This window comes from Flavobacterium glycines (genome assembly GCF_900100165.1).
Classification (GTDB): domain Bacteria; phylum Bacteroidota; class Bacteroidia; order Flavobacteriales; family Flavobacteriaceae; genus Flavobacterium; species Flavobacterium glycines.
On the sequence record NZ_FNEO01000001.1, the window covers coordinates 1,038,088 to 1,268,773 of the forward strand.

The window sequence follows — 230,686 nt, forward strand, 5'->3', positions numbered from 1 at the left end:
TGGCTTCTGCTATGGGAACATTAGGGATGTATAAGGAGGCAACGGATATTTTGAATAAAATTTATATAAAATCTACACCTGATATTAAGGGTACTTATTTTGGTGTTTGTAGTTCACTTTATCTTTCAATGTCTGATTATGCTGCCACCATACAAGAAAAAAGTGATTATCTCAAATTGACAAAAAAATATAGAGATTCCAGTTATAATTTTTATCCAACAAATTCGGAATCCTTTATTATTCATAGGGCAAATAAACTTTTTGAAGAAAAGAGGTATGACGAAACCTTACCTCTGTTAGAGAATTATTTCCCAAAAATAAAAAGTAGTAATCCGGACAAAGCGGTAGTGGCTTATTTAATTTCATTGGCTTATCAGTTTAAAAAAGAATATGAACAAGAAAAAAAATGGCTAATTATTTCTGCTATTTCCGATTTGCAATTAGAGAAGAAAGAATATATTTCACTTCGATCTTTAGCTTTTGTTCTTTATGAAGAAGGCGATATTGCTCGTGCATATAAATATACTAAACGAACTCTTGAAGATGCTCTTTTTTGTAATGCCCGATTAAGAACATTTGAGATTTCAAAGATGATGCCTATCATTAATGAAGCTTATCAAAAGCAAAATGATACTAACAGAAGGCAATTGATTGTTTTTTTGATTAGCGCCAGTATTTTGTCATTATTTTTAATGGTTGTTTTGTTTTTATTATTTAAACAAATGAAAACATTATCAAGAGCAAAACAGGAAATTAGTTCGGCAAATGGACAATTGATGACATTGAATAACGAATTGCATCTTTTTAATGAAAAACTGAATGAAACTAATAATACGCTCAAAGAAGCTAATTTGGTAAAAGAAATATATATTGGCAGATATATGGATCAGTGTTCGGTCTATATCAGTAAATTAGACGAATACCGACGAAAACTGAATGTAATTGTTTCGAGCGGAAAAACCGCTGAACTTGTAAAAGTGATAAAATCAAAAGAATTTATTGAAGAAGAACTAAAGGATTTCTATCATAATTTTGATAAAACGTTCTTGTTGCTTTTTCCTGATTTTATTGAAGAATTTAATAGTTTATTGACCGATAATGAAGATATTAAATTAAAGCCGGGAGAATTAATGAATACCGAATTAAGAATTTTTGCTTTGATTCGTTTAGGAATATCCGATAGCGTTAAAATAGCTGAATTTTTGCGTTACTCTTTGTCTACTATCTACAATTACAGGACTAAATTAAGAAACAAAGCTTTGGGACCTCGTGATGAGTTTGAAGCCAATGTGATGCGAATAGGGACAAATAAATAATAAATTGTTTTTTTTATTGCAGCCTCAATGCCTTTTTAGGGTATTGAGGCTGTTTTTTTATACTACAGAAGTACTACTTTTTTTTTGTAAATTAAAATCATAAGTAATTGATATTTAAACATTTATATTTTAATTTTAATGGTTTTTAACTACCAAATTTAGTTAATGAAAATATGCAGGATAAAATCAATATAAATTTGGTTTACTAAGGTGTTTAAAGCAAATTATTAACTTATTAACTCAACCAAATGAAGAATTTATTTTTATTAACCCTGTTTTGTGTTGCATTCAATAGTATTGTAGCACAGCAGCTCAAATCGCCCAATCAAAAATTGCAAATGGAGTTTTCCTTGCAAAGTGATGGTACACCAAGTTACAGTTTGAATTATAAAAACAAGGTGGTTATAAAACCAAGTAAATTAGGATTGGAATTAAAAAACGATTCCAAATCACTATTAAATAATTTTACAATTGTTGATTCAAAGACTACTACTTTTGATGAAAGCTGGAAACCGGTTTGGGGTGAAGTGGCTAGTATTCGTAATCACTATAACGAATTGGCAGTGACCTTAAATCAAAAAGAGACTAACAGACAAATAATTATTCGTTTTCGTCTGTTTGATGAAGGCTTAGGATTTCGTTATGAATTCCCTTTACAAAAGAATCTGACTTATTTTGTTATTAAAGAAGAACGTAGTCAGTTTGCCATGAATGGCAATCATACGGCTTTTTGGATTCCCGGAGATTATGATACGCAAGAGTATGATTATACTACTTCAAAATTATCTGAAATTAGAGGTTTGACTCAAAAAGCAATGACTGAAAATGTGTCTCAACAATCCTTTTCGCCTACCGGAGTGCAAACCGCTTTGATGATGAAAACTGCTGATGGGTTATATATCAACTTACATGAAGCAGCATTAATCAACTATTCTTGTATGCATTTGAATTTGGATGACAAAAATATGGTTTTTGAATCCTGGTTAACTCCGGACGCTAAAGGTGATAAAGGCTATATGCAGGCGCCTTGTAAAACTCCTTGGAGAACCATAATGGTTAGTGATGATGCCAGAGAAATTTTGGCTTCAAAAATGACTTTAAATCTAAACGATCCTTGTAAAATTGAAGATACTTCCTGGATTAAACCGGTAAAATATGTTGGCGTTTGGTGGGAAATGATTACAGGGAAAAGTTCCTGGGCTTATACAGATGAATACCCAACTGTTGAGTTAGGAGTAACTGATTTTTCTAAGGCAAAACCAAATGGGAAACACGGAGCCAATACTGCTAATGTGAAGAAATACATTGATTTTGCCGCCGCTAATGGATTTGATGCTGTATTAGTAGAAGGATGGAATGAAGGCTGGGAAGATTGGTTTGGTCATTCTAAAGATTACGTTTTTGATTTTGTGACTCCTTATCCGGATTTTGATGTAAAAGGAATTCACGAATATGCCAAATCAAAAGGAATTAAAATGATTATGCATCATGAAACTTCAGGTTCTACGCGTAATTACGAACGCCATATGGATAAAGCGTATCAGTTTATGAAAGACAATGGTTATGATGCAGTAAAAAGTGGTTATGTAGGTCCAATTCTTCCACGTGGTGAAAATCATTATAACCAATGGATTGTAAATCATTATCAATATGCTGTAGAAAAAGCAGCCGATTATAAAATAATGCTGAATGCACACGAAGCAATTCGTCCAACAGGAATTTGCAGAACCTATCCGAATTTAATTGGAAATGAATCTGCCAGAGGAACGGAATACCAGGCTTTTGGAGGTTCAAAACCAAATCACGTTACCATTTTGCCATTTACCCGTTTGATTGGAGGGCCGATGGATTATACTCCGGGTATTTTTGAAATGAATATCAGTAAAATCAATCCGGAAAATACTTCGCATTTAAACAGTACATTGGCTAACCAATTGGCCTTGTATTTAACGATGTATAGTCCGTTGCAAATGGCAGCCGATTTGCCTGAGAATTACAATCGTTTTGCTGATGCCTTTCAATTTATTAAAGATGTGGCTGTGGATTGGAGTGATAGTAAATATCTGGAAGCCGAACCGGGACAATACATTACAGTAGCCAGAAAAGCTAAAGGAACTAATAATTGGTTTGTTGGAAATGTTAATGGAGAAACGGTTCGTACATCAACTATTCAGTTTGATTTTTTAGAAAAAGGCAAAAAATATGAAGCAACTATTTATGCTGATGCAAAAGATGCACATTATAAAACGAATCCTCAGGCTTATACTATTCGTAAAATGAAAGTAACCAGCAAAACGGCATTGTCACAGTTTACAGCTTCCGGTGGTGGTTATGCAATCAGTATAATTGAAATTAAATAGATTTATATAAATTATTAAGCCATACTATTAATTGATTTAAAATAAAATTTGGTTGGTTAATAATGTGTGTCACTACATTAATTGTGGTGAAACGAAACCTCTTAAAGAAATTTAAGGGGTTTTTTTATTGTTTGTTTTAATGTGGTAATACTCTCTTGTTGTTTTTGAGATTTAATTATTTGAATAATATGATTATGCTTCAAATGTAAATCAAGGCTTTTTTATATTTTTTTGAAAGATATATGAAAGGCTAAAGAAATTTGTTGGTAATCTTTAATTAGGGTGTTACCCGTTGGTTCTGCGTTTATATTCAGTTACAAATTATGGTTAATTGGCTTTTATATAGAGGGTTGTGAAAAGTACTTTAGGTTATGATTTATAGTGTGTTAATGTAGAAATCTCTGGAATGATTTTCTGTAGAATAACTTTATTGATAATTTATTTTTTTGTAATTTAATTTGTGTTTTGTTTAAATAAAATGATTTATAATTGTTAATAGTACAATTATAGGCTTATTGAACTGGGTATTTACTAATAGGTGAAAAAAACAACTAAAATTCCGTTTTTTTACTACATATCCACTACTTTTTTTAAAAGTTAAAAACATGTAACTAATTGATTTTCAATTGTTTTGTTATTTAAAATATACTCGTTTAACTACATTTTTATTGTTGTTAAAATTGAGGGTGTTAAATCCATATAATTTTACATTATCGAAATCGAAATACTGTCATTTAACGATGACTTTAAAGAACATTCCGATTTTGTAAAACCAAAATTATTAACAACCAAAAACAAACAAAATTATGGTACAAATGAAAAAAAGTATGTTTTACATTTTGCTTTTATGTAACATACTATTTATTATGCCAAATGTAGTTGCACAAACTACAGTAAAGAAGATTAGCGGTCTTGTCGTGGATCAAAAAGGACTACCCTTAATTGGAGCAAGCGTTCTAATTAAAGGTACAAATATTGGGACTATAACCGATATTGACGGTGCATTTGCTTTACCGGCATCCGATAAGTCAACAGTATTAGTTGTTTCATTTATCGGATATAGTGCTAAAGAAGTAGTTGCGAATGATCAAAAACTTCGCATCGTACTTACAGAAGATTCTAATGAGTTGAAAGAGGTAGTGGTACAAGTAGGTTATGGTACTGTAAAGAAAAAAGATGCAACAGGATCTGTTTCTCAAATTTCGGCTAAGGAATTTAACAAAGGTCAGAACGTAACTCCGGAGAGTTTGATTAGTGGACGTATTTCAGGGGTTAATGTAACAGGAGGGGGAGCTCCGGGAGCAAAAGCGGATATCCGTATTCGTGGAGGTTCTTCATTAAATGCTTCTAATGATCCGTTGATTATTTTAGATGGATTACCATTAAGTAATGCTGTTCCATCCGGTTCTACCAGTATTTTATCTACTATTGACCCTAATGACATTGAGTCTTTTACTGTACTTAAAGATGCTTCTGCAGCTGCTATTTACGGTTCAAGAGCGGCTAACGGGGTAATTGTAATTACAACTAAAAAAGGAACTAAAGGAGGAGTAAAAGTGAATTTCAGTTCACAAGTGGGAGTCAATACGGTTGCCAACACGGTGGATGTTTTAAGCGCCAATCAATATCGTGCCTTAGTTAACGAAAAAGGTTCTAATGCTCAAAAAGCCTTATTAGGAACGGCTAATACCAATTGGCAAGATGAAATTTTTCATACCGCTTTAACAACGAATAATAATATTTCAGTTAGCGGAGCCTTGTTTAATAAATTACCTATTCGCTTATCAGTAGGTAATGTAAATAATCCCGGGATTCTTAAAAATACAAGTTTTGAAAGAACGACTACTTCATTGTCTTTAAATCCGGTTTTGTTTGACAATCATTTAAGAATTGATATTAGTGGGAATTTATCTTTTGCTAAAAACAGATTTCAGGATGAAGATGCTGTAATCGGTAGCGCCATTGGTTTTGATCCAACTCAGTCTGTTTATGCTGCCGGTTCACGTTATGGTGGTTATTTTGAATGGTTAGAGCCAAATGGCAACTTACCATTATTACCGGCCAGAAACCCTGTAGCCCGATTAAATCAGGATGACAGAAGAGCTACTTCTACCAGAAAATGGGGGAACATTAAATTAGATTATAAATTCCATTTCTTTGAAGATTTACGTTTTATTACTGAGGCGGGAATTGATCGTTTTGACAGTAGTGGGTTTACAAGAGTGAGCACAGCAAGTGCATTAGGATACCAGCCTAATTCTTATACTTCCGGAAATTGGGTTAATCTGGGGAATTATTCTACTTATACAGATGCACTTCAAAATAAAAACTTAAACAGTTATTTTAATTATACTAAAGATTTTGGGAAAATTAAAGTAGATGCTACAGCAGGTTATAACTATCAGTTGTTTCAAAAAGAAAAATACGAATCAGGAGAGACTACTCAGCCTAATCCAAATGAGGATGTTATAACAGATCCGGATATCAATTTACAGTCTTATTTTGGACGTTTGAATTTAGGTTATGACAGCCGTTACCTGTTGACTTTAAATTACAGAAGAGACGGAACTTCCCGTTTTTCTAAAGCAAACAGATGGGGTAATTTTGCCGGAGCTGCTTTTGCCTGGAATCTTAACGAAGAATCTTTCTTAAAAGACAATAAAACTATTTCTACTTTAAAATTACGTTTAGGATACGGAACAACAGGACAACAGGATATTTCAGCCTCTTATGATTATTTGACCAGAGTAACATTAGGTTCTATTAACACACAGTATGTTTTTGGAGGAGTGGTTTATTCTACTGCCAGACCTGAAGGATACAATCAAAATATCAAGTGGGAAGAGTTATCAGAAGCGAATTTAGGTTTAGATTATGGTTTCTTCAATAACAGAATCTCTGGATCGATTAACTATTTCGAAAAAAAATCAAGTGATTTATTAGCTGATGTATTGGTTCCGGATGGTGCTAATTTAAGAAACCAGGGATTTAACAATATTGGTAACTTAAGAACTAAAGGTGTGGAATTTAGTATTCAGTCGGATATTGTTAAAAATGATAATTTGACTTGGAACTTGGCTTTTAATACCACTTATATAGATCAAAAAATTACCAATTTAGGTCAAACAGTTGAAGGCTTTACAGGTTATGCAGTAGGTGATATCAAAGGAGGAAGTGGTAATAAAATTCAAATCAACTCTGTGGGATATGCACCAAATTCATTCTTTGTTTACGAACAATTATATGATGCAAATAAAAAACCTATTCCGGGAGCTTATGTAGATAGAAATAATGATGGAAATTTAGATGATAGCGATAAATATAGATTCCATAAGGCAGCTCCTGACTATACTTTTGGATTATTTTCAAGTTTGAATTACAAGAAATTTGATTTTGTAATGAACTGGAGAGCGAGTTTAGGGAATTATATTTTTGATAACGTGAGCTCTGATAAAGGATACTTAATGGCCGGATTAAGAAGAGACAGTGATTTAGCTAATGTGAGTTCGGATTATTTAAATACAGGGTTTGTTTATGAAGATAACGGAACACAACGTTATTTGTCTAATTACTTCGTAAAAGATGCTTCTTTTATCAAATTAGATAACGTAACTCTGGGTTATACTTTAGAAAAAGCTTTGTTGAAAACAGTTAATATAAGATTTTCGGCAGGTGTTCAAAACGTATTAACGCTTACCAAGTACAATGGTTTAGATCCTGAAAAATTCAATGGAATTGATGGAAATATTTATCCGCGTGCAAGAACTTTCCTGCTTGGAGTAAATGCAAATTTCTAATAGCTAATTAAAAATCAAAAAATTAAACAAAATGAAAATATCATTTAAATATATATCCATTTTCTTCCTATTTATTTTAGGAATGAATATGACACTGGTATCGTGTACAAGCGATTTAGATGTGACCCCGAAAGATGATGATGAGTTTCTTTCTGAAAGTTTTTTCCAAGATCAGGATTCTTATAAACAAGTTTTAGCAAAATTATATGCCGGTTTGTATGTAGGAGGAAATGATGGTGATGGTAAAGCTGATATTGCCGGAATTGGAGGAGATTTTAGTAGTTATTTGCGTTTGCTTTTTGTGAATCAGGAATTTACAACAGATGAGGCTGTTATTGCCTGGGCAGATGGAACTTTACCAACATTAAATACCCAAACCTGGTCTCCGAATAACGAATTTTTATACGGAACCTATTCCAGAGCATTTTATGAAATTAGTTTGGCTAACGAATTTTTGAGACAAACTACCGAAGAAAAATTAAACGCTCGTGGAGTTGATGCCACTACAAAAACGGATGTAGCTAATTTTAGAGCCGAAGCCCGTTTTTTAAGAGCTTTTTCGTATGCTAATTTGATGGATATTTTTGGTAATGTGCCAATTACAACCGAAGCTGACCCAGTAGGATTCTTTTATCCGGAACAAAAAACAAGAGCAGAAGTATTTGCTTATGTAGAAAGTGAATTGAAAGATTTAGATGCTAGTTTAGTAGCTTCAAGAGCCAATGAATATGGTAGAATTGATAAAACTGCGGCTAAATTTTTATTGGCACAAATTTATTTGAATGCCAAAGTATATACCGGAACAGAAAGATATGCCGAAGCAGCAGCTTTATGTACTGATATTATCAATAATTCAGGTTATACGTTTGCTAACGTGCCTTACCGTTATTTATTCTCTGCAGATAATGACAGAAATGGTGCACAATCTGAATTTATTTTCCCAATTGTGAGTGATGGAAATGCTATTAGAGCTACCGGTGGAGGAATGAGTTTTATACTTCATGCTTCTATTGGAGGAAGTATGGATGCTGCCCAATATGGTATGAATGGTGGATGGTACGGTATTAGAGCCAGAAGAGAATTTGTAGCACTTTTTCCTGATGCAACAGCTACAGCTGACAAAAGAGGAACTTTTTATACAAATGGTCAAACTTTAGATATTGCTAATATAGGAACATTTACAAATGGATATGCTGTAACTAAATTTAGAAACGTAAATTCAGATGGTTCAGCTGCTCAACGTAATGATATCCCTGATACTGATTTTCCAATGTTCCGTTTATCAGATGTGTATTTAATGTATGCTGAATGTGCTGTTAGAGGTGCTGCAGGAGCTGATATGACTACAGCTGTTGGATATATTAATAAATTAAGAAACAGAGCGCAGGCAGCTACGATTTCAGCTTCTAATATGACTCTTAATTTTATTCTGGATGAAAGAGCTCGTGAGTTATTCTGGGAATGCCACAGAAGAACTGATTTAATACGTTTTGGGAAATTTACCGGAGCGGATAAAATCTGGCAATGGAAAGGTGGAACTGAGAACGGAACAGCCACAGCTTCATTTAGAGATTTGATGCCAATTCCTGCCAAAACAATTCAGGCAAATCCAACTTTGAAACAAAACCCAGGATATTCAAACTAATCACTACAATAAAAGATGAAAAATATATATAAAATAGTAATCGCATTTGTAAGCGTTTTGTTTTTATCATGTAACGCTGATGCGGTAGATAACAGACCGGTTCTTGAAAAAATTTCTGGTTCAGAAATGACCCTTCCTGCAACAGGTAAAGCATTTGTACTTACTGAAGCAAATGCAGCAAATGCAGCAGATAAATTTGTTTGGACTCCAGCCGAATATTCATATGATGTAGTGGTAAATTACACTTTGATGATGGATAAAAAAGGAGGGGACTTCTCAAATCCACAAGTTTTAGCTACTACTACAGATGTAACTGAAGCATCAGTATTAGTTAAAAATCTGAATCAGGCAGCAATAGCTTTAGGTGCTGTGCCAGGTACGGCTTCGCAATATGATATAAAAGTTAAATGGAGTGTTGCCGGAACAGAAAGCATAGTTGCCCAAAATACATTAACTATTAGTGTTACTGCTTATACAGGTTTGGTTCCTTATCCATATACGGATTGGTATTTAGTAGGTGATGCAACCGTTGCGGGCTGGAATAATAATAATGGTAATCAACCGCTCTTTAGAAGTGGCACTAATTCAAACTTGTACAAGTTTACAGGTTATTTTAAAGCAGGTTACTTTAAAGTTATTTCAAAATTAGGAAATTGGGCGCCTATGTATGGTGGTTCTGGCGGAAGTTTAGTTTATAGAGCAACAGAGGCTGACAGCGATCCTGCAAGTATAAACATTGCTACAGCAGGTTATTATACCTTTTCTATTAATGTGCAAAATTTAACTTATACTTTAGTTCCTTACGATGCTTCTTCAGCTACAGTTCATTCAACAATAGGTTTAATCGGTTCTTCAAGAACGGGAACTGATGCAGGATGGGGAGAAGATACTGATATGACAAAATCAACATTTGATGCACATAAATGGACACTTACGCTAAGTCTTTTTGATGGTGAAGCGAAGTTTAGAGCCAATAACACCTGGGATGTAAACTGGGGTGGTGATAAAGCATTTTCAGGATACCCTGCAAATGGAACCGGTAGTGGAAATATCCCAGTGGTGAGATCAAAATATAAGGTATATTTTAATGATTTAGACGGAAGCTATTTGATGATTCCAAATCAGCAATAATAAATTGAAACAATGAAAAAAGGCTATCGAGAGATAGCCTTTTTTTCCTAAACGAATTATCATGAAACAAAAACTATTACTACTTTTTGTTTTTTTTTCAATTATAGCTTTTGGGCAACAACAAACTGTTACCTATTCCGTAAGTCCCGCTATTTTTGAAGAAACGGCAGCAATTACTATCACCATAAATGGAAATAGTATCAATGAATCGACTTGGGGTATTACCGGAAACGCATTATATATGTGGGCGTGGGCATTTGCTACTGATGATACTACCGCCAAAGGAACTCCGGATAACGGAACGTGGGAAGCATCTTCCGAGGCAAGTAAATTTACCTATAATTCAGCCACCGATACTTATACTAAAACTATAATACCATCTTCCTATTATAATGCAACAGCATTGGGAAAAATGGGCTTTTTGATTAAAGCCAAAAATGGAACCGGCGATAAAAAATCACAGGATATTTTAATTGAAGTGGGAGGTTTTCAACTTACATTAACATCTCCGGCAATTAATAGTACTACAATTTTAAATTCAGGTTCCAATTTTACGATTTCTGCAACTAATACAGGAGGAAATGCGGCTTATGTCTTAAAATCAAATGGGCTAACTATTGATTCTAATACGAGTACAGCTTCCTATTCGTACACCCATTCAGCAATTACCACGAATCAGAATTATGAATTGCAGGTAACTCAGGGAACTACGGTTGTTACCAGGAAGTTTATGCTTATTATTAATCCCAATACTATTTCGCAGGCAATGACTCCCGGTCTGGAAGATGGTATCAATTACAATCCGGCAGACATGACTAAGGCTACGTTGGTTTTAGATGCTCCCGCTAAAGATTTTGTATATGTGGCAGGTAGTTTTAATAATTGGCAACCTACAACTGCCTATGCAATGAAAAAAGATCCTACAACAGGGAAATTCTGGTTAGAATTATCAGGTTTGGTTGCGGGAACTAATTATAGTTATCAATATTGGGTAGCAGATCAAACACCATTGGCTAATTCGCCAACAATGGTAAAAACCGCCGATCCCTATTCTACTTTAGTACTTTCACCTTATGATGATTCCGGTATTCCGGCTACTTCTTATTCTAATATGCCAGTGTATCCGGCGGGACAAAATTTTGAAGTAACAGTTCTTAAAACCGGACAAACGGCATACAATTGGCAAGTGACCAATTTTACAAAGCCGGATAAAGAAAAGTTAGTCGTTTATGAGGTTTTAGTGCGTGATTTTGATGCGCATCGCAATTTTCAGGATTTGATTAATCGAATGGATTATTTCAAAAAATTAAAAATTAATGCTATTGAGTTGATGCCGGTGATGGAATTTGAAGGCAATGAAAGTTGGGGGTATAATACCGCATTCCATATGGCTTTGGATAAATTTTATGGAACCTCAGAGAAATTAAAAGAATTTATCGATAAATGCCATCAAAATGGGATTGCCGTAATTCTTGATGTGGCTCTCAATCATGCTTTTGGCAGAAATCCAATGGTGCGTATGTGGATGAACGACCCGGATGGCGATGGATTTGGTTCGCCAACTGCCGAAAATCCTTATTTTAATACCGTAGCCAAACATACTTACAATGTTGGTGAAGATTTCAATCATCAGCAGGCGAGAACCCAATATTATGTAAAAAGAGTCATCAAACAATGGATTCAGGAGTATCATATTGATGGTTTTCGATGGGATTTGACCAAAGGATTTACACAAAATTGTACCGCATCTGATGAAAGTTGCACCAATGCTTACCAACAGGATCGGGTGGATGTTTTAAAATCCTATGCCGATTATTCCTGGAGTTTAGACCCAACGCATTATACCATTTTTGAACATCTGGGAACCGATGCCGAAGAACAACAGTGGGCTAATTACCGAATTAATGAAACTCCAAGCAAAGGCATTATGTTGTGGGGGAAAATGACCAATGAATACAACGAACTTTCAATGGGTTATACTTCTAATATTGCCAGAATGAACAGTAGCAGCAGAGGTTTTACTAAAAACCGATTGATGGGATTTGCCGAAAGTCATGACGAAGAACGGTTGATGTATAAAAACCTGCAATACGGAAATTCAGCTAATGCGGCTCATAATGTGAAAAATTTAAACACGGCTTTATCAAGAATGTCGGCAATTGGAGCAGTTTCCTTATTAGTGCCGGGGCCTAAGATGATTTGGCATTTTGGAGAATTAGGTTTCGAGAATTCCATTTTTACCTGTGATAACGGGACTGTAAATACGGATTCCGATACTACTTCCGGTGATTGTAAACTGGCCACAAAACCACAACCGCAATGGGCTAATAATTGGTTAACCAATGATAATCGTTATAAAATTTATTCGGATTGGGCCAGAATGATGAAGTTAAAAACCGAAGAGGCTGTTTTTTCAGGAACGGTTACTATGAGTAATTCCAGTTCTTTGACAAAAAATATTAAAATTTCGGATGCTGCTTTGCCTGCTAACAGTCTGAGAGATGTAGTGATTCTGGCTAATTTTGATGTGACTTCTCAAAATGTAGCAACAGGATTTCCTTACACTGGCGAATGGTACAATCTGATGGATAATTCGGTGTGGAATGTGCCTAATGTAAACGATCCGATTGCAATTCCTGCCGGACAATTTAGAATTTACGGAAATAAGCCTGCCTTTGCAACCGATGTTCCATTTACATTGCCTTCAGATAATTTTACTGTTGAGTCCAAATCTGAAAGCTGTGCCAACAAAAAGAATGGGCAAATTAGTATTACTGCACTTCAATCCTATAATTATGTAGCCAGCATAAATGGAACCAATTACAATTTTGTGAATAATAGTCTGACTGTATCTAATTTGGCTCCCGGAACTTATCCGGTTTGCATTGGCATCACAGGAAAAACATTCGAACAATGTTTCACAATAACCATTAATGCCGGTGGGACATTGGTTGGGAAATCAACCGTTTCTCCTAATAAAATAGCAATTGAAATTACTCAGGGAACAGCACCTTATCAGGTTTTGCTGAATGGAGTTACTCAATTTGAAACTGATGCAAGCTCTTTTTCTGTTGCCGTACAAAAAGGCGATGTTTTGGAAGTAAAAACAGCAGTGCCTTGCGAAGGAGTGTTTACTCAAAATAGTAGTGGCGATTTAACAACTGTTGTTGCTTATCCCAATCCGGTTCAGGATATCATGACAATTTTAGTTCCCACTACTAAAAAAGAAGTCAACGTTGCTTTGTATGCTATGAATGGTCAATTAATTTCAAATGAAAATTATACAGTTGACAATCAAAAAGTAGTTCTTCATTTAGCCAAATTGGCTTCGGCAGTTTATATCGCCAAAGTGAATTTAGAAAATCCTGTAAGTATAACTATTATAAAAGAATAAACATGAGAAAGAATATCTATTTTATTGTAATAGCTTGCTCGTTATTTTCATGTGGCGGCGGCGATTCCTCATCTGCAGAAGAAAATTCAAATACAGCTCCAACTGTGCCAACATTGGTTGCGCCAACAAATAATAAACTTTGTATTGATAATGCAGTTAGTTTTGAATGGAATGCTTCAACTGATGCCGAGAAAAATCCAATTACGTACCAAATTCAAATCGCTACCGATAATCAGTTCACCCAAATTGTGAAAACTGCCGAAGGAACTTCAAATTATCAAAGTTTGACTTTGAATAAAGGAACGGCTTATTATTGGAGAGTAAAAGCAACCGATAGTAAGAATGCCTCCGGCAATTATTCCGGGACATATAGTTTTTATACCGAGGCTGAAGTCGTAGCCAATCATTTGCCATTTTTACCGCAGTTAGTTCAGCCGGAATTTAATTCGTTTATCAATTCGACAACCGCAATTTTAAAATGGACAGCTGCCGATGTGGATACTAATGATGCACTGGTTTATGATGTTTATTTAGGAACGACAAATCCTCCTACGGCAAAAGTGGGAACCAATCTAACAACTGCTTCCTGGACGACAACTACTTTGCAGGCAACTACAAACTATTACTGGAAAGTGATTGTAAAGGATAATAAAGGAGGCGAAACAATAGGGCAGGTTTGGAATTTTAAGACCAATTAACTCATTTAAATATGAATCAATTAAAAAAAATAGAAAAATTATTAAAGTGGAGCATCTTATTTAGTTGTTTCATTTCATTGAAAATTTTTGGGCAAATACAAAGAGTGGAACCCGCATTTTGGTATGCCGGTATGCACAATCCGGAACTTCAAATATTATTTTATGGCGAAAATATTGCCGAAAATGAAGTGGTTGTTTCCAATGGAATTGCAATCAAAGCCATTCAAAAAACAGAAAACCCAAATTACCTGTTTGTAACTATCGATACCAAAGATGTTCCGGCACAAGAGCTGCTATTTTCATTTTCGAAAAATAAAAAAGTAGTTTTTACAAAAAAATATGCTTTAAAACAGCGAAGAGAAAATTCCGCTTTACGCAAAAGTTACGATGCTTCGGATATGATTTATTTGCTAATGCCCGATCGTTTTGCTAATGGAAATTCTAAAAACGACAGTCAAAAAACACTGGCTGAAAAAGCGGACAGAAACAATCCGTCCGGAAGACACGGCGGCGATATCGCAGGAATTATTCAAAATTTGGATTACATACAGGAATTAGGCGCTACAGCACTTTGGTCAACGCCTCTTTGCGAAGACAACGACGCTCAGGGTTCTTATCATGGATACGGACAATCGGATGTGTATAAAATTGATCCCCGTTACGGAACGAATGAAGATTATCTGAAATTATCCTCCGAACTGCACAAAAGAAACATGAAACTTATTATGGATTATGTGACAAATCATTGGGGAGCGGCACACTGGATGATGAAGGATTTACCAACCTACGATTGGATTCATCAATTCCCGGGATATGCGCAAACGAATTACCGAATGACCACTCAATTTGATACTAATACCTCTAAAATTGATGCAAAAATGTGTGTGGACGGCTGGTTTGTACAATCCATGCCTGACCTTAATCAATCTAATCCATTGGTGTTGAATTATTTGATTCAAAATGCTATTTGGTGGATTGAGTATGCTGATTTAGATGGATTTCGTGTTGATACCTATTCCTATAATGACAAAGAAGGAATTGCCAAATGGACCAAAGCCATCACCGATGAATACCCTAATTTTAATATTGTAGGAGAGGTATGGATGCAGGATCAGGCACAAATGGCTTATTGGCAAAAAGACAGTAAAATCGGAGCTATTCAGAATTATAATTCTTACTTGCCTAGTGTGATGGATTTTACGTTGATGGATGCTTTGGCAGCGGTATTTAATGAAAACCAATCGACATGGGATAAAGGATTGATGAAGATTTATAATAATTTCACCAATGATTTTTTATATCCCAATACTAATAATATCATGACTTTTGCGGAAAATCACGATACGCAACGTTTCAATGAAATTTACAAAAAAGACTTTAAAAAATACCAAATGGCAATGACGCTTCTTGCTACGTTACGTGGAATACCACAGTTGTATTATGGTTCTGAAATTGGTATGGCAGGTAATAAAAATGAAGGCGATGGAGCTATTCGCTTGGATTTTCCCGGAGGTTGGCAAGGCGACAGCAATAATGTTTTTACAAAAAACGGACGAACTGCTCAGCAACAACAGTTTTTTGATTTTACATCCGAATTGTTTCAATGGAGAAAAACCAATGAAGCCGTACATTTTGGAAAAATGACACATTACATTCCGGAAAACAATGTCTATGTTTATTTTAGATATACTGATAAGAACGCCGTTATGGTAATTGTAAATAATGGATTGAATGCAACGGTTGTAGAACCCAAACGTTTCAAAGAAAACACAAAGGATTTCAAATCAGGAAAAGATGTTTTCTCCGGAAAACGAATTGATTTGCAGCATGAATTTTCTATAGATGCTCAGTCGGCTTTTATTTTAGAACTGAATTAAAAAATAATTTAAGGTTTTTATAAGATTGTTTATCCGTTGGGGAAATTATTTTGATAAATTTTCCCAACGGATTTTTTGGCATATGGTTTTGAATTTAATTTGTGTGATACATTTTTTGTAGATTCGTTGTAAGTTACATTGAAAAAGAATGTAGCAACAAAATGATGATAAACTATTTTTGCCGTTTTTTATTACTTGGGTTATTGTGTTTTTGCTTGCAGATAAACGCACAACAATCTTTTGTATTTTCTTCTATCGATTCTAAAAATGGACTTTCAGAAAATAGGGTACGTACTATTTTACAACTTCAGGATGGACGAATGCTTATCACTACCGAGGGCGTAACGAATATTTATGACGGAACTTCTTTTAAATATTTGCATCTCAAGGCTAATACTATTTCCCAATTAAGCAGTTATTCCGGTTTTCATCACGGTTATGTTGACAAAGATTATGTCTGGATAAAAGACAAAGGAAAGCTGATGGGGATTGACATTAAGCAGGAACGTTTTGTGGCGAAACCAGATAGTGTTTTAGCTGATATGGAAATTCATGAACCTATTGCCGATTTTTTTGCTGATGCTTATCACAATTATTGGGTACTTACTTCTTCCGATAAACTATTATTTAAGGATGCCAAGAAAAGAACGACTGCTGTTTTTATTACGAATGTTTTAACTCCTAACGGAAAAAAAGACGAACTTTATGATGTAGCTGTTATCCGGCAACAGCTTTTTTTGTTCTATAAAAAAGGATTGATAGTTTGTTATGATTTGAAAACAGCGAAAGAATTGTATCAAACCAATTCTTTGTCGTATCAGGACCAACAAAGATATAATCGCACCTTAATGGTTGCTCAATCGAATAATTCTTTGTTTCAAATACGCAATGGCGCTTCCGGAATCATGTTGGCTTATGATATTAAAAAGCGGATTCATACCAAAATCCTTGAAACCGATTATTGGCTGAATACCATTTCTGTGGATAGCAAAGGTAATTTGTGGGTGAGTTGCGCCATTGGATTATGGTTTATTGACAAAAATCTGAAAGAAAAGCATTTTATTCCGTCATTCAAGTTGGTTGATGGAACTGAAGTCAATACCGAAGCCAGTACGCTGTACAACGATTCACAGGGCGGACTCTGGATTGGCACATTCAATCATGGATTGTTGTATTACCATCCCGACCGATTCAAATTTAAGAATGTTGGGAAAACTTTTTTTGGAACACAACCAAAAGATATTGATGTGACTTGTTTTCAGGAAACAACGCAAAACACAATTCTGGTAGGAACTAAAAATGGACTTTACATTTATTCTCCTGAAACATCGAAACTTGCTGTTTTTTCAAGATTTCTAGCCGATGCTGATTGTGTTTCGATGACCAAAGATGCTCAAAATCGAATTTGGGTATGTACTAAAAATAAAGGAGTGTATTGTTTACAAAACAATCAGGTTACACTTATTGGTCAACTCGTTGGAAATTGCAATTACATTGTAGAAAAGCCGGATGGACAATTTTTAGTAGCAACATCCGAAGGTTTGGCTGTTTTTAATCCTGTGAACGGTATTTTTCAGTCGTTGCAATTGACATTAAATGGCGAGCGATTAGCTTCAGTTTCTCAGTTAATTACGTTTGACAAGAACTCTTTTCTAGGAAGAAGCAATGCTGGATTGTTTGTTTATAATTATAAAAAGAATAGGATTAGTCAGCCTTTAAAAGAACTTTTGAAGGATAAAAACCAACAATACAGCTGTATTTTTAAAGACAGTCGCGGAATTGTGTGGATTGGTACTCAGGATGGATTACATGTTTGGAAATCCTCAACGAAGGAACAGCATACGCTTTTTACAGATGATGGTTTGGTAAACAACAGTATCAAAGGAATTATCGAAGATAAACAAGGTAGAATTTGGGTTACAACTGCGGGAGGTGTTTCTCGTATTGTAGTGAATGCTAACGAAAAACAGCTTCGTTTTTCAATGGCTAATTTCAATCATTTTGATGGTGTACTAGAAAATGAATTTACAGCGTCGGCTGTTTTTGCTTCTGATAAAGGGCAATTGTATTTGGGCGGTGTAAATGGTTTCAATAGTATTGATTTACAAAAACCATGGTCATTCAAACAAGTACAAAAACCATTGTTTACCGGTTTAAATCTTTTTGGAACTCCAGTAAAACCGGGTGAATCTTACGATGGCAATACGATATTAAAAAATGCAATTGCTGCGACTAATAGTTTAGAATTCAATTACAATCAGAACTTTATAAGTATTGATTTTTCGGCATTGAATTATGTTAATCCCACGCAGACTTATTATCGTTATCGTTTGGAAGGAGTTGATGAAAATTGGCGCGAAATAGTAGCTCAAAACGGTACCGGAACCGCTGTTTACACTAATTTGGCTCCCGGAAATTATGTGCTGAAAGTCAATGCTGCCAATAATAGTAAGGAATGGTCGAATGAATATGCTCAAATCACTATTGTAGTCCATTCGCCTTTTTGGAAAACTCCTGTAGCTTATGCGTTGTATTTGCTAGTTGTTGTGTTATTATTTTATTTATCGCTCACTTATTATAAACGATGGACCAATCAAAAATTAATTAGGGAAAATGAAGAAAAATTAAATGAATTAAAGTTTAATTTCTTTACCAACGTCAGCCATGAATTCCGAACACCACTTACGTTGATTATTACGCCGTTGGAATCTATTTTGAAAGAAATAAAGGATTCCAGAATTAGTTTAGTGTATTGTCACGCATTGAATTTACAGCATTTGGTGAATCAATTATTGGATTTTCGACGATTAGAAATTTCAGGTGAGAAACTGAATCTGACTTTTGGTGATTTAGTAGATTTTGTAATGCAGTTCGAAGATTTATTTGGCAAATTAGCCGAAGAAAAACAAATCGATTTTTCAATACAATCCGAAAAACCAGAGCTGTTTCTGTATTTTGATAAGGATAAATTACACAAAGTAATCAATAATTTACTGTCCAATTCTTTCAAATTTACTCCTGTCGGAGGAACTGTTAGAATACGATTGTCATTGCCAAAAACTACTCTGAAATCGGATGTTTTTCAGTTAGAAGTTATTGATTCAGGTTCAGGGATTGCTGAAAAAGATTTGTCTAATGTCTTTAATCGTTTTTATCAGGCTTCAACAACTCAGGGAGGAAGCGGCATCGGTTTGCATTTGGTAAAAGAGTATGTGGAATTGCATTTGGGAGCAATCACCGTTGAAAGTGAACCCAATGTAAAAACAGTATTTGCTTTTACAATCCCCTTAGATCTTGCTCCGGAAAAAGCGTATTCTGAAACTCTTGTTGTTCCAGAAGATACAATCGATAATCAGTTAATTCCAACAGCGTTTAAAAAAGAGAAAATTTTGGTAGTGGAAGATAATGAGGATTTAAGGTCTTTTATCGTAAATGAGTTATCCCATAAATACGAAGTTTTTGAAGCTGCTGATGGTGAAGAAGGAGAAAAATTAGCGTTATCCCAATCTCCTGATTTGATTATAAGCGATGTGATGATGCCTAAAGTTGATGGATTCGAATTGTGTAAACGCATCAAATTGAATGTACAAACTTCGCATATTCCAGTGATATTATTGACGGCACGAACTTCTGAAGAGCTTAAAATGACTGGTTATCAATCGGGAGCCGATGAATATTTGGCTAAACCCTTTAATTTGGAAATATTGTTGCTTCGAATTGAGAAATTGATTCTACAGAAAAATCAAAGGCAGTCAGCCTTTTCGAAAAAATTAGAAGTGAATCCCAAAGAGATTACGATTACTTCCATTGACGAACAGTTAATAGAAAGAGCGCTGGATTGCATGGAAAAAAACATGGATAATCCCGATTATTCCGTTCAGCAGTTTAGTCAGGATTTAGGGATGGATCGCACGGTATTGTATAAAAAAATGCAATCCATAACCGGGCTTGCTCCTTCGGAATTTATTCGTTCTATCCGATTAAAACGGGCTGCCCAACTTTTAACTCAGGGAAATTATCCTGTAGCTGAGGTAGCGGAAAAAGTGGGTTTTAATACGCAGAAATATTTCAGTAAATATTTCAAAGAAGCTTTTGGAGTCTCTCCGTCAAAGTATGCTCAAAATGATAATAATGCTGATAATGAGTTGTTATAAACGAATAAACAACGAGATGTACCAATGAAAACAACATATCGTACCTATTCGTTTATGTGAATATAAATAGTTTTGGTTGGTATTGATTAACTAAAAATAAACCAAATGAAAAATGCATTTCTGAATAGAAACTGCCAGTACTTGCTGTTGCTTGTGGCGTTTTCTTTTTCCTCATTGACGGCTCAAAATTATCAAAAAACGGCTTTAGGTGTAAAAACCAAATTGCAGTCTATGGATGTTGAGGTACAGTTTTACAACCCAACTATTGTTCGTGTTTTGAAATCACCCGAAGGAGTCGCTTTCAAAAAAGAGAGTCTTTCGGTTATCAAAAAACCACAGCAAACCAAATTCACCATCCAGCAGCAGGGAGATGTAATTTTGTTAAAAAGCGAAAAACTAAAAGTAGCTATTGATGTCAAATCGGGTAAAGTATCTTTCAATACCCTTTCCGGAGCATCTCTTTTAAGTGAGGCAGCATCTGGTGCAACTTTTACTGATTTCAATGATGCAGGTTCTAAAACCTATAGCATCAATCAATTATTTGCGTTAGATAAAAACGAGTCTATTTATGGATTAGGTCAGCAACAACGAGGTAAATTATCGTTGCGTAATGCAAAAATCAACATGGTACAAGGTAATGTAGATGATTATGTTCCTTTCCTTGTTTCTACAAAAGGTTACGGATTGTTTTGGGATAACTATTCACCAACAGTTTTTGAAGACAAGCCGGAAAGTACATCATTCAAATCTGAAGTTGGTGATTGTATTGATTATTATTTTGTGCTTGGCGGAAATATTGAAGGATCTATTGCGGGTATGCGTGAACTTAGTGGACAAGCTCCAATGTTTCCACTATGGGCTTTTGGTTATTGGCAAAGTAAAGAACGTTACAAAAGCCAAAATGAATTGGTAGGTGTAGTGACTAAATACCGTGAATTGGGTGTTCCATTGGATGGAATCATTCAGGATTGGCAATACTGGGGCAATAATTATTTATGGAATGCGATGGAATTTCTTAATACTGAATTCCCTCAACCAAAGAAAATGGTGGATGATATTCACAACATGAATGCACACGTCATTATTTCTATCTGGAATTCTTTTGGACCACAGACCAAGCAATTTAAAGAAATGCAACCAAAAGGAATGTTGTTGAATTTTGGCACCTGGCCACAATCCGGAGTAGAATCATGGCCGCCTAACCGTGATTATCCATCGGGTGTTCAGCCTTATGATCCCTACAACCCGGAAGCTCGTGATATTTATTGGAAATATTTGAATAAAGGTCTTTTTTCTGTAGGAATTGACGGTTGGTGGATGGATTCATCAGAACCGGATCACATGGATTTTAAAGCTTCTGATTTTGATATTAAAACTTATTTGGGTTCATTTCGAAAAGTGCGTAATGCTTTTCCATTGATGACCGTAGGTGGCGTTTCAGAACATCAGCGTGCAGCAAGTGCTGACAAACGAATCTTTATTCTTACGCGTTCTGCCTTTGCCGGACAACAACGTTATGGAGCCAATACCTGGTCGGGTGATGTCAATTCGTCCTGGCAATCGTTGCGCAATCAAATTCCGGCTGGTTTAAACTTTTCTATGAGTGCCATTCCGTATTGGAATACGGATATTGGAGGTTTTTTTGCCGGTGCTTATAAAAAAGGATGGGGTGACGGAACTCAAAATCCATCATTTCAGGAATTGTATGTTCGCTGGTTGCAGTTTGGCGCATTTACTCCTATGATGCGTTCGCACGGAACCGATATCCCTCGTGAAATATATAATTTTGGTAAAAAAGGCGAAATAATCTACGATGCGATAGCCAAAACAATTGATTTGCGTTATTCGCTGTTGCCCTATATTTATTCTGCTGCCTGGGATATTACCAATAGTCAATCGACTATGATGCGTGCTTTGGTAATGGATTTTAACGACAAAAAAGTGGTTGACATGAACAATGAATATTTGTTTGGCAAATCAATATTGGTTGCTCCTGTTGTGAATGCTCAATATACTCCTGAAACTATTGTAAAATCAAACGAAGAAACCGGTTGGAATAAAAATAATGATGCTAATGGTACTAAATCCCAAGCTGTAACTTTTACCCAGGCTAAATCGACCAAAGTGTATTTACCGGAGGGAACTGCCTGGTATGATTTCTGGACCAACGAAAAAATGAATGGTGGTCAGGAAATAGAAAAAGCAACAACTATCGATGAAATTCCTTTGTATATTAAAGCAGGAAGTATAATTCCATTTGGACCAAAAGTGCAGTTTGCTACTGAGAAAAAATGGGATGCGCTTGAAATTCGTGTGTATCCTGGCGCTAATGGTGAGTTTACTTTATACGAAGATGAGAATGACAATTACAATTATGAAAAAGGTGCCTATTCTACTATAAAATTCAAATGGAATGAAAAATTCCGAACTCTAACCATTGGAAAAAGAAATGGAAGTTTTAAAGGGATGTTAGCTTCTAGAACTTTCAACATAGTCTTTGTGGATGCTAATAAAAAAGCTGGAATTGGGGGTTCAAGCACTTTTGATAAAAAAATAATCTATAACGGAAAAGCCACTACAGTTAAGGAATAGTTTTTATATAAGCTAAAACGAATAATTAATCTCTAATTAGACAAATTAAGTTGAATTTATGTTTAAATTAGCTACTCTAAATTATTAATCTAAACTATTGTAATATGAAAATTTCAGCGTTATTTTATGTATTGTTTGCAGCTACCATTTTTGTGAGTTGTAAAAATAGCGAAGAGAAAAAAGAGGCAAAGGAAGCTAAAGAAAAAGTAGAAGAAATTGTAAGTGCTACTTGCTACAAGGCTGTATATGAAAATGACACTATCGATTTAAAAGTCAATACTTTAAAAAGCGGAAAAGTATCCGGTGATTTAGTAATGAAAATTTATGCAATGCCTAAAAAAATTGGTGAAATTTATGGTGATTACCATGGGGATACTTTATTGGTAAGCTATACTTTTATCGATGAAGGAAATGAAAAAGTGACTTATAAAAATCCAATGGCATTTTTGAAAAAAGATAGTTTGTTGATTTTAGGTAATGGTAAAATGGAAACTTCGATGGGAGCTACTTATTTTGTTAAAGGAGAACCAATAGATTTTGAAAACGTAAAGTATAAATTTTCAACTGTTGATTGTGTTGGAAAATAATACTACGAATGCATAAAAAACAAAAGCCTGTAAAATTTATTTACAGGCTTTTTTTGTGGAGAATACCTTGCAAACTGCAAACTAGCTGGACAATTTAATTTTTATTTTCAGTTAAATATTCAATATACTTTCTGCTTTTCTTTTTTTTGATTTCGAGCTCTCTTTGATAAGCCTCACTTCTTGATTCAAAACTTTCGAAATATTTTAATTCCCAGTCTTTTGCTTTTTTTGTAAAAGGACTTCGACTATTCAAATGATCTGTCAATCGTTCCTGAATATTTTGGCAAGAGCCTATGTAGTATTTGTTTAAAGTTTTAGAGAAGATAATGTAGGTGTAAAACATAGCTCTAAAAATTAAAAAAACTCAAGTCAATTGACTTGAGTTTTTGTTGGTGGAGAATACCGGATTCGAACCGGTCGCCTCTACGCTGCCAGCGTAGCGCTCTAGCCAAATGAGCTAATCCCCCATTGCAGGGGCAAATATAGTATTTTATGGTATTCAAAAAACATTTTTTTTAAAAACTATACTTTCAGTTGAATATTTTTAACTTTACCTAAAACTATTCCGGATTTATATGCAAGATACTAAGGGTTCATTACTGACAATTATAGAAAATAATATTGCTACGGTCGAATTTGGACATCCGGCAAGTAATTCTTTTCCTCGTTTTTTGTTGGATGCATTGACTAATGAAATACATCAATTAAGTGCTGATGATGCCGTTAATGTAATCGTTTTAAAGAGCAAAGGAACAGCCGCTTTTTGTGCAGGAGCTTCGTTTGATGAGCTTTTGGCTGTTTCAAATCAGGAAGAAGGATTGGCTTTCTTTTCCGGTTTTGCTCATTTAATTAATGCCATGCGTTCTTGTTCTAAGTTGATTATAGGACGAATTCATGGAAAAGCTGTAGGAGGTGGAGTGGGTATTGCTGCTGCCTGTGATTATGTTTTTGCGACAGAAAATGCCGCCATTAAATTATCAGAATTAGCTATTGGAATTGGACCATTTGTGATTGAACCTGCCGTAAGCAGAAAGATTGGGAAAACGGCTATGACCGAAATGACTTTAGCAGCTCACGAATGGAAATCGGCTTTATGGGCACAACAAAAAGGATTGTATGCAGCCGTTTTTGAAACTCCCGAATTGTTAGATTCGGCTATTGCTGCGTTTGCGTCTAAATTAGCTTCTTATAACCCTGATGCTTTGTTGGAAATGAAGAAAGTTATTTGGGAAGGAACGCAACATTGGGAATCACTTTTATTAGAAAGAGCTGCAATTACAGGAAAGCTGGTGTTATCTGATTTTACTAAAAATGCATTGGAACAGTTTAAGAAATAAAAAAAGGGAATTCCAATATTTTTAAATTCCAAATAAAGAAAAATTCCAATAGTTTTGAATTTTTCTTTATTTGGAATTTATTATTTAAACAGTTATTAATTCGTAAATTTGCAACCTAAAATTCAAATCGATGAGTAAAATCAGAATTACAAAACAATTTAGTTTCGAAACCGGTCATGCACTTTACGGCTATGATGGAAAATGTAAAAATGTGCATGGTCATAGTTATAAATTGTCTGTAACGGTTATTGGTTCACCAATTACGAATCGTAATGATGTTAAATTTGGGATGGTAATTGATTTTTCGGATTTGAAAAAAATTGTCAAAGAAGAAATTGTAGACCAGTTTGATCATGCCACAGTATTTAACGAAACTACACCTCATGTGGAATTGGCCGAAGAATTAAAAAATCGTGGGCATCATGTTATTTTAGTGGATTATCAGCCTACTTCTGAGAATATGGTCGTTGATTTTGCCCAAAGAATTGTTCGCAGACTGCCTAATGGTATTGAACTTTTTTCTTTAAAATTGCAAGAAACAGAATCTTCTTTTGCCGAATGGTTTGCCAGCGATAATTTCTAAAAGTTATACGTTAAGAGTTATACGTTGAATAGCATTGCTAACGTTTAAACTCATAACCCATAATCCATAACTCATAACTTCTCTATGAAAAAAGTCTATTTTGCTTCCGATCAACATTTTGGAGCACCTACAGCTGAATTGAGTTTCCCTCGTGAACAAAAATTCGTTGCCTGGCTTGACGAAGTGAAAAAAGATGCCGAAGCTATTTTTCTTTTAGGTGATTTATTTGATTTTTGGTTTGAATATAAAACTGTTGTTCCTAAAGGTTTTGTTCGAATTTTAGGGAAGTTAGCTGAAATTCGTGACAGCGGAATCCCAATTTATTTCTTTGTTGGAAATCACGATTTGTGGATGGAGGATTATTTTGAGCAAGAATTAAATATTCCCGTTTATCACGATAACCAAGAGTTTAGCTTTAACGGAAAAACTTTTTTAATTGGTCATGGCGATGGTAAAGGTCCCGGTGATTTGGGTTATAAACGCATGAAGAAAGTGTTTACCAATCCTTTTTCAAAATGGCTTTTCAGATGGCTACATCCTGATTTGGGAGTGCGTTTGGCACAATACCTTTCGGTAAAAAACAAACTGATTTCGGGAGAATCGGATGTGAAATTTTTAGGTGAGGACAACGAATGGCTGATTTTGTATGCCAAACGAAAATTAGAAACCAAACATTATAATTATTTGGTTTTTGGTCACCGCCATTTACCGATGATTCATCCTGTGGGCAAAAACGCTGAATATGTTAATCTGGGAGATTGGATCTCGTATTTTACCTATGGTGTTTTCGACGGAGAAAATTTCGAAATTAAGAAATTTGAAAACTAATTTTTTCCTTCGCCGTTTAAATAACTTTCCATATTTATTCTGAACAAAGTTCCGTTTACTAAATCTTTTATCTTGTTCAATTCGTCCATAGAAACGGATAAATCAATTTGATACATAGGGGTTTTAAGTAAAAATTTGCAATTGCTGTTTTTTAAGCTGCAAGTTTCGCAACAGCTGTTTTTGGCAATACTTTCATTTATTAAATAATTAAAATCGTTTAATTCGCTAAGGCTAAAAAACAAGCCTATTTCCTTAATGATAAGTTGAACCCTATTAGGAATAATTCCTTCTTCTTTTTCCCAATAAAAAGCAATTCCTATACTGTTGAGATAGATTTGATGTATCTGTTCCATGGTTATTCAATGTATGAAACAAATATAATTATTATTTATATTTATTCTAAATAAAAATAATAAAAAATTAAGCTAAAACAAATCTATTGTTTTAGCTGTTTTTTGACAATTGCTATCATCGAATCCAGATCTGTTTTATTGGTATCTATAGCGATACTATTGTTGCCGTAAGGTTCGTATTTTTCAGGCACAGTTACCGAAAACAATCCTAAAACCGGAGTTTGAGAAGCACAGGCCAGGTGCATAATTCCGCTGTCGGCACCAATGAAAACTTCGGTATTAGCTATAAATGCAGCTATTTCACGAACGTCTTTACTGTAAAAGGAAGGTGCTTTAAAACCTATTTGAGAAACATTTTCAACAGGCAATACTTCAACAATATTATAGTCAGGGAAAGTAGCAACCAATTTTTCATAAACCGGATTCCACCATTCTGGGCTGTAACATTTTGCGCCGGTAGCAAAAGTAAAAATGGCAATGGTTTTTTTGTCATTTGGAACAATTTGGTCTAATATTTCTTTAGCATCCAGTAGTTCCTTATCACTAAGTTTTATGTTAATTGTTGGAATTTCTTGTTGCAGATTTTGAAAACCAAGCTGATTCAAATAATGGCGTAATTCGTAGATAGGATATTTTGCCATATGTTTGTAATCGGGATGATTTTTAACAATTTCTTCGTTTAATTCTCCAAAGAATTTAAAATCAGCATTGGCAAATTGAGTAGACAAACGCCCTGATGATGAGCCCTTGTCGATATTAATTACTAAGTCGTATTTCTTTTGTTTTATTTTAAACCAAACTTTAACATAATTGATGAAATCTTTAAATGGTTTTCTGGGTAAAACAATGAAATTTTCTACCGAAGGGTAGTTTTTAAATACAATAGGTCCTAAACCTCCTTTTATAAAAATATCAATTTTGCAATCCGGAAAAGTATTGTTGATTTCCTGAACCAATGGAGTGATAAGAAGTAAATTTCCAAGTCGGTGATTGGGACGACAGATTAACACATTTTTAAAATCTGTTTTGGAATTACTATTGGTGTTTTGATTGAATTTAGTAGTTCCAATATTCTTAGTTAAACTGCGCGTAATTTTTCTTCTTACCGCATTAATCGATGTTTTAAAGCTCATATATTTTTTATAAAAGGGTTGAAAGTACTATAAAACCAAATCAGTTAGATTAATAAATGGTTAAGAATTATTTTTTTTAACAAATCGGCCTATTTTTTAAATGGAATAAGAGAGGTGATTTTTAATTGTTTTCTTCTTTTTCGTGTTCCTCAATGTCTTTAGTAAGGTCTAATTTTCTAAAAGAAGGGGAGATAATCCCGGTTGTTAAAACTACTAACAGGGTCATGCTTCCGCCAAAAACCACTGCGGTGACAGTTCCCATCAATCGGGCGGTTAATCCGCTTTCAAAAGCACCTAATTCGTTCGAAGAACCAACAAACATAGAGTTTACAGCCGAAACCCTTCCACGCATGTTATCGGGAGTTTTGATTTGTAAAATAGTCTGGCGAATCACCACCGAAATACCATCGAAAACACCACTGAAAAACAGCGCTAAAAGTGAAACCCAAAAAAACGTAGAGAGACCGAAAATGATGATACAAACTCCAAATCCAAAAATAGCTCCTAATAATTTCATTCCTGCATTTTTACTCAAAGGAACATAAGCGGTAATTAACATAGTCAGGAAAGCGCCCACAGCAGGTGCAGCTCTTAGAAAACCAAAACCTTCTGGCCCCACTTTTAATATATCCTGAGCAAAAACCGGTAATAAGGCAACTGCACCACCAAAAAGCACAGCAACCATGTCCAGTGTTATTGCTCCTAAAACGGTTTTGTTATTAAATACAAATTTGATTCCTTCTCCTAAACTTTGCATTACAGGTTCTCCAATTTTAGGATTTAGAATTGGTTTTTTACTGATTTGTGATAAAGCCAATAAAGCCATTACAGAGCAGGCAAAAACCAGACATAATGACCAGTGAACTCCCATAAGTGTGATTGAAAATCCTGCAACAGCCGGACCTACAACCGAACCTATTTGCCATACCGTACTACTCCAGGTGGCGGCATTAGGATAAACTTTTTTTGGAACTATTAATGATAACAGTGAAAAAATAGTTGGTCCAAGAAAGGCTCTTACCAATCCTCCCAGAAAAACCAGAAAATAAATGCAGTATAAAATAATTTGTTTCGAAAATCCTTCAACGACAACAGGCCAGGTTAAAAGAAATAATCCAAAACTAATCACTGAGAAACCGAAAATACATTTCATCAGCAATCCTTTTTTCTCTTTTTGGTCTACTATATGTCCTGCAAATAAGGCTAGTGAAACGGCTGGAATTACTTCCATTAAACCAATAATTCCTAATGACAGCGCATCTTTAGTGATGCTGTAAACCTCCCATTCGATAACAATAAATTGCATAGACCAGGCAAAAACCATGGCAAAGCGAAGAAATAAAAAGGTGTTGAATTCTTTGTAACGCAAGGCTGCGTAGGGATCTTTTTTATCTAATTTTTTTGAAGTCATTATTGAATACTTTTTAGTCGTAATTGTGTTGAAACGGTACCATTCCATTCGTTTTCATCAATGCAATAAGCAATTTGAAATGGTTTTTGATTCGTTGTTAATTCTATTTTATTGCCTAATCCAAAACCTATTGCAGGAATACCTCCTGTTTCCGGACTTTGGGGCTGTTTTACAAATAGTTTCAAATGTTCTTCCTCCTGACCTAATTTTTTAGCATAGCCTGTATCAATAACATTTTTGGTTAAAAAAACAGGGGTCATATTCATTGGGCCAAAAGGTTCGAATTGTTTTAAGATTCTGCAAAGTTTAGGTGTGATATCCGAAAAATTAATTTCGGCATCAATCTCAACTTCAGGGACAAGTTGTTCGGGGTGGATGGTTTTTTGAACCTGTGCCTCGAAAGCTTCTTTAAAAGCAGCGTAATTTTCAGCTTTTAAAGTCATTCCTGCAGCATACATGTGTCCGCCAAATTGCTCTAAATGTTCTGAGCAGGCTTCCAATGCATTATAAACATCAAATCCTTTTACTGAACGGGCCGAAGCGGCGTATTTATCTCCGCTTTTGGTGAAAACCAAAGTAGGACGATAGTAGGTTTCGATTAATCGGGAAGCCACAATTCCGATAACGCCTTTGTGCCAGTCTTCCTGAAAAACTACGGTTGTAAAACGCTCTTGCTCCCGATTTTTTTCGATTTGTTCAAATGCCTCTTTGGTAATTTGTTTGTCTAAATCTTTTCGGTCGGCATTGTATTGCTCGATTTCCGAAGCAAATTGTTGTGCCTGTTCAAAATCAAATTCGCTGAGTAATTTTACGGCATGATTCCCGTGTTTAATGCGTCCCGCCGCATTGATTCTGGGAGCAATGATAAAAACAACATCAGTAATATCTAAGGTTTGTTTTTTGATTTGGTGAACTAAAGCTTTAATTCCCGGTCTTGGGTTGTTGTTGATGACTTGTAAACCGAAAAAAGCCAGTACCCTGTTTTCGCCGGTTATTGGAACAATATCGGCAGCAATGGCAGTAGCTACTAAATCGAGATAAGGAACTAAATCTTCAATGGTTTCTCCTCGTTTATGTCCTAAAGCCTGAATGAGTTTGAATCCAATTCCGCAACCACACAATTCATCATAAGGATAAGTGCAATCGGTTCTTTTGGGATCGAGAACCGCAACGGCTTCGGGTAAAGTATCTCCCGGACGGTGGTGGTCGCAGATGATGAAATCGATATTTCGTTCTTTGGCGTAGGCCACATGATCAATCGATTTGATACCACAATCCAGCGCTATGATTAGTGTAAATTCGTTATCGTCGGCAAAGTCAATTCCTTTGAATGAAACGCCATAACCTTCGTCATAACGATCGGGAATATAGGTGGCTACATAGGGATAAAAACTTTTAAGATAAGAGGAAACTAATGAAACGGCTGTGGTGCCATCCACGTCATAATCCCCAAAAACAAGGATGCGTTCCTGATTTTCGATAGCGTTTTCAATTCGTTCAATCGCTTTATCCATATCTTTCATCAGATAAGGATCATGCAAATGGTCTAGCGAAGGACGAAAAAAATGTTTGGCTTCCTCAAAAGTTTCAATACCGCGTTGTACTAATAATTGAGCAACAAAATCTTCAACGTTTAAGGCTTGCGCCAAATGTTTGATTTTGTCTTTCGACGGTTTGTGTTTAAGAGTCCAACGCATTTGATTTTAGATTTTAGTTCCGATAGCTATCGGGATAGATTTCAGAATGTAGCAATCTAAAATCTACATTCTGAAATCTAAAATATTTTTATTTTAATTCTAAAGCTGTCCCTTCAAACTGAATTCCATTCCAACCATGAGTGATGAAATTTCTAATGTTTTGGTGATTGGTTCCTTCCGGATCTCCTAAAACTTCGTCACGGTAAAAAGCACCAAAACAAGCTAAGGTTTCAGCTTGAGATAAGTTTTGTAATTGGGCAAAAGCAAATAATTTACAAGAACCTGAATTAGTTCCTGCTGCGTTATGTGTATTCCCGTTTTGAAAAGCTGTTGGCGTAAAATTGTAGTTGGCCTCGATTACTTCAATAGTTTCAGGGAAAGTAACAGATTCAGGTGTTTGTTTTAATTTTTCTAAGAAAGTTTGGATATTCATTTTATGTATTTATTATTCTTCGTCTTTTTGGAATTTATTTTTCTTGGCTTCTTTTACAATAGGTTTTCCGGCAACTACCACAACGATTTCACCACGCGGAGCTGTTTTTTCAAAATGTGCCAAAACTTCTTTCACGGTTCCTCTTCGGTTTTCTTCGTGCATTTTTGAAAGTTCTCTGGAAACACATATCTGGCGGTCTTCGCCAAAATAAGTTACAAACTCTGCTAAAGTTTTCACTAATTTATGAGGAGAAACATAGAGAATCATGGTTCGGGTTTCTTCTGCCAGTTCTAAATAACGGGTTTGACGCCCTTTTTTTTCCGGTAAAAAACCTTCGAAAACAAATTTATCGTTAGGCAAACCGCTGTTGACCAATGCAGGAACGAAAGCCGTTGCGCCCGGAAGACATTCTACGGCAATTCCGTTTTCAACACAGGCACGAGTCAATAAAAAACCCGGGTCGGAAATAGCAGGAGTTCCGGCATCTGAAATCAATGCAATGTTTTCACCCGCTTTTAGCCTCGCAATTAGATTTTCGATAGTCTTGTGTTCGTTATGCATATGATGACTGTGCATATGCGTGCTAATCTCAAAATGTTTCAGGAGTTTTCCGCTGGTACGTGTATCTTCGGCAAGAATCAAATCTACTTCTTTCAGAATCCTAATGGCTCTGAAAGTCATGTCTTCGAGATTACCTATGGGCGTTGGAACGATATATAATTTTGGCATAAATTAGTTACTCTTCGGGGATTTTAAAGGAATTTTTTTTCAATTATTTCCATAAAACGATCTTCATATTCTTCTTTTCCTTCCCAGTTATTGTAATCCGGTTTTACCATATCGTCAATAAAACTTTTGGTTTCGTAAAAATTATCAAATGTGATTAACTGACTCATCACACGATTGTAATCTTCGTTGCTGTTACCAAAAAGATGTTTTACAAATGCAATACGATCGTTCAAATCGATTTCGATTCCTTTTGATAATTTATCGTTTAAAGTAGTTGCTTTTGGAGCAGTTTTTTCGGTCGTTTCAACTGCTTTTTCAACCGGAGTTTCTTCAATCGGTTCTTCCGTTGTTTTCGGAGCTTCAAAAACAATATCCTTAGTTGAAGAAGCCGGGATTTCATCCACTTTAACAAAATCAGGTTCGCTATAATCCAAACCTAACAACTCTTCGAATGAGATTTGTAAAGGTTCCTGTTTTTTAGTTTCTTCTTCCGGTTCCTGAGTCAGTTCAAAAGCGGCTTTGAAAGCAGGAACTTCCACAACTTCATTTTCTTCTTCGATTTCTTCTTCGGCTTCTATTTCAGGTTCTTGTTCCTCAAATTCGATGTCATTATTTTCTAATTCAGCTTCTTCAAGAGTAATTACTTCTTCAGAAGGAATTTCATCGTCAGGATTTTCTATTTCGATTGGAGCTTCAGTAGTTGTAGCTACAATTGTTTCTTGAATTTTTTCCGGAGTTTCTTCAATTGTAGTTGAATCTTTGCTTGTTTGTGTTTCAATTGGCAAAGAGGCTTCTTCTTTATTGTAGATGTTTTCTATCTCTTTTTCAATCTCACTATAACTACCTATGGTAGGTTTAGTGTCGCCGTAATTTTCCTCAATAAATTTTAAAACAGACAGCTTTTCGTATAGTTTTTGGGTTTCCAAATACAATTGATTAACATCAGATTTATCTTTTAGTTGTAAAATTCTGTGGGCGATACTAATTAAATCGGCTTCTAATCTTTTTTTCATAATGGTTAAATTATAGTATGTATTTTGGCGAATGTCTTTTTGTTTATTTGACTCAGAAGGAATTTGACTGCGTTTTTAAATAAGTGCTCATAAACCTTCGAATTGCTAAAAATTTTCTACTTTTGAGAAAGTGTAAAAGTATAAAATCTTAAGCCGATTTTGAGTTTACAAAGTAATAAAAACTATTCATTTTTTAAGTTAGAAAAAATATAAAATGTTTCTCGAAAATACAGTAAATCATAAAGAGCAATTTGGTTGGATTGAAGTAATAAGTGGTTCGATGTTTTCGGGTAAAACGGAAGAATTGATCCGCCGATTGAAAAGAGCCCAATTTGCCAGACAAAAAATAGAAATTTTTAAACCTGAAGTGGATACCCGTTACCATCAGGATATGGTGGTTTCTCATGATGCCAATGAAATTCGTTCCACACCTGTTCCTGCTGCGGCTAATATTGCTATTCTGGCTCAGGGTTGTGATGTGGTTGGGATTGATGAAGCGCAATTTTTTGATGATGAAATTGTGAGAGTTTGTAATGATTTGGCTAATCAGGGGATAAGAGTTATTGTTGCCGGACTGGATATGGATTTTAAAGGAAATCCTTTTGGTCCTATGCCGGCTTTGATGGCCACAGCTGAATATGTAACTAAAGTGCATGCAGTATGTACCCGAACCGGGAATTTAGCGCATTATAGTTTTAGAAAAACAGCTAATGATAAATTAGTCTTATTAGGTGAAACGGAAGAATACGAGCCTTTAAGCCGAGCGGCTTATTTTGAAGCCATGCAGAAAAGTCAGGAGGAATAAGTTTTTTGCAAAAATTAAAATTCGAATTCTATAAGAAATAAAGAAAAGCTTATAATAATTAGTAGTAAATCTTGTTATTATATTTGTATAATAGTAACTTTTTAAAATTGTAAGTCATGAAATATATCTATGTATTAGTAGCTTTTTTAATGATTGTTTCTTGTAAAAAAGCAGATAAAGAAGGCGTGATGAACGATAATCAGACAACTGTGGATTCTATCAAGCAAGCAAGTATCGATTCTATGAAAATGGAAATGGTGAAACAAAAAGCCATTGATTCTATGAAAATAGAAATGGAAAAACAACAAGCAGCTAAAGAGAAAGAGGTAGTTGTTGTTAATCAGACTACTCAGGCGGCTCCGGCTCCAGAGAAGAAAAAATGGAGTAATACTGCTAAAGGTGCCGTTATTGGTGCCGGAGTAGGTGCGGCAACAGGAGCCATAATCAGTAAGAAAAAAGGCGAAGGTGCTATTATTGGTGGTTTAGCCGGTGCAGGTGTTGGTGCAGGTACGGGTGCTATTATCGATAGTAAGAAAAAAGAATAGCGATGTTATTTGATAAAAAGAGAAAGGCTGTTTCATGAATTTGAAACAGCCTTTTTGTTTTTGAAAAACAGGATATTATATCTTTTTTCTCATTCTTGCAACAGGAATATCGAGTTGTTCTCTATATTTAGCAACGGTTCTTCGGGCAATTGGGTAACCTTTTTCTTTTAATAATTCGGCTAGTTGATCATCGGGAAGTGGTTTTTTCTTGTCTTCTTCTTCAATGATGGTTTGAAGGATTTTTTTAATTTCTAAGGTAGAAACATCTTCTCCCTGATCGTTTTTCATCGCTTCCGAGAAAAATTCCTTAATCAGTTTGGTGCCATAAGGTGTTTCTACATATTTGCTGTTGGCCACACGTGAAACCGTCGAAATATCAAGACCTACAATATCGGCAATGTCTTTTAGGATCATCGGTTTCAATTTAGTCTCGTCGCCATCAAGGAAATATTCTTCCTGATAATGCATAATGGCATTCATGGTTACGAAAAGGGTTTCTTGTCGTTGTTTGATAGCATCAATGAACCATTTAGCCGAATCTAATTTTTGTTTGATGAACTGAACCGCTTCTTTTTGAGCCCCCGATTTATCACGGGAATCTTTATAGGTTTGCAGCATTTCCTGATAATCTTTAGAAACATGTAACGAAGGTGCATTTCTTCCGTTTAAGGTCAATTCCAGTTCATTATCAATAATTCTGATGGCAAAATCAGGAACTACATTTTCGGTTATTTTTTGATTTCCGGTAAAACCTCCTCCCGGTTTAGGATTCAATTTTTCAATTTCGTAAATGGCTTTTTTAAGCTGTTCATTCGAAATGCTGTATTTCTGAATCAGTTTGTCATAATGTTTTTTTGTAAAGGCATCAAACTGATTTTCGATAATATCTGCGGCTAATTCAACCGAGTCCGTAGGCGTTTTGTGTTTTAATTGTAATAGCAAACATTCCTGTAAGTCGCGGGCTCCCACACCGGAAGGTTCTAGTTGATGAATGACCTGTAGCATGCGTTCTACCATGTATTCATCAGTGTAAATCCCTTGGGTAAAAGCCATGTCGTCTACCATGTCAGGAATACTACGACGAATGTAGCCCATGTCATCAATACTACCCACTAGGAATTCAGCAATTTCTCTTTCATGATCGTCTAAGATAAAAGTATTCAACTGATTGATTAAATCCTGGTGAAAACTGATTGGTGCAGCCAGTGGCGATTCGCGGGTTTCGTCATCGTCGCTGTAATTGTTTGCCTGTGTTTTGTAATCCGGAGTGTCGTCGTCGCTTAGATATTCGTCGATATTGATATCGTCGGCATCAATACTTTCGGAGTCATTGTAATCATCATAATCATCGTTTTCAAACTCGTCTTTTTCGTATTCCTCTTCTTCTTTTCCGGATTCCAGCGCCGGATTTTCATTCATTTCTTCTAAAAGACGTTGTTCAAAAGCCTGCGTAGGCAATTGAATTAACTTCATCAGCTGAATTTGCTGAGGAGATAATTTTTGGGATAATTTTAAATTTAAAAATTGCTTAAGCATTTGGGTTTAATCGTTTATTTATTTAATCGTTTATTCGTGATAATCGTTTAAATAAATAAACGATTAGCCGATTAAACAATTCTAAAATTCAGCATTCATTGGTGTTCTTGGGAACGGAATTACATCACGAATGTTAGTCATTCCCGTTACAAATAATACCAGTCTTTCAAATCCGAGTCCGAAACCGGAGTGAACCGCACTACCGAATCTGCGGGTATCGAGGTACCACCATAATTCTTCTTCATTAATTCCTAAGGCTTTCATTTTTTCGACCAAAACATCAAAACGTTCCTCTCTTTGTGAACCGCCAACGATTTCTCCAATTCCTGGGAAAAGAATGTCCATAGCGCGAACGGTTTTTCCGTCTTCGTTTAAACGCATGTAAAAGGCTTTTATTTTAGCCGGATAATCAAACAGGATTACAGGGCATTTAAAGTGTTTCTCTACCAGATAACGCTCGTGTTCCGATTGTAAGTCGGCGCCCCATTCGTCAATGCTATATTGGAATTTTTTCTTTTTGTTTGTAGTCGAATCTCGCAAAATGTCAATTGCTTCGGTATAAGAAACCCGTTTGAAATTGTTTTCTAAAACAAAATTCAATTTCTCAAGCAAAGTCATTTCGCTTCTTTCCGTCTGAGGTTTTGATTTTTCTTCTTCTAAAAGTCTTCCTTCCAGAAATTTCAAGTCATCACCGCAATGATCTAAAGCATATTTGATTACATAGCGAATAAAATCTTCGGCCAAATCCATATTGGCATTCAAATCATTGAAAGCCACTTCGGGCTCAATCATCCAAAATTCAGCCAAATGGCGGGAAGTATTCGAATTTTCGGCTCTAAATGTTGGTCCAAAAGTATAAATCTGACCCAAAGCCATCGCGAAAGTTTCACCTTCCAATTGTCCTGAAACCGTTAAATTAGTATGTTTTCCAAAGAAATCTTTCTTGTAATCAATATTTTCTTCTTCATTTTTTGGCAAATTGTCCAATGGTAACGAAGTCACCTGGAACATTTCACCGGCACCTTCGGCATCGGCACCTGTTATAATTGGGGTGTTGACATACACAAATCCTTTTTGTTGGAAATAACTGTGAACCGCAAACGATAACACCGAACGCACTCTCATAATCGCTCCAAAAGCATTGGTTCGTACGCGTAAATGCGCATTTTCACGCAGGAATTCCAGTGAGTGTTTTTTAGGCTGCATCGGGAATTTTTCGGCATCAGAATCGCCAAGGATTTCTAATTCCGAAACCTTGATTTCATATTTCTGACCCGCTCCTTTGCTTTCTACCAAACTTCCGGTTACCGAAATTGCCGCTCCGGTAGTAATCCTTTTTAGCGTTTCATCTGCAGTGTTTTCAAAATCAACTACGCATTGTATGTTGTTGATGGTCGAACCATCATTCAAAGCAATAAACTGATTGTTTCTAAAAGTTCTCACCCATCCTTTAGCATTTACTTCCTCGAGCGTCGTGGTGCTGTTTAGTAAGTCTTTAACTTTTGTGTGTCTCATTTGGGGTAGCGTTGATTTAAAATAGTCTCACGTTCTACATGCAAATATAAAGGATTTGTTTGGAAAAGCCATTGTGGGAAAGGGTGTATTCGGGAGCTGTTTCCCGCTTCCCGATAGCTATCGAGACATTCTATCTTTAACTTTTTAAAGAAAAAAAGAAAAGGATTTCTCCCGAGATTTCGGGACTATCGGGGCTAGGGAATAGTGGAATTAGGTTTTCACAAAGCTGTTTTGTTTCACTAAGATTTAAAATGCCGATTTATATGTCGTCCCTACGGGACTTCGGTTTTACGTTAATTGATTTCCCCGAAATAAATTTCGGGGCTACAATATGGTTCGTTCCTACGGAACTTTTCTGTGTAAATATTGTATAGAAAATCAATTTGTTTTTTGATAAGGTGTCAAAGAGCCGTAGGCTCGGTATATTTTGTAGGGATGGATTTTAATCCATCCACAATTGATGTTAATTTGATGGAGTGCCGTAGGTACGGAATATAATATTTAAAGTTAATTAGGTTTGAAAATCCGGTTGTAAACGCTACGGTTTTTTCTTTTAATTTAAGTAGGTACTCGATCCAATCGAGCAGCAGTTGGGTAGTTTGTCTTCTGTCAAAAAGGTTGTCCTACATTTTTCTTAAATATTAGACAGAATGCTTCGTCAGCTTTTCCATATAGTTTTTCATACCCATCCAAGTTATTAATATACTCATTTAGTTCTTTATTTTTCAAAGTTGTTGTCGACTGCAAGTCTAAAATCTTAAACGGAAATTGGGTGTTGTTTGGATTTGGGGTATGTAAAAATAACGCATCACTATAACTGTCAAAGTCGAGTATAATTGAATAAAGTTGAAACTCAGTTTTCAATCGTTTTGTCTTGTCTACAAGCAAGTCAAAATGTCTAAACAACTTGTCTAGGTGAGGTTTTCGTCTTTTAAAACTGTCGTTACCGTAGCCCTTGTTGTCAAAGTGTAAATGCCAATTGTCAAACCAATTTTCGGGATTATCAAAGTCTAGCCACGTTGCTTTGTTAAGATCATTTTCTGTCGCCAGTTTTTTATAATATCGTTTAAGTCCTCTATGTTTTTTTATTCCTTTCATGTGATTGTTCTGTCGTTCTAAATTGGTTAAAACTCATTTATAAACGAAATAAATCTTTTGCTATCCGTTTTTATTTAGATTTATATGCGAAGTTTTGTTTTTTATTAATCCTGTATCACTTTTTCAGGACTAGACATGTTTTAAAGTTTTAACTATTCTTCTCTAACTCCAAAATCAAATTAGCAATCAAGGCAGTCCATCCGGTTTGGTGGGAAGCGCCGAGACCTTTACCATTGTCGCCATCAAAAAATTCATAGAATAGGTGTTCGTTTTTGAAATGTTCATTTTTGGCAAAATGCATATCGTGATCGTCTGAATGGTATTGGAATTTACCTTCGTTATTTCTTTCAAAAAGTTTAATTAAACGTTTCGTCAGTTCGTTGGCAATTTCATTCAGGTTCAATTTGTTTCCGGAACCTGTTGGAAATTCATAGATGTATGTTGGCCCATAAAAAGTATAATATTTTCGCAATGATTGAATAATCATATAATTCAATGGCATCCAGATTGGCCCGCGCCAGTTAGAATTTCCGCCAAACATAGCCGAACGGCTTTCGCCGGGTTCATACTGAATTTGGTGATGACCCTGGTGTTTAAAAATAAACGGATGGTCTTTGTGGAATTTAGAAAGCGAACGAATTCCGAATTCGGATAAAAACTCATTTTCATCCAGTAAACGAATTAAAAGATGCTCTAATCTAAAACCACGCATGATAGAAAACAGAAAGTTACCGTCTGGGTTGGCTTTTTCTAAATTAGAAATTAAGGAAGCAAGATCCGGTCTGGTTCTGATGATTTCGTTGGCTCTTCTTCTAAAATCCTGTAATTGATCGAATAAATCTTTATGCATGATTTCGACTGCAAATAATGGAATAACACCCACTAAAGAACGAACCCTCAAACGCTCGGTTTTGCCATTTGACATTTCAACTACATCATAATAGAAGTTGTCTTCGTCGTCCCAAAGTGAAATGTCTTTTTTACCTATATGGTGCATGGCCCAGGCAATATTTAAAAAGTGTCGGAAAAACTTAGCCGAAACTTCTTCGTAGATTTTGTTGGTTTTTGCCAGTTCGAGCGACATGCGCAACATATTCAATGAAAACATTGCCATCCAGCTCGTAGCATCGGCCTGTTGCATTTTTTTAATCCCTTCGGGCATGTGATTGCGGTCGAAAACTCCGATGTTATCCAGTCCTAAAAATCCACCCTCAAACATATCTGTACCGCTGGTGTCTTTTTGATTTACCCACCAGGTAAAATTGATTGTGAGTTTTAAGAATGCTTTTTCCAGAAATGAGGTGTCGGCTTTGCCGGTACGCAGTTTGTCTTTTTCGTAAACCGTCCACACTGCCCAGGAATGTACCGGAGGATTCACATCGCTAAAATTCCATTCGTAAGCCGGAATTTGCCCGTTAGGATGCATATAACTTTCCTGTAATACTAAAAGCAGCTGTTGTTTAGCAAAACAAGGGTCGATTTCAACAAAAGAAGCCATGTGGAATGCCAAATCCCAGGCGGCATACCATGGATATTCCCATTTGTCGGGCATCGAAATAACGTGTCGGTTGTTGAGGTGTTGCCAACTGAAATTGCGCAGATTAGTTCGGTGCGCCGGAGATTCTTCGTTGCCACCAAAGAGCCATTTGTGGATGTTGAAATAATAGAATTGTTTGGTCCACAACAAGCCCGAAAAAGCACTTTTTGCAATAGCACGGTGAGCTTCGGGTATTTTTTCGTTTATGGTTTCGTTATAAAAGGCTTCACATTCTGTTTTCCGTTGGTCAAAAATAAAATCGAAATCATGCCAGGGGTTTTCGAGTTCAGTATTGCTCAAACGAACTCTGATGCTTTTTTCTTCACCCGGATTTAAATCTAATAGGTACCAAATAGCTGCTTTCGTACCCTTTTTTTCCGGGTTTACGGTAGGCTGTCCGTTGATAATATGATTATTGATGCCGTCTTTAACGTACTGATATTCGTTAGCGAATCCATAGATACGTTCGTTATTGGTTTCGTTTTCACAAAATAACTGCTCGCCATGTTCATGGTAAAAATAAAAGTCACCAATTCGGCTACTTTTGGAAAGGATTGCATTATTGGAAACCGATTCCATATTCGGTCGCGGATGTCGGTTGTTGTGTTTCCAGAAATTACGAAACCAAAAATGAGGCAATACATGAATTTTGGCTGTTTCGTTTCCTCTGTTTACTACAGTCACTTTCATCAAAATATCCTCAATACCGGCTTTGGCATATTCGATAAAACAATCAAAATAGGCATTGTCTTTAAAAGCGTTGCTGTCCAGGATTTCAAATTCGTTTTCCTCCCGGCTGCGTCTGTTGTTGTTGACTAAATCGCTATACGGAAATTCGTTTTGCGGATATTTATACAGGTATTTATTGTAAGTGTGAGTAGGAGTCGATACCTGATGGAAATACAATTCTTTGACATCTTCACCGTGATTTCCCTGATTATTGGTTAAACCAAATAAGCGTTCTTTTAAAATAGGATCTTTGCCGTTCCAAAAAGCGGGAGCCAAACATAAAATCTCGCGGGAATCGCAAAAACCTCCTATGCCTTCTTCTCCCCATCGATAGGCATTGCTGCGCGCTTTGTCATGATCTATAAATTCCCAAGCTTCTCCATGTTCGCTGTAATCTTCACGAACGGTTCCCCATTGCCTTTCGGCTAAATAGGGTCCCCATTTTTTCCAATTTTTATAGTTGTTAGCAACAGCTAGTCTTTCTGTTTCTGAAGTAGTATGTGCCATATAATCTTTGTCTAGTGTGGTATTAAAAAGCTAAAAACCGATTCCTCAAAAGAACATTTTTCAATGTAATTTTTAGTCGGTTATTAGTAAAAATAAGATTTTTTTCCACAATAGCCCATTCAACGAAACACTATTGTCTAATTGTTGGTATTGTTAAGAAACTTTTTGTTTTTCTAAAAAAAAGAAGTGTTTTTTTTAATGAAGTGGTAGTGGTTTTATTCTATTAAAATACCATCACGATAACTGGATTTTTGTGTTCCGTCTTTTTTATAAAGGATTCCGTTATATTCTTTACTGTCTTTCCATTCACCTGTAAATTTTTCTCCATTGGCATAAAACATCGTTCCCTGACCATTTTGCCTGTTTCTCATAAAGTTTCCTACGAATTTATCTCCGTTAGGCCAGTTATAAGTTCCTTGTCCGGTTCTACTTCCATCTTTCCATTCTCCGGAATATTTTTCACCATTGGTGTAGTTAATTGTACCCAGACCGTCCTTATTACCATTCTTAAAATTTCCAATATAGGTTTCATTTATGGAAACATCTGTGAGTGTACCTTTGCCCTCAAATTGGTTGTCTTTCCATTGCCCACTATATTTGGAGCCATTTATATAGTGAACTGTTCCTTGTCCATTTTGTTTCCCTAATTTAAATTCTCCGATATAAATTCTGATATTTTGGTATATTCTAATTCCTTTACCAGTAAAATTTTCACTTGCTAATTTAAATTTTGAAGGTTTTTTTGGATTTTTTGCAAATGTCCTATATTGTGATTTATTGCTGTTTTCATTATTCCATTGGATTGTAAATTTATCTCCATTTGAGGTAATAAAAGTGCCGATGCTGTCTAATTTAAAATTTTTCCAATTACCAATATATTTGATGCCATTTACAAAAGTTATCGTCCCCTGACCATAAAATTTGTCATTTGCAAATTGTCCAAAATAAATATTGCCATTTTCAAAAGTTAATGAACCTAATCCATGTCTTTTGTTTTCTTTCCATGCTCCTGCATATTTTTCACCACTAAATGAAATGGAAGTTCCTTGTCCATCATATTTGTTGTTTTTCCATTCTCCACTATACATCGATCCGTCTTTGTAGGTCGTTGTACCTTTGCCATGTGATAAACCATCTTTCCATTCTCCAACATATTTGGCTTTGTTTTTTACATCATAAGATCCGTATCCATCCAGTCGATTGTTTTTCCAATTACCTTCGGCAATATTGCCTTTAAAATTGGCTTTGCCTTTCCCATTTGCTATTTTGGTCACTCCATCGTATATAAATTCGCCTTTGTAGTAGCCACAGTTGTTGGGAAAAGGACAAATGTTAATTGAATCATTTTCGGTTGTCTTATATGTTTTTTCTTGACTAGTTGTGTTTTGCGCATTACAAATAAAACTAACTAATAAACAAAGGAATAATAAATGGTTACTCATTTGGAATGGATTATTGTTGTTAAAACTGTTTCCAAATGTATTCATTTTTTAAAATAACTTGTAAGAAAAAGCTTTTTTTAAAACAAAAAACTTCCCACTTTTTAAAGGCAGGAAGTTGTATATCGATAAGGAAATAGTTTTCTATTTCTTTGGAATAGTTGGATTATCTGTTGTTGGGACAGGGATGTTGAGGTTGTAATCAGCGAATCTTGTATATACTTTTTCATTCATGTCAAAGAATACACCCCAGTAATCGGATCCGTTAACCCATACTCTTACGGTAAAATTAACCGAAGTACCAAGGGCTGCCAATCCTATAAAAGGAGCTGGCTCTTTTAAAATACGGCTATCTTCGGCTATAAAATCATTGATGGCTTTTTTGAAATTTTCTACATCATCACCGTGGGAGATGCCAAAAGTCCAATCGATTCTTCGGGTAGCTTCGGCTGAAAAATTGGTCAAAGCACCGGTTGAAAGCGGTCCGTTAGGAATAATTACTAATTTTTTATCGGCTGTGTTAAGCAGTGTTGAAAATATAGTAATTTCTTTTACGGTTCCTGAAAATCCCTGAGCTTCGATAGTATCGCCAATTTTAAAAGGTTTCAGAATCAAAATAATAACACCTCCGGCAAAATTTTGCAAGGTTCCAGATAAGGCCATACCTACTGCCAAACCAGCAGCTCCCAGAATAGCCACAAAAGAAGTCATTTGGATACCAATCATGCCCATTACGGTGATGGCAACTAAAATTTTCAAAGTGATGTTAGTCAAACTTCTTAAAAACGGAATCAGTGAAGGATCAATTTTTGATCTTACCAATGATTTTCCAACTCCTTTGGTAACTAATTTAGTAAACCATAAACCAATTACTAAAACGATGATGCCACCGACTAATTTTGGCGCGTACTCAAAACCAAAATCGATTGATTTATCTATGTATTTGTTAACTAGTGTAACTTGTTGATCTATTAGCATTTTAATATTGTTTTATTTTTAGAAACGTTTAAAAAATCTTTTCTTTTTTCAAAGCATCGATTTCTTCATCACTGTGCTCGATGATGTCAATTTTTGGTTCGATGAATTCCTGTTCGTTTGCCAATGTTTTGTTCAGGGTCAGTACCAAAGCAGGTAATAACATCAGGTTAGATAACATTCCAAATAAAAGTGTTAGCGAAATTAATCCTCCCAATGCGATGGTTCCTCCAAAACTGGAAAGCATAAATACAGAAAATCCAAAGAACAATACGATAGAAGTATAAAACATACTCAATCCGGCATCGTTAAATGTGGCGTAAACCGATTTGCGGATTTTCCAGTTATTCTTCTTTAATTCTTCGCGGTATTGCGCCAGGAATCGAACGGTGTCATCTACCGAAAGTCCAAATGCAATTCCGAAAACCAATATCGTTGACGGTTTTAACGGAATGTCTAAAAAGCCCATCAATCCTGCGGTTAACAATAATGGCAGTAAATTTGGAATAATAGAAACCAAAATCATTTTGAACGAACGGAACATGAATCCGATTAAAAGCGCCGTTAAGAAAAAGGCAAAAACCAGTGATGACAGTAGGTTGTCTAGTAAGTAACCTGTTCCTTTTTGGAAAACCAGTGCTTTTCCGGTAATGGTTACATTATAGCGGTCCGGAGGGAAAATTTTATCGGCTTCTTTGCGAATTTCAGCTTCAATTTTAGGAATCGCTCCTCCGTTATCATCACGCATAAAAGTGGTAATTCGGGCATATTGGCCTGTCGAATCTACATAGCTTTTCATCAGATTTTCTTTGGAATTCTTCGTCGCATTTTTTGCGTAAGACAAAATGAATCCCTGTTCCTGCGAAGTAGGTAGATCGTAATATTCCGGATTTCCGTTATAATAAGCCTGTTTCGAATATTTGACTAAATTGACAATAGAGATTGGTTTTGATAATTCCGGAATTTCATCAATAGCCTTTTCTAATTCGTCCATTCGTCTTAGCGTAGAGAGTTTCATTACCCCTTTTTTGCGTTTGGTGTCAATCATGATTTCCAAAGGCATGACACCGTCAAATTCATTTTCGAAGAAAATAATATCCTTAAAAAATGCTTCTTTTTTAGGCATATCTTCAATCAAACTGCCTGAAATACGCATTTCGTAAATTCCGATAATACTGATAACCAATAATGAAATAGCAACCACATAAATCGAAAAACGGTTGTGTTTTACATTATGCAGAATCCAATCCATGAAATTTTTTACCGAGCCGCGATCTAAATGTTCAATATGACGGTCTTTTGGTGCAGGAATATAACTGTGGAAAATTGGAATTACAATAATGCACAACAGGAATAATAACAAAATGTTGATGGAAGTTACATTTCCAAATTCTATAAGTAGTGAATTATTCGAGGTAATAAAGGTAAAGAAACCAATAGCTGTGGTAACATTAGTCATCAGGGTAGCCATACCAATTTTGGTAGTTACCCTTTGCAGTGCTTTGACTTTATTACGGTGAACCTTATATTCCTGATGGTATTTATTGGTCAGGAAAATACAGTTTGGAATTCCAATAACAATAATCAGTGAAGGCACTAAGGCAGTTAAAACGGTGATTTCGTAATTTAATAATCCCAGAACTCCAAACGACCACATTACTCCAATAATCACAATGATAATCGAAATTAAAGTCGCTCTGAAACTTCTGAAGAAGAAGAAAAACAATAATGAAGTGACTAATAATGAAGCGCCAATGAAAAGACTGATTTCGTCAGTAATCGTTTTTGCATTTAAAGTTCGGATGTAAGGCATGCCCGAAACACGCAAATCGATGTTGGTTTCTTTTTCGAATTTTTCAATTGCCGGAACTAATTTTTCAAGGATGTAGTCTTTACGGGCTTTGGTATTTACAATCTTTTTGTCCATGTAAATAGCCGAACGAATACTTCCTGATTTTTTGTTAAATAACAAACCTTCGTAAAAAGGCATGTCATTGAAAAGTTCTTTCCTGATTTTTTCAAGATAAGCTTTATCAGCTGTTTTGTTTTGATCAACAAAAGGGATTAATTCAAACTTTTGAAGGGAATCGTTTTTTTGAAGTTTTTTTAAGTCATTAATGGAAACGACCAAATCGATAGCTTTGTCTTTTTTGATGCTGTTCATCAAGGTATTCCAGGCTTTGAAAGCCTTTGGAGTGAAGAAAGTCTTGTCTTTTACCCCAATGATAATCAGGTTTCCTTCTTCACCAAATTTATTTAAGAACGCATTGTATTCTACATTGGCAATGTTGTCCTCTGGTAACATATTGGCTTCTGTGAATGTAAAATGGATGTTTTTCCATTGCATACTCAGAAAGACAGTTATCGCCACAATTATCGATAACATTAAAATTTTATTTCGAAGAACAATGCGAGCAATTAACTCCCAAAATCCCAAACTAAACCACTTAATCATAATTGATGTTTAAAGGCTGCAAATGTATTAAAAACCACAGTAAAGGAGGGGTTTATTTGTAAATTTTAAATTAATTTTAGGCTTTTTTAGGTTTTGTTTTTTTAGTCTGAAAGTTAATTTTAGCGATGTTGATACTATGAAAGAATTTAGCATCTTTGTGTAAAATTTAAATCAATTGATTTTGAGCTATGGTTTTGAAAAAATATAAGAATACTTTGTTTTATTTAGGGGTAACAGGCGTTTTTTCAGTATTAATTTATTGGATTATTGGACAAGGAAAGTTACTGGAATTAAAAAAAGCCAACCTTGTTGCTCATCCAGCCAATAATTCGCTTACTGATTTTGTAAATTCGATGTTACATAATCTTCAGGATCCTTTGGCTATTCTTCTGGCACAGATAGTTATGATTATTTTAGTGGCCCGTATTTTTGGCTGGTTTTTTAAAAAAATTGGTCAGCCTACAGTAATTGGAGAAATTATAGCCGGAATTGTTTTGGGACCTTCTTTGGTAGGGATGTATTTTCCTGATTTTTCAGCAGCCTTATTTCCTGCCGCATCTTTAGGAAATTTAAAATTTTTGAGCCAGATAGGGTTGATTCTTTTCATGTTTGTCATTGGTATGGAACTGGATGTGAAAGTTTTGAAAAATAAAGCCAGTGAAGCTATAGTTATTAGTCATGCCAGTATTATTATCCCTTTTGCCATGGGAATTGGCCTGTCTTATCTTGTGTACAATCAGTTTGCTCCTCAAGGTGTCGAATTTCTTTCTTTCAGTTTGTTTATGGGGATTGCTATGAGTATAACGGCTTTTCCTGTTTTAGCACGAATAGTTCAGGAAAGAGGAATTCACAAAACCCGACTGGGAGCCATCGTTATTACCTGCGCCGCCGCCGATGATATTACCGCCTGGTGTTTGCTGGCTGTGGTAATTGCCATAGTAAAAGCCGGTGATTTTGTAGGCTCGCTTTATGTTATTTCCTTGGCTTTTTTGTATGTTTTGGCCATGCTTTTTATTGTAAAACCTTTTTTGAAACGCATTGGAGATTTGTATGCTGAGAAGGAAAACATTGGAAAACCCGTAATGGCTATCTTCTTTTTATTGCTTATTATTTCTTCTTATGCCACTGAGGTTATTGGTATTCATGCGCTTTTTGGCGGATTTATGATGGGCGCTATTATGCCGGATATCGCTAAATTCAGAATGATTTTTATCGAAAAAGTAGAAGACGTTTCGGTGATATTATTACTGCCGTTGTTTTTTGTTTTCACCGGTTTGAATACACAGGTAGGTTTGATAAATGATGCCTATTTATGGAAAGTAACTGCCGGAATAATAGCAGTAGCAGTGGTAGGTAAATTTTTAGGAAGTGCTTTGGCAGCGCGATTTGTGGGTCAAAACTGGCATGATAGTTTAACCATTGGTGCTTTGATGAATACCCGTGGTTTGATGGAATTGATTGTGCTGAACATTGGTTTAGAACTTAAAGTATTAACCCCTGAAGTTTTTACGATGATGGTAATCATGGCATTGGTTACTACCTTTATGACAGGACCTGCTTTGGATTTACTGGATCTTATTTTTAAAGGTAAAAGAGAAAGCGAACATGTTGAAATTTTGGATGAAAGTAAATATCGTATTTTGATTTCTTTTGGAAATAATGAAAAAGGAAAAGCTTTACTGCGTTTGGCTAATGGTTTAACCAAAAAACAAAAAAAGACTTCGGTAATTACCGCGATGCATTTGTCTCAAAGTGACGAACTGCATTCGTTCAATATGGAAGAAATAGAAAGAGAAACATTCGAACCTATTTTTGATGAATCGGATCATCTGGGAGTGAAGTTACTTTCGGTTTTTAAGGTTACCAATGATATCGAAACTGAAATTGCCGAAGTGGCTAATAATGGCGATTACGATTTGCTTTTGGTAGGAGTAGGGAAGTCTATTTTTGAAGGCAGTTTGTTAGGTAAAGTAATCGGTTTTACCACCCGAATTATTAATCCGGATCGATTAATTGATAAGTTCAAAGGAAAAGAAGGTTTGTTTGAGAATTCGCCTTTTGATGAGCGCACAAGACAAATTGTTGCTAAAACTAAAACGCCTCTGGGGATTTTAATAGACAATGATTTTGAAACCTTAAATCATGTTTTTGTGCCTATTCTAAAATCGGATGATGCTGTTTTGATTGATTATGTCCAAAAAATGATTTTTAATAACAATTCAAAGATCAATATTTTAGATATGAATGGCATTTTGAAAAATAATTTTGTGATGCAAAGTGCCGTTTCAGTTTTGTTGCAAAAATTTCCTAATAACATCAATATCATTTCAGATAAAGAATTGAATGCTGCTTTTTTCAAGCAACAAGATTTAATATTGATTAGTTTAGAAAGTTGGAAATCCATTGCCGATGCTAATGTGAATTGGCCTTTAGGGAATTCCTCAGTATTAATTATTAGAGAATAAAATGAGTTGGATTTTTTTGATAATTGGTGGTTTGTTTGAAGTTGCTTTTGCTTCTTGTTTAGGTAAAGCCAAAGAGACAGCCGGAATGGAATCAGCCTATTGGATGATTGGTTTTTTAGTGAGTTTAACAGCAAGTATGTTTTTATTGTACAAAGCGACTCAGGAATTGCCTATCGGGACCGCTTATGCTGTTTGGACCGGAATAGGAGCCGTAGGAACTGTTTTAGTTGGGATTTTTGTATTTAAAGAACCTGCCGGTTTTTGGCGATTGTTTTTTATTGTGACACTGATTGCTTCAATCATAGGATTGAAGTTTGTGTCGAGTCATTAGAATCCTAAATTCAAAACATAGCTCAGCTTAATGGCGATGTTGTCTTCAAATTTAGGTAATTGATTTGGTCCGTAACGGTAAAACGCAGTTAATCCCAAACCGTTAAAAATTTGATTTAACTCAATCCCAGATTCAAAAAAACCGCGGTCTAATGTTTTAAAATTGAGCCCTAAGTGTTGTTCCGGATGATTCAGATTTCCCCAGGCCATTCTGGAAACTAAAACCAGCGAAGGTTTTACTTTTTTGAATAAAGTAACGCGGTTAAAAGCATGTTTGAATTGAAAAAGAGCATATTTGTTAGAGAAAAATTCATTGAAAAACATGGTTTCAAAACTGTTTTTGCCACCAAAAGTAATTCGCTGAATTATGGTTTCTTTCGTAATATTGTTTGGCGAAGTATTGTATAAATGAGTCAATGGAATATCGCCCAATGCATAACCCGCCTGAAAAAGTAAGGATGTTTTTTGACCGTTGAGGTATTTTTTTTCATACTCGGTTTTGAAGTCAAATTTGCTGAAATCAAAATCGTTATTCCATAGTCTTCCTAAGGATTGCGTGTATTGAAAAGTGAATTTAGGGAAACGTTTTTCTATCTCAATTTGTCCTGTAGGCGTTTGCATAAAATCACTAAACGGACTCCATTGCAAGGAAACCATGGCGGTAGTCATGGTATAGTTTGTATATAATTTATTGTTGTTGCTGAATGTGTAATCAAACTTGGGTTGGATTTCACTGTGGTTCAGTTCCCAAATACTTTCAGTTTTTGGAATTTTTTTGGTTTCAAAATAGGATTTCCAGCTTACATAATTGTAAAAAGTACTGATGTTAATGGGTCTTGGGTCGTATATTTTAAACGGTTTTTTCTCAATTGTAAAAGAAGTGCTGGCTATTTCCCGTACATCATCGGTGTATGAAATTCCAAGCCATGAATTGGCCTCGCTGTCTATTTTTGCGGCAGCGCCAATACTGCCTTTAAAGATACCGTCTTTGGTACCGTAAGCATAGTAGCCTTCCATTCTGAAATATTTAGAAAGGCGTTCATTAGTTATACCGCCTAATCCTAAACGGAAACCTTCGTAATTATTGTAGCTAAATAACTTTCGCAAATCCATGTCGAAAAAACCTATGGGCAAATAGCCGTTAATGACTTTTTTTCCCAGTTGAACCCGATGGGCAATTTTTTTTCTGACAGCGATACTGTCAAGTGCGCTATAGGTTTTTTGATTGCGAATATCAAAGTTGTCTTTTCGATAAGTATCCCAAAAAGATTCTTCTTTATTAAAGGCGTTTTTTTCTATTGCTACGGCAAATGAAGGATTTTTTAAAGTATTGTTTGTGTTTTTTTCAAAGTCAAAAATGTGACTTTCTGAGCGTAAAAAAATATAATCCGAAGGCTGCTTTTTTCGGCTGCTGAAATCATTTTCCATATCGCCGTCAAACTGAATGGTTCCTCCTAAAAAATTAATGTCGTCATCATTTTGACCTTTTATAATTCGGAAATTTTTGTGCGTAGGAAACCAAAGGTTTTCATTGGCCAGGTATTCAAATTCATGAGTTCCGCTAATATCGAGTAACCCCCGGATGCGCATAATGGCTTTGGCAACAGCAAAATTATTTTGGTCAATGTATAGAATTCCTTCGAGTCCTTTGGCTTTACTTTTCTTTTTGTTTTTAAAGTAAATCATATAAGCATTTCTGCCGTTGACAGCCACGGTATCCAGTAATTTGTAGTTGTAATCTTTTAGGGCGTCCTGGGCTATAGGACTGTTGTATTTGGTTTCAAAAAGTTCGTATTTAGAATCGTAAATAGAAAAAGACTGCAGGTTGAAAGCGATGATTTCGTACAGCGGTTGTTTTAATCCCGCCATTTTGGCTCCCAGAATAGTTTCTTTCAGTTTGTTGTTGCTAAATTGAAACTGAGATACTTTTTCGGTTTGAAACAAATGACGTTTGTTAACCGTATTTTTGAATTTGTAGTTGGCCGAATCGATTTTAAAATAAATCCCCTCTTTCGTTTTTTTGACAATAATAGAATCTATTTTTCCTGAAATCGAATCTGGATTAGCGGAAACAATTAATTTATTATAGGTTTTAAAAGCAAAATTGGCCAGTTTTTTTTCGGGATTATTAGTGTCTTTTAGCGCAATTGTTTTTTTAATTATGGTATTGGCTGCGTTTTGAGTAGCAACAACAACTTCGTTAAGTTTGGCGGTATTTTGAACTAATTTAATATTGAAAAAACGATTGTTATTCAGGATATCAATTTTTGTTTTATTGTAACCAATGTAAGAAACGTAAAAAAAAGTAATTGGTTTGCTTGAGATAATTTCAAATTTTCCGTCAACATCGCTAATGCTGTTAATGCCGTTATTAGTAGTAATTGAGGCAAAAGCCAGGGCTTTGTTTGAAGCGGATTCTTTTACAATTCCGTTGATGCGAAATTGCGCCTGAAGTGTGAGGGTGAAAAAGAAAAACAAAAAAAGGTGCCTCATAATACTTGTTTGAGTAAAAACGAAAGGAAAGCCGTTTTTGGTATGGCAAAAGTAAGAATAAAAAAACCGTCGCGATAGCTATCGGGACGGTTTTTAAAAAGTGTTTGGTCAGAAAGTTATACTTTCATGATTTCGGCTTCTTTAGCAGCAAGAAGTTCGTCTATTTTTTTGATATAAGTATTCGTCAGATTTTGAACCTCTTCTTCGGCACTTTTACAAATGTCTTCAGAAGTTCCGTCTTTCTCTAATTTTTTAATATCAGTGTTGGCATCTTTTCTGGCATTTCTAATCCCGATTTTAGCATCTTCAGCCTCGGCTTTAGCTTGTTTTGCTAATTCACGACGACGATCTTCAGTCAAAGGTGGAACGCTGATGATGATGACATCTCCGTTATTCATTGGGTTAAAACCAAGATTGGCAATCATGATGGCTTTTTCAATAGTTTGCAACATGCTTTTTTCAAAAGGCTGCAAAGTAATCGTTCTGGCATCAGGAGTACTGATTTTAGCTACCTGATTCAATGCCGTGGAAGAACCGTAGTAATCTACAAAAACACTTCCTAACATAGCAGGAGATGCTTTTCCGGCACGGATATTTAGAAATTCTTTTTCTAAGTGACCAATAGAACCTTCCATAGATTCTTCTGCACTTTCTAATATAAATTCAATTTCTTCAGTCATTTTTTTAGATTTTAGATTTTAGATTCCAGATTTTCTGTTATCTGAAAACTGCTTTCTGCTAATTAAATATTTACTACTGTTCCAATGTTTTCACCGTCGCAGATTTTTTCCAGATTTCCGCTTTTGTTCATGTCAAAAATCAGGATAGGTAATTTATTTTCCTGGCTTAAAGTAAAGGCTGTAGTGTCCATTACATTTAATCCTTTTTTGATTACATCATCAAATGAAATGTAGTCAAATTTTACTGCTGCAGCATTTTTTTCAGGATCTGAATCATAAACTCCGTCTACACGTGTTCCTTTTAAAATCACATCAGCATTGATTTCAATACCACGTAAAACAGCGGCTGTATCGGTTGTGAAATAAGGATTTCCTGTTCCGGCTCCAAAAATTACGATTCTGCCTTTTTCAAGGTGACGGTCGGCTCTTCTTTTGATGTAAGGTTCAGCGATAGATTCCATTTTTAAGGCTGTTTGCAAACGTGTTTTCATGCCTTTGTCTTCCAGAGCACCCTGTAATGCCATTCCGTTGATCACTGTAGCAAGCATTCCCATATAATCGCCCTGTACTCTGTCCATTCCGCTACTCGCTCCTGCAACTCCTCTAAAGATGTTTCCCCCACCTATTACGATGGCAATTTCTACTCCTTTAGCGTGTACTTTTTTGATTTCTTCAGCATATTCAGCTAATCTTTGTGGGTCTATCCCATATTGACGATCTCCCATTAAAGCTTCTCCGCTTAATTTTAGAAGAATTCTTTTGTATTTCATGTCTTTGTTGCGTTGATTGGTGCAAATATAGGGATATTCTTTTTTTTTGAAATAGGGCGACTTAAATTTTATAAATTTTGTTTTCGTAGCTGTATTTAGCTGCTTCATAGCCCAAATTGAAAATGTCGTCCATTTTAATTTTGTTAGTTTCAAAAGTGCTGTAGACGCTTAATTCTTTGGGCTGAATCATCCAGTCGCATTGATTGAATTTTGAGATATTTGAATATTCGGAGAGAATATCAAAAGCTCTTGTGGTAACTGCTCTGATGGAATTCAAATCTTTGGCTTCTATATTATTGATAGGGCTTACATAAACTCCGATAACGGTAGCACATTCTTCACGAAGTAAATCGGTAGGAAAGTGATTTAGAATTCCGCCATCACTGTAATGATTGCCGTTAATTTGATAAGGTGAAATAATTCCCGGAAAGGATGAGGATGAAATAAGCGCATCCACAATTTTGGTTTCGGGTTCAAATATTTTTAGTTTGCCTTTAATCATGTCGGTTGCGGTAATCTGGGTTGGGATTTCCAAATCAGAAAGTTTAGCATCTTTAAAAACCGCATGAAAATAGTTTTTGAAGGCTTCGGAATCTATCAGGCCTGCTTTGGTAAAAGTGATGTGTCGCCAATGAAAAAAATAGATGGATTTGAAGAAGTCCAGGATTTCCTCCGGTGTTTTTCCCCAGGCATACATAGCGCCTACGATAGAACCCGCACTGGTTCCCGCAATTTTAGTAGGACGTATGTTTTGTTCTTCTAAAAATTTAATAGCACCCGCATGGGCTAAACCTTTTGTTCCTCCACCTGAAAGCGCAAGTCCAATTGATTTTGAATATAAGTTCATCGTACAGCATTTTTTATAAAAATACAATTTTTGCTGATTTGAATGTGATTTTTGTCATATTTAATCCAGATTACTTGGTCTAATTTTACTAAAAAATAGAAATTATGACGACATCAATTACAAAAGCCTTGTTATATAATTATACTTATCCTGAATATAGAAAATTAGTTGCTGATTTGTTAAAAGAAGGAAAATCTACCGGCGAAGAACAGTCGGAAGATTTAACGCATTACAGCTATTTGAATGATACCCGAATGAATCGTTTAGACAAGACGATTAAAGTTTCAGAGGAAAATAGTATTCAACTGAAGTCATTGCAAAATGAGTTTACTTGGTTGGTAATTTCTGAGGGATGGTGTGGAGATGCGGCGCAATTACTGCCGGTTTTTAATAAAATGAGTCAGCTTTCTGAGGAGAAAATAGAACTCAAAATAGTGTTGAGAGATGAGAATTTAGATTTGATGGATTGCTTTCTAACTCAAAATGCAAGAGCAATTCCTAAGCTGATTGTTGTTGATAAAGAAACTTCGGCTGTTTTAGCGCATTGGGGGCCCAGACCTAAAGCAGCTACGGATTTAATTCTAAACTATAAAAAAGAACATGGTATTATTGATGAAGCCATAAAAACCGAATTGCAATTATGGTATTTGCACGATAAAGGAAATGCAACTCAAGAAGAAATTATAGAAATGATGTTGGCATTAGACCAGGAGCTTTCTGAGAAAAAGTATTTTGCAAAAGTCAAATTGGGATAAAAACGGTGTAATAATAAGGGGATTCGATTAGAATTTGTTATCCTTACCGGATTATGGCAGGTTGCTGTTGTTTTTTACTCTTTTTGTAAACGAGGTGCTTGACAAGCCTAAGCTAATGCTGGTAACTTTTTCGGGAGTATATAAGCTAAAACCGTATTGAGTAAGTTCTATAAAAAGAGCAAAGCCTTCGATACCTTCATAGCCAAAACTAATTTTTTTATAATCACCGTGTAGGTTACCGCGACCTAAAACAATTGATTTTCCGTAAGCAGGCTGGAGGTATAAAAAATCTTCTTTGCCTACTTTCATGCCTAATTTGAGATTGGCAAAGGCAGGAATAACAACCAGTTTTTTAGAAGCAATCCAGTCTATGCCGGAATTTAGACCAATGGCAACAGTTCGGTTAAAATGGATGCCTTCTCCAAATTTCAAGCTTAAGCCGTTTGGCGTAAGCCAATTGGTATCTTCATCGTCTCTGTTTATGTTTTCTTTCAGAGGAACTGATACGCCAAATTGAGTATAGGAGCCTTGTTTAAATTGGGCAATTAAAGTGCAAGAAAAGCCAAATGTGATTAGTAAACAAGTCAGGGTTTTCATATATGGATTTTTAATTATCGATATAAAATAAAGTCCTTATTCTCAGTATACTAAGTTAGCTAAATTTATCAAATGTAGTTGCTGTTAATTGGGATTTATTATTCCCAATCTAATGCTTCAGAAAAATAAGCATTCTCAGCACTCGAAGTATTGTAATTCCATACATCTAACTGTTGAGATAAGCTAATAATACTAAAACCACTTGCTTTGTGAGTAGCGTTTATAATATTAGTCATTAAGCTATTTCCTAAATTGTTTTTACTCAAAATAGCATCTAATTTTTGATAATTAAATTTAAAAAACGTTAGTGTATAATTCATTAATTCTGAATTGGTATCGTTGAATTCATTTACACGCAACCATTTATTGTTTTTACTTACCATTAAGATAAATCCGTAAGGTTTTTTTGTTGACTTTGAATTATGAAAACTGTATTTTATGTATTTATAATTCTCATTTTTGAAAGTGAAATTAATAACCTGTGCAAGTTGGAAATAATTTAGATTCTTATCCAAAGCATTTTTTTTATTTAAATCTTGAGTTGCATCTGCATCTAATTCAGTTACTTGGGTATTGTTGTTTAAGTTTATCCAAGCAAGGGAATTTTCAGACAAAATAGAATTTATCAATAGTTCCGGACTAGTGTTCGTTACTCCGGAAGTAGAAGTTATAGTGCCCTTAACTATAGTGTTATCTGGATATAGTCCAAAGCTTAGATTAGTAATATTAGGGTCGCTGCTATTTAAGTTGGTCATTATTTGGGAATAACCAAAAAAACTCATACTAAGAAATATAGTTGAAATTATTAATTGTATTTTTTTCATTTTTATAAAATTTATTAAAGTTATTATTTATTACTTGTTTGCAAATTGAAAAAATTAATCTTTAAACGAGTCTAAAAATTTGAACTGAAACTTTTGTCCCTTGAGACTTTCAATTATTCTACAATTATAAACTCGATAAGTACAATAAGATATTCCTGCAAAAATTAAAGCACCCCAAATAAGATAATTTGATACTTTGTTTTTATAAGTCTCAGTAAAATTGCATTTTCCATTTACATTACAAATAAATCGGTCATCATATGTAAAATATACTGTGTTTTGAGGTAAATAAGACTTGGTTTTTTCTCTTTTGACAATATCGATTGTTCCAGTATGTTCATAAAATATATTAGTCAAAATCTGTTTTTGAACTAAAGTATTTTCTGTAAGTAATAAGTTGATTTTTTTACCAGAATCTTTGAAATTTATGTAATGAGAATCACCATTTCTATTACCAGAATGTGAAGCAGTATAAATGGAATCTATTTTAACGTTCTTCATTAAAATATAATCGTTTGATAAAATATTATTCAATTCTTGTCTATTAATTAAAATGAAAATACTTAATAGTAAGAAGTAAAAACTTAAGATTATACCTTTTGCAACAACATATTTTGTTATCATGTAGGCTTAAATAGAAATTGATAAAGTTAGTTTTTAATATAGCAAATCTAATTAAAAACATAGTTAGTACTTCTGTTTTTTTTGTAGTATTTTTCTAAAACAAAAAAGCTATGAAGTGAATCATAGCTTTGTGTATTTCTTGTCAAAACAGTATTTATTTTTCTTGTAATCCTAAGCTTTCTTCAAACAACGTTATATCAATCGCATTTTTTACATCGTAATCGCCAATTTTTGTTCGTCTCAAGACCGTTAAATGCGAACCTGAATTCATTGCTTTTCCAAAGTCGTAAGCCAGAGAACGAATGTACGTTCCTTTGTTGCATACTACTCTGAAATCAATTTCAGGAAGTGCAATTCGGGTGATTTCAAATTCGTGGATGGTTGTTTTTCGACTGGCAATTTCCACTTCTTCACCGGCACGGGCATGTTCATACAGGCGTTTTCCGTCTTTTTTAATAGCCGAGAAAATAGGTGGTTTTTGGTCAATTTCTCCTAAAAATTGCTTCACCGTTTCGTGAATTAAAGCTTCGTCGATGTGTTCTGTTGGGAAAGTCGCATCAATTTCAGTTTCTAAATCATACGATGGCGTAGTGGCTCCTATGTGGAAAGTTCCGGTATATTCTTTGGCTTGCCCCTGTAGTTCGGCAATCTTTTTGGTAAACTTTCCAGTGCAGATTAATAATAGTCCGGTTGCCAATGGATCCAGCGTTCCGGCATGACCAATTTTGAATTTTTTAGGCAATCCTACTTTGTTAATCAGCAGGTATTTTAATTTATTCACCGCCTGAAAGGAACTCCATTTCAAAGGTTTGTCGATCAGTAGTACCTGTCCTTCTAAATATTCTTCGCGGGTCATTAGATAACAGTCAAAGGGTGAATGAAATAATGGATAATCAATAAGATTAGTCCTGCTGCAATGCGGTAATAACCAAAAACTTTGAAGCCTTTTTTGCTTAAAAAACCAATGAATGATTTAATGGCTAACATGGCCACAATAAAAGCAATAATATTTCCGATGATTAATAGATTTGCCTGATCGTGTGTTAATACATAGCCGTCTTTGTAATAATCGTAACATTTTTTTGCAGTAGCGCCAAACATTGTTGGTACAGCTAAGAAAAAAGAAAATTCTGCGGCGGCAGTTCTGGAAAGTTTTTGGGACATTCCTCCTACAATGGAAGCGCCACTTCGGGAAATTCCCGGAATCATAGCAAGACATTGGAACAATCCAATTTTTACTGCTTTAGTATAAGTGATTTCGGTTTCTTCTGAATTATTGAACCAGTCGTCCACTTTTAGCAAAATGATTCCTCCTGCTAATAATGAGATGGCAACCGTTACAGGATTCTCTAATAAGGCGTCTATTTTTTTGCTGAAAAGCAAACCGAAAACTACAGCGGGAATAAAGGCTGCCAATAATTTGAAATAGAAATCAAAAGATTGAAAAAACCGTTTGAAATACAATACCAGAACCGAAAGGATGGCTCCCAATTGGATGACAATGGTGAAAAGTTTGGTGAATTCTTCGTGTTCAATTCCGTAAAAAGAAGAGGCAATAATCATGTGTCCTGTTGAAGAAACCGGAAGGAATTCGGTAATTCCTTCGATTATAGCCAGAACAATAGCGTGTAATGTGTTCATTTTGGAGTAATCAGTTTTCGGTTTTTAGTTTTCAGTTGTTTTGCTGCTTTTTATGCAAACTGCAACTGATTACTTTAAACTACTTATTGTTTTTTTTGAAAATAGAATAAATGGTGATTCCAAAACCAATTAAAACTGTTGTTGGGGCCAATCGGATTCTTCTAAAGTCAAAAATAGCGTCGCTGTACACTTTCGGATCATCACTTCCACCACCTGACATTAGAATAAAACCAAGCACAATTACTCCAATTCCGATAAAAAGGAATTTGTAATTTACTTTATCAAATAAGAATTCTTGTTTGTTGTTTTCCATTTTATTGACAGGAACGAAACAATCTCATTCCTTTTTTTTTAAGTTATTTTTCTAATTCTAAAATCTAAAATCTGCTCCCGAAGCTTCGGGACTGAAATCTAAAATTAATAAAGATCGTCAGTTCTTAAGTTTAAGAAACGTTGTGTGGCAAAATGGGTGCTTAACCAGGTGATTAAAACTCCAAATCCAAAAACCGCTATAAAGACAAGTAAAATAAGTCCTTTATCATCCAGAATTCCTAAATCAGGGAAGTTGGTTTGTACATAAGATAAAAGTCCAATTAGTGCTAAGATTGCTAAAGCAGCGCCAAGCATTCCTAATTTTACACTACGCATCACAAATGGTTTTCTGATAAAAGATTTGGTAGCTCCCACCATTTGCATGGTTTTAATAATAAAACGATTAGAATAAATAGAAAGGCGTAGTGAACTGTTGATTAATAATACAGCGATAAAAGTCAGGAAGCAAGTGATGATTAAAATCCACATACTTACTTTCTTGATATTGTCGTTTACTAAATTTACCAATTGTTTGTCGTAAACAATATCTGAAATCATTGGATTATTGGTACGCAATTGACGTTCAATTTTAGCTACGCTGTCTTTCTCAACATAATCGGCTTTGATATGGATATCGTAAGAGTTTTGCAAAGGATTTTCGCCTAAGAAAGTCAGGAAATCTTCTCCAATAATATCGGTATGAACTTTAGCAGCTTCTTCTTTACTTACATACACTATTTTTTTGGCAAACGGAGCTCTTTTTAATTCCGTGCCAAAACTTTTCAAAATAGTATCATTGGCTTCATTTTTAAAGAAAACCGTCATGGCGATTTTTTCTTTAAAGTCGTCTGCTAATTTTTTAGAATTGATAATAAAAAGTCCTAATGTTCCCAGTAAAAACAATACCAGAAAAATACTTAAAACCACCGAAAAATAAGAGGAAATTAACCTGCGTTTTTGAAACTTATCAAATGAAGAACTCATAGTTTACTTTTATTATGGGGTAAAAATAATAAAGAATTTCTTTATATGAAGTTAATAACGTTCAAAGTTTTTATTTTCTTGTAATTTAGAGATGGGTTTTTAAAAAAATAACATAAAAAAACACTTTTACGTTAAAAGTAATTTTAAACCGGCAATTGTTAGTCCGGCAGCCAAAAGGTATTTTAGTGTTTTGGAGTTGAATTTTTGACTTCCAAAATAGGATCCGAATAAACCGCCAATGATAGTGGCAACAACCGCTATTTGTAAATCAGGGCTAAGGTTAAAGCCTCCTTTTTGAATTTGTCCATAAAGTCCCGAAAGGGAGTTGACAAAAATAAATAATGCTGAAACAGCGGCTGTTTCTTTAAGTTTTGACCAACGCATTAAAAGCATCAAAGGGCTGAGGATGATGCCGCCACCAATACCTAAAAGTCCGGAAAGGAGCCCGATACTTCCACCTGAAAAAAGTCCTGCCCATAATGGAATTTCCCGATTGGGTTCATTTTTTTCTTCAAATTGATATACTAGTCGGATAATTGAAATAAAGAGACAGATGCCTAATATTTTTTTATAGATTGCGTCCGGTAAACTCATCGTGCCTCCTAAAAAAGCCATTGGAATACTTGCAATTACAAAAGGCAGAAATAATTTCAATCTAAAAAAACCTGCTCTGTAAAACCCAATAAAAGAGAATAAGGAAACGGCTAAATTCATCACTAAAGCTGATTGTTTCATCATGACAGGGGCTACACCTGTTAAAGCCATAATGGCCATATAACCACTGGCGCCTCCATGACCAACTGAAGAATATATAAATGCAACAGTAGCTAAGGCGAGTAATAGAATAATAGAAGTGAATTCCATAAAAAAGTATTTAGCTGATTCTGTACTTTTAATTAAGAACGAATCATTTTTTGAAGTTAAATAGTTCCGGTTTGAAAGTGACCATTAGGTAGCTCCATACGGGAATGATGTTGCTGTTTCCTGTTTTAAGTGTTTCCATGCTTTTTTCGGCTGCCATGTATGAGAAGCCAAAATCAATCATGGTGAAATTGTTGTATTTGTAGTGTAATGATAAGTCGTTTTCAAATCCTAAATAGGGGTTAATCTTGTTGTTCAGATTGTCTTTTACGTTATTTTGCAGGTAAAACAAATGAAAGTCGGAGCGTAAACTTAGTTTTTTGTTAAGATCATAAATAAGGTGCAGGTACGGATTGATTAATCCACCGTTTTTTAAATCCGAAGGGAAGGTGGTAAAATAATCCATGTTTCCCATAAAACGCCAGGCAACTCCGTAAAGCGGAACAAATGATTTAGAAGTGGAACTTGGTTTTTCGGCATTGTCACCACTCATGTATTCCATACCTAAACGGGTAGTAAACTTGTTTTTCTTCCACTGGATTTCAGGCTGAAAGTAATAGGACGAAATTTTATTTCCGGCTTGTAAATGACCGTATTGGTAATAACCGCTCAGGGTTAGGTATAAATTTCCTTTTTCAAATTCTATTCGTCCGCCCGAAGTGGCGCGAGTGTACATAGTCCTTGGATTGGTCTTACTTTCATAACCATCGGCAGAATTTAAAGTGCTTAGACTAAAATGCTCATTTAATTTTGCTTTCAGGTAATGTATGTTGAGCATTTTATAGTTTGTAAATGTAGTTGGAGCAAAATTGGTTTCGAAAATACGCTCAGAAGTTTGATTGAAAGCTGTAATGAATTCCGAATGAATTTTGCTGTTTTCGTAGATTAGGTTGATTCCGTCATGTGCTCTTGCTGCCTGACTCCAGTTGGCTGCCGAGAAAAGTCTTCCGTTATCCAATTCTACTTTTTGACGGCCTATTCGAAGCGAAAAATGATCAGAAAGTCCTGTTTCTGCATAAGCTTCAAATACATTAAAAGAACCTGTTGTAGAGGTTTGTCCGTATTGTCCCCAAACGCGAAGATCCTGAACGGAAGTGTGAAATTTGAATTTGGGTTGGCTGTAGTTAAAATACAATCGGCTTCTTTGGGTAGCAAAATAAGCGGCTTTGGTATCGGCGGTTCTCAATTGTTTGTAACCGTCGCGATATTCTGCTCTGGGTCTGAATTCTAATCCAATGGAAAAGTTTTTGTTTTCAGAATTGACTTTTTGATTTACAATCGGAAGAGCCATTATCGAATCGGCTTCATGTTGGTTGATAATCTTTTTTTCGAGTAATAATTTCGTGATATTTTGATCGATTTGTGCCGTCATATTTTCACTGAAAAATAAAGCTACAATTGTTAATGTAAATAGGTAAAGTGTTTTTTTCATTATAAATAGGAAGGGTTGTTTCGTTTAAATAATTGCTGATTTTACAGTTTTTAGCATTTGTTTAACATTTTGCAAATATAAGTCGATTGTTGCTTATGAATTGTTTTTCTTATCAGATTTAGATTTTTTCAATATGTTTTAAAATGAATACTGTTGGTTAAAATTTTTAAAACTTTAGATTTTGAGTTTCTTTTTGAGCAAAATCTTTAATTCGTTTTTCTACTTCATAAAATAGGCTTATGGCTCTTTCTCCGGCTTCAGTCAGTTTGGCGCCGCCTCCGCCTTTACCGCCCAGCAATTTTTCGACTAAAGGGCTTTCGGCGCGTTGGTTCATTTCCTGGACTAATTGCCAGGCTTGCCGGTAGGCCATTTTCATTTCTTTGGCAGCATTGGTAATTGAACCTGTTTTTCGAATATTTTCCAGTAACCAGATTTTACCTATTCCTAAAAATGGTCCTTCGGTTTCTTCAATCCAGAGCCGGACTTCTATTTTATATTTTTTGTCGGATGTCATGGTTATGTTTTTTAAAACACAGTGCAAACATAAGTATTTTTACTTATTTAAATACGTATTTTTTAATTTTTTTATTCCAAATAAATTATTTTCATAGCCCGTACAATAAATGTAAATTTGCGACTGATTTTTTAAAAAGTTGTAAACTCTAAATAATTTTAAATGAGAAAAATATTAATTGGTTTTCTGTTTTTGTTTTCTGTTTCCGTTTTTTCACAAGATTTGAAATATGGGTTAGTTGTAGGTGCAAATGCTTATGATATAGAGATGAAAGGTTCTTTATTTGTAGGGTCAGGAAAAAGTCCATTTAATGTAGGAGGGTTTGTAGATTATAAAATTAAGAATCATTTGGGTTTAAAAGCTCATTTAATTTACAATACAACTGAAGAGGGGAGTTATTATTATGAAGATAATGGAGCAAGATTGCTGTTTGAATATACTAAATTAAAAACACTTCAATTACATACACTTTTAAAATATGATGTCAAAGAAGATTATAGTAAAGGCTTTTATTTATTAGGTGGTTTTCGAATGACAGGTATTTTAGATGCAAAATCTAACGAGAATGTTGATTTAGGTAATTTTTATAATAAAGTAAATTTGGGTTGTATGTTTGGAATCGGAACAACTTTTTTGAAGAATTTTAGTATTGAATTAGTAGGTGATCGCAGTTTTACAAATACAGTAGATTTCGATAAAAACAAATCTAAAAATTGGGGAGCTTACGCAAATATTTTATTTAACCTAGAACCTTTATTTAATCATTCAAATTAATTTATTAATCCTTTTTAAAAAAAATAAAAAGATTATTTATAATACATGAAATACAATCCGAACGAAATAGAAGCCAAATGGCAAAAAAAATGGGCAGAAAACAAAACTTTTGCAGCCGAAAATAATTCAGATAAACCAAAATATTATGTTTTGGATATGTTTCCTTATCCATCAGGAGCGGGTTTGCACGTAGGACACCCGCTGGGTTATATTGCATCGGATGTGTATTCCCGTTTTAAAAGACATCAGGGTTTTAATGTGTTGCACCCAATGGGTTACGACAGTTTTGGATTGCCGGCTGAGCAATATGCTATTCAAACCGGGCAACGTCCTGAAGATACAACCCGCGTAAACATTGACGGAGGTGTTGATAAAGAAGGAAATCAAATTGCAGGTTATAGAACGCAATTGGATAAAATAGGATTTTCATTCGATTGGGATCGTGAAGTACGTACTTCAAATCCTGATTATTACAAACATACCCAATGGATTTTTATCCAGTTATTTAATTCCTGGTATAATAAAACGACTGATAAAGCCGAAGATATTTCGACTTTGATTGCTCTTTTTGAAAAAGATGGAAATGCTAATGTGAATGCTGTTTCAGATGATAACATTGCGGCATTTTCAGCTGCTGAATGGAATGCTTTCGCAAAAGACGAGCAGGAGAAAATCCTTTTACAATACAGATTAACGTATTTGGCAGAAACCGAAGTAAACTGGTGTCCGGGATTGGGGACGGTTTTGGCGAATGACGAAATTGTGAACGGCGTTTCAGAGCGTGGTGGTTTTCCGGTAGTTCGTAAAAAAATGACCCAATGGAGCATGCGAATTTCTGCTTATGCAGAACGTTTGTTGCAAGGTTTAGATACTATTGACTGGAGCGAATCGATTAAAGAATCACAACGAAACTGGATTGGAAAGAGTGTTGGTGCGATGGTAGATTTCAGACTGCAGAATTCAGAAAGCAGTATTTCAGTTTTCACTACTCGTCCTGATACTATTTTCGGAGTGACGTTTATGACTTTGGCACCGGAACATGAATTGGTAGCTCAAATCACAACTGCTGAACAAAAAGCGGCTGTTGAGGCTTATATCGAAAAAACCGCAAAACGTTCAGAACGCGAGCGTATGGCTGATGTGAAAACCATTTCAGGTGTATTTACGGGAGCTTATGCCGAACATCCGTTTACCAAAGAAGCTATTCCGGTTTGGATTGGTGATTATGTTTTGGCGGGCTACGGAACAGGTGCTGTAATGGCGGTTCCTTGTGGAGACGAAAGAGATTATGCTTTTGCTAATTTCTTCAAAGGTCAAAACGGAATGCAGGATATCAAAAATATTTTTGATAAAGACATTTCGGAAGCGGCTTTTGGAGCCAAAGAAGGATTCCAATTAGTGGATTCTGATTTTCTAAATGGATTGGGGTACAAAGAAGCGACTAAAAAAGTTATCGAAGAACTGGAAAATATAGGTCAGGGAAAAGGGAAAATCAATTACCGTTTGCGTGATGCGGTTTTCTCCCGCCAACGTTACTGGGGAGAACCGTTTCCGGTATATTATGTGAATGGTTTGCCACAGATGATTGATGCGCAACATTTGCCAATCATCTTGCCGGAAGTTGAGAAATATTTACCAACCGAAGACGGATTGCCTCCATTAGGAAATGCTGCAGTTTGGGCTTGGGACAGTGTAAACAATAAAGTGGTTGATACAAATTTGGTTGACAACACGACTATTTTTCCATTAGAATTGAACACCATGCCAGGCTGGGCGGGAAGTTCCTGGTATTGGATGCGTTATATGGATGCCGCTAATGAAAATGAATTTGCTTCTGCTGAAGCCTTGAAATATTGGGAATCTGTGGATTTATATATTGGCGGAAGCGAACACGCTACCGGACATTTATTGTATTCCCGTTTTTGGAACAAATTCTTAAAAGACAAAGGCTTTGCGCCAACAGAAGAACCATTCAAAAAACTGATTAATCAGGGAATGATTTTAGGGACGAGTGCTTTTGTTTATAGAGTTTTAGGAACAATGGGAATTCCTCCTGTTTTTGTGAGTTCAACTATTTATAAAAATAATAATTTAGATTTTGTTCATTCTGAATTAAAGAGAATTCATAAAGAATATAATGTAGAAGAATGGAGCGAGCAGCTAACAATTGGTTTCTCACCGATTCATGCGGATGTTTCAATGGTTAATTCTTCTGATGAGTTAGATGTTGAAAAGTTTAAAGGTTGGAGAGAGGATTTTGCTAATGCAATCTTTCTCATGGAAGAAAACGGAAAATATATTGTAGGTCGCGAGGTTGAAAAAATGTCAAAATCTAAATACAATGTAGTCACTCCAGACAATATTTGTGCTGAATATGGTGCCGATACTTTGCGTTTATACGAAATGTTTTTAGGGCCGTTGGAGCAGGCAAAACCTTGGAATACGGCAGGTATTTCGGGAGTTTTTGGTTTCCTGAAAAAATTATGGCGTTTGTATTTTGATGATAATGGTTTGATTGTTACTAATGACGAGCCAACAAAAGACAACTTGAAATCATTGCACAAAACTATCAAGAAAGTAGCGGAAGATATTGAAGGTTTCTCTTTCAATACTTCGGTTTCACAGTTTATGATTTGTGTGAACGAATTGTCAACTCAAAATTGTCATTCCCGTGCTATTTTAGAGCCGTTGGCTATTGTGATTTCACCTTATGCACCGCATATTGCAGAAGAATTATGGAGTTTATTAGGTAACGAAGGTTCGATTGCAACGGTTGCTTTCCCTGTTTTTGAAGCGGCTCATTTAGTAGAATCAGAGAAAGAATATCCGGTTTCATTTAACGGAAAAATGCGTTTTACCATCAAATTGCCTTTGGATTTAACCAAGGAACAAATTGAGGAAATCGTGATGAAAGACGAAAGAACCCAAAAACAATTAGACGGCAGAACGCCAAATAAGGTGATTATTGTTCCGGGGAAAATTATCAACCTGGTAGGGTAATTTCAATTTCAATTTCAATATCAAAAATTAATGGCAATTTCAATTGTCAATGATTAAATAGATAAAATTCCAAATTCCAATAACAATGTGTTGATTGGAGTTTGGATTTTTTATTTTTGATATTTCCTGTTGCAATTGTTATTGAATTTTGATATTGCTATTTAATGAATTTTTAACAGCTGTCAAATTGGCATTTTTGTAAATTGGTTCAGAATTTGTTTGTTATTATTGAAAAATTGAAACTAAAAATATAAAAAGATATGGGAAGTGGTTATTTAATTCTGGCGGGTGCAATTATGCTTTTCAGTTGGTTAGTAAGTTCGAGGTTAAAGAGTAAGTTTGAGCATTATTCGCAATTGCATTTGCAAAATAATATGAGTGGTGCTGAGATTGCTCAAAAAATGTTATCGGATAACGGGATTTACGATGTTCGTGTGATTTCGACTGAGGGACAACTAACAGATCATTACAATCCGGTGGATAAAACGGTGAATTTAAGTGAGGCGGTTTACAATCAACGCAATGCAGCTGCAGCTGCGGTAGCGGCTCACGAATGTGGTCACGCTGTACAACATGCTGTGGGTTATGAGTGGCTGAGTATGCGCTCTAAGTTGGTTCCGTTTGTAAATGTGGCTTCTTCGTACATGCAATGGATTTTGCTGGCGGGGATTTTAATGCTTAAAACATTTCCGGGTTTGTTGCTAATTGGAATTATCCTGTTTGCTGCAACTACCCTGTTTTCGATTGTTACTTTGCCGGTTGAATATGATGCTAGTAATCGTGCTTTGGCCTGGCTGAAAGCTAAAAATATGCTGAATCCTGCCGAATATGCAGGAGCTGAAGATTCGTTAAAATGGGCTGCCCGTACTTATGTGGTAGCGGCTTTGGGTTCTATCGCGACCTTGTTGTATTATGTGTCTATTTACTTGGGCGGAAACAGAAGGAACTAATAACAATAGCAAAAATCAATGACAATTTTCAATGGCAATTTTCAATTGAAATTAATAAATCCCAAAAAATAAAATTCCAAATTCCAATGACTTTACGTTAATTAGAATTTGGAATTTTTTTTTATTGAATATTTCAATTGCTATTGCCATTGAAAATTGTCATTGATTTTTGAAATTGAATTTGTTATTGAGGCATGTTTTGTTGTTGCCATTGTACTAAAACAGCAACCTGATCATTAGTTAAAGCCGGTTTTTTATTTACCGGAGGCATAAATTTACGATCTTCCTGAGGTAATTTTACACGGGCAATGATAGCTGTAATATGTTCTTTTACCTGTTCGTAGTTTTGGAAAGGTTCTTTTCGTCCCTGAGGCGGCATGTGGCAAGGGGTACAGCTGGTTGTAATAATTGGTTTAATGTCGGTTTCGTAGCTTATTTTTTTAGCTTCAACATAAGCTGATTTTCCTTTTCCGGCTGAGCTACAGTTAACCATTAGTATAGATAACGGCAAAATAAGGGCAATCAATTGGATTTTTTTCATAATTTTTTTATTTCAGTTGTCGACCAAAAATAATAAAAAAAGGATTCGTGTTTTAAATGATTTGATTTCTGATTAATTTATTTTTGATTAGGTAAATAAATGGTGAAAGTAGTTCCAATGTTTTCGGTACTGTCAAATTGAATATGCCCTCCCAGTTTTTCAATGCCATATCTAAGGGTGTACAGTCCAATACCACTACCACTAGCCTGATTAGTTGCCCGATAAAATAATTTAAAAATGTTTTTTTGTAAATCTGTAACTATTCCGATTCCATTATCAGTAATTGTAATTTTTGTGAAATTATTATCTGCTCTTGAAACATTAATATTTATACGTGAATCATTTTGTGATTCCTTTCGGTATTTTATAGCATTATCAATGAGATTTTGAAATAAAGAATTTATAATCAGTTTATCGAAATAAAAGTCCGTTATTATTTCTATATTCTCTTCAAATCGTATCGTGTTATAACCAGGTAAATAAGCTAGAGATTTTTTGACGTCAAGTATAATTTGTTTAAAATTTATTAATTCTAAAGAGGTATTTCCTTTTTGAATTCTTAGCGTTTTGTTAACCTGGTTCAAAGTGTCCATTAGTTGTTTTATGCTTTCCTGCACTAATTCAAAGTACATTTTTAATTCATCAGTATCATTAGGTTCGTTAAGGGCGAGATCGGTAATTCCTAATATACTTGCTATTGGACTATTAACATCATGGGCTACTTTATAAGAAAACAACTCTAAAGCACTTATAGTGTCTTTTAATTCAGTTATGTTTGAAGCGGTCACGCCAATTCCTTCTCCTACTTTAAATACTTTTAGCCTATTATGTTGGTTTCCGTATTTCGGGTGGCTTAAACTATCTTCAATAATGATTGGATTGCCTGTTTTGATGACCTCTAGGTATTTGTCATATAGTCCCTTTTCTTTTACATCTGGTCCAATTTCTAAAATATTTTTACCAATGATTTCATTATAATCTAGATGATAGTACTTAAGCAAGCTATCATTGATATCAATTATATTTAAATCCTTATCAAATACTGTAAAATGTAAATCCGCATTATTAAAAAATTCTGAGCGGATGTTTTTAATTTCGTTTTCTGTTGGCATGCTAATACTTCGTTTTGATTTTTCTCTAAATAGAAAACCTAAAATGTTTTAAAAACAACAAATAGGTAGTTTTGTTTTATAAATATAACTACAAGATACTGTTTTTAGTGAATTATAAATCATATTAGGCCAATTAATTTTTGCTCCAATGATTTTTGATATTCAGATTGAAATTTTCAGCCATAAAAAAAAGCCATCTCGTTTTTACGGGATGGCTTTGAATTATAATGTAGTAGGATTATTTTCCTTTGTTAGCTTCGATAATATATTTTTCAAGAGCCATAGTCATCGATGGTGTTCCCGGTGCAGGAGCCATGATGTCTACTCTTAATCCATGGTCTAAAGCTTCTTTTTGAGTTGTTGGTCCAAAAACAGCAATTCTAGTGTTGTTTTGTTGGAAGTCAGGGAAGTTTTTGAACAATGATTTGATTCCTGTTGGACTGAAAAAAGCCAAAACATCATAATAGACATCGGCTAAGTCAGATAGGTCACTCATTACTGTTTTGTAAAAAGTAGCTTGTTTCCAGTCAACTTTTAAATTGTCTAATACTATAGGAGCTTCTGCATTCAATTGATCTGAAGCAGGTAATAAGAATTTTTCGTCCTTGTATTTTTTAATTAAAGGAGATAAATCGGCAAAATCTTTTGCTCCAACATAGATTTTTCTTTTTCTGTAGACCACATATTTTTGCAAATAGAAAGCTACAGCTTCCGACTGGCAGAAATATTTTAAACCTTCAGGAACTTTAAATCGCATTTCTTCAGCCACTCTAAAAAAGTGGTCAACAGCATTTCTACTGGTTAAAATAATAGCAGAAAAGTTGTTGAGGTCAATTTTTTGAAGTCTAATTTCCTTAGCGCTAACTCCTTCTATGTGGATAAAAGGGCGGAAATCAATTTTGATTTTGTGTTTTTGTTGGAGTTCAAAGTAAGGCGAATTCTCTACCTTAGGCTCTGGTTGCGATACCAAAATTGTTTTGACTTTCATATATTTTAACATTTTCTAAGCGCTCCCTTTTGTAAACAAATAATACATGAAAAAATAAGGAGCTATTTCGAGAGTGCAAAGATATAAAATAAAATAAAACAACTTACTGAATATTAAACTTTGATATTTTTTTATAGAAAGTGAATAGGTTACTATGCTTAATACTAGTATTATGGCGATTATCACTATAGGAATATTCTGTGAAACAGCGTTGTAGTAAAATAAAAGAATATTGATAGGAAGAATGATAATTCCGATGTAGGTTCGATAAGTGATTTTCTGAAGGTTAAATTGCTCTACAAATTCCTCAATATTGAAGGTTGTCGCGATAATTTTTTCGACTAAAAACTTCGATAAAATAAAAAAGATAAGGAAAGTGATAATTTGGATGTAGAGAATCCAATCGGTTTTTGAACCATACCCAAATATGCTTAGTGATATTTGGATAAAAAAGGCAAATGAAATGACCTGAACAAAAAACAATGAAATCGTAAAGCTGCTTTTAAGCTGGCTGCTATCGCGATAGACCTTAGAATATTTATCTGAAAAAATTAAATTGATAAAATCACCAAAACGGTTTCCGTAAACCCCTTTAGTGATGGCAATAATTCCGAAAGCTAAAACAAACAAAACCGTTGCCCAGTCTTTACTTTCGGTAATTCTCGGATGTAGAAGATATTCTGTCATAGTGGAGCAAAATTAGTAAAATTTTGAATCAATATTTTTATTATAATATTATTATGAATCAAATGCCATAAAAAGGTTACTTTTGCGGTGAAATTTCTAGAAATATGAATAATTGTATTGTTATAATTCCTACCTATAACGAAATTGAAAATATTGAAAGTATCATCAGAACGACGCTTTCCCAGCACAAACATTTTCATGTTCTTATAGTGGATGATAATTCTCCTGATCATACAGCTGATAAGGTTAGATTGTTGCAAACGGAATTTGAAGGACGTTTATTTTTAGAAAGCAGAAAACAAAAATCAGGTTTAGGAACGGCATACGTACACGGATTTAAGTGGGCATTGACTCATGATTATGAATTTGTTTTTGAAATGGATGCCGACTTTTCACACAATCCGCATGATTTAGAAAAACTGTATAATGCCTGCCATTTTGGAGATGCCGATTTGGCAATAGGTTCACGTTATGTTACCGGAGTAAATGTGGTCAACTGGCCTTTAAATCGGGTGTTGCTTTCCTATTTTGCTTCAGTTTATGTTAGGATGATAACCGGAATGGAAATTCATGATGCAACGGCAGGATTCGTTTGTTACAAACGGGAAGTTTTGGAAAAAATTAACCTCGATAAAATTAGATTCGTGGGTTATGCGTTTCAGATAGAAATGAAATACCGTACTTTTTGCAATAATTTTAAAATTTCTGAAGTTCCGATTATTTTTACCGACAGGACTAAGGGACAATCTAAAATGAGTAATTCAATTATAGTAGAAGCGGTGTTTGGAGTAATTGCACTTCGATTAAAAAAATTAATAAACAGATTATAAAGGAAAAACAATGAACAGGGTTTTAATTAAGAATGCCAAAATAGTAAATGAAGGAGTAATTTTTGAAGGCGATGTTTTAATTGAGAATGACTTAATTGTTGAAATTTCAGAAAGCATTAGTGCAAAGTCATCCGATTGTAAAATAATAAATGCCGAAGGGAATTTCCTGATTCCCGGCGCTATCGACGATCAGGTGCATTTTAGAGAACCGGGCTTAACTCATAAAGGTGATATTGAGTCGGAATCCAGAGCTGCCGTTGCAGGAGGGATTACTTCTTATATCGAACAACCCAATACGGTTCCTAATGCGGTTACTCAGGAAATTTTAGAAGAAAAATACCAGTTGGCTGCCGAGAAATCTTATGCGAATTATTCGTTTATGATGGGAGCTACTAATGATAATTTGGAAGAAGTTTTAAAAACCAATCCGAAGAATGTTGCCGGAATTAAGATATTCTTAGGTTCGTCAACAGGAAATATGCTGGTAGATAATCAGGCTACTTTGGAAAGAATTTTTTCAAGTACACCCATGTTAATTGCTGTGCATTGTGAGGATGAGGCTACTATTAGAGCCAATTCGGAGAAATACAAAGAAGAATATGGAGATGATGTTCCGGTAACAGTACATCATTTGATAAGAAGCGAGGAGGCTTGTTATTTGTCTTCTTCAAAAGCTATTGAACTGGCAAAGAAAACAGGAGCCCGTTTGCATATTTTCCATCTTTCTACAGCTAAAGAGATGGATTTGTTTACCAATAAAATTCCATTGGAAGAAAAGAAAATTACCGCTGAGGTATGTGTGCATCACTTATGGTTTACCAATGATGATTATGCAACCAAAGGTAATTTTATCAAATGGAATCCTGCAGTAAAAACAGCTAAAGACAGGGATGCTTTATGGAAAGCCCTTTTAGATGACAGAATTGATGTGATTGCTACGGATCATGCGCCTCATACATTGGAAGAGAAAAAACAATCGTATTTAAAAGCGCCGTCAGGCGGGCCATTAGTACAGCATGCTGTAGTGGCTATGTTTGAGGCCTATCATCAAGGGAAGATTAGCGTGGAGAAAATTGTGGAGAAAATGTGCCACAATCCGGCTAAAATTTTTAAGATTGAAAAACGTGGTTTTATTAAAGAAGGTTATTATGCCGATTTAGTAATTGTTGATGCCGGTTTGCCTTGGGGTGTGAAAAAAGAAAATATTTTTGCTAAATGCGGATGGTCTCCTTTTGAAGGATTTACTTTTAAATCCCGAATTACACATACTTTTGTAAACGGACAATTAGTGTACAATGCTTTTAAAGTGAAAGATATTCGTGCCGGAAAAAGATTGTTATTTGATAGATAGACCATGAAAAAAGCGGTTTCATTTTTAGTACTTATAATGTTGTTTTTTAGCTGTAAAGATGATGCAGTAAAAAAGCCTGAACGTCTTATTGATAAAGAGGTTATGGAAAACATTATATATGATTTATCGCTACTTGATGCGATAAAATATAATGAGCCCGCAACCACTGAAAATTATAAAGTAAATCCAAAGGAATTTATTTTCAGAAAATACAAAGTTGATAGTGCTCAATTTGCGCAAAACAATATCTATTATGCGTCCGATTTTGAAGTGTATAAAGCCATGTATGATAGCGTAATAAAACGTATTGACAGGAAAAAAACGCTTTTAGATTCTTTGGTTAAAAAAGAAGTAAAAAGAGATTCTTTGAATCAGGCAAAAAAGAAAAGAATGGACTCTATTGCGAATGCTAAAAAAGTAGCTTTGGCTAAGAAAGACTCTTTGAAAAAACTAAAGAAAAAGGATTCTTTACTTTTGAAGAAAAAAACAATTACAACTAAAAAAAAGGTGCTGTCAACTAATAAGTCAGTTGTAATTAAAAATGGGAAAGTAGTTAATTAGCTGAAAAATTTTCCCTGATGTACTGATGTATGTCTGTAAAGGAAGTTTGTAATGCAGTTTTGATTTTCTGGTTAGAAAATTCCTTGTTATTTAAAAGGGATTGCAAGGTGTCTTTTGAAACATTGTTTGATTTTCGGAAAAAAAGATTAAGAAACCAATAGAATATCCACGTAAGTTTAATAAGAAAAGGTCTGGCTTCAATGCTGGGCCTTTTTACTTTTAGTGTGTCGGCAATAGTATTGAAAAGGTCTCTGAAAACAATGTTTTGTCCAATGAGGATAAAGCGTTCATTGCAAATGGAACTTTCCATTAATTCAATCATGATTCGTACCACATCGTTCACAGCTACAAAAGCGGTTTTTCCATAAGTGTAAAACAGTAAACCATCAGCAACTTTTTTAATCAATTGTCCGCTGCCCTGATCTTCAAAACCAGGACCAATTATGACTCCCGGATTCACAATGATTACTTTTAACCCCTCTTGTTGACCTCGCCAGATTTCCATTTCGGCTCCGTATTTTGAAATAGCATAATCACTATGGTATTTCTCAGGATTCCATTCGGTTTCTTCAGTTATTATCGTTTCATGGGCTGCCAGATCGCCTAAAGCCGATGTCGAACTTACATGGCATAGCTTTTCGACTCCTTTGGCTAGGCAAAAATTCACAATATTGGCTGTGCCTTCAATATTAATTTTCCGGAGTTTGTTTTCGTCTTTAGGATCAAATGAAATCAATGCGGCGCAATGATACACTTTGGTAATATCTATAAAAGCATGTTCTAAGGAAGGAATATTTAAAATGTCACCCTGAACCCATTCTACAGCGTCAAACAAAGCTGGTTTTTTGTAATGTTGAAATAAGGATTTTGTTTTTTGGATTCCTTTTTCATCACGATAAATGGCGCGAACTTTTGCTCCATTTTCTAATAAATGAAGTAATAAATGTGCGCCTACTAAACCTGTTCCTCCGGTAACTAAAATCATTTTGTAAATGTAATAAATCAATGGCAATGACAATGACAAATTCAAAAATCAATTTCAAAATCACTATCACTGACAATTTTCAATATCAATGTTTAAGGAAAATATTAAAATATAATTCTCAAAACTTCAAGTTATAATGTGGTCATTGGAATTTTGAATTTTTTATTGCTATTGAAATTGAATATTGTCATTGTAATTTATTTTTTGCTATTGTCATTGACTATTGTTATTGCTATTGAAATTGATTTTTGTCATTGCCATTGATATTGTTATTGCTATTGAAATTGATTTTTGTCATTGCCATTGATATTGTTATCTTTGCGCACGCGAGGCCAGAATGCCCGAATTGACGAAAGTAAATTGATTAAAAAACATGAAAAATTTTATTGAAGAAGTAACTTGGAGAGGAATGCTCCACGATGTTATGCCAGGCACTGAAGAACATTTGATGGAACAAATGCGTGTGGCGTATGTGGGGATTGACCCAACTGCAGATTCATTACATATAGGTCACCTGGTAGGAGTGATGTTGTTAAAACATTTCCAGTTAGCAGGTCATAAACCTTTAGCTTTAGTAGGTGGTGCAACTGGGATGATTGGAGATCCTTCCGGAAAATCAAACGAAAGAAATTTATTGGACGAAGCTACTTTGCGTCACAATCAGGAAGCAATTAAGGAACAATTAGGTCGTTTCTTAGATTTTACTTCTGCTGCGCCAAATGCAGCTGAATTAGTGAATAATTACGATTGGATGAAGAATTTCTCATTCCTGGATTTCATTCGTGATGTGGGGAAACATATTACGGTAAATTACATGATGGCGAAAGATTCTGTAAAGAAACGTTTGTCATCGGAATCTGCTGAAGGAATGTCTTTCACGGAGTTTACCTATCAATTAGTTCAGGGATACGATTTCTTGCATTTGTACAGAGATAAAAGCTGTACGTTGCAAATGGGAGGAAGTGACCAATGGGGGAATATCACTACCGGAACAGAATTAGTTCGTCGAATAGCAAGCGGAAAGGCTTATGCTTTGACTTGCCCGTTAATTACTAAAGCCGATGGAACTAAATTTGGTAAATCCGAAGGTGGAAATATCTGGTTAGATTCAGCAAGAACTTCGCCTTATAAGTTTTACCAATATTGGTTAAATACTTCTGATATTGATGCCGAGAAATACATCAAAATCTTTACGTTTTTATCGAAAGAGGAAATCGAAGATTTAACGGTGCAACATAGAGAAGCTCCACATTTGCGTTTGTTACAAAAACGTTTGGCTGAAGAAATTACTATTATGGTTCACTCAAAAGCTGATTTGGAAAATGCAATCAAAGCATCAGGAATTCTTTTTGGAAACTCAAATGCTGACGATTTAAAACAATTGGATTCAGCTACTTTCTTAGAAGTTTTTGATGGTGTGCCACAGGCTGAAATTGCAAATGCTGAAATTGCGGCCGGAATTGATATTGTTACTGTTTTGAATGAAAAAACAGGATTTATGAAATCGAATGGTGAAGCAAGACGTGCTTTGACTGCTAATTCTATTTCGGTAAACAGAGAAAAAGTAACGGAAGATTTTACACTTTCGAACAAAGATTTAATTAACAACCAATTTGTATTATTACAAAGCGGAAAGAAAAATTATTTTGTCGTAAGAGTAGTTTAATTAGTAAAATAATAAACTAAAATTATATTCAATCAAAAACCTGATGACATCATGTTATCAGGTTTTTGTGTTTTATAGATATTTCTTTTTATTTAAGATACTTTACCTCTGGGGTCATCAATATGAATTTTAGAAATAGCATAACGAACTCCCTGACGATCGAGTATTTGTACATTTTTTACAACTGTACTTAAAGCTGTTAAAAATGTTTCTGAATTTTCGTGACGCTCGTATACTTCTTCATCTGCCCATCCTTCCAGAAGATGGAAAGTATTTTCATCAGTAAGATCCTGTGAAAAGGCGTAATAAATACAACCTTCCAATTGATTTGCGGCAATCATTTCCGGTATAACGGCATCAATAAAAGTTTGTCTGTCGTTTGGATGAACTCTGTAATACGCGCTCACTGTAATAGCTGTCGGTTGGGTCTTGTCATGACTTGTCGAAGTCCCGTTTTGCAAAATCTTTCCCATGCTATTTATTTTTTATCGTCAACAAAAACATATAAGCGACTTACTTTTCCATTTTCAAAAATGAAAAGATCCATTCCTGTTACAGCATCAGGTTTGTCAGAAGGGCCATTTTGCCAATAAAGTCGTGCTATGTTATGATTGACATCAATAGCTTTGATATGAGAAAATCTGGAATTTGGATTTTTTTTATGTAAGCCATCAATAAATCCGTTAATCTCGGAATGACCTTTTGCAATGAAGTGACTCTCTACCATTTCAATAGCATCAGCATACACTTTTTTCATTAAAGCTACACGCTTTTTTAAATCCTTTTCATTCCATATAGTAAGATGCGTTTCAACTAAAGAACGAATTGCTGATTCAGATAAAATCTCCTCATTTTGGGATAAATTTGATTTCCCAAGAGGGTTTTTAGGTGACCATAACAGTTTAGCAGGTTTATTTTTTTCATAACCTTTACCATTAGGATAGGATACTAATTCCATTTTAGAGCCCCAGGGTGTTAAAAAATAGACCCAGCTTTCGCCTTCTGTGTCGCCTGATGGCATAAGAAACGGTTCGCCAAGAAACTGAACGCCTTTGCTTTTTAAATAATCAACACTTTGCTTGATATCATCGGTATAAAAAGCAATATGACTTGCTCCGATATCATCTCCTCCAGGATGTTGAGTACTGCCTTTATTGTCTTTGTATTCGAATAATTCAATATTAGCACCTGTACCTGCTTGTATCATTTTTATAGTAACCGGACCCGTTGCGGCTTGCATATTATTCGTTTTTTTCCAAACGTCATCTAACGGAATCGGTCCTAATGTGGTAACGGGAGAAAATCCCAGTACATTGGTAAAAAATCCTATCGCCTGATTCAGATCCGGCACATTTATTCCTACGTGGTCTATGCCAACTATATTTGCGCTATTTTGAGCTTCTGCCTTTTCTGAAGCTGAAAAGAACAGCACTAAATTCAGTAAGGCAATTGCAGAGGTTTGTAATTTCTGATTTGTTTTATTATTTGTTTTCATGATCTAATTGTATTGTGTTTTAAATTATTATTAAGAGAATTAATTACTGTAAGCTGCCAGCCATTTTGCTTTAATAGTAGCGCGTGCCTCAATAAATTCTTTATCTGTTCCCTGAGCAATGGCATCAAGTGGAAAACGAAGAGGGCGTTCTCCTTTTTTCATGCTGACCAATTCCAGTATTCCATCAGCAATAGTTTGCGGATTCATTTCAAACTGAGCCATTTTTCCAAAAAGTGAAGCTCCTAATGCATTGAATTTTTCTGTAGCTGCAGTACCATATTGGTCTAAGATTTCCTGTTTATCGGCATGGATACCCGCTTTTGAACCATTATTCATTTCTGTAGGATATACACCTGGCTGAATGCTTACGTTTTCAATTCCGTAATCAGCAAGTTCGTCTTGTAAACCTTCAGTAATACTTTCTACGACTAATTTTGAAGAAATGTAAGGAATCATAAAAGGAAGTGTATGACCGCTTGCACCTGTAGTAATGTTGATGATAAGACCATTTCTTTCTTTTCGCATAGAAGGAAGCACAGCCTGATAAGTGCGAAGTACTCCGTAAACATTGACATCAAACATTTTACTAATCTGATCGATTGAATAACCTTCTAATAGACCAAACCCGCTTACGGCTGCATTATTGATTAGGACATCAATTTTACCGTATTTATTAATTACTTTTTCAAAGGCCAGATTTACCGAAGCATCATCTGTAATATCAATATCTACTACTTCAATGTTTGAAAGTTGCGAAAGTTCTTTTGCAGCTTCAGCATTTTTATCTTTTGTATTGCGCATTCCTGCAATTACTGAATGACCTGCATTAGCTAATGTAATAGCTGTAAGTTTACCAAAGCCTGTACTTGTACCTGTAATGAAAATTGTTTTTGACATGATTTCTAATTTTTATAATGTTTATATTGTTTCTTTTGAACATTACAAAATTGCGCAGAATGCAAAACCTGGGCATTGATTAGAAATAAGTAAAAACTTGATCTAGATCAAGTGTTTTGAAAAGACATAAAAAAAGGAGCTGAAAAGCTCCTGATGTATTGATTATTTTTTTGCCGTTTGTTTCCTTATACGGCTTAATGTTTCCGGTGTCATTCCAAGATAAGACGCAATCATAGTTTGAGGAATTCTCGAAGCAAATCCGGGATATTTGCTTATAAAATTAAGATACTTTTCTTCTGCTGTAAAACTAAGCGATGCCTGAATTCGGTTTTGTGCTGCAATAAAACTTTTTTGCAGTATAGCATTTACCATATTGTTAAAGGCTGGAATCTCTCTGCACAAAAGCTCAAAATTGTCTTGTGTAAATAAGATTAATTCGCTGTCTTCAATAGCGTCTATGTTAAAGCGGGATGGCTGTTGGAACATTAAACTTTCCCTGTCTCCTGTCCACCAGTTTTCGATGCTAAAACTATTTACATGTTCAGTTCCTTTTTCATCAACGGAATAAGTGCGTAAACAGCCGCGGGTAATAAAAGCATTGTATTTCCAGATATCACCCTCCTGAAGTAAATATTGTCGTTTACGTAATTTTTTAATAATTGCATACGACTGTATAAGTTCTGATTCTGTTTTTGTCAGTGTCGTTTTTTCGTCAAGATATTTTTGGAAAATTTCATACATAGTTTGTAAAATTAGATAAAAGTTTCCGAATTATTAATTGGATTGTTTCATCAGTTTGAAAATGTTGAAATTTAATTATTAAACCACCATCAGATTACAACCACGGATATCCGAATTATCAAAACGTCCCAATACCTCGAAAGAGTTGTTGAGATATTTTTTACCCAAATCCTGCGTGGCGATAAAAGAACAGGAGTTGATGTTGGCCAAATCGATTACGTTGATTCCTCCTGTTTTTCCATTAGGAATATAAGTTAATGCATCTTCAGTATCGCGAATTAGGATGTTTATCCATGCAGGGCATTCGAATATTCCATTTCCTAATGAATAAGCCTGCGAAAGCAGTTCGGTCATTCCATATTCAGAGTGGATAGATGGAACACCAAATCCGGCACAAAGTTGTTCGTGCAGTTCTTCGCGAATCATTTCTTTTCTTTTGCCTTTCATACCTCCGGTTTCCATAATAATGGTATTTTGGAGTTGGAATTTTTGTTTCTCGATTAAATCGAGCAGGGCATAAGTTACCCCAATCAAAATTACATTTTGTCCAGATTCATCCAGTTCAATCAATTTTTTAATTAAATCCTCGTGATTGTGCAGGTAAAAACCACTTTCAGGATGATTAGAAAGTTTAATTAAATCCTCCACCATATAAATTAAGGAAGAACCTTCTCTTTCCAAATAAGAAGGCAGTAAAGCCAGAACTACATAGTTTTCGATGTTGCCGTAAAATTCAGTAAAGCCTTTTTGGTAACTTTCTTCATAAAGCGTTACATCAGTTACCAGGTGTTTGCTGGTAATCATACCGGTAGTTCCGCTGCTTGTAAAGGTAGTTTGGACGGGATTGGTATTAGAAACAATATCATGACTTTTGAAAAACTGAATAGGTAAAAACGGAATTTGTTGTAATGATTTTACTTTTTGGACATCGGTTTTCAAAAAGTTACAGAAGGATTGGTATACCAAATTGTTTTCGTATTGGTAACGAAACACTTTTAGCGCCATTTTTTCAAATTGCTTTTGACTTGAAATGGTAAATATATCGGTATTATTAATCAAAAATTTTTTCGACAAAGGTATGAATTAATTAGGTTTTTGGCATTAATAAAAAAAGCTTCAATTTTTTAAGTTGAAGCTTTTGGTTTATGATTTGAATACAAATTACCTTATGATTAATTTACGAGTTGCTGTAGAGTTATCTTCATTTATCTTGATGATATAAACACCAGGAGTAAGGTTAGACACGTTAAGCTCTTTGGAACTGAGTTTGGTTTGAAGTACTTGTTTTCCTAATAGGTCAAATATAATGATTTCCTTCTCACCATCATTTTTGGTTGAAATGTAAACTTTTCCGGTGTTAACAGGATTGGGATACAAATTCAAACCTTCAATCACAGAGGGGGCGTTCGGGTTAGCTTGCTGCTTGTTTTCCTGAGCTTTAAGGCTTAGGGAGCAGAAAAAAACCGTTAAAAGGATACTATAAAAGTAGTTTTTCTTCATCAGCTTGATTTTGATTAGTAAATATACAAAAAATCAAATAGTATGCCAAAAAAAATGCCTCCCGATTCAGGAGGCATTTTTTGTATGTTCGTTTTTATATTAGAATCCTGTAGCCCATCCAGTTGTCCATGATGGAGTTCCAACTCCATTTCCAGCTCCTGTAGATGTAGTTGAAGTAGTAAGGAAGTTAGCATTTACAGTTGCACTTACTCCAGAAGTAGCAGGAGCAACAGCAGTAGTTTTTCCTTTAGTAGTTGTTGTTACATCAGAATCAATTTTTAAATCAACCACTTTAAGAGAAGTTCCAGCGTTAGCAAGAGTTTCATCGTGCTCAACATCAAAACCTGTAGTCCATGCTTTGATAACAACATTTGTAAAGATACCTTTAGTTCCTCTTCTTAATTTCATAGCTTGGTTTTCTGCAAAAGCAGTTGCGTCAGCTGTACTACCAGGTCCGATAAGTGTTAAGTTTGTGATAGATGGGTTTGAAATTGGAGTATTAGCAAAACCAAATTCATAGTTGTCAGCTTCAATACCTCTGTTTCCTTTACCGTAGTCTAATCTTCCATACCAGTTTGTGTTTGTTCCAGACCATCCTTCAGTCCAGTCAAATTGATCATCTTCGTTACCTATTGAGATAAGGTGATCCGTGTTTACTGTTCCACCGAAGAATTCAAAACCATCATCAGAACCGTGAATACATTCTACATAGCTGATTTTTGTACCATTACCTACACCGAATAAAGATAATCCGTTGAATTCTTTGTCAGCGTTGAAAAGAGCTCCTGCATATTCAATTCTTAAATATTCGATAGAACCTGAGTTGTCATTAGAAATAGTTCCACCATAAGTTAGGTCTCCAACTTCTGATTGAGCAGTACTTGCACCACCAGTTACACGGTTGATTGGAGCTTTTCCACAGATAACTAATCCACCCCAGTCTCCACCTGCTTTAGTTACTTTACCACTTGTCATGATTACAGGGTTGGAAGCTGTTCCTTTTACGTTAATTTTTCCTCCTTGAGCTACAGCAATGTATGAAGCAGTTCCTGAAGTTCCTTGGATTACAGTTCCTGCAGGAATTGTTAAAGTAGCTCCGGCGTTTACTTGAATTTTTCCAGTAAGTTTGTATGTTTTACTAGCATCTAATATTACTTCTCCATCAGTGATTGTTCCCTGAAAGTTATCAGCGTTTGCAACAAAACTTGAAGTAGGTGTTTCAGTTTCTGAATCGTTAGAACAACTAGTCATAAAACCGGCAGCAACAATTAAAAGACTAAATAATTTTACAGATAATTTTTTCATGATTTTTTTGTTTTTTCATTTATTTTGATGGTACAAATATCTATCAATCTCTTTTTTTTGAAGTTAAGTGAGTATGAACCTTGTATTAATAAAAACTACCTTAAATGTTATCTAAATGTTATTGTGTTAAGATAGTTTTATTTGGTTTTGCACTTGTGTAAAATAGAAAAGGGAGAAGTTTTACTTCTCCCTTTTCTATTTTTGATTTTTAGACTTATTGATTAGAATTGATAGTTAATGCTAATACTTGCTGTTAATCCTTTTTTATAGCTTAATAAGTTGATGTCTCCATTAAGATTTTCCTGAACTTGGTTGATTGTTGGGTTTAAAATGTTTTTTACCATAAAATTTAATCCAAGTTTTTCGCCTAATTTTGATTTAGCAATAAAATCCAGAGTACCAAAAGCTTTGTCTACAATATCACCTCTTTGTAAAGTTCCAATTGCATAAACTCGATCAGAGAAATAAGAGTAAGCTAATGTTGAAGTTAAGTTGTTTTTCTTCTCATTCCATTCGTTAAAGAAACTTAAATCTGCATTAAACAATACATTTGAAGCTCCTGTAAATTTCCCTTTTTTGTTAGTGAAATCTACTTCAAAATCGGTTTCTTTTTTTACTTTTTCAGAATTTAGTTCCTGATTTGAGTATAAATAAGATAAGTTTACTCCGGCAGATAATTTCTTAGAATTTTCTGTGTCAATATTTAAAAGTAGCTTTCTGTATTCTACTTCGGCTCCAGTCACATATCCATAATCTCCTGTGTTTACGTATGAAATGTCATTGGTTGAAGAATTGATTGTAATTTCGTTCATTGGGTTTTGGATGTATTTTCCAAATGCAGTTACCGAAATTAGCTCTTCATCTTTTGGAAAAAATTCCCATTTTAAATCTAAGTTATAGTCGTCAGATGCATATAAGTCTTTGTTACCAATATATACCTGAGTGATTTCTTCGTATAAAAATGGTGCTCTTTCTTTGAATTGAGGCAAAGTATATGTTTTGCTTAATCCTAAACGTAAGTTTTGTTTTTCAGCTAATTCATATTTCAAAATAGCGCTTGGTAAGAATGCTGTTTTGTTCAATTTGCTACTTTGTGTAACAGGATAAAGTTGCGTGTTCCAGGTTATTTTTTGTGAAATTTGTTCTCCTCTTAAACTAAATACAGCAACAAGTTTGTTGAATTTATATTCGGTATTGATGAATGCTGCATTGATACTTTGTTCTCCATCATAAAATTGAGGATCAAGTGCTGTTGGTTCGAATTGGTCACCTCTAAATGTGATGATTTTGAAATAATTATTGTTTAGATTCGTTTGATTGTAAAATAAATCAAGATTATTAGGGTCTACAATGTCGGATAAATGAGCATTGTCTGATTTAAAGTTAAATTGGGTAGCTTTGAAATTTCTATTTTTTAATCTTCCGCTGTATCCAAATGTGAATTTTCCTTTAAATTCTCCTTCTTTATCCTTTTTAAATTTGTAATCATAACTTAGATTAGCAGCTGCTTCATCTTCTTTCAAACTTTGAAAATAGCGATTGTTGTTCCCTGCACTTCTTGATAATAAAGTATAACCATTAGCCACCTTATTCAGGGTATTAGTTATTCTATCAGGAGTGTCTCCTTTGATAGTGTTGTAAGATAATCCCCAGTGAAATTTTGAAGTTTCGTTAAAAGTATGTTCACCTAATAGTTGGTTGATAAGTAAATTATTCTTTTGATATTCATTTCTTCTGATCAAGGCATTTCCGTCATCACCACCATCAACAAAAAAGCCTGTATATTCTTTTTTAGATAATGAACTTGTATTGATGAATAAGCTGTTAAAGTTGATTTTGTTATTAGTGTTGATTTTGTAGCCTAAATTGAATAAACCAGTTGAATTAGTGTTATAGCTTATATCAGTATAAGAGTTGAAATTTTTGTTAGCAACACCTGTTCCTGAAACAGAACCTTTAGTAGAACCGTTACTTTTAGAAGTAAATTCGTTATCGTGAGATATAGTGGCAAATACACTAATTTTTCCTTCGTCTCCTGCATTGAAAGATGCTCCTCCAGATATGTTGAATGAAGTTGCAACGGGAGTTTTGTTTTCTAATTGATTAGTTTGGTAATTGTATTGTGTTAATGGATTTGATGGGATAGAACGATTAGTGAATCCTAAATTTCCATATCCTTTTAGTAAACTAAAATTATCAACCTTTAAAGCATTTGTATTTACTTTTGAGCCAAGTTCTAATTTTAAATAGTTTTTCCCTTTGTGTTCTTTAGATACGATGTCAACATTTCCTCCTGCAAAATCGCCATAAAATTTACCGCTATACACTTTGTCAATTGAAATGTATTCAACGATATCTGTTGAGAAGATATCCAGATTTAAATTTTTCTTTGTAGGATCGTTTGAAGGAATTGGTAATCCGTTCATTGTTGTTGAATTGTAACGATCGCCTAATCCTCTTACAAAAATGTTTCCAGAGCCTTCTTGCTTGGTGATACCAGTGGTTTTTGTAACCGCAGTTGCTACATCACTTACTCCTTTTCTGGATAATTCCTGAGCACCAATAGCTTGTTTGATCTCTACGGCATTTTTTTGCTCTAATAATAAAGCGGTTTCTTTTTGTCTGTTTACTGTTGTAGTGACTACTACATCTTTCAGAGCGTAAGCTCCTGATGACAATGCCTGATTCATTTCAATTTTAGCTCCTGCTGTAACTTTTACAGGGACGTCTTTTGGTTCGTAACCTACAAATGAAAATTGTACAATATAGTCTCCGGGAGCTATACTGATGCTGTATTTTCCATCTATATCTGTTGTTGCATTCACTTTTGTTCCTTTTACATTCACATTTGCAAAAGGCAATGTTTCATTGTTGGAATCTTTGTCTGTTATTACCCCTGAAATTGTACCTTTACTTTGTGCAAAGCCTAATGTTGTAATAAAAAGTGTTAGAATGAATAATCTAAGTTTCATAATTTGATTAAATTTTTTGCAAAGAAATGGTAGCTTTGTAAAGTTCGTGTTAATCAGTTGTTACGTTTATGTTGTTCCAGTATTACTAAATTGTTATCTCTTTAAATTACGGTTAATAGGACTTTTATGCTGTTTTTTTATTGTTACATTTACAACGCAAAAGAAAATTTGCTAGATTATGAAAAAGAAAAACACGAAGATTTTACTGGTAGATGACGAACCAGATATTTTAGAAATTGTTGGTTATAACCTAATGCAGGAAGGCTACCAAATTGTTACGGCATCTAATGGAAAAGAAGCGATAGCTAAAGCTAAAAAGGAGTTGCCGGACTTAATTATTATGGATGTAATGATGCCTGAAATGGATGGAATGGAAGCTTGTGAAAACATTAGAAACATTCCTGAATTAAGAGAAGTAATCATTACGTTTTTGACGGCCAGAAGTGAAGACTATTCTCAGGTAGCCGGATTTGATGCCGGAGCCGATGATTATATCACAAAACCTATTAAGCCAAAGTTATTGGTTAGTAAAGTAAAAGCTTTATTACGCAGATTGAAAGAAGCCGGCGAACAGGATAATGAAACTTTAAATGTAGGCGGCATCGAAATTAATCGTGAAGAATATAAGATTATTAAAGACAACATTGAGATTGCTTTACCTAGAAAAGAATTTGAATTGTTTTATCTGTTAGCTTCTAAGCCAGGGAAGGTTTTTAAACGAGATGAAATTTTAGATAAAGTTTGGGGTAATGAAGTAGTTGTGGGCGGAAGAACCATCGATGTTCATATTAGAAAACTTCGTGAGAAAATAGGTGATGACCTTTTTAAAACAATAAAAGGAGTAGGTTATAAGTTTGAGGTGTAATATCTGGTTGGGTTGTATAAACATATAAGTAATATAAGTTTAACTAATGTTATAGTTAGGCTTTTCTTTTACAAAAGAAGTTCATGTAACTGATTTGTCCGGAAATTAAACATTCTGTTTCAGTAGGAATAGCAATTTAGTATGGCGAAATTTTCTTTTTCTTCTTTATGCTTATATGTTCTTATTTTTAAAATCATATTTTTGTGATTAGCCAAAGACAAAAACTTATCTGACTTATATGGTTAAAAGATAGGTTTGTTATTATTTAAGAATAAAATGAATAAATGAAAATTAGCTTTAAAAAAACGTATAAGTTTGCCATTAAGTCGGCATTTTACATCAGTCTTTTTTCTACTGCTTTTGTTCTTTTTTTAGCAATGCTCATTTTTAAAGCCAGTCCTAAAAGTTTATGGATTTTTGGGATTGTTTTTGTTTTGGTGATTTACCTCTTTTCATTTTTAGTATTACAATATCGTGTGGAACGCTTTATTTACAGAAGAGTAAAAAAAATCTACGATGATGTTTCTTTGTTAGAATCCAGTACCCTTATCAATCAGCCTATCACTACCGATATGGAAACTTTGACACGTGAGGTTAAAAAGTTTGCCACCGATAAAAAACTGGAAATCGAAATGCTTCAGGTTCGTGAAGAATACCGCAGGGAATTTCTGGGAAATATTTCGCACGAATTAAAAACACCTCTTTTTACCGTTCAGGGTTACATTTCGACTTTGCTTGACGGGGCAATGGAAGATAAAACGATTCGAAAAAAATATTTAAAACGTGCCGACAAAGGTGTAGAACGTCTTATCTATATTGTAGAAGATTTGGATATGATTACTAAATTAGAATCCGGAGATTTAAATTTAGAGATAACCGAATTTGATATTGTGGAGTTGATTCGAAATGTTTTTGAATTGTTGGAAATGAAAGCGGATAAGAAAAAAATCACCTTGTGTTTCGAAAACGAATATATTCGTCCCAATTTTGTCCGAGCTGATAAAGACAGAATCCAGCAAGTTATTGAAAACCTGATTGTGAATTCTATTAAGTATGGCAAAAAAGAAGGGGTTACCGAAGTAGCGGTGGTAAATTTAACTAAAGAAAAGGTCTTGGTTAGAATAACTGATAATGGTGAAGGAATTGAAAAACAAAATATTCCAAGACTTTTTGAACGTTTCTATCGTGTCAACAAAAGCGGTTCCCGAGCCGAAGGAGGTTCAGGTTTAGGATTGGCCATTGTAAAACACATTATAGAAGCCCATAAAGAAAAGATATATGTGGAAAGTGAATTTGGAGTTGGATCTGAGTTTTCATTTACCATTGAAAAAGCAATTAAGAAAGAAAAGAAAGAAATAATAATAGAAGAGGAATAAACTTTTATTAGGTTAAATCTAATAGGAAAAGGGTGCGGTATTTACTGCACCCTTTTTTTGTTTTTTTAAAAGATTATGTCTGTTTAATCGCTTGTTTGTTATGCTAAAAACAAGTTTTTTCTCAATGTTAAGTGAATGTTAACAAAAAAATAGTCTGCTAAGTGTTGTTTTTGCTGAGTTTGTTTTTTTTGCGTCTAGGATTTCTGACATTAATAATATTCCAATGTGAACAAATGTTTACGTTAAGTTCCCTTAATGATAACTCAGGCTTAATATTTAGGACAAAGTTTAATATTAGGTTTGCATTAAAATAATATAAAATTTATTAAGAGTTAAAATGAAGAAAATTTTATTTACAGGTATGTTATTTGCTGCATGTTTGGTTAATGCACAAGAGAAAGCAAATGATACCGCTATATCTAAAAGTGTTGATACACTTAAGACGAATGAATTGACAAAATTAAAAGAGTCTGTTGAGGATCATTCAATGAAATTAGCAGGCTATGAAGAACGATTCTCAGCACTGGAAAGTGTTGTAAATGAGTTGTCTAAAATTAAAGTTTCCGGTTACATCCAGGCTCAATATGAAATGTATGATTCGTGGGCTTCAGATGGTTCTCAACATGGTATTCCGGTAACCGGATCGGCTTATGAAGATAATTCTTTCTATCTTAGAAGGGCTAGGGTTAAATTTACTTACAAGCCAGTTGATGGTGTAAATTTTGTTTTGCAACCTAACTTTGAAATACATCAGGTTACTTTGAAAGACGCTTATGTTCAGTTGAATGACCGTTGGTTGAATACTTTCTCTTTATGGGTAGGGCAATTTAGCAGACCAACATATGAAATTGAATATTCTTCTTCTTCAAGAGAATTTGCGGAGAGAACTTTAATGACCAGAACACTTTATCCATCTGAGAGAGATCAGGGGGCTAAATTAGAAGCTGATTTTGTTACAAAGTATAATGTTCCTTTAAAATTACAATTTGCTGTTTTGAATGGAAACTTTGGTGAAGGTGCTTTGGCAAATCAGGCAAAAGATGTGGATAACGGTAAAGATGTAATGGCTCGTGGAGTATATTCTTTAAAATTCCCAAGTAAAGGATTAGGAATTGATTTTGGTGCTCACACTTATCTTGGGAAAACTACCGTGATTGCTTTAGATTCTAATCCTGCAAACAATATATTCAAAGATGTTAATAATAATCTGTTTACTCCGGCAGTAGGTGATCAATTTAAAAAAGAATTGTTCGGAGCTGAGATGCAGTTGTATTATGATTTCTTAGGTGGATTGTCATTAAAAAGTGAGTACATAAGAGGAACTTATTCAGGTACAATTCATACGGCTCAGGTGAATACTTTGTTCAATGCTAACAAAATAAGAAATGTTGAAGGGTATTATTTGTCATTGGTTAAAAACGTTGGAAAAGTAAACGAAGTTTCTTTAAGATATGATGTTTTTGATCCTAATACAAAATTGTCTGGTAATAATGTTACAACTAAGGATGATTTAAGATACCATAACTGGACTTTTGCATGGCAGTATTATTTCAATGACTATATTAAAGTAATGGCTTGTTATGTGTTGCCATTGAATGAAAAATCTTTAAATGCCGGTGCGGATTATAAAAAAGATAAACACGATAATATTTTCACACTTAGATTACAAGCCAGATTTTAATAAAAAGGATAATTAAAAAAATAAAAAGATGATAACAAAAAAAATTAAAACTGCAGCACTTTTAATGGTTCTGTTAATGGTAGGTCTTTCTTTTACTACTTTATCAAAAATTACAGTAAAAGGATCAGATACGATGGTAATTTTGTCTCAAAAGTGGGCTGAAGTATATATGAAGAAAAATCCGGGTGCTTCCATTCAGGTAACTGGTGGTGGGTCAGGAGTAGGATTGGCTGCTTTGATTAACGGATCTACTGATATTGCTAACTCAAGCCGTCCTATTAAAGCTGCTGAAATAGAAAAATTGAAAGCAAGATATAATACTCTTGGAGTTGAAATTCCTTGTGCTAAAGATGGTTTGTCAGTTTATTTAAATAAAGCAAATCCTGTTTCTACTTTAACAATTAAGCAATTGGGTCAAATTTTCTCAGGTAAAATCACAAATTGGTCAGCAGTAGGTGGGCCTGATGCTCCAATTAAATTATATGGAAGAGAAAGTAGTTCAGGAACCTTTGGTTTCTTCAAAGATAATGTAGTTAAAACTGATTTTGCTTCAAGCTGTCAGTCATTGCCAGGTACAGCTGCAATTGTAAATGCGGTAAAAAAGGATAAATATTCTATTGGTTATGGTGGAGCTGCATATGCTGAAGGTGTAAAAGATTGCGCGGTTAAGAAAGATGACAAAAGTCCTGCGGTTTTGCCTACAGCTGCTACTATTAAAAACCATACCTATCCTATTACCAGATATTTGTATATGTATTTGAAATCAAAACCAACAGGTGAAATGAAAGCTTTTATCGATTGGATTCTTAGTTCAGAAGGACAAAAATTAGTTGTTGAAACGGGTTATTTTCCAGTGAGATAATACTAAATAAGTGTGTTTTTTTAAGCCCTTGTTGTGAAAACAGCAAGGGTTTTTGTTTTTTTGGCCTCTTTGAGAAGTTTAATTAATAGATTTTAATCAAAGCAAATATTGTTTGCGTTTAAAATTCATAATTAATTAACATTAAAGCTTCTAAAAACACATGGTTTTAATTAATTATGTCCTTATTGTTTACTTAAGATTAATTTATTGTCAACATAACAATGACTTAACATTAACTTAACATTGTCATCTGAACTTTGCCAAAAAATAAATCAAGAGTAAAAAATGAAAAAATTTTTATTTACAACTGTACTATTTGTTTCGTGTTTGGTTAATGCGCAAAGTGTTGATAAAGTTGCAGTTGCAAAAGAAGTGGTTCGTGTTTTGGATTCCATTAATAAAGTTAAAGCTGCAGAAGAAGCTGCTAAGCCTAAAAAAGAGCACTGGTATGATAATATCGGTTTAAGAGGTTATGCACAAGTAAGATACAATGGTTTGTTGTCTACTAATGATAAAGTATCTTGTGATCAGTGTGATAAATCCTGGGGAACTACTTCGACAGCTCCGGATGCAAAATCAAATAACGGTCTTTTTATCCGACGTGCCCGTTTAGTGTTTTCAGGACAAATTCATCCAAATGTTTACATTTATATTCAACCGGATTTTGCCAGTTCACCAGCTTCCGGAGTCAATCATTTTGTTCAATTAAGAGATGCTTATTTCGATTTGTCATTTGATAAAAAGAAAGAATTCAGAGTTCGTTTAGGACAAAGTAAAGTACCTTATGGTTTTGAAAACATGCAATCCAGTCAAAACAGATTGACTTTAGACCGTAATGATGCTTTGAATAGTGCTGTGGCGAATGAGCGTGATTTAGGTGCGTTTTTCTACTGGGCTCCAAGTGAAGTGAGAGAGCGTTTTGCCATGTTGGTTAAAGATGGTTATAAAGGTTCCGGAGATTATGGAGTATTTGCTTTTGGTGCTTACAACGGACAAACAGCTAATAAATCAGAAGCTAACAGAAATTTACATGTTGTAACCAGAGTGAGTTATCCTTTTGTAGTAGGAAATCAAATTATTGAGCCGGGTATTCAGGCGTATACAGGGAAATGGGCTTTTACAAATGAACTTTCTACAGGTGTAACTACAGCAAACAAGCTAAATACTTTGGACCAAAGGGTTGCTGCTTCTTTTATATTGTACCCAAAACCATTTGGAGTGCAGGCAGAATATAATATAGGTAAAGGTCCTCGCTATAATAAAGTGACAAATTCAGTTGATGTTTCCAGTTTAGAGGGAGGTTATGTGACTTTGAATTATAAATGGGATTTGCCTAAGAAACAGCTTTTGTATCCGTTTGCTAAATTCCAATATTACAACGGAGGTAAAAAGTTTGAAAAAGACGCCAGAAGTTATGTAGTAAGAGATTATGAATTAGGTTTAGAATGGCAGCCTTTTAAAGCATTTGAATTAGTTGCAGAATGGGTAATTGCAGATCGTACTTTTGAAGATAGTGCGCTTCCAAATAATAGACAAAGAGGAAATTTGTTGAGATTACAAGCTCAGTTTAATTTCTAATTTAGAGCTGATTAAGTATCAATTTAATAAAATAATAATAATATTAACTTAACATTGACAAGAGGTATATCAAATACTTTTGTGCTAAAAATAAAACAATAAAAATGAAAAAATCAAATTTAAAATTATTTGCTCTTTTAGCAGTAATAATGACTGTTGGTTTGTCTTTTACAGCATTGAAAAAAATCACGGTGAAAGGATCTGATACGATGGTGATTTTGTCTCAAAAATGGGCAGAAGTTTATATGGCAAAACATCCGGGAACAGTAATTCAGGTTACTGGTGGTGGTTCAGGAGTTGGTTTGGCTGCTTTGTTAAATGGTTCTACAGAAATTGCTAATGCGAGTCGTCCTATAAAACCGGCTGAGGTTCAAAAATTAAAATCAAAATTTAAAACAGCAGGAATCGAAATACCATGTGCTAAAGATGGTTTATCTGTTTTTCTGAATAAGAATAATAAAGTTGCTGAATTATCAATTCAACAGTTAGGAGATATCTATTCTGGTAAAGTTACTAACTGGAAAGAAGTAGGAGGAGATGATGCTAAAATTCGTTTATACGGAAGAGAAAGCAGCTCTGGTACTTTTGAGTTCTTTAGAGAGCATGTTGTAAAAGGTGATTTTGCGGCAAACGTACAAACTTTGCCTGGAACTGCTGCGATTGTTAATGCAGTAGCTAAAGATAAATACAGTATTGGTTATGGTGGTGCAGCTTATGCTGAAGGTGTGAAAGATTGCAAAGTGAAAAAAGATGCAAAAAGTAAAGGAGTATTGCCTACTGCTGCTACAATCAAAAATAAAACTTATCCTATTTCAAGATATCTTTTTATGTATTTGAAATCTAAGCCAACAGGTGAAACTAAGGCATTTATTGATTGGATTTTAAGTCCTGAAGGGCAAAAATTAGTTGTTGAGACAGGTTATTTTCCAGTAAAATAAAACATAAATAAATGAATACATATCCTTTATCGGGGATGCCGATAAAGGATATGTTGTATTTATAAATTAATGAATTTTAAATATTCAAAATGAATTCTCAAGTTCCGACTAAACAAAATTTCACCAAAGAAAGTTTGAAGAAACAATTCAGACTTTCGGAGTTTCTTGCTGAAAAAATAATTTCTTCTGTTGCTTTTCTGTCAATTGCGATTATTTTTCTGATTTTTATTTTTGTTTTTAAAGAGTCTTTGCCAATTTTTTCTCAGGGAAAAGAATCGGTTAAAACTGAAATGCAACAATCAACGGCATCAAATGATAAACCGGAATCCTATGGAGCTGAAACGGAAAGTTTACAGCCTGAATCTTATGGAGGTGTAGAAAAAGAAGAATTACAACCGGAGTCTTACGGTGGTGTAGAAAAGGAGGAGTTGCAACCTGAATCATACGGCGGAGTTGAAAAAGAAAATTTACAGCCTGAATCATACGGTGGTGTAGAAAAAGAAGAATTGCAACCGGAATCTTATGGTGGCGTTGAGGTTGAGCCTTTGGTAGCTGAAGATAATTCGGCAGCAACTGCTGAGGTTAAGGAAGAAAAAGAAAGTTCCATTTGGGATAGTTTGTTAACTCCGGATTGGGTTCCTGTTTCTGAAAATCCAAGGTTTGGATTGTTAAGTTTGCTTATTGGTACTTTGAAAGTGACTATTATTTCCATGTTAATAGCAGGACCTATTGCAATTTTGGCAGCGCTTTATACAGCTTGTTTTGCGTCTAAAAGAACTAAGGAAATAATTAAACCTATTATCGAAATGCTTGCGGCTTTTCCATCAGTGGTTATCGGTTTTTTTGCCTTGATGATTATGGCTACTTTTTTTCAGGATATATTTGGATACGATTCGCGTTTAAATGCATTTGTTGGTGGTGTAGCTATGGCTTTAGCATCTATTCCAATTATTTATACTATTTCTGAAGATGCGCTTTCTTCTATTCCAAAAACATACACGGAGGCTAGTTTAGCGCTTGGGGCTAATAAATGGCAAACCGCTTTTTATGTGGTGTTACCTGCCGCTACTCCTGGAATTTTTGCTGCCTTATTATTAGGTGTGGGAAGGGTTTTTGGTGAAACCATGATTGCTTTGATGGCAACGGGTAATGCTGCTTTGATGTCGGCAAATCCATTTGAGAGCGTGCGTACTTTTGCCGCTACTATCGGAGCTGAAATGGCAGAGACTGTTTTTGGAGAAACGCATTACAGTGTGTTGTTTTTTATTGGTTCATTGCTATTCATTTTTTCTTTTGGATTAAATGCATTGGCAGAATTTTATGTAAAAGGTAGATTAATTAAGAAATTTCAAGGGAAATAATCATGAATACAGCGACTAAAGAAATTAACAGTTCCCTGCTTTCGACTCAAAATAAAAATACCGACATTAAAGGGAAGCTTATTGTTGGAGTTACTCAACTGGCAGTTTTTACTATAATTGCAGTTTTGTTTATTATTTTAGGGATTATAGTTTATGAAGGACGTGAGAAATTTTCATGGGAATTCATCAGTTCTTTTCCAACAAACGGAATGACCGAAGGGGGAATTTTTCCTGCTTTGATTGGAACCTTCATTTTGGTTATTGTAATGTCAATTGCAGCGGTACCTTTTGGGACTATTACAGCCATTTATTTGACGGAATATGCCAGTGAAAGTTCAAAATTTGCTGCGGCAGTTCGTTTTTCTGTTCGTACTTTGGCCGTAGTGCCTTCAATAATTTTCGGTTTGTTCGGACTTGGATTTTTTATTCAGTTTATTGGTGCCGGCTTTGATACCGCTTTCAATGGAGGACAATTACGCTGGGGACAACCTAATATTCTTTGGGCTAGTTTAACCATGTCATTATTAACCTTGCCGGTAATTATTGTTTCGGTTGAAGAAGCTTTAAAAACAATTCCGCGTGAGTTACGTGAAGCCAGTTTAGCTTTGGGGGCCACTAAATGGCAAACGATAAAAAATGTGGTACTTCCGGGTTCTATTTCGGGTATTATGACAGGGACCATTCTGGCGGTGAGTAGAGGAGCCGGAGAAGTAGCGCCTATTTTATTTACCGGAGCGGCTTATTATTTAGCTTCATTACCAGGTTCATTGAGTGATCAGTTTATGAATTTAGGATACCATATCTATATTATGGCGACACAATCTTCAGATGTTGAGAAAACGATGCCGATACAATTTGCAACAACATTAGTATTGTTAATTCTTACTTTGTCGCTAAATCTTGTAGCGGTGGTTATTCGTTCCAGAATCAGAAGAAAAGCAAAATAGTTTTTGCATATTAATTAATAAAATTTACTTTTAGATTATAATAAAAATAAAAATGAAAGACATAAAAATACAAGTAAATGATTTGTCATTGTATTACGGTGAAAAGAAAGCGTTAAAAGAAATTACAATGCAGGTACCGGCTAATAAAGTGACGGCATTAATTGGTCCTTCAGGTTGTGGTAAATCGACTTTTTTAAGATGTATTAACCGAATGAACGATTTGATTCCGAGTGTTTCTATAACAGGTCAGATGCTTGTGGAAGGAGTTGATATCTACGATAAAAATGTTGATGTAGTAAACATCAGAAAAAAGATCGGGATGGTTTTTCAAAAATCAAACCCTTTCCCGAAATCTATTTACGAGAATGTAGCTTATGGCTCGAGAATTAATGGGATTAACGATAAAAATACCCTAGACGAAATTGTTGAAACTTCATTGCGTCAGGCAGCTATCTGGGATGAATTAAAAGACAGATTAGGAGATTCTGCTTTAGGGCTTTCCGGTGGACAACAACAACGTTTGTGTATTGCCAGAACATTGGCAGTAAGTCCGGATATTATTTTGATGGATGAGCCTGCAAGTGCGCTGGATCCAATTTCTACTTCAAAAATTGAAGAATTAGTTCACGAATTGAAAGAGCAATATACAATTATTATTGTAACTCATAATATGCAGCAAGCTGCCAGAACCAGTGATCATACCGCTTTCTTTTACATGGGTGAATTGATAGAAATGGGTAAAACAAACGAAATTTTCACTAAGCCTGAAAAAAAACAAACAGAGGATTATATCACAGGTAGATTTGGATAAAATTATTTAATATCATTAATTGACTTTGAGATATTCATTAATTTTAATCTTAATATTTAAAAAAGAATAGAATGACACACTTTGAAATAGAATTAGATAAACTTAAAAATGTTATTCAAAAAATCGGTGCTTTGGCCGAAAATCAAGTGAGTGAAGCCGTGAAAACTTTACTTTTAGAATCGGCGGCAGAAGGGAAAGAAGTAAAGAAAGTTGAAAGTAAAATTGATAAATTAGATGTCAAGATTGATGAAATTTGTCAAAGAATTTTTGCTTTACAGCAACCTGTTGCTTCTGATTTAAGATTTATCATGGCCTCTATGCAAATAAGCAATGAGATAGAAAGAATTGGTGACTTAGCAATTAGCATCATTAAGAAAACCAAAAACATCAAGGAAAAGCATGATTTAATCAGTAAGTTTGAAATCGGAGAGATTGCAAGAGAGGTTGAAATTGTTGTGTTAAAAACAAATGAAAGTTTTTTAACAAGAGACTCTGAAATTATTTCTACTATCTTTTCGTTAAATAATGCTATTAAAACGAGAGTTGACGATGTTATTGCAGCTATTATTGGTGAAATGAAGGCAAATTCTAAAGTAGTTGTGTCAGGTACAAATCTTGTTTTAGTTTTGAAGCATTTAGAGCGTATTTCTGAACACTGTAGCAATATTGCTGAATCAGTATATTTTATGGTTAATGCTAAAATTATTAAGCATGAAAAGTTTGAGGATTTGTAATTCTTAAGTTTTTACTTTATCAAAAAAGCCAGGTTTTTCAATATGAAAAACCTGGCTTTTTTATTTTTTTTAGGTTGACTAATGATTTCTGTACTATTTTTATCATTTAGTTTATAGTAATTTTTGTTTATGCTCAATAAGTGTTTGTTTAATAAAAAACATTAAAAATTTCAGTCCAGTTGATGTTGGATTTTATTTCTGAAAGTCCTTTGTAATTATCGATTTCACTTAGATTTTCAATACAAAAATCATCCTGAGATGCAAAAGGAACAAGACCTTCTTTTTTTAGTTTTTTGGCTAAGTATAATTGTTCGTATTGACCGGGAGTAGGGATAAAGAAGGCTTTTTTGTTCAGTTTGGCTAAATCCATAATCGAGGTATATCCCGAACGGCAAAGAATAATGTCGCTTTCGTTTAGAGCTTGTTCCAGCTGACGGCTGTGCATGAAATTGTAAAAAGTAATGTTGTCCAGTTGTTCCTTTTTTTGTTCTTTTTCTATAATTCCCTTTATAAAAAGTACTTTCCCATTATAGTTCAGAATCTCTTTTTTAAGTTTTTCTTCCAGCATGCCACGTTGTGGTTCAGGTCCTGAAAGAAGAATCATTAAGTCGTATTTTTTTTCTGTTTTTTTATAATGCATGCGACTTAATGGACCAATGTATTTGATGTTTAAATCAGGGTTTTTCAAATGACTTAATTCGCCGGCTAAATTTATCTCTCCTTCATTGTCCGGAATCCAGCATTCGGTATATTTTCTAATGATATTTTGATGTAAAATACTGCTTAACCAGGTGGTATTCCCGGTTAGTACATTGAGTTGATGTGTAATAAATACCGAAGGTACTTTTTTACTAAAAACTCCAAGTCTGTTATCGGAAATAATGCCGTCGATATCGTATTTCTTAATCCATTTTTTGATTAATTTTTTCTCCTCCAAAATAGCTTCAATCATTTTTGGACAATTTTTCAAAAGTTTCCATTTAAAATATTTGCCGTTTTTGGCATATTCTATTTGGTAAGAAGGCAGTTCGAGAAATTTTAAATAGGGAAATTCTTTTTTTAATAAATCTAAAGCAATGCCATCTGAAGCAACAATTGGGATGAAATTATTCTCCTGTAAGGCTTTAATGATAGGAATACAACGGGTAGCATGTCCTAGGCCCCAGTTTAACGGAGCTACCAGGATGGTTTTGCTTGGTGTATTTAAATTCATAGTTTAATCATTTTTGATAAAAATACTTAAACAAAGTTTTTGTAAACAGACTTATGAATTATCAAACTATTAAGTTATTATTTCCTGATGTAATAAAAAAGACACTGCTAAATAACAGTGTCTTTTTAGAAAAGTATAGTAAAAAAGATTAACCTTCTTTAGTAACAATTTGCATGGTTTCAGTACCTAATTGTTTTAATAATACTGTTTTTCCTTCCACTACAGTCTGAGCGGCAGTATCGTTAAAATGTCTGATAGTGTACAAAGTAACATTTTCGTTGTAACCCACTTTGAATTTTTTAGACAAAATAGCAAGCAAGTCTTTAAAGTTACCAAATTTATCTTCAACACATACTGAGAAACTGATCGCTGAGTTCTGGATTAAGTTTACCTTAATTTTGAATTCATGGAATAAACCAAAAATTTCACTGATGTTTTCTTCCATAATGAATGAAAAATCAATGGAAGAAAGTGAAATTAATAATTGCTCTCTTTTTACAATAAAGCAAGGCATGAACGGCTCTAAAGTAGCTCCTTTGCTAACAACAGTTCCTTTTAATAAAGGATTGATGAATGATTTTACGTGTAAAGGAATTTCCTTTTTTTGTAATGGTTGTAATGTTTTTGGGTGAATAACCGTTGCTCCGTAAAAAGCCAATTCGATTGCTTCTCTGTAAGATATTTGGTTTAACAAACTTGCGTTTTCAAAATATCTTGGGTCGGCATTCATAACTCCAGGAACGTCTTTCCAGATAGTAACGCTTTCGGCATTTAAGCAATAAGCAAAAATAGCGGCAGTATAATCAGAACCTTCACGACCTAAAGTAGTAGTGAAGTTGTTTTCGTCAGAACCTAAGAATCCCTGAGTGATGTTTAAGCTTTTGGTTTTGATGTTTTTAGAAATATTGCTTTGAGTCAATTCCCAATCCACTTCGGCATCACGGTAGTTGTTGTTGGTTTTGATATAATTACGAACATCAATCCATTGGGTTTCAATCCCCATGAAATTCATGTAATAACTCAAAACAGTAGTCGAAATAATTTCTCCCATACTTACAATTTGATCATAAACAAAGTTGTAATTAGGTGATTTATTATGAGCTAAGAAATATTCCAAATCAGAAAAATGTTCATTTACAGCAGCAAAAACAGCGTGGTTTTCGTCTTCGAATAAATCCAATAAGATTTGGTTGTGGTATTTTTTTATTTCCTGTACCGATGCGTTAAGTTCAGGAGATTTATCAAAATAATTTTTGATTACTACCTCTAAGGCATTGGTTGTTTTACCCATTGCTGAAACAACTAATAATACATCCTGATAACCTGCTTTTTGTAAAACGTCGTATACGTTTCTTATTCCGGCAGCATCTTTTACTGATGCTCCACCAAATTTAAATACTCTCATATTTTATTTTTTCTAATATTGTTTTAATCTGTTTTTAATAAAATCAGCAATTCCGGCTTCGTCCATTTGGGTAACATGCCATTCTTTTAATACTTTGGCTCCTGTTTTTTCATAAAAATCAATAGCAGGCGTGTTCCAGTTAAGTACATTCCAGTCTATTCTTTTTACGTTGTCTCTTTGAGCTTGTTTGATAATTTCGGAGTATAACGCATAACCCACTCCTTTGCCCCGCATATTGTTTTTTACTATCAAATCTTCAAGGTGGATTATTTTTCCTTTCCAGGTTGAATATCGGTAATAATAAAACGCAATTCCTACAATCTCTGAATCTCTCTCGGCAACAAAAACGTGAAATAATGGTTGGTCTCCAAAACCATCTCTAATTAAATCTTCCGCTGTTACAATAACAGCATCCGGTTCTTTTTCAAATTCCGCCAGCTCCTGAATTAATTTAAGAACCGCCTTCATGTCTTCTTTTTTACCTACTCTAATATTCATAGATTCGTATTTTTTGGTTTAAAATTTGACAATAAGGCTTTCCTGAAATCTGTTAGACTGCTAATTATTAGCAAATATACAATACTGCCAAACTAAGTAAGTTTTATTGAATCATTATCACAAAAAAAACGATATTTGTTACCTCAAATACAATTATATCGATTTCGTAAATGGAAGAAAGAGCAACTACCTTAGGAGAGTTTATTATTGACAACCAAAAATCATTTCAATATTCATCAGGAGAATTATCCCGAATAATCAATTCAATACGTCTGGCGGCAAAAGTTGTAAGCTACAAAGTGAACAAAGCAGGATTAGTCGACATAACAGGGGCAGCCGGAGAAACTAATATTCAGGGTGAAGACCAACAAAAATTAGATGTTTATGCGAATGAAATTTTTATTCAGACTTTAAAAAATCGTGAAATCGTTTGTGGAATTGCATCGGAAGAAAATGATGAGTTCATTACGGTAGAGGGGAAAGATAAAAGTCACAAGAATAAATATGTGGTTTTGATGGATCCGTTGGATGGTTCGTCTAATATTGATGTGAATGTTTCTGTAGGAACGGTTTTTTCGGTTTATCGAAGAGTTACGCCTATAGGAACTCCGGTGACTCTTGAAGATTTTTTACAGCCGGGAACCATGCAGGTAGCCGCAGGTTATGTAATTTATGGTACATCAACTATGTTAGTTTATACCACAGGGCATGGTGTAAATGGCTTTACTTTAAATCCGGCAATTGGTACTTTTTATCTGTCGCATCCCGATATGAAATTTGCTCCTGATGGTCATATTTATTCTATTAACGAAGGACATTATTTTCAATTTCCGCAAGGGGTTAAAGATTATATAAAATATTGTCAGGCCGAAGAAGGAGATCGTCCTTATACTTCAAGATATATTGGTAGTTTAGTTTCTGATATTCACAGAAATATGATAAAAGGAGGAATTTATATTTATCCTACAAGTTCTAAGGCACCGAAAGGTAAATTAAGATTGCTTTACGAATGTAATCCAATGGCTTTTATTGCTGAACAGGCCGGAGGAAAAGCATCGGATGGATTTAGACGAATTATGGAAATAAAACCAACAGAATTACACGAGCGCGTTCCGTTTTTCTGTGGAAGTTATAATATGGTTGCTAAGGCTGAAGAGTTTATGCTGAATGCTGCTAAATAATAGTATTCCAAATAACATAAACAAAAAAGCTCTTGAAATTTCAAGAGCTTTTTTGTTTTATTTAATAAGTAAAAATTACTTGTGCATGTTTTGCATCTCGTAAGCAAAAGTGTCAAAATCTACTTTTTTATCTACTAATGATAAGGCTTTTGCAACAATATGACCAGCATTGCTTGGAGTAAAACCTAAACCAATAGCAATTTTCTTTAAAACTATTTCTTGTTTATCTCCTAATTGATGGTCAACATGAACCATTCTGGCTAAATCGTATAAACGCTCTAGTCTTTGAGAATATAGATAAGGAGGGTTGATTGGGTTAACTGTTGGGTTTTCTAAAATTTCTTCATATTCTGAAGTTGAAATTTCAAGTTTTGTAGCTAATTTGTCCAGGAAATTTTTTTCTTCCTTTGAAACAATACCATCAGCTAAGGCAACACGAACAATCGCAGAAAAATGACCTTTATTTCTTTGTTTAAACTCGCTATCAAATAAATCTGAAAATGACATAATAATTGTGTTTTTTATTAGACAAATATAATTCAATTTTTAAATTATTAATTTTCTTTTGAATTTTATTTAATGAGAAATCTAATTTAGAATGAAATTATTCTCAAGGAATTGGCGGATTGAATTGAGGAGTTTCAAAATTAATCGTAAGTTTACATCCCCTATCAATTAATAATACCTATGATGTCCCAATTTTTAATCTATTTTCAATTAGGATTAAAACATATTTTAAATATCTATTCCTACGATCATATACTTTTTTTAATAGCATTGGTAATTCCGCTTTCTTTTAAGGATTGGAAAAGAATTTTGTTATTGATTACTTCATTTACATTAGGACATACTGTGGCTTTGTTGTTAACTTTATATGGAATTATAGCGGTAAAGGTAACTGTAGTCGAACTGTTGATTCCAATTACAATTTTAATAGTTGCTTTGTTTCATTTGTTTACTGCAGGTAAATCAGGTAAAAAGGAAAGTCTTAATTTGGTTTTTTTTATTACGCTTTTCTTCGGAATCATACATGGTTTAGGGTTTTTAAATTATTTCAGAAATATGCATCATGGGGCTTCAGTTTCAAAATTATTAGCGATATTAGAATCGTCATTAGGAATTGAAGCAGCTCAGTTAGTTGTTGTTTTAGTTGTTTTGATTTTGTCGTATATAGTGCAAACGGTTTTTAGATTTTCTAAAAGAGATTGGGCATTAGTGATGTCGGCATTTATTATTGGAATAGTTTTGCCAATAATTTTGGGAAATGAAATTTGGTTAAGATAGATTATGGAACAAAAAAAATTAAATAAATACGATAAGGCTTATCTTCGAATTGCCAGGGAATGGGGGCTTTTATCGTATTGTAAACGCAAACAGGTAGGTGCGATTATTGTAAAAGACCGAATGATTATTTCTGACGGGTATAATGGAACACCTACAGGATTTGATAATTGTTGTGAAGATGAGGAAGGTTTGACAAGATGGGATGTTTTGCATGCTGAAGCCAATGCGATTCTTAAAGTAGCACGTTCTACGCAGTCCTGCGAAGGAGCAACTTTATATATTACACTTTCTCCGTGTAAAGAATGCAGTAAATTAATTCATCAATCAGGGATTAAAAGAGTAGTGTTTCAAAATGGTTATCGCGATGATTCAGGAATTCAATTTTTAAAAAAAGCCGGGGTAATTGTAGATCATATCCAGGAATTAGAAGATTAAAGTGAAAATAAATTACAAATACCGGCCTATTTATATTAGTATTATCCTGTCTATTGGAATACTTATAGGTGGTTTTTTGAATTTTTCGAATCAAAATCAATTTTCGGATGTCAATAATTCGAAAGCTAAACTCAATAAATTAATTGATTTTATCAATAATGAGTATGTTGATGAGTTGAATACCGATTCTATTGTTAACAGGACTGTAGATAATATTTTGTCACAATTAGATCCGCATTCTGTCTACATTCCTGCAAGTGAACAAGAAGAGGTTGCTCAAAATATGAAAGGCGATTTCGTGGGTATTGGTGTTCGTTTTTACCTGTATAAAGATACTGTAGCTGTTGTTGAGTCGATGGCAAATGGTCCTTCTGCTAAAGCAGGAATTAAAGCCGGTGACCGAATTTTATATGCGGATGATGTGAGGTTGTTCGGGCGAAAATTACCAACAGATTCTTTGTTCTCAAAATTTAAAGGAGCCGAAGGTTCACAGGTGGTTCTTACGGTTTATAGAAAATCAGAAAAGAAAAAAATAAACTTTATCATTAAAAGAGGGGTTGTTCCTTTGAAAAGTGTTGATGTTGGTTTGATGTTAAATGCGTCAACGGCTTATATTAAAATCAATCGTTTTGCCGAAACTACTTATGAAGAGTTTAAATCTAATCTGATTCGTTTAAAAAAACATGGGGCTAAAACTCTGGTTATTGATCTTCGTGATAATGGCGGAGGCTATATGGAAGAGGCAATTGAAATTGCGGATGAGTTATTGGCTAACAGAAAACTAATTGTATTTACTAAAAACAAAAAAGGAAAAATAGATAAAACCTACGCAACTGAAAGGGGGGATTTTGAAAGCGGAAATTTATTTGTTTTGATTAATGAAAATACCGCTTCGGCAAGTGAAATTCTGGCTGGTGCAGTTCAGGATAACGATAGAGGGACAATTGTAGGTCGTCGTTCTTTTGGAAAAGGTCTGGTACAACGCGAAATAGATTTTGATGATGGTTCGGCAGTGCGATTAACAGTTGCGCGTTATTATACGCCTACAGGAAGGTCAATTCAAAAACCGTATGTAAAAGGGGAGGAGCAATACTTTAAAGAATCCGAAGCGCGATTTAAAAACGGTGAATTGTATGATAAAGAATGTATTGAAGTAGATGATAGTTTGAAATTTAAAACACCAAAAGGAAAGATTGTTTATGGCGGAGGTGGAATTGTTCCGGATATTTTTGTGCCGCTTGAGTTTGAACATGCCGATGAAGCAACTTTGTACTTAATGGAATCCGGAATTGTTGGTAATTTTGTTTTTGAACAATTGGATAAAAAAAGAAATACTTTCAAAGGGCTTTCTTTTGAGCAATTTTTAAAGAAAATGAATGCTACAGATGAATATTTTAATGTGTTTGATAAGTTTTTATCCAAACATATTCCTGGGATACAGTTAGAAAAGGGTAAATCTGTTGTGAAAAGACATCTAAATGCTGAATTTGCTAAACAATTGTATGGGGAAAAAGCCTATTATGATATTCTTTTAAAGAATGATGTGATGATAAAAACAATTTTGGCAAAAAAATAGCAATTGTTGGTTTGTTTTTATCGGATACTATCGTGTGAATGTGTTTGAATACCATTGTTCCATAAAGTAAGAATGTCTGTGGCAACAGCTGCGCCACTTCCGGCAGCAATGGCTAATTGGCTTCTCCAGCCTGCTAAAGTTCCAATAACATAAATCCCTTCGGCTACTAAATGGTCCGTGTTTATTAATTGTATTCGTTGTTTTTCAGGAAGTGCTTTCTGATGCGGAATAACATATTGCATCAATCCTTCTATAGCAAAAGTGTTTGCTGAACCAATACCTATTACAATGGCTTTTGTTTGGTAGTTGTTTTTATTGGTAATAACAGTAAAGTTGGATGCTTCTCCTTCAATACGAAGTACTTTTTCGTTTTGAATTTGTGTAATATGAGGATAGCTTTGGTCTAAATGAGCGATGCTTTCACTTAGTAATTCCGATCCAAGTTTGCCTGCGGGAATTCCATATGCGTTGTTAAACAAAGCATCCTGAAGGGAAGAAGATTTTTGGTGTGAAAAGATGCCGATTTTTTTATCGGATACGAATTTTTTGTTTTTGGCAGAACCAAGTACTAAAGCGCACGACATTCCGGAAACTCCACCTCCAATAATTAAAACGTCAAACATATAATTATAGTTTGTCGTTCATTTTGTCTTCTATTTTTTTAGATAATCTAAAAATAATTAGAATTAAGATGGCGCAACAAGAAGCGGCAATTCCAATAAAAGCCACTGCATTATCTTCCTTAAAAAGATTACTGAAATCTAATTGAGTAATGTTGAAAATAACAAGTGCTGCGGCTAGAAACACTAAGATGTTAGTAAAGATTTTCATGATGTTTATTTTGGCTTGTAGTTTAAATAAATCTGTTTGTTAAGTTAAGATGTTCTTTTTTAGCAAATTCAGATTGTTTCTACATGCTAAATTATGGGGTAAAATTAAAAAAAAATAGTTTAGAGCAATACTGCTTTAACATTAGGAACTTATAATTTAACAGCTAAATGTTAAAAAGTGTTATTATCTGTCTGTTTGTGAGCGAGTTGCTTGTTTTTATCCTGCCGTTTTAGTTGTAAGGAATAGTTTGTTTATTTGTTTTAAAAAGTCCTTTTTTAAGTTAAATCCGGGATAAATGAATTGAAGTTTAGTGTTGTGAGTTCGTGTTTGACTATCTTTGCACTTTATAAATTATACTAGAGCAACCCATGTTTCAATTAGGAAAAACGATAGTTTCAGAAGATATTTTAGAGAAAGAATTTGTATGTAATTTATCAGCTTGTCACGGAGCCTGCTGTGTTGATGGTGATGCGGGTGCGCCTTTAAATGAAGAGGAAACTAAAATTTTAGAGGAAATATTTCCTAAAGTAAAACCTTTTTTACGAAAAGAAGGAATTGAGGCTATTGAAGCTCAGGGCACCTGGGTAAAAGGGACTGACGGAGATCTTGAGACGCCATTAATTGATAATAAGGATTGTGCTTATGTGATTTTTGATGGTAAAACCGCACTTTGCGGTATTGAGCAAGCCTATAATCAGGGGATTGTTGACTGGAAAAAACCGGTTTCCTGTCATTTGTATCCAATTAGAGTAAAAGATTTTACCGAGTTTGCAGCTGTTAATTATGATAAATGGGATATCTGTGATGATGCCTGTTCTTTAGGTAAAGAATTAGAAGTTCCGGTGTATAAATTTGTCAAAGAGGCTTTGATTAGAAGGTTCGGCGAAGACTGGTATTTAGAGCTCGAAATAGTAGCTCGTGAATGGGCAAAAGTCAAGTCAAAATAAACTGTTTTTTTCTTGTTTCGTATTGTTTAAATCCTATATTTTACGGCACTTTTCGATGTTTTTGTGTTTTTAATTTGTTGATTTTAAGACTGTTGGTTGATTTGTAAAAAGAAGACTAGTTTTTGGTTTTTGTTAAAAACTAGAGGTTATTGTGAATAAGTTTGACTTTTAATTACCGCAATATTTCACAATCTTTGTAAAGCTTCAAAAAGCAAAAAACTATCCTTAAATCTCATTAAAAATAGAATTACAATGTCGCAAATTGAACCAATTTTACAAGAGAATAAAAATCGTTTCGTAATATTTCCAATTAAACATCACGATATCTGGGAGTGGTATAAAAAAATGGAAGCTAGTTTTTGGACTGCTGAAGAGATTGATTTGTCTCAGGATTTACACGATTGGAACAATAAGCTAAATTCAGATGAGAAATATTTTATCAAACATATTTTAGCTTTCTTCGCTGCTTCTGACGGAATTGTAAATGAAAATTTAGCTGAGAATTTTGTAAATGAAGTACAATATGCTGAGGCAAAATTTTTCTATGGTTTCCAGATCATGATGGAAAATATTCATAGTGAAACGTATTCCCTTTTGATTGATACTTATGTAAAAGACGAAAAAGAAAAAGATGAGTTGTTTAATGCACTTGAAGTTTTTCCAGCTATTAGAAAAAAAGCGGATTGGGCTTTAAAATGGATTGAATCTGATTCTTTTGCTGAAAGATTAATTGCTTTTGCAGCTGTAGAAGGAATCTTCTTCTCAGGTGCTTTCTGTTCTATTTATTGGTTGAAAAAACGTGGTTTAATGCCGGGATTAACGTTTTCTAATGAATTGATTTCCCGCGATGAAGGTGTTCACTGTGATTTTGCTGTGCATTTACACAACCACCACTTGATAAATAAAGTTTCTAAGGAAAGAATTAAAGAAATTATCGTAAATGCTTTAGATATTGAAAGAGAGTTTATCACTGAATCTCTTCCGGTTAGTTTGATTGGTATGAACGCTGGTTTGATGACGCAATATTTAGAGTTTGTTACTGATAGATTGTTAGTGGAATTAGGATGTGAAAGAGTATACAATACTGCTAATCCATTCGATTTTATGGATATGATTTCGCTTCAGGGAAAAACAAATTTCTTTGAGAAAAAAGTATCCGAATATCAAAAAGCGGGAGTTTTAAACAGTGGAAAAGCTAATGATTCTGATGCTCAGGAAATTTCATTCGACGCTGATTTTTAATATTTAGCGACTAAATTTTAAGAAAAAAAGACTCGTTTTTCGGGTAAAAAATAATTAAAGCCTTGTGCTTTAATGCCTGCCGGGCACAAAACAAGATTACAAATAACCAAAAACAGCGAAGGGATTCCCTGTTTTACAAAACCCAAAACTTATGTACGTAGTAAAAAGAGACGGCCACAAAGAGCCAGTAATGTTCGACAAAATCACAGAAAGAATTAAAAAACTTTGCTATGGTTTAAATGATTTAGTGGATGCCGTAAAAGTGGCAATGCGCGTGATTGAAGGATTATATGATGGTGTTTCTACGTCAGAGTTAGATAATTTAGCGGCTGAGACTGCAGCATCGATGACTATTGCGCATCCTGATTATGCTCAGTTGGCAGCGAGAATTGCAATTTCAAACTTGCATTCGAATACAAAAAAATCATTTTCGGAGACTATGACCGAAATGTATCATTATGTGAATCCAAGAAATGGTCAGGCGGCTCCGTTAATTTCGGATGAAGTATTTAAAGTAATCCAGGAAAATGCGGCTTTCTTAGATTCTCATATTATTTACACAAGAGATTTTAATTACGATTATTTTGGTTTCAAAACTTTAGAGCGTTCTTATTTATTGAAAATAAACGGGAAAATTGTTGAGAGACCACAACATATGTTAATGCGTGTGGCTGTTGGAATTCACTTAGATGACTTACAGGCTGTTTTAGAAACTTACGATTTGATGTCTAAAAAGTTTTTTACGCATGCAACACCAACATTATTCAACGCTGGTACACCAAAACCTCAAATGTCTTCTTGCTTCCTTTTGGCAATGCAGGATGACAGTATTGACGGAATTTACGATACTTTGAAGCAAACGGCTAAAATCTCGCAATCAGCGGGAGGAATTGGACTTTCTATTCATAACGTTCGTGCTACAGGTTCTTACATTCGTGGAACTAACGGAACGTCTAACGGAATTGTTCCGATGTTGAGAGTATTCAACGATACGGCTCGTTATGTAGACCAAGGTGGTGGAAAACGTAAAGGTAGTTTTGCGATTTATATCGAAACCTGGCATGCCGATATCTTCGAATTCTTAGACTTGAAAAAGAATACCGGAAAAGAAGAAATGCGTGCGAGAGATTTATTCTTCGCGATGTGGACTTCTGATTTGTTCATGAAACGTGTACAGGAAGACGGACAATGGACTTTAATGTGTCCTAACGAATGTCCTGGATTGTATGATGTTTATGGAGACGAATTTGAAGCTTTATATACCGATTATGAAGCCAAAGGAAAAGGTAGAAAAACGATCAGAGCACGTGAATTGTGGGAGAAAATCCTGGAATCTCAAATTGAGACAGGAACGCCATACATGTTATACAAAGATTCTGTTAACCGTAAATCAAACCAAAAGAATTTAGGAGTTATTCGTTCTTCTAACTTGTGTACTGAAATTATGGAGTACACTTCTAAGGACGAAATTGCGGTTTGTAACCTGGCTTCGCTTTCATTGCCAATGTTTGTTGAAAACGGTGAATTTAACCATGAAGCTTTATTTAATGTAACGAAACGTGTTACCAGAAACTTAAATAAGGTTATTGACAGAAACTACTATCCGGTTCCGGAAGCAGAGAATTCGAATCTTCGTCATAGACCGGTTGGTTTAGGGGTGCAAGGTTTGGCCGATGCTTTCATTATGTTGCGTATGCCGTTTACCAGTGATGCTGCTAAAAAACTGAATCAGGAAATTTTCGAAACTCTATACTTTGCAGCTGTTACCGCTTCTATGGAAATGGCTAAAGAAGAAGGACCATATTCAACTTATGAAGGTTCTCCAATATCTAAAGGAGAATTCCAACACAATATGTGGGGCTTGAATGATGAGGATTTATCAGGCCGTTGGGATTGGGCTTCATTAAGAAAAGAAGTGATGGAACACGGTGTGCGTAACTCTTTATTGGTTGCTCCAATGCCTACTGCTTCTACGTCTCAAATTTTAGGTAATAACGAAGCTTTTGAACCATATACTTCTAATATTTATACCCGTCGTGTATTATCAGGAGAATTTATTGTAGTAAACAAACATTTATTGCATGATTTAGTAGAGCGCGGATTGTGGAATGAAAGTTTGAAACAGGAAATTATGCGTCACAACGGATCAGTTCAAAATATTGATGTGATTCCACAAGACTTGAAAGAGTTGTACAAAACTGTTTGGGAAATGTCAATGAAAGACATTATTGATATGTCTCGTCAGAGAGGTTATTTTATTGATCAATCACAATCATTGAACTTGTTTATGCAGGATGCTAATTACGCTAAATTAACATCAATGCACTTCTATGCGTGGCAATCTGGATTGAAAACAGGAATGTATTATTTAAGAACTAAATCGGCTGTGGATGCAATTAAATTTACTTTAAATAACGATAAAAAAGAACAGCCAGTTGCTGAAGAAATAAAAACAGAGGCGATTGATATTGAAGATTATAAAAAGATGATTTTGCAGGCACAAGCTGGTGGTCCTGAGGATTGCGAAATGTGTGGAGCCTAATTTTTGATTATTAATTCAAAATAAGTTTAGAAAACAGTCATCATTTGATGGCTGTTTTTTTTTTATGCTGTAATTGTAAAAGTGGAATTATTATTCGAAAAATTGCTAATAAATCATTACATTTGAGAGAGTTAAGTTTTGTTTCTCACTCCTAAAATCTATGGTTATGAAAAATGCAGAATTTTCAATATCCGACGATTTACTCGCTACCCGATTTCAGCGTTTTTTAAATCTAAGTATCGACCTGATGTTTATTTACATCCTTGTGTTAAGTTTAGGGACAACAATTATTTTGGTTGCTTTGTCTGCCAATAATTTTGAACTTTCTAATTGGATAGAAAATCTCAATAAAGTTGAAATAGGTTTTTATTCAGCGATTGTTGCTTTTTTGTATTATTATTTTACCGAAGTGTATTTTTCACGAACTATCGCTAAGTTGATAACACATACAATTGTTGTTACTGCTGATGGTACTAAACCATCTAAGAAGCGTTTTTTTGTCAGAAGCTGTTGCCGATTTATCCCTTTTGAAGCTTTTAGCTTTTTTAGTGAAGTTCCAAGAGGCTGGCATGATTCTTTTTCAGAAACTTATGTGGTTAAAAAACGTAAGCTGGCTAAAAAGCGTAAAGATTTTGAGCCTTTTGTTGATGTGATTAAGACTTAGAGTTATTCTTTTCTCTCACCAATTTGTTGTCTCCACATAGCATAATAGAGCCCTTTTTCGTCTAATAAATCCTGATGTTTACCTTGCTCGATAATTTCTCCCTGTTCCAAAACAAATATTTTATCGGCATGCATAATCGTGGATAAACGATGCGCAATCAATACGGTGATTTGGTCTTGTTTTGACGATATACTGCGAATGGTTTTGGTGATTTCTTCTTCGGTAATCGAATCCAATGCTGAGGTCGCTTCGTCAAAAAGCAATAAGTGGGGTTTTCTCAGCAAAGCTCTGGCAATAGAAAGGCGTTGTTTTTCTCCTCCCGATACTTTAACACCTCCTTCTCCAATAGTGGTGTTGATTCCTTTTTCGGCACGTTTGAGTAAATTTTGACAGGCCGATTTTTGTAAAACATCATGTATTTCTTCATCGGTGGCATCGGGTTTTACAAAAAGCAAATTGTCTTTTATTGTTCCCGAAAATAATTGAGCGTCCTGAGTTACAAAACCTAATTGCTGTCTTAATTCGTTAAGGTCAATTTCTTGGGCATTTTTCTCGTTATAAAAAATAGTGCCTTCGGCAGGATTGTATAAGCCTACCAGCATTTTTACCAAAGTCGTTTTTCCACTTCCTGACGGACCTACGAAAGCGATGGTTTCTCCAACTTTCGCTTCAAATGAAATGTTTTTTACTGCGTAGTTTTTAGCTGTTAGATGTTTAAAAGAAACATTTTGGAAACTTAAATGATTAATCGGTCCGATAGTTTTAGGGTTTTTCGGTGTTTTTTCAATTTTAGCATTCATTAAATCGGCAAAATTATCCATAGATGCTTTTGTTTCGTTGTAAGTTGCAATTACATTACCCAATTCCTGTAACGGATTAAACAAAAAGAACGAAAAGAACATCAGTGTAATTAAATCTCCGGGTTTTATAATATCGTGAAAAATAAACAGGTAAAGTGCAAAAACCAAAGAGGTTCTCATAAAATGAACGGTTGTGCCTTGTATAAAACTCAACGAACGGATAAAACGTACTTTTTTAAGTTCTAATCCAAGGATTTTGACTGTTGTAGCATTCAATCGGTTGACTTCCTGTTGGGTTAATCCCAAACTTTTTACCAATTCTATATTTCGTAAAGATTCGGTTGTAGCTCCAGCCAAAGCGGTGGTTTCACCTAAAATTTCTCTGGATATTTTTTTGATTTTCTTTCCTAAAAAAGAACTTACAAAAGCTATTACAGGTACGGTTATCAGGAATATTGGACCTAAAAGCCAATGGATGCTCACGGCATAGACTACCACAAAAACAATCCCTACAATCGATTGAAAAATTAAGGAGATGGATAAGGTTATGAATTTTTCGCAGTCTATTTTTACTTTTTGTAGTTTTCCCAGAGTTTCTCCACTGCGCTGGTCTTCAAAATCCTGAAAAGGTAATTGCAGTGCTTTTTGGATTCCGTCGGTGTACATTTGGGCACCTGTACGCTGAATGATAATATTGGTAAAATAATCCTGAAAGTTTTTGGCAATTCTGGAAGCCATTGCAGCTCCTAATGATAATAATAACCAGCCTGAAACAGCTTTGATAAAACTACCCTGATTATGACTAAAGTTAGCAACTCCAACACCGCATTCGTTTAACAGTTTACCAATGATTATTGAATCGTATAATGAAAAACACTGATTTACGGTGGCTAAGAATAAGGCAATGTATAAAAGTGTTTTGTGTGTTTTGATATAGTTATATAAGATTTTCATTTGGATTCGTTTAAGTGGAAAATTCAAATAGTAATAGCTGGCTGAATTTAAGTTTAGTGCAAATTTAAAATTAAATATCGAAATATTTCGATGTGTTAAAAATATATTTTATCTTTGCCTCATGATTACCGAATTGAACATAAAACAAGTTGAAAAAATCTCTAAAGCTTTGGGAGATCCTTATCGTTTAAAGATAATGAAAATCATTAGCCAAAGCGATAGTTGTGTACAATGTTGTGATGTTTCGGCCGAATTTAATTTAGCGCAATCTACAATGTCGCATCATTTAAAACAGCTGATTGAAGCTGATTTGCTGATTGCTGATAAAGAAGGACGTAATTTGAAATTTGTTGTTAACAAAGAGGTTTGTGCGGCTTATGCTAAATACATTAGCGATTTTGGGCTTTAGGCCTTTTTTTTGATTAAAAACATCGAAATATTTAGATATTCAAATACTTAAAACAATTAAAATATTATCAAAAATGAAAAAATTAGAAAATAAAGTAGCTGTTGTAACAGGAGGAAACAGCGGAATCGGATTGGCAACAGCAAAATTATTTGCAGAACAGGGCGCAAAAGTCGCTATTACAGGACGTAATAAGGCTACTATTGATAATGCCGTTTTCGAAATAGGAAATGCAGCCATAGGAGTGGTAAGTGATGTTTCGGATATTAAAAACATCGATAAAACCTATCGAACGGTGAAAGACACTTTCGGGAAAATTGATGTGTTAGTGGTGAATGCCGGGGTTTACATTTCAGCTCCATTAGCCGATTATACCGAAGAGATGTTTGACCAAACCAGCGACATTAATTTTAAAGGTGTTTTCTTTAGTATCCAAAAAGCATTGCCTTATTTGAATGATGGAAGTTCTATTATTATTACAGCATCAACAGTAGCTTACAAAGGATTTGCTGGCGCAGCGGCTTATTCAGCTACTAAAGCGGCAGTTCGTTCGCTGGCGAGAACTTTATCTGCTGAATTATTAGACAGAAAAATTCGTGTGAATGTACTTTCGCCTGGGCCAATTGATACGCCGATCTTTGGCAGAGATGGAGAACTAAAAGAAGAAGTTGATACTAAAAAAGAGTTTTTAGCTTCGATAGTTCCTGTAAAACGTTTAGGAAGTTCAGAAGAAATGGCCGAAGGATTTTTATACTTAGCTTCGGATGATTCTAAATTTATGGTAGGCGGCGAATTACTGCTTGATGGAGGAGTAGCAACGCTTTAAAGAATATATTATTTAGTTTTTATTTGTTTTAAAAGGAAGAAGCCCTGATTGAATAAAATCAATTAGGGCTTTTTTGTAAAAAAAACTATTAGGCAATTGTGGTATTTTCTACGGCTACACGCATTTTTTTAGCAGCTTTTACCATCTCGATTAAGGCTTTTTTAGTTTCATCCCAATGACGGGTTTTTAAACCACAATCAGGATTTACCCATAATTGGTCTACTGGAATTACCGCTGCCGCTTTTTCCAGTAAATGAATCATCTCTTCGTTAGAAGGAACACGCGGTGAGTGAATGTCGTAAACTCCGGGACCAATTTCGTTTGGATATTTAAAATCGGCAAAAGCATCTAATAATTCCATTTGCGAACGTGAACATTCAATGGTAATTACATCGGCATCCATGTCGGCAATATTTTGGATGATATCATTAAATTCACTGTAGCACATGTGGGTGTGAATTTGAGTGTCATCAGCAACACCACTGGCCGAAATTCTAAAGGCTTTAATTGCCCAGTCCAAGTAATTTGCCCATTCTTCTTTACGTAATGGCAATCCTTCTCTGATGGCTGGTTCGTCAATTTGAATAATTTTAATTCCGGCTTTTTCTAAATCTGTTACTTCATCACGAATGGCAAGCGCAATTTGAGTACAGGTTTCAGAACGTGCCTGATCGTTACGAACAAATGACCATTGCAAGATGGTAACCGGTCCGGTAAGCATTCCTTTTACCCATTTTGGTGTCAATGATTGTGCAAATTCAGCCCATTTTACTGTCATTGGATTTGGACGGGAAATATCGCCATAAATAACCGGAGGTTTCACGCAACGGCTGCCATAACTTTGAACCCAACCGTTTTTGGTAAAGGTAAATCCGTCTAATTGTTCTCCAAAATATTCCACCATATCATTACGCTCAAATTCGCCATGAACCAAAACATCGATTCCTGATTCTTCCTGAAAACGAATAGTTTCTTCGGTTTCTTTTTCGATTAAAGCATCGTATTCGTATTGCGATAATTCACCTTTTTTAAACTTGGCTCTCCAGCTTCTTACTTCGGCAGTTTGTGGAAAAGAACCAATAGTTGTCGTTGGGAATAAAGGAAGATTCAAAGCCTTAATTTGACTTTTTCGCCTTACAGTAAAAGAATTTTGTCTTTGGTCATCACCTTTTGTGATACTTGCCACACGATTTTTTACGGCATCATTATGAATTAATTTCGAAGTTTTACGGTTCTCGTTGGCGATTGTGTTTTCTTGATAATGCGCCTGATCATTTTCGGTGATTTCTCCCGAAGCTAAATTTCGAAGTACTACAATTTCTTCGATTTTTTGTTTGGCGAAAGCCAGCCATTGCTTGATTTCAGGGGTTAGAGTCTTGTCGTTTGTTTCCAAATCTAAATCACAAGGTGAGTGGATTAATGAACACGAAGGTGCTACCAGAATTCTGTCGCTTCCTAGAGCAGTTACGGCTTTTTCGATAATTGCCAACGATTTTTTGAAATCATTTTTCCAAATATTTCTACCGTCAACCACTCCCAGAGAAAGTTTTACATTATTGGCTAATTTTCCTGATTCTAAAATATCGTCTAATTGCGAAGGACAACGCACTAAATCCAAGTGGAAAGTATCTACCGGTAAAGCCAAAGCAGTTTCCAGATTTTCTCCATAACAGTCAAAATAATTCGCCAGTATCACTTTTAGGTTAGGAAAACGTTGGTTGATTTCGTTGTATACTTTGGTGTAGGTATTTCTTTCTTTGTCGGTAAGATTAAGGGCTAAAAAAGGTTCGTCAAGCTGAATGTAAGTCGCTCCTTCAGCTTCTAATTTTTCTAAAATTTCGAAGTAAACAGGCAATAAAGCATCGATTAGGTCAATGCGATTAAAATCGTCGCCTTTTTCTTTTCCTAAAAGTAAATAGGTAATTGGTCCAATTAAAACCGGTTTTGTGTGAATTCCTAATTGTTTGGCTTCTTTGAATTCATCAATAATTTTTTCTGAAAATAAAGAAAACGGTTGGTTTTTAGTGAATTCAGGAACAATATAGTGGTAATTGGTGTCAAACCATTTGGTCATTTCCATGGCTACCACGTCCTGTCCGTCTTTTTGCGAACCTCTCGCCATAGCAAAATACAAGTCTAAAGCTGGTTTGGTTTTAGCAATTTCGGCATAACGGGCAGGGATAGCGCCTAATGTTAGCGTTAAATCTAAAACCTGATCGTAAAAAGAAAAATCATTTGACGGAATCAAATCAATTCCGGCTTCTGATTGTAGTTTCCAGTTGTTGATACGGATTTCTTTTCCGGTGTTTAGTAATTCCTCAACAGTAATTTTTTCTGTCCAATAAGCTTCACAGGCTTTTTTTAATTCTCTGTTGCTTCCAATTCTCGGATAACCCAGATTGTTTGTTTTCATAATATTTTGATTGTTTATTTCAGAATTAATTTCTGTACAAAGGTATATTTGTAGGTTTTAATACTTAAATTTGTGCTTTATTTAAGTAAAATGAATTGTTTTTATCTTTTATTAAAGGTTTTTATTCTGATAATTAATTCCAAAAACACTTTTAACAGTAAAATATTCTATGGAAAATTTAGATAACACCGATTTACGGATTTTAAAACAGCTTCAAGCCGACTCTACAATTAGTATAAAAGAGCTGGCGGCCAAATTATTTTTGACAGCGACTCCGGTTTATGAGCGCATCAAAAGACTGGAACGTGAAGGTTACATCACGAAATATGTGGCGCTGTTGAATAAAGAAAAACTCAATCGTAGTATGATTGTTTTTTGCAATGTAAGATTGAAAGAGCATGCTAAAAATGTGGGCGCTAATTTTGTAAAAGACATTGTGGCGCTTCCCGAAATTATAGAATGTTACAATATAGCAGGCGATTATGATTTTATGCTTAAGATTTTAGTGGCTGATATGGCGAGTTATCAGGATTTTGTAATGAATAAGTTGTCTACAATTGAAAACATCGGGAATACCCAAAGTGTTTTTGTAATGGGCGAAATTAAGCACAGTACAGAATTGAGTTTTTAAAAATCTTAAAATAAAATGTATTTTTGAGTTTTTAATTCTAAAATCAATCCCGATAGCTTCGGGACGTTAATCTACAATCTGAAATCAGCATGAACTGGGAACAACTTTTATCTTTAAAACGACAAGGCGATACAAGCAAGCGATTACGTATAGAACAGGACGATACCCGTTTAGGTTTTGAAGTAGATTATGACCGTATTATTTTCTCGGCTGCTTTCAGGAGTTTACAGGATAAAACCCAGGTAATTCCGTTATCTAAGACTGATTTTGTGCATACAAGATTGACGCATAGTTTGGAAGTTTCGGTTGTGGGGCGTTCTTTAGGACGTTTGGTTGGGAAAAAAATAATCGAAAAATATCCGTATTTAAAAGAAGTTCATGGTTTTCACATGAACGATTTTGGAGCAATTGTGGCAGCAGCATCTTTGGCCCATGATATTGGGAATCCTCCTTTTGGACATTCAGGGGAAAAGGCAATCGGTGAATATTTTTCTATTGGTAAAGGAAAAAAATATCAGGAGTCTTTGACTCCAAAACAATGGCAGGATTTAATTGATTTTGAAGGAAATGCCAATGGTTTTTCGGTAATGACATCCAGTCGTCCCGGAATTGAAGGCGGACTCCGAATTTCGTATGCGACTCTTGGTGCTTTTATGAAATACCCAAAAGAAAGTCTGCCAAAAAAACCAACCCGAAATATCGCTGATAAAAAATACGGTTTCTTTCAGGCTGATGCGGCATTTTTTCAGGAAGCTGCAAAAGATATGGGATTGATTCCAAATAAATCAGGCGACGATATTGGTTTTGAAAGACATCCTTTGGCTTATTTAGTCGAAGCAGCTGATGATATTTGTTATACTATTATCGATTTTGAAGACGGTATTAATCTTGGTTTGGTTTCCGAAGATTTTGCTTTGGAATATTTGATCAAATTGGTAAAAGATAATATTGATACTAAAAAGTATAAAATGTTAGTTACTAAAGAAGATCGTATTAGTTATTTGCGAGCTTTAGCTATTAGCAGTTTGATTAATGATGCTGTAAAAGTTTTTATTACTAATGAAGAGGCTATTTTGCAGGGAAAATTTCCTTTTGCATTAATGGATAAGAGTAAATACAAGGCGCAGATGGATGATATTATCAAAATTAGTATTGATAAAATTTACCAAAGCCGTGAAGTGATTGAAAAGGAATTAGTAGGTTACCAAATCATTCAAACCTTATTGGATAAATTTATCACGGCTTATGATAATAAATTCAATGGAACGGCCTCTAATTATGATAAATTAATCCTGAAATTATTGCCGGAAAAACACAATTTGGAAAAGGAAAACCTTTATGACCGTCTATTGCACATTTGCCATTATGTGTCTTTGCTTACTGATGGAAATGCATTGGAAATATACAAAACCATAAACGGCAGTAAAAAAAGTTAAGCTTTAAAAAGCATAGGTTAGTCCTACTCCTAAAACTTGTTTTATCTGGGTTTTAGGACCTTCATTTACTGTGACTCCGGCTACTTCGGTTTTGTTTTTGATGTCATCGTCGTATAGGATTCGGGCGCCAATGTTTGCTTTTACATATTGGTTAACTACTAAATTTAAGGCTAAATCACAGTCTACGTCGACGTTTCCAAAATTGTTGATATAGTCTGAATAAAGGCTTAAGTTGTTTACAAAAACTACATTTTTAGAAATTTCTTTTTTGTAGTGATTGGTAACTAAAACACCAAGTTCGTTTTTCGCTCTTTTTCCTTTTGTTAGCAGGTTTCCATCGCTGTCATATGTGGCTTTTTCAACTCCAAAAGCACCTTTATTTGCTAAAGTTTGATCCCAAACAAAGGTTGCTTTGTATGTGAAAGGCGATAGGTAAACTACAAAATCTTTGGATTTTGTGCTGTATTCGGCTCCGCTTCCTAAGAACATGTAAGCAGGTGCAAACAATCTGGAGATTGGATTTTCTTTATTAGGATATTTGTAACCATTTGTGAATTGCGTGTTGAAATTGAGTTTAGCCGAGTGATACCAATTGCTTTCTTTGTCTTTTCGGTAACCAAAAGTCGAGTTGAATCGGAGAGCATCATCAGTTTTACGGATTTCAATTCCATCCTGTTTGTTCATTCCGTATCTTACACTCAGTTCGTTCACCCATTTAACTAGTTTTTTTTCATAAGTTCTGTTAAAATCGCCTTTTAATAATCCGGAAACGGAGTTGGTTCCTCCGGCACTCCAGTTAACAAATGCAATTTCAGAAATATCAAATCCAAGTATACTTTTCTTGAACCAACTTGAAGGAGGTGTTTTTTCGATAGTAGGAAGTGCCACTGTTCTGGCAAAACTATATTTTAGTTTTTCCGGTTTGGGTTTTCTGTAAAAATTATCATTTAATACAGGAAGAATGATTTTTTTTACCGTATCGTTTTTAATGGAGTCATTAGCTACTTGTGAAAAAACAGGAGTATTAGTCAGGAATAAAAATCCAATTATTAATAGGTAGAGATACTGTATTTTCATTATCAAATTGAAATTTTAGTTTTGGTAATTACTTGTTTATATAACTTAAAAAAAGTGATTTTAGTGTTTTAACATCAATTCCACAAAGTTGCTGTAACTGATTTATAGTTCCCTGCTCAATAAAAATATCCGGAATTCCTAATATTTTTATCTTGGCTTGATAATTGTTTTGAGCTGCAAATTCCAGAATTTCACTTCCAAAGCCACCAATAATTGTGCCATCTTCAATTGTAATGATATTTTTGAATTTTTTAAAAATTTCATGCAATAGATTTTCGTCTAATGGTTTTACAAAAGCAAAGTCATAGTGAGCAATTGCATCGGGATTTTCAATTTCAGCTAGCGCCAAATTTACATTGTTTCCTATGGTTCCATTAGATAAAACCGCAACTTTGGTTCCTTTTTTAATGCAATTTGCTTTTCCGATTTCTATGTTTTGGTAGTGACCAAAATGTTTTTCTTTCCAATTGCTGATAATACCCCGGCCACGCGGATATCTGATAGCAATAGGCTGATCCAGTCCCAGTTGAGCGGTGTAAAGTATATTTTGTAGTGCAATTTCATTGGCCGGAGCATAAATAATCAGATTAGGAATGCAACGCAAATAAGCAATGTCGAAAACGCCGTGGTGTGTTGCTCCGTCTTCTCCAACAAGTCCTGCTCTGTCCAGACAAAAAATTACGGACAACTTTTGCAAGGCAACATCATGAATCACCTGATCATAAGCTCTCTGTAAAAAAGTAGAATAGATATTGCAAAAAACAATCATCCCCTGAGTTGCCATTCCTGCTGCTAAGGTTACGGCATGCTGTTCGGCAATACCCACATCAAAAGCGCGTTCCGGAAGCGCGTCCATCATGAATTTGAGTGAACTCCCTGTAGGCATTGCGGGTGTAATTCCAACTATTTTTTTGTTTTTTTGTGCCAAATCCAAAATAGTCAAACCAAAAACGTTCTGGTATTTTGGAGCTAAATTTTCTTCTGACTTTGGGATGATTTCGCCGGTAGCAGCATCGAATTTTCCAGGCGCATGGTATTGCACCTGATTTTCTTCGGCTTGTTGTAAGCCTTTGCCTTTTGTAGTAATTACATGAAGAAATTTAGGCCCTTTTATTTTTTGTAAACGCTTTAGTTCTTTGATTACGGTAAAAATATCGTTGCCGTCTATTGGTCCCGAATAGTTAAAATTCAGGGACTTAATCATATTATTTTGCCTCGGATTTTTACCTTCTTTTACTGCAGTCAGATATTTTTTTAAAGCACCAACACTCGGATCAATTCCAATGGCATTGTCGTTAAGAATCACTAATAAATTGGCATCGGTAACTCCGGCATGATTGAGTCCTTCAAAAGCCATTCCGGAAGCTATCGAAGCATCGCCAATCACTGCAATATGTTGTTTTTCGAAATCGCCTTTTAAATAGGAAGCAATTGCCATTCCCAAAGCTGCTGAAATTGAAGTAGAGGAATGGCCTACGCCAAAGGCATCATAGACGCTTTCACTTCTTTTGGGAAATCCTGAAATTCCGTTTAATTGTCTGTTGGTATGAAAAATATCTTTTCGGCCTGTCAGGATTTTATGCCCGTAGGCCTGATGTCCCACATCCCAAATCAATGCATCATCAGGTGTGTTAAAAACATAATGCAAAGCAATAGTTAATTCGATTACACCCAAACTGGCTCCTAAATGACCTTCTTTTACCGAAACGATATCGATAATAAAATCACGTAATTCCTGTGCCAATCGAGGAAGTTGGGCTTCGTCAAGTAAGCGTAAATCTGTAGGAGAGAGGATATGTTCGAGTAAATTGCTTTTCATTTTTTATAAAAGGCAAATTTACAGCTTTATATTAAAATATTCTGTTTGATTTTTAGGTCAATATTTATTTAGCTTAATTTTATTTATGCTGTCATTTTGAATTTCTAATGACAATATATTTCTTGTTATGGTTTTTTTTCCGTTTTGTTCTCCAGGTTTCCATTTTTTTGAGTTTTTTAAAACTCTGATTGTTTCGTCCATAGTACCAAAACCAAAATCTTTTATTGAATTGAAGTGTCCCAAAGTACCGTTTTTGTATATTACAAAAGAAATCTGGATTTCTCCTGTTTTTTTACTAGCATCTAATGGTAATTTGAATTCTTTCTTAAAATAATCGTAGAATTTTTCATTCCCACCGTCGTATTCAGGATCAATTTCAAATCCTATACCCCCGTTATAAATTTCATCTTTAATAATAGTTTTTGTTTTAGAAGTAACTTCTTCACATTGAATTGTTTTAGGTTTTACAAATTTTACTTGATCTATTTTTGGAGGAGGTAACTGTGATCGAACAGGATTTTTAGGATTATAGTTTGGAGGTAAAATTGCGCCAACAGTTAAGTGTTCTTCTTTTGTAATATCGTTGACAACTTCTATTTTGTCAATTTTTTGCTTTTTTCCGTTTTTATCTGAGCAGCTAAATAATGTTGTTCCCATGACAATAAATAATACTAATAAAAACATTTTGTGATAATGGGTTTGACTATATAAAATTTGATTTGGAATTTGAATAGTTATTGAATCTAATTGAGATTTTTTCATTCTCCCACAGATGTTTTTGTTTTGATTTTGAATAAAAAAATGCTGTATTTCTTCAGGTAACATTGTGGTGAAATCTATGACTGTTTTAGCACAACTTATGCAAAAACGGCCGTTGGAATTTGGGGTCATTTTATTCCAGTCTTCATGACAAGGTTCCGGAATTGTGATTTTATATTTTTTTTCCATACAATGAGTTTCTGATTATAAAACTACCGAAAATTATTTCAAAACCTTACTTTTGTTATATGATAAATCCTTTCACAGACGAATATTTTATGAAGAAAGCCTTGCAGGAAGCCGAAATGGCTTTTGAAAAAGGCGAAATTCCCGTAGGAGCAGTTATTGTTGTTAATAACACCGTTATTGCCCGAAGTCATAATTTAACCGAAATGCTGAATGATGTTACCGCTCATGCCGAAATGCAATCCATCACCGCAGCGGCTAATTATTTAGGTGGAAAATATTTGAAAGATTGTACGCTATATGTTACGTTGGAGCCTTGTCAGATGTGCGCCGGAGCCTTGTATTGGAGTCAGATTTCAAAAATTGTTTTCGGAGCCCGTGATGAGCAACGTGGATTTTTGAGTATGGGAACTAAACTACATCCTAAAACTACCGTTGTTTCAGGAGTTATGGCAAATGAAGCTGCCGATTTGATGAAACGTTTTTTTGTAGAAAGAAGAAAGTAATCTTTAGTTTTTAAATCCTTCCATCAAATACACCAGCATATTTCGTACGGGTTTGCCTCCCCGATATTGTTTGATAATCACAGGAGGATTTATTTTTTCGAAATCATTTTTATAGATTTCATTTGGATCACTGAAATTATTCGAAACAGTAATGTAGTACGCATCATTTTCTTTTTGGATTGGTTTTCTGAATTGGTTCAACCAATGATAGGTATGAATATCTTCCAATTTTCCAATGGCAACAAAATTAAGGTGTAAAGGTTGCGCAATATAATTATCAATATGAGCTCCCGGAAACCATTTGTTGTTAATGATAAAATCGGTGTTGGTTTTTCCTTCTGTTTTGTTTTTCTGAATTATTTTTCCAATTTCTGGTTTAAAAAAATCCCAATTGTACATGTCTAAGGTAACGTCGCCTTTTCCTAAGTTTTCCTTATTTGTTTTACCCAATGTACCTGGATAAAATGAAATTAATAATATTCCAATAAAACTTATTGCTGTAATTAAATAATTAGCATAATGTACCAATTTCGGTAATATTGAATCGGTTTTTAAATCAGATAAATAACTTGCTGAAAGCAATAGCAAAGCGGTGTATCCTGGACCGGACCAGTGTGGCAACGTATCCCGAAAAAGCGAAACAAACAATAAAATCCCAATCAAAGGCAAACTCATTAAAAGTAAGAGTCGAATGTAATTAGCTGAAATTTTAATTTTGTTTTTCCAACAAGCAATTAAAGCCGTTACAACTATAAAATAATTGATAGGGTTGTTGTAAGCTATTCCGCCAAAAAACTCCCGAATAAAACTATTAGGATTGATTCCCCGATTGATGCTTACCCGATTGCTATGAAAAGTATAAGTGATAAAATGGTTTTCTATATTCCAAAATAAAATAGGCGAAATCACTAAAAGCGTTAGCAGTATTGATAAGTACAAATAGCTGTTTGAAAGTAATTTTCGATTGTAAATAAGGATATAAAGTCCGAATCCAAACCATAAAAATATCCCGTGAACTTTACTCATTACACACAAGCCTGAGCACAATCCGAATAATATCAAATACAAATTAGATTTTGCTTTACTTTCATCATCAGTAATTATGCAGACTAAAAAATACAGACTCAGTATCCAAAAAAACAATTGTGGGGCATCTGGCATAATAAAAACACCTGCAATAATACTGGTGTAAATCGATGCGGTGTATAGCAAAGCAGCGATAAAACCGGCTCTTTCGTTTTTGATTTTCTTCCCAATTTGGTATATTAAATAGGTATTGGCGGCAGCCAAAAGAATTGGTCCTAACCGAATAAAAAAATCATTTGTAAAGGTCAGATTAAACGTAGTCAGCCGGATTAATAATGCAACCAAAGGCGGATGATCAAAATAATTCCACTGTAAATGTTGTGCATAAGTAACATAATAAACTTCGTCATTTCCTAAGCAAATAGAGCAAGCGATGATACAGCGAATGAGTGTTGCAAGCAGAATAAGACTTGCTATTTTGTTTTTAAAAAACATGTTTAGTTAAAAGTATAAAATGAATTGGCTCCAAAATTCCAAACAAAAACAATCGCAGTTACGATGATTTTACAAACGTAAAAATTGATGTTGGTCTTTTTTTGTAAGGAATACAAAAAGCCGGTATTCAGGCTAAAGCCAATAATTGCAATGATTAGAAAGCTCAAAAACTGAAGTCCGATTTCAGGATTATGATTATCGAAGGTGAAATATTTATTCAAAAAATAATTATTGGTCACGCCAAATAAAAAGCCAAAACCATTAGCCAGATATTTATTGTACCCCAATTTTTCTTTACAAAACCATGTAATTCCAAAGTCGATTATAAGTCCTGTAAAACCGACTAATCCAAATTTGAAGAATTTAAAAAAATCCATTTATTGCTGACTAAGTTTAGGATTTGGGAAGTTTAGTGAATCATTTTTGAAAGATTCTATTTTTCTTTTTACAAAAGTACTTTCGCTGATTTTGTTATACCAAATTACAGATAGAGATCCAAAAGCAACTCCTATCAAAGCACCAACAAATACATCCATTAAAAAATGATGCGCAAGGTAAATTCGGGAATAACCTACCAGAATACTCAGAAGAAGTAGTGAAATACAAACGTATCTCTTTTTGCAATAGTTGGATAAAACGGTTGCCAAAGCAAAAAAAGAAGCAGTGTGTCCTGATGGAAAACTGTTAAAACCGATTCGGCTTGAAGCAAAAGTATCCAGATAGTATTTGTAATGATGAAGTTCAAAAAAGACTTTTGGTCTTGGAGCTGCGATTAAGTTTTTTATGATTTGAGCAAAAATCCCTGAGCTGATGTACGAAAGTAAGATGATGAAGGCCAGTTTTCGGTGTTTTTTGATAAAAAGTAAAATAAATACAGACGAAACAATAATAAACCAGCCATCGCCAAGAAAGGTAATGCTTTCGAAAATGAAGTTTAAAATAGCAGTATGAAATTGATTCAGCCAGATAAAACCTTCGGCTTGGGAAGAGGAGCATAGCAAAAAAGAAATGTTAGCTATCAGCACTAAATTGAGGCTATAAAAAAAACTATTTTGCGTAATTACTTTTAGAAAAGAATTCATTATTACAAAAAATTAAATTTTTGTAAAACTAGCAGTCAAGTTTGTATTGAATGTAAACTCCGTTTTGTGAAAACAAAATCAAATCATTAATTGGATGTTACTAAAGAAAAAATAATGTTAACTAGGTGTTTGTAGTTTTTTAACCGCACTGGGTTTTAAACTTCTTTGTTTTTTGAAATAATTCGACAGATGACTTTCATCAGTAAAGCCGAATTCAAAAGCAATTTGTTTCATGGATAATTGCTTGCTTAAAATTCTTTTTTCAATCAACTGTGTTCGCAGTTGGTTACAGTATTCCCTGTAACTAATGTCGAAATTCCGTTTGAAATAAGTTCCAAAATAATTTTGTGATATAGAAAAATGTTCGGCAATGGTTTTGATTTGGACCAGCTTTGGCTTGTAAATATTTTGGTGGATATAGGAAATAATCTGGTCGTTGTCTATGCCTGAGCCGGTGATTTTTATATTTTGTTGTTGCAGGCTTTCTTTTATTAATCCAAAGATGGATAAGATTTGATAAAATACAATTGGCGAAGTGGAAATATTGGAGATGCTATTGTAGGCTCTGATATTGTTAATGGTGTTTTTTAATATACTGGCGCAAGTGGTATCAAGTTTCAGTACGTTTTCTTTAAGGGATTTGTCTCGCATGAAATTCTCCGGGGTATTGAGCAGAAATTCATCGCAAGACAGTTTTTTATTCGAATTAAAATAGGTGTCGGTAAATTTTATAAAGAAAAAGCGGGTAGTTTTTTTAATGTCAAAATAATGTTCATCATCCGTTGAAATTACAAATAAATCTCCGGTCTGATACGGCAACAGATTTTTGTTTAAATGGTGAATACCACTGCCTTTGATGATGTAAATAATCTCATAATAGGTGTGACTGTGTTTAGGAAGATGAAATTTATCTTCTTCAAATTCATCAATTGCTAAGGTGTCAAACTGGATTTTTTTCATGTTCTATAATTGCAAGTTTGTATTGTAAATTTACAATTTATTTGGATTTGTTATGGGTAAATTTGCAGAGTAAGTGATGGAAATGAAATGATGTTTTTTTTAACCATATAAGCTATATAAGTTTGTGTGTTTTAAACTATTATTAAAAGAGAATATAAGTTTTGATGGTTTAAACGATGTTGACTTCTATTACTTAAAAACAGACGTAGTTGTAAAAAATGCTTCGTTAGTAAATAATCTATTTTAAATAAAATGAAAAAAAGTTTGCTTTCACTTTCGTTGGGTGGTTTAACGATTGGAATTACTGAGTTTGTAATGATGGGGATTTTGCCTGATATTGCCAATAATTTAAAGATATCCATACCCGTAGCGGGACATTTAATTTCGGCTTATGCACTGGGAGTGGTTATAGGTGCGCCTTTGTTGGTAATTATGACGCGTAATTATCCGCCAAAGAAAACACTTTTAATTCTGGCAATGATGATTACTGCGTTTAATTCGCTGTCAATTATAGCGCCTAATTATGAATTTCTGTTTGCAGTGCGATTGCTTTCGGGATTGCCACATGGTGCTTTTTTTGGGGTAGGTGCGGTGGTTGCCAGCAGGCTTGCTGATAAAGGTAAAGAAGCTCAGGCTATTTCAGTTATGTTTGCAGGCTTAACCATTGCTAATCTTGTTGGAGTTCCTATCGGGACTTACATTGGGCATCATTTTTCCTGGCGTTATACGTTTATAATTATTGCAATTGTGGGGATTTTAATGGTTGGCTCGCTTTATTTTTGGATGCCAAATATGGAAGCCAAAAGCAGGGAAGGAATGAAAACACAGTTGTTGTTTTTTAAGAAAGCTGAAGCCTGGTTAGTTATTCTGATTACCGCGATTGGTGCCGGAGGTTTATTTTGCTGGATTAGTTATATTGCTCCTTTGTTGACTGAAATTTCCGGTTTTGCCAGTGGGGATGTGCCTTATATTATGATGTTGGCTGGTTTGGGAATGGTTTTGGGGAATTTTATTGGTGGTAAGTTAGCTGATCGTTATTCCGCCGAAAAAACCATTATTATTCTGCTGTTAGTTATGGTAGCCGATTTATTGATGGTGTTTTTCTTTTCGGCTAATCAATATGTTAGTTTGGCTTTGGTGTTTTCTACCGGTTGCATTGCTTTTGCAGTGGCGGCACCTATTCAAACCTTGATGATACAAACGGCTGTAGGAGCCGAGATGATTGCTTCGGCTGCTATACAGGCTGCTTTTAATACAGGAAATGCTTTAGGGGCTTTTCTGGGTGGATTGCCTTTAGTTGCCGGTTTTAGTTATGCTTCTCCTAATTTAGTTGGTGTAACAATGTCGATTTGTGGAGTGCTTTTTACAGTGGTTTTTTTACAAAGGAAAAAACGTATTTTAAAATTACAGAACATTTAATTTTTACCACAAAGACACAAAGTTGAAAACGCTAAGAACACTAAGGAGTTTTTAGGTAAAAATAAGGCACAAAAAAACCGTTCTGATAGCTATCGGAACGGTTTTTTGTTTAGTCTTTTATAGCATTTCCTTTTTTGTCAAAGAAATGATATTCTAAATACGTGTAAGCGTCACGTGGTATAATTTTCACCCATTTTTTATGTTCAAGTAACCATTTTGAACGTAATGATGGAAAACCTTTGCTGAGGTAAGCAGCCACAAATGGATGTACATTGAGTACTACTTTTTTGTGGGTTTTTAAAATTCTTTCCAGGTCGGCGTTGATTTTGTCAATGATTAGAATTGGCGCTTCAATTTCACCATTTTCATTGTTTGGATCTTCTTCTCTGGTTTTAATATTTCTTTCCGGTCTTACCCTTTGTCTGGTAATTTGGACTAAACCAAATTTACTTGGAGGTAAGATTTTGTGTTTTGCTTTATCATCGCTCATTTCTTCCCTCAGGAAGTCGAACAGGACTTTGCGGTTTTCGGGATTAGACATATCGATAAAATCGACAACGATGATTCCGCCCATATCGCGCAAACGCAATTGTCTGGCTATTTCGGCTGCAGCAATCATATTGACTTCCATGGCTGTGTCTTCCTGATTAGTAGCTTTATTCGAACGGTTTCCGCTGTTTACGTCAATTACGTGTAAGGCTTCTGTGTGTTCGATGATAAGGTAAGCTCCTTTACTCATGGAAACGGTTTTTCCAAAAGAAGTTTTGATTTGTCTCTCTATATTGAATTTCTCGAAAATAGGTGTGTCGTTTGATTGATAAAACTTCACAATTGATTGTTTGGATGGTGCAATTTCTTGCAGGTAATCCTTGGTTTGATGGTACAACTCTTCGTCATCTATCTGGATACTGGTAAAGGTATCGTTAAAAACGTCTCTCAGTATGGAGGAAGCTCTGTTGAGTTCGCCCAGTACTTTTGAGGGATGATGAGCAGTTGGTAATTTCTTACACATTGCAGTCCATCTGCTGAGCAGGTTCTGCAAATCTTTTTCTAATTCGGCTGTATTTTTGCCTTCGGCTACTGTGCGAACAATAATACCGAATCCTTTTGGTTTGATGGATTGTACCAGTTTTTTTAGTCGGTCTTTTTCTTTTTTGTCTTCTATTTTTTGAGAAATAGAAACACGATCAGAGAAAGGAACTAAAACAATAAAACGTCCGGCAAGAGAAAGCTCGGCGCTAATTCTTGGTCCTTTGGTAGATATTGGTTCTTTTACAACTTGTACTAAGATAGATTGATTGGCATTGATTACATCGGTAATGGTACCATCTTTGTCTATCTCTTTTTCAAACTGAAAGTTTTTTAGGGAGAAATCTTTTATTTTACCTGCGCTTACAAGTTTTATGAATTTCAGTTGGGAAGTGAGATTAGGACCTAAATCGTGATAATGTAAAAAGGCATCTTTTTCGAAGCCTACATTTACAAAAGCAGCGTTGAGTCCGGCAACTGGTTTTCTGATTTTGGCAATAAAAATATCGCCTACCTGAAAGTTGCTTGTTTCTTCTTCTTTGTGTAATTCAATTAGTTTTCCATCTTTTAATAAGGCAAAATCTACTGAATCAGAACTAGATCTAATGATTAATTCTTTATTCACTTTGTAAATTTTTATCCAAACTTTTTAGTTTTCAGTTTTCAGTTTTCAGTTTTCAGTTTTTGCAACTCTTAACTCATAACTTATAACTCATAACTGAATTGTCAGGATGGATTAAACAATATTTTTGAACAGGTATTAACCCGGAGGAAAGCAGTTTGCAGTGTTCAGAAAGCAGAAAGCAGTTTATGCTGCAATCTGAATTCTAAAATCTGAAATCTGAAATCCAAATTTCAATGAACGTTTAAAAAGAAAAAAGTAGTTAAAAACTACTTTTTCTTTTTGTGACGGTTAGCTCTCGCTCTTTTTTTACGTTTGTGAGTAGCTACCTTATGTCTTTTTCTTTTTTTACCACTTGGCATAATCTTTTAGATTTTATGATTAATAATATTATTTTGCTTCGTTATTTGTTTTTACTCCTTCTACAAAAACTTTTGCAGGTTTGAAAGCAGGAATGTTGTGAGCAGGGATTTTAATAGTGGTATTCTTAGAAATGTTTCTTCCTGTTTTTTCAGCTCTAGTTTTTACGATAAAGCTACCAAAACCTCTTAAGTATACATTGTCTCCAGTTTCTAATGAAGTTTTTACTTCCTCCATAAAGGTCTCAACTGTTGCTTGAACATCTCCTTTTTCAAGACCTAATTTTTCTGAAATTTTCGCTACGATATCTGCTTTCGTCATTTTCTTTCCTATTTTATTATTTTGTAATAATTTTTTTGAGTGTGCAAATATAAGAATTAAAAAAACAATTATTCAAGCTAATTCATTAAATTTTAATTACATAAACTTTTACTTTTGCCAACAAATATTTAACGATGGTTTTTTATAATTTGTTAATAGCCTGGTATTTACAAAATAAGCGCGATTTGCCTTGGCGAAATACCACTAATCCGTACCTGATTTGGCTCTCGGAAATTATGCTTCAACAGACGCGAGTTGCGCAGGGATTACCCTATTTTTTGTCTTTTACAGAGGCTTTTCCAACTGTTTTTGATTTGGCTAAAGCCGATGAAGAAAAGGTGTTGAAATTGTGGCAGGGTTTGGGGTATTATTCCCGTGCCCGTAACCTGCATAAAACAGCTCAGTATATCGCGACTGAATTAAATGGAGTTTTTCCGGATAATTATAAGGAATTATTGCAATTAAAAGGAGTAGGTGAATATACTGCGGCGGCAATTGCTTCTTTTTCTTATAATGAAGCAGTTCCGGTAGTAGATGGAAATGTATTTCGGGTTTTAGCCCGTTATTTCGATATAGAAACAGATATCGCTTTGGCATCAGCCAAAAAAGAATTTGCTACATTGGCCTTCGAATTAATGCCGAAAGATAGGCCGGCTATTTTTAATCAGGCCATAATGGAGTTTGGTGCTTTACATTGTGTGCCAAAAAATCCTGATTGTGGAAGTTGTGTTTTTAATACGAGTTGTGCGGCTTTGCAAAAAAAGAAAGTAGATCAATTGCCGGTGAAATTAAAGAAGCTGAAAATTAAAAACAGGTACTTTAATTATATAATGCTTTCGGATGCTGAAGAAAAGACTTTAATTCAAAAAAGGACTTCAAAAGGGATTTGGCATAATTTATATGAGTTTCCTTTAATTGAGACTGATAAAGAAGAAGATTTTGAGTTTGTTTCAAATGCTGTTCAGCAAGAATCGTTTTTTGCTAATCCTATTATAAGTATGCGTGCCTGTAATGAAAAAAGTATTGTACATAAATTATCGCATCAACATTTACATATTAAATTTTGGAAGTTAAATGTAGGTGGAGAGGTGGAGAATGGAATTACAAAAGAGGAATTAAAGCAATTTCCGTTTCCAATTGTTATTCATAATTTTATTGAGAGTAATTAAGTTAATGCCTTCAATTTATTTATATAGGATTTTTTTTATATTTACGAGTTTTTAAAAGTATAAAACTTAATTTGAGAGGTTGTTTGGAAATTTAAAATTCCTAAGTATGAAAAAAATGGCTTTGCTAGTATTTGGTTTAGCATTATTGTCTTGGAAAGGAAATAAAAAAAAGAGTATAAATAAAGAAAGTTATATTACTATCATTTTTAAAAATCCAGATATAAAAGATACTATTTTTTATAATAAGAACTCATATGTGATTCGTGAAAATCAAATTACATATAGACTAGAAGGTAGTTTTATTGATAATAAGATTTTTGTTTCGAATAGAGAAAAGGTAGTGAGAATAAAAACTTCTAAGCCAATTTATTTGTATCACCAATACTATATTCAGGATAATTATTTTAATTCTTATTGTTTTCATCCAAATGACACATTGATATTTGAATATAAAAATGGAGTGCCTTATGTGGTGAGTGAAAAGGATAAGGAATATGATTATAATTTTGGCTCGTTTTTTAATCTAAAAAATCCAACTGATACAGATGAGGAAAGTTTTTTAAATAGATTTAAGCGATATAAAAATGATCAGGAGTTAACAGATGATAAAATAGCAGGAGAGAAAAGGGAAATAAAATTAATTGCTTTTTTGGATTCTTTGAAAACAAAAAAAAGTATCCGTGAAGCAGATTACAAATTAAATTTATCATACTTAAGAAATAAAGAAAGACTAAATTCGTCCAGTCCATTGCGGCTTTTGAGTCAGAGTTATGATTTGGCTGATATTGGAAATACTTTTTTGGTTAAAACTGCTTTTGAAAAAATTTATAAACCAAAATTTATAATTGTTTCCGATGGGAGGGTGCTTGATTTTAAAGGACTATTTGAGAATGTAGTTTCTTTAAAAAATATAAATTCTGTCAATAGAGAGTATCTAATGTTTTTGTATTTAGAAAGCTTGGCCATAAGGGGAGCTAAAGAAAGTTTTTTGAAGTGTTATGCTGTTTTTGAAAAAGAAGTAAAAGATGATGTTTTAAAGGAGTATTTTAAAAATAAGTATGCTTTGTTTTTTGAGTTTGTCAAAAATAAAGACAATAAAGAAGTTTTGTTATTTGATAGTAACAAAAAGGAGAAAATATTAAAAGAGATTATTAATAACTATAAGGGAAAGGTTGTTTATGTTGATTTTTGGGCAAGTTGGTGTGCTCCTTGTAGAGCTGCTATGCCAAGTTCGCTTTTGCTTCATGAAACATATAAAAACAAGCAAGTTGAATTTGTTTACATATCAATAGATAATGATATCATTAATTGGCAAAAAGCAAGTGTAAAAGAAAAATTGTTGCCTTTACAAAATAACTTTTTAGCAGTAAACTATCCGCAGGCAAGTTTGTTTAAAGATTTAATACTCAAGACAATTCCACGTTATGTTATTTTTGATAAAAATGGCAACTTAGTTAATGGTAATGCTCCGAGTCCTGATAGTGAAGAAGCCAAGATCGAATTGGATAAATATTTGAAGGAATAGATTTGTCTTTTTATTTTGAATTTTATTCAAAATAATTTTCTGAAAAAAATGTATCTTTGGGATAGATACACCATGATATTATGAACGGAACATTAAATAAGGTAATGCTAATAGGTCATTTGGGAGATGATATTAAGATGCACTATTTTGAGGGAGGCAATTGTATTGGAAGATTTCAATTGGCTACTAATGAAGTGTATGTTAATAAAACTACCAATGAGAGAATTGTTTCGACAGAGTGGCATAATTTAGTGGTGCGAAATAAGGCGGCAGAAATATGTGAAAAATATTTGTCAAAAGGAGACAAGATTTATGTGGAAGGAAGAATTAAATCCCGTCAGTGGCAGGCAGAAGATGGTTCAATGAAACATACTACTGAAATTCAGGTAACGGAATTTACTTTTTTAACAACTAAAAAAGAGACTGAAAGCAATAAGCAAAATCAGGGTTCTGAATCCGCAAAAAATACTAATTTTGATGCTCCAAATAAGGACTTGCCTATCAATGATTTGCCTTTTTGATTGTTTAACTAATCTTTTTTAATTTGGACCCAGAGCCCAGTTTGAATTTCGTTTATACATTAGATTTTAATGTATTGTTTGGTTTTGCCGGAATATTTGTGTTGCTTTTTTGTTCAGCAGTAGTTTCGGGAGCCGAAGTTGCCTTGTTTTCGCTTTCGCAAAAAGATATTGATGATACCATTCAGGAAAATCTTTCCACAGGAAAAATCCTTTCAGAACTTTTAGAAAGACCTAAGAAATTATTGGCTACACTGCTTGTGGCAAATAATTTTATCAATATAGGGGTAGTTATTCTGTTTTCATTTATTGGTTCTGATTTGTTTTCGGCAATTAGTTCTCCGGCACTAAAGTTCATTCTTGAAGTAATTGTTGTAACTTTTTTATTGTTGCTTTTTGGTGAAGTGATGCCTAAGGTTTACGCCAGTAGAAACAATATTAAATTTGCTAAGAAAATTGCATATCCTATTTTGCTTTTGGATAATTTTCTTTCGCCAATTAGTATTCCTATGCGATCGGCAACGGTATATTTGCATAATAAATTAGGGAAACAGAAGACTAATTTTTCAGTCGATCAACTCTCGCAAGCCTTAGAGTTGACAGCTACTGATGAGACTTCTACCGATGAACAAAAAATATTAGAAGGGATTGTTTCTTTCGGGAATACCGATACTAAGCAGGTTATGAGTCCAAGAATTGATATTTTTGCTCTGGAAATTACAGAATCTTTTGCCGAGGTTTATGCTAAAATTCTGGATAAGGGTTATTCCAGAATTCCGGTTTATCGCGATAATATTGATCAGATTGAGGGGGTTTTATTTATTAAAGATTTGTTGCCACATATAGAGAAACAGGATTTTGATTGGACAACATTAGTAAGGGAACCGTTTTTTGTTCCTGAAAATAAAAAGTTGGATAATTTGTTAAAGGACTTCCAGTCAATGAAAAGTCATTTGGCTATTGTGGTGGATGAGTATGGAGGTACTTCTGGATTAGTTTCTTTGGAGGATGTTATTGAAGAAATAGTTGGAGATATTAGCGATGAATTTGATGATGAGGATATTAATTTTTCTCAGATAGACGATAGAAATTATCTTTTTGAAGGAAAAATAAACCTGAAAGATTTCTATAGAATTATTGATGTAGATGAGGGGGTATTCGAGGAAAATAAAGGCGAAGCAGAAACTTTAGCTGGATTTATTTTGGAAATTTCGGGTAATTTTCCGGTCAAAGGTCAAAAAATAGCTTTTGAGAATTATGTCTTTACCATAGAAGTTGTAGATAAAAAACGTATCAAACAGATAAAAGTAACTATTAATGTTTAATGTAAAATATACCTATAAAAAGTGCTGTTATAAAGTACTTGTTTTTGTAGGTTTAGTGTTGTTTTCAAGTTGTAAAAAAGATGCCTTGCCAAAACCATCGGGTTATTTGCGATTGGATTATCCAGTGGCTGAATACATGCATTTTGAAAATCAATGTCCTTTTACTTTCGAGATGAATGCAAAGGCAATTATTAAAGGAGAAAAAGATTGTGGTTTTACCATTACTTATCCTAAGATGAAGGCAACTATTTATTTGACCTACAAACCTGTCAATAATAATTTGAATAAATTGTTGCGTGATGCTCAAAAACTGACTTTTGAACATGTTATCAAAGCTGATGATATTTTGGAACAGCCTTATTTGAATTCAGAGAAAAAGGTGTATGGTATGTTTTATCAGGTAGATGGAAATGCTGCTACTAATTCGCAATTTTATGTAACGGATAGTACGAAACATTTTATCACGGGTTCGGTTTATTTTTATGCTAAGCCTAATTTTGATTCAATTATGCCGGCAGCGAGTTATATTAAAAACGATATGCAGCGTTTGATGGAAACGCTGGAATGGAAATGATAAACTTTGAAGTTTTTAAATAACAAAAAAAGCATTCGTTTTAACGAATGCTTTTTTTGTAGTGTTTATTGTTTAAAAACAGGTTTTTCTACCGGATTACCATATTTGTCGAAATAAAAAATTGGAATATTGAGTTTTTCTAAGCCGGGAAGGACCTCTTTGCCTTTTCCTACAATCACTATTCGGCTGTTGTCTATTAGGAAGTATTTGTTTGCAGCCGCCATTACGTCTTCTTTAGTCACGGCATTTACGTTTTTGATATAATTTTCATAAAAATCGGCAGGCAAATTTTCTGTTTCGGTGTTTAAGGCATATCGGGCTACCGATTCGGGTTTTTCAGCTTTCATTACAAAACGACCAATGTAACCGGCCTTGGCATTTTCAAGTGCTTCGGTAGTCACTTTTTCAGTTCGGATTCTTTTTATTTCTTTGATGAATTCTACAACTGCGCTGTCGGTTACATTGTTTTTTACAGCAGATGATGAACGGACGCTGGTTACATATTTTCCTGCTCCAATACTTGTGCTGGCGCCGTAAGTCCATCCGTGAGCTTCTCTTAAATTCATGTTGAGGTAGCTGTTAAAGCCACCGCCTAAAATATAATTGGCAATAACTGCAGGAAAGAAATCCTTGTCATTCATTTTTAAATTATAGGTGTTTACCACTGAAATTTCCGATTGAACCGCATTAGGAACATCGATGAAATTGATTTCGGTAACTTCTGTGTTTTTTGGGTCAGGATAGCTAATAGCGTTGACAGTTGTTTTTTGCCAGGAACCAAAAAGTTCTTCAATAATTGGTTTGATTTCATTGTATTTAACGTCTCCTACAATTGCCAAATAGGCATTTTGAGGTACAAAACGTTTTTTGTAATTATTTATAACATCTTCTAATGTGATGCTGGCTATGGTTTCCTCAGTTGTAAATTCCCCGGAAGGATGATTTTTTCCATACGCAAGTGCATTGACAACTCTGTTTGCTATAGAGGAGACGCTTTTTTCCTGCGAACGCAATCCTTCTATAGATTTGGCTTTTTCTTTGTCAAGTTCTTCCTGAGTGAATTTTGGATCCAGAGCGCCATAAGCAAGAAGTTCTAAGGTTCTTTTTGAGAATTTAGAAAGGGAGCTGGCATAAGCGCTATTGGAACTGAAGGATATGCTGGCGCCCATGAAATCTACCTCTTCGTTAAAATCTTCTTTGGAAATTTTTGTACTGCCGTTACCTATTAAACTGCTGCATAATTCGTCAACGCCCTTTTTATTCCCTTCTAAAAAAGGTGGGTTGTCTATGGTAAGGTTAAAAGTTACTTTGGGTAATTTGTGGTTTTCAACCACCATAACTTTGAGTCCGTTAGTTAGGGTAAAGTTTAGCGGTTTTTTTATATTAACAACAGGTGGTTTTCCTGCCAGAGGTTGTTTGCGTTCTTGTGCTTGCATGATGGCGGTAACTATTATTAGGATGAATAATATACTTAGTTTTTTCATGGTTCGAAATGGCTTAATTTTCGTTTTTTTGTGGGGTCGGGATGTAGTTTAGTATCAAACGTTGGTTTGTGTTTAAATACTTTTTGGCAGCGTCCCTGATTTCTTCTCTGGTGATAGAGTTGTAAATGTTAATATCGTTATTGATTAGATTGACATCGCCGTGCAATAGGTAGTATTTGGCTAAATTTTCGGCGATTCCTTCTACATTAGAATTTTCATTGACATATTGATTTTCAAATTGATTTAAGATTTTTTGAAAATCTCTTTCGGAAATTAAATCGGTTTGGATTTTTACAATTTCTTCATCAATTTCTTTTAATAAGTCTTCACTGGCGTAATTTGTCATTGGTAAGCCATAAACAATGTACATTCCGTAGTCTTCCTGATTGAAACTTACGGCTCCAATTTGTAAGGCTTTTTTCTTTTCGTCTACTATTTTTTTGTAGAGTTTTGAGCTTTTGCCATCACTTAAATAAGAGGAGATGAAATCCAGTGCGCGAGCTTCTCTTGTTTTCATTGACGGAGTACGGTAAGCAGTTACAAGCATCGGGATTTGGATGTTTGGGTCAATGTGGGTTGCTTTGATGGTTTCTGTGATGGGTTTTTCAATAAATTTTTCACGAACTATTTTTTCTCCTTTTTTAATTGGTCCAAAATAGTTTTGAATCCATTCTTTGGCTTGTTTTTTTTCAAAATCACCGGCAACAACTAAAACGGCATTGTTAGGGACATAGAATTTTTCATTAAAAGCTTTGAAGTCTTCCAGTTTGGCTGAGTTTAAATGTTCGGTGGAGCCAATGGTGGTCCAGCGATAAGGATGGTTAATGAATAGGTTTTTTTTAACGGCTTCTATTATTCTTCCGTAAGGTTGATTATCGTAGCGCGAATTTTTTTCTTCTTTGATAACTTCTTTTTGGGTATCCACTCCTATTTGGTTAATAATAGGGTGCATTAGTCTTTCTGATTCCATCCAAAGAGCTAATTCCAGATTATTTGATGGAAAAACTTCGTAATAATAAGTTCGGTCATCAGAAGTATTGGCGTTGTTTACTCCTCCGTTGGCAGTGACAATATTAAACCATTCGCCTCTTTTGATATTTTGGGTTCCTTCAAATAATAAGTGTTCAAAAAAATGAGCAAAACCTGTCTTGCTTGGGTTTTCATCTTTTGAGCCTACATGGTACATGACTGAGGTGATTACAACTGGGGCGCTGTTGTCCTGGTGTAGGATAACGTGTAAGCCATTGTCAAGATTATATTCTTCGAAAGCTATTTTTTGAGCTGTGGCTATCCCGCCAAGTAAAAGTGAAGAACTAATTGCCATTATTGTTTTTTTCATATAAGATTAATAAAAGTAAGATTGCAATATTTAACCTATAATATTGTTTTTTTCAAAAGTACTTTTTTTTTAGCTTTAATTGTATGGCTGAACTTTTTTGCTAAAAAATAAGTTGTAAATCAGGTTGTAATGTGTTGGGAATAAATAAAAAAACGATGAAATTATTTTTTTAAATTTAAGAATTGTGTGGTAAAAAAATAATTGTATATTTGCATCCTTAAAAATCAATAAATCAATTTGGTATGTATGCAATCGTAGAGATAGCAGGGCAACAATTCAAAGTAAGCAAAGACTTAAAGGTTTATGTTCACCGTTTAGCTAACGAAGAAGGATCAAAAGTTTCTTTTGATAAAGTTCTTTTGTTAGACGATAATGGAAATGTAACTTTAGGCGCCCCAGCTATAGAAGGTGCTTCAGTAGAAGCTAAAGTGTTACAACACTTAAAAGGAGACAAAGTTATCGTTTTCAAAAAGAAAAGAAGAAAAGGATTCAAAAAGAGAAATGGTCACAGACAATATCTTACACAAATTGTAATTGAAGGTATTACTGCGGCAGGTGCTAAAAAAGCGGCTTCTAAAAAAGCAGCAGTTGAAGCAACTACAGAAGAAGTTGAAGCTCCAAAGAAAAAAGTAGCTAAAGCTAAAAAAGAAGATACTCAAGAGTAATAACAATATTAAAACTAAAACATCATGGCTCACAAGAAAGGTGTCGGTAGTTCTAAGAATGGTAGAGAATCAGAATCGAAACGTTTAGGTGTTAAGATTTTTGGTGGACAAGCTGCTATCGCAGGGAACATCATCGTAAGACAAAGAGGTTCAAAACACAATGCTGGTGAAAATGTTTACATCAGTAAAGATCACACACTACATGCAAAAGTAGATGGGATTGTGAAGTTCCAAAAGAAAAGAGATAACAAATCTTATGTTTCTATCCTTCCATTTGAAGTAGAAGCTTAATTGATTTTCTCAATTTATTTAAAAACCCCGTTCTGGAATTCAGAACGGGGTTTTTTGTGTTTAAAAAATATAGTAAGTATCGCAAATAAATATTGCAGGTTTTATTAAGGTTTTTAGAATCATAAAATTAATAGATTGAGCAAACAGTACATGACAGTTAATTAGATTGAATTAGATATTTTAGCTAAGGGTATATTTTAAATTAGAATAAGTTGAATGTTTATAAACAATTGATATGATAAAAACAATAAAGGCAATAGTATTTGTTAGTATGTGTACGGTTTATTCTTTAAATGCACAAGTGAATAATTGGCGAGCTAAATGGATAACTGATTCTGTTGCACAAAACACACCAAATTCATGGTATAATTTTCGAAAAGATTTTTCTTTAAAGAAGGTACCGGTTAATGCAGTAGCCAAAATTGCGGTAGATAGTAAGTATTGGTTGTGGATTAATGGTAGAATGGTTGTTTTTGAAGGAGGTATTAAACGTGGGCCTAATCCCAAAGATACCTATTATGATGAGGTAAATATTGCCCCTTATTTACAAGAAGGGAAGAATAATATTTCTGTTTTGGCATGGTACTTTGGAAAAGATGGCTATTCTCATAAAAGTAGTGGGAAGTTTGGTTTTATTTTCGAATGTGTAAATTCACAAATAAATATACTTAGTGATAATAGTTGGCAAGTTCTAGAAAATAGTGCTTATGGGAGATGTCCTGAGCCGTTTCCAAACAGTAGGCTTGTTGAGTCAAGCATTCGTTATGATGCGAGAAAAGATTTAGGATTATGGTATAAGCAAGAATTTGATGATGCTAAATGGCATAAAGCTGTAGTCCTTGGAACTCCTCCGATGTTGCCATGGAATAATCTTGTTTTACGCCCAATTCCTTTATTCAAGGATTTTGGATTAAAATCATATAATAATAATTTAAAATTCCCAATCGAATGTAAAAGTGATACTATTATTGTATGCCAATTACCAGCAAATCTTCAAATTACTCCCTATTTAAAAGTAGAAGCTCTTGATGGGCAATTGATAGATATTAGAACAGACAATTTTAAAGGAGGTGGAGATTATAATATGTATGCACAATACATAACCCGAAATGGGCAACAAGAATATGAAAGTTATGGATGGATAAATGGTCATAAAGTTATTTACTCCATTCCAAAAGGGGTTAAGGTTCTTGATCTAGAGTATAGACAGACAGGATATAATACCGAGTTTAAAGGTGATTTCACAAGTTCTGACGTTTTTTTAAATTTGCTTTGGAAAAAATCTTTGCGCACATTATATATTACTATGCGCGATTCTTACATGGATTGTCCAGATAGAGAACGTGCACAATGGTGGGGTGATGTGGTTAGTGAATCTGGTGAAGCCTTTTATGCCTTAGATACTAAAAGTCATTTACTCTTAAAAAAAGGAATGTATGAACTAATTGGATGGCAAAGGCAGGACAGCACTTTGTTCTCTCCCGTGCCGGCTGGTAGTTGGGATAAAGAGTTGCCGACTCAAATGCTTACTAGTATTGGTTATTATGGCTTTTGGAATTATTATTTGAACACCGCGGATAAGAAAACCATTGCCGACTTATACGATGGAGTTAGGAAATATTTAAAAGTATGGAAAATCAATGATAAAGGAACTTTGATTTTACGTAATGGTGGTTGGACATGGGGTGATTGGGGGGCTAATAAAGATATGGAATTGATATTTAATACCACATATTACATGGCATTAAAAGGAGTATTAAATATGGCAAAAGTACTAGATAAACCAAATGACGTAGCAGAATATAGGAAAGAAATGGATCATTTAAAAGTCGCTTTTAATAAAAGTTTTTGGACGGGAACAGCTTATAGAGATCCTAATTATAAGGAAAAAACAGATGATCGTGCACAAGCTTTAGCAGTAGTTTCTGGACTAGCAGATGCTGATAAATATCCTGCTATTTTCAAAGTTTTACAAGAAGAAGAACACGCTAGTCCTTACATGGAAAAATATGTTGTTGAGGCTCTCTTTCAAATGGGATATGATAAATATGCTATAGAACGAATGAAAAAACGTTTTGCTAATATGGTTAATAATACCGATTATACTACGCTTTTTGAAGGTTGGGGAATAGGAAGTGAAGGATTTGGTGGAGGAACAACAAACCACGCTTGGAGTGGTGGTGGATTAACAATATTGTCACAATATGTTTGTGGTATTGCCCCAATTGAACCTGGTTATTCTCTTTTTCAAATTGTTCCACAACCAGCAGGGTTAGATGAGGCATCAGCAACTGTGCAATCTGTTAAAGGAGAAATCAAGAGTTCCTTTGTGAACAAAGATAATGTGTTTGAGTTATTAGTTGAAGTGCCTCAAGGAACCAAAGCTGTTATAGGATTGCCTAATTATGGATTTAATTTAATTACTGCAAATGGTAAAAAAGTTTGGCAAAAAGGTAGCTTTTTATCTAATAAAAAAGCAGTAGAATATAAGGATAATTCAAAAAGCCATATTAAGTTTATTGTTAATGGAGGGAGATGGAAATTTAAAGCTAATATTTAAAGGATCTATTCACGCTTATATTTATTCAATCTTTACTTGAATATTAATAACAAATCCCCTTGCTTAATAAAACAAGGGGATTTGTTGTCTAAAATTGAATTAATAATTGCGTTTGATTAATCCATCATTCTTTGGCCACCACCGCCAAAGCCTTCAGGACGTTCGCCTCTGTCCATTCCTTCCATATTTCGGTTGTTTCTTCCCGGAGGTCTTTTCATACCTGAGAAGTTTTGGATTTTATAAGTAAGAGAGAACATAGCATAACGTTTTAAAACGGTGTTTTCGTTATCAGTTACAGCAGTAGCCGAAATACTTCTTGAAATACTTTGGTTCTGATTCAATAAGTCATACACTTTTACTTTGGCAACAAAGGTTTTGTTTAAAAAAGAGTATGATAAACTGGTATTCCATAAGTAATAACTTGGATTATTAGAATTATAAGTGTATCCAAAATCGTTACCCCAAATCCAGTTCGTTGGCCAGTAACTGGTAGTTTGAAGGTTTAGTCTGTGGACTACATTTGATCTGGATTTAAGTCTGCTAATATCGTATTCAGTTTCATTATAAGAAAAATTATAAGAAGGAGCGACAGTGAAAAATTCACCATAATCATAGTTTAGATAGATTCTAGGGGAGAATCCGATTGATTTGGCTCCGTATAAAACCATATTGGTAAATCCTTTTTCAAATCTGTAATTAATGCTTAAAGCCACACCGTAACGCAATAAATTAGATTCCTGTTTGATAGATCTGTTCCAGCTACCGCCTCCTGACAGAGCGTAAGTTCCTGAGATGTTTTCATAGGAAGTTCTGCGGCTGTTATCAGGGTTGTAAACAGCAGTGCTAATAATGTCGTTATTGTTCAAATTTCCATTCAGGAAGAGATTATAACCGGAACGGGTTTGGAAATTAAAGTTTCTATAGTTAATGCTGGCACTGTGTGTTTCAGTAGGCAGTAAATCAGGGTTTCCTGTAACTGTATTTAAGGTATTAGATACGTTTTGGATAGGAAGTAATTGATTAGCTGAAGGAAGAGATTGGTCGTAGTTGTATCTTAGAATGAAAAATTTCGAACGATCTATTCTATATCTAATTTGAGCATTTCCGTTAGGCAGGACATATTTCTTATTTAAATCAGTTGCTTCTCCTTTGTAAAAAGCATGATTGTCGTATTGTAAAATAGAAGTTGAGGAATTGATGTCAAATGTGAATTTGTTTTTTTGCAAACGAATACCGGCTTTTGGAACAAAGCTGTTTTGTTTTGAAGTTAAATATGTAGTTTGATCTTGATTTAAGTTGGTATAAACATCAGTGTCATTAACATCGTCAAAGGTCTTGTTATCGTTGATGTTGTTTTGTAAGTTGTATTCCATACCAATTTTAAAACGAATAGAATCGGTTACAGGTTCGGTATATTCAATTTCGGCAGAATAAGAGTCGCTAATGCTGTTGTTTTTAGAGTTTTGGTCTCTGTATATATTTCTGTTTAATATTCCGTTAATGTCGTAGAAATTCGTATTTGATTCAGTGAAATTATTCGAATTAGAGTTGCTGTTACTGTTGTTAAATACAAAACTTAAATTCCTTGCTTTTTTTTCGAAAGATTTGTTAAAGTTAATAGAGTTGCTAAAACTATTTGATTCGTTTCTGCTGGAGGATTTGGAATGAGCATCGTTTGCTGCTTTGCCGGTAGTTATGTTAGTACTGTTGCTATTGGATTCGGGATTACTTTCAGATACGGAAGTATTGAATTTTGGAGCTACAAATAATCGTATTGTTGGTGATATTTTGTACTCTAGTTCAATATTTGCTCTGTTGCTGGTGTTTCTGCTATCTGTTTTGGAATCAGAAATTGTATTGTAAAAATTACCGTCAGGTCTTAGTTCGGTTGAGTTAGAGTGGTTTTTGTTTTCGGTATGTGTATCTGAATAATTATAACTGGCATTGGTTTGAAAATCTTTGAATAATTCGTCAGAATAGTTAAATCCTAATAGATTAGATCTTGTAATACCGTTGGCCTGACTTCTGTTTACAGTTGTTCCGCGACTGTTTCTTCCGCCTCCCATATTGTCAAAAACTTCATCCTGAGAAAATCCCTGAGCATTGATATTGTTAGATGAACCTAGAAGGGTTATTTTTCTATTGTTGTTAAAATGGTTTACAATGAAACTCGATTCATAGCGATCATCAGTACCATATCCGGCAAGGAATTTACCAAAATAACCTTTGTTTTTATCGTCGTCTATAGTTAAGTTAATGCTTGAATTATCGGAAGCAGCCTGGTCTTTGGAATACTCTTCTTTTTTTGTTTTATAATCAGAGACCTGAACCTTGTTGATGATTTCGGCAGGTAAATTTTTTAAAGCCATAGCTCCGTCACGGTCAAAGAAAGGTTTGCCGTTTACTAGAACCTGCGTTACTTCTTTACCATTTACAGTGATTTTTCCATCACTGTCCACTTCAAAACCGGGAAGTGTTTTTAATAATGTTTCTACGTTTGAATCCGGACGAACTTTAAATAAAGACGCTTTAAATTCTATTGTGTCGTTTTTAATTCGGATAGGAGGTTCTTCGCCTTTTATGGTCACTTCCTTAAGTGTGTTTACCGATTCGGCAAGATAGATATTGTTGAAATCTTTATTAGAGGTAATGTCTTTTTGTTCTTCAGCAAAAGTTTCAAACCCCATGTAAGTTACTTTTAAAAACACGGGTTTTTCATTTTTTTTAACGGCAAAATTAAAATTTCCGTTTTTATCGGTTAAAGTATATTCCAGTACAGTGGAATCTTTTACTGTTGTCAGATAAACCGTTGCTGATTCCAGAGGAAGTTGGTTGTTAATGTTAAGTACTTTCCCTTTTAAGGTATAACTGGTTTGCGCCGAAGCGTAAAAGGAAAAAGTTAGTACAAACAAAAATGATAAATATTTACACATAATAAATTGGTTAAAGTCAACGTAAGATGTTAAATAACTCTAAAGGTTTAATCAGTAAGTGTAAAATTTATATTTATTGTTGTTTGATAGGTTGTTTGGAGTGTTTTGGAATCAAAAATTATCAGCTTGCAATTTGTTTAGTATTTTTAAGTAAATTTGTTTAAACAATTGAAAAGATGGGGCTTACTAATTCTCAAATAAATATCATAAAAGATTTTTTTTCGAAACAACCCGTTTTGAAAGCGTATCTTTTTGGTTCTTATGGAAGAGGGAATGAAAATAAGGACAGTGATATTGATTTGTTGGTTGAATTAGATTACAGTCAACCCATTGGTTTAGAATTTATTCAAATGAAATTAGATTTACAAAATTTGCTTTCCAAAAAGGTTGATTTAGTATCTGCACGAGGGCTTTCAAAATACATTCAGCCTATTTTGGATAAAGAAAAAAAGCTAATTTATGCAAGATAGGTTAGGAGATAAAGTTAGGTTGCTTCATATTATTGATGCCATAAACGAAATTGAAAGTTATATACAAAACGTCGATTTTGATCATTTTGTCAAAAATTCCATGATGTTTAATGCCAGTTTACGTCAACTTGAAATAATTGGCGAAGCCAGTAATCGTTTGTCTGAAAAACTGTTAAATGATAATTCTGCTATTCCTTGGGCAAGAATTATTGGGCTTCGAAATCTTGTTATTCATGAATATTTTGGTATTGATGATTTAACTATTTGGAATGTCATTAAAATCAATTTACCAGAATTGAAAGAGAAAATTTCGACTTTGCTGAGTAATATTGACTAATTCAATTTCGAAGATTATTTGCGATATTTGTTCTTCATATAATTTTCCTTTTTTATAATTGCCCCATCTTTAGAATAAAATTCCCAAATACTATCTTTTACCCAATCGTAACCATTATTTATATAATATTCCTTTCTTTCTAGTTTCAAATTTGAGTAGGTATATTCAATTCGTTTATATTTTAATCCGTTTTTTTCATATTCCGATGAAGAATTAATATGTGAGGTTGGTGAAATAGAATGCCAAATAATATGAAAAATAAAGAATGGTAATGGAGTTGAAAAACCTAAAACTATTTTTTCTAAATAATTAGTTATTTTAATTTTATCAGTCCGAATATAAATTGCGATTGATATTCCGGCTATAATCCAAAATATAGGAAAAATAAACAAATAACCCAACGAACTACTTTTATCTTGATTTATATTATTAACAAAAAATAATGTAATTACATTATAAAAAAGAGCAAATACTAATAAAATAGGAATATTTTGGTATTTGTTTTCAATGTTCATAAGTTTTTTTATTCAAATATAGCATATTTTTAAGCTTTAGATTTAAGAGCTTTTGAAAATCTTAAATAACAAAAAACCCTCACATTTCTGCAAGGGTTCTATCTTAATACTTGATACTAATTTCTTAATACTAATATCTGTAATATTCCGGTTTGAATGGTCCTTCAACTTCAACTCCAATGTAAGCTGCCTGATCCGGACGTAAAGTTTCTAATTCAACACCTAATTTAGCCAAGTGTAAACTAGCCACTTTTTCATCTAAATGTTTAGGCAACATATAAACTTCATTTTTGTAAGCAACACTGTTTTTCCACAATTCGATTTGAGCCAAAGTTTGGTTTGTGAAAGAGTTAGACATTACAAAAGATGGGTGACCTGTAGCACAACCTAAGTTTACTAAACGACCTTCAGCCAAGATAATGATATCTTTTCCGTTGATAGTATATTTGTCAACCTGAGGTTTGATTTCGATTTTTGAATCACCGTGGTTTTTGTTTAACCAGGCCATGTCAATTTCGTTATCAAAGTGTCCGATGTTACAAACGATAGTTTTGTCTTTCATTTGTTCGAAGTGCTCACCAAGAACGATATCTTTATTTCCTGTAGTAGTAATGATGATGTCAGCATTTGCAATTACAGTGTTTAATTTCTTCACTTCAAAACCGTCCATTGCAGCTTGTAAAGCACAAATTGGGTCGATTTCAGTAACAGTTACGATAGAACCAGCACCTCTAAAAGAAGCAGCAGTTCCTTTACCTACGTCACCGTATCCACAAACAATTACTCTTTTACCAGCTAACATGATATCTGTAGCACGACGTACCGCATCTACAGCCGATTCTTTACATCCGTATTTGTTGTCAAATTTAGATTTAGTTACAGAGTCATTTACGTTAATTGCAGGCATTGGCAATGTTCCGTTTTTCATTCTTTCATACAATCTGTGAACTCCTGTTGTAGTTTCTTCAGATAATCCTTTGATTCCAGGAACTAATTCAGGGAAACGGTCGATAACCATATTTGTTAAATCTCCACCGTCATCAAGAATCATGTTCAATGGTTTTCTTTCTTCACCAAAGAATAATGTTTGTTCAATACACCAGTCAAATGATTCTTCGTCAAGACCTTTCCAGGCATAAACCTGAATTCCTGCAGCAGCAATAGCAGCAGCAGCCTGATCCTGAGTAGAGAAAATGTTACATGAAGACCAGGTAACTTCAGCTCCTAAAGCTATCAAAGTTTCAATTAAAACTGCAGTTTGGATAGTCATGTGTAAACATCCGGCAATACGGGCACCTTTAAGAGGCTGTTCGTCTTTATATTCTGCGCGAAGTGCCATTAAACCCGGCATTTCGGCTTCAGCAAGTTCAATTTCTTTTCTTCCCCAAGCTGCCAGAGAAATATCTTTTACTTTGTAAGCCACATAAGGCGTAGTTGTAGTACTCATTTATAGTATATTTGTAATTATAAATTTTTTGCAAAATTACACAATAACTTTAGAATTAAACTAATTTCTAAAATATTTATGAAATGTTTAATGTCTTAATCTTTTGAATATTAACTAAATAATTTTACTTTAGTCTAAGCTATTTGTTTTTTAGAAGCTATTCCCGTTATCCGCTTTATCTTTTACTCCTTAAAGAAAGGAGTAAAAGGATGCCGCTACTACCGGGGCTATAAATCAGGTAAATAACATCATGCCTTTATACAAGAAAATACCATTCGATACCAATACACAAATTTACATTTGGAAAATCACAGAATCTTATGAGCAGTTGTTCAGTGAAGTTCGATTAAATCCTGTTTGTCAGGAACGCATTAGTAATATGAAATCCGAAATGCACCAACGCGGATTTCTCAGTGTGCGTAAACTTCTGGAAGAGGCAGGCTATACCGATTTTGATTTGTATTATGATGCATTTGGGAAACCGCATTTACATGATGGGAAGCATATTTCAATCACACATTCGCATCAATTTTCTTCCATAATCATTAGCGATGAGGTCGTTGGGATTGATATCGAATTGCAAAGAGAAAAGATTATTCGCATTGCTGATAAATTTTGTGATGCTGAATTTCAATATTTGAATCGGGAGGAAATTTCAGAATGTATTAAGAAATTAACCGTTATATGGGGAGCAAAAGAAGCTATTTTTAAAATTCGAAACGAGAAAGGAATCAGTTTTAGAGACCACATTGCTATAAATGCATTCGATTTGAGCCAAACAGAAACACTGGCCCATCTTTATTTTGGAGGTTTAAATAAGGAATTCAAAATTTATTTTGAAGAGTTAGAGGGATTTACACTGGTGTATGCTTTAGAAAAGTAAATTAGGTTATAATGCTTCTGTTTTTAAACATGTTAATATGAAAAAAACTTCCCATTCTTCTGGCTCTTTCCTTTAAAAGGGTCACGTTTTCTCCTTCAAAAAGTTCATCCAAGGTTTGAAACCAATGGTTTAACCAAATTCCAAATTCGTTAGCGCTAATTTGACCCTGAAAATGTTCGTCCACTTTATTATGTACATCAATTGGATTGCCTTTGTATTTTCGGATGCCAAATAAATTGGTTTCCCAAAAGTCGGTTAGTTTTTCTAAATGGCTGTCCCAATCGGTAATGAGTTGGTTAAAATAAGGACTAATTTCTTCATCAGCCCTTATTTTATCATAAAATTGATGTATTAAAACCGATATGTCAGCTCTGTTTTCAATATCTTTTTTCATTTATAAATTGTTTATAATGATAAAGATTACGCTGGAAATCATACTTATTAGAACAGCATTGAAAACTACTTTGTGTTTCATTTGTGCTAAAATCGAAGTATTGGCTATCATGCTAATAAAAACCACAATAATAAGTTGAATCATTTGAGTAACCGAAGTTCCATTAGCCAATACTGACATTGCAGCTGCTCCGCCTAAACAGCTTTGTACTAAGATGCTTAATGTAGCTGAAGCAAAATAATTTGTATCAAATTTTTCGAAGGTGTTGTTATAAAGTGTCATAATGATGTATTTTAATAACACAAAATTACAACGCTACCTAGGCAGGATTTTATGATTTAAATCATGTTATCAAATCATCTGTACACTTTTCTGTTAATTATTTTTAAGTCACCTTTTTTTTCAAGTGATTTTATAGCTCTAATAACGGTTTCTACTCTTAAACCGGTTAGGTCGGCTATTTGTTGACGGGTTAGATTAATTAAAAATCCGGCAGCCTCTTTTTTAAAATTCAATTGTGCTATTGAATAATCAATGAGTCTGAGTACTCTGTGTTCAGGATCCTGCGAAGAAATTTCGGCAGCCATAACCGATTTGTAATAGAGTCTTTGGGATAAGTTTTTGATGATATTTAAACTTATCTCAGCATTGTTTTCTAATAATTCGAAGAATTTATTTTTTGTAATTATAATTAACTCGCTGTCAATTACAGCTACCGCATTGGCGGGATAGACCTGGTCGATAAATAGCGGAGGTTCACCAAAACACTGGTTTTCATAGAAAATACCCTGAATGAATTCTTTGCCTTCGTCGTTGTAATTGTTCATTTTTATTTCGCCTGAAATAATTTGGTAATAATGGGTAGGCTGTTTTCCTTCTTCAAAAATAGTGTCGCTATTTTTGAAGGTTTTTATAATCGCACCATATTTTTCGAGCAAAGAAATAGCAATCATAATTAGTAAGTATAGAGTGTTGACAAATATAATTGTTTTGAATATGTCTTTGTAGTTTAAAAACTTTTTACTTTTACGCTCTCATGAAAAAAGAGCAAAATATATATCAGGAAATATGCAAGGCTAAGAAAGAAAAGCAAAAGTTGCTGGCTATTCTTTTAGATCCGGATAAAGTTGTTTGGAGCAATTTGGATAATTTGATTTTAAAAATAAATCAATCTCCGGCAACCCATGTTTTTATAGGTGGTAGTTTGGTTGAGAATTCGATACTTGATGATTTGATTGTGAAAATTAAACAAAGTTGTGCCTTGCCGCTGGTTCTTTTTCCGGGTGATGTTTCCCAGATTTCAACTCACGCTGATGGCATTTTGTTTTTATCTTTATTGTCAGGAAGAAATCCGGATTATTTAATAGGGCATCAGGTAAAAGCAGCACCTATTTTAAAACGGACTCAAATGGAAATCATTTCTACAGGATATATTTTAATAGAAAGCGGAGCAGCAACTGCTGTGGAGCGAGTGAGTCAAACCAAACCTTTGGACAGGGATAATTTCGATTTTGCTGTGGCTACGGCTTTAGCCGGAGAAATGTTGGGGAATAAACTCATTTATCTGGAAGCAGGAAGTGGGGCTCAAAAAGTGGTTCCGTTAGAAATGATTGCTTTGGTTGCTCAAAATGTCGATATTCCTCTTATAGTAGGCGGTGGAATTACGGATAGACTGGGGATTCAAAAAGCCTATCAATCGGGAGCAGATATGGTAGTTATAGGAACGGCTTTTGAAAATAATATGGACTTTTTTAATGAATACTAAATGATAGCGTTTTTTTTCTCCCAATATGCTGGCTATCCTGTTTTGGAAATTATTTTGGAATTAGTGGCTGTTTTTTTTGGATTGGCAAGTGTGTGGTTTGCTAAAAAAGATAATATTTTGGTTTTTCCAACAGGGATAGTGAGTACTTTTATTTATGCCTATTTGCTTTGGAAATGGGAATTGTTGGGTGATTCGATGATAAATGTTTATTATTTTGTTATGAGTATTTATGGTTGGTACCATTGGACTAGGAAAAAAGATGATGTAGTGGAGTTTCCTATTTCGATTGTCGCAAAAAATGAAAAGCTTACAGCAGCTGTTATTTTTGTTTCAACTTTAATTTTTGTGTTTTTAGTTTATCAGTATTTTGATAAATTTATTAACTGGTATAATTATGTAGATACCTTATTGACAGCGTTGTTTTTTGTTGGAATGTGGCTGATGGCAAGAAGAAAGATTGAGAATTGGATTTTTTGGATTGTAGGAGATTTCATTTCAATACCTTTGTATTTTTGTAAAGGTTATACATTTACTAGTTTGCAGTATTTAATTTTTACAATTCTTGCTGTTTACGGTTATTTAGAGTGGAAGAAAATATTGGATAATCAAGAAAAACAGACTGAAGAGACAGTTGTTTTAAAATAATAGGTTTAGTACCTTTTTTAATATTTTATTCCGGGTAGATGAGTGAAATAAAAATTTCAAAATTAGATAAATCAAAATCTTTTGATGATTTAAAAAATATAAAAAGTATGGGGTTGTCAGAACAGGATTTGCAACAAATCAATCAACATGGTGTTTCATTAGATGCAATCAAAAAACAACTTAGTATCTTTAAAAAAGGAATTGCTAAGATGGAATTGCTGGAAGCGGCAACTGTTGGTAATGGAATTTTGAAATTGGCAAATGAAGATTTTGTTGAAAAAGCCCATTTTTTTGACGAACATAAATCCAATTTAAAATTGTTGAAATTTGTTCCAGCTTCAGGAGCTGCAACCCGAATGTTCAAGTTCCTGACTGCTTTTTTGAATGATTTTAATATTGAAAAGGAAACCATCAACGCTTATATTAACAGAAAAAAGGATACTAAGTTGCCTGTTTTTATAGTAGGAATGGAAAAGCTGCCTTTTTTTGAAATGATTTATGAGAAATTAAAAGAAGAGATTAAAGATTTTGACTCATTTTCTCGTGATTATAAAAACTATTATTTCATCAAATTCATGTTGGATGCAAAGTATTTTGATTTTGCTTCCAAACCAAAAGGGATTTTACCTTTTCATAAATATGCCACAAGAATTGCATGTCCGATAGAAGAACATTTGTACGAATGCGGTTATTATTCCAGTGCAAATGGAAAGTCGTATTTGCATTTTACGGTTTCAGAATCGCATCAAGTTGAATTTGAAAAAATTATTGATGACGTAAAAACCAATGTTGAAAAAGAAACGCAGACAAGTATTGAGGTAAGTTATTCTTATCAGGATAAAAGTACGGATACCATTGCGGTTAATATGAATGACAAAGCTTTCAGAACTGAAGATGGAAAGCTGCTTTTCAGACCCGGAGGACATGGAGCTTTGATTGGTAATTTGAACCGTTTGGACGCAGATGTTATTTTTATTAAAAACATCGACAATGTGATTTTACACAATAACGAAACCATTGCGCTGTATAAGAAAGCCTTATCCGGAATCCTTTTAGAATTACAGCAGGAAATTTTTGCCTGTTTGAATGTGATGGATTTATATGATGTCAATGATGTTCAAATCGATGAGATTAAAGTTTTTTTAAAAAATAAATTGAATGTTTCTGTAAAAGCAGACTTTGATTTGTATACTTCCGAGAATAAAATAAAGGTGTTGAGAGATATTCTAAACAGACCAATCAGAGTTTGTGGAATGGTAATCAACGAAGGGGAGCCTGGCGGTGGACCTTTTTGGGTGAAAAATGGAGGAAAAGGAGCATCGTTACAAATTGTTGAATCTTCGCAAGTGGATTTAACCAATAAAAAACAGGCTAAAATTATGGCAAATGCCACGCATTTTAATCCGGTAGATTTGGTTTGTGCAACCAAAAATTATAAAAACGAAAAGTTTGATTTACATCAGTTTGTAGATGAAAATGCTGGTTTTATAGTAGAGAAAAATCATTTAGGCAAAGATATTAAAGGTTATGAGTTGCCTGGTTTGTGGAACGGAGCTATGGCAAATTGGTTAACTGTTTTTGTTGAAGTGCCTTTGATTACTTTTAATCCGGTGAAAACGGTCAATGATTTATTGAAAGAAGCACATCAGTCGTTGTAGAAATGGAAATTCAAAAAATCATATCGGAGTTACAATACAAAGCTGTCAGAAGCAGTGGAGCCGGAGGGCAAAATGTCAATAAGGTTTCGTCTAAAGTGTTATTGTCATTCGATTTGAAAAATTCTTTGGGTTTGTCGGAGGAAGAAAAAGTATTGCTGGAGAAAAATCTTTCTTCAAGGTTAACTTCAGATTCAATTTTGATTTTAAATTGTGATGAAGATCGAAGCCAACTTAAAAATAAGGAAATTGTAACCAAGCGTTTTTTGGAATTGATTAGAAAAGGACTGATTGTTCCTAAAATCAGAAAGGCTACAAAAGTTCCAAAATCAGTGATTAAAAAGCGAATTAAAGACAAAAAGAATCTTTCGGACTTAAAACAATCGCGTAAAAAACCAAATTTGGATTGAATTTTAAATTTGATTTTTGTAATTACTGTTGATTTTTGTAATTGAAATTTTTAACATTATCTTTGCACTGTCTCAAAGGGGTGCTCAAAATAACGAGCTGAGATCATACCCAACGAACCTGAGCGAGTAATGTTGCTAAGGGAAATAAGATAAACCGATATTGAAAACTATTGGTTTATGAGTTGAATAAATCTATTTATTACATTAACAAAAAGAATAATTCCCCCTTTTATTCGTAAAACAATTACGGATGAAAACTTTTTTTCAAGCTACTAAGTTGCAAAGTTGCAAAGTTGCAAAGTGCAACAAAAAGTCAATTTTCTATTCTCTATTTTTTATTTTCTTTACTTTTTTTTCATTTGCACAGCAAAAACAAAAAGACAGTACTCAAGTAAATCAATTAGATGTAGTCCTGGTTTCGGCAGTACGGGTTACTACAAAAACGCCGGTAAGTTTTAGCAATTTAGACAAAAAAGATATTGCGCCTCGCAATTTAGGTCAGGACATTCCTGTTTTGATGAATTACATGCCGTCGGTAGTGACAACTTCAGATGCCGGAAACGGATTTGGATACACAGGCATTCGTGTACGTGGTAGTGATGCAACAAGGGTGAATGTGACTATCAATGGAATTCCATATAATGATTCGGAAAGTCATGGTACTTTTTGGGTAAATATGCCTGATTTTGCTTCTTCGGTGCAAAGTTTACAATTGCAACGTGGTGTAGGAACTTCAACAAACGGATCCGGAGCTTTCGGAGCGAGCTTGAATATGTTGACGGATTCTTATTCCAAAAAGAGTAGTGGTGAAATTTCGAATTCATTCGGAAGCTTTAATTCACACAAACATACAGTGAAGTTCAGTACCGGATTAATGAATGACCATTTTGAAATAGCCGGTCGTTTATCAACTTTAAAATCAGACGGATATGTAGACAGAGCTTCTTCTGATTTGAAATCATATTTTTTACAGGGAACTTACGTTGGAAAAACTACTTTGATAAAAGCGTTGGTTTTTGGAGGAAAAGAAAGAACGTATCAATCCTGGAACGGAATCGATGCGTTTACGATGACCTCGAATAGAAAGTACAACTCTGTAGGAGAGATATTTGATAATTCAGGAAATTTTGAAGGATTTTATAAAAATCAGGTAGATAATTACAATCAGGATCATGCGCAATTACACTGGAATGAAAAAGTTTCAAGTCGTTGGAATACCAATTTAGCTTTTCATTATACCAAAGGAAAAGGGTATTATGAGGAATATGTAGATGATTGGAAATATACCAATTTGTATTATGCTGATGATGCTCAATATTCGTTTTTAGGTTTAAATCCAATTGTGGTTGACGGACAAACTATTACTTCAACTGATTATACCAGAAGAAAATGGTTAGATAATGATTTTTATGGAGCTACTTTTTCTGCCAATTATAATGATGAAAAATTAAATGTGATTTTTGGAGGTGGAGCTAATCGTTATGAAGGTGCTCATTTTACCGAATTATTATGGTTGCAATATCCATCAAATAGTCAAATAGGAACGCCAATGAATTATAACATGGCGACTAAAAATGATGTGAATGTTTTTGCTAAAATCAATTACCAACTTTGTACAAATGTGAACTTTTTCGCTGATGCGCAATTGAGAAATGTACATTATAAAGCTAACAGTCCTGAAACTGGGTTGGTGAATGATAATTTTAATTTCTTTAATCCTAAAGCAGGTTTAACTTATACGGTTGATAATGCAAATGCTGTTTATTTTTCATACGCCCGTGCCAATCGTGAGCCTAACAGAACCGATTATGAAGGTGGAAGCGTAAAACCGGAACGATTGAATGATTTTGAATTAGGTTGGCGATATGTAGCGCCAAAAACTCAAATCAATCTGAATGGATTTTATATGAAATACAAAGACCAGTTGGTTTTAACAGGTGAATTGGATAATGTTGGGAATCCGATTAGAACAAACGTAGGTAAAAGTTATCGTTTGGGATTAGAAGTGGATGCTAAATTCCAATTGGATAAAAAATGGGCAATCGCTCCTAATTTTACTTTAAGTGATAATAAAAACATCGATTTTGTATTGGATAGCGGAAGTGGTTTGACAAATTTAGGAAATACCAATATTGCTTTCTCTCCAAAATTAATTGCTGCGAATAGTATCCTGTTTTCTCCAATTGAAAATTTACAATTGAATCTGTTATCAAAATTTGTGGGTAGTCAGTATATGAATAATATTGACGATAATCAGGGAAAATTAGCGGATTATTTTATTAATGATTTTAATGCGACTTACACCATTTTTCCGAAAAGTGTTTTTCAATCGGTTACTATTAGTGTGTTAGCTAATAATTTTGCTAATAGAAAATACATTTCTAATGGTGCTGATTATGGCGGAGGCTATGTATATTATTATCCTCAGGCTGGTGCTAATTTCTTAGCAGGGCTTACATTGAAGTTTTAATACCGTATAGTTTTATATTTAAAAAGCCTGAGAAATTCAATTTCTCAGGCTTTTTAATTTCTAATTGTATACCCGAAGTATGTTTCCAATTTTCTCTACTCGGTATTGTTTTAGAGGATATTGTAGTTTTCCTTGTCCAGTAAACAAACTGTATTCTTCTTTATCACAAGGGCAGACAAGATTGATACCGTTAAGCGTTAAGGTGGAGCAACTGCTTAGAGCCTGATTAGGACAGGCTGCATCAAAAGCATTATAACCTGATCCGGTATAAAACACATAGATTCCTTTTGGGCCTACTTCCGGACCTGCATAGTAAACAGCATTACTGGCATAATTAAGTTTTGAATAAGCAGGGTAGTTTAAATCAAATGTAATGGAAAAATTATAGTTTGGGATATAGGGGTTATTGTTCTTAAAACCATTATCAGAACAGGAAAAAAACAGAAGACATAGGAGTGAAAGCGAAATGATTTTTTTCATGTTTTTATTTTATAAAAGAATTAGTGAAACAAATTTAATTTATTTACATTTGAAATGTTATATGCTTAACATATAATTATTGACTATTAAAAAATATACTATATTTGTAGCAAGAAATCCCGTTGCGATGGGATTTTTTGTATTTATATAAACGATGAAATTATGAGTAACGTATCTTATTATACTGCCGAGGGTTTAAAAAAATTAAAGGAAGAGTTAGAGTATTTAAAAGCGGTGATGCGTCCAAAAGCATCTCAGGATATTGCTGATGCTCGTGATAAAGGAGATTTGTCTGAGAATGCAGAATACGATGCAGCTAAAGAAGCTCAGGGATTATTAGAGATGAAAATTTCTAAATTGGAAGAGTTATATGCTAATGCAAGGTTAATAGATGAATCTCAATTAGATTTGTCCAAAGTTTTGGTTTTATCAAGTGTAAAGATTAAAAATCAGGCTAACGGTATGGAAATGAAATATACCTTAGTTGCCGAAAGTGAAGCTGATTTGAAAACAGGAAAGATTTCGGTAACCTCTCCAATTGGAAAAGGCTTATTAGGAAAATCGGTAGGTGAGGTAGCTGAAATTACAGTTCCTAACGGAAAATTGAAATTCGAAATTCTGGAGATTACAAGAGAGTAAATTTTAGTTTAATTGGTTAATCGTTTATTCGTTTAACCGATTTAACGATTAAACAAATAAACAGCATGGCATCAATATTCACTAAAATAGTAAACGGAGAAATTCCATGTTACAAGATCGCTGAAGACGAAAATTATTTCGCTTTTTTGGATATCAATCCCAATGCAAAAGGACATACTTTGTGTATCCCTAAAGTAGAGGTCGATAAGATTTTTGATTTGGATGAAGAAGTGTATTTAGGCTTGATGCAGTTTTCAAGAAAAGTAGCTAAGGCTATTGAAAAAACAGTTCCTTGCAATAGAATTGCAATTTCGGTTATAGGTATTGAAGTGCCTCATGCTCATGTTCATTTGATTCCGTTAAATACGATGGAGGATATCCGTTTTCAAAAGAAAGCAGCTTTAACCAAACAAGAATTTGAAAAGTTAGCTGAAGAAATCAGAACTAATATATAATCAAATTATTATCATAAAAAGAGACACGAATTTATTCGTGTTTTTTTATATAAAAACTAATCCATATGAGAAAAATTCTATATTGTATGTTTTTGTTATTATCTGTTTTAAGTGTTGCACAAACTAAAACAGCCTATAGTGATGTTGATACTAAAATTGCTAAAATTCCAGTTGAATGGAGTACTTCAACAACTGGAATAGCAAAATTCATAACGGATAATTTTAAAACGGATACCGAGAAAATCCGTGCAGTTTTTTATTGGACTGCTACCAATATAAGTTATGATGTGCCTAATATGTTTGCGCCAAATCAATTAGAATCTCCTCAAGAAAAAATTGAAAAGACATTAAAAACTAAGAAAGGGGTTTGTATTCATTATGCTGAAGTTTTTAATGATATTTCAAATAAAATGGGAATTAAGTGCAGGATAATCGAAGGTTATACTAAACAAAATGGAAGTATAGCAACCATTGCTCACGCCTGGTGTGCGGCTAAAATTGAAAATAAATGGTATGTGTTTGATCCAACCTGGGGAGCCGGAGGAATAATGAACGGAAAGTTTATCCGAAAATTGAATAATTTTTATTTTAAAGCAGAGCCTTCTAAAATAATTGCCTCACATATGCCGTTTGATTATATGTGGCAATTTTTGAATTATCCTGTTACCAATGCGGAATTTTACGGAGGGAAGATACAATTGGATAAAACCAAGAAATATTTTGATTTTGAGAAAGAGATTGCTCTTTACGATAATGCATCAGAAAACGATCAGTTGTTTGAGTCGGCCGCAAGAATAGAGAAAAATGGTTTCAAAAATGCTATGATTTTAGAGTATTATAACCTTAAAAAGAAACAATGGAATGCTGTAATGCAAAATGCAGCTGTTGATAAACTCAATACAATTGTAGCCGAACTTAATGAGGCTGTATTGCAGTTGAATGATTTTATAATGTATCGAAATAATAAATTTAAGCCTGCTTTTTCAGATGAGAAAATCAGTCAGATGATTCAGACTCCAAGAGAGAAATTAGCAAAATGCCAAAATGATATTTTTAAATTGGTAATGGTAGGAAGTGAAAATACATCTAATATAAATTCGATAAAAAAGAATATTGCTCAAAATTTGATTTTAGCTGATGAACATGCCTCATTTGTGAAAGAGTATTTAAGTAAATCCAAGTTGGTTAGAAAAACGATGTTTTCTAAAATATCCTGGTTTGGAATTCCATTAAACTAAATAGTTTTTGAGGTGTAATTTCTTTGATTTTATATATTTGATAGTTTGCAACAAACGTTTTTTAATTGTTTTTATGAGAGCTACTCTTTTATTGTTTTTATGTCTTTGTTCTTTTTCTGTTTTGGCTCAAAAGAAACAGAAAATCCAGAAAAATTATGATTTGATTGATGCTGTAATGGATAGGATGCCGGCAGATTATAATCAGTCTATGGATGATATTAGCCAATATATAAAGAGTAATTTCGAAACAGAATCGGACAGAATTCGTGCTGTTTATTATTGGACAACTAAAACAATTAGTTATGATGTCGATAATATGTTTGAAGTAAAATTTGAAGAAAAATTACAAGACCGAATAGCAAGGGCATTTACGGATAAAAAAGGAGTTTGTTTTGATTATGCGAATATTTTTAACCAACTCGCAAATTCGGTTGGAGTGAAATCGTTCGTGATTACGGGATATACAAAATGGAACAAAATAAAGGTCGATAATTTGTCTCATGCCTGGAATGCGGCCAGAATTGATAACAAATGGTATTTGTTTGATCCAACCTGGGGCTCAGGGTTTGTTTTGAATGGCATTTTTACCAGACGTCTTGACGATAAAAATTTTAAAGTTGACCCGGAAATAATGATTAATACCCACATGCCATTCGATTATTTATGGCAGTTTAAGTATTATCCAATAAGTAATCAGGAATTTATTGATGGGGTTTATTTAGGTGATGACCAAAGACAAAAATTTGATTTTGTCAAAGAAATTGAAAGATTTGAAAATGAATCAAAATTGCAACAACTTTTTGAGGTAGCTCAAAGAATTGAAAAAGGAGGAATGAAAAACCAACATATTTCTCAGGCTTATGTACATGCAAAAACGGCTTGGAGAAATGAAAGTGAACGAGAAAAAGGAAAGCAATATGGCGAAATTGTTGATCAATTTAACAGAGCTAATCAATTATTAAATGATTTTATTCATTACAGAAACAAACAATTTCAACCTGCGGTTGCAGATGAAGAAATTAAGAGAAAGATTCTGGAACCAAGGGATAGTTTTATCAAATGTAGGGAAGTGCTTTTAGATTTTGAGAAAAACCTCAGTAGTGCTGCTAATAAGTCAAATGTCACTAATCTAAAAGAAGCAATAATTAAAAGACTGGAAAATGCAGAAATGCATTTGCAATTTGTAAATAGCTATTTGTCTAAGCCGGTTTCATCCAGAAAAATGATGTTTTATAAGACAGTGGTAAAGGCAAGATATTAAAAACTAGACTAGTTTTTTTAAACTGATTTGCATCGTTGTTCCTTTTCCAATTTCTGAATGCAGTACTTTAATACTGCCTTTGTGGTATTCTTTTACAATACGTTTGGTTAACGAAAGTCCCAATCCCCAACCTCTTTTTTTAGTGGTAAATCCCGGTTCAAAAATGGTGTTAAATTGATTTTTTGGGATGCCGCTTCCGGTATCTGTTACATTTATTTTTACCGTTTCGGTATTTTCCTCAATGTTAACCGCAATTTTACCTTTTCCTTTCATGGCATCAATAGCATTTTTGATAAGATTTTCGATTGTCCAGCTGTGAAGCGTTGGGTTTAATAGGGTGTAAATTTCCGATTTTGGACTTTCAAAAGAAAATTCAATTTGTTTAGAAAACCGTGATTGCAGGTAATTATAGGTTTGAAGTGTGGTGGTTACAATGTCAATTTTTTCAAGTACAGGTTCGGAACCAATTTTAGAAAAACGTTCCGTAATAGTTTGCAAACGGTTAATATCCTTTTCTATTTCCAAAGTAGTTGTTGGGTCAATATTTTCCGTTTTTAAGATTTCAACCCAGCCAATTAATGAAGAGAGCGGAGTGCCTATCTGATGTGCTGTTTCCTTGGCCATTCCGGCCCAAAGCTTGTTTTGTGTCCCTATTTTTGTGCTTTGGTAGAAATAGTAAATCAGTCCTGAAAATAAAACAATAATCAAAACTAAGGCAATGGGGTAATATTTTAATTTATTCAATAAAGCCGAATTTCCATAATACCATTTCTGGAATTTGTTTGGGGCATATTCAATAATGATGGGCTCGTTTTCTTTTTTTAGATTATTCAGGAAAGCCTGAGCTTTTGCTTTGTCTTTTATAATGGCTTCGTCAATATTTATTGTATTAATAATGCTGTCGTTTTCGGTAAGAATTACTGGAATGGAAGTGTTGTTTTTAAAAATTTGCAACGGAAGTTCCACATCGGTATTTTCATCGGCATTGATAAGGGTTTTTTGGGCTTTGGCCAAAAGATTCATTTTTATACGCTCTTCATTTTTGAATATTTGAAAAAAAGTATAAGTATTCCAAAGGATTAAGGAAATGATTAAAAATGAAGCAAAAATGAGAATCCATCGTCCGGTATTCCTTTTATCAGAAAATTGCATACGTGATATTTTGATGCATAAATATAACGAAATATATGTGGTATTATTTTGATTTTTTTAAGTTTTGTAAGTTCTGTTTTTACAGAATGTAAATGTGCTGCTGGGTAAAGCTGCTTGTTTCAAAAGATTTAAAAATTAAAGTATAAAATGTAAAACAAAGATTGTTGTCGGATAGAAGAAGTTATTATATTTGTAAATCAAATGTTTTTCTGTAAAAAGTTTGGTTTCCAAATTATTTTAAAATAATAATAGTTTAGAAGTCAGAATACTTAGATGAAAGGATGTGTTTTTATAGTAAAGTACTTTGGAAAAATAATAATCAAAAACAATTAAAATAACGAAGATGGAAGTTACAGGGAAAATTAAAGTTGTTAATCCGGAGCAACAAGTTAGTGCGTCATTTAGAAAAAGAGAAGTGGTTGTAACAACCGAGGAGCAATATCCACAACATATAATGATTGAATTTACACAAGACAAATGTGATTTGTTGAGTAATTATAATATTGGTGAAGCAGTAAAAGTTTCTATCAATTTAAGAGGAAGAGAGTGGGTTAACCCACAAGGAGAAACACGTTATTTTAACAGTATCCAGGGATGGAGAATTGAAAGATTAGCTGCCGAAGCTCCTGCAGCTCCAGCTCCAATGCCTTCAGCTCAGGCTTTTGCACCGGCTACAAACTTAAACGAAGATGAACCGGACGATTTACCGTTCTAAGAATTAAAAAAGTTAGAAGTTAGAAGTCAGAAGTTTGAGGTTACTTGAATTTCTGACTTTTTTGTTTTTGAAATTGCTATTGTATTTTGTCATTGCCATTGAAATATGTTTTATTTAACTGAAGAATTATTTTTCCCGCCCGTTCATTTAGCCCATTCTTCAGGAATTATTGGCTTAGGAGGCGATTTGTCGCCTGAGCGATTGCAATTAGCTTATAACAGCGGAATTTTTCCCTGGTTTGAAGACGGCGAACCCATCACCTGGTGGTCGCCTAATCCCAGAATGGTTTTGTTTTTAGATGAATTGATAGTTTCTAAAAGCATGCGTAATATTCTCAATCGAAAATTATTCAAAGTAACATTCAATCAAAATTTCAGAGAGGTCATTTCGAATTGTCAAAAAGTAAAACGCGAAGGGCAAAACGGTACCTGGATAACCGATGATATGATTGAAGCCTATTGCAAACTACATGATTTAGGAATGGCTAAATCAGTTGAGGTTTGGCAAGAAGACCAATTAGTTGGTGGCTTGTATGGTGTTGATTTAGGACATGTTTTTTGCGGAGAAAGTATGTTTTCTTTGGTTTCTAATGCTTCAAAAGTTGCTTTTATCGCTTTGGTAGAAAAATTAAAAAAAGAGCATTACAAATTGCTCGATTGTCAGGTGTATAATGAACATTTGGAAAGTTTAGGCTGCCGCGAAATTGAACGCGAAGAATTTATGACGATACTAAAAAAAGATATTTAACCGCAAAGTTGGCAAAAGTTTTTCGTAAAGATTCGCAAAGAGAATTTCTAAGATTTCTCCAATCTGTGTTCCAAAAACTAAAAATTTAATTTGGTAAAACTCCAGTCCAAAGTTTTATACAAAACCAATTCATTTTTCAAACTTGGCAAACCAATTATTAATTTCAAAGTTTCGTGTGCCATCATCGTTCCAATCATTCCGGGAAGTGTTCCTAAAACGCCGTTAAAACTGCAATTAGGAACATCTTTAGGATTAGGTGGTTCAGGAAATAAATCGCGTAAATTTTTACTTCCCTGATGGTTGAAAACAGCTATTTGACCTTCAAAACCTAAAATACTTCCGTAAACCAAAGTTTTTCCCAGCGTCACGCAAGTATCATTGACTAAATAGCGCGTACTAAAATTATCGCAACCATCGACCACAATATCAAAATTGGAAATGATTCTGGCAGCATTTTCAGCGGTTAGTTTTTCTTCGAAAGCGATAACGGCAATTAACGGATTTAATTTTTCAATGGTTGTTTTTGCTGTCACGGCTTTTGATAAACCTATTTGGTCTTCGGTATATAAAATTTGACGATGAAGGTTGTGAATTTCTATTTTGTCAAAATCAACTATTCCAATAGTTCCTACACCGGCTGTAGCAATGTATTGCAAGATAGGACAGCCTAATCCACCGGCACCAATTACTAAAACTTTGGCATTTTTTAATTTCGCTTGTCCTTCGTCGCCAATTTCAGGTAAAATCGTTTGGCGGTTATATCTTAAAAAATCTTGTATTACGCTCATTTTTATAAGTATCTAAGTCTTTGAGTTACTGAGATGCTAAGAAACTTAGAGGCTTAGTATCTCAGAAACTTTAAAAATAATTTCTATCCCAGTCTTTCCAAACTGCCTCATATCCGACACTGGAAATCAGTTTTGCAATTTCCGCTGCCGAACGTTCATCGCTAATTTCAAATTGTTCCAATGATTGCGGGTCAACTACATAACCTCCCGGATTGGTTTTAGAACCGGCACTCATACTTGTGATACCTATCGGGATAATGTTATTACGGAATTTTTCGCTCTCACGTGTGGATAACGAAATCTCTATATCTTCATTCCAAAGACGGTAAGCACAAATCAATTGGGTCAAATCCTTATCGTCCATGATAAAATTAGGTTCGATAACGCCTTCAGCCGGTCTTAATCTTGGGAAAGAAACGGAGTATTTGGTTCTCCAATAGGTTTTTTGCAAATAATCCAAATGCAGTGCATTGAAAAAACTATCGGTGCGCCAATCTTCTAATCCCAGTAAAACTCCCATCCCGATTTTATGAATGCCTGCAGTTCCAATGCGGTCCGGAGTTTCTAAACGGAAATTAAAATTGGATTTTTTCCCTTTGGTATGGTATTGCTTGTATACTTCCTGATGGTAAGTTTCCTGATATACTAATACCGAATAAACTCCTGCTTCATGTAATTGCTCGTATTCTTCCTGAGAAAGGGGCTGTACTTCGACGGAAATAATAGAGAAATCGTTTTTGATTTGCTCAATTGCTTTTAGGAAATAGTGGATGTTTACGGTATAATTAGCCTCACCTGTTACTAAAAGAACATGGTCAAATCCCGCTGTTTTTAAAGCTTCGACTTCTAAAGTAATTTCTTCAGCCGTTAGTGTTTTTCGTTTGATTTTATTATCCAGACTAAAACCGCAATAAGTACAAATGTTTTGGCATTCGTTACTTAAATACATTGGAGCATACATTTGGATGGTTTTCCCAAAACGTTTCTTGGTCAATTCATGACATTCCTGTGCCATTTGCTCCAAATAAGGTTGTGCAGCAGGAGAAATCAATACCAAAAAATCGTCCAGATTGCGTTTGGATTTGGATAGACTGGCTTCAACCTCTTTTGAGGTGGTTTGATATATTTTTGATTGAATTGTATTCCAATCGTACTGTTCAAAAACCGATTTGAATGTTTTCATAGTTTTTAACGCCAAGAGCGCAAAGTTTTTTCGCAAAGATTATAAAGGCTTTGCGCTCTTAGCGTTTTTTACCTTTGTGTACTTTGCGGTTAAATAATTATTCGTACAAAAATGCAGTCAACGGACTGGAAGCAACTGCCTGAGAATATTGTTGTCCCAGTTTAGCTTCAAATGCTTTTCTTCCTGCAATAACGGCTTCTTTGAACGCTTCTGCCATCATTTTTGGATTTCCGGCTACGGCAATAGCGGTGTTTACCAAAACGGCATCGGCACCCATTTCCATTGCTTTTGCAGCATCCGATGGAGCTCCAATTCCGGCATCAATAATTACAGGAACCTTAGATTGCTCTATAATGATTTCTAAAAAATCGATGGTTTTTAGTCCTTTGTTACTTCCTATTGGTGAGCCTAAAGGCATTACGGCCGAAGTTCCTACATCTTCTAATCTTTTGCATAAAACAGGATCGGCGTGGATGTATGGTAAAACGATAAAACCTAATTTGGCTAATTCTTCTGTAGCTTTTAAAGTTTCAATTGGATCGGGAAGTAAATACCTTGGGTCGGGATGAATTTCCAGTTTTAACCAATTCGTTTCCAAAGCTTCTCTGGCCAGTTGTGCCGCAAAAACAGCTTCTTTAGCGTTTCTTGCTCCCGAAGTATTAGGCAATAAATTGATTTTTGGATGTTTCAAATGCGACAAAATTGCATCCGTATCGGTTTCTAAATCGACACGTTTTAGAGCTACTGTTACTAATTCAGATTCTGAAGCCAAAATAGCTTCTTCCATTTGAGTATTTGAACCAAATTTTCCTGTTCCTAAAAACAGACGGGATTCAAAACTTTTATCTCCTATATTAAATGGTAACATATAATTTTTCGTTAAGTTGGTTAATTAATACTGATGAATTCTCACTGTGTGTGATTAAACCCGAAACAGCTATTCCCTGAATTCCGGTTTCCATCAAGTCGTCTATGTTTGCTAAGGTGATTCCTCCAATAGCATAAATTGGAATATCGAAACCATGGGTTTTTAAGATTTCTGTAATTGAATGATAACCTTGTAAGCCTAAAATCGGACTCAGTTTTTCTTTGGTTTCGGTATATTGAAAAGGGCCAAGTCCAATATAATCACAGTTTTCGTTGATTCTCTGAAGTACGTTTTGAATAGTGTTAGCAGTTCCTCCAATGATTTTATCTTCTCCTAAAATGGCACGTGCTTCTTCAATTTTCATATCGGTTAAGCCCAAGTGAACACCGTCGGCATTAATTTCTTTGGCTAATGCTGCATTGTCGTTAATGATGAAAACGGCATTATGAACATCGCATAGTTCTTTTACAGATGCGGCCAGGGCATAAAGTTCAATTTGGCTGCTGTTTTTAAAACGAAGCTGAATCCAGTTACAACCATTTTCCAATGCTTTTCGGATGTTTTGTAATTGTTCTTCGCTGGTATTTCCCTGCGAGATATATTGTAATCTGCTATACATAATGGTATCCTATTAAGGTGGGATTAGATTTTAAGTAATTTTCGATATAATTTTTAGCGTTGCTACAGGCTGTTTTTAAATCCTGTTCTAAAGCCAGATTTGCTGTGATTGCGGATGACAATACGCAACCTGAACCGTGTTTTTCTGAAAGCTGCGTTTCTTTTGGGAAAAACTTCAGAATCTCATTTTTGGTATACAGATAATCTGTACCAATTGCTTCCAAACGATGACCGCCTTTTAAAAAGACAGCCGTATGTTCAGCAAGTTTTTCAGCAATAAAACCGGCTTCTGATTCATTTGGATTCAATTGTAAAATCTCATTATAATTAGGCGTAATCAAATCAATTTGTTCGAGTATTTCTATCAAAACAGATTGATTTTTGATGTTTAAAAAACTAAAATCGGTTGTTGATTTTAATACGGTATCCCAAACTATTTTCGTTGTTGGTGAAAGTTTTTTTATCGTAAAAACAATTTCTTTCAGATAGTCTAATGAAGGAACAATCCCGATTTTTACTGCTTTTATGGTGTATTTTTGAAATAATATTTCAATGCTTCGCAAAACAAAATCAACTGTGGTCCATTGCATTTCAAAGAAGTTACTCTCGGTTTGAATGGTATTACCGGTGTTAATAGCAAAACCTTGTACCCGAAGCTGCTCGAATGTTTTGATATCTGCCAAAACACCGGCGCCAGCAGAAGGGTCAAAGCCCGCAATACTTAAAACGAAAGGACGATTTGTTGACATGATTTGAAATTTTCTATTGGATTATTGCTTTTCCAAATGGTTCCTAAAAGTGCTACATCATCAAAGCCAAATTGTAAAGCCTGATTGATGTTTTCGGCATCTATTCCTCCTAAACCGATAAGTTTTGTTTTAAAATTGTTTCTCTTTTTTATTTCAGTTGACCAGTTTACATTGGGTTCATAATTTTCTTTAGAAATACTTTTGAATACCGGACTCAAAAAAGCATAATCAATATCCTCAGACAACGCATTGAATTCTTCGATGGAATGTGTCGAAGTAGATACTGTAAAACCTTCAGTTTTTTGAAAGTTATCAGGTCTGTTTGTTGAAGAAAAGTGAATCCGATTTATTCCAAATTCTTCAGTCAAATGATGGTAATTGTGTAAAACCAACCGATTTCTACATTCCAATTCAATTGCAGTTACAAAAGCTTTCATTTCTGTTTCAGAAAAGCTGGGCTTTCGAACATGAAACAAATCCATGCCTCCCTCAAAAAGAGAATGGATGAGCTTGATTTCATTTGCTACCGCAGTTGGATTGGAAATAACAATCATTTTTAAATATTAGATTATAGAATATAGAAAAGAGAGAATAGACAGTAATCGAAAATGAATCAAATCTATATTCTCTTCTCTATGTTCTTTTTTCTTTTTATATATAAATCTCTTTTCCTTGTTCGATGAATTCTTCTGATTTCTCCTGCATTCCTTTTTTAGCTTCTTCCACATCACGGATTTCCTGTGATATCTTCATAGAGCAGAATTTAGGTCCGCACATAGAGCAGAAATGCGCTACTTTGGCTCCGTCAGCAGGTAAAGTTTCGTCGTGGAATTCTCTTGCTGTGTCAGGGTCAAGTGCCAAATTGAATTGGTCTTCCCAACGGAATTCGAAACGGGCTTTACTCAAGGCGTTGTCGCGGTATTGCGCTCCCGGATGTCCTTTGGCTAAATCGGCAGCGTGAGCGGCAATTTTATAAGTGATAACTCCGTCTTTTACGTCTTTTTTGTTTGGTAAACCAAGGTGTTCTTTTGGCGTTACATAACACAGCATCGCACATCCATACCAACCAATCATCGCTGCTCCAATGGCAGAAGTGATGTGGTCATAACCAGGAGCAATATCAGTAGTTAATGGTCCAAGAGTGTAAAAAGGCGCTTCAGAACAGTGCTCTAATTGCTTGTCCATGTTTTCTTTAATCATGTGCATTGGCACGTGACCAGGACCTTCAATAAATGTTTGCACATCGTGTTTCCAGGCAATTTTTGTCAATTCGCCTAAGGTTTCTAATTCGGCAAATTGAGCGGCATCATTAGCATCGGCAATAGATCCCGGACGTAAACCATCTCCAAGAGAGAAAGCCACATCATATTGTTTCATGATTTCGCAGATTTCTTCGAAATGCGTGTATAAGAAGTTTTCTTTGTGGTGAAACAAACACCATTTTGCCATAATCGAACCACCACGGGAAACAATTCCTGTTACACGATTAGCAGTTAAATGAATGTAGCGCAATAAAACTCCGGCGTGAATAGTAAAATAAGAAACTCCCTGTTCAGCTTGTTCAATTAAAGTATCACGGAAAACTTCCCAGGTTAAATCCTCAGCAATTCCGTTTACTTTTTCTAAAGCTTGGTAAATTGGCACCGTTCCAATTGGCACCGGAGAGTTACGGATAATCCATTCTCTGGTTTCGTGGATGTTTTTTCCGGTAGATAAATCCATAATCGTATCAGCTCCCCAACGGCAAGCCCAAACTGCTTTTTCTACTTCTTCTTCGATAGAGGATGTAACAGCACTGTTTCCAATATTAGCATTAATTTTTACAAGGAAATTACGCCCTACAATCATCGGCTCACTTTCAGGGTGGTTGATGTTGTTAGGGATAATAGCACGACCGGAAGCAACTTCAGAACGAACAAATTCAGGAGTGATTTTAGATTTTGGAGTGTTTGCACCAAAACTATGTCCGGCATGCTGACATTGCATTGCTTTTTGAGCGGTTTCTAATTGCTCGATACGTTGATTTTCACGGATGGCAATGTATTCCATTTCAGGAGTGATGATTCCTTTTTTGGCATAATACAATTGGGAAACATTAGCACCTTTTTTGGCACGCATTGGTTTGTGTAAGTATTCAAATCGAAGGTGATTTAATTTTTCGTCAGCCAAACGCTCTTTTCCGTAATCAGAAGAGATTTCGGTTAATTCTTCTACGTCATTACGGTCTAAAATCCATTGTTCACGAATTCGTGGTAATCCTTTTCTAACGTCGATTTCGATATTAGGATCGGTGTAAGGACCTGAAGTATCGTAAACCGTTACAGCAGGATTTTTTTCTACACCGCCTTTAGCCAATTTAGTGTCAGATAATTGAATTTCGCGCATCGCTACTTTTATCGGGTGGATTTCACCATCGATGTATACCTTAGTCGAATTAGGAAAAGGTTGTCTTGATATTTTTTCTTCGTTGTTCATATTTTTTTATTGAAAGATTGAAAGATTGAAAGATTGAAAGATTCGAATCATTAAATTCTTAAATCTTTTAATCTTTAAATTGTTTTACCCTCCCTGTGTGGCAGAGATAATTAAAATATCGTCAGTTTCGGATAGCTGGTGATTGTCCCAATTGGATTTTGGAATCACATTGTTGTTAACAGCTACGGCAATGCCGTTTTGTTTTTGCGGAATTTCAATATCGAGCAAGGCTTGAATGCTTAGCGCATTTGCTTGAAATTGTTTGATTTGATTGTTGATTTTTAGTTCCATTCCTTGATTTTTTAAATAAAAAATACTTTAGGAATGGCTGTAAAGAGTCCAAAAAAATGGAACTACCGGAAGTCATCTTACTTTTCCCTACGCTAGTATTAACCAGATCAGGTTCAGAGGGTAAAATCTCAGCCTGCTAATGCAGACACCCCTAAAGTGTGCGACAAATGTAATGAAAAAGTTAGAAGAAGAATGTTATATATTAGAAGTTTAACAATTTTGTGCAGAATACTTCTAAAACTGAACATCAATTACTGTTGTCTTGTCCAGCAGCTTTCTATGTGGTCGTTAACCATTCCTGTGGCCTGCATATGGGCATAGACTACAGTGGAACCAACAAATTTAAAACCGCGTTTCTTTAAATCTTTGCTGATGGTGTCAGAAAGAAGAGTGGTGGCGGGAATTTCTTTTAAGGATTGGAGTTTGTTGTCAATAGGTTTTCCATCAACAAAACCCCAGATGTATTTGGAAAAACTGCCAAATTCTTCCTGAACTTTCATAAAAGCTAGGGCATTGGAAATAGTAGCGCGTACTTTTAGTTTGTTTCTAATAATACCCGGATTCAATAGTAATTCTTCAATTTTGTCTTCGGAATAATTTACAATTTTTTTATAATCGAAATTGTCAAAGGCAACACGGAAATGTTCTCTTTTTGCCAAAACGGTGTACCAACTCAATCCTGCTTGAAAGGTTTCAAGAATTAAAAATTCGAATAATTTAGCGTCATCATAAACAGGAATTCCCCATTCTTCATCATGGTATTTACGGTATAAATCGTCTTTTTCGCACCAGGAGCAGCGTGTTTTGTTTTCCATGATTATTTGTTGTGAAGGTATTTTTCGATTAGGTGATGTCCAAGGTAAATTAATGGCGTTAAAACAATAGCCAACATTAATTTGAAAGTGTAACCTGTTATAGACATGTTGAGGTATTGGCTTGTAGTAATTTTTCCGGTTAACCAAAAGGCGATTCCCGAGACGATAAAACTGTCTATGAGTTGGGAAATCAGCGTAGAACCTGTGCTTCGAAGCCAAATCATTTTTTTACCGGTTTTATTTCGTAAAAACCAGAAAATGGAAACATCAATTAATTGGGAAACCATAAAAGCAATAATACTGGCAACCATAATAAAAAGACCCTGGCCGAATACAGCATAAAATTGTTCGTCGTTGACGGTTTCTTTAGTGATAAGAGCAGGGATTTTTGTTCCAATGAAAAGAATAAGGATGCAATAAGCAATAAGTCCCGCGGTAATAAAAGAGAGTTTTTTGACTCCTTCTTTGCCAAAATGTTCGTTGATAATATCGGTAGTAATGAAAACGATAGGCCAGGGAAGAATTCCAAGACTCATTATAAAAGGACCAATTTGAATGAGTTTTCCACCAATTAATTCGGCAACTACGGCATTGGTAATAAAAATTCCGGCGAGAATCAGGTAAACAGTGTCTTTTTTGGATTGAAACATTTCAAGGGATTTGCATCCAAATTTAGACTATTATTTTGAAAAGACATAAAAAAGAAAATCCATCTCATTTAAAACGAGATGGATTTGTATAGAAATAGTTTTGGCTATTTGATTAACCTAAAGTAACTCTTTTGAAACCTGTGATTTCAACATTGAATCCTTTAACATAATCACCAACTTTTTTACTGTCATCTTTGATGAAGTTTTGATCTAGTAAAGCTTTTTCCTGATCTAAAGTAGTGTTGTCAGAGATGAAACGTTGTACTTTTCCTGGAAGGATTTTGTCCCAAATTTGCTCTGGCTTACCTTCAGCTTTTAATTCAGCTTTAGCATCTTCTTCAGCTTGTTTGATAACTTCAGGAGTTAATTGAGAGAAAGAGATGTATTTAGGAACATTTTTTAAAGTTTTTCCTAAACGTTTTGCTTCTTCATTATCTTTTTCAATTACAGCAATACGAGCAGCAAGTTCAGATTCAACGAAAGCAGGATCAAAATCTTTGTAAGATAATGTGTCAGCTCCCATAGAAGCAACTTGCATAGAGATGTCTTTAGTTAAAACGTCACCATTAGCAATTGGTGCAGAAATTGCAGTTAATGCAGCAATTTTGTTAACGTGAACATAAGATCCAACGTAAGCGCCTTCTAAGATTTCAAAACCACCGATTTCGATTTTTTCACCGATAACACCTGTTTGTTCGATTAATTTTTCAGCAACTGTAATTCCGTTGAAATCAGAAGCTAAGAATTCTTCTTTAGAAGAGAAGTTGATAGCTTTTTCAACTAATTCTTTAGCTAAAGTTACGAAAGCTTCGTTTTTACCTACGAAATCTGTCTCACAGTTTAAAGTGATAATAGCTCCTTTAGTGTTGTCTGCATTAATGAAAGAAACAGCAGCTCCTTCAGAAGAATCACGGTCAGAACGGTTAGCAGCAACTTTTTGTCCTTTTTCTCTAAGGTTTTGTATCGCTTTGTCGAAATCTCCTTCAGCTTCAACTAAAGCTTTTTTACAGTCCATCATTCCGGCACCTGTAGCTTGTCTTAATTTATTTACGTCTGCAGCAGTAATTGTTGCCATAATATAATTTTTGTTTTAATGTTAAAAGTAAAAATTCCAATCTTCAAATTCCAAATTCCAACGTTATCAGATGGTTAAAAATCTGATTTTGGATTTTGGAATTTAAATTTTGGAATTTAAAATTTGATTTATTCTTCAGTTGCAGGAGCAGCTTCAGCTTCAGCAGCAGGAGCAGTCTCTTCAGCTACTTCAGCTTCTTTTTCAGAACCTCTTTCAGAAAGTCCTTCGATAACAGAAGCAGTTACTAAAGATAAAATTTTCTCAATTGATTTAGAAGCATCGTCATTGGCTGGGATAACGTAATCTACTTCACGTGGATCAGAGTTAGTATCAACCATTGCAAATACTGGAATGTTTAATTTTTGTGCTTCTTTTATTGCGATGTGCTCAGCTTTGATATCTACTACGAACAATGCAGCTGGAAGTCTAGACATGTCAGCGATTGAACCTAAGTTTTTTTCTAATTTAGCACGAAGACGATCTACTTGCAAACGCTCTTTTTTAGATAGCGTGTTGAAAGTACCATCTTTCTTCATTTTATCAATAGAAGACATTTTTTTAACTGCTTTACGGATAGTAACAAAGTTTGTTAACATTCCACCTGGCCATCTTTCAGTGATGTAAGGCATGTTTGCAGATTTTGCTTTTTCAGCAACGATGTCTTTTGCTTGTTTTTTGGTAGCAACGAATAATATTTTTCTACCTGAAGCAGCAATTTTTTTCAAAGCTTCGTTAGCTTCTTCGATTTTAGCTGCAGTTTTATATAGGTTAATGATGTGAATACCATTACGCTCCATATAAATGTAAGGAGCCATGTTTGGATCCCATTTTCTAGTCATGTGTCCGAAGTGAACACCTGCTTCTAGTAATTCTTTTACTTCTATTTTGTTTGCCATTTTTTTAACTAGTTTACGTTCTGTTGATTAGCAATGTCCCGTTTTGGATTTAATGATTTAAAAATTCAAAGATTTAAAAATTTCAGTATATGATTTTTTAATTATTCAATCTTTTAATCTTTCAATCCCAGTTTCATTTAGATGCTAAACTATTTCCTACCTCGGCAGGAGAGCAACAATAACTGTGTTTTTTAATTTCAATAAATAATTGACGATGTCTTGTACTAACTGTACAAGACAGGTAATATTAACGTTTAGAGAATTGGAATCTCTTACGAGCTTTCTTCTGACCGAATTTCTTACGTTCAACCATTCTTGGGTCTCTTGTTAATAAACCTTCTGGTTTCAAAATACCTCTGTTTTCAGCGTTTACTTCACACATTGCGCGAGCAATTGCCATTCTTACAGCTTCTGCCTGACCAGTTATACCACCTCCGTAAACATTTACTTTTACGTCAAAGTTTCCAGCGTTTTCTGTCATAGACATTGGTTGTAAAACTTTGTATTGTAAAGTAGCTGTTGGGAAATAAGTTGCTAATTCTTTTTTGTTTACAGTGATTGCTCCTGTTCCTTCTGAAACATAAACACGTGCAACAGCGGTTTTTCTTCTACCGATTTTGTGAATAACTCCCATTACTTAAGATCGTTTAGGTTAACAGTTCTTGGTTTTTGAGCTCCTTGTTTGTGCTCAGAACCAACAACAACATTTAAATTTCTGAAAAGTTCAGCTCCTAATTTGTTTTTAGGTAACATTCCTTTTACTGCTTTCTCAACTAAAGCTGCAGGGTTTTTAGCTTGCAATACTTTAGCAGTTAAAGTTCTTTGTCCTCCTGGATAACCTGTATGACGCATGTAAATTTTCTCGTCCATTTTGTTACCTGTAAGGTTGATTTTTTCTGCGTTAATAACAATTACGTTATCTCCACAGTCCACGTGTGGGGTATAGCTAGGCTTGTACTTTCCTCTTAAAATCATAGCGACTTTAGAAGCAAGACGTCCTAAGTTATGACCCTCTGCATCTACAACGATCCACTCTTTGTTAGAGTTTGCCTTTGTAGCTGAAATTGTCTTGTAGCTTAATGCGTTCACAATAAAAATTTTTTAATTAAACATTCCGTCCCCAATAAAGGGGTTGCAAAAGTACAATTAATTATTTTAAATGCAAATACCTTAAATGAATAATTTTTTTCGGTTTCTGTACTGATAATCAATTGGATATTTCAGTTGCTTTAGAGAACTTCTTTTTTAGAATTTAGCTTAGCGCTTTGGTCTTAAAATTATCTTAGATTTGATTTGAAAAATAATTTGATTATCTTGCATTCTTGCTGTGAAAAGAAAGAGGTATAAATGATTCTTTTTTAAGCAGATTTGGAAGGATTTTACAAATAACAAAATTGTTGATTCTAACAAAAAAGACTCAAAAATTAAGACAATAATATTCAATATGAAAGTTAAAGCAACACTGAAACAAATTGCAAAAGAACTTAATGTTTCTGTTTCTACAGTTTCTAAAGCACTCAATGATAGTCCGGAGATTAGTAATCAAACTAAGGTTAAGATTAAAGAGTATGCTAAACTTAAAAACTACAAACCTAATATTATTGGGTTGAATCTAAAAAATCGAAAGACAAAAACCATAGGGGTAATTATTCCTAATATCCTAAATTCTTTTTTTGCGAAAGTTTTTAGTGGAATTGAAAAAGTAGCCGATGCCAAAGGGTATAATGTGATTACTTGTATTTCGAATGAATCCTTAGTGAAAGAAATCAATACATTGGACATGTTGAGCAATGGTACTACTGATGGTTTTATATTATCGGTTTCACAAGAAGCTCAAAAACTTCAGGATTACTCTCATTTTAACGATATTATTAATGAAGGAACCCCAATTGTGATGTTTGATCGCATTGCAGATGAAGTAGAATGTGATAAAGTAGTGGTAGATGATTATGATTCGGCATTGAATGTTACTCAAAGATTAATTGATACCGGTTGTAAAAATATTGCTTTAATTTCTTCTGTTGATGATTTAAGTGTGGGGAAATTAAGAACCGAAGGTTATTTGAAGGCGTTGGCCGATAATGGCATTCCGGTAAATGAAAATATTATTCTTCGTACCAATTCAGAAGAAGATATGAAAAGCAAAATTGAAGCCGTTTTTGAAAACAATGAAATAGATGCTGTTTTTGCTTTAGACGAACGCGATTCGGTAGCAGCTTTAAAATTAGCAATTAAAAAAGGTTATAAAATTCCGGAAGAACTTTCCATCATAGGTTTTGCCGATGGTATTTTAGCTTCAAGACGATTAACACCTAGTTTATCCACCGTTAGTCAGCACGGAGTAGAGATTGGAGAAGTAGCTGCCAAATTACTCATTGACCGTTTAGAAGCGACCGAAGAAAACGAAGCGCCTTATCAAACCGTGGTCATTAAAACCAATTTGAAAGAAAGAGAATCTTCGAAGAAAAAGAAGAAGAAATAAAACAAAAAACATTCCAATTAGGAATGTTTTTTGTTTAGGAGACTATAAAAGTTTAATTTAAATTGTATTTGAATTTCGGATTTTTATACTTTTTTAATTTTTCAAAAGGGACTAAAAAAGTTTCTTCACAAGCTCTCATTGCATGTGGAAAAGAGGGTGTGAATTCGATGCCTTTTTCAGTGTAAATCCAAGTTTCGTCGCCCCACCATATGTCTAAATTGGTCATATCACAAGAATCTTCATCGGTATCTTTTGGTTTTACAAAATGTTGCTCATTATTTATAATTGCATAAAGTTTAGGAGCAAAATATTTTTGTCTGTATTTCACCCAACTGTCAAAATTACTCTCTTTTTCTGTGGTGACACTTTTGTCAAAAGCGATTATATGGTCTATTTCATAATTTTTTCCAGTATTCAAATCTATTAAATATCCATTAGTGCCAGTATCAGGATAAGCCCCTCCACAGTAATAATCTGAGAAAATTTTAAAACCAAGTAAATTGTTGTTCAAAAAAGTAAAATCTGTTTCAAATGATATACCGCCTCCTGTGTTGTAGTTGTTATCAGTTGAGCAGTCCAACTGCCATATGACATTTTTAATGTGAATTTTTTCTAAAACAGCATTGACTTTGTTTTTGTTGTTTGGAGTGAAATTGTTACCTAATCTAAAAAAAGGAACATTACAGTGTTTTTCAGAATACCAATCGATTGCTTTGTTCTTATAAAAAGTGGTTTTTTCTTTTTTGAATTCAAGGAATTTCAATTTTATGAGATCAAATTTTTCGTCTATATAATAAACATCTGTCAGAGTCGATTTGTAATTAGTAAAATCAATAGGAGAGAGTTTTACGGGAAATGATTTTCCTTGAGCATTATTCCATGTTCCTTCAAAATTAGTTCCTACTTTTTTTAAAATAAATTTTTCGTGAATGGTATCTCCATGTTTGACAATTAGAGTGAAAATGTCGTTTCTTTTAGTCCCTTCCAGATTGATGTCTTTTAATGAATTTTGATAAAAATAAACGGCATTAGTATTGGGTACTTCAGCGTCTGAACCATATACATAAATACTTAAATAGATTTTGCTTTTTGCAATAGTACCTTCTAAATAAAGCTCTTCATTTTTACAAAATGCAAATACACATTTAAATAATAAAAAACACAGGATTATTTTCTTCATAAATTTTATGGTTGTTGCTGCTATTAAAAATCTGAAATCTATCCCGAAATTTCGGGATTGCAATCTTCAATCTAATGCGCTTCCAGCCAGTCTTTCCCCATACCTAAATCAACAACTAAAGGAACTTCCAGTTTAAAGGCGTTTTCCATTTCGTGTTTAATCATTGGTTGGATTCGTTCTAATTCGTCATTGTGTACGTCAAACACAAGCTCATCATGTACCTGTAATAACATTTTGGATTTCCAGTTTTCGGAAACCAATTTATGATGAATATTAATCATCGCTATTTTGATAATATCGGCAGCCGAACCCTGAATAGGAGCATTTACCGCATTTCGTTCGGCACCCCCACGCACCACGGCGTTTTGCGAATTGATGTCTTTTAAATAACGACGACGACCTAAAATAGTTTGTACATAACCATGATCTCTGGCAAAATCAATTTGCTCGTTAATAAAGGATTTCAATCTTGGATACGATTTGTAATAAGCATCAATCAAGTCGGCGCTTTCAGAACGGGAAAGATTTGTTTGATTGGATAATCCAAAAGCCGAAACCCCGTAAATAATCCCGAAGTTGACCGTTTTAGCATGGCTACGCTGTTCGCGAGTCACTTCTTCCAGTGGCACATTGAAAACCTTAGAAGCAGTCGATTTATGAATATCTTCGTTGTTTTGAAAAGCCTTAATCATATTTTCTTCGCCACTTAGTGCCGCAATGACACGCAATTCAATTTGAGAGTAATCGGCAGAGACTAAGGTGTAATTTTCATCACGGGCAATAAACGCTTTACGAATCAAACGTCCTCTTTCGGTACGAATCGGGATGTTTTGCAAGTTTGGGTTATTCGAACTCAAACGTCCCGTTGCAGCAACGGTTTGCATGTAATCGGTATGAACGCGTCCTGTTTTTGTGTCCACTTGATTGGGCAAAGCGTCAATATAAGTACTTTGTAATTTTACCATTTGGCGCCATTCCAGAATATCGCGTACAATTTCGTTGTCATTGGCTAAATAACTCAGGACTTCTTCACCAGTAGCGTATTGTCCTGTTTTGGTCTTTTTTTGTTTGGCTCCGCCAATTTTCAATTTGTCAAATAAAATATCACCGAGTTGTTTTGGCGAAGCCAAATTGAATTTCTCGCCAGCAGTTTCATATATTTTTTGTTCCAGCGCCTTGCTTTCGGCAGCCATTTCGACCGACATTTTTTTCAAAAACGGAACATCGAGATTAATTCCTTCGGTTTCCATAGCAGCCAATACAGGAACTAATGGAATTTCGATTTCGTCAAATAATTTTTGTGTTTCTGTTTTTTGTAATTCTACAGCGAATAATTCTTTCAATTGAAAAGTTACATCAGCATCTTCGGCGGCATATTCTTTAATGTCTTCCAGAGCTACTTCGCGCATCGATTTTTGGTTTTTTCCTTTCTTCCCAATTAAATCTTCAATTGATTTTGGTGAATATTTTAAGTAAGTTTCCGATAAAATATCCATGTTATGGCGCATATCGGGATTGATAAGGTAATGCGCAATCATCGTATCAAATAATTTTCCGGCTACGCGAATGCCATAATTAGAAAGGATTTTTAAATCGTATTTAATGTTTTGACCAATTTTTTCAATTTCCGGATTTTCAAAAAACGGAATGAATTTTTCAGCTAAAGCTTTGGCTTCTTCCTGATTTTCCGGAAAGGGAACGTAAAAAGCTTTTCCTTTTTCATAAGAGAATGACATTCCAACGAGTTCAGCATGCAAAGCATCCAGTCCTGTTGTTTCGGTATCAAAACAAACAGAAGTTTGTTTTTGTAAATTTTGTAGCAGTAATCGAATGCCTAAATCGCCCTGAATAATCTGGTAGGAATGCGAGGTGTTTTCTAATGTATTGTAAAACTGATGATGCCCGCTTGTGGTTTCTTCATCTGCGATTGCACTTCCAAAAAGATCAAACTGATCTTCGTTTTTTGGCTGTGGTTTTTTATATAATTTGGCTTCGTTAGCCGGATTGATATCATTTTGAGAAGCCTGAGTAGGATTTTTGAAAATCGCATCAAATTGTTCTGCCATTCTTCTAAACTCCAATTCATTGAATATAGCATCTGTTTTTTCTACATCAGGCTTGGAAAGTTCATAGTCTTTCTCGTCAAAAGTTACGGGACAATCCAGTAAGATGGTAGCCAGTTTTTTAGACAATAATCCCAGTTCGGCGTTAGCTTCTATCTTGGTTTTCATGGCGCCTTTCAGTTGGTGAGTGTTGGCTAAAAGATTTTCCAGTGAACCGTATTCTGCCAGGAATTTTTTAGCGGTTTTTTCGCCCACACCCGGTAATCCGGGAATGTTATCGGCAGAGTCGCCCATCATTCCTAAATAATCAATTACCTGTTCCGGTCTTTCGATTTCAAATTTTTCCAAAACTTCAGGGATTCCCCATACTTCGATTCCGTTACCCATTCGGGCCGGTTTGTACATAAAAATATTTTCGGAAACCAACTGGGCAAAATCCTTATCAGGCGTTACCATGTAAACCAAATAGTTTTGTTTTTCGGCTTGTTTAGCAATTGTTCCAATCAAATCATCCGCTTCGTATCCAGGTACTTCAATGATAGGAATATGCATAGCATGTAATAATTCCTGAATATAAGGAACAGCTATTTTTATGGCTTCGGGAGTTGCATCACGATTAGCCTTGTATTCCGGAAACATTTCGTTGCGCAAATCGCTGCCGCCTTTGTCAAATGCTACCGCTAAATGATCCGGTTTTTCACGCTTAATAACATCCATTAACGAATTCATAAATCCCATAATGGCCGAGGTGTCCATGCCTTTGGAATTGATTCTTGGGTTTTTAATAAAGGCATAATACCCTCTGAAAATTAAAGCATAGGCATCGAGTAGAAAAAGACGTTTTTGAGCTGACATAGTAATTTTATTTGGACGTAAAAATAAACAAAGCTTTTTAAAAACGCTTCATTAAAAATAGATTGTTCAATTGTGAGGCAGGGGCTTCTCTTTATTCGTGTCATTTTGAAGAATGAGAAATCTCATCAAGAAATTCTACAGAGATTGGGTGAAAAATACAAAACGAAAAGATTTGTGAGGTATGGAGAGTTTATTTTTTGGATGAACTTATTTTTGCTTCGATTATGCTGTCTGATAAAAAAATATTATCATCTATCTTCTTGTATTTAAGTTTAATATTGACTTCATAAATACGATTACTTCCAAGATAATCGTATTTTTTTATTTTTAAATATTGATTTTTGTGTAAAAAAATATTGATTTCTGAATGATCTTTTTGCTTTATATAAATTGAATGAGTCCTAATTAAGTTGTATTTTAATAGATTATGGTAATATTTTGATGAAGTTTTTAATTCTGGATCTCGATATTTATTTGCTAAACTGTCGATTCTTTTTATATAGTTTTTAATTTCACTGTCAGTTGCAGTTTGAAAATTAATGTAGCTTCTAATGTTAGGATTTAATTTTCCTGTTATAATTTTTTCACTCTTACTATTGCATGAGGATAGGCAATGAATTATCAGTATTATCAATAATAATGCTTTCATAGAAGTTGTTAAGAATGTTGTATAACTTGCTTATAGGCCTGACTCAGGTAGTTTTTATTTTCAAATATATTAAAATATTCTTACAAAGTTAATTTGAAAACAAATCAAAGCTAACGGGTTTCGATAATCTGTTTGCTTTGATAAATTCATAAAACAAAAAGTTTCCGTTAAAGTTTAATTAACAGATTCTAAATTAAGCAGTAGAAGTTGTTATTTTGTGTAAAAATGTATTGGAATGGTTTTTAGGTTACTCTTTTTTATAGTCTTTCTTTTTGTGATTGAACTCTATGCTTTTCAGGCTGTTAAAACGTTAGTGAAGGATAAATGGATTTTGGTTGCTTATGGGGTGTTGAGTCTGGCAATTTTAATTTATATTATTTATGGCTTTTTTAGTTTTGATCGTTCGGTGGGACAAACTAAACAGACCATGTTTACGATGGGCTTGATGCTGGTGGTTTATATTCCTAAAATTGTTTTGGCAATCGTATTGTTAGGAGAAGATATTTTCAGATTGGTAATGGGTTCTGTGAATTATTTTGTAGAAAATAGTAATGAAGGCTTTCTGCCTTCCCGCCGAAAATTTGTAAGTCAGCTGGGGTTAGGATTGGCAGCTGTTCCTTTTCTGTCTTTGATTTACGGAGTAACCATTGGGAAATACAACTATAAAGTGATTAAACAACGTATTTTCTTTCCCGATTTACCGGATGCTTTTGATGGTTTTACCATTACTCAAATTTCAGATGTACATTCCGGTAGTTTTGATAATCCAGATAAAATAAATTACGCCATTGATTTGGTCAATGAGCAAAATTCAGATATGATTTTGTTTACAGGCGATATTGTGAATACACATGCCAAGGAAATGCATCCCTGGATTGACACTTTTAATCGTATCAAGGAACACGAATATGGTAAATTTTCCGTTTTGGGTAATCATGATTATGGTGAATATGTGACCTGGCCTTCTCAGGTAGCTAAGAATCAAAATTTTAAAGAAATTAAAGATTTGTACGGACAAATAGGATTTCAGTTGTTATTGAATGAGCATACTTTTATTCAAAAAGGAAATGATAAAATTGCCTTAGTAGGAGTGGAAAACTGGGGTAAAAATTTTAAACAGGCAGGTGATTTGGAAAAAGCTTCTGAAGGGTTAGGAAATCATGATTTTAAAATATTGATGAGTCACGACCCAAGTCACTGGGAATATGAAGTTAAAAATAATGAGAAGAATTTCCATTTAACGCTTTCCGGTCATACTCATGGAATGCAATTTGGTATTGAAATTCCGGGCTATTTTAAATGGAGTCTGGCACAATATGTTTATGCGCAGTGGGCAGGTTTGTATGAGCATTTAGGACGCTATGTGTATGTAAACAGGGGTTTTGGCTTTCATGCTTATCCGGGTAGGGTAGGAATTATGCCTGAAATTACCGTTATTGAACTAAAAAAAGGTGATAGAGTAGCATAATTCGTTAAAAATGCTACATTTGTATGTAGGAAACTTTTATTTTTCTTAGATTTAAAAAAAATTAATTCGTTGGTTTTATGTCAAAATTTGGAGAACTTATAAGTGCACATGTGCCTGTGTTGATTGATTTTTACACAGACTGGAATGAATCTTCGATTTCTATGCATGAGGTGATTAGAGATGTTGCTGCTGCTCTGGGTGATAAAGCAAAAGTGATAAAAATTGATGTGGATAAAAATCAAGAACTAGCCGAAGCCTTGCGAATTAAGGGGTTGCCAACTTTGATGGTGTATAAAAACGGTCAAATGGTTTGGAGGCAATCCGGAGAACTGGATGCTAATTCGTTAATTAGTATAGTTCAGGAACAAATTTAGAGTTGTATTGTTTCGAAAGAATAGTTGTTTCGGGCCAGATATTCTAATGCTCTGGGTAAAACATATTTTAGGTTTTTAAAGGCTTTTTTGCTGTCGTGAAATACGATAATACTTCCGGATTGGGTATTGTTAACTACATTATCCAAACATTTTTCTTCGCTGATGTTTTGGTCAAAATCGGCGCTAAGAACATCCCACATGATTATTTTGTAGCCTTGTTGTCTTAGTTTTTTGGCTTGGACTGGCTTAATTTTGCCGTAAGGCGGACGGAATATTTTAGATTGCAGAATTGAGATTGCCGATTTCAGATTTGAAATAGCGGATTCACAGGCTTCAATATTTTCTAAAAATTCTTCGGTAGTTGTTTTCCAGCCGTTCAAATGGTAGTTAGTGTGATTACCTATAGCGTGTCCATTTTTAATTATTTTATTGAAAATTTCCGGATGTTCGGTGATGTTTTTGCCAATACAAAAAAAAGTAGCTTTGGCATTGTGCTTTTCTAATTCGGCTAAAACCCATTCTGTTATTTCAGCTGTTGGACCGTCATCAAATGTTAAGTAGATTTTCTTTCCTTTGTTTGGGATGTCCCAAATGAGATTGGAAAATATTATTTTGATGATAGGGTTTGTTTTGATCCAATAGGGTTTCATTTGAATTTCATTTGATATTAAAGATAAAAAAAATGTAGCAATCCGGTTTGTTGAGATTGCTACATTTTTTTATGAAATCAAAGATTTATTATTCTTTGTCTCTGCCAAAACGTTGAAAAATATCAATATAAGTATTGAAAACAGCTTTGTGTTTTTGGAAGAAAGCAGTGTCGTTGTTTTTCTTCATTACTTCCAGTAAAGCTCTGTAACGCTCAATATCTGTTACAATATCGATGGCAATATCGGATTGATCCGAAGGACTCATTTTACTGTAGTAATTTAGGTTTTCTTTGTATTTGCCTATCAACTTGTCTAAAAGTGTGTGTGCTTTTGCCACCTCGCTTACTTTATAATAGCTATCTGCAAATGGTTCTAATAAAGAATAATATCCAAACTTGTCTATGGGCATTTTGTCCATTGCTAAGGCAATCACTTTTTTAGCTTTATCTATTTTTCCTTCTTTGATTAACTGATTTATTAATCGGGAAAGGTTGGTTCTGTATGTAATACTTTCGCGACGTGTTTCCGGGTCGTGGTAAATATCGCCATTACTGTTGCCCCAGTCCCATTTCATAATGATGTTGTACATTTTGTCGCTATCAATTTTGCCCATTTCCATCGGATTTCCGTCTTTAGGAATGCTTGTTTTAACAGGGACTAATTTGTAAACCATGCCGTCAAGTTGAAGGTAGTCTTTCATCCAAAGGTATTCTTCGTCGTCAAAAGCGCCTCCACTGAAATAAATTGGTCTTTTCCAGTTGTTATTGGCTACAAGGTCTAACATCATTAAGCGGTTTTTGTATAATGCGCTTCCTTTTATGTCAATATCAATATAAGGAACGATAGAGTCATAGTCTTTCTCAGCAACCATTTTGCTCTTAATGATAGCATTTTTGTCAACTGGAATTCGAATTTGATTAGTTGGGTAGAAATGGATAATTTGTCCATTTTGCATTTCTACAGTTGATTTTGGGTGTTTTACAAAATCCATAAAGCCTTTTACGCTCCAACGGCTTTTGATTTTAGGAATACTTACCACATAATCCAATTTATCTCCCACATATTGATCGTGAGTGAAAGAAATAGGAAGTGGTTCTGATTCGTAGGTCTTTGTTTTCATCTGGTCAATGTACCAATCCGTCATGAAAAGACTCGTGTTTACGATTTTTATGTCGGTTCTGATGCCTTCAATTTCCTGTGCGTACCATAATGGGAAAGTGTCATTATCACCAATGGTGAATAATATTGCATTAGGATCGCAAGAACTTAAATAAGCTTTTGCCATAGCTAATGCAGTGTATTTTCCTGAGCGATCGTGATCATCCCAGTTTTGTGATGCCATAATAACAGGTGCTGTTAATAAAGAAGCAGCTATAATTCCGGGTCCAACAATTTTTGGAGATATGTATTTTTTGGCACTTTCGTACAAAGAATAAACCCCTAATCCTATCCAAATGGCAAAAACATAGAATGAGCCTACTAAGGCATAGTCTCTTTCTCTGGGTTCGAAAGGTCTTTCGTTAAGGTAGATTTTTAATGCAATTCCGGTAAATAGAAATAAAGCCAGTAATACGTAGAAACTTTTTAAATCTTTGCCGGCGTGATACATTAATCCAATAAGTCCTAAAATGAAAGGAATGAAATAATATACGTTGCGTCCTTTGTTATTTAAGGTGTCCGAAGGCAGATTGTCCTGAGAACCTAAATGGATGTCGTCGATAAGTTTAATTCCGCTAAGCCAGTTTCCGTCCTGGTTATCATATCTTCCCTGATTGTCGTTTTGACGTCCGACAAAGTTCCACATTAAATATCTCCAATACATATAGCCAAATTGGTATTCAGCCATAAAGCGAAGGTTGTCGGCACTGGTAGGTTTTTCAATTATTAAATAATCGCTGTAGCTTCTCAGGAATTTAACATAGCCTTCATTGTCAATTTGTTTTTGAGCATAGGCTTGTCTGAATTCTGAAATGGTTTTTTCGACCTCGTTTTTTAATTGGGCAATCGCTCTGTTGTATTCTTCCTCGGAAAGTTTGCTTGCATCTACTCCGTATTTTGCTAAATCATTTTCATAAGGATAATCAGGGTTGATTCTGAATTGTGGAGGATTAGTAAAATTGATATAATTTTCAATATGTTCAGAACTCCACATTCTTGGCAAGAAAGCTTTTTGAGCATTATCGCTATTTTGTTCAGCGTTTTTGTAATTATTTACAATAACATATTTTCCTGTTTTGTAATCTCTCTCATAGTTAGGTGCTTTGTCAAGATAAGGAGTGTCTTTGTCTAAACCGGCAAAGGTTTCGGTGTATTGTGGTCCGTAGAATAACGGATTTGAGCCATATTGCTCTCTGTTGTAGTATGCTAAAACTTCTCGTGCATCCGATGGTTTGTTTTCGTTGATTATTACATTAGCATTAGCGCGAATAGGGAGCATTAACCAGGTAGAGAATCCGATTAGAATAAATAAAACGCACAGAATAAGAGTGTTGTAGGTTGCCAGTCCTTTGTTTTTGGTGTATTTTAAACCAAAATAGAAGGCCGCAATTAAGGCTAAAGCGGCTAGAATTGTACCTGAGTTAAAAGGCATTCCAAGACTGTTTACGGTGAAAATTTCAGCTTTAGCAAAAAATGCCATAGTTAAAGGAAGTAGTAATTTGAAGATAAATAATAATATCGAAACTACTACTATGTTGGCAATGATGAAGTTTTTAATGGTTACTGTTTTGTAATTTTTAAAATAATATAAAAATCCAATAGCAGGAATAGTTAATAATGCCATAAAGTGAACTCCAAATGAAAGTCCAACTATTAGAGAAATTGCTAAAAGCCATTTATTTCCTTTTGGTTTGTCCATGTCCTGTTCCCAGCGTAATCCCAGCCAGAATAACAAGGCAATAAGTAAAGAAGCCATAGCATAAACTTCGGCTTCAACGGCATTAAACCAAAAACTATCTGAAAAAGTATAAGCAAGTGATGCTACAAAGGAGCTTCCTAAAATGACAATATCGTTGTTTTTGTTTGTTTCTTCTGAACTTGAGACAATTTTTCTCAAAATCATTGTAGCAGACCAAAACATAAAAAGTATAGTAAAGGCGCTTGAAAAAACGGAAGTCATATTAACCATTAAGGCTACATGTTGTGCATCTGAAGCAAACATGGCAAAGAAAGCACCAATCATTTGGAATAAAGGAGCTCCCGGTGGGTGGCCAACCTCAAGTTTTGCTGCTGTGGCAATGTATTCCCCACAGTCCCAAAAACTCATAGTGGGTTCAACAGTAAGGGAATAGGTTATTAATGCGATTCCAAAAGCAATCCATCCTATAATAGTATTCCATTTTTTGAAATTGAAAGACTCCTGATTCATGTAGTAAAATTTAGTTAATTTTTCGAGTTACAAAGAAAATGTTTTTTTATTTAAGGATGTAGGCATTAACAAAAAATTCTACAAAAGCAGGCTGTTATTTAATTATTTGATTATGAGAAGGTTCTGATTTCAATGATTTTTTTTCGAAAAAAAATGAAAAAAAGTTTGCAGAAACTAAAAAATGCTCTAAATTTGCACTCGCTAAACAAAACAACAGTGATGTAAAGCAAACATGGAATGGTCCATGGTGTAATGGTAACACTACGGTTTTTGGTGCCGTCTTTCTAGGTTCGAGTCCTAGTGGACCAACAAAAAAGTCCCGATTTAATCGGGACTTTTTTTATGCGGTAAATTTGCCGTTATATTTTAAATATAATTAGTGGTTTGTTTATGTGGTTGGCTAAGTCTTCGCTAATACTTCCGGTGAAAAAATGAGAAAGACCGGTGCGTCCGTGTGTGCAAAGGATGATTAAATCGGCTTTAATTTCATTTGAGAAATGAATAATTCCTTTTTCTATAGTAGTGTCATTGTAAATATTGGTAGAGAAATTTTGCATATCAAATTCCTGAGTGAAATTATCCATTAATTTATTTGCTAAGGCTGTGGTTTTAAAACTGCTTGGGGAGCAAATAGTGAGCAGGTGGAGTTTGGCTTGGAATTGATTGTTGAAATTCAGAATCTTTAGGAAGGGTTTTTTTATTTCTTCTGAAAAATCAGAGGCGAAAACTATGTTTTTAGGGTCAAATGGGGTTATTTCTTCTTTTATTACCATAACCGGTGCAGGAGATAAGCGTACTACTTTTTCGGTATTGGAGCCTATGATGATTTCTGTTAGTCCTGATGCGCCGTTAGAGCCCATTATAATTAAATCGATGTGGTTGTCTTTGCTGTAAGAAAGGATTCCCTGGGTTGCTCTTTCTAGTTTGATAGCGTCAATAACGGTTAGGCCTTGGAGGAAGTCTTTTTCTTTGGTATGTTGCATGATTTCTTTTGCTTTTTGCAGAAACAGCATGATTTCCGGAATAGCGGCTCCGCCTGTGATGGCATCGTTCATTTGGCTGGGGATTTCCAGCATGTGAAGGAGGTGGATTTCAAAGTCGTTCTTTCGGGCTATTTGTGCCGCAATTTTTAGGGCGTTTTCAGCTCTTGAGGAGAAATCGGTAGGAACTAAGATTCGTTTCATGGCTTTTGGTTTTGGGAATAGGATTTAAAAAGTATTTGGTTACAATAATAAAGGTAAGGAATAATTTTACAGTAATCAATTGTTCCTTTAATATAATATCTTTTGATTGGAGATATAAAACATTGTTTTATTGCTGTTTATGAAATAGGATAAATGGGAGTTAAGGAGATTTTGTTTTTTTTTTATTAAATAAAAAAACATTTTGTTGGTTGTAGTTTTATATTGAAAAATACTTGTAAGCTTAAATAGGGATTAAAGAATATTTAAAACTGAGCTCTAAATTGAGAAGGTGAAACACCTTTTAATTCTTTAAATTTTCTATTGAAATTAGCGATGTCCTGAAAGCCGGATAATTCAGAAATGCTTGATATGGATAGGTCTTTGTTGTGGTGTAGCATTTTACATGCATTTTCAATACGGATTTCGATTAAAAATTGAAAAAAAGTTTTGTTTGTTCTTTTTTTGAAATACCTGCAAAAGGCATTTTTTGTCATATTGGCTTTCTCTGCTACCTCTTCTAAGGTTATTGCTTTGTCAAATGAACTTATGGCATAATTAAATACATCATTCATCCTGCGACCTTCGTCTTCAGTATATTTTTTTCTGCTTACAAAGGAGGAAAGTGAGTTTGTTTGAGCAAGGACAATATGATTTAGAATTTTTAAAAGTGATGAAATTCGTTGAATTTTATTTTGATTCTTTAATTTAAAAAATAAAAGAGCTATCTTTTTTTTTTTAGTTAAGACCTTCATTCCGTATTCTGATTTTTTAAAAAAATCATCAATATCACTCATGTCATTTAAACTAAAGAAATCTTTTCCAAATGAATTTTTTGTAAAAAATAAGGTAAGCATCTCAGACGAAGAAGAAGAGTCTTGGTCTGTTCTAAAAACATGAGGTATATTTTCTCCTATTACTAAAATGTCATCTTCTTTATATTCATTGATTGAGTCGCCAATAATTAGCGTACCTCTTCCTTTAAGAATATAACTAATCTGAATTTCTTCATGTTGGTGTAATTGGTCATAAAAAACAGGACCAATATCTTCCTGGTATACCAAAGCTTCTTTTTCTGGTTTGGGTATTTTAAATGGTAGGACTTTCAAGGGAGTGTTTTTTTATTTATGTAAATATTATCAAAAAAAAATAATTATGCAATATTAATGGTAATATAGTATTAATAAGAGTTAACAATCTCCAAGTTGGACCATGGAATTAGCATTAATTTTGTTAAAAAATGAATATATTATGAAAGTAAATTGGTCAGGAGTTATGCCGGCAGTTACAACTAAGTTTACTGCTGATGATAAATTAGACTTCAACATGTTTGAAGTTAATCTAAAAGCACAGATCGACGCAGGAGTCAGTGGTATTATTTTAGGAGGAACCCTTGGTGAGGCAAGTACGCTTCTTGAAGAAGAAAAAACTCAGTTAGTGAGAGAAACAGTGAGAAAGGTCGATGGTAAAGTGCCTGTTATTATGAATATTGCTGAGCAAACTACTCGCGCTGCAATTATAGCAGCAAATAAAGCCGAAGAGGATGGAGCAACAGGTCTTATGATGTTGCCTCCAATGCGATATAAAGCAACTGATCACGAAACAGTTACTTATTTTTCAGAAGTAGCTAAAAGTACTTCTTTGCCAATAATGATTTACAACAATCCTGTAGATTATAAAATTGAAGTAACATTAGATATGTTTGAAGAAATGTTGAAATATGATAACATTCAGGCAGTTAAAGAATCTACTAGAGATATTTCTAATGTTACTAGAATTATCAACCGTTTTGGTTCTCGTCTTAAAATTTTATCAGGTGTTGATACTTTAGCTCTTGAAAGTCTTTTCATGGGAAGTGACGGATGGGTTTCTGGTTTAGTAGATGCATTTCCAAGAGAAACAGTAGCGATTTTTAAGTTAGCTAAAGCAAAAAGATACGATGAAGCCTTAGCAATTTACAGATGGTTTTTGCCTTTATTAGAATTAGACATCAATTCATTGTTAGTTCAAAATATTAAATTAGCAGAAGTTTATACTAACTTAGGAACTGAATTTGTACGTGCACCAAGATTACCCCTGCATGGAGGAGAAAGGGCTCGTGTAATTGCTATTATTGAAAATGCATTGAAAACAAGACCGACTTTACCTGATTATTTAAATATATAATCACTAAAAAAACAAGTTTATGATTACTGGAAAAAATTATATTGGGAGTTCACTTTCCGCCAAAGGGGATATTACATTTAGAACAATAAATCCAGTAGAAAATTTAGTTAACCAACCGTTTTTTGTTGAGGCGACAGATGATGAGATTAATCACGCTGTTGCCTTGGCAACAAAAGCATTTAATGAGTACAGTACTATTTCAGATGCCAAAAAAGCAGATTTTTTGGAGGCAATTGCTAATGAAATAGAAGCTCTTGGTGATGATTTATTGCAAATATATACTAAAGAATCAGGGCTGCCTGCCGGCAGGGCTACAGGCGAAAGAGCCAGAACAATGGTGCAGTTGAAAGCCTTTGCTACAATGCTAAGAGAGGGATCTTGGGTTGAAGCCATTATTAATAAAGTTGGTGATACCATAGATATTCGAAGAATGTTAATTCCTATTGGTCCTGTTGTGGTTTTTGGTGCGAGTAATTTTCCTTTGGCTTTTTCAACTGGAGGAGGTGATACAGCGAGTGCTTTGGCAGCTGGATGTCCTGTCATTGTGAAATCTCATCCGCTTCATGCAGGTACAGCTGAGATGGTTTCTTCGGCAATTATCAAAGCAGTTCAAAAAACAGGAATGCCTGATGGAGTTTTTTCTAATTTGAACAGTAGCGGAATAGCTGTAGGTGTAAAATTAGTGGAACACCCTGATATAAAAGCTGTTGGGTTTACTGGAAGTATTAAAGGAGGAACCGCTCTTTGCGAAATTGCAGCTAAGCGAGAAATCCCAATTCCTGTTTATGCAGAAATGTCCAGTATTAATCCGGTGGTCGTTTTACCATCGGTATTGAAATTGGCTAACAAAGAATGGGCTCAAAAATATGCAGCCGCTATCACAATGGGAACGGGACAATTTTGTACAAATCCGGGACTTATTTTAGGAATTGCCAGTCAGGAATTAGACGATTTTGCTACTAATCTTGCAGCTGAATTAAACGCAATACAACCAAGTTGCATGCTACACCCTAATATTAAAGCACTTTATGAATCTCATAAAAATGAAGTATTAGCCCAGGATGGATATACTCAATTAACTAATTTGGATATTGAAGTACAAGAAAATTTTGCTTTGCAAAATCTAATTTCGGTGTCCGGAGAATTATTTTTAAAAAATAAGGCTTTTCACAATGAAGTTTTTGGTCCTTTTTCAGTAATTGTAAAATGTGAGACAAAAGAAGAGTTGGATGCAATTATCGAAAATTTAGAGGGACAATTGACAGGAACAATACTTAATACTGATGTTACTGAATTAGTAAGTTTTAAAACTACTATTGAATTGCTGAAAAATAAAGTTGGACGATTAATTTTTAATAGTGTACCTACAGGAGTTGAAGTTTGTTCAGCTATGACTCACGGAGGTCCATATCCATCAACTTCCGATAGTAAATTCACTTCAGTGGGTACAACAGCGGTAAAAAGATGGGTCAGACCTGTAAGCTTTCAGGGTTGGCCAAATGAAATGCTTCCTGAAGCATTACAAAATGAAAACCCTTTATCGATTACCCGAACTTTGAATGATATAATAACTAAGGATATTATTTAAAATATGCCAAGGAAAACATTTTTTTGTGTAGATGCTCATACTTGTGGAAACCCTGTACGACTAGTAGCCGGTGGAGGCCCCAATTTGATTGGCGTCAATATGAGTGAAAAACGACAACACTTTCTAAAAGAATACGATTGGATTCGAAAAGGACTCATGTTTGAACCGCGAGGTCACGATATGATGAGTGGAAGTATTCTCTATCCGCCGAGCAATCCGGAAAATGATTTTGGAATTTTATTTATAGAAACTTCGGGTTGTTTGCCTATGTGCGGACATGGAACGATAGGAACTATTACAATTGCCATCGAAGAAGGGCTGGTTATTCCTAAAGTACCAGGAAAAATAAAAATGGAAGCTCCGGCAGGTTTGGTCCAAATTGAATACCAACAAACGGGAAAAAAAGTAGATTGGGTTCGTTTAACAAACGTGAAATCGTATTTAGCAGCCGAAGGACTTACTGTAGATTGTCCGGAATTAGGGGAAATTGTTTTTGATGTCGCCTATGGAGGGAATTATTATGCTATTATAGATCCACAGCAATATTTTTCAGGAGTTCAGGATTTTACTGCTTCTAAAATTGTGCAATACAGTCAGGAAGTTCGAAAAAGAATTAATGAAAAATACCCAAATATGTTTATTCATCCCGAAAATGATACCATTAGGGATGTGACGCATATGCTTTGGACAGGTGATCCTATCGATCCAACTTCTTCTGGCAGAAATGCGGTCTTTTATGGAGATAAAGCTATTGACAGATCTCCTTGCGGAACGGGAACTTCTGCAAGAATAGCGCAGCTTCACGCCAAAGGAAAATTGAAAAAAGGAGAAGATTTTATACACGAAAGTTATATTGGAAGTAAATTTATTGGACGGGTAGAAGAGGAAACTTCTATTGGAGATATTAAGGCTATTGTTCCAAGTATTCAGGGATGGGCAAAAGTGTATGGATACAATAACATCATTATTGATGATGAAGATGATCCTTATGCGTTTGGTTTTCAAGTGATTTAATTTTGGTTAATGATTATTAAAAAAAATCATTGGTGTGTTGTAAATGCTTCGTGCCAATGATTTTTAAATTTATAGCATAATGAAAAAAGTAAGTATTATAGGTGGTGGTATAATAGGTTTGTGTTCAGCTTATTATTTGGCTAAAGAAGGTCATGAAGTAGTTGTTTTTGATAAGTCGGATATGACAGATGGTTGTTCTTATGGAAATGCGGGGATGATTGTTCCTTCTCATATTATCCCGTTGGCGCAACCCGGAATGATGGCACAAGGAATAAAATGGATGTTTGACAGTCAAAGTCCCTTTTATGTTCAGCCAAGATTGAACGTAGATTTATTAAAATGGGGATGGCAATTTTATAAAAGTGCGACTCCACAACATGTTGAAAAATCGATGCCAGCTCTTTGTGATTTGTCACTTTTAAGTAAAGAATTATATCAGGATTTGGCTAACGAAAGTGCTTCTTTTTTCTATGAAGAAAAAGGACTTTTAATGCTTTATAAAACCGATAAGACTGCAGAAGAAATTTATCATGAAGGGAAATTAGCAGAAGGATTAGGCTTAGAAGTTGATTTTCTTTCTAAAGAACAGGTTGCTAAATTAGAAACAGGTACAAAAACTAATGTGATAGGAGGAGTTCATTATAAAAGTGATGCGCATTTATATCCTCAAAGATTCATGCAATTCATTAAGGCTGAATTGGAACGTTTTGATGTGAAAATATACAGTAATACCTATGTAAATGATTTTATTTTTAGAGGAAATACTATAGCAGGAATCAGCACTGATAAAGGAGTTTTTACAACAGATGAGGTAGTTTTAGCTACAGGTTCCTGGAGTCCAGAATTAGCTAAGAAATTAAAAATTTCTATATCCCTTTTACCAGGCAAAGGCTATAGTTTTACACTGAAAGATCAAATTCACAAACCAAGTATTCCTTCAATTCTTTGTGAAGGAAAAGTAGCAGTAACACCAATGAATACTGATATTCGTTTTGGAGGAACGATGGAAATTACAAGTACAAAGGATACTAAAATTAATCAAAACAGGCTTAAAGGGATTGTTAATACTATCAATAATTTTTATCCGGATTTAAACATAACAATGCCAAAAAAAGAGGATACCTGGTTTGGTTTTAGACCATGTACTCCTTCAGGAATGCCTGTAATTAAGAAAGATTCCAGAACATCAAATTTAATTTTAGCAACAGGACATGCTATGATGGGATTAAGTCTGGCTCCTGCAACGGGTAAAATTGTAGCAGAATTAATCGCTGGAAAGCCAACTTCCGTAGATACCACTATGTTTCAATAGTGATCAATTTATTTTTCTTAATAATGTGTTTAATTAATATAAAACCTGATATATGAATAGATTTGTCTTGGTTGCTTTCTTTTTTGTAAATATTGTTTTTGGACAGGTTTCACTTGATTTGAATCGATTAAATTGGTTGCCGGAATCTCATAAATTTTGGGTAAATTATGGTGGAGATTTGGTAATTTATAATGCAGATGAACTTGATAAAAAAACAGTTTTTTTGACTAAAGAACAACTCAAGGTAATTGGTTTTGAAGGCAGAATTGAAAGTATTGTTTGGAATACAAAGCAAGATAAAATTTTAATTTATACTCATTCTCAAAGAGTCTGGAGGGCCAATACAAAAGGAGATTATTGGTTTGTTGATTTAAAAACAAAAAAAGGAAGACAAATTGGTCAGGGTTTAGATAAGGCTTCACTCATGTTTGCTAAATTTTCCAGTGATGGAAATAGTATAGCCTATGTTTCAAAACATAATATTTATACAGAAGATGTGACTTCAGGAGTGATTACTCAATTGACATTTGATGGTAATGACAAAATTATAAATGGAACATTTGACTGGGTTTATGAAGAAGAACTCATGGCAAGGGATGGTTTTAGATGGAGTCCGGATGGAACACAAATAGCTTTTTGGAGAGTAGACGCTACTGAGACTAAATTCCATTTGATGATTAATAATACAGATGCTCTTTATCCATTTACAGTACCTGTTGAATATCCTAAAGCAGGAGAGAAACCCTCTGCGGTAAAGTTGGGAGTAATCACCTTGGCTGACAAAAAAGTGAATTGGTTGAAAATACCGGGAGAGGCTGATAATAATTATCTTCCAAGGATGCAATGGTTGGATTCAACAGAATTGATGGTGGTGCAACTGAATAGAAAGCAAAATCAGGTTGCGCTTTACAGATGCAACTCAAATTCAGGGTTAGCTAATAAAATTTATCAGGAAAGTTCAAATACCTGGATTGATGTTTTTGATAGTTCAGCTGGAAAATACGATGGTTTTCCTTGTGTGTTTGTTGATAGTGGAAAGTCATTTTTGTGGAGTTCTGAAACTGATGGCTGGATGCACATTTATAAAATAAGTATTGATGGGAAAAAGAAAGAATTAGTTACCAAAGTAAATTTTGACACCTATTTTTTAGCTTATAATAAAAATATCAAAAGTATCTATCACTTATCAAGTCCAACAGATGCTACACAAAGATATCTGTATGAAACCAATTTGAATACTAAGAAAACAAAACGGCTAACTCCACAAGTTTTTGACGGTACAAATACTTATAGCTTTTCATCAGATGCTTTGTATGCAGTACATTTTAATTCAAATATTAACAGAAACTCTAATTCACGCTTACTTTCATTAGAAGGACATAAAAAGATTTTTCCAAAAGAAATAGATTTTTTTGTGACACCAAAAAGAAATTTTAGTCTTGAAAAGTTTAAAGTTACAACTGCTGATGGAGTTGAATTAGATGGAATTATGGCTAAACCCCTTAATTTTGATGCAACTAAAAAATATCCTTTGTTTTTTTATGTATATGGGGAACCAGCTGCATCTGTAGCTAATGATGTGCCCTATTTTAATGGATTTATTTCTAATTTAATTCCTCAGGGTTACATTGGAATTGCTCTCGACAACCGAGGGACTCCAATCATGAAAGGGGCAGAATGGCGTAAATCTATATATAAAAATATAGGCATTATTAATACTCGTGACCAAGCTATGGCTGCCAAAGAGATTTTGAAATGGCATTTTATAGATACCACTCGTGTAGCTGTTCACGGTTGGAGTGGTGGAGGTGCTGTAACCTTAAATTTATTGTTTCAGTATCCTGAAATTTACAAAACGGGTATTGCAATAGCAGCTGTAACTGATCAGCATTTTTATGATAATATTTATACAGAACGTTATATGGGATTGCCTTCTGAGAATGAAGAGGCTTACATAAAAGCTTCACCTGTTACTCATGCTAAAAAACTAAAAGGGAATTTATTATATATTCATGGAACAGGTGATGATAATGTTCATTATAAAAATGCAGAAGTATTAATTAATGAATTGATTAAACAGGATAAAGTCTTTGATTTAATGATTTATCCTAATCGTTCCCATAGTATTAATGAAGGCAGTGGAACAAGAAAACATCTTACGGACACTTTTATGAAATTTATTTTTGAATATTGTCCTCCGGGAGCTAAATAGTTTACTATACGATGGTTAAAGATGGTTTGTTTTTTAAAAAAGCGGCTGTTTTAAATCATGAAAGTGTACCGGAATGGGTTCTCTGTTTACAATGTATTCGGGCGTTAGTTTTGTTTTATAGGTAAATATGGTGACCTGCTTGATTTTGTTATAATCATTGTTCTCATTTTTTATATCCTGATAATTTGCGGAATATTTATTCTCTGAAAAAAAAACCTGAATTAGAAAGACCATATAAGGCATTTGCTTATCCTATTTTACCAGTCATTTATGTTTTAGTAGCATCAGCACTTTCTGTTTTTTATTGTTTGCTAAATTTTCAACTTGTGGCTGGGGTTTTCTTATAATGCTATTTGGAATTCCTGTCTATTATTTGATGAAAAACAAATGATTGTCTTGTTAAAATTATCTTGGTTTTTACTGGATTTTGTTTTTATGGGTAATATAATCTTGTTATAAGCTAATATTGTCCAATAGGTCTTATTCTAATTTCGATATTTTTATTAAAATTTTAAAATATGGAATTAGTTAGCAAAAAAATAGTAATACTTATTACGTTTTTTATTTGTTTATTGAGTCAGGCTCAAGGAACTTTAAAAGACTATCAAAAAGCGAACGCTGTAGATTCATTGTTTAGGAATAAAGTTTTTAATACTCCAAAAGAATTTAATTGGATAAACAATAATAATTTTTGGTACGTCAATAATGCTAAAGGAGGTAAAGAATTTTTTAGGGTTGATGTTAAAGCACAAAATCAGACTGCCGCGTTTAATCATGAACGTTTGGCCACGTCACTTTCTAAAATCTTAGATAAGGAAATAGTTTCTAAACAACTGCCAATTGAAAATTTAGAATTTAGTAAAGATTTTTTAAATCTTGTTTTTACGACAGATTCTTTAAAAATTTCTTGTGATTTGAATAATTATGAATTAACTAAAATCAAAGAAGGTCATAAGAAAACTCAAAGAAGAAATGGTTATTGGGGAGATGTTTTTGATGAACAAAGTAAAAAGGAAGTTAAATCACCTGATTTGAGTTATACTGCATTTGTAAAAAACTATAATTTATACATTAAAAATATAAAAACAGCCGAAGAAACTCAATTAAGTTATGATGGTTCCAAAGGTTTTTATTATTCGTCTTTTATAGAATGGGCACCGAATAGTAAAAAAATTATGGCCTATAAAGTAAGACCAGGTGAAGAACATAAAATTTATTTTGTTGAATCTAGTCCTAAGGATCAATTTCAACCGAAGTTACAAAATAGAGATTATTTAAAACCGGGCGATCAATTGCCATTTAAAAGTCCACAATTATTTGATATTATTTCTAAAAAACAATTGAGCATTGCAACCGATTTGTTTCAGGAGCAATATAGTATTTCTGATTTTGATTGGAAAGATGATAGTTCAGGTTTTACTTTCGAATTTAATCAACGTGGGCATCAGGTCTATAGGGTTTTGGAAGTAAATGCAACTGATGCCAAAGTTAAAATTATAATTGATGAAACCAGTGCGACTTTTGTTAATTATAGTGGAAAAAAATATCGTTATAATTTAAAGAAAACGAATCAGATTATCTGGGCATCTGAACGAGATGGATGGAATCATTTGTATTTAATTGATGCAAATGACGGAAAGGTAAAAAATCAAATTACCAAAGGAAGTTGGCCTATAAGAGAAGTAATTAAAGTAGATGAAGAAAACAAACAAATTTATTTTACTGCCAGTGGATTAGATAAAAATCAGGATCCTTATTTGTTGCATTATTGCAGAATCGATTTTGATGGTAAAAATTTTAAACGTTTGACGACTGAGAATGGAAACCATAAAGTAAGTTTTTCTCCGGATTACCAATTTTATGTAGATCAATATTCAAGTGTAGATAAAGCTCCGGTTACTTTGTTAAAAAGTATTGCTAACCCAAAATTAGAAATGAAATTGCAACAAGCAGATATATCTGATTTGTTGAATACGGGTTGGAAAGCTCCAGAGGTTTTTAGTGCTAAAGGTCGAGATGGGAAAACAGATATTTGGGGGATTATTGTACGGCCTACCACTTTTGATCCTAGTCGTTCTTATCCAATAATCGAATATATTTATGCGGGACCTCAGGATTCTTTTGTCCCTAAAAATTTTCAACCATATTATTGGTCAATGACATCCTTGGCTGAATTAGGTTTTATTGTTGTACAAATTGATGGAATGGGGACTTCAAATCGTTCCAAAGCATTTCATGATGTATGTTGGAAAAATTTAAAAGATGCGGGATTTCCGGATAGAAAATTGTGGATGCAAGCTGCTGCTGCAAAATATCCTTATATGAATATTGATAAAGTAGGGATTCATGGAACTTCTGCAGGTGGTCAAAATGCTGGAGCAGCCTTAGTTTTTAATTCTGATTTTTATGATGTTGCTGTTTCTTCTTGTGGTTGTCATGATAATAGAATGGATAAAATGTGGTGGAATGAACAATGGATGGGATATCCTATTGGTTCAGAATATGAAGCTTGTTCTAATACTGCTAATGCAGCACAAATGGGAGGAAATTTAATGTTGATATTAGGAGAATTAGATGATAATGTAGATCCGGCATCAACAATGCAGTTTGCAAATGCTTTGATAAAAGCCAATAAGAATTTTGAATTGGTAACTATTCCCGGTATGGGACACTCTGCAGGAGGAGATTATGGCGAACGCAAGCGTAGAGATTATTTTGTACAACATTTACTGGGTGTTACACCACCAACATGGGATAAAATTTATAAATAAAATCTTTTAAAAAGCTCTTCAAAAGTCTAATGCTAGAATGTTATAACAAACAGGGAGAAGGAGTAAATTATTAATTATGAATGATGAGTTTTAAATGCAACTACGAATAGTAATAAATTTCTTTTTTAGAAAATATTATCCAAATATGAAAAGTTACAAGTCATTTATTTTTGGTATACTAAGTTTCTGGACATTTGGGACTACTACTTTGTTTGCGCAAAGTGGGGATCAAATTTTAGACGGAATTGGCGAAACAGATTTGATTGCTCGCTATGTTTTTGATGGAGATACTAAAGATTGGTCTAGAAATAACTGGCATGGAAAGATCCAAGGAACTGGAGCAAAATTTGAAAATGATATGCTGTTCGGTAAGGTTTTGTCTTTGTCTTCAAATGGGAAAGCTTATGTAACTCTGCCAGGAGAAGCCTTGATAGGAGAGGAATCTATCAGTATATCGGGATGGATTTATTTGCGTTCTGGACAACCTGGGCAACTATTTTTTGACTTCGGGAAAACCGCGAAATCTCGTTTTTTTGTTGCACCAATGGGTACTAAAGAACAAAATAATCAGCAAACAGTAATTACTACTGAATCAGGAAATAATTATAGCTCAAAATCAGCCGTGCTCGAAGTTGATAAGTGGAATCATGTGGTAGTCGTTATTGCAATTTCAGATAAAACAATGAGCACTTATGTTAATGGTGTACTTGCTAGTGTAACTAAAAATATGGATTTGGAATTGAAGCAATTGTTTGGCAAAAATTCTACGAATAAAAACAAGCTATACATTGGTAAATCTTTGGTAGATGAAAATAGTTATCTCAACGCTAAATTGCATGATTTTAGAATCTACCGTACTCCTTTGAGCGAAAAGCAAATTAGCATGATTTATAAAAATGCTTCGGGAAAAGGTAACTCAGATGTAAATGAAGAAAAAGGAGTTGTAGATGTACTTCAGGTTTTTTCTAAAACAAATCCTCAGCTTTATAATGAATATTTAGTTAGCGTATCTGATGTCGAGGTGCAAACAGAATTAGGTAACCTTCCACGAATTCCAAGTTACGTAAAGGCTGTTTATAAAGATGGAGTTCCCGGTCCTGATGTACGTGTGATTTGGCCTTCACCAAAAGATAATAGCGATGTGTTAAAAGCTGGAAATTATACTGTGACAGGAACTATTGCAGGTTCTGATCTAAAACCGAAAGCAATTATAACTGTAGTAAATAGTAAAGAGATTACACCGCCAAACAAGAAGTTAGAGGTTTTCAATTTAGATCAAGTTTCTTTGGATACAGATCTTCATGGTCATAATACGAAGTTTATTGAAAACAGAGATAAATTCATAAACACACTTGTTAAAACTAATCCAGATGATTTTCTCTTTATGTTTCGCAATGCTTTTGGTCAGGAACAACCTAAAGGAGCTAATCCTCTTGGAGTATGGGACAGTCAGGAAACAAAATTAAGAGGACATGCTACAGGGCATTATCTTACGGCGATTGCGCAGGCTTATGCAAGTACAGCTTATGATAAAAAATTGCAGGCAAATTTTGCTAATAAAATGGAATACATGGTGAATACCTTGTATCAATTAGCCCAAATGTCTGGTCATCCAAAAACAACTGGAGAATCTTATGTGTCAGATCCAACTGCAGTACCTCCGGCTCAAGGAAAAACAACTTATGATTCGGATTTAAGTGATGAAGGTATTCGCACGGATTATTGGAATTGGGGAGAAGGCTTCATCAGTGCTTATCCGCCGGATCAATTTATCATGCTGGAAAAAGGAGCCAATTATGGAGGTCAAAAAACGCAAATTTGGGCACCTTATTATACCTTACATAAGATTTTGACTGGTTTGATTGATGTTTATGAAGTAAGTGGTAACAAGAAAGCACTAGAAATAGCCAAAGGAATGGGAACCTGGGTTAATGCCCGTTTAAGCAAATTGCCTACTGAGACATTAGTGAGTATGTGGAATAGGTATATAGCCGGTGAATTTGGGGGAATGAATGAGGTAATGGCAAGGTTGTATAGAATAACTAATGATAAAAAATACCTTGAGGTAGCTCAATTATTTGATAATATTAAATTGTTTTATGGAGATGTACAGCATTCTCATGGTTTAGCTAAAAATGTTGATACTTTCAGGGGGTTGCATGCTAATCAGCATATTCCGCAAATTGTAGGTGCACTTGAAATGTACCGTAATGCGAATGATCCTGCTTATTATCATGTTGCCGATAATTTTTGGTACAAAGTTACCAATGAATACGAATATAGTATAGGTGGTGTAGCAGGAGCACGTAATCCTGCTAATGCGGAATGTTTTATTGCGCAACCATCTACTATTTATGAAAATGGTTTATCAGCAGGGGGACAAAATGAAACTTGTGCCACTTATAATATGTTGAAACTAACTGGAGATTTGTTTTTATACGATCAACGTGCTGAATTAATGGACTATTATGAACGTGGTTTGTACAATCATATTCTTGCGTCTGTAGCTGAAGACAGTCCGGCAAATACATATCATGTGTCCTTGAGAGCCGGTGCAACAAAACATTTCAGTAATGGTGACATGTCAGGTTTTACCTGTTGTAATGGTACAGCCTTAGAAAGCAGTACAAAATTGCAAAATTCAATCTATTTTAAAAGTAAGGATAATAATGCATTGTATGTGAATTTATTTATGCCTTCAACGTTGAAATGGACTGAAAAAAAGGTAATTGTGGAGCAAACAACTTCCTTTCCAAATGCCGATAAAACATTATTAACCATTAAGGGTAAAGGTAAATTTGATATTAATGTACGTGTACCACACTGGGCAACAAAAGGTTTTTTTGTAAAAATAAATGGAAAAGAAGAAACTGTAAAAGCTCAGCCGGGTAGTTATATTACTCTAAGTCGTAAATGGAATAATGGTGATACAATTGAATTACGTATGCCATTTGAATTTCATCTAGAACCTATCATGGATCAGCAAAATATTGCCAGTTTATTTTATGGCCCTGTTTTACTTGCTGCTCAAGAAACAGAACCGAGAAAAGATTGGCGAAAAGTAACTTTTGATCCTAAAGATATTAGTAAATCAATTCAGGGAAATCCTGAAAAATTAGAGTTTGTTATTGACGGAGTAGTTTTTAAACCGTTTTATAATACTTACAATCGTCATTCAGTGTATCTGGATGTAACTCTAAAATAATACTTAGATTAAAGTTGAATAATAGCTTAAAATCAGTTGTGTGAAGAAACCAATTCTAACCTTTATTATATTTTTATTTATGCTAACTCCCACTTTCGCTAGTGAACTTATTGATGTGGTCAATACTTATAAATCTGATAAAATGGCTTTGCAAAATTTTTATAAGAATAAAGAATCAGAGGAATATTATGTACGTTTTTCAAAGTTATATGAGGATTGGAAAAAAACAATAAAAGAAATTGATTTTAAGAGTCTTTCTCAACAAGGAAAAGTAGATTATTTATTGTTGAAAAATGTTATCAATAAAGACGATTACTTTTTACAAATAGAATACAAATCATTTAAAGAAATTGCTTCGGTAATTGATTTTACAACAGATATTAATGTTTTTATAAAAGAAAGAAGAAGAGGAAAGAAGCCTGTATCTGCTGATTTGGCAAAGCAATTTGGTATTGCTGAAGCTAATATCAATAAAAAAATAGAATTACTTAAAAATAAACCTTTTAAAGATTGGTTTGAGGCAGAGAAAGCCTCGAAGGCAGTGAACTCATTTGCAAGATCATTAAAAGAAGCTTATGGGTTTTATTATAGTTACGATCCTGAGTTTACCTGGTGGATGGAAAAACCATATCAAAGTTTGTCAGCAAAATTGAAAGAATATAGTAGTTTCTTAAGTATTAATTATTTCAAAACAAGTATCAAAGATGATGGGAGTGGAATTATTGGAAAACCATTAGGAAGGGAAGCTGTTTTGAAAAGTTTTGCTTTTGAATATATTCCTTACACTCCAGAAGAAATGATTGTTGCTGCTCAAAAGCAATTTGAATGGTGCAAACAGGAAATGATTAAGGCTTCGACTGAATTAGGTTACGGAAAAGACTGGAAAGCTGCATTAGAACATGTAAAACAAACCTATGTTCCGGCTGGGGAACAACCTCAAGCCATAACTGATTTGTACAATCAATCAGTGAAATTTATTGAAGAAAGAGATTTAATTACTTTGCCAGATTTAACTAAAGAGACTTGGCAAATGATTATGATGACACCGGAACGTCAAAAAATTAATCCGTTTTTTACAGGTGGCTGGGAAATTAGTATTTCCTATCCAACAGAAGATATGGATCAGTCTGATAAACTGATGAGCATGCGAGGAAATAATCCTAATTTTTCGCGCGCAACTGTACAGCATGAATTGTTGCCGGGGCATAACTTGCAGTTTTTTATGAATAGTCGTAATAAGCCTTACCGAGAACTTTTTGATACGCCTTTTTGGATGGAAGGTTGGGCTTTATATTGGGAAATTGAACTTTGGAACAAACAATTTCCGCAAACACCGGAACAAAAATTAGGGATGTTATTTTGGAGAATTCATCGCTGTGCCCGAATTATATTTTCACTAAAATACCACTTAGGTGAAATGACTCCACAGCAATGTATTGATTTATTGGTTAATGAAGTGGGTCATGAATATGCTAATGCTGAGGCTGAGGTAAGACGTTCTTTTGCAAGCGGAGATGCTCCTTTGTATCAAATGGCGTATATGACGGGTGGTTTACAATTTTATGCATTGAAAAAGGAATTAATAGCTAAAGGTTGGACTGAAAAGCAGTTTCACGATCGTGTTTTAAAAGAGAATATGATGCCTGTAGAAATGCTAAGAATTTTGCTTGAAAATTTAGAAGTTAATGAGGATTATAGATCAACATGGAAATTCTCAACCGATTTTAAATAAAGGACAAAAATGAAAAAAACACGTTTATTAGTCTTGTTTATATGTTGTTACATCGTATCAAATAATTTGCAGGCGCAAGAATATTGGGATAGAATTAAGGCAAAAAAAGCAACGCTTGAAGTAGATAAAGGACTTATTAATTTGACTACTAAATCTTTTGCACTTAAATTGCTTCAGTCTTCTCAAACTGTTGCGGGACTATCCCCGCTTTCAGATAAGAGTTTTGATTTTACACCAGGGGATCGATTAGACATTAGAGATAAAGATGGTTTATATCATTTAGGAGATATTAATTTAAGAATTAAAGAAGTAAATGGCGATTGGAAAAGCTATTCAACAGCTGCTAAACGTACTGCAATTATCCCATTAGAGGTTTCAGGAAATATTATAGCTGCAGCCGATCTTTCGAATACATTACCTGCAAATATTCCGGTAACGATAAAGCGTTTTTATGAAGAGAAAGACGGAAATTTAATTTTACGTTTTGAGATTACTAATAAAACCAATGCTGATTTAGAAATAGGAGCTTTGGGTATTCCAATGATTTTCAATAACATTTTAGAAGGGAAAACTTTAGATGATACACATGTTCAAAATGTGTTTTATGACCCTTATATTGGTAAAGACGCCGGTTACCTTGAAGTGAAAAGATTAAGTGGTCATGGTCCGGCATTATTAGTGCTTCCTGAAGAGAATATGCCTTTTGAAGCCTACCGTCCTTTATTAGATGATCCTACGCCAAGAAGTATTGTTTTTGAAGGTTTTCATGAATGGATGCCGTTAAGTAAGGCTTATGCAGAAAACGAATGGAAAGCAGCGGAACAATGGAATACACCTACTTCTTTGATGCTAAAATCAGGAGTATCTCAAAATTTTTCATTAAAGTTGGTATTGGTTGACGAAATCAAAAATATTCAAACAGCTTTGGTTAAAAATGAACGTCCAGTCGCATTAGGAGTTCCAGGTTACGTTTTGCCTCAGGATGTAGACGGACATCTTTTTCTAAAATACAATAAGGCGGTTAAGATTTTTAAAGTGGAACCTGAAGGAGCTTTAGTTATAGAAAAGAAATCAAAGGATAAAAAAACTTTTGCAGAATATATTGTTCATGGTAAGAAATGGGGTAGAGCCAGATTGACAGTAGTTTATGAAGATGGTTTGGAACAAACAATTAATTATAAAATAATCAAGTCAGAAACGAATGCTATTGCAGATTTTGGTCATTTTTTGACAACTGCTCAATGGTTTGACCAAAAAGATGATCTTTTTCATAGAAATCCTTCCGTGATTTCATATGATTATGAAACAAAAAAACAATTAAGTCAGGATAGCCGTGTATGGGTAGCAGGACTTAGTGATGAAGGAGGAGCCGGTGGTTGGTTAGCTGCTATTATGAAACAATTGGTTCAACCTGATGTCAATGAAATAAAAAAACTGGAACAATTTGTAGATAGTACACTTTGGGGAGTTATTCAGTATAAAGACGGGAAAAATAAATTTGGTGTTAAAAAAAGTGTTTTTTACTATGAACCAAAGTTAATGCCTGAAGGTACTTACAGCAAAGATATTAATTATGGAACTTGGGCAGCATGGAACAAAGAAGCATCAGATGATCCGGGAAGATCTTATAATTATCCTCACGTTGCTGCAGCACATTGGGCAATGTACCGTTTGGCACGTTATCATGAAGGTTTGGTAACAAATCATTCTTGGGATTGGTATTTGAAAAATGCATATGAGACCAGTATTGCTATGACAACGCTAGCTCCTTATTATGCGCAATTTGGTCAAATGGAAGGCACGGTTTTTTTATTGATATTAAAAGATTTGAAAACCGAAGGTTATACTGAAATGGCAAATGATTTAGAGGCTAAAATGAAAAGTAGAGCTGATCATTGGAGAACATTAAATTATCCGTTTGGTAGTGAAATGCCTTGGGATTCTACAGGTCAGGAAGAAGTTTATATGTGGTCTGATTATTTTGGATATGATGATAAAGCAAAGGTAACATTAGATGCAATCTTGGCTTATATGCCAGTAATGCCGCATTGGGCTTACAATGGTAATGCCCGTAGGTATTGGGATTTTTTATATGGAGGTAAATTATCCAGAGTAGAGCGTCAAATTCATCATTATGGGTCAGCTTTGAATGCAATACCTGTTTTAGAACAATTTAGAAAAACGCCAGATGATTTTCATTTGTTAAAAGTAGGTTATGGTGGATTATTAGGTGGAATTTCAAATATTACCGAAGATGGTTTTGGACCTGCTGCTTTTCATTCCTATCCTGAGACTCTTCGCATTGATTATCTCTCGGGAGATTATGGTTCCGGGTTTTTTGGTTATGCAGTAAACACGGCTACTTTTATCACCTATGAAAAAGACTTAGGCTGGCTGGCTTTTGGAGGAAATCTTAAAACAAAAGGAGATGTTGTTGAAGTAGCAATTACAACTGCAGCAAAATCTAAGGTATATATCGCTCCAAAAAAAATGTGGCTAACCTTAGATTCAGGCACATTTAAAAAGGTACGCTATAACACAAAAACTAAAGAAGTTGAAATTACTTTAGATGCTAAAAATGCTTATACGCCTTATGCTTATTTAAGAGTAGATCAGGAAGTGAAATTATCTTATGAGAAAACTAGAGATGCTTTCAAAATTCCATTAAAAACTAAAGAGTTTCAAATTAAATTATAATTCAAATGAGACAGATATTGGAATCACATTTTTTTAAAAATGTTTTTTTTGCCATTTTAAGTATTTTTTTTAGCTTCAATCTGAATGCTCAAAAATTTGATAAGTATTTTCCAAAGAAAGACCTTACTACAGTAGGGGTTTATTATTATCCTGAACATTGGGATCCAAGTCAATGGGATCGTGATTTGAAAAAGATTGCTGAAATGGGTTTTGAATTCACTCATTTTGGTGAATTTGCTTGGGCTGAATTAGAGCCACAGGAAGGCGTTTACGATTTTAAATGGTTAGATAAAGCAGTAGAAATAGCTGCAAAATACAATTTGAAAATAGTAATGTGTACTTCAACAGCAACTCCACCGGTATGGTTAACTCGTAAGCATCCGGATATACTTTGTACTTATGAAGATGGTGCAAAAACAGACCACGGTTCCAGACAACACGCATCATTTTCAAGTAATTATTATAGAAATTATTCGTTGAAAATGATTGAGCAATTAGCTAAAAAATACGGTAATAATAAAAATATAATTGGTTGGCAAGTTGATAATGAACCTGCTCGGTTTTTGGATTATGGAGCTGATGCACAACAACGTTTCCGCGATTGGTTAAAAGCCAAATATAAAACTATTGAGACCTTAAATCATGCTTGGGGGAATAGTTTTTGGAGCGGTACTTACAGTACGTTTGATCAAATTAATATTCCATTGCATAGAGAATGGGGGATGAATTTACATGCTCAATTAGATCATTATCGATTTGCAGATGAGGAAACAGCAACTTTTCTCGATTCTCAGGCTGTTACCATCCGAAAAAACATTACAAAAGATCAGTGGATTACTTCTAATTACAGATCAAATTACAATGAAAGTTTTGTAGGGATGAGTAAGGAATTAGATTTTGATTGTTACACGCGCTATATTGTTTATGGCGGAAGTTTAGGAGTAGGTAAAAATGGATATCGATTAGGAGATTATACCAATGTTGGGATGTCAAATGATTTTTTCCGTCCAACTAAGGGAATGTATGGATGTATGGAGTTACAACCGGGTCAGGTAAACTGGGGGAGTATAAATCCACAGCCGTTGCCAGGTGCTGTTCGTTTGTGGTTATGGCATGTTTTTGCTGGTGGTAGTAAGTTTACTTGTACTTATCGTTATCGTGCACCGTTGTATGGATATGAACAATTTCATTACGGAATTGTAGGTACAGATGGAGTTACACCAACTCCGGGAGGTCAAGAATTTACTCAGTTTATCAAGGAATTGGGTGCACTACGTACAAAATATGATGCTAAGGCTACCTTGCCTGATTTTTATCTAAAACGTAAAACTGCTATTTTGTTTAATGCAGATAATGTTATGGGAATTGACCTAAACAAGCAAACAAGAGAATGGAGTACGCTAGGGCATTTTATGAAATATTATAAGGCAGCAAAATCATTTGGTGCACCTGTTGATTTTGTTCGTGATACAACTAATTTTTCTAATTATCCATTCTTGCTTGTACCTGCTTACCAAATGATAGATCAAAATATGATTGATAAACTAACTTCATATGCAAAAAATGGAGGGAATTTAGTGTTAAGTTGTCGTTCAGGAATTCAAAATCGTTTGGGACATCTTTGGGAGGCTAAATTTTATGAGCCGATGTGGGATTTAATAGGTTCTAAAATAGATTCTTATGATTTACTTATGCCGCAATCTCCAGGAACAGTTAAGTTTGATGAACAGGAATTTGGATGGACCAGTTGGGGAGATTTATTAAAGCCAAATGAAGGGACATCAGTTTGGGCAACATATCAAGGGGATTTTTATGCGGGTACACCAGCTGTTATTTCGCGTAAGTTAGGTAAAGGTTCTGTGACTTATATAGGGTTAGATTCTAGAAATGGAGAGCTTGAAAAACAGGTTTTAACTAAGTTGTACAAACAGCAAAATATTCCTATTGAGAATTATCCGGAAGGTGTAATGGTTGAATATCGTGATGGTTTTGGTATTGCAGTAAATTATACAGATAAAATATTTCATATTGATTTACCATCTAATGCAAAGGTTGTTATTGGGAAAAATGATATAAAAACTGCAGATGTTTTGGTGTGGAAATACTAAATATCAGATAAGGAATTTAAATGATTTTAGAAATAAATTTTCAACATAAACATGAAAAAAATTCATCAAATATCAGATGATTTTATAGAAAAGAATTGCAATTTTAATGAGTTGATAGAGGTGCTTAGAGATGGATTTTCAAATTCAGATATTGTAGTGCCTATGCGTCACCATCATGATTTTTCTAATCCTAAAGAGGGTAAAGATTCAACTTTATTGTTAATGCCCGCTTTTAATCCGGGAAAAAATTTAGGTGTTAAAATTGTTACGGTGAGTCCTAATAACGGGAAATATGATATGCCAGCTATTCAGGGGATGTATATCTATTTGGATGCTCATAAAGGAAATGTCAATGCTATTTTGGACGCAAAATCACTAACTGCTAAAAGAACGGCGGCAACATCAGCTTTGGCGAGTAGTTATCTATCCAGAGTTGATTCCAGTTCTTTGTTAATGATTGGTACAGGTGCACTTTCTGTTGATTTAATTAAAGCTCATGCTAGTGTAAGACCTATTAAACAAGTTTTTATCTGGGGAAGAGATAAAAAGAAAGCACAGAAAATTGTTAATATTCTAAAAGATTTTCCGTTTACTTGTACTGCTATTGAACAGATAGAGGATAAGATTTCCGAAGTGGATATTATTTCCTCGGCAACTTTGTCTCCAACGCCTTTAGTATTTGGGAAATATCTGAAAGAAGGACAACATCTGGATTTAGTGGGTGCTTATAAAAAAGATACCAGAGAAGCTGATGATGAAGCTATTTTAAAATCATCCGTTTTTTTAGATACTTATCAAGGCGGACTAAAAGAAAGTGGTGATATCCTGATTCCATTGGCTAACGGTATTATTGCTAAAGAAAGTATCAAGGCTGATTTGTTCGAGTTGTGTTCTAATGTGAAAAAAGTAAGAACTTCAGAGGATGAAATCACCTATTTTAAATCGGTTGGACATGCTTTAGAGGATTTAGTAGCCGCATCTTATTTTTATCAATTATTTATTAAATGAATACAAAACAGCTTTTTTACACAATTATAAATCATTAATTATTTTTTGCGAATGACAAAAAAGACAATTGGAGTGGGGGGATCGACGGCTGCTGTAGAGTTAGAAAAAATTGTTGATATGACTCAAAATGTAAAACCAATTACAATCGATGAATATCAGTCAAGAATACAAAAAGCAGTCCTTTTAATGAAAGAGCATTCTGTTGAGGTGATGTATTTAAATGCGGGGACTAATTTGTATTATTTTACCGGAACACAATGGAATCCGTCCGAAAGAATGGTTGGTTCTTTGTTGTTTGATGACGGAACTTTAGTTTATATAGTTCCAAAATTTGAAGAAGGTACTTTTAAAAAATACAGTCAGGTAGCGGCGGATATTTATTGTTGGGAAGAACACGAGTCATCCTATATGCTGGTTAATGAGTTATTAGCAAAGAAAAATAAAAGCAGTGTAAACATAGCTATAGATGAATCTGCTGCTTATTTTTTAGTTGATGGGATTTTAAAAGCAAATCCATCCTGTAGTATTCAAACCGCTCAGCAAATTACAGCAGGATGTCGTATGCAAAAATCAGTAAATGAATTAGCTATTATAAAGCAGGCAAAAGAGATTACAATGGTAGTTCAAAAAGCAACTGCTAAAATTTTACGACCAGGTATCAGTGTAGATGAAGTTGTTCATTTTATTAATGAAGCACATAAAAAAGCAGGTATAACTTCGGGTTCTTATTTTTGTATTGTTTTGTTTTCAGATGATACTCAATACCCACATGGAGTAGCGGTGCCTCAAACTTTAAAAGAAAATGATGCAGTTATTGTTGATACCGGTTGTCGTCTAGAAGGTTATCTTTCGGATATAACAAGATCCTATGTATACGGTACACCTTCTGAAGAGTATGAAACAATTTGGAATTTGGAAAAAGCAACACAATTAGCAGTTTTTGAAGCGGCCAAAATAGGTGTTACATGCGGATTAGTTGATAATGCTGCCCGAAAAATTTTAGCAAACGCAGGTTTGAGTTCTGATTATAGTTTGCCGGGTTTACCGCACCGTGTAGGTCATGGAACAGGTTTGGATATTCATGAATACCCATATTTAGTAAGAGGAAGTGAGATTCAACTCTTAGAAGGAATGGTTGTTAGTAATGAACCAATGATTTGTATTCCCGGAAAATTTGGAATCAGACACGAAGATCATTTTTATATGACAAAAAATGGTCCGGAATGGTTTACAGTACCTATGGAAAGTATTGAAAATCCTTTTGGTTATTAAAGGAGTGAAAGAGAGATTTTAATGTTAGTTGATTTTTAAATTTGTAGTAGTTTGTTTGTTGAAACTTTAAGAAAAGGATTGACAGGGGCAATTATTTTTGGTTTATAAAAATAAACACTATATTTGTGCCGTTATTTATTAAAATCTAGATAATGAGGGGACTAAATGTCCCCTCTTTTTATAAGAAATATGACATTTAAAGAAAAAGTAAATACATTATTGCAGGAAGTTCTTGAGGAAAGACCTTCACTTTTTTTGATTGACTTAACTATTACTGATGCGTTTAAAGTAATGATTACTTTGGATGACGATAATGGAGTGGTTTTGCAGGATTGTATTGATATTAGTCGTGCAATAGAGAGTAAGTTAGATAGAGAAGAACAGGATTATTCTCTGGAAGTAGCTTCAGTAGGAGTGGGTTCGCCATTAAAAATGACTCGTCAATACATAAAAAATATTGGTAGGACTTTGATAGTGACTACAAATACTGAAAAAATTGAAGCTGAATTAGTTGATGCTAATGAAGATTTCATAATTTTGTCTTGGAAAGCAAGAGAGCCTAAGAAAGTAGGGAAAGGAAAAGAAACAGTACAGAAAGAACAACAAATACCTTATACAGATATTAAAGAGGCAGTTGTTACAGTAACATTTTAATTTAAAGAATTCGCATGGAAAATTTAGCATTAATCGATTCATTTTCAGAGTTTAAAGATGATAAACTTATTGATCGTGTAACGCTTATGGCAATTTTAGAAGATGTATTTAGAAATGCATTGAAGAAAAAATACGGTTCAGATGAAAATTTTGATATCATTATCAATCCTGATAAGGGAGATATGGAAATTTGGAGAAGAAGAGTAATCGTTGCCGACGAAGATTTGGATTTCGAAAATGAAGAGATTACTTTAACAGAGGCTAGAAAAATTGAGGCAGATTTTGAGATTGGAGAAGAGGTTTCTGAAGAGGTTAAATTAATTGATTTAGGAAGAAGAGCTATATTGGCTTTGCGTCAAAATTTAATTTCAAAAATTCACGAACACGATAATACAAATCTTTATAAACAATTTAAAGATTTAATAGGTGATATTTACACTGCTGAAGTACATCATGTGAGACCAAGAGTAGTTATTCTTGTTGATGACGAAGGAAACGAAATTGTTTTGCCTAAAGAAAAACAAATTCCGTCTGACTTTTTCCGCAAAGGAGATAATGTTCGTGGAATTATTGAAAGCGTTGAATTAAAAGGGAATAAACCTCAAATTATTATGTCCAGAACTTCTGAGAAGTTTTTGGAGAAATTATTTGAACAAGAAATTCCGGAGGTATTTGACGGTTTAATTACAATTAAAAAAGTAGTAAGAATTCCGGGTGAGAAAGCTAAAGTTGCTGTGGATTCTTATGATGATAGAATTGATCCGGTAGGAGCTTGTGTGGGGATGAAAGGTTCCCGTATTCACGGAATTGTTCGTGAATTAGGAAATGAAAACATTGATGTTATTAATTATACAAATAATATTCAATTGTTTATTACTAGAGCATTAAGCCCTGCTAAAGTATCTTCGATTAAAATCGATGAAGAAGCTAAAAGAGCGGATGTATTCTTGAAATTAGAAGAGGTGTCAAAAGCTATTGGTAGAGGAGGGCATAACATTAAATTAGCTGGTTTATTGACTGGTTATGAATTAGATGTTATTAGAGAAGGAGATGTTGCGGGAGCTACTGCTGACGAAGACGATGTGGAATTAACAGAGTTTTCGGATGAAATTGATGAGTGGATTATTGAGGAATTTGCAAAAATTGGTTTGGATACAGCAAAAAGTATTTTGAAGCATGATGTAGAAGATTTAGTGAGAAGAACAGATTTAGAAGAAGAAACAATTCTAGACGTAATGAAAATATTGAAGGAAGAGTTTGATAGTTAGGTCTATGCTTCTAACAACACAACGGAATAGGTAATAATAAAAAGTTTATATGTCTGAAGAGAGAGTAATAAGAATAAACAAAGTTTTAAGGGAATTGAATATTTCTTTAGAAAGAGCTGTGGATTATCTTAAGGATAAAGGAATTGCCATTGAGTCAAATCCTAACACAAAAATTTCTAATGAGGTGTACGATGTCTTGTGCGGTCAGTTTGCGGGTGACAGAGGGAAAAAAGAGGCTTCGAAAGAAGTAAGCGAAGAGAAGAGAAAAGAAAAAGAAGCTTTACGTATTGAACGTGACAGAGAGGCGGAAGATAAACGTAAACAGGAAGAGGAATTACAAAGACAACAACAGGAAGTAATTAAGGCGAGAGCTGTAATTTCAGGACCTGTACAAGTTGGAAAAATTGATCTGAATCCTTCTAAACCTGCACCTTCTCCGGTAGCTGAAGAAAAAGTAAACGTTGCTAAACCTGAAGTTGCTGAAGAAAAACCGATTGCTAAAATTAGCTCTTCAGAGAAAACGGAATCAGACAAAAAAGAAGAAAAACCTATAGCTGAAGTTAGCAAGCCTGTTGTCGAAAAAACAGAGGAGAAAAAAGAAGTTAAGAAAGAAGAAAAAGCTGCTGTTGTTGAACCTCAGGCTAAAGAAGTTGCGAAAACAGAAGAAGCACCTGCAGAAGAAGCAATCGCTACTCAATATCAAAAACTTTCCGGAGCTAAATTAACAGGACAAACAATTGATTTATCTCAATTTGATAAACCAAAGAAGAAAAAAGAAGATCCTAAAAATGCGGCTAATAAACCAGGAGTACCAGGTGCTCCCGGAGCAAATGCTAATAAAAATAAACGCAAAAGAATTGCTCCAAAACCGGGAACTCCAAATGGACCAAATACAGCCAATGCACCTAGAACTCCGGGTGCGCCAAATCCTAATAAAATAACACCTAATGCTGCAGGAGGCGGATTTAACGCTAACAGAGATAACAGAGGTGCAAGACCTGGATTTGTAAAAGGAAATCGTCCTGCTATTGTGGCTAAAGTTGAGCCAACAGAAGAGGAAGTTAAAAATCAAATTAGAGAGACTTTAGAAAAACTTCAGGGTAAAAAAGGAGGAAAATCTAAAGCGGCTAAATACAGAAGAGATAAAAGAGATACGCACCGTCAAAAATCAGATGACGAACAAAGAGCTTTAGATGAGGAAAGTAAAATCCTTAAAGTTACTGAGTTTGTAACTGTAGGTGAAATTGCCATTATGATGGATGTGCCAATTACTAAGGTGATTGGAACTTGTATGTCATTAGGTATCATGGTTACCATGAACCAACGTTTGGATGCGGAAACATTAACTATTGTGGCAGACGAATTTGGTTATGATGTAGAGTTTATTACTGTTGATATCGAAGAAGCTATCGAGGTAGTTGAAGATAAAGAAGAGGACTTGGTAACCAGAGCGCCAATTGTTACTGTGATGGGTCACGTTGACCACGGTAAAACTTCCTTGCTGGATTACATTCGTAAAGAAAATGTAATTGCAGGTGAGTCCGGAGGTATTACACAACACATTGGGGCGTACGGAGTAACTTTGGATAATGGACAAAAAATAGCATTCTTAGATACACCGGGTCACGAAGCCTTTACGGCGATGCGTGCTCGTGGAGCTCAGTTAACAGATATTGTTATTATCGTAATTGCAGCGGATGATGATATCATGCCACAAACAAAAGAAGCAATTTCTCATGCTCAGGCAGCCGGAGTTCCTATTATTTTTGCTATCAACAAAATTGATAAGCCAAATGCGAACCCGGATAAGATTAAAGAAAGATTGGCCGGAATGAATTTGCTTATAGAAGAATGGGGTGGAAAAATCCAATCTCATGATATCTCAGCTAAAACAGGTCTTGGAGTAAAAGATCTTTTAGAAAAAGTATTGTTAGAGGCTGAAATTTTGGATTTAAAATCAAATCCAAATAAACTAGCTCAAGGGGCAGTTGTTGAAGCTTTCTTAGATAAAGGTAAAGGATATGTTTCTACTATCATGGTACAACATGGAACTTTAAGAATTGGAGATTATCTGTTAGCAGGTAAACATCATGGTAAAGTAAAAGCCATGCAGGATGAGCGTGGACATGTGATTACTGCAGCGGGACCTTCAACTCCGGTATCTATTTTAGGTTTAGACGGAGCGCCTACAGCAGGTGATAAGTTCAATGTGTTTGAAGATGAAAAAGAGGCAAAACAAATTGCAGCTAAACGTTCTCAGTTAATGCGTGAGCAATCCGTACGAACACAACGTCATATTACATTGGATGAAATTGGACGTCGTATTGCATTAGGTCAGTTTAAAGAATTGAACGTAATCCTTAAAGGAGACGTGGATGGTTCTGTTGAGGCATTGTCGGATTCGTTCTCTAAATTGTCTACTGAAGAGATTCAAATTAATATCATTCATAAGGGAGTTGGTGCCATTACAGAAACTGACGTTATGTTGGCTTCAGCATCTGATGCTATTATTATCGGATTTAATGTTCGTCCTGCCGGAAATGCAAGACAGCTTGCAGATAAGGAAGAAATCGATATCCGTTACTATTCTATTATCTATGCTGCTATTGACGACTTGAAAGATGCAATGGAAGGAATGCTTGCTCCGGAAATGAAAGAGGAAGTATTAGGAAATGCATCAATCAGAGAGTTATTCAAAATCTCTAAAGTGGGAACTATTGCCGGATGTATGGTTACCGATGGTAAGATTACCCGTCAGGCGAAAATTAGAATTATCCGTGATGGAGTAGTAGTTCACGAAGGTGAATTGGTTGCCTTGAAACGTTTCAAAGACGATGTGAAAGAAGTAACTAAAGGTTATGATTGTGGTATTCAAATTAAAGGATACAATGATATTGAAATGGATGATGTGATTGAAGCATACCACGAAGTAGCCATCAAGAAAAAATTGAAATAAGAATTCAATTGTAATTTATAAGAAAATCCCGATTCGTCGGGATTTTTTGTATTTTAGACTTTTTGTGAAGCTTTTTGTTTATGAGTGATGTTGTGAACTTTACAAATTGGTATACAAAATAAGATGTGTCACACTAAGGATTTGTACGGCGGCGGTGGGATTTTTGTATTTTAGAGTTTTTGTAAAGTCTTATAATAGTTGTTTTTTTGTTTAAGAAAGATTAGTGATGTAGTGTTGAAATTATTAATGTTAAGGATATAAAATATGGTTGTTAAATATAAAAGAGATTTAAGGGCAATTCTATATGGATTTATAATTATCACATTATTTGTTGGAATAATTTTATTTACATCTAAAGTTACAATATTTATAAATTTACTAATATGGTTTGTGTTTGTCTGCATACCTTATTTCGTTGGGTATTTTGTGGTTGAAAAATTAAATCAAATTTTAATTGATGAAAGTACTTTAGAAGTAAAGTTTGTTTTTAGACGATTTGATCTTAAAGAATTTAAATTTTTAGAAATAATTTATGTTTTTAATATAAATGAAGTGTTGTTTGGTTATAAAGAAAAATTAGGTCCCAAAGCATCTAAGTATTTTGATTTAGAAATTTTTCATAATACTAAGAAAATAATAAGTTTGACGTCTTTCTTTGATGGATGGAGTGAAAAAGACAGAATAGAGATCGTAAAAAAGCTTGAGCGATTTGGAGTGAAAAATATTAATTAAGTCTGAACATGCAGATTTTTATTTCGTGCTTGAAAATTAGAATACAAGTACTAGTGTTTGTAGGGTGTTTAAAACATTGAAACGATCTTATAAATAGAAAATGAGGTTATGGTCTTCGGATTAAATTTCGCTTACTTTTAATTTTGCGCTACAACTTTAGAAATTGACTTTTATTGTAATTTTTGTTCAATTGTGATGTAAATAAAAAGAGACGAATAAGGCGGTTTTCTGTCTTATTCGTCTCCTTTTTTTATAACAAAAAGTGTTAAATTTTATTTTTTAGGTTTTATTAAAAATGCATTAGTATATGTTTTTTTGATTTCAATTAATTTCCTTTCAGCGTCGATACGATTTCTAAAATTGCCTATCCAAACTTTGTAATTAGGAGTGTTAAACACGATTGTTCCGTCTAGGTCGGTAAAAAGTTGTTTGCATTCATTCAGAGTGCTTTTTGCTTTATCACTTACGCCACTGTAAATTTGAATTTTATATAACTCATTTACAGCTATTGAGGAATTTATTTTTCTTTTTTCGTTTAGTAGCTGTTCAAATTTTGGGTTTTGCTGAATGTTGATTTTTGCTTCCTGAGCTGATATTTTTAGACTTAAAATACTTAGATAGGTAATATGAAAAATGCGGTTTTGAATTGTTAAAATTCTCATAACGTGAAGATTTTTAAGTAAAATTACTAATTATATACTTAATGTGAAATAAAAAACTTATTTAGAATTAATATAAATTGTTATTTGAGTTGTATTAGGGTTTTGAGAATAGTTCTTAAGTCGTATTTTTGTGGCTGTTTAAAATAAAGGAACGTTTTTTATGTGAATTTGTTGCATAAAAAATTTGCCAATTTTTAGTAGATAATCATTATACTTTATGAAAAAGGTGGGTAACCATAATTCGAACTCAAGGAAACTGTTTTTAAGTTTGGCTTTAATGCTGGCTGTTTCCTTCTCTTCATTTGCGCAAGATGCTGCTCCCGCAGCTGCAACCGAAGCTGCTCCCGCAGCTGCCACAACTGGTGGTGATCCGGCAAAAGGTAAGGCGCTTTTTAATGCTAATTGTGCTGCGTGTCATAAGCTAGATGCTAAGTCAACAGGTCCTGCTCTTAGAGGAGTTTCTGAAAGACACGACATGGAATGGATCTATAAATGGGTTCATAACAGTTCTGACATGATTAAGTCAGGTGATGCTGCAGCGGTAAAATTATTTAATGAAAACAATAAGGCTGTAATGACTTCATTTCCTCAGTTGTCAAATGAGGATATCGATAATATTATAGCTTATACATCAGAGCCAAAAGCTGAACCGGCTGCTGCAGGTGCAACGGGTGCTGCTACTCCTCCTGGTACTGTTGCTGAAGGTGGAAGTTCTAATAATATGATTTTAGGAGTTCTTTCTTTGGTATTGGTGGTGTTGGTTGTGATGTTGTTCATGGTTAACAATGTTTTAAGAAAGGTGGCTAAAGCGAATGGTATTGAGGTTGCTGCTGCTAAAGAGCGTACTTCAATTTGGAAAGCTTTTGTTAAAAATCAATTTTTAGTATTGGTTTCTTGTATTCTTTTATTGTTAGCTAGTGGTTATTTTGTTTACGGTTACTTAATGCAGGTAGGTGTAGATCAGGATTACCAACCAATTCAGCCAATTCATTATTCTCACAAAATTCACGCTGGTGATAATGAGATTAACTGTAAATACTGTCACTCTGCTGCCAGAGTAAGTAAAAATGCAGGTATTCCTTCTTTGAATGTTTGTATGAACTGTCATAAAAATATTTCAGAGGTTGCTGAGACTACAGCTACTCCAGAGTACAGCAAAGCTTTCTATGATGCTCAGATTCAAAAATTATACGATGCAGTAGGTTGGGATAAAACAACTCAGTCTTACACTGGAAAAACACAGCCTGTTAAATGGGTTCGTATTCATAATTTACCTGATTTTGTTTACTTCAACCACTCTCAACACGTAACTGTTGGAGGTATTGAATGTCAAACATGTCACGGTCCTGTTGAGACTTATGAAATTCAAAAACAATTTGCTCCATTAACTATGGGTTGGTGTATAGATTGCCACAGAAAAACTGAAGTTAAAATGGAAGGAAATGGGTATTATACTAAGATACATGAAGAACTTTCTAAGAAATATGGTGTGGATAAATTGACTGAAGCACAAATGGGAGGTTTAGAATGTGGAAAATGCCACTATTAATCAAATTATTAAGATTTTAATATATATATACAATGTCATCAAACAAAAAATACTGGAAAAGTGTTGAGGAACTAGAAAATGGTTCTATTGTTGAGGCGCTTAGAAATAACGAGTTTGTTGAAGAGATTCCTACGGATGAATTTTTAGGAAATGCTGATGCGATGTCATCTTCTTCAACTTCAAGACGAGATTTTCTAAAGTACGTTGGGTTTAGTACAGCAGCAGCTACACTTGCCGCATGTGAAGGCCCTGTGCACAAGTCGATTCCTTATGTATTGCAACCAGAGCAAATCATCCCTGGAGTAGCAGATTATTATGCAACTTCTGTTTTTGATGGTTTTGATTTTGCAAATCTACTTGTTAAAACACGTGAAGGGCGTCCTATTAAAATAGATAATAATACTATTTCGGGAGCTAAATTTGCTGCAAATGCCAGAATTCACGCCTCAATATTGTCATTGTATGATAATATGCGTTTGAAAGCACCAAAAGATGGTGGTAAAGATTCTTCTTGGTCAGCGGTAAATTCGAAAATTAAATCAAGTGTTGCTGAAGCGAAAGCAAAAGGTGGTCAGGTGGTTTTCTTAACGAATACATTAGCTAGTCCATCGACAGAAAAATTAATTGCTGACTTTATTGCTGCTAATCCAAATGCAAAACATGTAGTTTATGATGCTGTTTCATCATCGGCTGCTTTAGATGCTTTTGAAACAGTTTATGGAGAAAGAGCATTAGTAGATTATGATTTTTCAAAAGCGTCACTTATTGTTTCTGTTGGAGCTGATTTCTTAGGAGATTGGCAAGGTGGAGGATTTGATGCCGGATATGCACAAGGAAGAATTCCGAAAAACGGAAAAATGTCTCGTCATTTCCAATTAGAATCTAATATGACTTTGTCTGGTGCAGCTTCTGATAAGCGTTTGCCGATGACGGTTGCTAATCAAAAACAAGCATTAGTTCAAATATATAATGTTGTTACAGGTTCTGCTGTAGCAGTTAACTTAGATGCTAAATTAAAAGCTGAAGTTACTAAAGCGGCTCAACAATTAAAAGCTGCCGGTTCTAAAGGTGTTTTAGTTTCAGGTATTCAGGATAAAAATGCACAGTTATTAGTTTTAGCTATTAACCAAGTGTTAGCTAGTGAAGCTTATACTACTGTTGGAACTAGACAAATCAGAAAAGGTTCTGATGAAAAAGTAGCTCAATTAGTTGCTGATATGAAAGCTGGAAGCGTTCACACTTTAATTATGAGTGGTGTGAATCCGGTTTATACTTTAGCTGATTCAGCTTCATTTGTTGAAGGTCTTAAAAAAGTAAAAACTTCAGTTGCTTTATCTTTAAAAGAAGATGAAACTGCAGCTGTTGCTACAATTGCTGCTCCGGTACCTCATTATTTAGAGGCTTGGGGTGATTTAGTTCTTACTAAGGGAACTTATAGTTTAACACAGCCAACTATTCGTCCATTGTTTGATACAAAACAATTCCAGGATGTTTTAATGTCTCTTAATGGTCTTACAGGTACTTACTACGATTATTTAAAAGCATATTCTTCAAATTTCATTGTAGGTTCTACTTGGAACAAAGTTTTACATGATGGTGTTTTTGTAGGTGCTCCTCAAACAACCTCAGGTGGTACTGCTGATTATGCTTCTGCTGCTTCAGCCTTAGCTGCATCTAAAGCTGCTAACGGATTAGAGTTAGTATTGTATACTAAAACAGGTATGGGTGATGGACAACAAGCTAACAACCCTTGGTTGCAAGAGTTTCCGGATCCTATCACAAGAGTTTCTTGGGATAACTATGTAACTGTTTCTAATGCTGATGCTACTAAATTAGGATTGTCTAATGAAATTGTTGCTAATGGAGGTTTGAATGGTAGTTATGCAACTATTACTACTTCTGCTGGTGCAAAATTAGAAAATGTTCCTGTGATTGTTCAACCAGGTCAGGCTGTTGGAACTGTAGGTTTAGCTTTAGGTTATGGACGTAAAGCGGCTTTAAAAGAAGAAATGCAGGTAGGTGTTAATGCTTACGCTTTATATAAAGGTTTTGACGAAGTTCAATCTGTTGAATTAGTTAAAGCTGACGGAGAACATGAATTTGCTTGTGTTCAAGGTCAAAAAACATTAATGGGTAGAGGAGATATCATTAAAGAAACTACTTTAGAGATCTTCAATACTAAAGATGCTGACGTTTGGAACCAAACTCCAAAAGTATCTTTAAACCATAAAGAAGTTGAGTCTACAACTGTAGATTTATGGGAGTCTTTTGATCGTTCAGTTGGTCACCACTTTAATCTTTCTATTGACTTAAATGCCTGTACAGGTTGTGGAGCTTGTGTGATTGCTTGTCACGCTGAGAACAACGTGCCAGTTGTAGGTAAATCAGAAGTTAGAAGAAGCCGTGATATGCACTGGTTACGTATCGACAGATATTATTCTTCTGAAGAAACTTTTGAAGGTGATAATGAAAGAAAAGAAGGGATTGCGGGTTTATCCAGCTCACTTTCTACTTTCAATGAAATGGAAAAAGCATCAGATAACCCACAGGTTTCTTTCCAACCTGTAATGTGTCAACACTGTAATCACGCTCCTTGTGAGACAGTTTGTCCGGTTGCTGCGACTTCTCACGGTCGTCAGGGACAAAACCATATGGCTTATAACAGATGTGTTGGTACTCGTTACTGTGCTAACAACTGTCCTTATAAAGTACGTCGTTTCAACTGGTTCTTGTACAACAAAAACAGTGAATTTGATTACCACATGAATGACGATTTAGGACGTATGGTATTGAATCCGGATGTTAACGTTCGTTCTCGTGGAGTTATGGAGAAATGTTCTATGTGTATCCAAATGACACAAGCAACAATCTTGAAAGCTAAGAGAGAAGGAAGAGAAGTAGTTGACGGAGAATTCCAAACGGCTTGTTCTAGTGCTTGTTCTAGTGGAGCAATGATTTTTGGTGATGTGAATGATAAAGAAAGTCAAGTTGCTAAGTTAGCTGCAGACGAAAGATCATACCACTTGTTAGAGCATGTTGGAACAAAACCAAATGTGGTTTATCACGTAAAAGTTAGAAACACTTAAGAAATAAATTTAAAATCAATATAAAGGAATATGTCTCATATATACGACTCTAGTATTAGAAAGCCTTTAGTTATAGGTGATAAGACTTATCATGATGTAACAGTAGATGTGGCAGCGCCTGTCGAAGGTTTGGCTAATAAACATTGGTGGATTGTATTTACAATCGCTTTAACAGCCTTTCTTTGGGGAATAGGATGTATAGTTTATACGATATCTACAGGTATTGGAACATGGGGATTAAATAAAACAGTTGGTTGGGCATGGGATATCACTAACTTCGTTTGGTGGGTAGGTATTGGACATGCCGGTACACTTATCTCTGCAGTATTATTGTTATTCCGTCAAAGATGGAGAATGGCAATTAACCGTTCGGCTGAGGCGATGACAATCTTCTCAGTAGTACAAGCTGGTTTGTTCCCAATTATTCACATGGGACGTCCTTGGTTAGCTTACTGGGTATTACCAATTCCAAACCAATTTGGATCTCTTTGGGTAAACTTTAACTCACCGTTACTTTGGGACGTATTTGCAATCTCTACTTATTTATCGGTATCATTAGTTTTCTGGTGGACTGGTTTATTACCTGACTTTGCAATGTTAAGAGATAGAGCAATTACACCATTCAACAAGAGAGTTTATTCTATTTTAAGTTTTGGATGGAGTGGTAGAGTAAAAGACTGGCAGCGTTTTGAAGAAGTATCTTTGGTACTTGCTGGTTTAGCAACTCCTCTTGTACTTTCTGTACACACTATTGTATCTATGGACTTTGCTACTTCTGTAATCCCAGGATGGCATACAACAATTTTCCCTCCATACTTCGTTGCCGGAGCGGTATTCTCAGGATTTGCAATGGTAAATACTTTGCTTATTATCATGAGAAAAGTTTCTAATCTTGAAGCTTATATTACTTTACAACATATCGAATTGATGAACTTGATCATTATGATTACTGGTTCTATTGTAGGTGTGGCTTATATTACTGAGTTATTCATTGCTTGGTATTCAGGTGTAGAGTACGAACAATATGCTTTCTTAAACAGAGCAACAGGACCTTACTGGTGGGCTTACTGGTCGATGATGACTTGTAACGTGTTTTCTCCACAGTTCATGTGGTTCAAGAAATTAAGAACTAGTATCATGTTCTCGTTTATTATTTCTATTGTAGTAAATATCGGGATGTGGTTTGAGCGTTTTGTAATCATTGTAACTTCTTTGCATAGAGATTACTTACCATCTTCTTGGACAATGTTCTCTCCAACATTTGTTGATATTGGAATTTTCATTGGAACAATTGGTTTCTTCTTTGTATTGTTTTTATTATACTCTAGAACTTTCCCTGTAATTGCACAGGCAGAGGTTAAAACAATTTTGAAAGCAACCGGAGATAATTATATTAGAGAAAGAGAAGCACATAAAGATTCACACCATGAGTAATAAAGTAATTTACGCCATTTATAATGACGATGATATATTGATGGATGCTGTAAAGAAAACCAGAGCAGCTCACCATCATATTGAAGATGTTTTTTCTCCATTCCCAGTTCATGGTTTGGATAAGGCTATGGGAATAGCCCCTACAAGATTAGCTATTTGTGCATTCTTATACGGATGTGTTGGTATCACTGTTGCTACTTCTATGATGAGTTTTATCATGATACATGATTGGCCACAAGATATCGGAGGTAAGCCAAGTTTTAGTTATATTCAAAATATGCCGTCTTTCGTGCCTATTATGTTTGAGATGACTGTGTTTTTTGCTGCGCACTTAATGGTAATTACTTTTTATATGAGAAGTAGATTATGGCCATTTAAACAAGCTGAAAATCCGGATGTAAGAACTACAGATGATCATTTCTTAATGGAAGTAGCTATTAAAGATAATGAAGAAGAATTGGTTTCTTTTTTCAAAAATACAGGTGCTGTAGAAGTTAAAGTAATAGAAAAGAATTAATTTAGATATGAAAAGGGTATATAAAATAACACTATTGTTAGGCATAACTGCTTTAGTAGCTTCGTGTCATAACGATAAAGAGCCGAATTATCAGTATTTTCCAAATATGTATGAATCAGTAGGCTATGAAACTTATTCAGAGTCTAAAGCTTTTCCTGAAGGTAAAGAAGGTTTACTTCCTGCTGAAGGAAGTATTAACAGAGGTTTTGAGCCTTATGAGTATCCAAATACTACGGAAGGTTATCAATTAGCTAAAGCGAATTTAAAATCGCCACTTGATTCTTTAGATAGAAATTCTGATAAAGGGAAAGAACTTTTCGAAATCTATTGTATTAGTTGTCATGGTGCAACTGGTAATGGTAAAGGAAAATTAGTTGAAAGAGAAAAATTTCTTGGTGTACCTAATTATAAAGATAGAGAGATCACTGAAGGAAGTATTTTTCACGTTGAGACGTATGGTTTAAATGCGATGGGTTCTCATGCGAATCAATTAAGTGTTCATGAGCGTTGGTTAATCGCTGACTACGTTCTAAAACTTAGAAGCCAATTATAATTGTTGAACAAACTGATCGTAATAGATATGTATACATTTTCAAGTAAATTAAAAACTTTTTCTTTTATCTTAATGGCCGTTGGTATATTAGGAATAGGTTATGGTTTTTTAAACGCGCCTAAAGATATTCACGAAGTTGAGAATATTCTTTCTGCATCATCTCACGGTGGTCACGGTGAAGCGCATCACGAAGAAGCAAAAGCTTCTCACGATGCTCACGCAACAACAAGTCATGAGGCTAAAAGTGAAGTTAAAGAGAATGCTGAACATGAAGAGCATTTAACTCATGTTTTGCATCAGTTACAAAATAAACCTTGGTCTGCTTTATATGTAGCTTGTATTTTCTTTATGTTATTAACAATGGGAACTTTGGTTTTCTATGCTATTCAACAAGTTGCTGTAGCAGGATGGTCTCCGGTGTTATTTAGAGTTATGCAAGGTATTACAGCTTACCTTCCTATAGGTTCAGCTATATTCTTTGTGATATTAGTACTATGTGGACTTCATTTTAATCATTTATTTGCATGGTTAAACGAAGGGGTAACAAATCCATCAAGTGCCAATTATGATGAATTAATAGCTGGTAAATCTGGTTATTTAAATTTTGGTTTCTGGATTGCCAGAGCTGCAATTTTTATCATTGGTTGGAACTTATACCGTCACTATTCTAGAAAAAATTGTTTAGCTCAAGATGAGTCTAACGATAATACTAATTACAAAAAGAACTTTAAGTTATCTGCTGGTTTCTTAGTTTTCTTTATCGTTTCTGAGTCTATTATGTCTTGGGACTGGATTATGTCAGTAGATCCACACTGGTTTTCTACATTATTCGGATGGTACGTTTTTGCTAGTTTCTTTGTAAGTGGTATTACAATGATTGCAATGGTTACTGTTTATTTAAAATCCAGAGGTTATTTAGAGTATGTGAATACAAGTCATATCCATGACTTAGCTAAATTTATGTTTGGTATCAGTGTATTTTGGACTTACTTATGGTTCTCTCAATTTATGTTGATTTGGTATGCTGATATACCTGAAGAGATTACTTATTTCGTAACTAGAATTAATGATTACAATTTACCATTCTTTGGAGCAGTTGTTATGAACTTTGTGTTCCCATTATTAATTCTAATCAATACTGATTTCAAAAGAATCACTTGGGTTATTGTAATGGCTGGTATTGTTATTTTAGCAGGTCACTATATTGATTTCTTTAATATGATTATGCCAGGTACAGTTGGAGACCAATGGTTTATTGGTGTTCCGGAAATCTCATCAGTTCTTTTCTTCCTTGGGTTGTTTATTTTTACTGTATTTACAGCATTAACTAAATCTCCATTATTAGCAAAAAGAAATCCTTATATCGAAGAAAGTAAACATTTTCATTATTAATTTTTAAAGAGATAAACAGATGACAAGTTTGTTGGTAATTATAGTTTTAGTTTTATTAGCTATTGCTTTATGGCAATTGACTAAAATATTCGACCTAACTCAAGTTGGTGTATCTTCAGATAGCTCTCAGGTAGCTAATGATAAAGATAACAACTTACAAGGGTATTTGATGTTCGGGTTTTTAGCATTCCTATATATTTTTACAATTTATGGTTTGCTAAAATGGGGTAATTTGCCTCTTCATAATCCGGCTTCAGCTCACGGAGCACAAGTAGATAATTTAATGAATATTACTTGGATTTTGATTTTTACGGTTCAAGCTATTACTCAGGTTTTATTGTATTACTTTGCTTTTAAATATAAAGGTAAGAAAGATCAAAAAGCTTTATATTTTGCTGATAATAATAAATTAGAGGCTATTTGGAGTATTATTCCTGCAGTAGTTTTAGCTGGTTTAATCCTTTATGGATTATATGCTTGGACTAATATTATGTTTATTGATGAGGATGAGGATACAGTAGTAGTAGAATTATATGCTCAACAATTTAAATGGACTGCCAGAATTGCTGGTGAAGATAATGTTTTAGGTAAAGCTAATGTTAGATATATTGAAGGAGTAAATACTTTAGGAGTTGATTTATCTGATCCTAATGCTCAGGATGATATTGTTGTAACTGAACTTCATATTCCTAAAGGTAAAAAGATTCATTTTAAGTTCCGTTCTCAGGACGTATTACACTCTGCTTATTTCCCTCACTTTAGAGCACAAATGAACTGTGTTCCTGGTATGGTAACTGAATTTGCTTTTACTCCAATTTATACTACGGCAGAATACAGAGAGATGCCTGAGATGATTGAAAAAGTAGCTCATATTAATGAGTTAAGAGCTAAAAAAAGTGTTGAGTTGATTGCTAAAGGACAACCAGGTTTAGATCCTTATACTTTTGACTATTTGTTACTTTGTAATAAAATTTGTGGAGCTTCTCACTACAACATGCAAATGAAAGTTATTGTTGATACTCCTGAAGAGTATAAAAAATGGTTGGCTCAGCAAAAAACTGTTGTTCAAGAAGTTAAAGCTTCATTAGAGCAACCTGCAGAAGGAGAATCAGCAGCTCCTGGAGAAGCTAAAGAAAAGGATACTGTAGCAGCAGCTCCAGTTGCTATGAAATAATTATTAAGAAAATTTAAAGTATAATATATGTCAGCAGAAGGTCACGATCACGCTCACGATCACGAACACGAACACCACCATAAAGAGACATTCATTACTAAATACATCTTTAGTATTGATCATAAAATGATTGCTAAGCAATACCTTATTACAGGTATTATTATGGGGATTATTGGTATTGTCATGTCTTTGCTTTTCAGAATGCAGTTAGCATGGCCAGAAGAGTCTTTTAAAATATTTAATGTTTTATTAGGTGATAAATTTGCACCAGAAGGTGTAATGGCTAATGATGTTTATCTTGCATTAGTGACAATTCACGGTACTATCATGGTATTCTTTGTATTGACAGCAGGTTTGAGTGGAACTTTTAGTAACTTACTTATTCCTCTTCAAATTGGTGCAAGAGATATGGCTTCAGGATTTATGAACATGATTTCTTACTGGTTGTTTTTCTTATCGGCAGTAGTAATGATTTGTTCTTTATTCGTTGAATCTGGACCTGCTTCAGCAGGATGGACAATTTATCCTCCTTTAAGTGCTTTACCACAAGCAATTCCGGGATCTGGAACAGGTATGACACTTTGGTTAGTTTCAATGGCTATATTTATTGCGTCTTCTTTAATGGGGTCATTAAATTACATTGTTACAGTAATTAACTTAAGAACTAAAGGAATGTCTATGACAAGACTTCCTCTTACAATTTGGACATTTTTTGTAACTGCAATTATTGGGGTACTTTCTTTCCCGGTTTTATTATCTGCAGCTTTACTATTAATTTTCGATAGAAGTTTTGGAACTTCATTCTTCTTGTCAGATATTTATATTGCTGGAGAAGTTTTACATTACCAAGGTGGTTCTCCTGTATTGTTTGAGCACTTATTCTGGTTCTTAGGGCACCCTGAGGTATATATCGTAATCTTACCTGCAATGGGTCTTGTATCTGAAATTATGGCTACAAACTCTCGTAAACCAATTTTTGGTTACAGAGCGATGATTATGTCAGTTCTTGCAATTGCTTTCCTTTCGACAATCGTTTGGGGACATCACATGTTTATTTCAGGTATGAATCCTTTCTTAGGATCTGTATTTACTTTTACAACTCTTTTGATTGCAATTCCATCTGCTGTAAAAGCGTTCAACTGGATTACAACTTTATGGAAAGGTAATTTACAAATGAACCCTGCAATGTTATTCTCTATTGGAATGGTTTCTACTTTCATCACTGGAGGTTTAACAGGAATTATTTTAGGAGATAGTACTTTGGATATTAATGTTCACGATACTTACTTCGTAGTAGCTCACTTCCACTTAGTAATGGGTATCTCTGCACTTTACGGAATGTTTGCTGGTATTTACCACTGGTTCCCTAAAATGTACGGAAAAATGATGAACAAGAATTTAGGTTATGTTCACTTCTGGATTACTGCAGTTTGTGCTTATGGAGTTTTCTTCCCAATGCACTTTATTGGATTGGCAGGTTTACCAAGACGTTATTATACTAATACTAACTTCCCATTGTTTGATGATTTACAAAATGTAAATGTTTTAATTACAACATTTGCTTTAGTAGGAGGAGCTTTCCAATTAGTATTCTTATACAACTTCTTTAGCAGTATTTTCTTTGGTAAGAAAGCGGAGCAAAATCCTTGGAGATCTACTACTTTAGAGTGGACAACTCCAGTAGAACATATCCATGGTAACTGGCCGGGAGAAATTCCTGAAGTTCACAGATGGGCTTATGATTACAGTAACCCTGAGCACGAAGAGGATTTTGTACCTCAGACTGTTCCAATGAAACCAGGTGAGTCAGTTTTACATCACTAAAAATATTAAAAACCTCTGTTCTGCAGAGGTTTTTTTTATGTGTTAATTTTTGTTGTATTTATTATTTCGAAATCACAATTCGTTTTTTCTATCTTTGTTAAATGAATGAGAATTTAGACCCAACAACAAAGGGATATAATCCGGAAGAGCTTGATCTTGATAAAAGATTAAGACCTCTTAGTTTTGATGATTTTGCCGGTCAGGATCAGGTTTTGGAAAATTTAAAAGTTTTTGTCGCTGCGGCTAATCAACGAAGAGAAGCTTTAGATCATGCTTTGTTTCATGGACCACCGGGATTAGGTAAGACGACTTTAGCTAATATTTTAGCCAATGAATTGCAGGTAGGAATTAAAATTACTTCGGGTCCTGTTTTGGATAAACCGGGTGATTTAGCAGGTTTATTGACTAATCTTGAAGAAAGAGATGTCTTGTTTATTGATGAAATTCATCGTTTGAGTCCTGTAGTTGAAGAATACTTATATTCTGCGATGGAGGATTTCAAGATTGATATTATGATTGAATCGGGGCCTAATGCAAGAACCGTTCAGATTAATCTGAATCCATTTACCTTAATTGGAGCTACAACACGTTCCGGACTTTTAACAGCTCCTATGCGCGCTCGTTTTGGAATTTCTTCGCGTCTACAATATTATACAGTTGAGTTATTAACGACTATTGTACAAAGAAGTGCTTCCATTTTAAAAATGCCTATTACAATGGAAGCTGCAATAGAAATAGCCGGTAGAAGTCGTGGGACTCCCAGAATTGCTAATGCTTTATTGCGCAGAGTTCGTGATTTTGCTCAAATTAAAGGTAATGGTACTATAGATGTTGAGATTTCTAAATATGCTTTAAAAGCATTAAATGTAGATGCCCATGGATTGGACGAAATGGATAATAAGATATTAAATACCATTATTGATAAGTTTAAAGGAGGGCCTGTCGGACTAACTACTTTGGCTACGGCTGTTTCCGAAAGTAGTGAAACCATCGAAGAAGTATATGAGCCATTTTTAATTCAGGAAGGTTTTATTATGCGTACTCCCCGTGGACGTGAAGTTACAGAAAAGGCCTATAAACATCTTGGGAAAGTTCGAACTAACATTCAGGGAGGACTTTTTTAAGTTTTCTATTTTAAATATTTGATTATCGACTTAAGAGAAAAATATTCGCAATTTATTAAATCCGAAGCCAGACGCCTCGGATTTTTATCTTGTGGTATATCTAAAGCAGGTTTTTTAGAGGAAGAAGCGCCTCGATTGGAGAATTGGTTAAATAATAACAGAAATGGACAAATGTCCTATATGGAAAACCATTTCGACAAAAGACTTAATCCAACTTTACTTGTTGATGATGCAAAAAGTGTTGTTTCTCTTCTGTTGAATTATTATCCGGAAAAAGAACAAATTCAAGATTCTTATAAGATTTCTAAATATGCTTATGGGCAAGATTATCATTTTGTAATCAAAGAGAAATTAAAGGAGTTGCTGTTTGCTATTCAGGAAAATATAGGTGAAGTTTCGGGTCGCGTTTTTGTGGATTCTGCGCCTGTTTTAGACAAGGCTTGGGCTGCCAAAAGTGGTTTGGGCTGGATAGGTAAAAACAGTAATCTGTTAACTCAAAAAGTAGGTTCTTTTTATTTTATAGCTGAATTAATTATCGATCTGGATTTAGAATATGATAGTCGTACAACAGATCATTGTGGCAGTTGTACTGCTTGCATTGACGCCTGTCCTACACAGGCTATTGTTGCTCCTTATATTGTAGATGGGAGCAAGTGTATTTCTTATTTTACAATTGAGCTCAAAGAAAATATACCAACTGAAATGAAAGGGCATTTTGATGATTGGGTTTTCGGATGCGATACTTGTCAGGATGTTTGTCCGTGGAATCGATTTTCTAAATCCCATAATGAACCTTTGTTTAATCCGAATCCGGCTTTGCTTTCGATGACTAAAAAAGATTGGGAAGAAATGACCGAGGAAACTTTTAAAATTGTTTTTAAAGATTCAGCTGTTAAGCGAACTAAGTTTAAAGGATTGCAACGTAATATCGGTTTTCTGAAGTAATATTTCTATTTGTTTTTAATAGATATTCTGTTTTTTGATTGATGATTCTCTCGCGATAACACTAGTTTCTAAAACAATCTGTTTAGGTTCGAAATTTTTTTCTTCTTTGTGACAATTTATTTCTTCCAGCAAAAGGTTAAAAGCTTCGCGACCCATTTCATGACTCGGTTGCTCTATTGTACTTAATTTAGGTGTGACAACTTGCGACATAAACCAGTTGCTAAATCCAATTACTGCAATTTTTTCAGGAATTTTTATTTCATTGTCATTCAGGAAAGATAATACTCCTACGGCTACAAGATCAGTAATAGTAAAAATTCCATCTACATCAGGATGCTCGTTGATGATTTGTTTAGCAAAATGATACCCTTCTTCAAAAGTTACATTTTCGCAGGGATAGACTAATTTTGGATCAAAAGGTATATTGTTTTTTTCTAATGCTTTTTTGTATCCAATAAAACGATCAATCGAATTTTGTGGGTTTAGGGGGCCTCTTATATGGGCAATTTTTTTACAGCCGTTGTCTATTAAATGTTGAACAGCATTAAATGCAGCTATTTGATCATCTATTATTACCTTAGAACATTTGCTGAGTTTTGAAATTTTGTCAAACATTACAAAAGGAATGTTTCTCCTAATTATTTCTTGGATGTGGTCATCATTATTAGAACCATTAGAAAGGGATATAAGTATTCCATCAACTCTTTTGTTAATGAGTAATTCTACTTGTTTCTTTTCTAATTCTATAGATTCGTTGGATTGAAGTATGATAACTAAATAGCCATTTTTTTCTGCTTCATCAATGATTGCATTGATAATGTTTGAAAAAAAATGATGTACCACTTCGGGAATAATTAAACCAATTGTTTTGGACTCTTTGGTTCTTAAATTAACGGCAAAACTGTTTGGAGTGTAGTGTAAATTATGAGCAAGTTCAATTACTGCTTTTTTGGTTTTTTCACTAACATCAGGGTAATTTTTTAAAGCTTTTGAAACTGTTGTGATTGAAATTCCTAATTTGGTTGCAATTTCTTTAAGAGTAATATCTTTCATGAATAAGTTTCTATTGGTTTAATGGATTTAGTTATAGACTTATTTTTTCAATTTACATTGTACTTAAATAAATTTCAACCATCAATTTCGAAGACCAAGATATAAATTTTTATCATATATATTGTTTTTTTGTTAAAATAAACGATAAAGTGCAATATTGGTGAAATTTTATATCATGTTGTCTTCCGTTCAATCAATTTAGTTTCTAATTCAATCGTCTGAAAAGTTACAGGTAAATTATTCTTTTTTAAGTTGATTTCATCAAATAGAATTGCCGCTGATTTTTTTCCCATTTCAAATCCTGGTTGGTCAATTGTTGAAAGGGCAGGTGATATGACACTTGACATAAACCAATTGCTGAAACCTAAGACAGCAACCTGTTTTGGAATTGAAATACCTGTCTCATTTAAATATTGTATAGTTCCAATAGCAACTAAATCAGTTACTGCAAATATTGCATCGAAGTTGAGTTGCTCTGTGATTATTTTTTTGGCATTTTCATAACCGTCTTTAAAATCATCGTTGTTTTCGCATACAAAAACTAAAGCAGGATCATAGGGAATATTATTGTCTTCCAATGCTTTTTTATATCCTAAAAAACGATCAATAGAATTTTGAGGCAGATAAGAACCTCTGAAATGCGCTATCTTTTTGTACCCTTTTTTTATAAGATAGCAAACAGCATCATAAGCTGCTTTTCGGTCATTAATCATTACTTTTGAGCAGTTAACAATTTTTGCAATTTTATCAAAAAGGACTAACGGGGTGTTATTGAAGAGGATTGAGTTTAAGTGCTTAAAATCGTCAGTTTCATTAGATAAGGAGATTAAAATTCCATCCACCCTTTTATTTAATAAAAGATTAATTTGTTTTTTTTCCAGTTCAACTTTCTCATTTGATTGCAGAATAATAACCATGTAATCTCTTTTTTCGGCTTCTTCTAATATTCCTTTGATTACATTCGAAAAAAAATGATGAACAATGGTTGGGATTATTAAACCTATCGTTTTAGATTCCTTTGTTCTTAAGTTTACCGCAAAACTATTTGGCTTGTAGTTTAGTTGATTTGCTAATTCTATAACAGCCTTTTTGGTTTTTTCATTTACATCTGAATAACCTTTTAAAGCTTTAGAAACAGTTGTTATGGAT

Annotated in this window: 194 protein-coding genes, 2 tRNA genes, 1 pseudogene and 1 riboswitch (2 of these 198 running past the window's edge); of the genes and pseudogenes, 103 read left to right on the top strand and 94 right to left on the bottom strand. The window is 34.3% G+C overall.

Annotated elements, in window-relative coordinates:
• The 11 genes from BLR17_RS04100 to BLR17_RS04155 all read left to right on the top strand — a co-directional run.
• Positions 1–1,316, top strand: partial view of a DUF6377 domain-containing protein gene (locus BLR17_RS04100; protein WP_066325576.1) — the 3' portion only. 328 nt of this gene lie to the left of the window's left edge; only the last 1,316 of its 1,644 coding nucleotides appear in the window; the start codon falls outside the window, past its left edge; it ends in the stop codon at positions 1,314–1,316.
• A 248-nt stretch (positions 1,317–1,564) separates the two neighbouring features.
• Complete coding sequence (locus tag BLR17_RS04105) at positions 1,565–3,676, top strand: glycoside hydrolase family 97 protein (RefSeq protein ID WP_066325368.1); 2,112 nt, start codon at positions 1,565–1,567, stop codon at positions 3,674–3,676.
• Between the two features lie 815 nt (positions 3,677–4,491).
• Positions 4,492–7,473 (top strand): SusC/RagA family TonB-linked outer membrane protein, encoded by a 2,982-nt coding sequence (locus BLR17_RS04110; RefSeq protein ID WP_245683114.1) that lies wholly within the window; start codon positions 4,492–4,494, stop codon positions 7,471–7,473.
• A 31-nt stretch (positions 7,474–7,504) separates the two neighbouring features.
• Entirely contained in the window at positions 7,505–9,118 is a 1,614-nt protein-coding gene (locus tag BLR17_RS04115) for a RagB/SusD family nutrient uptake outer membrane protein (RefSeq protein WP_066327476.1), read from the top strand.
• Between the two features lie 15 nt (positions 9,119–9,133).
• Positions 9,134–10,249: a SusE domain-containing protein gene (locus BLR17_RS04120; RefSeq protein WP_066327475.1), complete on the top strand. Its 1,116-nt coding sequence runs from the start codon at positions 9,134–9,136 to the stop codon at positions 10,247–10,249.
• A 61-nt stretch (positions 10,250–10,310) separates the two neighbouring features.
• Positions 10,311–13,643, top strand: coding sequence for an alpha-amylase family glycosyl hydrolase (locus tag BLR17_RS04125; protein WP_083189322.1), 3,333 nt, complete (start codon positions 10,311–10,313; stop codon positions 13,641–13,643).
• Positions 13,644–13,645: 2 nt separating this feature from the next.
• The gene (locus tag BLR17_RS04135; protein WP_066327473.1) at positions 13,646–14,341 is read left to right on the top strand and encodes a glycoside hydrolase family 78 protein; all 696 of its coding nucleotides are present in this window, start codon (positions 13,646–13,648) and stop codon (positions 14,339–14,341) included.
• An 11-nt stretch (positions 14,342–14,352) separates the two neighbouring features.
• Positions 14,353–16,218, top strand: a complete 1,866-nt coding sequence (locus BLR17_RS04140) for a glycoside hydrolase family 13 protein (protein WP_066327471.1) — start codon at positions 14,353–14,355, stop codon at positions 16,216–16,218.
• Positions 16,219–16,433: 215 nt separating this feature from the next.
• The gene (locus tag BLR17_RS04145; RefSeq protein ID WP_169817157.1) at positions 16,434–20,372 is read left to right on the top strand and encodes a hybrid sensor histidine kinase/response regulator transcription factor; all 3,939 of its coding nucleotides are present in this window, start codon (positions 16,434–16,436) and stop codon (positions 20,370–20,372) included.
• Between the two features lie 105 nt (positions 20,373–20,477).
• A complete protein-coding gene (locus BLR17_RS04150; protein ID WP_066327470.1) occupies positions 20,478–22,964 on the top strand; it encodes a glycoside hydrolase family 31 protein in 2,487 nt (828 codons plus the stop codon).
• 104 nt (positions 22,965–23,068) lie between these two features.
• The gene (locus BLR17_RS04155) at positions 23,069–23,551 is read left to right on the top strand and encodes a hypothetical protein (RefSeq protein ID WP_066327468.1); all 483 of its coding nucleotides are present in this window, start codon (positions 23,069–23,071) and stop codon (positions 23,549–23,551) included.
• A 94-nt stretch (positions 23,552–23,645) separates the two neighbouring features.
• Here the strand turns inward: BLR17_RS04155 and BLR17_RS04160 are convergent, their stop codons facing one another.
• Together BLR17_RS04160 and BLR17_RS04165 are read right to left on the bottom strand one after the other, a co-directional pair.
• On the bottom strand, positions 23,646–23,894 hold the full coding sequence (locus BLR17_RS04160) for a GIY-YIG nuclease family protein (protein ID WP_066327467.1): 249 nt from the start codon (positions 23,892–23,894) through the stop codon (positions 23,646–23,648).
• A 47-nt stretch (positions 23,895–23,941) separates the two neighbouring features.
• Positions 23,942–24,018, bottom strand: a tRNA-Ala gene (locus BLR17_RS04165).
• Positions 24,019–24,126: 108 nt separating this feature from the next.
• Here BLR17_RS04165 and BLR17_RS04170 point away from each other — a divergent pair.
• The 3 genes from BLR17_RS04170 to BLR17_RS04180 all read left to right on the top strand — a co-directional run bounded on the left by BLR17_RS04170 (position 24,127) and on the right by BLR17_RS04180 (position 26,299).
• Positions 24,127–24,888 carry an enoyl-CoA hydratase/isomerase family protein gene (locus BLR17_RS04170; protein WP_066327466.1) on the top strand — a complete coding sequence of 254 codons (762 nt, stop codon included), beginning with the start codon at positions 24,127–24,129 and terminating at the stop codon, positions 24,886–24,888.
• 130 nt (positions 24,889–25,018) lie between these two features.
• The gene (locus BLR17_RS04175; RefSeq protein WP_066327465.1) at positions 25,019–25,471 is read left to right on the top strand and encodes a 6-pyruvoyl trahydropterin synthase family protein; all 453 of its coding nucleotides are present in this window, start codon (positions 25,019–25,021) and stop codon (positions 25,469–25,471) included.
• An 84-nt stretch (positions 25,472–25,555) separates the two neighbouring features.
• Entirely contained in the window at positions 25,556–26,299 is a 744-nt protein-coding gene (locus BLR17_RS04180) for a UDP-2,3-diacylglucosamine diphosphatase (RefSeq protein WP_066327464.1), read from the top strand.
• Here the strand turns inward: BLR17_RS04180 and BLR17_RS04185 are convergent.
• The 7 genes from BLR17_RS04185 to BLR17_RS04215 form a co-directional block, all read right to left on the bottom strand.
• A complete protein-coding gene (locus BLR17_RS04185) occupies positions 26,296–26,652 on the bottom strand; it encodes a hypothetical protein (protein ID WP_066327463.1) in 357 nt (118 codons plus the stop codon). The genes BLR17_RS04180 and BLR17_RS04185 overlap by 4 nt on opposite strands.
• 83 nt (positions 26,653–26,735) lie before the next feature.
• A complete protein-coding gene (locus tag BLR17_RS04190) occupies positions 26,736–27,785 on the bottom strand; it encodes a glycosyltransferase family 9 protein (protein WP_066327461.1) in 1,050 nt (349 codons plus the stop codon).
• Positions 27,786–27,906: 121 nt separating this feature from the next.
• Positions 27,907–29,196: an MFS transporter gene (locus BLR17_RS04195; RefSeq protein WP_066327599.1), complete on the bottom strand. Its 1,290-nt coding sequence runs from the start codon at positions 29,194–29,196 to the stop codon at positions 27,907–27,909.
• Positions 29,196–30,893 carry a single-stranded-DNA-specific exonuclease RecJ gene (recJ, locus tag BLR17_RS04200; RefSeq protein ID WP_066327460.1) on the bottom strand — a complete coding sequence of 566 codons (1,698 nt, stop codon included), beginning with the start codon at positions 30,891–30,893 and terminating at the stop codon, positions 29,196–29,198. Before recJ ends, BLR17_RS04195 begins: the two co-directional genes overlap by 1 nt.
• A gap of 88 nt (positions 30,894–30,981) precedes the next feature.
• A complete protein-coding gene (locus BLR17_RS04205) occupies positions 30,982–31,326 on the bottom strand; it encodes a HopJ type III effector protein (protein WP_066327458.1) in 345 nt (114 codons plus the stop codon).
• 12 nt (positions 31,327–31,338) lie between these two features.
• A complete protein-coding gene (rsmI, locus tag BLR17_RS04210) occupies positions 31,339–32,055 on the bottom strand; it encodes a 16S rRNA (cytidine(1402)-2'-O)-methyltransferase (protein ID WP_066327454.1) in 717 nt (238 codons plus the stop codon).
• 23 nt (positions 32,056–32,078) lie between these two features.
• Positions 32,079–33,068 (bottom strand): hypothetical protein, encoded by a 990-nt coding sequence (locus BLR17_RS04215; protein WP_066327451.1) that lies wholly within the window; start codon positions 33,066–33,068, stop codon positions 32,079–32,081.
• Positions 33,069–33,282: 214 nt separating this feature from the next.
• Between BLR17_RS04215 and BLR17_RS04220 the strand changes: the two genes are divergently transcribed.
• Positions 33,283–33,873, top strand: a complete 591-nt coding sequence (locus BLR17_RS04220) for a thymidine kinase (protein ID WP_066327449.1) — start codon at positions 33,283–33,285, stop codon at positions 33,871–33,873.
• Between the two features lie 116 nt (positions 33,874–33,989).
• Positions 33,990–34,418 (top strand): YMGG-like glycine zipper-containing protein, encoded by a 429-nt coding sequence (locus BLR17_RS04225; protein ID WP_066327447.1) that lies wholly within the window; start codon positions 33,990–33,992, stop codon positions 34,416–34,418.
• A gap of 75 nt (positions 34,419–34,493) precedes the next feature.
• Here BLR17_RS04225 and rpoN read toward each other — a convergent pair whose 3' ends face one another.
• From rpoN to BLR17_RS04260, 7 genes are all read right to left on the bottom strand, one after another.
• Positions 34,494–35,954 (bottom strand): RNA polymerase factor sigma-54, encoded by a 1,461-nt coding sequence (gene rpoN, locus BLR17_RS04230; RefSeq protein WP_066327445.1) that lies wholly within the window; start codon positions 35,952–35,954, stop codon positions 34,494–34,496.
• An 81-nt stretch (positions 35,955–36,035) separates the two neighbouring features.
• Entirely contained in the window at positions 36,036–37,469 is a 1,434-nt protein-coding gene (asnS, locus tag BLR17_RS04235) for an asparagine--tRNA ligase (RefSeq protein WP_066327443.1), read from the bottom strand.
• Between the two features lie 609 nt (positions 37,470–38,078).
• On the bottom strand, positions 38,079–38,567 hold the full coding sequence (locus BLR17_RS04240) for a hypothetical protein (protein ID WP_066327441.1): 489 nt from the start codon (positions 38,565–38,567) through the stop codon (positions 38,079–38,081).
• 148 nt (positions 38,568–38,715) lie between these two features.
• A complete protein-coding gene (locus BLR17_RS04245) occupies positions 38,716–41,340 on the bottom strand; it encodes an MGH1-like glycoside hydrolase domain-containing protein (protein WP_066327434.1) in 2,625 nt (874 codons plus the stop codon).
• A gap of 215 nt (positions 41,341–41,555) precedes the next feature.
• On the bottom strand, positions 41,556–42,827 hold the full coding sequence (locus BLR17_RS04250) for an MORN repeat-containing protein (RefSeq protein WP_066327433.1): 1,272 nt from the start codon (positions 42,825–42,827) through the stop codon (positions 41,556–41,558).
• A gap of 96 nt (positions 42,828–42,923) precedes the next feature.
• Positions 42,924–43,757 (bottom strand): mechanosensitive ion channel family protein, encoded by an 834-nt coding sequence (locus BLR17_RS04255; RefSeq protein ID WP_083189316.1) that lies wholly within the window; start codon positions 43,755–43,757, stop codon positions 42,924–42,926.
• 28 nt (positions 43,758–43,785) lie between these two features.
• Complete coding sequence (locus BLR17_RS04260) at positions 43,786–46,209, bottom strand: efflux RND transporter permease subunit (protein ID WP_066327431.1); 2,424 nt, start codon at positions 46,207–46,209, stop codon at positions 43,786–43,788.
• Between the two features lie 194 nt (positions 46,210–46,403).
• On the opposite strand from BLR17_RS04260, the gene BLR17_RS04265 reads away from it, so the two are divergent.
• Together BLR17_RS04265 and BLR17_RS04270 are read left to right on the top strand one after the other, a co-directional pair.
• Complete coding sequence (locus BLR17_RS04265; protein ID WP_139068351.1) at positions 46,404–48,674, top strand: cation:proton antiporter domain-containing protein; 2,271 nt, start codon at positions 46,404–46,406, stop codon at positions 48,672–48,674.
• 1 nt (position 48,675) lies between these two features.
• A complete protein-coding gene (locus tag BLR17_RS04270) occupies positions 48,676–49,005 on the top strand; it encodes a DMT family transporter (protein ID WP_066327427.1) in 330 nt (109 codons plus the stop codon).
• Here the strand turns inward: BLR17_RS04270 and BLR17_RS04275 are convergent.
• The 4 genes from BLR17_RS04275 to BLR17_RS04290 all read right to left on the bottom strand — a co-directional run bounded on the left by BLR17_RS04275 (position 49,002) and on the right by BLR17_RS04290 (position 53,794).
• On the bottom strand, positions 49,002–51,497 hold the full coding sequence (locus BLR17_RS04275) for a DUF5686 family protein (RefSeq protein ID WP_066327426.1): 2,496 nt from the start codon (positions 51,495–51,497) through the stop codon (positions 49,002–49,004). The two genes, BLR17_RS04270 and BLR17_RS04275, sit on opposite strands and share 4 nt — an antisense overlap.
• A gap of 116 nt (positions 51,498–51,613) precedes the next feature.
• Positions 51,614–52,177: a ribosome recycling factor gene (gene frr / locus BLR17_RS04280; protein WP_066327425.1), complete on the bottom strand. Its 564-nt coding sequence runs from the start codon at positions 52,175–52,177 to the stop codon at positions 51,614–51,616.
• A gap of 62 nt (positions 52,178–52,239) precedes the next feature.
• Positions 52,240–52,947: a UMP kinase gene (gene pyrH, locus BLR17_RS04285; RefSeq protein WP_066327597.1), complete on the bottom strand. Its 708-nt coding sequence runs from the start codon at positions 52,945–52,947 to the stop codon at positions 52,240–52,242.
• Between the two features lie 61 nt (positions 52,948–53,008).
• Complete coding sequence (locus BLR17_RS04290) at positions 53,009–53,794, bottom strand: patatin-like phospholipase family protein (protein ID WP_066327422.1); 786 nt, start codon at positions 53,792–53,794, stop codon at positions 53,009–53,011.
• 104 nt (positions 53,795–53,898) lie between these two features.
• On the opposite strand from BLR17_RS04290, the gene BLR17_RS04295 reads away from it, so the two are divergent.
• Positions 53,899–54,549 carry a thioredoxin family protein gene (locus tag BLR17_RS04295; RefSeq protein WP_066327419.1) on the top strand — a complete coding sequence of 217 codons (651 nt, stop codon included), beginning with the start codon at positions 53,899–53,901 and terminating at the stop codon, positions 54,547–54,549.
• 51 nt (positions 54,550–54,600) lie between these two features.
• On the opposite strand, the gene BLR17_RS04300 is transcribed toward BLR17_RS04295, so the two are convergent.
• From BLR17_RS04300 to BLR17_RS04345, 10 genes are all read right to left on the bottom strand, one after another.
• Positions 54,601–55,146, bottom strand: a complete 546-nt coding sequence (locus BLR17_RS04300; RefSeq protein ID WP_066327417.1) for a hypothetical protein — start codon at positions 55,144–55,146, stop codon at positions 54,601–54,603.
• Between the two features lie 98 nt (positions 55,147–55,244).
• Positions 55,245–55,970 (bottom strand): hypothetical protein, encoded by a 726-nt coding sequence (locus tag BLR17_RS04305; protein ID WP_139068345.1) that lies wholly within the window; start codon positions 55,968–55,970, stop codon positions 55,245–55,247.
• A 54-nt stretch (positions 55,971–56,024) separates the two neighbouring features.
• Positions 56,025–56,471 carry a hypothetical protein gene (locus tag BLR17_RS04310; protein WP_139068344.1) on the bottom strand — a complete coding sequence of 149 codons (447 nt, stop codon included), beginning with the start codon at positions 56,469–56,471 and terminating at the stop codon, positions 56,025–56,027.
• Positions 56,472–56,748: 277 nt separating this feature from the next.
• Complete coding sequence (gene truB, locus BLR17_RS04315; RefSeq protein WP_066327412.1) at positions 56,749–57,450, bottom strand: tRNA pseudouridine(55) synthase TruB; 702 nt, start codon at positions 57,448–57,450, stop codon at positions 56,749–56,751.
• Positions 57,450–58,235 (bottom strand): undecaprenyl-diphosphate phosphatase, encoded by a 786-nt coding sequence (locus BLR17_RS04320; RefSeq protein WP_066327411.1) that lies wholly within the window; start codon positions 58,233–58,235, stop codon positions 57,450–57,452. Before BLR17_RS04320 ends, truB begins: the two co-directional genes overlap by 1 nt.
• 79 nt (positions 58,236–58,314) lie before the next feature.
• A complete protein-coding gene (locus BLR17_RS04325) occupies positions 58,315–58,548 on the bottom strand; it encodes a DUF3098 domain-containing protein (RefSeq protein ID WP_066327409.1) in 234 nt (77 codons plus the stop codon).
• 104 nt (positions 58,549–58,652) lie between these two features.
• Positions 58,653–59,531 carry a cell division protein FtsX gene (locus BLR17_RS04330; RefSeq protein ID WP_066327407.1) on the bottom strand — a complete coding sequence of 293 codons (879 nt, stop codon included), beginning with the start codon at positions 59,529–59,531 and terminating at the stop codon, positions 58,653–58,655.
• A gap of 126 nt (positions 59,532–59,657) precedes the next feature.
• The gene (locus BLR17_RS04335; RefSeq protein ID WP_066327405.1) at positions 59,658–60,395 is read right to left on the bottom strand and encodes a sulfite exporter TauE/SafE family protein; all 738 of its coding nucleotides are present in this window, start codon (positions 60,393–60,395) and stop codon (positions 59,658–59,660) included.
• Between the two features lie 43 nt (positions 60,396–60,438).
• Complete coding sequence (locus tag BLR17_RS04340; RefSeq protein ID WP_083189313.1) at positions 60,439–61,824, bottom strand: alginate export family protein; 1,386 nt, start codon at positions 61,822–61,824, stop codon at positions 60,439–60,441.
• A 166-nt stretch (positions 61,825–61,990) separates the two neighbouring features.
• Positions 61,991–62,338 carry a winged helix-turn-helix domain-containing protein gene (locus BLR17_RS04345; RefSeq protein ID WP_066327403.1) on the bottom strand — a complete coding sequence of 116 codons (348 nt, stop codon included), beginning with the start codon at positions 62,336–62,338 and terminating at the stop codon, positions 61,991–61,993.
• Positions 62,339–62,500: 162 nt separating this feature from the next.
• Between BLR17_RS04345 and BLR17_RS04350 the strand changes: the two genes are divergently transcribed.
• From BLR17_RS04350 to BLR17_RS04360, 3 genes are all read left to right on the top strand, one after another.
• Positions 62,501–63,112 carry an outer membrane beta-barrel protein gene (locus tag BLR17_RS04350; protein WP_066327401.1) on the top strand — a complete coding sequence of 204 codons (612 nt, stop codon included), beginning with the start codon at positions 62,501–62,503 and terminating at the stop codon, positions 63,110–63,112.
• 45 nt (positions 63,113–63,157) lie between these two features.
• A complete protein-coding gene (locus tag BLR17_RS04355; RefSeq protein ID WP_066327399.1) occupies positions 63,158–66,112 on the top strand; it encodes a leucine--tRNA ligase in 2,955 nt (984 codons plus the stop codon).
• A 260-nt stretch (positions 66,113–66,372) separates the two neighbouring features.
• The gene (locus BLR17_RS04360) at positions 66,373–67,062 is read left to right on the top strand and encodes a zinc metallopeptidase (RefSeq protein ID WP_066327396.1); all 690 of its coding nucleotides are present in this window, start codon (positions 66,373–66,375) and stop codon (positions 67,060–67,062) included.
• 184 nt (positions 67,063–67,246) lie between these two features.
• Here the strand turns inward: BLR17_RS04360 and BLR17_RS04365 are convergent, their stop codons facing one another.
• The 4 genes from BLR17_RS04365 to BLR17_RS04380 all read right to left on the bottom strand — a co-directional run bounded on the left by BLR17_RS04365 (position 67,247) and on the right by BLR17_RS04380 (position 70,390).
• The gene (locus tag BLR17_RS04365; RefSeq protein ID WP_066327393.1) at positions 67,247–67,603 is read right to left on the bottom strand and encodes a hypothetical protein; all 357 of its coding nucleotides are present in this window, start codon (positions 67,601–67,603) and stop codon (positions 67,247–67,249) included.
• A 77-nt stretch (positions 67,604–67,680) separates the two neighbouring features.
• The gene (locus BLR17_RS04370) at positions 67,681–68,715 is read right to left on the bottom strand and encodes a PAS domain-containing sensor histidine kinase (RefSeq protein WP_066327390.1); all 1,035 of its coding nucleotides are present in this window, start codon (positions 68,713–68,715) and stop codon (positions 67,681–67,683) included.
• A gap of 238 nt (positions 68,716–68,953) precedes the next feature.
• Entirely contained in the window at positions 68,954–69,703 is a 750-nt protein-coding gene (locus tag BLR17_RS04375) for a uroporphyrinogen-III synthase (protein ID WP_066327594.1), read from the bottom strand.
• 15 nt (positions 69,704–69,718) lie between these two features.
• Positions 69,719–70,390: a DUF4271 domain-containing protein gene (locus BLR17_RS04380; protein WP_066327388.1), complete on the bottom strand. Its 672-nt coding sequence runs from the start codon at positions 70,388–70,390 to the stop codon at positions 69,719–69,721.
• A 104-nt stretch (positions 70,391–70,494) separates the two neighbouring features.
• On the opposite strand from BLR17_RS04380, the gene BLR17_RS04385 reads away from it, so the two are divergent.
• The 3 genes from BLR17_RS04385 to BLR17_RS04395 are packed head-to-tail and all read left to right on the top strand — an operon-like array spanning position 70,495 to position 73,132.
• Positions 70,495–71,220, top strand: coding sequence for a polyprenol monophosphomannose synthase (locus tag BLR17_RS04385; protein ID WP_066327385.1), 726 nt, complete (start codon positions 70,495–70,497; stop codon positions 71,218–71,220).
• A gap of 10 nt (positions 71,221–71,230) precedes the next feature.
• The gene (locus BLR17_RS04390) at positions 71,231–72,571 is read left to right on the top strand and encodes a dihydroorotase (RefSeq protein WP_066327383.1); all 1,341 of its coding nucleotides are present in this window, start codon (positions 71,231–71,233) and stop codon (positions 72,569–72,571) included.
• Between the two features lie 3 nt (positions 72,572–72,574).
• Positions 72,575–73,132 (top strand): DUF4296 domain-containing protein, encoded by a 558-nt coding sequence (locus tag BLR17_RS04395; protein ID WP_083189310.1) that lies wholly within the window; start codon positions 72,575–72,577, stop codon positions 73,130–73,132.
• Here the strand turns inward: BLR17_RS04395 and BLR17_RS04400 are convergent.
• Positions 73,125–74,117 carry an NAD-dependent epimerase/dehydratase family protein gene (locus BLR17_RS04400; protein ID WP_066327382.1) on the bottom strand — a complete coding sequence of 331 codons (993 nt, stop codon included), beginning with the start codon at positions 74,115–74,117 and terminating at the stop codon, positions 73,125–73,127. The two genes, BLR17_RS04395 and BLR17_RS04400, sit on opposite strands and share 8 nt — an antisense overlap.
• A 373-nt stretch (positions 74,118–74,490) precedes the next feature.
• On the opposite strand from BLR17_RS04400, the gene tyrS reads away from it, so the two are divergent.
• A complete protein-coding gene (tyrS, locus tag BLR17_RS04405; protein WP_066327380.1) occupies positions 74,491–75,783 on the top strand; it encodes a tyrosine--tRNA ligase in 1,293 nt (430 codons plus the stop codon).
• 92 nt (positions 75,784–75,875) lie between these two features.
• On the opposite strand, the gene BLR17_RS04410 is transcribed toward tyrS, so the two are convergent.
• The 8 genes from BLR17_RS04410 to BLR17_RS04445 all read right to left on the bottom strand — a co-directional run bounded on the left by BLR17_RS04410 (position 75,876) and on the right by BLR17_RS04445 (position 84,693).
• Positions 75,876–76,256, bottom strand: coding sequence for a putative quinol monooxygenase (locus BLR17_RS04410; protein WP_066327378.1), 381 nt, complete (start codon positions 76,254–76,256; stop codon positions 75,876–75,878).
• A gap of 5 nt (positions 76,257–76,261) precedes the next feature.
• Positions 76,262–77,278 carry a VOC family protein gene (locus BLR17_RS04415; protein ID WP_066327371.1) on the bottom strand — a complete coding sequence of 339 codons (1,017 nt, stop codon included), beginning with the start codon at positions 77,276–77,278 and terminating at the stop codon, positions 76,262–76,264.
• A gap of 39 nt (positions 77,279–77,317) precedes the next feature.
• Positions 77,318–78,175, bottom strand: coding sequence for an SDR family oxidoreductase (locus BLR17_RS04420; protein ID WP_066327368.1), 858 nt, complete (start codon positions 78,173–78,175; stop codon positions 77,318–77,320).
• A gap of 162 nt (positions 78,176–78,337) precedes the next feature.
• The gene (locus tag BLR17_RS04425) at positions 78,338–78,916 is read right to left on the bottom strand and encodes a Crp/Fnr family transcriptional regulator (RefSeq protein ID WP_066327366.1); all 579 of its coding nucleotides are present in this window, start codon (positions 78,914–78,916) and stop codon (positions 78,338–78,340) included.
• 78 nt (positions 78,917–78,994) lie between these two features.
• The gene (locus BLR17_RS04430; RefSeq protein WP_066327587.1) at positions 78,995–79,975 is read right to left on the bottom strand and encodes a LuxE/PaaK family acyltransferase; all 981 of its coding nucleotides are present in this window, start codon (positions 79,973–79,975) and stop codon (positions 78,995–78,997) included.
• Between the two features lie 102 nt (positions 79,976–80,077).
• Entirely contained in the window at positions 80,078–80,416 is a 339-nt protein-coding gene (locus tag BLR17_RS04435; RefSeq protein ID WP_066327365.1) for a T9SS type A sorting domain-containing protein, read from the bottom strand.
• A gap of 99 nt (positions 80,417–80,515) precedes the next feature.
• Positions 80,516–81,721 (bottom strand): hypothetical protein, encoded by a 1,206-nt coding sequence (locus BLR17_RS04440; protein ID WP_066327364.1) that lies wholly within the window; start codon positions 81,719–81,721, stop codon positions 80,516–80,518.
• A gap of 221 nt (positions 81,722–81,942) precedes the next feature.
• Complete coding sequence (locus BLR17_RS04445) at positions 81,943–84,693, bottom strand: TonB-dependent receptor (protein WP_066327362.1); 2,751 nt, start codon at positions 84,691–84,693, stop codon at positions 81,943–81,945.
• Between the two features lie 178 nt (positions 84,694–84,871).
• Between BLR17_RS04445 and BLR17_RS04450 the strand changes: the two genes are divergently transcribed.
• From BLR17_RS04450 to phoU, 10 genes are all read left to right on the top strand, one after another.
• Positions 84,872–85,558, top strand: coding sequence for a response regulator transcription factor (locus BLR17_RS04450; RefSeq protein ID WP_066327360.1), 687 nt, complete (start codon positions 84,872–84,874; stop codon positions 85,556–85,558).
• Positions 85,559–85,842: 284 nt separating this feature from the next.
• A complete protein-coding gene (locus BLR17_RS04455) occupies positions 85,843–86,934 on the top strand; it encodes a sensor histidine kinase (RefSeq protein ID WP_066327358.1) in 1,092 nt (363 codons plus the stop codon).
• Between the two features lie 337 nt (positions 86,935–87,271).
• Complete coding sequence (locus BLR17_RS04460) at positions 87,272–88,615, top strand: porin (protein ID WP_066327356.1); 1,344 nt, start codon at positions 87,272–87,274, stop codon at positions 88,613–88,615.
• Between the two features lie 28 nt (positions 88,616–88,643).
• On the top strand, positions 88,644–89,477 hold the full coding sequence (locus BLR17_RS04465) for a phosphate ABC transporter substrate-binding protein (protein ID WP_083189307.1): 834 nt from the start codon (positions 88,644–88,646) through the stop codon (positions 89,475–89,477).
• Positions 89,478–89,762: 285 nt separating this feature from the next.
• On the top strand, positions 89,763–91,055 hold the full coding sequence (locus BLR17_RS04470) for a porin (RefSeq protein ID WP_066327355.1): 1,293 nt from the start codon (positions 89,763–89,765) through the stop codon (positions 91,053–91,055).
• 104 nt (positions 91,056–91,159) lie between these two features.
• A complete protein-coding gene (locus BLR17_RS04475) occupies positions 91,160–91,993 on the top strand; it encodes a phosphate ABC transporter substrate-binding protein (protein ID WP_066327353.1) in 834 nt (277 codons plus the stop codon).
• Positions 91,994–92,082: 89 nt separating this feature from the next.
• Positions 92,083–93,354, top strand: coding sequence for a phosphate ABC transporter permease subunit PstC (pstC, locus tag BLR17_RS04480; protein WP_066327350.1), 1,272 nt, complete (start codon positions 92,083–92,085; stop codon positions 93,352–93,354).
• A 2-nt stretch (positions 93,355–93,356) separates the two neighbouring features.
• The gene (pstA, locus tag BLR17_RS04485) at positions 93,357–94,301 is read left to right on the top strand and encodes a phosphate ABC transporter permease PstA (protein WP_083189304.1); all 945 of its coding nucleotides are present in this window, start codon (positions 93,357–93,359) and stop codon (positions 94,299–94,301) included.
• A 52-nt stretch (positions 94,302–94,353) separates the two neighbouring features.
• Positions 94,354–95,112, top strand: coding sequence for a phosphate ABC transporter ATP-binding protein PstB (pstB, locus tag BLR17_RS04490; RefSeq protein WP_083189302.1), 759 nt, complete (start codon positions 94,354–94,356; stop codon positions 95,110–95,112).
• 71 nt (positions 95,113–95,183) lie between these two features.
• Complete coding sequence (gene phoU, locus BLR17_RS04495; protein WP_066327347.1) at positions 95,184–95,846, top strand: phosphate signaling complex protein PhoU; 663 nt, start codon at positions 95,184–95,186, stop codon at positions 95,844–95,846.
• Between the two features lie 148 nt (positions 95,847–95,994).
• Here phoU and BLR17_RS04500 read toward each other — a convergent pair whose 3' ends face one another.
• The 3 genes from BLR17_RS04500 to BLR17_RS04510 form a co-directional block, all read right to left on the bottom strand.
• Complete coding sequence (locus tag BLR17_RS04500) at positions 95,995–97,059, bottom strand: glycosyltransferase (protein WP_066327345.1); 1,065 nt, start codon at positions 97,057–97,059, stop codon at positions 95,995–95,997.
• A gap of 148 nt (positions 97,060–97,207) precedes the next feature.
• On the bottom strand, positions 97,208–98,464 hold the full coding sequence (locus BLR17_RS04505; protein WP_066327343.1) for an aspartate kinase: 1,257 nt from the start codon (positions 98,462–98,464) through the stop codon (positions 97,208–97,210).
• A 12-nt stretch (positions 98,465–98,476) separates the two neighbouring features.
• The gene (locus BLR17_RS04510) at positions 98,477–98,962 is read right to left on the bottom strand and encodes a GNAT family N-acetyltransferase (protein WP_066327341.1); all 486 of its coding nucleotides are present in this window, start codon (positions 98,960–98,962) and stop codon (positions 98,477–98,479) included.
• Between the two features lie 170 nt (positions 98,963–99,132).
• Here BLR17_RS04510 and fbp point away from each other — a divergent pair, with 170 nt between their 5' ends.
• Entirely contained in the window at positions 99,133–100,143 is a 1,011-nt protein-coding gene (fbp, locus tag BLR17_RS04515; RefSeq protein WP_066327339.1) for a class 1 fructose-bisphosphatase, read from the top strand.
• Between the two features lie 75 nt (positions 100,144–100,218).
• Here fbp and BLR17_RS04520 read toward each other — a convergent pair whose 3' ends face one another.
• Positions 100,219–100,650 (bottom strand): fructose 1,6-bisphosphatase, encoded by a 432-nt coding sequence (locus tag BLR17_RS04520; RefSeq protein WP_066327337.1) that lies wholly within the window; start codon positions 100,648–100,650, stop codon positions 100,219–100,221.
• A gap of 183 nt (positions 100,651–100,833) precedes the next feature.
• On the opposite strand from BLR17_RS04520, the gene BLR17_RS04525 reads away from it, so the two are divergent.
• The 3 genes from BLR17_RS04525 to BLR17_RS04535 are packed head-to-tail and all read left to right on the top strand — an operon-like array spanning position 100,834 to position 103,438.
• Positions 100,834–101,427, top strand: a complete 594-nt coding sequence (locus BLR17_RS04525; protein WP_066327336.1) for a HupE/UreJ family protein — start codon at positions 100,834–100,836, stop codon at positions 101,425–101,427.
• Between the two features lie 3 nt (positions 101,428–101,430).
• Complete coding sequence (locus BLR17_RS04530) at positions 101,431–101,862, top strand: deoxycytidylate deaminase (RefSeq protein WP_066327334.1); 432 nt, start codon at positions 101,431–101,433, stop codon at positions 101,860–101,862.
• Position 101,863: 1 nt separating this feature from the next.
• Positions 101,864–103,438 (top strand): S41 family peptidase, encoded by a 1,575-nt coding sequence (locus BLR17_RS04535; RefSeq protein ID WP_066327332.1) that lies wholly within the window; start codon positions 101,864–101,866, stop codon positions 103,436–103,438.
• A 17-nt stretch (positions 103,439–103,455) separates the two neighbouring features.
• On the opposite strand, the gene BLR17_RS04540 is transcribed toward BLR17_RS04535, so the two are convergent.
• Together BLR17_RS04540 and BLR17_RS04545 are read right to left on the bottom strand one after the other, a co-directional pair.
• Entirely contained in the window at positions 103,456–104,061 is a 606-nt protein-coding gene (locus BLR17_RS04540) for an FAD-dependent oxidoreductase (RefSeq protein WP_066327331.1), read from the bottom strand.
• 4 nt (positions 104,062–104,065) lie between these two features.
• Positions 104,066–104,269, bottom strand: a complete 204-nt coding sequence (locus tag BLR17_RS04545) for a hypothetical protein (RefSeq protein WP_066327329.1) — start codon at positions 104,267–104,269, stop codon at positions 104,066–104,068.
• A 368-nt stretch (positions 104,270–104,637) separates the two neighbouring features.
• On the opposite strand from BLR17_RS04545, the gene BLR17_RS04550 reads away from it, so the two are divergent.
• The 4 genes from BLR17_RS04550 to BLR17_RS04565 all read left to right on the top strand — a co-directional run bounded on the left by BLR17_RS04550 (position 104,638) and on the right by BLR17_RS04565 (position 109,664).
• Positions 104,638–105,216, top strand: a complete 579-nt coding sequence (locus tag BLR17_RS04550; RefSeq protein WP_066327327.1) for a DUF3109 family protein — start codon at positions 104,638–104,640, stop codon at positions 105,214–105,216.
• Positions 105,217–105,468: 252 nt separating this feature from the next.
• On the top strand, positions 105,469–106,458 hold the full coding sequence (locus BLR17_RS04555) for a ribonucleotide-diphosphate reductase subunit beta (protein WP_066327325.1): 990 nt from the start codon (positions 105,469–105,471) through the stop codon (positions 106,456–106,458).
• A gap of 151 nt (positions 106,459–106,609) precedes the next feature.
• Positions 106,610–109,000 carry a ribonucleoside-diphosphate reductase subunit alpha gene (locus tag BLR17_RS04560; RefSeq protein WP_066327322.1) on the top strand — a complete coding sequence of 797 codons (2,391 nt, stop codon included), beginning with the start codon at positions 106,610–106,612 and terminating at the stop codon, positions 108,998–109,000.
• 166 nt (positions 109,001–109,166) lie between these two features.
• Entirely contained in the window at positions 109,167–109,664 is a 498-nt protein-coding gene (locus BLR17_RS04565) for an RDD family protein (protein WP_066327584.1), read from the top strand.
• Positions 109,665–109,666: 2 nt separating this feature from the next.
• Here BLR17_RS04565 and BLR17_RS04570 read toward each other — a convergent pair whose 3' ends face one another.
• Complete coding sequence (locus BLR17_RS04570; RefSeq protein WP_066327320.1) at positions 109,667–111,418, bottom strand: ABC transporter ATP-binding protein; 1,752 nt, start codon at positions 111,416–111,418, stop codon at positions 109,667–109,669.
• A gap of 121 nt (positions 111,419–111,539) precedes the next feature.
• Between BLR17_RS04570 and BLR17_RS04575 the strand changes: the two genes are divergently transcribed.
• Together BLR17_RS04575 and BLR17_RS04580 are read left to right on the top strand one after the other, a co-directional pair.
• The gene (locus tag BLR17_RS04575; protein ID WP_066327317.1) at positions 111,540–111,827 is read left to right on the top strand and encodes an ArsR/SmtB family transcription factor; all 288 of its coding nucleotides are present in this window, start codon (positions 111,540–111,542) and stop codon (positions 111,825–111,827) included.
• 73 nt (positions 111,828–111,900) lie between these two features.
• Positions 111,901–112,650 carry an SDR family oxidoreductase gene (locus BLR17_RS04580; RefSeq protein WP_066327315.1) on the top strand — a complete coding sequence of 250 codons (750 nt, stop codon included), beginning with the start codon at positions 111,901–111,903 and terminating at the stop codon, positions 112,648–112,650.
• Positions 112,651–112,738: 88 nt separating this feature from the next.
• On the opposite strand, the gene metE is transcribed toward BLR17_RS04580, so the two are convergent.
• Complete coding sequence (gene metE / locus BLR17_RS04585) at positions 112,739–115,063, bottom strand: 5-methyltetrahydropteroyltriglutamate--homocysteine S-methyltransferase (RefSeq protein ID WP_066327313.1); 2,325 nt, start codon at positions 115,061–115,063, stop codon at positions 112,739–112,741.
• A gap of 169 nt (positions 115,064–115,232) precedes the next feature.
• On the opposite strand from metE, the gene BLR17_RS04590 reads away from it, so the two are divergent.
• Both BLR17_RS04590 and BLR17_RS04595 read left to right on the top strand, forming a co-directional pair.
• Positions 115,233–115,694, top strand: a complete 462-nt coding sequence (locus BLR17_RS04590) for an Lrp/AsnC family transcriptional regulator (protein WP_066327310.1) — start codon at positions 115,233–115,235, stop codon at positions 115,692–115,694.
• Between the two features lie 89 nt (positions 115,695–115,783).
• Positions 115,784–117,130 (top strand): deoxyguanosinetriphosphate triphosphohydrolase, encoded by a 1,347-nt coding sequence (locus BLR17_RS04595; RefSeq protein ID WP_066327307.1) that lies wholly within the window; start codon positions 115,784–115,786, stop codon positions 117,128–117,130.
• A 3-nt stretch (positions 117,131–117,133) separates the two neighbouring features.
• On the opposite strand, the gene BLR17_RS04600 is transcribed toward BLR17_RS04595, so the two are convergent.
• From BLR17_RS04600 to BLR17_RS04610, 3 genes are read right to left on the bottom strand one after another with little or no spacing between them, the layout of a single operon-like run.
• A complete protein-coding gene (locus tag BLR17_RS04600; protein WP_066327304.1) occupies positions 117,134–118,207 on the bottom strand; it encodes a DUF3078 domain-containing protein in 1,074 nt (357 codons plus the stop codon).
• Positions 118,208–118,235: 28 nt separating this feature from the next.
• A complete protein-coding gene (locus BLR17_RS04605; RefSeq protein ID WP_066327301.1) occupies positions 118,236–120,026 on the bottom strand; it encodes a 1-deoxy-D-xylulose-5-phosphate synthase in 1,791 nt (596 codons plus the stop codon).
• A gap of 57 nt (positions 120,027–120,083) precedes the next feature.
• Complete coding sequence (locus tag BLR17_RS04610) at positions 120,084–120,974, bottom strand: energy transducer TonB (protein ID WP_066327299.1); 891 nt, start codon at positions 120,972–120,974, stop codon at positions 120,084–120,086.
• Between the two features lie 59 nt (positions 120,975–121,033).
• On the opposite strand from BLR17_RS04610, the gene BLR17_RS04615 reads away from it, so the two are divergent.
• Positions 121,034–121,477, top strand: coding sequence for a nucleoside deaminase (locus BLR17_RS04615; protein WP_066327295.1), 444 nt, complete (start codon positions 121,034–121,036; stop codon positions 121,475–121,477).
• Between the two features lie 3 nt (positions 121,478–121,480).
• Here the strand turns inward: BLR17_RS04615 and BLR17_RS04620 are convergent, their stop codons facing one another.
• From BLR17_RS04620 to BLR17_RS04635, 4 genes are all read right to left on the bottom strand, one after another.
• On the bottom strand, positions 121,481–122,998 hold the full coding sequence (locus BLR17_RS04620; RefSeq protein ID WP_066327294.1) for an ArnT family glycosyltransferase: 1,518 nt from the start codon (positions 122,996–122,998) through the stop codon (positions 121,481–121,483).
• Positions 122,999–123,000: 2 nt separating this feature from the next.
• The gene (locus tag BLR17_RS04625) at positions 123,001–123,375 is read right to left on the bottom strand and encodes a GtrA family protein (RefSeq protein WP_066327292.1); all 375 of its coding nucleotides are present in this window, start codon (positions 123,373–123,375) and stop codon (positions 123,001–123,003) included.
• Complete coding sequence (locus tag BLR17_RS04630) at positions 123,376–124,080, bottom strand: phosphatase PAP2 family protein (RefSeq protein WP_066327291.1); 705 nt, start codon at positions 124,078–124,080, stop codon at positions 123,376–123,378.
• 117 nt (positions 124,081–124,197) lie between these two features.
• Complete coding sequence (locus tag BLR17_RS04635) at positions 124,198–125,040, bottom strand: AraC family transcriptional regulator (protein ID WP_066327290.1); 843 nt, start codon at positions 125,038–125,040, stop codon at positions 124,198–124,200.
• Positions 125,041–125,292: 252 nt separating this feature from the next.
• Between BLR17_RS04635 and BLR17_RS04640 the strand changes: the two genes are divergently transcribed.
• Complete coding sequence (locus BLR17_RS04640; protein ID WP_066327289.1) at positions 125,293–126,459, top strand: MFS transporter; 1,167 nt, start codon at positions 125,293–125,295, stop codon at positions 126,457–126,459.
• Between the two features lie 109 nt (positions 126,460–126,568).
• On the opposite strand, the gene BLR17_RS04645 is transcribed toward BLR17_RS04640, so the two are convergent.
• On the bottom strand, positions 126,569–128,113 hold the full coding sequence (locus BLR17_RS04645; RefSeq protein WP_066327287.1) for an Rne/Rng family ribonuclease: 1,545 nt from the start codon (positions 128,111–128,113) through the stop codon (positions 126,569–126,571).
• A gap of 387 nt (positions 128,114–128,500) precedes the next feature.
• Entirely contained in the window at positions 128,501–128,842 is a 342-nt protein-coding gene (locus BLR17_RS04650) for an HU family DNA-binding protein (protein ID WP_255283850.1), read from the bottom strand.
• 83 nt (positions 128,843–128,925) lie between these two features.
• On the opposite strand from BLR17_RS04650, the gene mutY reads away from it, so the two are divergent.
• The 5 genes from mutY (at position 128,926) to gldD (ending at position 133,902) form a co-directional block, all read left to right on the top strand.
• Positions 128,926–129,960 (top strand): A/G-specific adenine glycosylase, encoded by a 1,035-nt coding sequence (gene mutY, locus BLR17_RS04655; RefSeq protein WP_066327285.1) that lies wholly within the window; start codon positions 128,926–128,928, stop codon positions 129,958–129,960.
• Between the two features lie 106 nt (positions 129,961–130,066).
• Entirely contained in the window at positions 130,067–131,485 is a 1,419-nt protein-coding gene (locus tag BLR17_RS04660) for a TlpA family protein disulfide reductase (RefSeq protein WP_066327283.1), read from the top strand.
• An 80-nt stretch (positions 131,486–131,565) separates the two neighbouring features.
• On the top strand, positions 131,566–132,006 hold the full coding sequence (locus BLR17_RS04665; protein ID WP_066327281.1) for a single-stranded DNA-binding protein: 441 nt from the start codon (positions 131,566–131,568) through the stop codon (positions 132,004–132,006).
• A gap of 23 nt (positions 132,007–132,029) precedes the next feature.
• Positions 132,030–133,328, top strand: coding sequence for a gliding motility-associated protein GldE (locus BLR17_RS04670; RefSeq protein WP_066327279.1), 1,299 nt, complete (start codon positions 132,030–132,032; stop codon positions 133,326–133,328).
• Positions 133,321–133,902: a gliding motility lipoprotein GldD gene (gldD, locus tag BLR17_RS04675; protein ID WP_066327277.1), complete on the top strand. Its 582-nt coding sequence runs from the start codon at positions 133,321–133,323 to the stop codon at positions 133,900–133,902. The genes BLR17_RS04670 and gldD overlap by 8 nt, the downstream gene beginning before the upstream one ends.
• Before the next feature lie 65 nt (positions 133,903–133,967).
• On the opposite strand, the gene BLR17_RS04680 is transcribed toward gldD, so the two are convergent.
• Together BLR17_RS04680 and BLR17_RS04685 are read right to left on the bottom strand one after the other, a co-directional pair.
• Positions 133,968–135,386, bottom strand: a complete 1,419-nt coding sequence (locus BLR17_RS04680) for a M16 family metallopeptidase (protein WP_066327274.1) — start codon at positions 135,384–135,386, stop codon at positions 133,968–133,970.
• 13 nt (positions 135,387–135,399) lie between these two features.
• Positions 135,400–136,725, bottom strand: a complete 1,326-nt coding sequence (locus BLR17_RS04685; RefSeq protein ID WP_066327267.1) for a M16 family metallopeptidase — start codon at positions 136,723–136,725, stop codon at positions 135,400–135,402.
• A gap of 242 nt (positions 136,726–136,967) precedes the next feature.
• Between BLR17_RS04685 and rplU the strand changes: the two genes are divergently transcribed.
• From rplU to BLR17_RS04700, 3 genes are all read left to right on the top strand, one after another.
• Positions 136,968–137,390: a 50S ribosomal protein L21 gene (gene rplU / locus BLR17_RS04690; RefSeq protein WP_066327266.1), complete on the top strand. Its 423-nt coding sequence runs from the start codon at positions 136,968–136,970 to the stop codon at positions 137,388–137,390.
• 24 nt (positions 137,391–137,414) lie between these two features.
• The gene (gene rpmA / locus BLR17_RS04695) at positions 137,415–137,681 is read left to right on the top strand and encodes a 50S ribosomal protein L27 (protein WP_066327265.1); all 267 of its coding nucleotides are present in this window, start codon (positions 137,415–137,417) and stop codon (positions 137,679–137,681) included.
• Between the two features lie 235 nt (positions 137,682–137,916).
• A complete protein-coding gene (locus tag BLR17_RS04700) occupies positions 137,917–140,241 on the top strand; it encodes an alpha-L-rhamnosidase-related protein (RefSeq protein WP_083189297.1) in 2,325 nt (774 codons plus the stop codon).
• Between the two features lie 116 nt (positions 140,242–140,357).
• Here BLR17_RS04700 and BLR17_RS04705 read toward each other — a convergent pair whose 3' ends face one another.
• On the bottom strand, positions 140,358–143,174 hold the full coding sequence (locus BLR17_RS04705) for an outer membrane beta-barrel protein (RefSeq protein WP_066327264.1): 2,817 nt from the start codon (positions 143,172–143,174) through the stop codon (positions 140,358–140,360).
• 176 nt (positions 143,175–143,350) lie between these two features.
• Between BLR17_RS04705 and BLR17_RS04710 the strand changes: the two genes are divergently transcribed.
• Complete coding sequence (locus BLR17_RS04710) at positions 143,351–143,644, top strand: nucleotidyltransferase family protein (RefSeq protein WP_066327261.1); 294 nt, start codon at positions 143,351–143,353, stop codon at positions 143,642–143,644.
• Complete coding sequence (locus BLR17_RS04715) at positions 143,634–143,981, top strand: HepT-like ribonuclease domain-containing protein (RefSeq protein ID WP_066327260.1); 348 nt, start codon at positions 143,634–143,636, stop codon at positions 143,979–143,981. Before BLR17_RS04710 ends, BLR17_RS04715 begins: the two co-directional genes overlap by 11 nt.
• 14 nt (positions 143,982–143,995) lie before the next feature.
• On the opposite strand, the gene BLR17_RS04720 is transcribed toward BLR17_RS04715, so the two are convergent.
• Positions 143,996–144,496 carry a hypothetical protein gene (locus tag BLR17_RS04720; protein WP_066327254.1) on the bottom strand — a complete coding sequence of 167 codons (501 nt, stop codon included), beginning with the start codon at positions 144,494–144,496 and terminating at the stop codon, positions 143,996–143,998.
• A gap of 130 nt (positions 144,497–144,626) precedes the next feature.
• A complete protein-coding gene (ahcY, locus tag BLR17_RS04725; protein ID WP_066327252.1) occupies positions 144,627–145,943 on the bottom strand; it encodes an adenosylhomocysteinase in 1,317 nt (438 codons plus the stop codon).
• Between the two features lie 250 nt (positions 145,944–146,193).
• Here ahcY and BLR17_RS04730 point away from each other — a divergent pair, with 250 nt between their 5' ends.
• A complete protein-coding gene (locus tag BLR17_RS04730) occupies positions 146,194–146,826 on the top strand; it encodes a 4'-phosphopantetheinyl transferase family protein (RefSeq protein WP_066327249.1) in 633 nt (210 codons plus the stop codon).
• Position 146,827: 1 nt separating this feature from the next.
• Here the strand turns inward: BLR17_RS04730 and BLR17_RS04735 are convergent, their stop codons facing one another.
• From BLR17_RS04735 to BLR17_RS04745, 3 genes are all read right to left on the bottom strand, one after another.
• Positions 146,828–147,220 carry a group III truncated hemoglobin gene (locus BLR17_RS04735; protein WP_066327246.1) on the bottom strand — a complete coding sequence of 131 codons (393 nt, stop codon included), beginning with the start codon at positions 147,218–147,220 and terminating at the stop codon, positions 146,828–146,830.
• Positions 147,221–147,502 carry a hypothetical protein gene (locus tag BLR17_RS04740; protein WP_066327244.1) on the bottom strand — a complete coding sequence of 94 codons (282 nt, stop codon included), beginning with the start codon at positions 147,500–147,502 and terminating at the stop codon, positions 147,221–147,223.
• A 74-nt stretch (positions 147,503–147,576) separates the two neighbouring features.
• Positions 147,577–148,173 carry a Crp/Fnr family transcriptional regulator gene (locus tag BLR17_RS04745; RefSeq protein ID WP_066327239.1) on the bottom strand — a complete coding sequence of 199 codons (597 nt, stop codon included), beginning with the start codon at positions 148,171–148,173 and terminating at the stop codon, positions 147,577–147,579.
• Positions 148,174–148,256: 83 nt separating this feature from the next.
• On the opposite strand from BLR17_RS04745, the gene BLR17_RS04750 reads away from it, so the two are divergent.
• From BLR17_RS04750 to BLR17_RS04770, 5 genes are all read left to right on the top strand, one after another.
• Positions 148,257–148,985, top strand: a complete 729-nt coding sequence (locus tag BLR17_RS04750; protein WP_066327236.1) for a phosphoglycerol geranylgeranyltransferase — start codon at positions 148,257–148,259, stop codon at positions 148,983–148,985.
• On the top strand, positions 148,986–149,630 hold the full coding sequence (gene pnuC, locus BLR17_RS04755; RefSeq protein WP_066327233.1) for a nicotinamide riboside transporter PnuC: 645 nt from the start codon (positions 148,986–148,988) through the stop codon (positions 149,628–149,630). It abuts the gene before it with no gap.
• 38 nt (positions 149,631–149,668) lie between these two features.
• Complete coding sequence (locus tag BLR17_RS04760) at positions 149,669–151,288, top strand: DUF4301 family protein (RefSeq protein WP_083189294.1); 1,620 nt, start codon at positions 149,669–149,671, stop codon at positions 151,286–151,288.
• Between the two features lie 2 nt (positions 151,289–151,290).
• Positions 151,291–151,695 carry an alternative ribosome rescue aminoacyl-tRNA hydrolase ArfB gene (gene arfB, locus BLR17_RS04765; RefSeq protein WP_066327229.1) on the top strand — a complete coding sequence of 135 codons (405 nt, stop codon included), beginning with the start codon at positions 151,291–151,293 and terminating at the stop codon, positions 151,693–151,695.
• A gap of 250 nt (positions 151,696–151,945) precedes the next feature.
• Complete coding sequence (locus BLR17_RS04770) at positions 151,946–154,165, top strand: TonB-dependent receptor (RefSeq protein WP_066327228.1); 2,220 nt, start codon at positions 151,946–151,948, stop codon at positions 154,163–154,165.
• 60 nt (positions 154,166–154,225) lie between these two features.
• Here BLR17_RS04770 and BLR17_RS04775 read toward each other — a convergent pair whose 3' ends face one another.
• Complete coding sequence (locus BLR17_RS04775) at positions 154,226–154,645, bottom strand: Rieske (2Fe-2S) protein (protein ID WP_066327226.1); 420 nt, start codon at positions 154,643–154,645, stop codon at positions 154,226–154,228.
• Positions 154,646–154,807: 162 nt separating this feature from the next.
• Between BLR17_RS04775 and greA the strand changes: the two genes are divergently transcribed.
• The 4 genes from greA (at position 154,808) to BLR17_RS04795 (ending at position 158,238) form a co-directional block, all read left to right on the top strand.
• A complete protein-coding gene (gene greA / locus BLR17_RS04780; protein ID WP_066327224.1) occupies positions 154,808–155,284 on the top strand; it encodes a transcription elongation factor GreA in 477 nt (158 codons plus the stop codon).
• Between the two features lie 65 nt (positions 155,285–155,349).
• Positions 155,350–155,739 carry an HIT family protein gene (locus tag BLR17_RS04785; protein WP_066327221.1) on the top strand — a complete coding sequence of 130 codons (390 nt, stop codon included), beginning with the start codon at positions 155,350–155,352 and terminating at the stop codon, positions 155,737–155,739.
• A 65-nt stretch (positions 155,740–155,804) separates the two neighbouring features.
• The gene (locus tag BLR17_RS04790) at positions 155,805–156,977 is read left to right on the top strand and encodes a transglutaminase domain-containing protein (protein ID WP_066327219.1); all 1,173 of its coding nucleotides are present in this window, start codon (positions 155,805–155,807) and stop codon (positions 156,975–156,977) included.
• Positions 156,978–157,050: 73 nt separating this feature from the next.
• Positions 157,051–158,238, top strand: coding sequence for a transglutaminase domain-containing protein (locus BLR17_RS04795; protein ID WP_066327217.1), 1,188 nt, complete (start codon positions 157,051–157,053; stop codon positions 158,236–158,238).
• Between the two features lie 3 nt (positions 158,239–158,241).
• On the opposite strand, the gene BLR17_RS04800 is transcribed toward BLR17_RS04795, so the two are convergent.
• Entirely contained in the window at positions 158,242–159,390 is a 1,149-nt protein-coding gene (locus BLR17_RS04800; protein WP_066327216.1) for a sensor histidine kinase, read from the bottom strand.
• Between the two features lie 343 nt (positions 159,391–159,733).
• Here BLR17_RS04800 and BLR17_RS04805 point away from each other — a divergent pair, with 343 nt between their 5' ends.
• A complete protein-coding gene (locus tag BLR17_RS04805) occupies positions 159,734–160,105 on the top strand; it encodes a DUF3127 domain-containing protein (RefSeq protein ID WP_066327210.1) in 372 nt (123 codons plus the stop codon).
• Positions 160,106–160,210: 105 nt separating this feature from the next.
• Complete coding sequence (gene aat, locus BLR17_RS04810; protein ID WP_066327207.1) at positions 160,211–160,852, top strand: leucyl/phenylalanyl-tRNA--protein transferase; 642 nt, start codon at positions 160,211–160,213, stop codon at positions 160,850–160,852.
• Between the two features lie 77 nt (positions 160,853–160,929).
• Here the strand turns inward: aat and BLR17_RS04815 are convergent, their stop codons facing one another.
• The 14 genes from BLR17_RS04815 to rplM all read right to left on the bottom strand — a co-directional run bounded on the left by BLR17_RS04815 (position 160,930) and on the right by rplM (position 172,349).
• Positions 160,930–161,640, bottom strand: coding sequence for a HesA/MoeB/ThiF family protein (locus BLR17_RS04815; RefSeq protein ID WP_066327204.1), 711 nt, complete (start codon positions 161,638–161,640; stop codon positions 160,930–160,932).
• Positions 161,641–161,710: 70 nt separating this feature from the next.
• Positions 161,711–162,823, bottom strand: a complete 1,113-nt coding sequence (thiH, locus tag BLR17_RS04820) for a 2-iminoacetate synthase ThiH (RefSeq protein ID WP_066327202.1) — start codon at positions 162,821–162,823, stop codon at positions 161,711–161,713.
• Positions 162,824–162,920: 97 nt separating this feature from the next.
• Positions 162,921–163,691, bottom strand: a complete 771-nt coding sequence (locus tag BLR17_RS04825) for a thiazole synthase (RefSeq protein WP_066327199.1) — start codon at positions 163,689–163,691, stop codon at positions 162,921–162,923.
• The gene (locus BLR17_RS04830) at positions 163,678–164,310 is read right to left on the bottom strand and encodes a thiamine phosphate synthase (RefSeq protein WP_066327190.1); all 633 of its coding nucleotides are present in this window, start codon (positions 164,308–164,310) and stop codon (positions 163,678–163,680) included. Before BLR17_RS04830 ends, BLR17_RS04825 begins: the two co-directional genes overlap by 14 nt.
• Positions 164,303–165,058, bottom strand: coding sequence for a hydroxymethylpyrimidine/phosphomethylpyrimidine kinase (locus BLR17_RS04835; RefSeq protein ID WP_066327188.1), 756 nt, complete (start codon positions 165,056–165,058; stop codon positions 164,303–164,305). The genes BLR17_RS04830 and BLR17_RS04835 overlap by 8 nt, the downstream gene beginning before the upstream one ends.
• Positions 165,031–165,612: a thiamine phosphate synthase gene (locus tag BLR17_RS04840; RefSeq protein ID WP_066327185.1), complete on the bottom strand. Its 582-nt coding sequence runs from the start codon at positions 165,610–165,612 to the stop codon at positions 165,031–165,033. Before BLR17_RS04840 ends, BLR17_RS04835 begins: the two co-directional genes overlap by 28 nt.
• Positions 165,613–165,709: 97 nt before the next feature.
• Positions 165,710–167,533 carry a phosphomethylpyrimidine synthase ThiC gene (gene thiC / locus BLR17_RS04845; RefSeq protein ID WP_066327184.1) on the bottom strand — a complete coding sequence of 608 codons (1,824 nt, stop codon included), beginning with the start codon at positions 167,531–167,533 and terminating at the stop codon, positions 165,710–165,712.
• A gap of 84 nt (positions 167,534–167,617) precedes the next feature.
• A complete protein-coding gene (gene thiS / locus BLR17_RS04850; RefSeq protein ID WP_066327177.1) occupies positions 167,618–167,824 on the bottom strand; it encodes a sulfur carrier protein ThiS in 207 nt (68 codons plus the stop codon).
• A 67-nt stretch (positions 167,825–167,891) separates the two neighbouring features.
• Positions 167,892–167,987, bottom strand: a riboswitch (TPP riboswitch).
• 88 nt (positions 167,988–168,075) lie between these two features.
• Positions 168,076–168,639: a DNA-3-methyladenine glycosylase I gene (locus BLR17_RS04855; RefSeq protein ID WP_066327170.1), complete on the bottom strand. Its 564-nt coding sequence runs from the start codon at positions 168,637–168,639 to the stop codon at positions 168,076–168,078.
• 2 nt (positions 168,640–168,641) lie between these two features.
• A complete protein-coding gene (locus BLR17_RS04860) occupies positions 168,642–169,289 on the bottom strand; it encodes a queuosine precursor transporter (RefSeq protein WP_066327169.1) in 648 nt (215 codons plus the stop codon).
• A gap of 112 nt (positions 169,290–169,401) precedes the next feature.
• A complete protein-coding gene (gene tsf / locus BLR17_RS04865) occupies positions 169,402–170,364 on the bottom strand; it encodes a translation elongation factor Ts (RefSeq protein WP_066327167.1) in 963 nt (320 codons plus the stop codon).
• Positions 170,365–170,492: 128 nt separating this feature from the next.
• Positions 170,493–171,260 carry a 30S ribosomal protein S2 gene (gene rpsB / locus BLR17_RS04870; RefSeq protein WP_066327166.1) on the bottom strand — a complete coding sequence of 256 codons (768 nt, stop codon included), beginning with the start codon at positions 171,258–171,260 and terminating at the stop codon, positions 170,493–170,495.
• A 247-nt stretch (positions 171,261–171,507) separates the two neighbouring features.
• Entirely contained in the window at positions 171,508–171,894 is a 387-nt protein-coding gene (rpsI, locus tag BLR17_RS04875) for a 30S ribosomal protein S9 (RefSeq protein WP_066327163.1), read from the bottom strand.
• Positions 171,894–172,349, bottom strand: coding sequence for a 50S ribosomal protein L13 (gene rplM / locus BLR17_RS04880; protein WP_066327161.1), 456 nt, complete (start codon positions 172,347–172,349; stop codon positions 171,894–171,896). The genes rpsI and rplM overlap by 1 nt, the downstream gene beginning before the upstream one ends.
• Positions 172,350–172,704: 355 nt before the next feature.
• Between rplM and BLR17_RS04885 the strand changes: the two genes are divergently transcribed.
• Entirely contained in the window at positions 172,705–173,742 is a 1,038-nt protein-coding gene (locus BLR17_RS04885) for a LacI family DNA-binding transcriptional regulator (RefSeq protein ID WP_066327159.1), read from the top strand.
• Positions 173,743–173,794: 52 nt separating this feature from the next.
• Here the strand turns inward: BLR17_RS04885 and BLR17_RS04890 are convergent, their stop codons facing one another.
• The 3 genes from BLR17_RS04890 to BLR17_RS04900 all read right to left on the bottom strand — a co-directional run bounded on the left by BLR17_RS04890 (position 173,795) and on the right by BLR17_RS04900 (position 178,489).
• Entirely contained in the window at positions 173,795–174,922 is a 1,128-nt protein-coding gene (locus BLR17_RS04890) for a hypothetical protein (protein ID WP_066327156.1), read from the bottom strand.
• Between the two features lie 71 nt (positions 174,923–174,993).
• Positions 174,994–177,840 carry a DNA polymerase I gene (gene polA / locus BLR17_RS04895; RefSeq protein ID WP_066327153.1) on the bottom strand — a complete coding sequence of 949 codons (2,847 nt, stop codon included), beginning with the start codon at positions 177,838–177,840 and terminating at the stop codon, positions 174,994–174,996.
• 190 nt (positions 177,841–178,030) lie between these two features.
• Complete coding sequence (locus BLR17_RS04900) at positions 178,031–178,489, bottom strand: hypothetical protein (protein WP_066327150.1); 459 nt, start codon at positions 178,487–178,489, stop codon at positions 178,031–178,033.
• A gap of 235 nt (positions 178,490–178,724) precedes the next feature.
• Between BLR17_RS04900 and BLR17_RS04905 the strand changes: the two genes are divergently transcribed.
• Complete coding sequence (locus tag BLR17_RS04905) at positions 178,725–179,957, top strand: metallophosphoesterase (RefSeq protein WP_066327145.1); 1,233 nt, start codon at positions 178,725–178,727, stop codon at positions 179,955–179,957.
• A gap of 77 nt (positions 179,958–180,034) precedes the next feature.
• Positions 180,035–180,331, top strand: a complete 297-nt coding sequence (locus BLR17_RS04910; RefSeq protein ID WP_066327143.1) for a thioredoxin family protein — start codon at positions 180,035–180,037, stop codon at positions 180,329–180,331.
• Here the strand turns inward: BLR17_RS04910 and BLR17_RS04915 are convergent.
• Both BLR17_RS04915 and BLR17_RS04920 read right to left on the bottom strand, forming a co-directional pair.
• Positions 180,328–180,981 (bottom strand): polysaccharide deacetylase family protein, encoded by a 654-nt coding sequence (locus BLR17_RS04915; protein WP_066327140.1) that lies wholly within the window; start codon positions 180,979–180,981, stop codon positions 180,328–180,330. The genes BLR17_RS04910 and BLR17_RS04915 overlap by 4 nt on opposite strands.
• Before the next feature lie 88 nt (positions 180,982–181,069).
• Entirely contained in the window at positions 181,070–184,348 is a 3,279-nt protein-coding gene (locus tag BLR17_RS04920; RefSeq protein WP_066327136.1) for a glycosyltransferase family 117 protein, read from the bottom strand.
• A gap of 238 nt (positions 184,349–184,586) precedes the next feature.
• On the opposite strand from BLR17_RS04920, the gene BLR17_RS04925 reads away from it, so the two are divergent.
• Positions 184,587–184,657: transfer RNA gene (locus BLR17_RS04925), tRNA-Gln, on the top strand.
• 50 nt (positions 184,658–184,707) lie between these two features.
• Here the strand turns inward: BLR17_RS04925 and BLR17_RS04930 are convergent.
• A complete protein-coding gene (locus BLR17_RS04930; RefSeq protein ID WP_066327134.1) occupies positions 184,708–185,532 on the bottom strand; it encodes a universal stress protein in 825 nt (274 codons plus the stop codon).
• 263 nt (positions 185,533–185,795) lie between these two features.
• Positions 185,796–186,638 (bottom strand): AraC family transcriptional regulator, encoded by an 843-nt coding sequence (locus tag BLR17_RS04935; RefSeq protein WP_066327132.1) that lies wholly within the window; start codon positions 186,636–186,638, stop codon positions 185,796–185,798.
• Between the two features lie 142 nt (positions 186,639–186,780).
• On the opposite strand from BLR17_RS04935, the gene BLR17_RS04940 reads away from it, so the two are divergent.
• From BLR17_RS04940 to BLR17_RS05015, 17 genes and pseudogenes are all read left to right on the top strand, one after another.
• On the top strand, positions 186,781–187,695 hold the full coding sequence (locus tag BLR17_RS04940; protein ID WP_066327576.1) for a dihydrodipicolinate synthase family protein: 915 nt from the start codon (positions 186,781–186,783) through the stop codon (positions 187,693–187,695).
• Between the two features lie 19 nt (positions 187,696–187,714).
• Positions 187,715–189,283 (top strand): aldehyde dehydrogenase (NADP(+)), encoded by a 1,569-nt coding sequence (locus BLR17_RS04945; protein WP_066327130.1) that lies wholly within the window; start codon positions 187,715–187,717, stop codon positions 189,281–189,283.
• Between the two features lie 3 nt (positions 189,284–189,286).
• Positions 189,287–190,297: a 4-hydroxyproline epimerase gene (locus BLR17_RS04950; protein WP_066327124.1), complete on the top strand. Its 1,011-nt coding sequence runs from the start codon at positions 189,287–189,289 to the stop codon at positions 190,295–190,297.
• Between the two features lie 79 nt (positions 190,298–190,376).
• Positions 190,377–191,609: an NAD(P)/FAD-dependent oxidoreductase gene (locus tag BLR17_RS04955; RefSeq protein WP_066327120.1), complete on the top strand. Its 1,233-nt coding sequence runs from the start codon at positions 190,377–190,379 to the stop codon at positions 191,607–191,609.
• A gap of 52 nt (positions 191,610–191,661) precedes the next feature.
• Positions 191,662–193,821 (top strand): S9 family peptidase, encoded by a 2,160-nt coding sequence (locus BLR17_RS04960; protein ID WP_066327117.1) that lies wholly within the window; start codon positions 191,662–191,664, stop codon positions 193,819–193,821.
• Positions 193,821–194,212: pseudogene (locus BLR17_RS16645) on the top strand (amino acid transporter); the annotation flags it as partial. The gene BLR17_RS04960 and the pseudogene BLR17_RS16645, both read left to right, overlap by 1 nt.
• Before the next feature lie 127 nt (positions 194,213–194,339).
• Positions 194,340–196,592: a S9 family peptidase gene (locus BLR17_RS04965; protein ID WP_066327115.1), complete on the top strand. Its 2,253-nt coding sequence runs from the start codon at positions 194,340–194,342 to the stop codon at positions 196,590–196,592.
• A gap of 145 nt (positions 196,593–196,737) precedes the next feature.
• Complete coding sequence (locus BLR17_RS04970; RefSeq protein WP_066327113.1) at positions 196,738–199,797, top strand: beta-L-arabinofuranosidase domain-containing protein; 3,060 nt, start codon at positions 196,738–196,740, stop codon at positions 199,795–199,797.
• A gap of 79 nt (positions 199,798–199,876) precedes the next feature.
• Complete coding sequence (locus BLR17_RS04975; RefSeq protein ID WP_169817155.1) at positions 199,877–201,529, top strand: DUF885 family protein; 1,653 nt, start codon at positions 199,877–199,879, stop codon at positions 201,527–201,529.
• Positions 201,530–201,538: 9 nt separating this feature from the next.
• The gene (locus BLR17_RS04980; protein WP_066327101.1) at positions 201,539–204,226 is read left to right on the top strand and encodes a DUF5695 domain-containing protein; all 2,688 of its coding nucleotides are present in this window, start codon (positions 201,539–201,541) and stop codon (positions 204,224–204,226) included.
• Positions 204,227–204,231: 5 nt separating this feature from the next.
• Positions 204,232–206,334 carry a beta-galactosidase gene (locus BLR17_RS04985; RefSeq protein WP_066327099.1) on the top strand — a complete coding sequence of 701 codons (2,103 nt, stop codon included), beginning with the start codon at positions 204,232–204,234 and terminating at the stop codon, positions 206,332–206,334.
• Positions 206,335–206,385: 51 nt separating this feature from the next.
• Complete coding sequence (gene lhpI, locus BLR17_RS04990; RefSeq protein WP_066327096.1) at positions 206,386–207,342, top strand: bifunctional Delta(1)-pyrroline-2-carboxylate/Delta(1)-piperideine-2-carboxylate reductase; 957 nt, start codon at positions 206,386–206,388, stop codon at positions 207,340–207,342.
• Positions 207,343–207,393: 51 nt separating this feature from the next.
• Entirely contained in the window at positions 207,394–208,614 is a 1,221-nt protein-coding gene (locus BLR17_RS04995; protein ID WP_066327093.1) for a M24 family metallopeptidase, read from the top strand.
• A gap of 189 nt (positions 208,615–208,803) precedes the next feature.
• Positions 208,804–209,268 (top strand): ribosome assembly cofactor RimP, encoded by a 465-nt coding sequence (gene rimP / locus BLR17_RS05000; RefSeq protein WP_066327091.1) that lies wholly within the window; start codon positions 208,804–208,806, stop codon positions 209,266–209,268.
• 14 nt (positions 209,269–209,282) lie between these two features.
• Positions 209,283–210,536, top strand: a complete 1,254-nt coding sequence (gene nusA, locus BLR17_RS05005; RefSeq protein ID WP_066327089.1) for a transcription termination factor NusA — start codon at positions 209,283–209,285, stop codon at positions 210,534–210,536.
• 49 nt (positions 210,537–210,585) lie between these two features.
• Entirely contained in the window at positions 210,586–213,492 is a 2,907-nt protein-coding gene (infB, locus tag BLR17_RS05010; protein WP_066327086.1) for a translation initiation factor IF-2, read from the top strand.
• A 264-nt stretch (positions 213,493–213,756) separates the two neighbouring features.
• Positions 213,757–214,224, top strand: coding sequence for a hypothetical protein (locus BLR17_RS05015; protein WP_066327083.1), 468 nt, complete (start codon positions 213,757–213,759; stop codon positions 214,222–214,224).
• A 272-nt stretch (positions 214,225–214,496) separates the two neighbouring features.
• Here the strand turns inward: BLR17_RS05015 and BLR17_RS05020 are convergent, their stop codons facing one another.
• A complete protein-coding gene (locus BLR17_RS05020; RefSeq protein WP_066327081.1) occupies positions 214,497–214,886 on the bottom strand; it encodes a sporulation protein in 390 nt (129 codons plus the stop codon).
• A gap of 217 nt (positions 214,887–215,103) precedes the next feature.
• On the opposite strand from BLR17_RS05020, the gene BLR17_RS05025 reads away from it, so the two are divergent.
• From BLR17_RS05025 to queG, 10 genes are all read left to right on the top strand, one after another.
• Entirely contained in the window at positions 215,104–216,435 is a 1,332-nt protein-coding gene (locus tag BLR17_RS05025) for a c-type cytochrome (RefSeq protein ID WP_066327079.1), read from the top strand.
• A gap of 32 nt (positions 216,436–216,467) precedes the next feature.
• Positions 216,468–219,521, top strand: a complete 3,054-nt coding sequence (locus BLR17_RS05030) for a TAT-variant-translocated molybdopterin oxidoreductase (RefSeq protein WP_066327076.1) — start codon at positions 216,468–216,470, stop codon at positions 219,519–219,521.
• A 30-nt stretch (positions 219,522–219,551) separates the two neighbouring features.
• A complete protein-coding gene (nrfD, locus tag BLR17_RS05035) occupies positions 219,552–220,955 on the top strand; it encodes an NrfD/PsrC family molybdoenzyme membrane anchor subunit (RefSeq protein WP_066327074.1) in 1,404 nt (467 codons plus the stop codon).
• Positions 220,948–221,472 (top strand): DUF3341 domain-containing protein, encoded by a 525-nt coding sequence (locus tag BLR17_RS05040; protein WP_066327070.1) that lies wholly within the window; start codon positions 220,948–220,950, stop codon positions 221,470–221,472. The genes nrfD and BLR17_RS05040 overlap by 8 nt, the downstream gene beginning before the upstream one ends.
• Positions 221,473–221,479: 7 nt before the next feature.
• Complete coding sequence (locus tag BLR17_RS05045; RefSeq protein WP_066327068.1) at positions 221,480–222,025, top strand: c-type cytochrome; 546 nt, start codon at positions 221,480–221,482, stop codon at positions 222,023–222,025.
• 27 nt (positions 222,026–222,052) lie between these two features.
• A complete protein-coding gene (locus tag BLR17_RS05050) occupies positions 222,053–223,417 on the top strand; it encodes a cation-translocating P-type ATPase (RefSeq protein WP_066327065.1) in 1,365 nt (454 codons plus the stop codon).
• 19 nt (positions 223,418–223,436) lie between these two features.
• Positions 223,437–224,591 (top strand): cytochrome c oxidase subunit II, encoded by a 1,155-nt coding sequence (locus BLR17_RS05055; protein ID WP_066327063.1) that lies wholly within the window; start codon positions 223,437–223,439, stop codon positions 224,589–224,591.
• 27 nt (positions 224,592–224,618) lie between these two features.
• Entirely contained in the window at positions 224,619–226,415 is a 1,797-nt protein-coding gene (locus BLR17_RS05060; protein ID WP_066327062.1) for a cytochrome c oxidase subunit I, read from the top strand.
• Positions 226,416–226,516: 101 nt separating this feature from the next.
• The gene (ruvB, locus tag BLR17_RS05065; RefSeq protein WP_066327060.1) at positions 226,517–227,539 is read left to right on the top strand and encodes a Holliday junction branch migration DNA helicase RuvB; all 1,023 of its coding nucleotides are present in this window, start codon (positions 226,517–226,519) and stop codon (positions 227,537–227,539) included.
• A gap of 21 nt (positions 227,540–227,560) precedes the next feature.
• The gene (queG, locus tag BLR17_RS05070) at positions 227,561–228,484 is read left to right on the top strand and encodes a tRNA epoxyqueuosine(34) reductase QueG (protein WP_066327571.1); all 924 of its coding nucleotides are present in this window, start codon (positions 227,561–227,563) and stop codon (positions 228,482–228,484) included.
• A 15-nt stretch (positions 228,485–228,499) separates the two neighbouring features.
• Here the strand turns inward: queG and BLR17_RS05075 are convergent, their stop codons facing one another.
• Positions 228,500–229,537, bottom strand: a complete 1,038-nt coding sequence (locus BLR17_RS05075; protein WP_066327057.1) for a LacI family DNA-binding transcriptional regulator — start codon at positions 229,535–229,537, stop codon at positions 228,500–228,502.
• 173 nt (positions 229,538–229,710) lie between these two features.
• On the bottom strand, positions 229,711–230,686 hold the 3' portion of the coding sequence (locus BLR17_RS05080) for a LacI family DNA-binding transcriptional regulator (RefSeq protein ID WP_066327054.1). The gene runs 44 nt beyond the window's last position; 976 of the gene's 1,020 nt are visible here — the last part of the coding sequence; its start codon lies off the right edge, out of view — the gene reads right to left on this strand; the stop codon is at positions 229,711–229,713.

What these genes read in the sequence shown, in the direction of transcription:
- rimP (WP_066327091.1), top strand. Translation starts at nt 208,804, where the DNA reads ATGACATTTAAAGAAAAAGTAAATACATTATTGCAGGAAGTTCTTGAG.
- BLR17_RS04930 (WP_066327134.1), bottom strand. Translation starts at nt 185,532, where the DNA reads ATGAAACGAATCTTAGTTCCTACCGATTTCTCCTCAAGAGCTGAAAAC.
- BLR17_RS04150 (WP_066327470.1), top strand. Translation starts at nt 20,478, where the DNA reads ATGAAAAATGCATTTCTGAATAGAAACTGCCAGTACTTGCTGTTGCTT.
- BLR17_RS04550 (WP_066327327.1), top strand. Translation starts at nt 104,638, where the DNA reads ATGTTTCAATTAGGAAAAACGATAGTTTCAGAAGATATTTTAGAGAAA.
- BLR17_RS04305 (WP_139068345.1), bottom strand. Translation starts at nt 55,970, where the DNA reads ATGAAAAAAATACAATTAATAATTTCAACTATATTTCTTAGTATGAGT.
- BLR17_RS04175 (WP_066327465.1), top strand. Translation starts at nt 25,019, where the DNA reads ATGAGTAAAATCAGAATTACAAAACAATTTAGTTTCGAAACCGGTCAT.
- BLR17_RS04105 (WP_066325368.1), top strand. Translation starts at nt 1,565, where the DNA reads ATGAAGAATTTATTTTTATTAACCCTGTTTTGTGTTGCATTCAATAGT.
- BLR17_RS04785 (WP_066327221.1), top strand. Translation starts at nt 155,350, where the DNA reads ATGGCATCAATATTCACTAAAATAGTAAACGGAGAAATTCCATGTTAC.
- BLR17_RS04450 (WP_066327360.1), top strand. Translation starts at nt 84,872, where the DNA reads ATGAAAAAGAAAAACACGAAGATTTTACTGGTAGATGACGAACCAGAT.
- BLR17_RS04325 (WP_066327409.1), bottom strand. Translation starts at nt 58,548, where the DNA reads ATGGAAAACAACAAACAAGAATTCTTATTTGATAAAGTAAATTACAAA.
- BLR17_RS04465 (WP_083189307.1), top strand. Translation starts at nt 88,644, where the DNA reads ATGATAACAAAAAAAATTAAAACTGCAGCACTTTTAATGGTTCTGTTA.
- BLR17_RS04665 (WP_066327281.1), top strand. Translation starts at nt 131,566, where the DNA reads ATGAACGGAACATTAAATAAGGTAATGCTAATAGGTCATTTGGGAGAT.
- BLR17_RS04975 (WP_169817155.1), top strand. Translation starts at nt 199,877, where the DNA reads ATGCTAACTCCCACTTTCGCTAGTGAACTTATTGATGTGGTCAATACT.
- BLR17_RS04505 (WP_066327343.1), bottom strand. Translation starts at nt 98,464, where the DNA reads ATGAGAGTATTTAAATTTGGTGGAGCATCAGTAAAAGATGCTGCCGGA.
- BLR17_RS04710 (WP_066327261.1), top strand. Translation starts at nt 143,351, where the DNA reads ATGGGGCTTACTAATTCTCAAATAAATATCATAAAAGATTTTTTTTCG.
- BLR17_RS04660 (WP_066327283.1), top strand. Translation starts at nt 130,067, where the DNA reads ATGAAAAAAATGGCTTTGCTAGTATTTGGTTTAGCATTATTGTCTTGG.
- BLR17_RS04350 (WP_066327401.1), top strand. Translation starts at nt 62,501, where the DNA reads ATGAGAAAAATATTAATTGGTTTTCTGTTTTTGTTTTCTGTTTCCGTT.
- tyrS (WP_066327380.1), top strand. Translation starts at nt 74,491, where the DNA reads ATGAAAAATTTTATTGAAGAAGTAACTTGGAGAGGAATGCTCCACGAT.
- BLR17_RS04575 (WP_066327317.1), top strand. Translation starts at nt 111,540, where the DNA reads ATGATTACCGAATTGAACATAAAACAAGTTGAAAAAATCTCTAAAGCT.
- BLR17_RS04750 (WP_066327236.1), top strand. Translation starts at nt 148,257, where the DNA reads ATGAAAAAAGAGCAAAATATATATCAGGAAATATGCAAGGCTAAGAAA.
- BLR17_RS04720 (WP_066327254.1), bottom strand. Translation starts at nt 144,496, where the DNA reads ATGAACATTGAAAACAAATACCAAAATATTCCTATTTTATTAGTATTT.
- BLR17_RS04605 (WP_066327301.1), bottom strand. Translation starts at nt 120,026, where the DNA reads ATGAAAAGCAATTTACTCGAACATATCCTCTCTCCTACAGATTTACGC.
- BLR17_RS04365 (WP_066327393.1), bottom strand. Translation starts at nt 67,603, where the DNA reads ATGAAAAAAATCCAATTGATTGCCCTTATTTTGCCGTTATCTATACTA.
- gldD (WP_066327277.1), top strand. Translation starts at nt 133,321, where the DNA reads ATGTTTAATGTAAAATATACCTATAAAAAGTGCTGTTATAAAGTACTT.
- BLR17_RS04615 (WP_066327295.1), top strand. Translation starts at nt 121,034, where the DNA reads ATGATAAATCCTTTCACAGACGAATATTTTATGAAGAAAGCCTTGCAG.
- BLR17_RS04400 (WP_066327382.1), bottom strand. Translation starts at nt 74,117, where the DNA reads ATGATTTTAGTTACCGGAGGAACAGGTTTAGTAGGCGCACATTTATTA.
- BLR17_RS04290 (WP_066327422.1), bottom strand. Translation starts at nt 53,794, where the DNA reads ATGAACTTATATTCAAAATCAATTGGACTTGCGCTTTCAGGTGGAGGA.
- thiS (WP_066327177.1), bottom strand. Translation starts at nt 167,824, where the DNA reads ATGGAACTAAAAATCAACAATCAAATCAAACAATTTCAAGCAAATGCG.
- BLR17_RS04600 (WP_066327304.1), bottom strand. Translation starts at nt 118,207, where the DNA reads ATGAAAATACAGTATCTCTACCTATTAATAATTGGATTTTTATTCCTG.
- BLR17_RS04360 (WP_066327396.1), top strand. Translation starts at nt 66,373, where the DNA reads ATGGGAAGTGGTTATTTAATTCTGGCGGGTGCAATTATGCTTTTCAGT.
- BLR17_RS04740 (WP_066327244.1), bottom strand. Translation starts at nt 147,502, where the DNA reads ATGACACTTTATAACAACACCTTCGAAAAATTTGATACAAATTATTTT.
- BLR17_RS05045 (WP_066327068.1), top strand. Translation starts at nt 221,480, where the DNA reads ATGAAAAGGGTATATAAAATAACACTATTGTTAGGCATAACTGCTTTA.
- BLR17_RS05030 (WP_066327076.1), top strand. Translation starts at nt 216,468, where the DNA reads ATGTCATCAAACAAAAAATACTGGAAAAGTGTTGAGGAACTAGAAAAT.
- BLR17_RS04770 (WP_066327228.1), top strand. Translation starts at nt 151,946, where the DNA reads ATGAAAACTTTTTTTCAAGCTACTAAGTTGCAAAGTTGCAAAGTTGCA.
- BLR17_RS04370 (WP_066327390.1), bottom strand. Translation starts at nt 68,715, where the DNA reads ATGCCAACAGAAAACGAAATTAAAAACATCCGCTCAGAATTTTTTAAT.
- BLR17_RS04390 (WP_066327383.1), top strand. Translation starts at nt 71,231, where the DNA reads ATGAACAGGGTTTTAATTAAGAATGCCAAAATAGTAAATGAAGGAGTA.
- BLR17_RS04520 (WP_066327337.1), bottom strand. Translation starts at nt 100,650, where the DNA reads ATGTCATTTTCAGATTTATTTGATAGCGAGTTTAAACAAAGAAATAAA.
- BLR17_RS04140 (WP_066327471.1), top strand. Translation starts at nt 14,353, where the DNA reads ATGAATCAATTAAAAAAAATAGAAAAATTATTAAAGTGGAGCATCTTA.
- BLR17_RS04185 (WP_066327463.1), bottom strand. Translation starts at nt 26,652, where the DNA reads ATGGAACAGATACATCAAATCTATCTCAACAGTATAGGAATTGCTTTT.
- polA (WP_066327153.1), bottom strand. Translation starts at nt 177,840, where the DNA reads ATGTCAGCTCAAAAACGTCTTTTTCTACTCGATGCCTATGCTTTAATT.
- BLR17_RS04580 (WP_066327315.1), top strand. Translation starts at nt 111,901, where the DNA reads ATGAAAAAATTAGAAAATAAAGTAGCTGTTGTAACAGGAGGAAACAGC.
- BLR17_RS05040 (WP_066327070.1), top strand. Translation starts at nt 220,948, where the DNA reads ATGAGTAATAAAGTAATTTACGCCATTTATAATGACGATGATATATTG.
- rsmI (WP_066327454.1), bottom strand. Translation starts at nt 32,055, where the DNA reads ATGCCAAAATTATATATCGTTCCAACGCCCATAGGTAATCTCGAAGAC.
- BLR17_RS04620 (WP_066327294.1), bottom strand. Translation starts at nt 122,998, where the DNA reads ATGTTTTTTAAAAACAAAATAGCAAGTCTTATTCTGCTTGCAACACTC.
- BLR17_RS04120 (WP_066327475.1), top strand. Translation starts at nt 9,134, where the DNA reads ATGAAAAATATATATAAAATAGTAATCGCATTTGTAAGCGTTTTGTTT.
- BLR17_RS04335 (WP_066327405.1), bottom strand. Translation starts at nt 60,395, where the DNA reads ATGGAATTCACTTCTATTATTCTATTACTCGCCTTAGCTACTGTTGCA.
- BLR17_RS04170 (WP_066327466.1), top strand. Translation starts at nt 24,127, where the DNA reads ATGCAAGATACTAAGGGTTCATTACTGACAATTATAGAAAATAATATT.
- pstA (WP_083189304.1), top strand. Translation starts at nt 93,357, where the DNA reads ATGAATACAGCGACTAAAGAAATTAACAGTTCCCTGCTTTCGACTCAA.
- BLR17_RS04715 (WP_066327260.1), top strand. Translation starts at nt 143,634, where the DNA reads ATGCAAGATAGGTTAGGAGATAAAGTTAGGTTGCTTCATATTATTGAT.
- BLR17_RS05025 (WP_066327079.1), top strand. Translation starts at nt 215,104, where the DNA reads ATGAAAAAGGTGGGTAACCATAATTCGAACTCAAGGAAACTGTTTTTA.
- mutY (WP_066327285.1), top strand. Translation starts at nt 128,926, where the DNA reads ATGGTTTTTTATAATTTGTTAATAGCCTGGTATTTACAAAATAAGCGC.
- BLR17_RS04595 (WP_066327307.1), top strand. Translation starts at nt 115,784, where the DNA reads ATGAACTGGGAACAACTTTTATCTTTAAAACGACAAGGCGATACAAGC.
- BLR17_RS04900 (WP_066327150.1), bottom strand. Translation starts at nt 178,489, where the DNA reads ATGAAAGCATTATTATTGATAATACTGATAATTCATTGCCTATCCTCA.
- BLR17_RS04410 (WP_066327378.1), bottom strand. Translation starts at nt 76,256, where the DNA reads ATGGGAAAGATTTTGCAAAACGGGACTTCGACAAGTCATGACAAGACC.
- lhpI (WP_066327096.1), top strand. Translation starts at nt 206,386, where the DNA reads ATGAAAAAAATTCATCAAATATCAGATGATTTTATAGAAAAGAATTGC.
- BLR17_RS04830 (WP_066327190.1), bottom strand. Translation starts at nt 164,310, where the DNA reads ATGTATAGCAGATTACAATATATCTCGCAGGGAAATACCAGCGAAGAA.
- BLR17_RS04320 (WP_066327411.1), bottom strand. Translation starts at nt 58,235, where the DNA reads ATGAACACATTACACGCTATTGTTCTGGCTATAATCGAAGGAATTACC.
- pstB (WP_083189302.1), top strand. Translation starts at nt 94,354, where the DNA reads ATGAAAGACATAAAAATACAAGTAAATGATTTGTCATTGTATTACGGT.
- BLR17_RS04680 (WP_066327274.1), bottom strand. Translation starts at nt 135,386, where the DNA reads ATGAAAAAACTAAGTATATTATTCATCCTAATAATAGTTACCGCCATC.
- metE (WP_066327313.1), bottom strand. Translation starts at nt 115,063, where the DNA reads ATGAAAACAAACAATCTGGGTTATCCGAGAATTGGAAGCAACAGAGAA.
- BLR17_RS04545 (WP_066327329.1), bottom strand. Translation starts at nt 104,269, where the DNA reads ATGAAAATCTTTACTAACATCTTAGTGTTTCTAGCCGCAGCACTTGTT.
- BLR17_RS04570 (WP_066327320.1), bottom strand. Translation starts at nt 111,418, where the DNA reads ATGAAAATCTTATATAACTATATCAAAACACACAAAACACTTTTATAC.
- BLR17_RS05015 (WP_066327083.1), top strand. Translation starts at nt 213,757, where the DNA reads ATGGTTGTTAAATATAAAAGAGATTTAAGGGCAATTCTATATGGATTT.
- BLR17_RS05060 (WP_066327062.1), top strand. Translation starts at nt 224,619, where the DNA reads ATGTCAGCAGAAGGTCACGATCACGCTCACGATCACGAACACGAACAC.
- BLR17_RS04635 (WP_066327290.1), bottom strand. Translation starts at nt 125,040, where the DNA reads ATGAAAAAAATCCAGTTTGACACCTTAGCAATTGATGAATTTGAAGAA.
- BLR17_RS04250 (WP_066327433.1), bottom strand. Translation starts at nt 42,827, where the DNA reads ATGAATACATTTGGAAACAGTTTTAACAACAATAATCCATTCCAAATG.
- BLR17_RS04760 (WP_083189294.1), top strand. Translation starts at nt 149,669, where the DNA reads ATGAGTGAAATAAAAATTTCAAAATTAGATAAATCAAAATCTTTTGAT.
- BLR17_RS04805 (WP_066327210.1), top strand. Translation starts at nt 159,734, where the DNA reads ATGGAAGTTACAGGGAAAATTAAAGTTGTTAATCCGGAGCAACAAGTT.
- BLR17_RS04445 (WP_066327362.1), bottom strand. Translation starts at nt 84,693, where the DNA reads ATGAAACTTAGATTATTCATTCTAACACTTTTTATTACAACATTAGGC.
- BLR17_RS04240 (WP_066327441.1), bottom strand. Translation starts at nt 38,567, where the DNA reads ATGAAAGGAATAAAAAAACATAGAGGACTTAAACGATATTATAAAAAA.
- BLR17_RS04630 (WP_066327291.1), bottom strand. Translation starts at nt 124,080, where the DNA reads ATGAATTCTTTTCTAAAAGTAATTACGCAAAATAGTTTTTTTTATAGC.
- infB (WP_066327086.1), top strand. Translation starts at nt 210,586, where the DNA reads ATGTCTGAAGAGAGAGTAATAAGAATAAACAAAGTTTTAAGGGAATTG.
- BLR17_RS04815 (WP_066327204.1), bottom strand. Translation starts at nt 161,640, where the DNA reads ATGAGCGTAATACAAGATTTTTTAAGATATAACCGCCAAACGATTTTA.
- BLR17_RS04555 (WP_066327325.1), top strand. Translation starts at nt 105,469, where the DNA reads ATGTCGCAAATTGAACCAATTTTACAAGAGAATAAAAATCGTTTCGTA.
- aat (WP_066327207.1), top strand. Translation starts at nt 160,211, where the DNA reads ATGTTTTATTTAACTGAAGAATTATTTTTCCCGCCCGTTCATTTAGCC.
- BLR17_RS04225 (WP_066327447.1), top strand. Translation starts at nt 33,990, where the DNA reads ATGAAATATATCTATGTATTAGTAGCTTTTTTAATGATTGTTTCTTGT.
- BLR17_RS04510 (WP_066327341.1), bottom strand. Translation starts at nt 98,962, where the DNA reads ATGAATATTAGAGTAGGTAAAAAAGAAGACATGAAGGCGGTTCTTAAA.
- BLR17_RS05075 (WP_066327057.1), bottom strand. Translation starts at nt 229,537, where the DNA reads ATGAAAGATATTACTCTTAAAGAAATTGCAACCAAATTAGGAATTTCA.
- fbp (WP_066327339.1), top strand. Translation starts at nt 99,133, where the DNA reads ATGGAAGAAAGAGCAACTACCTTAGGAGAGTTTATTATTGACAACCAA.
- greA (WP_066327224.1), top strand. Translation starts at nt 154,808, where the DNA reads ATGAGTAACGTATCTTATTATACTGCCGAGGGTTTAAAAAAATTAAAG.
- BLR17_RS04735 (WP_066327246.1), bottom strand. Translation starts at nt 147,220, where the DNA reads ATGAAAAAAGATATTGAAAACAGAGCTGACATATCGGTTTTAATACAT.
- BLR17_RS04245 (WP_066327434.1), bottom strand. Translation starts at nt 41,340, where the DNA reads ATGGCACATACTACTTCAGAAACAGAAAGACTAGCTGTTGCTAACAAC.
- pyrH (WP_066327597.1), bottom strand. Translation starts at nt 52,947, where the DNA reads ATGAAATACAAAAGAATTCTTCTAAAATTAAGCGGAGAAGCTTTAATG.
- BLR17_RS04860 (WP_066327169.1), bottom strand. Translation starts at nt 169,289, where the DNA reads ATGTTTCAATCCAAAAAAGACACTGTTTACCTGATTCTCGCCGGAATT.
- pstC (WP_066327350.1), top strand. Translation starts at nt 92,083, where the DNA reads ATGAATTCTCAAGTTCCGACTAAACAAAATTTCACCAAAGAAAGTTTG.
- phoU (WP_066327347.1), top strand. Translation starts at nt 95,184, where the DNA reads ATGACACACTTTGAAATAGAATTAGATAAACTTAAAAATGTTATTCAA.
- BLR17_RS04825 (WP_066327199.1), bottom strand. Translation starts at nt 163,691, where the DNA reads ATGTTACCATTTAATATAGGAGATAAAAGTTTTGAATCCCGTCTGTTT.
- BLR17_RS04455 (WP_066327358.1), top strand. Translation starts at nt 85,843, where the DNA reads ATGAAAATTAGCTTTAAAAAAACGTATAAGTTTGCCATTAAGTCGGCA.
- BLR17_RS04730 (WP_066327249.1), top strand. Translation starts at nt 146,194, where the DNA reads ATGCCTTTATACAAGAAAATACCATTCGATACCAATACACAAATTTAC.
- BLR17_RS04300 (WP_066327417.1), bottom strand. Translation starts at nt 55,146, where the DNA reads ATGAAAACCCTGACTTGTTTACTAATCACATTTGGCTTTTCTTGCACT.
- BLR17_RS04950 (WP_066327124.1), top strand. Translation starts at nt 189,287, where the DNA reads ATGCCAAGGAAAACATTTTTTTGTGTAGATGCTCATACTTGTGGAAAC.
- BLR17_RS04995 (WP_066327093.1), top strand. Translation starts at nt 207,394, where the DNA reads ATGACAAAAAAGACAATTGGAGTGGGGGGATCGACGGCTGCTGTAGAG.
- BLR17_RS04610 (WP_066327299.1), bottom strand. Translation starts at nt 120,974, where the DNA reads ATGGAAAAAAAATATAAAATCACAATTCCGGAACCTTGTCATGAAGAC.
- BLR17_RS04960 (WP_066327117.1), top strand. Translation starts at nt 191,662, where the DNA reads ATGAATAGATTTGTCTTGGTTGCTTTCTTTTTTGTAAATATTGTTTTT.
- BLR17_RS04530 (WP_066327334.1), top strand. Translation starts at nt 101,431, where the DNA reads ATGGAACAAAAAAAATTAAATAAATACGATAAGGCTTATCTTCGAATT.
- BLR17_RS04270 (WP_066327427.1), top strand. Translation starts at nt 48,676, where the DNA reads ATGAGTTGGATTTTTTTGATAATTGGTGGTTTGTTTGAAGTTGCTTTT.
- BLR17_RS04220 (WP_066327449.1), top strand. Translation starts at nt 33,283, where the DNA reads ATGTTTCTCGAAAATACAGTAAATCATAAAGAGCAATTTGGTTGGATT.
- rpoN (WP_066327445.1), bottom strand. Translation starts at nt 35,954, where the DNA reads ATGCTTAAGCAATTTTTAAATTTAAAATTATCCCAAAAATTATCTCCT.
- BLR17_RS04470 (WP_066327355.1), top strand. Translation starts at nt 89,763, where the DNA reads ATGAAAAAATTTTTATTTACAACTGTACTATTTGTTTCGTGTTTGGTT.
- BLR17_RS04970 (WP_066327113.1), top strand. Translation starts at nt 196,738, where the DNA reads ATGAAAAGTTACAAGTCATTTATTTTTGGTATACTAAGTTTCTGGACA.
- BLR17_RS04640 (WP_066327289.1), top strand. Translation starts at nt 125,293, where the DNA reads ATGAAAAAAAGTTTGCTTTCACTTTCGTTGGGTGGTTTAACGATTGGA.
- BLR17_RS04910 (WP_066327143.1), top strand. Translation starts at nt 180,035, where the DNA reads ATGTCAAAATTTGGAGAACTTATAAGTGCACATGTGCCTGTGTTGATT.
- BLR17_RS04790 (WP_066327219.1), top strand. Translation starts at nt 155,805, where the DNA reads ATGAGAAAAATTCTATATTGTATGTTTTTGTTATTATCTGTTTTAAGT.
- BLR17_RS04205 (WP_066327458.1), bottom strand. Translation starts at nt 31,326, where the DNA reads ATGAATATCCAAACTTTCTTAGAAAAATTAAAACAAACACCTGAATCT.
- rpsB (WP_066327166.1), bottom strand. Translation starts at nt 171,260, where the DNA reads ATGGCAAACAAAATAGAAGTAAAAGAATTACTAGAAGCAGGTGTTCAC.
- frr (WP_066327425.1), bottom strand. Translation starts at nt 52,177, where the DNA reads ATGACTGAAGAAATTGAATTTATATTAGAAAGTGCAGAAGAATCTATG.
- BLR17_RS04940 (WP_066327576.1), top strand. Translation starts at nt 186,781, where the DNA reads ATGAAAGTAAATTGGTCAGGAGTTATGCCGGCAGTTACAACTAAGTTT.
- BLR17_RS04215 (WP_066327451.1), bottom strand. Translation starts at nt 33,068, where the DNA reads ATGAAAAAAAGATTAGAAGCCGATTTAATTAGTATCGCCCACAGAATT.
- BLR17_RS04310 (WP_139068344.1), bottom strand. Translation starts at nt 56,471, where the DNA reads ATGAAGAACGTTAAAATAGATTCCATTTATACTGCTTCACATTCTGGT.
- BLR17_RS04435 (WP_066327365.1), bottom strand. Translation starts at nt 80,416, where the DNA reads ATGAAGAAAAACTACTTTTATAGTATCCTTTTAACGGTTTTTTTCTGC.
- BLR17_RS04500 (WP_066327345.1), bottom strand. Translation starts at nt 97,059, where the DNA reads ATGAATTTAAATACACCAAGCAAAACCATCCTGGTAGCTCCGTTAAAC.
- BLR17_RS04110 (WP_245683114.1), top strand. Translation starts at nt 4,492, where the DNA reads ATGAAAAAAAGTATGTTTTACATTTTGCTTTTATGTAACATACTATTT.
- BLR17_RS04180 (WP_066327464.1), top strand. Translation starts at nt 25,556, where the DNA reads ATGAAAAAAGTCTATTTTGCTTCCGATCAACATTTTGGAGCACCTACA.
- BLR17_RS04190 (WP_066327461.1), bottom strand. Translation starts at nt 27,785, where the DNA reads ATGAGCTTTAAAACATCGATTAATGCGGTAAGAAGAAAAATTACGCGC.
- BLR17_RS04840 (WP_066327185.1), bottom strand. Translation starts at nt 165,612, where the DNA reads ATGATTGTTATTTCCAATCCAACTGCGGTAGCAAATGAAATCAAGCTC.
- BLR17_RS04985 (WP_066327099.1), top strand. Translation starts at nt 204,232, where the DNA reads ATGAGACAGATATTGGAATCACATTTTTTTAAAAATGTTTTTTTTGCC.
- BLR17_RS04385 (WP_066327385.1), top strand. Translation starts at nt 70,495, where the DNA reads ATGAATAATTGTATTGTTATAATTCCTACCTATAACGAAATTGAAAAT.
- BLR17_RS04835 (WP_066327188.1), bottom strand. Translation starts at nt 165,058, where the DNA reads ATGTCAACAAATCGTCCTTTCGTTTTAAGTATTGCGGGCTTTGACCCT.
- BLR17_RS04125 (WP_083189322.1), top strand. Translation starts at nt 10,311, where the DNA reads ATGAAACAAAAACTATTACTACTTTTTGTTTTTTTTTCAATTATAGCT.
- BLR17_RS04415 (WP_066327371.1), bottom strand. Translation starts at nt 77,278, where the DNA reads ATGAAAACAAATAATAAAACAAATCAGAAATTACAAACCTCTGCAATT.
- BLR17_RS04425 (WP_066327366.1), bottom strand. Translation starts at nt 78,916, where the DNA reads ATGTATGAAATTTTCCAAAAATATCTTGACGAAAAAACGACACTGACA.
- ruvB (WP_066327060.1), top strand. Translation starts at nt 226,517, where the DNA reads ATGAATGAGAATTTAGACCCAACAACAAAGGGATATAATCCGGAAGAG.
- rpsI (WP_066327163.1), bottom strand. Translation starts at nt 171,894, where the DNA reads ATGGGAGTTATTCACAAAATCGGTAGAAGAAAAACCGCTGTTGCACGT.
- BLR17_RS04905 (WP_066327145.1), top strand. Translation starts at nt 178,725, where the DNA reads ATGGTTTTTAGGTTACTCTTTTTTATAGTCTTTCTTTTTGTGATTGAA.
- arfB (WP_066327229.1), top strand. Translation starts at nt 151,291, where the DNA reads ATGGAAATTCAAAAAATCATATCGGAGTTACAATACAAAGCTGTCAGA.
- BLR17_RS04685 (WP_066327267.1), bottom strand. Translation starts at nt 136,725, where the DNA reads ATGAAAAAAACAATAATGGCAATTAGTTCTTCACTTTTACTTGGCGGG.
- BLR17_RS04855 (WP_066327170.1), bottom strand. Translation starts at nt 168,639, where the DNA reads ATGGAAAACAAAACACGCTGCTCCTGGTGCGAAAAAGACGATTTATAC.
- BLR17_RS04160 (WP_066327467.1), bottom strand. Translation starts at nt 23,894, where the DNA reads ATGTTTTACACCTACATTATCTTCTCTAAAACTTTAAACAAATACTAC.
- BLR17_RS04355 (WP_066327399.1), top strand. Translation starts at nt 63,158, where the DNA reads ATGAAATACAATCCGAACGAAATAGAAGCCAAATGGCAAAAAAAATGG.
- BLR17_RS04885 (WP_066327159.1), top strand. Translation starts at nt 172,705, where the DNA reads ATGAAAGTTAAAGCAACACTGAAACAAATTGCAAAAGAACTTAATGTT.
- nrfD (WP_066327074.1), top strand. Translation starts at nt 219,552, where the DNA reads ATGTCTCATATATACGACTCTAGTATTAGAAAGCCTTTAGTTATAGGT.
- BLR17_RS04440 (WP_066327364.1), bottom strand. Translation starts at nt 81,721, where the DNA reads ATGAAAAAATTATCTGTAAAATTATTTAGTCTTTTAATTGTTGCTGCC.
- BLR17_RS04800 (WP_066327216.1), bottom strand. Translation starts at nt 159,390, where the DNA reads ATGCAATTTTCTGATAAAAGGAATACCGGACGATGGATTCTCATTTTT.
- truB (WP_066327412.1), bottom strand. Translation starts at nt 57,450, where the DNA reads ATGACCCGCGAAGAATATTTAGAAGGACAGGTACTACTGATCGACAAA.
- BLR17_RS04345 (WP_066327403.1), bottom strand. Translation starts at nt 62,338, where the DNA reads ATGACATCCGACAAAAAATATAAAATAGAAGTCCGGCTCTGGATTGAA.
- BLR17_RS05055 (WP_066327063.1), top strand. Translation starts at nt 223,437, where the DNA reads ATGACAAGTTTGTTGGTAATTATAGTTTTAGTTTTATTAGCTATTGCT.
- BLR17_RS04565 (WP_066327584.1), top strand. Translation starts at nt 109,167, where the DNA reads ATGAAAAATGCAGAATTTTCAATATCCGACGATTTACTCGCTACCCGA.
- recJ (WP_066327460.1), bottom strand. Translation starts at nt 30,893, where the DNA reads ATGCGTTGGACTCTTAAACACAAACCGTCGAAAGACAAAATCAAACAT.
- BLR17_RS04955 (WP_066327120.1), top strand. Translation starts at nt 190,377, where the DNA reads ATGAAAAAAGTAAGTATTATAGGTGGTGGTATAATAGGTTTGTGTTCA.
- BLR17_RS04700 (WP_083189297.1), top strand. Translation starts at nt 137,917, where the DNA reads ATGATAAAAACAATAAAGGCAATAGTATTTGTTAGTATGTGTACGGTT.
- BLR17_RS04525 (WP_066327336.1), top strand. Translation starts at nt 100,834, where the DNA reads ATGTCCCAATTTTTAATCTATTTTCAATTAGGATTAAAACATATTTTA.
- rpmA (WP_066327265.1), top strand. Translation starts at nt 137,415, where the DNA reads ATGGCTCACAAGAAAGGTGTCGGTAGTTCTAAGAATGGTAGAGAATCA.
- thiC (WP_066327184.1), bottom strand. Translation starts at nt 167,533, where the DNA reads ATGAACAACGAAGAAAAAATATCAAGACAACCTTTTCCTAATTCGACT.
- BLR17_RS04330 (WP_066327407.1), bottom strand. Translation starts at nt 59,531, where the DNA reads ATGAGTTCTTCATTTGATAAGTTTCAAAAACGCAGGTTAATTTCCTCT.
- BLR17_RS04705 (WP_066327264.1), bottom strand. Translation starts at nt 143,174, where the DNA reads ATGTGTAAATATTTATCATTTTTGTTTGTACTAACTTTTTCCTTTTAC.
- BLR17_RS04375 (WP_066327594.1), bottom strand. Translation starts at nt 69,703, where the DNA reads ATGAAAGTCAAAACAATTTTGGTATCGCAACCAGAGCCTAAGGTAGAG.
- BLR17_RS04275 (WP_066327426.1), bottom strand. Translation starts at nt 51,497, where the DNA reads ATGAGGCACCTTTTTTTGTTTTTCTTTTTCACCCTCACACTTCAGGCG.
- BLR17_RS04195 (WP_066327599.1), bottom strand. Translation starts at nt 29,196, where the DNA reads ATGACTTCAAAAAAATTAGATAAAAAAGATCCCTACGCAGCCTTGCGT.
- BLR17_RS04795 (WP_066327217.1), top strand. Translation starts at nt 157,051, where the DNA reads ATGAGAGCTACTCTTTTATTGTTTTTATGTCTTTGTTCTTTTTCTGTT.
- BLR17_RS04965 (WP_066327115.1), top strand. Translation starts at nt 194,340, where the DNA reads ATGGAATTAGTTAGCAAAAAAATAGTAATACTTATTACGTTTTTTATT.
- thiH (WP_066327202.1), bottom strand. Translation starts at nt 162,823, where the DNA reads ATGAAAACATTCAAATCGGTTTTTGAACAGTACGATTGGAATACAATT.
- ahcY (WP_066327252.1), bottom strand. Translation starts at nt 145,943, where the DNA reads ATGAGTACTACAACTACGCCTTATGTGGCTTACAAAGTAAAAGATATT.
- BLR17_RS04255 (WP_083189316.1), bottom strand. Translation starts at nt 43,757, where the DNA reads ATGCTAATAGATCAACAAGTTACACTAGTTAACAAATACATAGATAAA.
- BLR17_RS05020 (WP_066327081.1), bottom strand. Translation starts at nt 214,886, where the DNA reads ATGAGAATTTTAACAATTCAAAACCGCATTTTTCATATTACCTATCTA.
- BLR17_RS04460 (WP_066327356.1), top strand. Translation starts at nt 87,272, where the DNA reads ATGAAGAAAATTTTATTTACAGGTATGTTATTTGCTGCATGTTTGGTT.
- BLR17_RS04260 (WP_066327431.1), bottom strand. Translation starts at nt 46,209, where the DNA reads ATGATTAAGTGGTTTAGTTTGGGATTTTGGGAGTTAATTGCTCGCATT.
- BLR17_RS04560 (WP_066327322.1), top strand. Translation starts at nt 106,610, where the DNA reads ATGTACGTAGTAAAAAGAGACGGCCACAAAGAGCCAGTAATGTTCGAC.
- BLR17_RS04135 (WP_066327473.1), top strand. Translation starts at nt 13,646, where the DNA reads ATGAGAAAGAATATCTATTTTATTGTAATAGCTTGCTCGTTATTTTCA.
- BLR17_RS04420 (WP_066327368.1), bottom strand. Translation starts at nt 78,175, where the DNA reads ATGTCAAAAACAATTTTCATTACAGGTACAAGTACAGGCTTTGGTAAA.
- tsf (WP_066327167.1), bottom strand. Translation starts at nt 170,364, where the DNA reads ATGGCAACAATTACTGCTGCAGACGTAAATAAATTAAGACAAGCTACA.
- BLR17_RS04395 (WP_083189310.1), top strand. Translation starts at nt 72,575, where the DNA reads ATGAAAAAAGCGGTTTCATTTTTAGTACTTATAATGTTGTTTTTTAGC.
- BLR17_RS04590 (WP_066327310.1), top strand. Translation starts at nt 115,233, where the DNA reads ATGGAAAATTTAGATAACACCGATTTACGGATTTTAAAACAGCTTCAA.
- pnuC (WP_066327233.1), top strand. Translation starts at nt 148,986, where the DNA reads ATGATAGCGTTTTTTTTCTCCCAATATGCTGGCTATCCTGTTTTGGAA.
- BLR17_RS04745 (WP_066327239.1), bottom strand. Translation starts at nt 148,173, where the DNA reads ATGATTGCTATTTCTTTGCTCGAAAAATATGGTGCGATTATAAAAACC.
- BLR17_RS04115 (WP_066327476.1), top strand. Translation starts at nt 7,505, where the DNA reads ATGAAAATATCATTTAAATATATATCCATTTTCTTCCTATTTATTTTA.
- BLR17_RS04775 (WP_066327226.1), bottom strand. Translation starts at nt 154,645, where the DNA reads ATGAAAAAAATCATTTCGCTTTCACTCCTATGTCTTCTGTTTTTTTCC.
- nusA (WP_066327089.1), top strand. Translation starts at nt 209,283, where the DNA reads ATGGAAAATTTAGCATTAATCGATTCATTTTCAGAGTTTAAAGATGAT.
- BLR17_RS04920 (WP_066327136.1), bottom strand. Translation starts at nt 184,348, where the DNA reads ATGAATCAGGAGTCTTTCAATTTCAAAAAATGGAATACTATTATAGGA.
- rplU (WP_066327266.1), top strand. Translation starts at nt 136,968, where the DNA reads ATGTATGCAATCGTAGAGATAGCAGGGCAACAATTCAAAGTAAGCAAA.
- BLR17_RS04155 (WP_066327468.1), top strand. Translation starts at nt 23,069, where the DNA reads ATGAAAATTTCAGCGTTATTTTATGTATTGTTTGCAGCTACCATTTTT.
- BLR17_RS04945 (WP_066327130.1), top strand. Translation starts at nt 187,715, where the DNA reads ATGATTACTGGAAAAAATTATATTGGGAGTTCACTTTCCGCCAAAGGG.
- BLR17_RS04915 (WP_066327140.1), bottom strand. Translation starts at nt 180,981, where the DNA reads ATGAAACCCTATTGGATCAAAACAAACCCTATCATCAAAATAATATTT.
- BLR17_RS04380 (WP_066327388.1), bottom strand. Translation starts at nt 70,390, where the DNA reads ATGACAGAATATCTTCTACATCCGAGAATTACCGAAAGTAAAGACTGG.
- BLR17_RS04890 (WP_066327156.1), bottom strand. Translation starts at nt 174,922, where the DNA reads ATGAAGAAAATAATCCTGTGTTTTTTATTATTTAAATGTGTATTTGCA.
- BLR17_RS04295 (WP_066327419.1), top strand. Translation starts at nt 53,899, where the DNA reads ATGACGACATCAATTACAAAAGCCTTGTTATATAATTATACTTATCCT.
- BLR17_RS05050 (WP_066327065.1), top strand. Translation starts at nt 222,053, where the DNA reads ATGTATACATTTTCAAGTAAATTAAAAACTTTTTCTTTTATCTTAATG.
- BLR17_RS04540 (WP_066327331.1), bottom strand. Translation starts at nt 104,061, where the DNA reads ATGTTTGACGTTTTAATTATTGGAGGTGGAGTTTCCGGAATGTCGTGC.
- BLR17_RS04340 (WP_083189313.1), bottom strand. Translation starts at nt 61,824, where the DNA reads ATGAAAAAAACACTTTACCTATTTACATTAACAATTGTAGCTTTATTT.
- BLR17_RS04980 (WP_066327101.1), top strand. Translation starts at nt 201,539, where the DNA reads ATGAAAAAAACACGTTTATTAGTCTTGTTTATATGTTGTTACATCGTA.
- asnS (WP_066327443.1), bottom strand. Translation starts at nt 37,469, where the DNA reads ATGAGACACACAAAAGTTAAAGACTTACTAAACAGCACCACGACGCTC.
- BLR17_RS04625 (WP_066327292.1), bottom strand. Translation starts at nt 123,375, where the DNA reads ATGGATTTTTTTAAATTCTTCAAATTTGGATTAGTCGGTTTTACAGGA.
- BLR17_RS04475 (WP_066327353.1), top strand. Translation starts at nt 91,160, where the DNA reads ATGAAAAAATCAAATTTAAAATTATTTGCTCTTTTAGCAGTAATAATG.